This is a genomic window from Bradyrhizobium sp. OAE829 (assembly GCF_040546575.1).
GTDB lineage: Bacteria > Pseudomonadota > Alphaproteobacteria > Rhizobiales > Xanthobacteraceae > Bradyrhizobium.
This window is the reverse complement of the sequence record NZ_JBEPOE010000001.1, coordinates 3,900,381-4,131,066: the sequence shown is the minus strand read 5'-3', so window position 1 is coordinate 4,131,066 and position 230,686 is coordinate 3,900,381. Positions and strand designations below refer to the sequence as shown.

The window sequence follows — 230,686 nt, the reverse complement described above, 5'->3', positions numbered from 1 at the left end:
GAGTTTCCCCGCAAAATAGGAGTGATATGGCAGCGCTGACAAAGACTTCCAAGCGATCGACGTTGAGCGCCGGCATTCTGGCCTACCGGCAAGGCGCTCGGGGGCTCGAGGTCCTGCTCGTTCACCCCGGCGGTCCGTTCTGGCGCAAGAAAGATGGTGGCGCCTGGTCTATTCCGAAGGGTGAAATCGATGCCGCGGAAGACCCAGAGCAGGCCGCGCGACGTGAATTTGCCGAAGAACTCGGCAGCAGCGCCTCGATTGGTCGGCTGCAGGCCTTAGGGGAGGTTCGCCAGCGAGGAGGGAAACGCGTGATCGCATTCACCGGCGAGGGCCATTTTGACCCCACGGCACTGGCGGGCAACACGTTCGATATCGAATGGCCGCCCCGAAGCGGTCGGCGACAGAACTTTCCCGAAGTCGACCGCGCGGAATGGTTCGATATCGAGTTCGCACGAACAAAGATACTCTCCGGGCAAGTGGAGCTTCTCGATCGTCTTTTGGCGATGACGGGTGAGAGCGCAGGGAAATGACGTTCAAGATTGGAATCATTTCGGACACGCATGGCCTGTTGAGGCCCGCGGCAGAACAACGCCTGGCGGGCGTCGACCACATCGTTCACGCCGGGGACATCGGGCGCCCCGAGATCGTCGACGCGCTTCGCAGGATCGCGCCCGTCACCGCCATCCGTGGAAACGTGGACAGCGGCGAGTGGGCCCACGAATACCCCGATACGAAACTGGTGCGCCTGGCGGGAACGTCGATCTACATTCTGCACGACCTGAAGACGCTGCAGGTCGACCCCGGCGCCGATATCGACGTGATCATTTCCGGACATTCCCACGTAGCGAAGATCGACACGGTCGGCGGCGTTCTCTATCTGAATCCCGGCAGCGCGGGACGGCGACGCTTCAAGCTGCCGATTACGCTTGCGATGCTCGAAGTCACGCCTGAGGGCATGCGACCGGAAATTCACGACCTCGGAGGCGACTGAACACACGACCGGGGAGGGGAATTCACAGCGGAGGAGGTGAAGGCGTTAATTCGTTCCGTTTGCCGGTTACACCCGAAGGGAAGCGCTATTTGCGCGGACGTTCTCGTTCGCGCACGACATCCTTCGCCCGCTTGTCGGACCTGAGCCCGAGGTAGACGGGTTGGCGCAGGTCGCCCTTGCTCGTCCACTCCGCGAATTTCACCTCAGCAACCAACGAGGGCTTTACCCATGTCGTGGCGGCCTCGTCCTTCACTTTGGAAGGGAAGGGTGATTTAGGGACCGTCAGCTTCACGAGCTTGGCATGGAGGTCTTCCAGGACCTTGTGGCTGAAGCCAGTGCCGACATGTCCGATGTAGCGCCATGCGTCGTCTTCCCGTACGGCGAGGACCAGGGCGCCGAAGAACGGCCTGGTGCGCCTGGGCGCTGTGAAGCCGGCGATCACCACTTCCTGTCGCTTTGTTGTCTTGATCTTCAGCCAATCCGAGGTCCTGTTTCCGGACGCATACGCGCTGTCGGCGCGCTTCGCCATGACGCCTTCCAGACCCTTCCGCTCTGCCTCGGCGAAGAATTTTGTTCCGTTCCCTTTGCGGTGATGGCTGAAGGCGATCAGCTTGTCGCGCGGTAGAATCGCCTTTAGCCGCTTCTTGCGCTCGAGGAGAGGCTGCTTGCGCAAGTCGACTTCGTTTTCAAACATGAGATCGAAGGCGCAATACAGGAGCTTCGCCTCATGGCGCAGCGCGTTCTGCAGCAGCTGGAAATGCGAGACGCCGTCCTTTCCGATCGCCACGAGTTCGCCGTCGATCACAGCGTCGCCCTGCACGCCCTCCAGCGCTTTGGCGACCTCCATATAGCTGCGGCTGATGATCTTGCCATTGCGGCTGTAAAGGGCAACCTTGCCCCGCCGGATTTCCGCGATCATCCGGAAGCCATCGTACTTGTCCTCGAAAACCCAGCCGGGATCATCGAACGGCGCGTCGGTGAGCGTGGCGAGCATCGGCTGCAAGCGCTTGGGCAGGGTCGACGTCCGGCTCATTCGAGGCCAATCCTTAAGAGCACGTTGCGAAATGCACGGACGTCCTTCAAGGATGAGGGAACGCTTTGAGGCCGCGTCGTGTTCCACAGGCGTCGGGGCGCGCGAGCTGGACGATTTCGGTAAGGGCGGATCAGACCGATGGCCAGAAAATTGAAGACCTACCAGACCTCGCTGGGCTTTTTCGATCAGGCGATCGCCGCGCCATCCATGAAGGCGGCTCTGGAGGCGTGGGGCGCCGATAGTAACCTCTTCCACCAGGGCGCGGCAAAGGAGAGCCACGATCCGGAGGTCGTCGCAGCGACCATGGCAAAGCCCGGCGTCGTTCTGAGGCGCCCGGTTGGAACCGACAGACCCTTCAGCGAACATGCCGAGCTGCCCACCGATCTTGGCGGACGACGGACAAGCGAAAGCCACCCGAAAGAGCTTAAGGACGAAAAGCGTTCCTCTCGCCCCGTCGACAAGGCGGCGGAGCGAAAAGCCGCTCTCGCCTACGAACGGGAGCAGAGGCGCCGCGAGCTTGAACGAGCGAAGGAAGAGGCCGCCAGGCAAAAAGCGCGTAAACGCGGTCAGCAGATGGTCGACGAGGCGCAGGCCGCGTTGGACAAGGCCGAGCAGGAACATGCGAAGCGGGCTGCCGCCATCCAGGCCGAGGTCGAGACTCTCGAGAAGAAATCGCAAACCGAAGAAGCCCGCTGGGACAAGGAGAAGGAGCGATTGGAAGCTGCGCTCCGGCGCGCGCGGGGGTAGCTAACCGATCTTGGTCGGCAGCACTCACGAGCAGCGCGCCAAGCGGTTAAGTGGACCGGCACGACGTAGAGCTATGGCAGCTTGAAAATAGCGACGTTCACGCGCAAACAGTAAGGCGGCTGGGTTGCTCAAAATTGATTAGGCCGTGTACCTATAAACCCGGCGACGTCATGTGACCGGTGACTTCCGCTTTGTCCTATAGCGACCAAGTTCGTGGGGCGTGAGAGCAGCGAAGCCAAGCTCGATTGGGTTTTACGTCGGAACGGCGATTTCGCAAACTAGCCCTTCCGCGCGCCAATCAAAATGCACCTTGCCGCCAAGTGGGCTGATCGTTCCTTCGATGAGGCGGCTACCAAAGCCCTTGCGTTCGGGCGCATTTATCCTCGGACCGCCCAATTCGGTCCAGCGGAGCATTAGCTGTCCATCCTCGGTGCGCGACCACGCCAATCCAATCCAGCCTTTCGCGTTAGATAGCGCTCCATACTTAGCAGCGTTGGTCGCTAATTCATGCAAAACCACAGCAATCGCCTGCGCAGTGGTGGGTTCTAAAACGATTTGCAGACCCTCCATCACAATCCGCTTGTCGTGGCCTTCTTGGAGATAAGGGGCGAACTCCTGCTTGGCGATCGCCGAGACCTCGGCTCCTATCCACCGCGTTTCAACAAACAGCGAGTGAACATTTGCCATCGCTTGGATGCGCCCGCTGATCACTTCCTTGAGGCCCTCGGAAGTGTCCGACTGAGAAAGATTAATGATTGCCTGTACGTTCGCGAGGATGTTCTTGCTTCGGTGCTCCGCCTCGCGAGCCAGAATGCCAATTTGCTCCTGAGCTCGCTTGTGCTCGGTAATATCTCTAGCAATCTTAGATGCACCAATGATGTTGCCATGGGCATCCTTGACAGGAGAAACGGTCAGCGAAACGACGATTGAGCTACCATCCCTACGTCGCCGAACAGTCTCAAAATGGTCGACGCGCTCACCTCGCCGAATGCGAGTTAAAATCTCGCGTTCTTCGTTTTGTCGGTCCGGCGGGATCACAAGCGTTATAGGCTGGCCGATCGCCTCGGCGGCTGAATAGCCGAAGATGCGCTCAGCCCCCCTGTTCCAGCTTGTAATAATGCCGTCCAAATTTTTGCTAACGATCACGTCGTCGCTATTTTCAACTATTGAGGCCAGCAGATTGGCCAAGCGCTCGGCACGTTCCGAGGCCGGCTCGTTGACCGGAGATTCCCGTTGAAGTCCCGCTTCTCCTTTGATCGCCAATAGGACCCCCAAACCCAGATGCTGCACTGCCATTGGTGTGCCAATCATAGCACCGAAAGCAAGGGCAAGAAGGTGTCCATTGGGACGGTTTCAGCGGAAATTGTCGGTCTCCTTCTACTCGGTAAGCGCCCAAGGGGCTGCCCTGAAGCGTTGCGTCTGGACAGACCGCCGTGATTCAAACTCCCGAACTGTGGCTCGACTCATGCGCTACGAACTCACCGATGGGGAATGGGCTGCCGATAGACCGCAGTATCGGGGGGAGCCGAAGGAACGGCGACGTACCCTGAGCGTTAGGGATTCGTGGGAAAAGTACGAGTACACTGCCCGCCGTTGCTCAGCTTCGGCGGGCTTTTTGTGAGTTGCGTTGTGATTAAGCGTTTAGAGATGCCGGGGTTCATTAAACCCCAGCTTGCCACCCTGAAGCCGAAGGCTCCGAAGGGGGACCAGTGGATTCACGAAATCAATACGACGGCTACCGCGTCCAGCTGCATATCAATAGCGGTAAAAAGAAGGTCTTCACCCGCAATGGGCTGGACTGGACCAAACGCTTTTCAACCATTTCCGGTGCCTTCGACATTACCGGTCAAGCCATCATCGATGGTGAGGTGGTCGTCATCCATGAGGGACGCACCAACTTCTCCGAATTGCAGGCCGAACTCGCCGCAGGACGCCAAGACCGGCTGGTCTACTATGCCTTCGATCTTCTCTGGCGAGACGGAGATCTCCGCAAGCTTCCCCAGCTTGAACGCAAGCAACTGTTGGGGGACCTGATTGGTGAGAACGACGTCGGACTGCCGGTCCTTTACAGCGAGCACCTCACCGGCGACGGGCAGAAGATGTTTGAGCATGCCGTCAAGCTTGGCTGGGAAGGCATCATCTCGAAGCGGGCCGACGCGCCTTACCGATCAGAGCGGACTGAGTCCTGGCTGAAAATCAAAACCGTGATGAAGGGGAAATTTCCGATCATCGGGTTCATCAAGGATCCCACGGGGGTCGCCGCGCTCTACCTTGGCAAGCGGGAACGCAAGGAGCTGGTCTACATGGGTAAGGTCGGGGCGGGGTGGAATCGCACGACCTCAAGCCAAATCCGCAAGGCGCTCGACGCCGTCGAGAGTCCAGAGTCCAAGCTGACCAAAGCCGTAAAGAAGCCGAAGGCGACATGGGTAGACCCGGTCTTTACGGCGGATATCGAGTACCGCGACGTCACTTCGGAAGGCTTGCTGCGACAAAGCTCGTTCAAGGGCCTCAAGAGGAACGCGGCCTTGAAAAGTGTTTTTCACTACATGAGCGAGCCGTTTCCCCACCTTATGGAATACGCGGTGCAAATCGCGTGGGATTATTTGGAGAAGACCGGTCAGATTGATGACGGGGCATTCACCAGCCGTTTTCTTATGCGGACCGTAGAAGACATGATCCTCACAGGTGAACGGCGACGGCCGCTGTTGTAGAACCGCGCGATCGCGGCTTACGAGCGACTGAACCGAAATAGGGAAGTGGCGGCTTAGCGTCCTAGCTGCGCTGCACCGAAATTCGCCTGCATCCGCTCTCGGGCATTCTTTCCTACCCGAAAGGCGCGCGCGGGCTCGAGGTTCTGCTCGTTCACCCCAACGCGCGCAAGCACGTGGAGGCTGGGCCGCTGAAGCGTCGCGCCGGGTGCGCCTTACTTTTTCTGATCGGACACTAAATTTTCTAATGCCTTGGGCGGTTGTAGCCCGGGAGATCGAAGCCAATTGTTGATGCGTGATGCCGTTTCGGCTTGTCGGGCGCGCCGTAAAAGCAATTCCCTGGCAGTGCTTCCGGGAGGTTGTCTTTCAGCTGCTTCTTTAAATTTGATCGCCTCTTCTTTCAGCCTCTCTTCAAAGGTCGAACTGTGTTTGATGCGCCGCCTCTTTGCCATGGCGCTGTCCTCCCAGCTAATGGTTGAAAGGGGCCATAATTTGAAGAAAGCTCGCGTTACTCGTCTGTCCGATATCCGACTAAATCCCGGGCGAATAATGGCTAACGTTCGACGCTTGCCAATCTAGCCTTGGACGAGTTCATGAAATGTCGCGGTGATCTCCGCAGCGGAATAGGGCTTGGGCACAAAGTGCGCGCCCTCCGGCAGGTCGCTCGCTGGGATGCGGGCGCGGCCTGACGTCGCCACGATCTTGATCGGCGGCCAGCGTTCTCTGACGAAATGGGCAAGCTTCAGCCCGTCCATTGAACCCGGCATGTTTACGTCGGTGAAGATGAGGCGAATATCGCTGCGGGCCGACAGAATCGCGATGGCCTCGTCTGCATGGCCGGCCTCGAGGACGTCAAATCCGGCCGCCTCGAGGGACGCTCTGGTGTCCATCCGGATCAGAAATTCGTCCTCGACAATGAGCACAACAGGGCGCTTGCAAGCGCTGGGCGCATCTGACCGACGTCCGTGCTTGGCAGGGGCAAAGTGCCTTAAGTGTCGGATACCCGACACTACCGCTAGACGTCAAACACAGTCTCGGCGAAGTCGTTCCGCAGGCGAGAGCAAATTAGTCGAGAGGGCCCAGCAACTCCTCGTACCGGCGCTCGATGCGAGCGTAACAGTCGCACGAGACGTCCTGCAGTCCCTTGGCGTCGACGATGGAGATGCGACCTCGGCCGATTTGAATGAGACCGGCATTCTGCAGTGTGTGCGCTCGACCAGATTAATGGTTGTGCGCTGCACCCCGAGCATTTGCCCGAAGAATTCCTGGGTCAGGCGGATATCGTTGCTGCCCAGTCGTCTCCTGCACTGCAGGAGCCAGCGCGCAGCCCGGTTTTCGACTTGGTGTAGGGCCTGACAGGCGGTCGATTGCTGCGACTGGGCCAGCAAAGAGAGATCGAACAGGGCTACGATTTTTCGAAAGCTTTCGCTGGCCTGTCCGACACGGTGAACTTCCGCAGCATGGATTCTCACGGCTTCACCGGCGACTTGCACGACCGAGTCTGCGAACGAGGTCGTGATGCCGTGTATGGTCGACGATCCGATCATGCCTTCGCGCCCGACGATGGAGGTCTCGGCGGTCGCGCCCTGCTCGGTGGTCGCGAGAACGGAAACGATGCAGGAGCGCGGGAAATAGGCGAACTCGATGTCAGATGAGGAGCTGTGGAGCAACTCGCCATGTTCAACCGTGATTGTCCGCATGTGCGGTTTCAGCAGGGCCAGCGCTGAAGCATCTAGCTTGCTCGGGAGGTGATTTTCAGCGGCCACGAGGAGCTCCAGCGCGAGTTAGGCGGGAGCTTCAACTCTCTCTGTCACCGATGCCTGACGATCCGGCGATAGACCCATAATGGGCGCAAGTAACGGCAATAGCTAATTAATTCCGGGTTGATAGTCGGGTACCAGACAGTTCGGCGGATATATTTGGGAGAGAATGTGTTCGTAACTCTGATTGAAAGTGCCGGCGCAAAATGCGGCCACACGGAAACCAAGACGCTGCCCGCCGATCCGCTCCGGTCCGACGCCGCGGGCTGGATTAATGGTGAATTGCGGCCGCCTAGGTGAGGGCCGCCTGTAGTCGCCTCGCTACCGAAAAGACCTGAGCGACCTCGTCCCACGTGGCCTCTAGTTGCCGATGAAGCCGAAGCCTCCACCGTGTCGGCTTATCGCCACCAAAACCGGCCTCGAGGACGTCAAAGCCGGCCATCTCGATGGCCGCTCTGGTATCGATCCGGACTAAAAGCTCGTCCTCGACGATAAGCACAGTCCTTGCGAGCGCTGGGCTGCATCTGACCGACGTCCGCGGCTGAGCAGGGCAAAGTGCCTGAAAGTGTCGGGTATCCGACACTGCCAGTAGACGCCAAACCCAGTCTCGGCGGACTCGTTCCGAAAGCTGGAAGAAATTTAGTCGAGCGGCCCCAGCAGCTTCTCGTAGCGCTTCTCGATGCGCTCGTAACAGTCGCATGCCGCGCAAGAGCTCGTAGTTTCTCGCGGGAACGATCGATGATGATGTTGCGCTTCGCGTGTTCGGAGAACAACGGCAGCGTCGTGATAGCGGTCCCGTCCGATCACCTGCGACGCGGCCTCAAGGGTTCGCCTTACCTTTACTGGCACGGCGCGTTAAGGTGCTCAGCAAGCATTATATCCATGAAGGCCGTTCAAAGTCGGCACGATGAACGTGGAGTTGGTGTTGGCGCAGCGCAGAAGACATTCCTGCCAAAGACATTCCAGGAGAGCTGTGTGTTCTTCTGAGGCAGGAAATCGCTCGTGATGGGGCGTCCGGCGAGCGTCGGTAATCGTCTTCTCGCCGCGTTGCCATCGGCAGACCTCGCTTTGCTCGCCCCTCTCCAGAAGGTGTCGCTTGAACAGGACGCCGTGGTGATACGAGCGGGAGATCGACGCGACCATGTTTACTTTCCCCATAGCGGTGCCATCACCTTCATGCTCAGCCTTCCGAACGGAGAAACGATCGCAACTGCGGTAATCGGCCGCGAGGGAGCGATCGGCGCATTATCGGTGCTGGGACCCTCTTTCATGTCGTCCGTGACCGCGGTCGTGCGGGTGGGCGACACCGCATCGCAAATCTCCGTGTCGCGGTTTCATGCAGCCTACATGAAGAGTGGCGCAATCAGACATGTAGTCGAGGCGCACACGCGGTCGATACTCATGCAGTTCCAGCACGTCTCAGCCTGCAACGGACTGCACTCGGTCGAGGCCCGCATGGCCCGGTGGCTGCTTCACCTGCACGATCGAACCGAGGACAAAAACATCCTACCATTCACGCAGGAGACGCTTTCGCAGTTGCTCGGGGTGCGACGAACGACCGTGACGCAGGTGATTGCCAAACTCCGCGCCTTAGGTGCCATCAGATCCGTTCGGCGAGGCTTGGTCGAAATCGACAGGGCGCGGCTCGAAGAAGCAACCTGTGAATGCTACGACATCATACGCGGTGCAACCGATCGGATCGTCCCGCATGAAGTCGTGGGTGCGCACCCGCATTTTGCGTCGGCCGACACACTCCACGGTGTATGATCGTTTTCAACCTTACATAACCGCCCGGCCACGAGAGCTCAAGAAATCCGCAATGTTTCGGGGAAACGGCGACGGCCTTCTCCAGGTCGTCAGGAGCGAGGCGCCAGGCGGCCAGGCTCGTGTTTTTCGACGGGACGTGTTCAGATAAGGATGGTGGTAGTTCCGGCAGCGAGCTTCATCATGGGCGCCACGCCAGACGAGGAAGTAGCTTCTCCTCGGGAAGACCAGGTTCGGGTGGTCATTGCTGAGCCGTTTGGGGTCGGACGCTTTGCGGTGACCCGAGGCCAGTTCGCCGCATTCGTCGCATCAACCGGCCACAAGACGGACGGCGACTGTTATCGGACGTCTGAACCGAAGCGAGAGGCTGAAAGCAATTGGCGTTCTCCGGCTTCGCGCAGGACGACCGCCAAGCGTGCATGTCGGCACCGCCGGCTATGTCTACCAGCAGGTCACCGGCGACAGCGGCGCCGGCGCAAAGCTTGGCGATTTCAAGGGCCACTCGGTCGGCATCGGCCCACAGATCGGCTTCTTCTTTCCCGCGTTCGAAGGATACACGGGCTATCTGAACATCCGCGGCTATTGGGACATCGCCACCGAGAACCGGCCGACGGCCCAATTCGCGATGGTCACGCTGAGTTTTGCGCCGGCCGTGCCGGAGAAACCAACGACGCCGCGCGGACCGAGGCATTCGAAGTAGCTCGAAAGCGATGCCGAGGCGGGGCCATCTGGACCCATGTAGGTGCGACGCCCCGGTGGACATCGACACAGGACAGCGGACTCAGAATTGGCCGGCCGTAAGCGACGAGCCCCGTGCCTTAGCCAGCGGTCGCTAGTGGCATCACCTCCCGCAGGAGCAGTCGGCCCGTGAGGCCACCGATCCGGACTTCAGGATCGCCTCATCGCTACTTTGTGCGAACTGACGGGTGTTGCGCTTTCCGAGGCATAGGAACGCACAGGCCACTGATTGGAGCTTAACGGTGGCCAAGCCGCTTCCGCGAACTCTGCGCTGGACGCGATCTCCAGCAACATCGCCGTTCGTTGGCGACCGCCGGTGCGGTAGGCAATGAAGCGTGCGACGAACTCGGAAGCCGAGCGTGGCAAAAATCCAAATCCAACGGCTCTCACCAGCTCGGAGTGAACCTCTCTATTCGCGTCGTCATCCCAAAGCTCACAATAAGCGAGCATGGTGCTGTCTTCGATGAGAGGGACGGTGGCGATCAATTGCTTGAATATTTCCGAGGCTTCGTCATTCCGGGAATCGCGTATCTTTATCGAGCGCCAAATGGCGGCGGCCTCGAAGACTTCACAGAGGACAATTCGACGCCTTTCGCCAGCGGGCGTTGTCGCCCGTCGGCTTGTTGGTGGCCATGTCCAATCCTCTCACGGTAAGAACTGATTTCCAACCGCAGGCGCCGCCGCTGGTTCCGGACAAGGGCGTGTGGAAGCGTGCAAGGCTCCAAGGGCGTCAGGCGCGGGCGGATCCGACGGTGTCGGCCATTGTGGCGCCCCGCGTCCCCATCGGCTGCGGCGAGCCGGTTGTCGTGTCGCGAGCGGTCTGATGCTCCATTTCGGCGTCGAGTTCGGCCCCAGCAGAATGACGATGGCCGAGATCCAGAGCCACGTCATGAAGCCGATCACGGCGCCGAGGGAGCCGTAGGTCTCGTTGAACTTGCCGAAACTCGCGGCATACCAGGAGAACAGCGCGGAGGCCGCGAGCCAGAGCACCGCGGCCACGGCGCTGCCCCAGGTGATCCAGCGCCATTGCGGCGCCTCACGGCTGGGCCCGTAGCGATAGATGAGCGCCAGCGCCAGCGCTACCGCGACGAACATCGCGGGCCAGCGCGCGATGCGCAGCATCAAGTCGGCGGAGTTCGACAGGCCGATGAAATTGAGGACGACCGGGATGACCACCACTGCGCCCAGCGCCGCGAGCACGAACAGGATCCCGGCGAGCGTGAAGGACAGCGAAACGGCGTTCAGCTTCAGGAATTCGCGCTTCTCCTTCTCGCCGTAGACGATGTTCAGCGTGTCGAACAGGGACTTCATCGCGGCGTTGGCGCTCCAAAGCGAAACCAGAAGCCCGATGACGAAGGTCGTCCCCAGCGTCCCGGTGCCCTTCGACGCGACCCGCGTGAGCTGGTCCCGGGCGACGTCGAGCGCGCCACCGGGCAAGATCCCGGAGAGCTGGTCCAAGTGCCAGCCGATGGCGGTCGGATCGGAAAATAGACCGTAGATCGCGACCAGCGCCGCGATCGCCGGGAAGATCGCCAGCAGGCTGTAGTAGGTCATGCCGGCCGCCAGCGCCAAGACGCGGTGTTCGGAAATGTTGGAATAGACCCGCAGCATATCCTTCCACCCGCGGGCAGGCATTTCGAAAGGCGAACTCGCCAGCCGGCCGCGATCGTCCCGGTCCCGGGTCTCGGCGGCTACCTCGCACGGCGCTATGTCGCCTGACCTGTCGCCCAAACGACTTCTTCCGTCGGAGGCTTTGCGAGGGCGGTCTTCCGCTGGCGCCAAGAATGCCGTCAGGGTTGCCACCATCAGCAGAACGGACCCCGAGATGACGGTCCACTTGTCCAGCCGGGCCGGCGGTCCTTCCCGATCGGCTCCTGCGGAGTCGCCTGCGTTGTTAGCTACCATCGCCATGGCTTCGTCTCTGCGGGAAACAGCCCGTCAGCGCTGGACTGACTTGAGGCCTGCTCACGCCGGGAACGACCGTCTCGGCGGAACGTTCCAACGCGCCCGATGCTGCGGCCTGGTTTGAAGAGGCCAAAGCGAGACGGCTATTCGAGTTCGATTTGCGTCTGAACGGACCGGACGATCCTGTCGAACGCAGCCTTGGCGGACTGATCGTCGGTTGTCCATTCCATTGTCCAGTTCGGTCGCCCGTTCAGCGGCCTGAAGGTAGCGATGTCGTAGGCACCGCCTTCGCGCGACAGCGACGCTGCGAGTGTGGGGTGATCATGGACCAGGGACCAAACCCTCGCTTCGATATCGCGCCGACCAGCCTTGACGGGGTGCAGTTCATATTTCTGCTGAAGGTCACTGGCGATCCGGTCGAGGCGGTTAAAGCAAGCCACGGACACCTTGTTCTCCTTGCCCGCGATCCCGAAACCCCAATTGGCATCCCGGCGTGGCGTGGGCCCGAATATGAAAAGGTCTTCCAGATCGCTGCACTCTTCGTGCTGGCGAGCGGCGGCCAACATCATCTGCCGTAGTTCCTCTTCGCTTCTTCGTTCCTTGCCCACCTGCTATCTCCCTGGATTCAAGAAACTCCATGTCCCGGGTGCGTGCGGGAGTCTGCGCGCTCAACGGAAAAAAATGTGGCCCTTTGCAGCCGGTTGGCAAGCGGACAATGGGTCGCGCCCCGACCAGTCATTGGGGGCGGCAAGACTGCGCCCCGGCACTGTCGTAGCGGAGCTAAGGCTCGCAGCCCGCTGTTCAAAGACAAGCGCTCGCGCGGATAGCCAAAGGCGATGGTCTCGATCCCGCGCTGAAAGCAATCAGCTTGAGGAAGCCGAAGAACTGGAATCCGCCATCAGATTGGAGATGGAGGCATCACCGGCGCATCACCGATGCAGGCCGGTCCGATCTAGATCCGATGGAGAGCAAGGCCGTGGCACCCAGGCCGCAGCAGGCCCAGATAACCGCGTCGGAACCGCCGCCGGCAACGCCTCGTCCTGCAAGCCTCATCGTTTCCGGACCGGATCGCCTTCGCGTAGAGCGGCGCGACGTCGCCGGCGACAGACCAGACCACGGCAGACGGCCAACGCCTCCTAGACAGACGTGGTCGCGTTCGAGTTTTGCGGCGCTGATCAGTGACTAAATTAATCGGTAGCGTTTGCAGTCGGCCCCGGCGCTTGCAGTGCATCAGCGATTGAACTCGTCGGCGTCTCCGCGCGGAGCTATGCCCGTGACACGCTGCACGAACTGCGGTGCGCGTATCTCGCTGCGCTCGCGCGGCGGCGGGCGCTCGGAGGGATCCCGGCCCACCTTGGCCCGTAGCTCGACCAGGTCGGTGAAGATGTCCGCCTGGCGGCGGAGTTCGTCCGCGATCATCGGCGGCTGGCTGGCGACGCTGGAGACCACCGTGACGCGGACGCCGCGGCGCTGCACCGCCTCGACCAGCGAGCGGAAATCGCCATCGCCGGAAAGCAGGATCATCTCGTCGACATGTGGGGCGAGTTCCATGGCATGGACCGTGAGCTCGATGCGCATGTCGCCCTTGACCTTGTGGCGCCCGGAGGCGTCGACGTATTCCTTGGTTGCCTTGGTCACGACGGTGTAGCCGTTGTAGTCGAGCCAGTCGACCAGCGGCCGGATCGAGGAGTACTCCTGATCCTCTATGATGGCCGTGTAGTAGAACGCGCGGAGCAGCGTGCCGCGGCCCTGGAATTCGCTCAGGAGGCGCTTGTAGTCGATGTCGAATCCGAGCGACTTGGCGGTGCCGTAAAGGTTGGGGCCATCGATGAAGAGCGCAATCTTGGCTGGTGAGGACGACATTTTGCGCGCTCGAATTGGTCCGGTGCGGCGTCGCGGCCGTACGGGCTCCGGTTATGGGTACTGAAGCGATCCGAAGTCGCGGTGGGGCGGCTTGTCAGTCGCCGCTCACACTGCTCACCCAATATCCGGGCGGAAGCAGACGCGCTCTCATTCATCGGACATGCCCGAGGCATGCCATCAATGGAGCCAATTGTAGCACGAATGTCTGATGCCCGACATTAATTTTCAACGTAGCGATGCGGATCGTTTGGGTTTCAAAATCGTTTTTCAGTAACAGTTGAACCTGCGCCACGAAGCAAAGACAGACGATAGCAATGCCGGATCAACTTGCCCTTTTTGAAATTCGCCTGAGAAAACGCGGCCGGGCTTTTCGGTGGCAAGTCTGCACGACCGATGGTCGCGCCGTCTTGCAGGGCTCGGAAGGCAGCCGGACCGCCGCCAGGTACCAAGGTCATCGCGCGCTCTTTCTGATGCTGGTGGCTTCGGCCTATCGACCGCCCCGGTCCAGGCATGCCGGCGGGAGCCATTCGCGACGAAGCCGTTCATCAGCCAGTTGATGGGGGGCGCGTATTAGAAAGCTCCAGCTCCAATCCGTAATTTTACGGAATCCAAATCTCGCGGCGACTGTGTTGTAGTGTCAGGGCACCGGGCAGACGACATTTCAATCAGCAATCGATATTCCGGTGGGCCGCAGGCCGATTGGCTGCGGCCATTTATTTTTGGGTTCCGCTTGCGAGCCTGATCTACGGCCATCCGCTTATCGGCCGGATCAACTGTCCCCCGGGGGCTCTCTGAAGCGCTGCCGATAGTCGTCCTGCTACCGTTTTCAGTTGCCCCTAAACGCTGCCCCGGGAGCCGGCTCCCACGCCGTGTCGATTGGCGCCGCCGAACGTGCAGCGCGCGCCGAAAGCTGGCGGTCCGGCGCCGGGTGTCTGCGTAGTATCTTCTGGTAGACCCGGACATAATCGGCCGCCATGCGGGCAGAAGAGAACCGGTCCTCGAATCTGGAACGGATGATCCTGCGGTCGAGCGCCAGCAAATGGGGAATGGCCCGCACGGCCTGGTCGACGTCGGATACGATGCATCCCGTCACCCCATCTTCGACGATCTCCGGCACCGACCCGCAGCGAAATGCGAGCACCGGCGTGCCGCATGCCATCGCTTCGATCATGACCAGGCCGAACGGCTCGGGCCAGTCGATCGGAAACAGCAACCCGGCCGCTTGGCCGAGAAACTCGCTCTTGGCATTCTCGCAGATCTCGCCGACGAACTCGATTCCCGGCCCCTCCAGCATCGGGGCGACCACGTCCCGGAAGTAGGCATCGTCCGCCTTGTCGACCTTTGCCGCGATCTTGAGCGGAAGACCGGCCTGCCGCGCAATCGCGATCGCGCGGTCGGGCCGTTTCTCAGGCGAGATGCGCCCCAAGAAAGCAAGATAACCGCCTCTCGGCTGGAAGTTCGGCGTCAGCAGATCGAGCGGCAGTCCATGATGGACGGTTGCGACGAAGTTCGCGCCCGACAGCGGCGTCCGCTGCGCGTTCGAAATCGAAACCAGCGGCATGTCGGAGAACCGGCGGTAGAACGGCATGTGGTCGGCGAGGTCCTGCCTGCCGTGCAGGGTGGTCAACGCCCTGCCGCGCTCGAAACGGAAAAGCGGGAAATGCAGGTAATCGATGTGGAAATGGAGGACATCAAACTCGCTGGCGCGCTCGGCTACCTTGTCGAGCATAACCATATGGTGGGGCAGGGGATCGCGGACGCCCGGATCGAGGCGCAACGCGCGCGGGATGCAAGGCACCAGTTCGGCGGAGGTGATGGAGTCTCCGCTCGCGAACAGAGTCACCCGATGTCCTTGCCGGACGAGTTCCTCGGTCAGGTATGAAACGACCCGCTCCGTTCCGCCGTAGAGCCGAGGCGGAACGCTCTCGAATAGCGGAGCGATCTGCGCAATTCTCATTTGCGTCTCTCCGTCATCGCCCCGGCCGTTCACCGATCGGCAGGAGCGTTCCATCGAGCCGGGCGCTCAGTGCGCTCCTAATCTTTTGCAGCGCACGAACTTCGATCTGGCGAATCCGTTCGCGCGACACGCCGAAGGTCGGGCCAAGTTCGTCCAATGTCTTCGGCCGTTCCGCCAAGAAGCGCGCTTCGATGATGTGACGCTCCCGGGAAGTCAGGGCAGCCAGTGCGTCTTCGAGTGCGGAACGGACCCGTTCGCGATCGACTCTTTCGGACAACAGGCTTTCGGGGTCTGGCGACGGATCAACCAGGTAATCTTGCATTTGCTCCGAGCCGTCCTGCTGGGTCAGCGGCAAGTTAAGCGAAATGTCGCCGCGGATCCTGCCATTCATCTCGACGACCTCCCGGGGAAGGACCTGCAGCTGTTCGGCGATGTAACCAACCTGGTCCGGCGACAGGTCGGCTTCCTCGCCTGCCGAAATCTGGCTCTTGAGTTTCCGGAGCTTGAAAAACAACTTCTTCTGGGCCGCCGTGGTGCCGATTTTCACTAAGGACCAGGACTTCAGAACGTACTCATGAAGGGTCGCCTTGATCCACCACATCGCATAGGTGGCAAGCCGGACGCCTTTTTCGGGCTTGAACCGCTTGACCGCCAGCATCAGGCCGACATTCGCTTCCGAGATCAGGTCGGCGACGGGAAGGCCGTAGCCGCGATATCGAAGGGCGAGCTTTGCGGCCAACCGAAGGTGACTGGTCACCAGGCGATAGGCCGCTTCGCGATCGCCGTCCTCTCGCCAACGGCGTGCGTACATCGCCTCGTCGGCCGGATCCAGCAGCGGAAACTTGCGAATGGCGGCGAGGTAGCGGGGGAGCCCGCCGTCCGCGTGAAGCGGAGGCAGATTCGACACGATTGAAAGGGTGCTCATTTCCAATTCCTCCTTAGAGCAAAGTGGGGTTCGAGCTACGGGCATGGGCTTGGGCCCTGACGGCGCCCTAAGTGCCTCATGCAGCCGGCGACCACAAAATGTCGTGGCGCCCGAAATGTTCCTTCGAGATTTGAATGACGTAGCGAATTGCGGCGGGACCGGTTATGCGGCGTGTGCTGGCGCTGGCATGGCATTATCCGCCGGAACGTTCGCGCCCTGAGCGCCAGCAGCTCAGGCTGGACCTCGTGCTGGAGCGAAGGCCTGCCAGGCATGCCTTCGGTGATTGCCTGGTCGATCAATATTCGATCCACGTCCAGGCCATCAGGTTTCGCCATCCATGCTCCCATCCGCACCGCCGCCATGGGCGAAGTCCAGCCTTTCTCGCCGCGGCGATCGGTCCGGACGAACCGCACCGGAACGGCCTTGCCGTAGCTGTCCTGAAGGGCACCTAGTCCGAGCCACCCGAAGGTTTCGTCCCAGAAAGCCTGCTTCATTTTTGCGGTGCCCGCTCTGGGGTGGTCTGCACGACGGACGGAAAGCCGCTGACGGTTGGCGCAAAGGATCGCGGCCCCGAGCGTCGAAGAATTGAGCTCAACTGTCACGAGTGGGTCGTCGTCACCGATCCATTCCATCAGCGGCTCGAAAGACGGGAAGCCGCGCCGCTCGACGATAAAGACGTAAACCCCTTGCTGCGGGCTGTTCTCGTGATCATGGCGCCGCCGCGCCGGCCGCGAGCTACCGCATCCCGTGCGAATGCCGGCGGGTTCAGCGATGGTCTTTCGATCATTGTCGTTCGCGGCAGTGCGCCTCTTGGGAGCTAAGGCCAAGCAGCATGGTTCATCCATGCTCTTGCGACCAGTCCGTCAGGTCAGGAAGAGCACCCCTTGCAGATGTCCGGGACAATGTCTTCGGCGCGGAAAACCGGGTTCCTGTCGCCGGCACGGTTGGACCTTGTGCTTCGACCGGACGGTATCTGCTGCGGTGCCTCCGTCTGAACGACGGCGTTCGAGCCGCTATGCTGCTTCAGCTTCGTTCGCTGCGCAGCGGCCGCTTCGCTTGCGCTGAAGAGCGTGGCGAACGCGATAAAAGCTGCGAGTACACCGTGCATCGTTCCTCCGCCACATCCTCCTGAAAGCAACGTGGACCGCCTAACAGCCATCTCCCTGCGGGATCTGGCGCCAGTCCTACAAAGGCCTTGGCGGCGGTGGATTTAGGAAAGCGGCGCCGGCGGTCAAGAGGTGCGAATGCCCGGGACCAGAGGGCCGCGCTTGCTCGAGGCATGGGTTTCGACTGCGTCAAATGTCGGTCACTCGATAAGTCCGGGTGCGAACGGGTACGGCCGCACGCTTGATGGCTTTACCGAAGCCACTCCCGTGTTGAAAATTGTAAGACGCGCGCCGGCCGGGATCTTGAAACCAAGCCGAACGCTTCTAGTTCTTTTAGTGTCACAAGCGTGACGCCGGATGCCGTCAGGGTCCGGCCAAGGCCGCCGGAGAATGCGCCGGCGTTGCTCTTTCCATGTTGCTCAAAGGAGGATGTGGTTATGAGAACCTACGATCTGTCTCCGTTTTGGCGTTCGAGCGTCGGGTTCGATCGCCTGTTTGATCTCGTCAACGACACGATGAACGACAGCGATGATTATCCGCTGTATGACATCGAGCGTATCGACGAGGACCAGTACCAGATTTCACTGGCGCTGGCCGGCTTCGGCTCGGAAGAGATCACCATCACCGCGAAGCAATCGACGCTCACCGTCGAGGGCCACAAGGCGAACAAGGGTGATCACGACTATCTGTATCAGGGAATCTCAATGCGGCCGTTCCGCCGCGTCTTCAACCTGGCGGACTTTGTCCAGGTGAAAGACGCCGCCTTCGAAAGCGGTATGCTGAAGATTGCACTGGTTCGGGAAGTGCCGGAGGCGATGAAGCCGCGTCGCATAATGATCGAAGTCGCCAGCAACGAAAACCAGCAAATCGAGCAGAAGCAGGCGGCCTGACGGAGTTCCGTTCAAAGTGTCGAACTGCCTGTGCGCGGCGCCGCCGCGTGCAGGTGAGTTCTGTCCAGCAAAACTATGGAACAAAGGAGGACAATTATGGCACTACGCGATCTGATACCGTGGAACAACGGCTCTCGTGATCTGAGCCTGAATCGCAATGAGCCCAATCCGTTTCTCGTGCTTCACCGCGAGATGAATCGGCCGTTCGACGATACGTTTCGCTCGTTCGATATCGCCCCGTTCAGCTCTCAGGCAATGGGATGGCCGAGCGTCGAGGTCAACGAGACTGACACGGAGGTTAAGGTCGTCGCCGAACTTCCCGGCCTCCAGGAGAAGGACGTCAATGTCGAACTCGGGGACGGCCTGTTGACCATTAGCGGCGAGAAGAAGAACGAGACCGAGGACAAGGAGCGACGCTTTACCGAGCGCTACTACGGGCGCTTCGAGCGTTCCATCCCGATCGATGACGTCGACCAGGACAAGGTCGTGGCGTCGTTCAAGGATGGCGTTCTCACCGTGACGCTGGCGAAGTTACCGAGCGAACGGCAGAAGGTGAAACGAATTGCCATCAACGGCAAGTAACCGCGGCGCGGGCGGGCGCTTGCGGCCTCGTCCGCACCGGCGGTTTGTCATCCACCAGTTCAGTCGTACCGCGGCTGATCTCAGAATGAGAGTGAAAGGAGCCATGTAAGGAGTTGCAGCCATGAACACAGTCTGGAAAAAAGATATGATCGCTGATGTGGTAGGTCTTGTGATCGGCCTGGGCCTGTTTTTTTCGCCTTGGGCCGTGGGATTCTCCACTGAAAGCCCGATGAACTGGAATGCCTGGCTAAGTGGCATCATGATCGCCGCGCTTGCTGTAGCAGCGCTGGCACTGTTTGCCGAGTGGCCGGAGTGGCTAACTCTCGCGGCCGGCGTTTGGGTCGCGGTGTCGCCATGGGTGCTGCATTTCTCGTCTAACGCAACCGTCACACCGCTCCACGTCATCGCCGGAATTCTGGTGGCGGCTGCTGCGGCTTTGCGACTCTGGTATATGCACCAGAGCTATCCCCGTGTGACAGCCTGATACTTGGCAAGGGAGGCCTGCACGGCCTCCCTTGTCCTTTGCCGCACGAATGCTGCGCTTTTTCTCTCTTCTCCGCAAAGATCGCGCGATACGCCCGTCATGCTCTCTGATTTTACGACCACCGCCTTTGCAACTCTATTCGTAGCGATCGGACCGATCGATACGGCAATCGTGTTCGGTGGTCTGACAGCGGGTGTTCACCGGCCTGAACGGTTTCGGTTGGCGTGGCAGGCCGTGCTGATCGCCGGAATTGTCCTGTTGGGTTTTGCACTCTTCGGCAACCGACTGCTAGGCGCACTACGGGTTTCGCTGGACGCCTTTCGAGTTGCGGGTGGCATCTTGCTCTTGTTGCAGGCCATCCAGATGATCTTCGCCCATCCCTCGGGCCTATCCTCGCTCACCGCACTTGAACGGCGCGAGGCATTGGAGCCAGGCGACATCGCGATTTTCCCCTTGGCGTTTCCGGTCATCGCCGGACCGGCCGGCCTCACGGCGGTCGTTCTACTTATGGGGCAAGCCGCCGGTGATCCGGTCGGCTCAATGATAGTACTGGCAGCTATGCTACTTTGCCTTTTGCTAACGTACTTCGGGATGATCTTCACCGACGTCTTGCACCGGGTGCTGAAGGCTACCGGCTCCAATGTGTTGGCGAGACTTGCCGGCGTTATTCTGGCCACCCTTGCTGTCCAATTCATATTTGACGGTATCAGAGGTGCTCGGCTTGTAGCAGGCGCTTGAGAAGACCCCGCCTATCCCGTTGCGGGCGTGGGGCGCCTCGGATCAGCGACCAAGAGGACAGGTATTGTCGATGCCTTTGATCGCGGAGACTGGCCGCCGGCCGTCTCGTCGCCACAGAGCAGGCGACCCTCGTCGTCCGGATGAATGCGGCCCTGCTCATTTATCATTCTGGTCCAACAAAAATGAGACGGTGCATTCTATTCCATCGGAGCCAAACGTTCGCTCGAATCGCCCGTGCAACATATGTGGTATCGATTTCTCGAGAAACTCTGAACCGAAGCCCCGCCGGGCCGGCTGGGGCGCGATGGGGCTCGTCCGCTCGCGCCAGCGGAGTTGGAACTCATTTTCATTGCCTCTATCATGAGCGTCCCACGATATGTCAATATGACCATTCTCCATGGAGAGGGCGCCGTGTTTAACGGCGTTTGTGGCGAGCTCGTGTATTGCCATCGACAACACCTCGGCCTGTTTTGCCGGAATCGAGATCGCGGGGCCGCGCTGCTTGAGGTTCTCGCCCTCGACAGCGCCGTGCACTGAGAGCTCCTGAGAGAGTACCTCGCGGATATCGATCGTGCTCGTATGGCTCCGGCTTAACAAAGCATGAGTGCGCGCAATCGCAGCCAATCGGTCCTCAAAAGCTTTTGCAAACTCGTCAAGGTTCTGGCTCTTGGCGCGCGTCCTCCGCGCGATGGCTTGGATAGTCGCCAGCATGTTATTGATGCGATGCTGAAGCTCGTGACCGAGCATTTCCTGCCTGAGCGCCCGCTCCGCCAATTCTCGCTGGATCCTCACTCGGTCGATAGCAGATGCCAACAGATTGGCGTAGTTCTGAAGAAAATCGATATCGTCCTGCTCGAATTTCCGGAGCTGCCGCGAGTCCACCTCCAGCACACCGAATGGGCCGTCCTCACCGCGAATAACAACATTGACGGTGCTCCTGACGCTATGCTCGATCAAGAGCTTGGGAATTTCGAACCGAACCTCCCTCTGGGTATCTTCGGTAATCACCGGCTGGTTCGTGTGCAAGGCATAGCCAGCCGGCGAGCCCTCATGCGCGGGTATTTCAGCATGCCCTACCACGCCGGGGTTCCAGTTCACCCCGGCGCGGACGAGCAAATTCTCCCCGCCTGGGACGAGCTCCAGCACTTTCACTAGCTCAACATCGATGGCATCAGAAACAAGCCTAGTTGCCTCTTGTAGAAGACCATCTATGTCGTCGCTCCGCAAAGCTCGCTTGCCGAATTCGGACAATGTGGAGACTTGTCTCCGGAGCTTGTTCGCTTCCGAATGGGGCACTTTCGCAGTCTCCCATCGTAAATCGGATAAATGCTTACCGCCCGCTGCGGGTTCCAATGACGATCTCTTAGCAGTTTAGCCAGAGGGGTGAACCGATCTGCGCCAGATGAGAGGTTAGAGCGTTGCCGCGCCAACAAGCGGCACCTTGCTGGCCGCGTTTACCTTGCCCGACAGAGGCAGCGGAAAGACGCTGGGGCGCGCGCGGACATCAATGGATTTTTGGCCCGCTGCCAAAGTCACTTCTGGTTGGCGCCGGCCTCAGAAAATCTGATCGATCCACAAGCTATCGCGCCGGCGGCGCTGAAAGCATCGACGCTTAGCTTCGTCGCCCGCGGCTGAATTCAGCCGCGAAACGTTTTCCGACAGGCAGCTGCTACAGCCATCCAATCTCGCAGCAGTCCCCTGTCCTCCTTTGAGAACGCGGCCCGCCGCTTAAGATCATCCAGAGTGTCGCCGGGATGGCATCGCTCGTAATCCTGACGGATCAGCGATTCCAATTCTTCGTGGCTAGATGATTGGAGATCGTGGTTGGAGGTGATCGGCCGCACTACGAGCATCCCAAAAGGCGTTCTGCGTATACGGTTAAATTAGGAAGAGCGAGCGACTCTTCAATCCTCAGAGGAAACCGCACGCAAGCTCTTGGGATCAGTGCGGAGCAACTTCCACTTTTGGCTATCGCACAGTTCCGGAGCCTCGCGAGCGTGCTTTTCGTGCGCTCAATGGAGCGCATGTCCCAGAGATGAGCAGAGCTGCCGGTGGACTCCCGCAGAGCTGCGTCCGCGCAAATTGTGCAGTCCTGATGTATTAGTATGCAATCCTCGTGTCGGTAGAACGAGCCCTTTTGGGGTAGCCCCAGTGCGCATCAGTAGACCGATCGCCTACATTGTTCTTTACGTCGCGCTGTACGCTGCGTTTGGCGTGTCGTCGCCCTTTTGGCCAAAATTTTTCGAAACGAGAGCTCTGACTCCCCAGCAAATCGGTCTGATACTAGCAGCTGCAATGTTAGTGCGCCTTGCCGTCGGCCCAGTGGTAGGAATGCTGGCCGATCTTTTGGGGTCATTACGCCTTCTGCTCGCGACCTGTGCTGCCCTGGCAGCCGCTACGGCCGCCGCATTCTTGTTGGCAAATACGTTTTTGCTATTGTTCCTTATAGCTTTAGTTCAAGCTGCAGCACTTGCCCCCACGACGTCGATTGCCGACGCGTTGTCAGTTAACGCAGCAAAGCCTGAGATCGCAGGAAAGCCTTTTGAATATGGCTGGATACGCGGCTCTGGATCGGCGGCATTCGTATTGGGAACGCTGACTATCGGGCAAATAATCGGCCAAGACGATCTCACCCCGATCATCTGGATGAATGTGGCCCTACTGGCGGTCGCAGCTGGGGTAACAGCCCTGCTGCCCCGTGTTAATATTCAGCCCAAACCTTATGAAGGCGGCCTGACCGCTCTCGCTGCCCTGCATGGGCTTCTTAAGATCTCGCAGTTTCGCATCCTGATTTTAGTTTCAGCTCTGGTCTACGGGAGTCACGCGATGCACGACGCATTTGCTGTGATCAGGTGGAGCGCTGCAGGCATCGATACGCCGATCATAAGCGTCCTATGGTCCGAAGCCGTAGCGGCAGAAGTCATCGTGTTTTTCTTAATTGGTCCATCGTTACTCGACCGGCTCGGCGCGCGTGGAGCGGCTGCTCTGGCAGCCGCAGCTGGGATCATACGCTACATGGGTTGACTTTCGCCCTGCTTCATCTTGCGTGCATGCGTATGATGGCGACACTCGTTCCAGCTAGGACAGCCGGAGCGGCTCAAGCCCTTTATGCCTTTGGCTCAGGGTTGGCGACTGCCGTACTAACTTTGTTGTCAGGAATTCTCTTTGCCAGGTTGGGAGCCGCGGCCTTCTTTCCAATGGCCCTTCTCTGCGGCGTCGCTCTCCCGTTCGCGTGGTTTGGCTTCCGGGACCGGTCTGACGAGGCTGTTTGATCCAGCGGGACGCTGGGCGAATGGCAGCCGCAAGTGACTGGGCACGCTGAGCTGCGGTCGAATGTCACTTGTTTGCGAAGTCACCGACCCGCACTAGTCTTGCGCCTTCGGATAGAAACATCAAGATATCGCCCGCAGCGGCATTGCGGCACGCGCACCGCCTAGACAGCCCTTAGCCCCTCCTTGGGCGTTTCCTGCATCAGCGCATCGAGGTCGCTTTGCTCGAGCGTTTCCTTTTCCAGTAGGGTCAGTGCCGCCCGGTCCAATATCGCGCGGCGGGCCATCAAGAGGCTCTGCGCACGCTGAAATACCCGATCAACGATGGCGCGAACCTCATGGTCTACTGCGGCGGCGGTCTCTTCGGCATATTCGCGCTCGCGCGCAGGATATGGCCGGTCAGGCCCGGCGAGGAAATTGCCTGGCTCGCGGTCGTAGGCGATGCTGCCGAGCTTTTCGGACATGCCGTAGCGCGTGACCATACTGCGGGCGATGTCGGTGACGCGGCGAAGGTCGTCGGCCGCGCCCGTCGACAGATGCTCGAAGACGATCAATTCCGCTGCGCGGCCACCCAGCAGCACCGCCATCTTGTTCTCCAACTCTTCCTTGGTCATCAGGAAGCGATCCTCGATCGGTCGCTGGATGGTATAGCCGAGCGCCCCGACCCCCCTTGGAATGATCGATACCTTGTGAACCGGGTCGACGCCCGGCAATGAAAGCGCGATCAAGGCGTGGCCCATTTCGTGATAGGCGACGATCTCCCGTTCCTTGGGATTGAGCAACCGGTTGCGTTTTTCCAGCCCCGCGACCATGCGCTCGATGGCATTATTAAAATCGGTCATCGCGACCGCATCGGCCCCGCGGCGAGTTGCCAGCAGCGCGGCTTCATTGACAAGGTTGGCGAGGTCGGCGCCAGTGAAACCAGGCGTCATCGCCGCTACGGCCTCAGCGTCGAAGCCGGGCGCGAGCTGCACCTTTTTCATGTGCACCATGAGAATCTCGGTGCGGCCCTTCCGGTCCGGACGGTCGACCAGCACCTGGCGGTCGAAGCGGCCTGCGCGCAGCAGTGCGGGATCGAGGATCTCAGGGCGGTTGGTGGCGGCGAGTATGACGAGGCCCGAGCGTGAGTCGAAGCCGTCGAGCTCGACCAGGAGCTGGTTGAGGGTCTGCTCTTTTTCGTCGTGGCCGCCGGAGAACGCCCCTATGCCGCGGGCGCGGCCGAGCGCATCCAGCTCATCGATGAAGATAATAGCGGGGGCCTTCTGGTGCGCCTGCTGAAAGAGATCGCGGACCCGGGCCGCACCGACGCCGATGAACATCTCGACGAATTCCGAGCCGGAGATCGAGAAGAACGGGACCTTCGCCTCCCCGGCAATGGCCTTCGCCAACAACGTCTTGCCGGTGCCGGGCGGTCCGACCAGCAGCACACCCTTGGGCATCCGGCCGCCGAGCCGGCCATACCCCGCCGGACTCTTGAGGAAATCGACGATTTCGCGCAGTTCGTCCTTAGCCTCGTCAACGCCGGCAACGTCGGCGAACGTCACGCCGGTATTGGATTCGACGTAGATCTTCGCCTTGCTCTTGCCGATGGCCATCAGCCCTCCGCCAAAGCCTCCGCCCTCTGCGGCGCGCTTGCCGATGTACCACCACAGGCCGAAGAACAGCAGCACCGGCATAACCCATGACAGCAGGTCGCGCACAAGGGTGCTCTCGACCTGACCAGTGAAGAGGACGCCGGCTTTCTCGAGCTCCTGTGCGATCCCAGGGTCAACGCGCGTGGTAACGAACTGCTTTTGTCCGCTGGGCAAAGGCTCTTTCAACGTGCCCTGCAAAATGCGATCGGAGATCCCGACCGTCGCAACCTTTCCCTGCTTCAGCAATTGCTGATATTCGCTGTAAGGGATGACGGCGACCTGGCTGGCTGCCGAGACGATGTACTGAATCAGAAGGATCGCGGCGACTGCGGCGATCGCATAGCCGACGTTGAAGCGCGTGTTATTCTTCATGCCGCGAACCGCTCTCGATGCGATCGGACTCCGAACGGATCCAGAACTCTCATATTCACATCTCGCTTGACAATCTCAGCGTGCTGCAGCGCCACGGTCGGCCCGATCCATTCGCGGGATCCAGGCCACCGCGTGACAGCAGATGAATTAGGAGCGTGCGATTAGGTTTCAAGACCTGAGCGACGAGAGCGTGCAACTAGCCGGTCCCGCTTTTCCTGCCGGCCCTTCTGGGTCCGCATGGCGCGGCCGGCCGCCGCGATGTGGGCAGGGTAGCCGTCGTGCTTGGGTTGGGCGCCGCTGTCACTTCCCTCTTCAGTAACGGCTCAAGTTTCCCAGGCCGAGGCGCTCCGTTTGAAAAAAAATCCGCGTAATGTCGCGAACGTGTCGTTGTCGAGCGCTCGCGAATTTCAACCTGCCTGAAATCGAAAGCGATTGCGAGTTCGTGCCGCCGATGGCTCGAACGACAACGGCACGCCCCACGTCTTCTTGTCTTTTCCAATACTGTTCACGAGTCGCACTAAGTTACTCACCGCCGTGCTGCTTGCTCGACCAACTGATGCAGCGAATAGGGCAGTTCGCCGCCGCGATCGGCGCAGCGCTGGCTCAGTTTTTGTGCTATTTCTTCGGAAACGTCACGAACCCAACCCTCCGCGAGATTAAAGCGAATGATGCGTACCGGATTGCTGTACTGGCCCTCCAACAAATCCTCGATGACCGCTTCAAGACCGGTGTCTTCGACGTTTGTCTCTCGCCAAGCACATCCCATTGCACCGAAGTCATCGAGGACGAGATAGACGTCCTGGTCCATGACGGGGACAATCGATGGTGACTCACGCATTACCCCACTCCACGCAACCAAAAGCGATTCAAAAGACGGGGGCGAGAATGGTTCCTTCAAGGCAAGGGGCTTTGTCATCAGTGGCCAGGGCAGGAAGACGTGGGGTTAAGAATAGCCGCGAGGGGTCCCTGGGCGAGTGCCAAGTGAATGCCGGTCTGGGATGACGTGGTCCCGGCGAGGCGAAGCTCCTGCCGTGCTCGCTTTGACCCGAGACCGGGATGGCGACGCATCTGCTTGAGATGCGACAAAAAGCTCGCGCGGCGCGGCTTGACGAAAACAACGTGCGCTCTAAGTCGTTTTTCGTCCGGCGGCTTCAAGTCCGGGCCGCTAGTGACATCGCCGATTCGGATTGCCGGATGCAACGCGTTTCACCCGCTGCATACAGAGCATGAGCGCGACTAGCGCGCCTTGCGGTGCGGAAGAAAGGAGAAAGCCGCACGGTGCCCGACAATCAGGCGGACTGGTTTGTCGGACGCCGAAGGACACAAAGAGGGTACCATGAGATCGTTCAAGCGCGGCGCGCGCTTTTTTCTGTCCGTTGTTCTGGCGACTTTGATCGGTCCAGCTGCCTCCCTGGCCGCGGAGACTTCCCCACCCCTTACCGGGCTTTGGATCACGACCCCGCATCCCGAATTCTCGCTGAAACCAGGCGAGGCCGGATCAATCCAGGTCTCTGTCCGAAACGCACATCAGCCCCCGCAGCGGCTGGGGTTAAGCCTTGAGGGTCTTCCGGAAGGCTGGGAAGCGGCATTCAAGGGCGGTGGAAGACAAGTCTCGGCGGTGATGGTAGGCCCCGACGAGACTGAACGCCTTACGCTCGAACTGAAGCCACCCGCCGGCATCTCCGCAGGCACTTTCGCGCTCAAGGTCAACGCCAGGCAGGACGGGCAGACGATTTCATTACCTCTGAGCGTCAGACTTTCGGAAGCGGCCTCCGGAAAGCTCACGCTCGAACCTGAACTGCCTGCCCTGCGCGGTACGCCTCGTTCGACCTTCAGCTTCCGGATCAAGGCTACCAACGGCGGCTCCGATCAGTCGCTTTTTAACCTGTCGGCGCGAACGCCCGAGGGTTTCCAGGCAAAATTCAAGCGAGGCTACGGCTCGGAGGAAATCACCGGGCTACCGATTAACGCAGGGAGCTCCGAAAACATCACCCTCGACATTGTGCCTTCACGCGCCGCGCCTGCCGGTCGTTATCCTATCGCGGTGCGTCTGTCGGGCGGTGACAAATCCGCCGAAACCGCGTTGAGCTTGGAAGTCACCGGCGAGCCGCAACTGCGAATGGTCGGCCCGCAGGAGCGTCTCTCCGGCGACGCCGTTGCGGGAGAGGAATCGAACTTCACCTTCTCGCTTGTCAATGGAGGGTCAGCGCCCGCGACCGACATCGAGATGTCCGCTTCGCCACCGTCAGGCTGGAGCGTCACCTTCGAGCCGAAGCAGATCGGAAGCATCGCGCCGAACCAGACCCGAGAAGTGAACGTAAAAATCAAGCCTTCCGAACGGGCGGTTGCCGGGGACTACATGGTCACGCTGCGCAGCGGCGGCGGCGGGCTGTCCGAATCGGTGCAGTTTCGAACGACAGTGCGAACCTCAACCATTTGGGGCGTTGCCGGGCTCGGCGTCATAGCCGCTGCCGTGCTGGTTCTCGGCGGCGCCGTGATGCGGTACGGACGGCGATGAGCGACGAATTCGTTATCGAGGCGAGAGGCCTTGCCAAGCAATATGGTCCGCATGTCGCCGTGGACGGCATCGACCTGCAGGTCCGCGCCGGTGAGGTTATCGGTCTACTTGGCCCGAACGGCGCCGGCAAGACGACGACAATTCTGATGTTGCTGGGACTGACCGAAGCCACGCGCGGGAGCATCCTGATCCTCGGCAAGGACCCGTTGCGGCGGCCGCTCGAAGTGAAGCGCGATGTCGGATATCTGCCGGATTCCGTCGGCTTCTACGAGACTATGACGGGCCGCGAGAACCTTACCTACATGGCTCGGCTTGCCGCCATCCCGCGCGGGGTAGTGGGTGAGCGCATCAACAGCTCGCTCGCCGCCGTTCACCTGCTCGAGGTTGCCGACCGTCCGGTCGCCACGTACTCGCGCGGCATGCGGCAGAGGCTCGGCATCGCCGAACTGCTGATGCGCCAATGCCGGATCGCCATCCTGGACGAGCCGACGTCCGGGCTGGATCCGCAGTCGACCCAAGAGCTGCTTGACCTGATCCAAAAGCTTAGCCGCGGCGGCATGACGATCCTGCTGTCATCGCATATGCTCGACGTCGTTCAGACCGTGTGTCACCGGATCGCGCTTTTCAACAAAGGCAGGATCGGCTTCTTCGGAACGATCGAAGAACTGGCGGCCAAGATCGGCGGTGGCACATATGTCATCGACGTCGAGGCGGAGGGAATCGATCTGTCCGCGCTCGCTACCACCGTCGATGGTGTCAAGAACGTCATGGCGGTGAACGGGCATTGGCAATGCGAGGCCGTGCGGGACGTTCGGCCGCAGCTCGCGCAGCGGATCGTCGCCGCGGGTGGCGCGCTGCGCAACCTCGACCTGCGTCGGGCTAGGCTCGACGAAGCCTATGGCCGGTATTTCCGGGAGGTTCACCAATGATGGTGCGTGAGGGATCTCCATTCCGCGGAGTCGGCGTCATTGCGCTCAAGGAGGCGGCCGATCATTTGACCAGCGCTCGCATGCACCTGATCATGGGTCTGGTGCTGCTGACGGCGATCGGTGCGGTCTATGGCGCGATCGGCCGCATCAAGGATACCACGGCCGAGGACGCCTATCTGTTCCTGAAGCTCTTCACGGTGGCGCGCGAGCCGCTACCGTCATTTGCCGCGTTTCTCGGCTTCCTGCTACCGCTGGTAGCCATCGCGCTTGGTTTCGATGCGATCAATGGCGAATACAACCGCCGCACCATGAGCCGGCTGCTGGCACAGCCGATCTATCGCGATGCCGTGCTATTCGGAAAGTTTCTCGGAGCACTTCTTGTCATTGCCATCGCGCTACTCACGCTGTGGCTGCTGATGACCGGGCTCGGTATTCTGTTTCTCGGATTGCCACCAACGGCGGCTGACGTCGTTCGTAGTCTGGCCTATCTGGCAGCGACGCTTGCCTGCGCCGGCGTTTGGCTTGCGCTCGCCATCGCATTTTCGGCCGTCATTCGGTCACCGGCGACGTCGGCGCTTGCCGCATTATCGGTGTGGCTCATTCTCACGGTCTTTTGGGGAATGATCGCGCCGCTGCTGGCCGGCCTTATCGCACCAATCGATCCGCTCGATCCTTCTACGGTGCTTGCGCAGTTCGAAGCTCAGCAATCGATTGCGCGGCGCGGGTTTTCGACCAGCAGACGGCTGCCGTCCCCCGGCCCGCATCGGAAGCGAGTGCAGCTTTCGGCAGGACCACTCCATGATCGCACTCCGGCGGATTGCGCATCCGCGCGTGTTGCTGCCGGCCTGCGGCATGATTTTCCTGCTGCCGCTCGTGCTTTCGCTGCCCACTCTTAACGCGATTGCCGCGGCTCCGAGCGAGAGATCGACGCTGTGGGAGGCATGCCGCAACAAAGACGGTGAGGCAGCGCTCGGCGCCTGCATGGCGATCATCAACACGCGCGGCATACCGATCGGCGAGCGCGCCGCCGCTTACTACACGCGTTGCTACCACTACATCCTAGTGCACGACTATCGGAATGCGCTCGCGAGCTGCGATAGGTCGCTTGAAGACAATCCATCCCTCGTCGACGCTTGGCTGAACCGGAGCACGATACGCAGCGGGTTTGGCCAGTTCGATCTCGCGATCAAGGACGCGACCCGCGCGCTCGCTCTGGCCAACACCAATTCGGATCGCGCCGGCGCGCTGCGCAACCGCGCTGCGGCCTTTGTCCGGCGTGGCAAAATTGCCGAGAGTCAGGCCGATCTCGACCAGGCGGCGAGGCTGCAATCGGGTGATGTCTACAACTTTATCAACCGGGCAGACTTCCTGCTGCAGGTCGGCCGCCCCGATGAGGCCCTTCATCAAATTGCGCGGGCACGCGCCACCCGGGTCACCACGACCTTTTCACAGCAGAAGATGCACGCTGACATTGGCCTGCTGAACGGTAAAGCCCTGGTCGAGCTGAAGCGCTATGCGGAAGCTCTACCTGTGTTGGCTGCGCTGCTCAAGATCGACGCGAACAACTCCGAAGCGCATGCCCTCAAGAGTGTGGCACTGGCCCGAACCAACAATGTCGGTGCGGCGCGGGATGCGCTGGCCACCGCGCGACGGCTGCCGCTGTCCAGTCCGGACGCCGCCGGTGTGTTCCGCGAGGCGGAGCAACTGGTGCGCGAACTAGACAGCGCGATGGCGCCGCGTCTTGAGAATTCCGCGGAGCCGGCGCGAGAGCGGAGCAACCGGGTCGCGCTCATCATCGGCAATACCACCTATCAGAACGTTGCACCGCTCACGAATGCCGGCCGTGACGCGGAAGCGCTCGCGGCAGAATTCGATGCGCTTGGCTTCCGCAAGGTGACGCTCCTGCGCGACCTCTCGCGCGCACAGATGTTCGCGGCGCTGAGAGCATTCGCAGCGGACGCCGAAACAGCCGACTGGGCTGTGATCTATTTTGCCGGCCATGGGCTCGAGATGGGAGGCGTCAATTGGCTCGCCCCTGTAGATGCGCAATTCAAGACCGATCGCGATGTTCGCCTTGAAGCGGTGTCGATCGATGAGTTAAGCGCCGCGATCGAGGGCGTGCGGGGCTTGCGGCTGATCGTGCTGGACGCCTGTCGCAATAATCCATTCGCACCGCAGATGCGGTTCACCAACAGCACGCGTTCGCTGGGGGCAGGCCTGGCGCGCGTCGAGCCCGAAGGTGGTACCATGATCGCTTATGCTGCGAAAGCCGGCCAGGTGGCGCATGATGGGGACGACGGTAACAGTCCGTTCATGAAGGCGCTGCTCAAGCGATTGAAGCAGCCGGGTTTAGAGATATCGATGCTGTTCCGCTTCGTTCGCGACGACGTGATGGCTGCGACCGGGCGCCAGCAGGAACCGTTCGTGTATGGCTCGCTGCCGAGCGAGCCCTTCTACTTCCGCAGTGCGGCAACGGCCAACCGGTAAGGCCGGGGATTGAAGGGTGCCGGGCGGATGAAACGGAAGAAAGCGTTAGACGCTGCCGGACCGCACACGAAAGCGTAAGCGCCGTTGAGGGGCTGTCGAGGGGGAGCTTTGACCTTGGCTGTGTGAAAACGCTGGGCTTGATATGATCCGCGCAGGCTCGGATGAGGCGCTTCACAAAAAGCCCGCAGAAATGCGGGCTTTTTTCCCCTACGCCGGCTGGCCCACGCTTTCCTGGCATCAGCATTGGCGACCCGCGCCGGAGTTCGGCGCGCCCGATAGCAGGCGATAATTGCGGCACGATGTCCGGCAACGGGCGAGCGTCTGTGCTTCTCCGGGCAACCCGGCTTTCATGGGCCTGCTGTCAGTCGTGCCGCCCGTTCTCGCTCAAAGCCGAATCGATCATTGTCGCAAGATCGGAAATCAAGAACGGTTTGCGCAGCACTGGTTTGTGAGTGAACATTTCAGGCCGTCCTTCGGGACCGTAGCCGCTGACAAATATGAACGGGAGACCGCGCGCAGCAACGATCTGGGCTATTGGACTAACATTGAAGCCCGCGACATTGATATCGAAAACCCCTAAGTCGAATGCGGACGTCCGAGCAAGCGGCTCGGCAATCGCAACACTGCCGGCTTCGGCGGTCACTCGATGCCCGAGCTCTTCGAGCATTTCGACTATCATCATTCGTATTAGGGCCTCGTCTTCGACTAAAAACACCGAGGCGCCCTGCATCAGCTTTGTCCTGGCGAAGCCGCGTTGAGAAGCTGAGAGACCGCGGTCACTAGTTGTGCGGGCGCGAATGGCTTTTCAAGGAGGATACTGTGGGGCACACCGTGAGACGCCCAGTCACCGGCGGCAGCACCCGTCATATATACGATCGGAAACTCAGGTTCGATATGCCGGGCCTGCTTCGCGGCTTCCCAGCCGTTCATGCGCCCCTTCAAATTGATATCGGTGACCAGCGCCCGGTAGTTCATCACTTTCCCCTTGAGCAGGGTCACGGCTTCTTCGGCCGACGGTGCAATTGCCGTTTCAAAGCCAGCTTCTTTCAAAGCGTCCTCAACTATCACTTGATTGTAGGGTCGTCCTCGACGATGAGGACGACAGGAAGCTCTGAATTTGCCACTTTTTCCCGCCCATCGAAAGTTCCATGCACAAACGTCGCCGGGACCGGGTAGTTCCGCATGAAAGTCCAAAAGTGAACATACCGGATAGTCCGTATTCTTACGGTAGCTCCATTCAACCCCCATTCACGATGAAACCTATATGAGCTTGCGCCGGGAGGCATGAGGGACAGGATGGGCACCGATGCCGATACCACCGCATGAGTTCGATCCTTTCGCCATCGTCGTTGACTGGCTCGATGCCTGTCGGCTCGGCGATCTCCACGCCTTGGTCGATATGTACGACGAGCGGGCGACGCTTGAATGCAGCTGCGATAGGGTGACCTTAATCGGACGGGCATCGATCGCTGCTTACTAGGCACCCAAGCTTGCGATGGCGTCTACGGCAGCATTCGCAATGAATGACCTGACGCTTACAGCCGACGGCGTTTGCCTCGACTATCGCAACTACGAAGGCAAACTAGAGCGCTCGCTGTTCCGGTTTACAGCCTCAGGAGAGATACTCCACACCGAGTGCGCCGCGATTAACCAACGTTGCGCGGCCTGAACGTCATTTTGCGCTGGCGTTCCCAGACACGGCATACGGCGCGGCTGCCGGCGCGCGAAGGCGAAAGGCTCAACTGCGTGGCCCGGCATCCCGCAACTTTGATCTGATGGTGTCGAGTTAATGTGTGGCCATTTAGGCCGCGTCGGTTTGACCGGACCAGTGGCACTCCGGTGCGCGATACGTTAGTCAGCCAGCCCATTTTGCTTGTCGGGCGCGCAGGTGAAATTGAATGTGCCGGTTTGAACTAGACTCGCACAGAGCGCTGACAGCAACCGATCGAATCAGTTTGATTTTTGCTTCACGTAACGACCGGGCGCTGGCTCGATGATGTGATAGCTCGCGCTGCCGGCCTGCACCGGGGCAGGAGTCCTCCCGCTCGAATGCCGCTTCATCCAGGAATCCCAGTCGGGCCACAGCTTCCGGCTTTCTCGTCTGCAGCTCCTAACCAACTTTCGATTCGCAGCCAAGGTCATCATCACCCAGTGGCTCCGTTTGTTGCGGGCGGGTGGATTGATGACGCCAGCAACGTGACCACTCGCGGCGAGAACGAATCGGACGCTCTAGCAGGCATCATATGTCGCGCGAATTCTCAAGAGCGATGTGGACTTCCGAGGAAGCGGCGGCCCTCATGTGCTTCGTCTGCTTTGGGGATCAGGCTGGAGCACGCGGTCAAGCGACGCTAATGACAGAACGGACAAGCACGTTGTGATATAACAGCAGCCGAAACGCAAGCCGCCAGTCGCATGTGCTCTGACGCAAAGGATGCCTGTACTCCCCTGGCGCTCCCCGAATGACGCGTCGAAAGTCAAAACCAGCAGAATGAGCCGAACTTCGTGCAGCAACCTCAACCCTGCATAGGTTGAGGTGCGTTGCCGCTGGAGTGAGCGGATCTTTGCCGGAAATTCCCAGATTTCGGCGTCGCTGTCAGTTGGGGAAGGGCAGTGGGAGCTTCTCGTCGCCGGCGACTATGGACCGAACCGGCTCAAGGCGGGGTGGAAGTGCTCAGTAGAAATGTAATCACCTTTTAAAAAACGGCCCGCGCTGGGCGGGCCGTTACTTTCCACTCTTTACCGCAGCCCGCCACCGTAGAGCGCGCGTTCCTTTCGGACCTCATCGGCTCCGTAGGGCTTGCTTGTGGGGTCAAACGACTTCCAGCCTGACTTGCGCCACGCCGCAGTCCGGTCACGCAAGTTGACCGCGGACTCATTCAGCAATGCATCCAGCCGCGTGCGATCTGCGTCTGCTACCCTGGCGGATACCAACGTGCCGCCGCGTCGGACGCCCTCGGCATAAGTGTGAGCGTCTTCTTCGGATACCCCAGCTTGAGTGAGCGCTCCGACGATGCCGCCGCTTGCCGCACCTGCTGCCGCGCCGACCGCCGTTGCCGCCAGCCAGCCGGCCGCGACAACGGGCCCAAGACCGGGAATGGCCAGCAGGCCCAGACCGGCCAGCAAACCGGCCGTGCCGCCTAGCCCCGCGCCGATTGCTGCACCCGTTCCCGCTCCCTCCGCCCGGTCATCGACGCCGTCACGGTCGCGATCCACCTTCTTGTCCGTGCTGAACCAGCTGTCCGAGTTGTTGGCGACAATGCTGATGTCTGAGTGCGGTACGCCGGCTGCTTCCAGTCGTTGAACAGCCGCCTGTGCGTGGGTATGAGTGTCGTAAAGACGAGATATTGTAACGGTCATGCTCAGTTTTCCTTATTTCGCAGTGTTGACGTTGCCCTGAAAATCGACGCTCACCGCAGTGGCCGCGCCGCCTTTGCTGGCCTTGCCACGCCAAACGCCGTTATCGTCCTTCTTCAGTTCGGTCACGTTGGTGAAGCCAGCGTCTTCGATCTTCGACTTGGCTTGCCCCTCGGTAAAACTGTTGGCGCCGGCGACGGGAGCAGCGGCGTTGTTTTGGCCGGCTGAATTGACCGCGTTGTTGCCCGGTCCCGACTGTGCCGGCGGGTTTTGGGCGAAAGCAGTGGTGATTGCCAGCACTGCGATGCTAGCGGCGAGAAGGGTCTGTTTCATGATTCCTCCAGTGAGTTAGAAAGCGATTGAACCGTCCACCACACCTTAGGTTCCATGGTGCGGCAATGCCTCGCTATGACTGACCCCAGTGCAACGGGGCCTTCAATTTAAAATTGTGGGCGACAAGAACCGCAGAACAAACAAAGGCGCACGATGGCAGCTAACTCAGGATTATTAGAATCCACACAGTTCTACGGCATCCAAACCCTGGTGGGGTCTCATGACCAAAGAGAAGCTGCTCGCGGATCTTTTCTGCTCTGGCAAAAATGACAAAGACGGCGCAGTCACCGAACTGAAAGCTGCATTCGAAAAGCACCTCGCGGAGACCGAGAGCCAGATCGAATGGCTAGCCCACAATGCTCGTGGGGGCTTTGCAGGTTGAACCAAGAGATCGCATATAGGGGCAGTCCTAAGGGAGGGCGCATGAATAAGTCGATGCAAGGCTACGTTCGCAGCAACGTACCCCTCGTATTTCTACAAAAGTAGTCCGTCGAATGACCCCTGGAGGGCTTCCTGGAAATTTCAGCGGAGGATGGCGTGCTCCGTATCTCTATGAGTAGCGGAGCAGCCAGGAGTAGCGAAGCCAAAGACCCCAGATTGATTTGGATCAGTTCATTGGTCAAAAATAGCCAGCCAAGACCCTTAGTGATGGAACGATTATTATCGCCATCTCTTGACTCTACGCTACCGGGTGGGACGTCCCCCCGCGTTCTATCCGATGAAAAAAGACGGCTCCAGTCGCTGCCCCGCCACTGGGGCCGTTTTTTGCCTTATCGGAGGCTTACTGAATGTTATCGAGGTTGAAACACTTACCGGCTTTGCCATTTCAATCGTGTCTGTACCCATTTCTTCTCCATCCACGACAGAACTCTAACAAGAGGCTTTTGCAAAAACGGGATATCTTGGGCAATTAACAGCAGCCCGAGAGGCAGCATCCAGAACCCCAAGACAGGCAAGAAGCTGAAGATGCCGCCCAAAATGAGCAATGCTGCAACGGCCAGCCGAGCCGCGAATGAAGAAGGTTTGCGAAGCCACCGAATGAACTGAGAGACCCGTTTCGGCACTCGCTGATTGATCATTTCAAAAAATCTGTTCAATTCAGCCTTCGTAGTTGGCATTTTTGTCATGCTTTCTTACTCAGCTAACTAACAGTTGATCAACGGCGACCACAAGCAACGCGGTGCACCAATAGGGGTTCCCGCGGGGGCCTCCGGCCTGTACCCATGCACGCCATCCAGCCACCATGGGGAGACGATGCCGGTTCGCGAACTCCACAATCCGTGGGCCCGCTGGCATCCAAACGGACCCCAAGGCAGACAGTAAGAGCACGCGCCCTAGAAGTAGTCGCCCTATCGCAAGAACGGTCCGCTCTGTCGTTCAATATCCGGAGCTACTCCAGGGCGCGCAGGAATAATCGAATTCCAACTCCCGAACCTGCCACCAAACCACTTTTCGATGCCGCCCGTCCGATATCTTGCCGACTGACGGCACCCCAGCGAGCGTACCAGGGTTTAATCCTCGATCAGGTGGTCTCACTTTTCGTGGCGGGCCGTCGGAAAGAGACACTAGGCAAGCGGCGATATCCTCGGCGCCGGGGACCGACTGTTGAAGAAGCAAGGCATCCGCCGATTGGAACTCTTACGCCCCCTGTGTGTTCAGCAGGTAAATCACTGGGAGGTTTACCTATGTACAAAGTCTTATCGTTCGTTGGGACAGCCACGCTCGTGTTGGCTATCTCGACCGCTAATGCAACCGCGAAAGACAAGCCGAGCCAAACCTTCATCAAGAAGGCAATTGAGGGCAATTTTGCCGAAGTTAGCATGGGTGACCTCGCACAGAAGAATGGTCAAAGCGAGGGCGTCAAGACGTACGGCAGGATGCTTTCCGCCGACCACGCCGCTGCCAATCGAAAAGCTATGGATGCTGCTAAGGGATTAGAAGTTAGTCCACCAGCCGGACCAAATCCGAAGCAAAAAGCTGACTACGAGAAGATGTCAAAAATGACCGGGGCCGCCTTCGACAAGATGTTTGCAACCCACATGGTTGCCGATCATCAGAAAGATATTGCCGAGTACAAGAAGGCCTCTAAGAACAAAGATGCCGCCGGGGAATATGCTTCTGGGCAGATCGAGACATTGCAAAAACATTTGGACGCCGCGAAATCTCTGAAATCGGCGAAGTGAGTTTTGACGCACGTCGCCAGATCCCGGTTAGCCCTAAAAAGCACTATCGACTGGATGCTGATCCAAGCCACTTCGCTGGCCAAGGATCTCGAGACCCTTCTATGCTCGCAGGCTTCATTTCGTGAAAGGGCCTTTAGGCGCTTGCCTGCGCGAGGAGTAGCCAGGATATAGGCTGACTAAGCGGGCGCTCAAGTGTAAGCGCGTTAAGTCTTCGCGTTTTCCTTGTCGGCTGTAGGTACAGCCCTCAGCGCGGGCGATTTCGCCTTCGGGCTTGGCGCGTCAACAACCAAGCTGTCAAATTCCTTCTCAGGAGTCGCTTTTATGACTGGCTCTTTCGGCAGGCTATCAGCAGGCTCATACCATGGCGGCTTTTCAATCGCACCTCCCTCCAGCGCCCGCGCCATCAATTGTCCGATCTCTTCACCGGTCAAAGGAACGAGCGCACCGTCGTCGTTTCTGTAAAGCTGAGGGCAGAAATACAGCGCGTGTATTCGCGGATCATAACCGTCGACAATAAGGAAGTACTCCGTTTTGCCGAACAGCTTCCGCCTTTTTACGAGCTTCCGCTCTTGAGTAGTTAGTGCGACCCTGAGCTTGTCGCGTTCGTGGCCCACGATGGTGGCTGCTTCTAACAGAACGAGCCAATCTCCCGTCCTGGTATTATCGGGATGAATTGGGACGAGATTACCGCGCGTATTGAAGATGCTCATCCCAAAACCCTCCGGCCCAAGTGCTTCAGCAAACTCCGTCATCGCGCTCTGGTTCCCAATGATGCAAATCATCAAGTTGCGCTCGCTCCACTTGTCGAAGTCTCGTCGGGAACAATCGGCGGTTGTCAAGGTGATCCATGCGAAGCACAGTTGCACGTCGAATTGATATCGAGCGGACGGCACTTAAAGCCGTGATCAGAGGCGCGCTGAAGAATTTTATTGTGGAATCGGTCGGTAGATCCACTCGCGCCAAACGGTCAGCAACGCCGCCATGATCACAGGGCCCAGAAACAAACCGAACAACCCAAAAGCAGCGAGGCCTCCGAAGATTCCGACAAAGGCGAGAAGAAACGGGAGACGCGCCGAGCCGCCGACCAGGGTTGGCCAGACGAAATGATCGCCGGCAAGCATGACGATCGCGCCCCAGCAAAATACGGCTGCGGCCGCGAACCCACTGCCGCCGCTGGAGACCAGGACCAACGCCGCCGTTGTGAAGGCGAGCCACGCGCCGAACGGCAGCATCGCGAATGCCGTCGTCAGAATCGTAAACATCACCGGATTCGGAACGCCCGCGACGAAGTAGCCAACGCCGATCAGCAATCCCTCGCCCACGGCGACGAGAACCGTGCCGTTCACCGTGCCGCGCGTGGCATCGACCATTTTCTCGACCAGCCCCTCCCCGGCATCGCCAATTAGGCGTTCACACGTCTCGAGGAAGCGGCTCGCGACGGCGCGACCGTTACGGAGCAGAAAGAACAAGGTCAGGAGCGAGAATAACAACAGAAACAGCCGATGGAGCAGCTGTCCGCCAAACGTTTTGAAAAATTCCGACGCATTGTCCGCATTGACCGTTTTAAGCAAGGCGGTGGCCGCTTTCGGATCCGAGAGGTTGGAGCGCCACCATGATTGCAGACTATCCGCGGCAACCGGCAGACGAGCGACCCAATCCGGGACGTCAACCCCGCTCTCCTGGGCCTGCTTGAGCCAACTCACGAGCACGTCGCCCTGCTGCGCGATTTGGTAGACGGCAAGCGACATCGGAGTGAACAGGACGAGCGCAACGATTACGGTAAAGATGAACGCAGCCAGGCTGGAGGGACCGGAGGAAAAGCGTGCCGCAAATTTGAGGTACAGCGGCCACAGGGCAACCGCGAGAATCGTGGCCCAGATCAGCGCCGGCAGAAAACCCGCGGCGGTCCACACCGCAAGACCAAACAGGACCAGAGCAAGCACGACCCGAGCGTTCATGCGGGCGCCGGCGCCCAAAGGAAGTGGCTTTCTCTCCGTTCTGGCAGACGCTTCTTCGATCCCCTCGGACGGCCGTCTTTTGGACGGGGCTGAACCCACTCTCCCTGGCATCGCTTGTTGCGCCTCTGTTGTCATGACAGAACTGCCAAGACGGTCGCTCGGTTCCCGCTGGGAAAACGTGGCACACCGCCGAAAGACCGGCGCGCGACTTCAAACTGATCTAGTCTCGTGATCTAAATCGACCGAAGGTGCCTGCCTCGACTACCGAAACCATGAAGCCAACCCCGTAAGGCTGGTTTTCCGGGCAGGAAATGCACACTGAAAGCTGCCGTTCGGTCAGCCTTACGCGGCTTGATTCCCTCACCCGCTTTCCTCGCTTACACCGAACGGGCTGATCCATGTCGGGAACAAGTGGCAATCTGGCACGTTCGTACTTCGTGGGCATAACGAGGGAGAAGAACATACCAGTACTTTTTCTTTGGGCTGTTCCTGCTGTCGTCGTTTTAGGTGGCGCGAGCTACCTCCTGCTTCGAGCCGTTCACTAGTACTGTTTTGATAAAACTTAGACACCACTGGAGGAAATCATGAAGAAGCTTCTGCTTTCGACCGCTGTCGTCGCCTTTACCGTCACCTCGGCGTTCGCGCAGACCACCGAATTTTACGTCGTGAGGGACGCGACGACCAAGAAGTGCACCATTGTCGACAAGAAGCCGACCACGACCACCACGACCATTGTCGATAACGGGACGTTCAAGACCCGGACCGAAGCCGAGACCGGCATGAAGTCCATCAAAGTCTGCTCCGAAAACTGATCGTTAAGAACGCAGACCCTCGAACGGGCCACCAAGTTTCCCACTTGCCGTCTGTCGACTTCTCTGCGCAGCCCTGCCGAGCCCCCACTCGGCAGGGTTTTTCATTGACTCCGCGCAATTCAGCGGAACACCGCGCCTCGGTTCTTGTTGTGGTTAAGAATTTACAAAGAGGCGTATCAATGAAACGTAACCTGTCAGCTATCGCAGTCCTGCTTCTCTTGGCGACAGGCGCTCGCGCAGAGGAAGCGACCACGTCGAGCGACAAAGCGAACACCCCGACGGAAGACTGTTCGAAGCAGGTGTGGCCGCATTTCACCCCGTCATGTCTCCGCAATGCCGGACAGGCAACGAACGTTCGCCTGGTTTCTACGGATCGCCGCTAACGCCGGGAATATTCGGCAATCGGACTTGTTGGCTCCTCACAATACAACTTTGGAGAATGATGTTATGAAGAAAGTAGTACTGGGAGGTCTGTTGATTGCCCTCGTAAGTTCAACCGGCGCGTTTGCACAAAGCGGTGCCGCGACCGGTGCGGCAACGGGCGCTGTCGGCGGCGCTATTGTGGGCGGCCCGGCCGGCGCGGCGGTCGGCGCAACCGTTGGAGCAGTCGCTGGCGGCATTTCGGACGAGACGCGGCCGCGCTTCCGCACCTATGTGTCAGGCCAGAAGCACAGCTCGTATCGCTATGACCGAGACGTCCGGGTTGGCGCTGATCTGCCCTCGAGCGGTGTGACGTACTACGAAGTGCCGCGCGAGTACGGCGTCACCAAGTATCGCTATACTGTTGTCAACGATCGGACGGTTTTGGTCGATCCGGGTACTCATCGGATCATCGAAGTCATCGATTGATATATACGGCCCGCTTCGGCGGGCCGTACGGAAATAATGTCTGTTCCTACCTCGAAACCCGACTTCACACGGCACTTCCGAGAAGTGGCCACAAGCGGACTCTTGCACCGCAGCAAGCGTTATTCGATCACCTCGTCGGCCTGCCCCAGCAGCGCAGGCGGCACCGTGATGCCAAGCTGCTTCGCCGTCTTCAGGTTTAAGACGAGTGTGAACTTGTCGGCCTGCTCGATGGGTAGATCACCGGGCTTCGCTCCCCGCAGGATTTTGGCGACTTGACCGCCGGCGCGGCGCGCCTGCTCATCGCTATCGGTATAGTATGACATTAACAGCCCGCCCCGCGTCCACACCGGCGTGGGGCCGAACGCCGGTTTACCGGTCTTTGCGAGAGAGGCCACAATTTGGGGAATGCGAGCCACCAGTCTTGGATCAACGGACATAAAGAACGCGCTGACATCGTCGCGTTGGCCTGACGCAATGACGCTCTCGACGTCCGCAGTCGTCGGCACCTCATACATGGAAACCGCGAAGCCCAATTGCTCGGCTGTCTTTTGCACCGCAGCCCGCTCAACTGGAAACTGGACAGCCGTGTCCGTAAGACCAATGAACCCAAGCCGCGTCAGGTTTGGCACCAGCTCCTTAAACAATTGAAATTGCTTGCCCATCAGGCTCTCTAACCCACCGATGGCGTTCTGGACGTTGCCAGTTGTCATGCCGCCCGGCCTAGCATAGCTCTCTACCCAGCCGTATTCGACGGGATCGATTGCAATGCCCGTGAAGACCACCGGCGCGTTCGGTACTTGCCGGTGGATTGGCTTAGGGCCACTACCCACGGCGACATAGACGCGGGGCTTCAGGTCAGCCAGATCCTTGATGATGTCCGGCCATCGCGAGTAGTCGCCGTCGGCGAAGCGCAGCGTCATGATATAGTCCTTGCCTTCGATGAAGCCAGCTCGCTTGAGACCCTCGCGGATATTGGCGCTCCTTGCGTTTGCAAGCTGCTCAGCAAACGCGACTATGACCGCGACAAGCGGCAGGTTCGCAGTCTGCTGCGCGCGTGCCGCCAGCGGCCACGCTGCCGCTCCGCCGATCAGTCCGATGAACTCGCGTCGCTGCATGGCCGCCCCAGTTGAGGAGAGAACATCGTAACGGCGCAAGCCATCGCTTGGATAGGGTTTAGAGGCGGTTTTGTTACTGCAACATGAGCGGGGCCGAATGACCATTGTGGGTCAGACTCCGACGTCGCAGTGAGGGTGCGGAATGTCTTGAACGGACAACATCGGTCTGAAAAGTGCCAGCCGGTGACGGCTGCATGTCGATTCGACCATGAGCTAGCCGAGTCGTTCGGGGGGTTATTACAGAGACGGCAAGGCGCAAAATTGGGACGACGGTAGCCGAGCCCGCGCGGCGTCGCCGGCCGCGACCGGTCCGCCGGACCGTACCACACCCAGCACCCCACATTTGAATGGAGGGCCCGTTTCATCCGACGAGAGCACCTGCCGTTTCAAGCCCGCCTGGAAGCGGTCGATGAGGACACACGGCGTCCGGAGGCCGGTCAGCTCGATCATCGCCATGGGACCGAGCTCAATTAGCGTCCCGAGCGGCATCCGCTCGAGGTCCAGGCCGGTTGTGGTGATATTCTCACCCAGGTCACCCGCTGCGACCGCGAACCCCGCTTCCGAGAGGGATCTAAAGAGCTCGGAAGGGATCAGGTGGACCTGTCTGAGATTGGGTACGCGGGGCCGGCGGCGGGCCAGATAACGGTGTCGGACAAATCGACCTGCGTGTGCGTCGCCTTCGACGCCATGGCCTTCCAACAGCACGATCCGATCCCGAGTGGGCTTGCTGAAGCGGTGACCGCGATCGGCGGCGACCGCGACCACACTGCCCTCCAATGAGCGCGCGTCCGGCTGCGACATCAGGCCGCCCGGGCGAGCGAACGCCGCTTCTGACGGAGGTATCGCGTGATTTCCTGAAGAGACATCGCGTTGAGGACGCGGTCAGCGGGGACACCGCCCTTCCGGGCCATCGCGACGCCCCACCGCATGTGGTCGAGCTCGGGGATTGAGTGCGCGTCCGGATTGATACTGAGCATGCAGCCAAACTCAAGCGCAGCCTGGTGCCAGCGCCAATCCAGATCGAGCCGCCATGGATGAGCGTTGATCTCGACAACGACGTCATGCTTGGCGCAGGCACTCAGCACTTTCTCGATGTCGATTTCGTAGCCTGGCCGCCGCTGGAGCTGGCGCCCGGTCATGTGTCCGATGATGGTAGTATGAGGATGCGAGATGGCCCGAAGCAGGCGCAAAGTCTGCTCTTTGCGGTCCAATTTGAACCGGCCATGGACACTCGCCACCACGAAATCGAAGCCTTCCAGCACGTCGTCCCCATAGTCGAGCGATCCGTCCGCCAAAATGTCGGGCTCGATGCCTTTGAGGATCCGAAAATCCTTGCCAAAACGTTTGTTCAAGCGGTCCGCTTCGCGGTGCTGCTGCGCGATCTCCTCGACCGAGAGACCGCCGGCATAGTGCGCGGACTTTGAATGGTCGGCGACCCCAAAATACTCGAAACCGCGCTGGAGCGTAGCTTTGGCCATTGTCTCCAGGGTTTCGGTGCCATCGGAGGCGTCCGTGTGGCAGTGAAGGATCCCGCGTAGGTCCTGGTTGGTGACGAGCTTCGGCAACTTGCCCTTCAGAGCCAGCTCGACCTCGCCGCGCCCCTCCCGGAGTTCGGGATCAATGAAGGGCAGCCCGAGGGCGCGATAGATCTCGGTTTCGTCGCCGGCGATCAGGGAGCGCCCCTTGTGCAAGCCGTCGGCCTCCAGCCGCATTCCCTTCTCGGCAGCCAACGCCTGGAGGTGGGCGAGGTGAGCGGCAGAGCCGGTGGCGAAGAGGAGGGCGGCACCGAAGTGCTTTCGGTCGGTCAAGCGGATCTGCAATCCATCGGCCCCGGACGCCTTCGACGTTTTAGCTACCTTGGGTTCTTCTGCGACGATCGTGAGTTCACCGACGAGTTCGCAACCTCGGCGGAAGTCGCCCGCGACTGTAACGCGCTTGAGCTCGGGCCGGGCCTTGTGGAGCGAATCCTTGGCGTGTGCGAGAAGAGCAGCGGCACGATGCAGATGGAGGCGGCCTTCTCCGCTTTTTGCGATCGCCAGGTTCTGCAGGATCTTGGTCTGCAGCGCAGCGCCTAGTCCTTTGACCTTCTTGATGCGGTCGTGCTTGGCCGCGGCTTCCAGCTCGGCGAGCGAGGCGATGCCGAGATCCTTATAGAGACGCAGCACTTTTTCGGGGCGGAGACCCGGCACGGCAAGCAGTTCGAGCACGCCCTCGGGGACCTCCTTCCGGAGCTTTTCAAGACTCGGATGGGTACCCGATTTGCTAAGCTTTGTAATGATGTCAGCTATGGCATCGCCGACACCGGGTATCTCCGTAAGCCGGTCTTCGGCGACGAGCACATGCAGAGGTACAGCGAGCGCCGTCAAGCTATCGGCGGCGCGCCCATAGGCTTTGGCCCTATAGGGGTTGCCGCCGCGCAACGCGGTTCGCTGCGCGTACTCTCGCAGGAGACTTGCTACGGCGCGAGCGTCGAGGGAGGGCACTCAACGAGCCTCCCGTCCGGCATTCTGGCGCGTCGGCGGGTCAAAGCGACCTTGAACAGTCGAACCGACTCCCGCCCCACCGTCGACAGATCGCTCAAGCTTCTGCGCGGCCCGAAAGTCCTCGATGTGCTGCGTGTTCGGGCTATAAGCGGCTTCTTTCTTGAGCAGATTATAGATGCGGCCGGCCATCAGCTGCAGCCGCTTCATCCTGCCATGCGGCATCGATCGCGCCTTGCAAAGAGCGCGGACGGCGTAGGCCCGGAAGTAGTCAAATGCGTCTGACATATTGGTAAAACGCCAGCTCCGGCCTTTAGTTCTGTCGGCGGTCGCGGGAATGCGTAGTCCGGCTTGCTCCGGGTTGTCGTCGGGAACTGGCGGGCTGCCCTGAGACGATTCTTGAAGCCCGCGCATAGGCGGCTTTTGTTTGGAACTCCTCACCGCGGCAGCTTGGCGTCCCCGGACATTGCGGAAGGCCGGGTGGGCTGAGGTGTATCAGGGCCTTGCTGCGCTACTGTGCTGCTTCGAACGATCTCTGCTGCGGGTCGGAGTCGTCGCGTCTCCTCCGCCGTTGCTCGGCTCTCGATTGATCTGCAAAATGGAAGCGATATGGCTGCGCTGAAAACCGCCTCCCGGAGATCGACAACGAGCGCGGGCGTTCTGGCCTACCGGCAAGCACCCGCGGGCTTGAGGTTCTGCTCGTTCACCCCGGCGGCCCGTTCTGGCGCAAGAAAGATGGTGGTGCCTGGTCCATTCCGACGGGCGAAATGGATGGCTGTGATGCTCCAGAGCAGGTCGCGCGTCGCGAGTTTGTGGAGGAACTCGGCCCGAGCGCTTCGATTGGTTCACTCCGGCCGCTGGGGGAGATCCGACAGCGCGGAGGCAAGCGCGTTATCGCATTCGCCGGCGAGGGCCATTTTGACCCGGCGGCACTCATCAGCAATACCTTCGATATCGAATGGCCGCCCCGAACTGGTCGACGGCAGAGCTTCCCGAAGTCGACCGCGCGGAATGGTTCGATATCGATTTAGCGAGGACCAAGATGCTGTCGGCTCAGGTGGAGCTTCTCGATCGTCTTTTGGCGATCGCGGCTGAGAGCACCATCAAATGACGTTCACGATTGGAGTCATTTCGGACACGCATGGGCTGTTGAGGCCCGAGGCGGAACGAGCGCTGACGGGTGTCAATCACATCATTCATGCCGGCGACATCGGGCGCCCTGAGATCGTCGATGCGCTTCGTCGGATCGCGCCCGTCACGGCCATCCGCGGAAACGTGGACAGCGGCGAGTGGGCCCACCAATACCCCGACACGAATCTCGTGCGCCTGGCGGGAAAGTCGATCTACGTTCTGCACGACCTGAAGACGCTGCGGGCCGATCCCGCCGCCGGAATCGACGTCATCATCTCTGGGCATTCCCATGTGCCTTCAAGCTGCCGATCACGCTTGCGACGCTTGAGGTCACGCCTGAGGGCATGCGACCGGAAATCCACGAACTTGGAGGCGACTGAGTGCACTTACAGCCGATGAGGCGAATGCGGTAATCGTTCAGTTTGCCGGTTGCGCCGGAAGCGAACGCTATTTGCGCGGACTATCTAGCTCGCGCACGACATCCTTCGCCCGCTTGTCGGACCGGAGCCCGAGGTAGACGGGCTGGCGCAGTTCGCCCTTACTGGTCCACTCCGCGAATTTGACCTCGGCAACCAGCGAGGGCTTGACCCAAGTCGTGTTGGCCTCGTCCTTCACTTTGGTAGGAAAGGGTGACTTCGAGGCCGTCAGCTTCACAAGCTTGGCATGGAGGTCTTCCAGGACTTTGTGGCTGAAGCCGGTGCCGACATGTCCGATGTAGCGCCATGCGTCGCCTTCCCGCACGGCGAGGACCAGGGCGCCGAAGAACGGCCTGGTGCGCCTCGGCGCCGTGAACCCGGCGATGACTACTTCCTGTCGCTTTGCCGTCTTGATCTTCAGCCAATCCGGCGTCCGGCTCCCGGACGCATACACGCTGTCGGCGCGTTTCGCCATAAGGCCTTCCAAACCCTTTCGCTCGGCCTCGGCGAAGAACTTCTTACCGTCCCCCTTGCGGTGAGAGCTGAAGGCAATGAGTTTGTCCCGCGGCAGAATCGCCTTCAGCCGCTTCTTGCGCTCGAGGAGAGGCTGTTTGCGTAAGTCCGCGGCGTTCTCGAACATGAGGTCAAAGGCGCAATACAGCAGCTTCGCTTCATGGCGCAACGCGTTTTGAAGCAGCTGAAAATGTGAGACACCGTCCTTTCCGATTGCCACGAGCTCGCCGTCAATCACGGCGTCGCCCTTCACGCCCTCCAGCGCTTTGGCAACCTCGATATAGCTGTGGCTGATGATCTTGCCGTTACGGCTGTAGAGTGCAACCTTACCCCGCCGGATTTCCGCGATCATCCGGAAGCCATCGTATTTGTCCTCAAAAACCCAACCTGGATCGTCGAACGGCGCGTCCGTGAGCGTGGCGAGCATCGGCTGCAGCCGCTTGGGCAGGGTCGACGTCCGGCTCATTTGCGGGCCAGTCCTTCAGAACTCGTTGCGTAGGGCATGTACGTCCTTCACGGGGAACGCTCCAGGGCGGCGCCATGTTCCGCAGTTCGGACCACAGGGCCGCGAGCGCAGGGTATCGGTGCGGCGATATCGATGGCCAGAACACTCGAGACCACCAGACCGCTGGGCTTCTTCGACCAGGCCATCACCGCTCCGTCAGGCGGCGCTGGAAGTAGTCCTGGACCTAAGGCCTTGCGCCTTCTTGCGAAGTTCCCCTGGCTCAGAACCAGTTTTCAGACATTCGCCACAAAGCTCGGCGACACCTCGGCGGCGCAACTCGAGGCTACTGTGACCCGCTACTCACTGGATGAACTACGTCAGCGCTATGTTATTGAGGGCAGGCCGCTGGAGGCGAGCCTCGAAGAAATCCTGCGCGCCGACACCCGCGCGGGAGCGCGCGCTATCCTTGCTTCGATTGAAAAGCGCCGCTTTGAGAACCGGTCTGAAGGGCAGCGGCTTCGCAAGATGCTGCGCTTTGAGACGCTCCTATGGGACGAGGGGAAGGATGCCGTTGCGGGCGTCGACGAGGCCGGAATGAGCCCGCTCGCGGGGCCCGTCGCCGCAGCCGCGGTCATCCTGAAGCCCGGCACGCGCATCACCGGTATCGACGACTCGAAAAAGCTGGATGCGAGTTCGCGTGAGGCTCTTGCGAAGGAAATCAAAGAAAAGGCGGCTTCATGGTCTGTCGCGTTTGTCGAAGTCGAGGAGATCGACACCATCAACATTTACTGGGCAGGCATTCTCGCAATGCGGCGGGCTGTTGAAGGCCTGGGAGTAGTCCCGCAGCATCTCCTGATCGACGCGAAACGTTTGAAAGAGATAGCGATCCCGCAGCAGGCGATTATCCGGGGCGACGCGAAATCCGCCAGTATTGCGGCTGCCTCCATTCTTGCGAAGGTCTCGCGCGATGCGCTGATGCGAACGCTCGACACGCGTCATCCCGGTTACGGCTTCGCCGATCACAAGGGTTATCCTGTTCGCGCTCACTACAATGCCTTAGCTCAGCTTGGAGCGTGCCCTGCTCATAGACGTTCGTTTGGCCCTGTTCGCGAGGTCCTTGGCTTGCCGCCGCTACCGCCCTGGCCGTTGGCGTCGGAACGCGCCAGTGTCACGTCAGGGCCTGAGGCATAAGGCTTACAGCCGCCGGTGGGCCAGATAATGGTGCCGGACAAATGGGGCTTGCGGGTGGGTCGAATTCGGCGAAATGGCCTTCCAACAGCACGATCCGATCCGAGGGCTTGCTGAAGCGGCATGCCGCCCGAGCGAACGGAGCGCCGCGGAAACCCTCACCTCACCACGTCCCACTGGAACGTGTCAGCTTAGTCCAGCGAGTGTCAACTATTTCCCTGGGGTTCTTGCACGGAAACGCCGCGCCGGGTCGGTTGTATGGTCAACCTTTCTGTTTTTCTTTTGCACTTTTTCCATCGGAGCTCTTAGAGCGTTCTTCGAAGCGATCAGCGCCCTTAGCTAGGTCGTGCCCCATCCTGCTCTCGTTTTTCGCTTCTTCCTTAGCAGTCGCCTCGCGCAAGTCCTCAGCGGCCCGCTCCCCCGCTTTTGATGATCTTCGTTCGTCATCCATTTGATGCTCCTTCCCTGTCATCGCTCTCCAGGATTACTTCTTTGTCTATCCCAGCTAAGCCGTAATAATTTCCAATCAGTTCACTTGGCCATTGTTCCAGTTCGGTTGAGGCTCGTGCGCTTCCTGGCGTAAAGGTGACCTCAGTCCAGAGGCGCGCGGTACGTTTGTCGGTCGGCCAACCACTTCCGGTCTTCCCCCGTCAACGGACATCGCTGGATCGCCTCGGCTCCGCTTCGTGACAAAGCGGCATTAGTTGCGACTAGCCAAAATCTATTGGTATGCGTCGCTACGGCCTCGGTTTATCCAAGAGCATTCATATGATCACCCCCGGTAACATAAGCAAGGTAGCGTTCTTGAGCTGCGATGCGCACTTTTGCACAGCTGCCAGGCGCGGGTCCAATTCCTCTACAAACAGAGGCGGGGCGCAGCTTTGATGTCCTTCCTGTGGCGGGCTGTATTTGCGGCGAATGCCGGATCGATTGGGCCGATGCACACCTTGCGAATGAGTGGAACATCGGCTTCTTCACAATGTTGTAATCCCGCTGCACCCCTTTAGCCTATGGAGCCACTATGACCCCAACTGAGCCCCCCGAGAATGCGACCGGTTCGGACGGCAAAGAGAGCGGAGCCGAAGCGCTTACGCCTGGCGGCACGCTTGAAAAACAACCCGAAGCGAAGCAGGACACGCCTGCGGGTCTCAGCGAACCGAGTTTGAGCACGCCTGCACCGCCAGTAAAAGCAAAGACCAAGGGCGTTGCCGATATTGTATTCATGGTGGATAGCAGCGGAAGCATGGCGCCTTGCATCGATGCGTTGCGGACGAACATCGAGGCGTTCATTGATTCCCTGAGCAAGGGCGAAGCCAACAACGCCCCGCCGATTCGAGACTGGCGAGGAAAGGTGGTGGGTTATCGCGACGTCGAAGCGGCCCAATCGGAAGGAATACCGTGGATCGTAGACGCCCCTTTCGTGCGGGATACGAATGAGCTGAAGGCGCAGTTGGCGGCGCTTAAGGCGGAGGGCGGCGGCGACGAACCGGAGTCTCTTCTGGATGCTTTGTTCAAGGCAGCTTCGATGGAAGCCAGTCCAAAAGGATCCCAAACGGAAGATCCGAACAAGTGGCGGTATAGAAGCGATGCAGCGCGCGTGATCATCGTTTTCACGGATGCGTCGTTCAAGGAGACAATGAGCATTCAGGAGGCGAAGGGCGGCTCCTTGCAAGATGTTGCAAACGTCATCATGGCCAACCGGATCATTCTCAGCTTGTTCGCCCCGAATTTCGAAGGCTACGACCGGCTCAGTCAGATCGACAAATCGGAGTGGGAAGTCGTCGAGTACGAAGGATTAAGTCCTCAGGAGGCCTTGAAGAAATTCACTTCTGATCCCGTGAGTTTTCGAACCACCCTCAAGCAGCTGGCGGCCAGCGTGTCCCGTTCGGCGGAGACGGTTGCTCTCTAGAGGAGAGAGCCGATGTTCCGATGGCAAAAAAGCTGAAGGTTGGCGACGTTATCCGGGGCTACCACATTACCAAGGTCTTTGGGCCCGGGATGATGGCGATCTCGTACGCGGCCACTTCCCCGACCGGCGGGCTGGTTTTCTTCAAACAGTACAAATCGCCGGCGCCGTCGGTAGTGTGGTACGATTCGTTTGTCGCATATCAGCGCGAGTTGTCGTCAAGGGTGAAAACTGGCTCTGCATCTCGCTTTGCGGTGGCACAGTTGGATGCGTTTGAGGAAATCTGGGGCGGCCCCTGTTATTTTCAGGCTTTTGAGTTTGTGGAAAAGGGAGACGATTTACAGAAGATTCTCGATGCTGAAGCAGAGAAGCATCGAAAATCAAGAATATCTCCAATCCGAAATCCGTCAGTTTGGGCTAGGCATGTGACGTGGGCTAAAGTGTTGATGGCGGGCATCGAGGCCCTCCACCAATCAAAAATTGCTCATGCCGATCTGAAGCCCGCGAATGTTTATTTGATCCAGGATCCCACGATCAAGGCCGGTTATCAGCTTAAACTGATCGACATGGATTTCTCGCTGTTGACCGACCACCGAGCGCCTTGGCACGGCCATCAGGGATACATCGGGAGCGATAACTACCGCTCTCCAGAGCACCTTACGCGACGTCAGGTGCCTGATACGCGATCCGATATATTCACCTGTGGGCTGATTCTATCCGAGTTGTTGACCGGTCGACATCCCTACTGGAGCGAAGACCAGGGCGAGTACGCAAAGAAAGTGCTCGGTCACGAATCTCAACCTCTGCCACTTGCCGGAATCATGCCATCGCCAGCCCAAAACGCTGCCGTAAGCCTGGCACTGCACCGATGTCTCTCCCCCAACGCCGTTGAGCGGCCGACGGCAGCTGAATTGCGCGAGGTGCTTAGCGGAAGAGCATCAGAGGGAAGGACGAGCGACAAATCTCCGCAGTCATCACCCACGAAGCGCCACGGCGACACAAGAGAGCCCATCACATCCAAGTTTCTGGAGCTCCAGCATTCCGGCGGTCGATCCTTGCGAATTGGCGTCCGGACCGAACTAACCCGCTCCCTTCTGGAGCAACTGGGTCCGGAAGCGCATTTTTGGGACGTGAAGCAGTGCGTGATCGATCGCAACTCTCAAGGCCAATGGGTTCTGACCCCGGCTGAAGTGACAGTCAATGAAACGCTGCTTAACGCCGCGGCGGTCACGCGGCCCGTCCTACTTAGCGCCGGCGATTCGATAGCTGTAGGCCGGCAGGCCAAAGGCGTCATCAAAATGCCGCTCACGGTCCGGGGCGTCTGAGATGCTCCCGGTTGACTCACTCAATTTAGAAGGCGAACTAGCTGGTTCGTGCGACACTTCAATAAAATCCGACCAGGCCAGTGCTCCGACCTCCGTGTTGGCGTCGACCAGCGCGCCACTAACAGAAGCGGATGTTGAGCGGGCGCCTCGTCCCTTTCCCGCCGTCGTCGAAATCGAAGATCTGGATTGGGAATCCCTTCGGGGATTTATCGGCGGTGGCGATATCAGGGCGCGGATTGGGAGTACCGTCGCGCGCATGGAAGGCTTCCTCGACGGGCCGCCAAGGCCAATGTTGTTCGATGCATACCGCGGTTTTGCTCATGATAGGGTAATCCACCTAACCAGCGCCGGCGACACTGCCCTTTGGATCATCGGTGATCTTCATGGCGACCTGCTGGCACTCGAAGCAGCATTGGCTCTCATCCGTAACCATCCAAAACATGGGTCGGCAAATGCCCGGATCATTTTTCTGGGCGATCTATTCGACGATGAAGGTTTCGGTCTAGAGGTTCTTCTTCGGGTCTTTGAGCTTGTTATGACCAACCCCGCGACCGTTTGCATCATTGCCGGAAATCACGACGAGGCTCTGGGGCACGACGGTACCCGCTTTACCTCGACTGTATCCCCGTCAGATTTTTCCGAGTTCTTGAACAGCGCCCAGGCCGACGAATCGACCATTCGCGCCGGCAAGTTGGCTATTCGACTTTTCCAAAATGCGCCGCGAGCCCTCTTCTTTCCGGATGGGCTTCTAGTGGCGCACGGAGGGTTCCCGTTGGCGGACCTTCATCCCCGGCTGCAAGAAACGGGTGATTGGAATGCCCCATCTTGCCTTTCGGACTTTGTCTGGGCAAGAGCGCATCCAACCGCGAAAAAAAAGCTGCCAAACCGCTTCACCCGGGGCAGTCAGTTCGGACACGAAGATTTTGCGGCGTTCTGTTCAGTAGCTGCCTCCCTGGGGCGACCCGTCACGCACATGGTGCGCGGGCACGACCATGTCGAAGAGCGCTACCAGGTTTACCCGGCCTACAAAGCCTACCCCATTCTGACGACGGTTGCCTTATCCAGGCGGCTTTCCAGAGAGTTTCTGGGCACCGCTGAACGTTTTCCGACAGTAGCCCTCTACACTGTAGATTCGTTGCCGCAGGTGTTTCGGCTGCATATCCCGGCTGACCTTGTTCGCGAGTTTTATCCCGAAGCGTCTGAGCCTCCAACTGGCGATGATGCATCATGAGTGCCGTAGTCTTGCGATGCGACAATTGCGGCACCTCGCAGTCCGGGCTGGGACTGTGCGAGGCCTGTCACGAGGGGCAGGTTCGGTACTTTTGCAAGAACCACGACCCCGGGCGCTGGCTGAACGGGTCGAGATGCACTCAATGCGGGGCAGCATACGGTGTAGAAGCAAGCCCACCGCCAACCCGACCGAAAGCGGGAACTGTCCGAACCGGCGGCACCCGGAAAAGGCCAGTGTCGGACGTTCCGGCTCCGGCCGCGCCCCCTCCCAAGAAGCGAGGGCCATGGGGCTCGAGACCCGCTTCTTCGGAGGAAATTGCTCTAAGCGAGGAATTGTTAGCACGGGCACGGGCGGTAGAAAGATTACGCCGGCTGCTGGGTGGGTTCGGTTACAGCCGCCCGGTGCGGGATTCCAGCGACTATACGTATGGTCCCTCTGCGCCGAGGTTAGCCGGGGGCTGTTTCAGAGTGATCTTGCTGTTCGTGTTTTTCTTCCTGTTGCTTTCATTGCTTGGCTCAAATTTGGGAACGATGATGCTCGGCTTTTAGAATGTTCATTGGCTGCACTTGCCTTATGGCAACGATTGCCGAAGAACCTCTTATGACCGGCCTTGGAACATCGTCTTTACCACATAACGCGGAAGCTGCGATTTCGACCCACAGTCTCAGTGAACATGAAGCAGACATTCGACCCCGTCCGTAGCCAGCGCCTCCATTTTAGAGCTCAACCTGCGCAGGGTCAGGCTCTGAGGTGAGAAAGGTGACAGGCTGACCAACGGGCAAGAGACCCGGCGCACCGGCTTGTCGCCCTATGGGGCGGTCATCCCCTGCCTAACTTCGCCTGCTCGGGAAATCGAACAAGCCCAGACACTTCCACTGGATCGGATCGATTTTACGGAGACCTATCCAGGTAGGCTATCGAGTCATTATCCAGAAGTCCGGCGGCACCATGTCACCCGTTATAAAATGGCCGGCTGATTTGGTCTGCGCCTTCGACCATTAGAGCAGAAACGATCTTCGCGAGCTGCCTGGGCCAGGCACCACCAGTCTCTTGGCCCGTGCAGAGCACGGACGCCGGTCGACGATCGAACGCGCAATTGTTCGCGGTGTATCCCTTGGGGAAAGTGATCGTGGTGCCGCACAGCCGGACCGAGCCTTGGCGGTGCCGCGACTGCTCGCGAAGCGCCCGGCAATGGCGAAAAATGCGCCCGTCGAAGCGATATTTCGGGTCCGGCCCGTTCCGGCTTACATCGCTGGTCGGAAACCCTTAGTCCGATCGTGAGAGCCGCGACACGAAAAAGCCGGGCGATGGGTTCGTCCATCGCCCGACTCAGACGATCAAGCAGCCTTCCGCGTCTTACCGATAGTGCCGGTCTTGGCGGCTTGACTGAACAACTCGTCCAGTTCCCCGGCACGGACAGCGGCGATCAGGGTATCGATCACGGTCGGGAGCTTGTCTTTGGACGGGACGGCGATGCCGGCCTTGCCCTTCTCGAACTCAATGGGCTTGGCTCCGAACTTGATGGACATCACCACTTGCCCAGCAGGATCGGCCTTCCACCAAGGCCGGACGGCCTGCTGCTTGGTAGTGGCCTGTCGCTCCCCATTGACCTTTGTCCATCGCTGGACGGTCCGGACGTGGTTGGGGTCGTTCAGGAGCAGCTTTTGCTCTTCCAGTTTGGCGACGAACTTGGCTCGGCGCTGCTGAACAGGATCGTTGGTCGTCCTAGGGAGAGCGGTGAACGAGAGAGACTTGAGGACTGGCATCGAGGTTCTCCATTGTTGGACAAAACCTCGCGGATCCTAATCACGTGCATGACACTGTACATGCTGGCCTCCGAGGATAGCTGTGCCCAGGAAAGGATTACGCCAGTTAATTACCAGATCATTGAATTGATAGGCCTTTTTGAACCGGCTGGTAACATGTTGCACACCGCTGTTACACATAAATCGTCACCCGATTGCGGCAGATATCTTTCGCAACTTAGGCCTGCTTGTGTGTTATGAGCGACGGTACTTTCAAGGGCTGGGGTGAAGTAATGCTCGATATCAAAAAGCTTGGGGGCGGCAAGCCTCCGGGTGGCGGAAATATCATCGATCCAAGAAAACTTTTTGGGACCTTGGCCAGAGACCCGCGCTTCCGACGTCCTTCTGATGAGCAAGGTGAGGTTCTCGACAAGTGGTTTGCGGTGCGCACGCAGATTGACAATACGCTCAAAATGAATACGGGTGCCGGCAAAACTCTGGTCGGACTGTTGGCGCTGCAAAGCTCGTTGAACGAGGGAATTGGTCCCGCCGTTTACGTAACGCCCGACGTGTATCTTGCGAAACAGGTAATTAAAGAAGCCAAAGAGCTGGGCATTTCTGTCACGGACGATCCGCGGAGCCCCGTCTATTTATCAGGCAAAGCCGTCCTCGTAATCAACGTGTACAAGTTCATAAACGGACGTTCGGTCTTTGGGGTCGGCTCAGAAGGATCTAAAATTCCTATTGGTTCACTTGTCATCGACGATGCTCATGCCTGCCTCGCCGTAGTTGCAGACCAGTTCACGCTACATCTGTCTGCCAAACACGCTGCTTACCCTGCACTCCTCAAACTGCTGCAAGATGATTTGAGGGCCAATCAGAATCTGGGCTGCTCGATGTTCAGTCGGGAGACCCCCAATCTGTCATGCTGGTCCCGTACTGGGCGTGGCACGACAAGCAGGCGCAAATTGTGAAGATCCTGCATTCACACCGTGACGATGACGACTTGATGTTCGTTTGGCCGTTGCTAAAAGATGTGCTTGCGCTTTGCCAATGCGCAATCGGAGGACGGGGTCTTGAAGTTTCACCGCGTTGCTTACCGATTGACGAGATTCCAAGTTTTGTCGGAGCTAAGCGGCGCATCTACATGACCGCGACCCTTGCAGACGATGGTGTCCTCATCTCTCATTTTCAAGCTGATCCTAAGAGCGTCACCGCCCCAATCAAGCCGAATGGTGTCGGGGAAATCGGTGATCGGATGATTCTTGCCCCGCAGGAGATCAATCCTGCAATTACCATGGATGAGATAAAGCAACTGGTCGCCGACGTATCTAAAACATACAACGTCGTAGTAATCGTCCCCTCCGGTAAACGTTCGCAATATTGGAAAGATGTCGCGGCTCAAACTTTGGACGCCTCGAATATTGAGGCTGGCATCGCGAAATTGAGAGCCGGCAATCACATTGGACTCACCGTACTCATCAACAAATACGACGGTATCGACCTTCCGGGAGATGCTTGCCGCCTCCTTGTGATCGACGGACTTCCAGAAGTCTTCGGGTTGATCGATCGAATCGAAATGGCCGCTCTCGAAGGCACCGAGATGCAGTTGGTTCGCCAGATACAACGCTTAGAGCAAGGTATGGGACGCGGCGTTCGATCCGGTGAGGATCATTGCGCCGTACTATTGGTCGGCTCTAGGTTAACTCAGCGCATTCACCTTCAAGCGGCGCGATCTAAGTTTACGCCCGCTACCTTGGTGCAGCTAGACTTGTCGCGCGAAGTTGCCGAACAGATCGCGGGGCAGCCGATTGCTGCCCTTCGGCCGGTCCTGGACTACTGCATTATGAAAAACCCGGACTGGTGGCGAACCGGTCGAGAGCGCCTTGCTAATGCTGTTGAAGGGCCAACGAGTTTTGTTGACCCAACCGTGGCATCGGTACGATCAGCATTTGATTTGGCAAGGGGCCAGATGTTTGACAAGGCATGCGCCGCGCTGCAGCAGCCCATCAACGACACCAGTGAGCGCCGTTTGAAGGGATATTTGAAGCAGCAGTTAGCCGAGTACGAGCATCATCGCGATCCGACAGCCTCGCAAGAAATCCAGCTATCCGCTTTTCAAGATAATCGTCGCACCTTAAAGCCAATTAAAGGTATCACATACACCAAGCTATCGCCGCCAGCTGCCGAACAAGCAACAGTTGCTGCGGCATTTATGAAGAACCGCTTTCTCGATGGTAACGATCTCGTTCTTTTTGCCAACGCGTTAGCAGACGATCTTGATTGGTATGAAGAGGACTCAAAGCGATTTGAATCAGCAATTCGAGATTTAGGTTTTCTGCTTGGATTTGGCTCGCAATGCCCAGAGCTGGACATTGGTAAAGGCCCGGACAATCTTTGGGCGATTGGAAAACTTCGCTTCTTCGTCATCGAAAGCAAGAACGGAGCAACCTCTGGGATAATCGCAAAGTCGGACTGTAACCAACTTCTCGGCTCCATGGAGTGGTTCGCGCAGGCTTACGATGAAAGCTGTGAGGCAACGCCCATTATGGTGCATCCAGAGAGCAAGTTTGATCGGTATTCATCACCTAACGCCGACTTCCGAATTATTGATAAAGAAGGACTCCCAAAACTTCGCACCGCCATTAGGGATTACGCAGTTGCGATCGCGTCCTCAGCGGGGTTGTCTGATGTTTCCAAGATACGCGAAAGGCTCGACAAATTCGGCTTATCCGGTCAGAAATTCCTTGAAAGCTTCTCTCGGACCGCCACGAAAGACAAGTAACAACGTGATAATTCAAGTTTGGTGAAGGATCGAGATGGCTTCCCTCCCCCACTGGCGAACTCTAATCAGTCCGCGCGGCGACGCAATCTTGATAGTGTATTGCGAGGGACTTGCGCCTTGCAAGAACTTGCAGCGCTACAGCTCCCCAACATTCCAGCCCCCGTTCGCGAGCTGGCTTCAGTTTGCCAACCAGTCTTGCCTTCTCAAGCTGCTCGAATATTGAGCTGGGGAGTCCGTTCGCGGGCAGCGGAGGTAGTTCAAGTGAGAGGCTTGGCCAACTGATGATAGAATTACCCTTCTATCACCAGTCCGTCCAAGCCCCTGCCTGCCAATGACAATTTTCTGGTCGGCATGTACGACCTTTCCCGACTGATTACAGTTCAGCGCCTTGATGCCGATAAATAATCGGTTTGGAGGGCACGATGGGTTTGGGAAAACAAGCGAAGACACTCAGCAAGGGTCAGACCGAGGCCGTCCTTGGCTACTTAGCCAAGACCAGATGGCCAAAAAGAAACCGCGTGATCTTCCTGCTTTCAGCAAAGGCCGGACTGAGGGCCAAGGAAATCGCCGGTCTTACCTGGATGATGGTCAACGACTCCCAGGGAGAAATCGGCCGGACGCTCTGCTTGCTCGATTCAGCCAGCAAGGGAAAATCCGGTCGGTGGATTCCATTGAGCGATGAAGTCAGGGACGCGCTCATCGATTATCGGAACGAGGTCAATCTGAGGGTCGGCACTCACGTCATCAGGACTGAGCGGGCACTCTTGACGTCGCCCCAGGCCATCGTGAACATGTTTCAACGATGGTATCAGCACCTTGGCTTCGTGGGTTGTTCGAGCCATAGCGGCAGGCGTACGTTCATAACCAATGCTGCGCGCAAAATATCGACAGTGGGTGGTTCGTTGAGGGATGTGCAACTATTGGCCGGTCATTCCAATTTGCGAACGACGCAGCGGTATATCGAGCCCAACCCCGAAGCGCAGGTCAGGATAGTGGAACTTGTCTAGCGCGTGATGGGACGATGTCCGCGTTTGACCCGGGTCAAGCTGATTCCGCCGTCACCACGATAATTGCCGCGCATAGCAATGCCCCTTGGCGGCGGTAACTGTGCGGATGAGCGCAATCGAAGTACATCGAGTCGCCCTGGCCGAGCGTGTAGTCCTCCCCTTCCAGGTTCAGCACAAGCTCGCCATCTAAAACGTAGATGATCTCCGCGCCGGGATGTTCGTGCGGCTCCGACTGCTCGTCTTCCTCCCCAAACTCAACGTAATAGCCGTTGAGCTTTCGATCGCTGACAGGATAGTCGAGCGACTCGAAGCAGTAAGCGGGCGAGGTCTGCCCTGCTTTCTCCGGAAGACGAATGCGATCCGCCTTGCGCACAAGAGCATGAACGGGCCGGTCGCTGTCCTCTCTGAAAAAGTGATCGAGCCCGACGCCAAACACCAAAGCGATTCGCAACAAGGTCGGTAGCGTCGGAAACAGATGCCCTCGTTCAATTTTCGACAGCATCGCCGGCGAGAGACCGGTGTGCTCGCTTAGCTGGACCAGCCCCAGCTTTTTGCGCAGTCGCAGCCGGCGGATCTTTGGACCGATGGCATAGCCCTCAAGGGCCGTGGTCAGGGTTTCCGACAGCATCTTTCCTGCCTCATTTCATCCCAGTTCAAAGATCGGTAACATTTTCTATCCTTAGGAAAACTACTTTTCATATCACGTCAATGTGCTCTTGAAGAAAAGCAGTTTTCCTACCATTCAACAAGGTGCGAGGCAAAACACGTGTTGTCCCCTTCCTCGAAAACCGAACGCCGGCAAGCCGGCCCCATCCCGTCACAGGAGCTAAAGATGAGCAGAGTAGGTATTGTGTCGAAGGCCGCGGTCGTTCTGGCCGTTGCAGCTTTGGCGATCGGCAGTAATTTCGCGCGCGCCAGCAATCAGGACATTGTTGACACGGCGGTCGGTGCCGGCCAGTTCAAGACGCTGGCGGCAGCGCTCAAGGCGGCCGATCTGGTTGCTACCCTGAAAGGTCCCGGACCGTTCACGGTGTTCGCACCGACGGACGAGGCATTCGCCAAATTGCCGGCCGGCACGGTGGAGAACTTGTTGAAGCCCGAGAATAAAGCGAAGCTGACGGCTATCCTCACTTACCACGTGGTGCCGGGCGCGGTGAGGGCCGAGCAGGTGACTAAGCTGGACCAGGCCAAAACCGTCAACGGCGCAATGGTGAAAGTCACGACCAAAGGCGGCAAGGTGACGATCAACGACGCCACCGTCGTAAAGGCTGATACCGCGGCCTCGAACGGGATCATCCACGTCATCGACAAGGTCATCCTGCCACCCCAGAGCTGATCGGCCATCTATCCCCGGTCCGCTTTGCTCCAAAGCGGACCGGCACCTTATCGACAAGGTACCCCACAGAGATGCGATCGCTGCTGCTCATCCGAGAACTGACGTTCTTTCGCCGAACAACAGCGAGGAAACCCGATCGAATGAAAATGCGCGCGGCCGAACTCGGAAGTTTATTTCTGTTTGTTGCGCTCGTTCTGGGTGGCGGCCTTATCATCGGTTTCGCTACCGCCCCCGGTGCATGGTATGCGGCGCTAAGCAAGCCGACTTTCAGTCCGCCTAACTGGATCTTTGCCCCGGTTTGGAGCACGCTTTATATCATGATCGCGATCGCTGGGTGGCGTGTTTGGAGAAAAGGCCGCAACAGCCCACCAATGAAGCTGTGGTGGGGGCAGCTGGCCCTGAATTTCATTTGGTCACCCATCTTTTTTTCAGGCCATCGCGTCGATATCGCCCTTGGCGTAATTATGCTGCTGTTGATAACGATCATTGGCTTCATCATGATAACGCGACGACAAGATAAGATAGCATCTCTCCTGTTCGCGCCTTACGCCGCGTGGGTGGCGTTCGCTTCGGTTCTTAACGGCGCGATCTGGCTGTTGAACTGAACAGGAGGCACGATGCGCCACCGCGTCATTATCCGTCAGCGACAAAATGCAGATGGCTCGCTATGTATTGTATGCGCCGGCCGGCCGCGATTTCAACCCGATTTGACGCCCAAGGCAGATACTCGAACTTGGGGTGTTCTAGGCGATTACCTCACCGATTGTCGTGAGAATTTCCCGGCAAGTTGGTTCGCGCGCGCGAAGCCCTCGCCTGTCGGCCGCGACTGATGCCACAGATAGGGCGCTGGAAGGCCACGAGGCGACACGTCTCAAAAATCAGGAAGCATTGCGAACGGGCGATCGGACTTGGCGTTAATACAATGGGCATACGACAACTGTACAATTTAGTTACATCGTCAGTGACGCCCTGCTTGTCGGGAGTTGTTGCTCGACCTCCGTTTTGAGTCAGTCACTTCGGTTTAACGTTCAGCCGGATCCGCCGGTGCACCCCGATGAACGGACATCCCGAGAACGGCCCGGTTGCGTTACGTGCCAACCGCAGACAATTCACACCCGGAGTGTGATTTCGCAAACAAGCCCGCCTTTGCGCCAGTCAAAGCGAACTTTCCCCTTCTGCTGGACGATCATTTGTTCGATGATGCGGCTACCGAGGCCCTTTCGTGCAGGTTCCTGCGTGACTGGACCACCCGTCTCCATCCAGCGAAGACTCAACGGACCGTCAGCCGCGTGTGACCATTCCAAGCGGACTTGGCCGTTGGGCGTGGATAACGCACCGTACTTTGCGGCGTTGGTCGCTAACTCATGCAACGTTACTGCAATTGCCTGAGCGGCGTCTGGCTCCAACATGATTGGTGGGCCATCTATGAACGTTCGCTTCCCATTCCTCTCGGAATAGGGAGCTAATTCTTGTTTCGCAATCGCCGATATCTCGGCCCCAATCCAACGCGTTGCAGCGAAGAGCGAGCAAACATTCGCCAAAGCCTGAATGCGCCCTGCAATTATCTGTTTGAGCCCTTCCGGCGAACTTGATTGCGAAAGATTGACCGTTGCCAACGCGTTCGCAAGCAAGTTCTTGCTGCGGTGCTCGGCCTCCCGCGCCAAGGTCACGATCAGCTCCTGACTTCTCTTCTGCTCGGTAATATCTCTCGCAATCTTTGAGGCGCCTACGATATTGTCATGGGCATCCTTGACAGGAGAAACGGTCAACGAAACGACGATTAAGTTGCCGTGCTTGTGTTGTCGTATAGTCTCAAAATGGTCGATGCGCTCACCCCGTCTGACGCGCGTTAGAATCTCCCGTTCTTCGCTTTGCCGATCCTGAGGTATCACAAGAGTAATGGGCTGACCAATTGCCTCACTGGCAGAGTAGCCGAAGACTCGCTCCGCACCGCTATTCCAGCTTCTAATAATGCCATCGAGATTTTTGCTGACGATCGCGTCGTCGCTAGAGTCGATTATGGAAGCTAGCCAACGTAATCGCTGCTCGCTTTCGCGAAGCGCCGCTTCGATTTCCTTAGGTTTGGCCGCCATTCCCATCGCGTTTTTCTGCCTCACAGCCAACCCCATGCAGCCCGCCTCTCGGCATCACTATAGCACTTGTAGTCGAAAACCGGAGGTCTCCTTTGGTCGATCATGATTAGAGCTTTGCATCAATCCCTCTCCAAGGGCTGGGGCTTACTCGAATCTTTTGTCATGCTGCGTCGAGGTGCTGCCGGCAAGGAACGGATAAGCCTTCCAACATCAGCGCGCACAAAGCGGTTGCGGTCGCGATGCTTAGCTGCGAAGGGCCTGATCTGTAAGCGCGTGACTTTCCCGGTGGTTTCAGCGCGATCCGACCGCCTGATAGTCAAGCAAGCCAGATTCCCACCGTTCTTCCGACCCTTGGCATCGCAGGATTAAAGAACCTGCAAAATACAATATCTGCTCAATGGAACGGCAAAATCGTTCGGCGATACCTTGCCCGAGATCGATCTGGAACTTGGAACCAGGCTGTGCGTTCTGGATCGGCTGGGGAAAATGATCGTGACGAACCAATCACATAGTGGTTTCAGACCTAACCGGCCGGAGCGGGCCAAACTCCGGGCGTTGAGATGCGAAGCGACGCCCCGGACACCCGCCTGGATAAGCACATGATGGGCTTTCCATCGGGCAGTCTTGCCCCACGTCCGCAGCGGATACGAACCTACCTGACCCTGTTCGCCCTTGCACTGGTTCTTCCCGTGCTCGCGCTTTCGTTCTTCGGGCTGAATCAGATGGCCGCCATCGAGCAGTCTCAAATTGAGCGCCGCGTCATGCAGATCGCCCAGAACGTCCGCTTCGTGGTGGACAGGGAGCTTGATCGCGCGCTGGTCACGCTGGAAACTCTCGCAACGTCATCCGAGCTGCGGACGGGCGACCTGGGCGCATTTCATCGTCAAGCCGTTTTGGCCTTAAAACCGGCAAAAGCTGCGATTGTTCTCATTGACCCGTCCTATCGACAGCTTGTCGATACGCTTAAGGATTATGGGGCCGAGCTTCCACCGACGGCTGACCCCGTAACTGCGCAGCGTGTCATCGACACCGGCAAGGCTCAGATTTCCGATCTATTCAAAGGATCCATCAACGGTCTGCCCGTGTTCAACGTTGAAGTGCCGGTGTTCGATGACCAGAAACGTGTCCGTTACGTGCTGATCATGTCCTTCCAGGCTGCCTACATCGCCGATGTGCTGACCGAGGTGAAGCTAGACCCGATGTGGCTTACCGGCGTCACTGACAGCCACGGCATCATTCTGGCCCGATCGCAGAAACAAGACGAGTATGTAGGCAGACCGCTGCCGTCAGAGCTGTTCGAGCAGACGAAACATGCTGACAACGTCTATCCCGCGACCAACATCGCCGGCGAGCGCATCTTGCGCGCCACCGTCAGGTCCGAAAGAGCGCCCTGGTTCGTGTCCGCGACCGTGCCACTCTCTCACGCGCAGGAGCCTTATAACAGAAGCCTCTCGTTCGCCGCCCTGTTAGTGGCGATGGCGCTCATCCTCGGCGGAGCACTGGCATATATCTTCGTTAGGCTAATGGCGCTGCCTCTGGATGCAGCCACCCGGGCAGCAGCATTAGTTGGCAGAGGAGAAGACGTGCACGCCGCGCAAACGTCGCTGGTCGAGGCAAACGTACTCACCGAGACGCTGGCGAAGGCATCGAAGGAATTAAACGAGCGCGCGCGGCACACGGACTTTCTTATGCGCGAGCTTGCGCACCGCGCAAAAAATCAACTCGCTGTGGTCAAGGGAATGGCCCTTCAAACGGCCCGCCAAAGCGCGACAGTAGACGAGTTCATCGGTCATTTCGATCGGCGAATCCAAGGATTGGCACAGTCCCAGGACCTCCTTCTGCGACAAAACTGGCGGGGCGCATGGATACAAGAATTGGTTCGGGCTCACCTCGAACCATTCGGCGCGGAGAACCGCGCCCGCATTGAAGGGCCGGACGTCTTCCTCGATACCACGGCCGTGCAGAATGTCGGCTTTGCTCTCCACGAACTGGCGACTAACGCTTCAAAGTACGGCGCCTTGTCGAAGGACGAAGGCCGGGTGGTGGTGATCTGGAGGCAGGCGCAAGACGGCGCGACCTACCTCGAATGGAGTGAGCACGATGGACCCGTAGCGCGTCAAGCGCGGGATGGATTCGGCCATCGGGTCATGACGGAGCTTGTGCCGCGCGCCTTGAACAGCTCTTCAAAACTCGATTTCACACCACAGGGCGTCCGTTGGGAGCTCACGATACCGGCAGCCCATATCGTCCGGACGATCAGATCACATCACGACCTGGTCGATGCAACTGCGGAGTAAATGGATTGAACAAACTGCAACTAAAAGTGCTTATTGTCGAGGACGAGTTCTTCATTGCTCTGGACGCCGAGGAACAGGTCAAGTCGTTAGGTCACACGGTGGTCGGCACGGCGGTGTCCGCTGAACAGGCAATCCAGCTCGCAGGCCAGGAGAGGCCTGACGTCGTGCTCATGGACATCCGCCTCGCCGGGCCCACTGACGGCATAACCGCCGCGCTGGAAATCCGCTCTCGGTACGGAGTGGAGGCGATTTTCGTCACGGCGAACACCGATCCATCTACGCTCGCCCGGGCTCAGTCCATCGATCCGGTCGGGGTACTGCAGAAGCCACTAACGAAGGACAGGTTGGCGACACAGCTCGCTCGGTTTGCAAAAAAGCAATAGACTGAGGAGCACATGCGAAGCTGGGGGTTAACTCGCAGGTTTTCTCAATCGTTGCAGACAGAGTTTTGTGACTGCCGACTTCGGGCGCGGATAGAGCCGGGCTCAAACGGAGAGCGGAGAACGTGATATCGTTGAAGCAACCATGGACAACGAAAGATTCATTCGTCGCACGGCCATATGCGATCCGCCGATCTTGTCTGCCAATTTGACCAGCTTGGCCTTGCGGGTTTGCTACAGGGCCAGCAAGAACCATTGCTTCGCTGCTCACTAAAGCCGAAGTCCACGACCTCAACCGTGCGCAAAATTACCCGCGACCTTACGAAGACGTGTCCGCGCCTTGTCGACCGGTTTCCGCTGGGGGCCGCGCACTACCGCTTCGCGATCCGCGGACATCGCCGCGTCAAGTCCAAAACGTATCAACAGCAGGCTCAAAAGCGGGAGGTCAAACATTATGTGTAAGGGGGAGCCTTATTGTGAAAGACGCGCCGCCGTGATCTCGATTTTTGGCTGATATCTTTCCATGGTGCGCCTCGACAATGGTGTGCGCGATGGAGAGCCCCATGCCCATGCCAGCCGGTTTGCTGGTAAAAAACGGCTCGAATATCTCTTTTAGTTTGTTTCCGGGAATGCCCGGCCCACGATCTGACACGGATAGCTCGGCGAACTCTCCGACGCGCGAGGTCCGGATGCTGATAGCACGGTTTTCGGCAGGCATATCCTTCATCGCGTCGATCCCGTTCACCACAAGGTTCAGAATGACTTGTTGAAGCTGAATGGCGTCACCAAGGATGGGGAGCGAATTGGGTGTGATCAAACTCGTCAGTTCGGTCTTTCGCGCGACAGCCAACGTCGAAAGAAATCCAACGGTTTCCCGCGCGACATCGTTCAGGTCGAGACTTTTCAGTTCGAAAGGTGTCTTTGTCAGCAGGCTTTTCATCCTCCGAATGACTTCGCTGGCGCGTCGGTCGTCCCGTACAATATCGTCAACAATCTCGTTCAGTTCCACGATATCAGGGCTCGGAGATTTCAAAATGGCCTGAGCGGTTTCGGCGTTGGTCAAAATAGACCCCAGGGGCTGGTTAATTTCGTGAGCAAGCGAAGCCGTCAGTACGCCTGCGGTCGAGAAACGATTGACATGTGCCAGCTCCGCCATGCGCTGTCGGGCCTGCACTTCGGCAAGTTGACGACGGCGACGTTGATGCAGCAGGGCCGTGATAAACCCGGCCTGCAAGAGCATAACGGCAGTAATCAGCGATATTTGCCAGGAATAACGCCGCCACACGGTCGGCTCCCGAAACAAGATTTCACTCCCCGGTGGCAGACGACTTTCACTGATCTTCCACCGTTGAAGCTCGCGCCAATCGTATTTCGCCGGTGCAAAATCGCTTGGTGGCGTCTTGATATCACCCGGCTTCTCCCCGCCGAGGATGCGCATCGCCACCTCCATGGCTCTACGGCTTCCACCAAGTGCCGAATGCATGGGGCCACCGACGATCTCCTGACCGAAGAACGCGTCATCATGGGTAAAAATAGGCGCGTTAGCGGAGGCATAAAGCCTGGTCAGCGCCCGATCCCCTTCGTGTGCCACGCCAGCAGCATCAACTATCATTTGATACCAGAAGATTGCAGAATGCGGAGGCAGCGAAGCGGTTTTCTTCAACACTTCATCGTATGACAAGTCGTCGTACCATCTGATTTCGATACGCCCATCCAGTGGCTGCAACTCCCGTCGCATTTCTTTCTGCCAATATTTTTCATTCGGCGAGTTGCCATTGATAACAGCGACGACTTTTGTGTCCGGGGAAATATTCAGGAAGCTATCAAATAAAACCCGAAAGTCATGTCTGACCGCGACAACGGTGTCGTTTTCGGTCAAGCTCTGATACTGCACACGACGCTGTTCCAGAACCGTAAATAAAATGGGAGTAGTTGGGAACAGATCGCGTCGATGACGCTGAAAAAAACCTGCCGACGGTGCGCCGACGCTGATGATCAAATCCGGCGGTGTGCCCGCGTACAATTCTTTGATATATTCGAGGAATAGCTCCTCGGCTCTCGGGTCTCCTGACCGAGCTGCGACCAGCGAATGTTCTTGTACGTCGATTGGCCAGCGCGACTGTCGATCAAGTTCGGCTCGAATATCCTTCGCATAAGCATTCCATGGACGAAACTCCCGCCCCACCGAATGCAGGATCAGCACTCGTTTAGGCTCTGGAGCAGCCGCCTGACTTTGATACAGCGTTGCCAGCAATAAAGCGACGACCAGCGCAGCGGTGACGGTCCGCGCATACAAAGATCGCCATGGCAAGGTAACCAGCCAGAAGTGCATTGCCGTCCTGCTGCCCCAACCGTAACATCCTAACGGCTCGGCAAGGTCATTAACAGTAGTGCTGCTTCGGAGTATGTCCGCTTAGGATCATTCGCGTCGGTTTGGCCGGACCACGGCGACTTGCGGTCTACCCCGGTGAACGGGCATTCTCAGGATAGGCAAGCATATCTCAAAGGTGCCGAACACGGAAATAGCCCACCCTATTCAATCACCTCGTCGGCGCGGACGAGCAGCGAAGGTGACATGCTTATGCCGAGCGCCTTCGCCGTCTTGAGGTTCAAAACGAACTCGAATTTGGTAGGCCGCTCTACTGGGACATCAGCCACGCGGTCTCCGCGCAGTATCCGATCTGCAATTTGAATGGCCCGTGGGAAATACTCCTCCTGCTTTGGCCCGTAGCTCATCAAAATCCCATCCTTCGTCGGGGAACGAAGGAATGTCATGGTCGGAAGGCCGTGCAATTGCGCGGCTGTTGCATATCTGGCCGAGGCCGTGACAAAACCCGGAAATGTTAGCAGGATGATCCCGGTCCGCTTGGGTCCAGCAAGGATTGAAAAGCTCTTTGCGAAGTCATCCGTAGTCGAAGTTTCCAGAACAATAGTTTCGATGCCCAACGCACGGGCCGCCTCAAGGGCGACGTCTAGCTGGGTACGACCCATTGAAGGCTGCCAAGCAAACGCTATGCGTTCAATGCCCGGTATTGCCTCCCGCATCAATTCAATCCATTTGGTAGCTAACGAGGGCAGGTCCAAGAAGAGGCCGGTTACATTGCCGCCAGGCCGGGCAAAGTTTGCTACCAAGCCCGTTTGAACAGGGTCGGTCTCCATATCGATGGCAACTATCGGTATGGTCTTGGTAGTTGCAGCGGCCACGCGGACCGCATCCGCCCCCACAACCACCAGTACGCCCACATCCTTTTCTATGAGGTCGCGAATTACCGCCGAAAGGTGTGCCAGATTTCCCTCGCCGGAACGCGCCAGAAACGTTTCGCCCTCAACATAGCCTAAACGCAGCCATTCCTTGCGCAGTATCGCGAAGGTCACATGGCTTGGGCTGATCGTAACCGGGTGCACATATCCGATTTTGCCCTTTCGGGTTTGCGCCTGAAGCGGCTCGACCGCGAGCGGACACGCGGCAGCGGCTCCAACAAATAGTGATATGAACTCGCGACGTCTCATGCCCACCAAGCGAACCGGTTCCCAACGAAAATATCACACCCAAAGCGCGATGTCTGTGTTTCAGCGCGAGGAAAAGCGAATGCGACCATGTCGCCTATGGTCAGCACGGGGGTTTGACTGGACCACGTCGACTTCTGGTCTAACCCGGTGAACGGATATATCCCATTCTGCTTGGCCCGCACACTTGAGGCGGCCCAGTAAATGAAATCAACCTCGCGCCTTAGGCTTCAGGGTGCAGAGGCCAAAGACGGTCCATCACAAAGTAGGTGAACGAGGTAGACCACGCGATCAGAAATAGACCATTGATTCCTTCGATACCTGAAATCAGACGGAGTGCGCCAGCCGGATAAACGTCCCCAATCCCCATTGTGGAATACGATGTCGCAGAGAAGTAGAGAAAATCCGCGAAGTGCTCTTCGACCTGCCCCTGCAATGATCCGAAGCCAGCTTTGTAAATGACAAAGAAAGCCCCAGCATACAGCCATACCTCAATCGTATGTGCCACAAAGCAGCCGAGCACCACGACTAGCACCTTGAGACGAACCGCTATTGGCAGACTGGGGACATAGGCCGACATCAGCCGCAGCACCTCGTAGTGGACAAGAATGTTGACCGTTACCAAGAATGCAGAAATTGCCATGGCTGCGAACATGAGTGTTTTCGCTCCTAGCGGTCGCGCCTCTTTCGTCGTGGAAGGCGCCAGAATTCTCGCCGCGCGGGTTTGCGGCCAATGCCGGATAGCAATGGTAACAGCACTCTTGCAGGTGAGTAAGCGTCGTTATCCCACGTCTGTTGTGGGTCCAAGCCGAAAGTGTCACCCTCAAAATGCGACTTCCGCTCTACCCCCTGAAGGACATTGTCGTCGACTGCACAGATCTGAACTGAAGACTGGGCCAATAGCACCCCGGGGCAGGGGCAGCCGATTTAGGGTTCCCCCGCAAGGAGAACGCCGGCGACCGTGAATTTTCGTTTGACTACAAGAATCGAGGTACCCTTTGCCGAACGAGGTCAGGGGAGCACTCTCCTAATGCCGCGACGATGTGACCCTGAGGCCTTGACGACAATAAAAAACGGAGTGGGCGCTGTCGACGATCCGGGCAGGAAATGCCATCTCAGTTTCGGATGCACCCGACGGCGTAAGCCGGCGGGACTCCAGCATTACGCGTATCCTACCCTCGCTTATCCAGAGAGACGCCTAGGCTGGATGCTTTTACGGCAGTCGCCGCGACCGTGCGCTTTAATGCTCTCGCAATCTTATCGACTCCGGCTTTCTTTTTCGCCATGTCTTTCAGCTTGTGAACTTCAGTTGCGGTCCATTCACGGCGAACCACAGCTTTTCTTGTTTGCCATTCTCACTCCAAGATTTAAGGAGTGGCGTTCTTTTATATCTGGATTGCAAACGCGCGAAAGGTGACTCTGTCGAGCACATTTGCTTCTGATCTATCAGAGGAAGGGAGGAGTGCTCCCGTGTGGTGCGAGGACTGATATTTTGCACCAGAGGCGGTCTCAAACCATAAATATTCCGACATCTCAGTATCGGCGCACTGATGAACGCGCCCCACACCTTTCCGAACAGGTGAGTACGTGTGGAAATCCCGGTGGACTGAGACACTGGTCGGCGCGTCCGGGCTACCCTGCCTAACGTGTCCTTGGACTAAACGACCCAAGCAGGCACGGTCGGTCTCGTTGGCCAAGGGCCGCCATTCGCCCCTCTGTCGATGACACGTTGATTAAGTGTGACGGCCGTCACATCGCGCCGCCGAGCTAACTGCGATGTTGCAATCACGGTTAGGGGATGGCCCCGCCGCCAACAAGGACCAAGATCATGAACAAGAATTATAATGGCGAGTTGTCGGCAGACGATCTCAACGGCGTTTCCGGTGGCAATCCGGCGGCAATTTTTTTTGCAGGATGGCTCGCCGGCAAGACACTCGACTCGATGGGCGACGGAAAATCGTGGCAGGATTTAGCCAAAGGCTATGCTCAGAAGAAGGCTGCCGGGGCGAAGTAACTTCCCCGCCGCATAGGCGGGGCCTGTGGTCTCGCGGTCACGCACTTGAGTTGGTGCGGGCCGCGCTGCGGACGGCCGCCCGCTCTCGGTTGACCCCAATCCGAGGTCGACCTTCACCGGGGTTGCCTGTTTCCATCGTCACTAGTTGAAGAACGCACTGGTCGATATTGCGTAGAAGCATCTTGGACCGCGATGATGTTTCCAATGTTCAGCACTGTTTAAGAACAACCGCGATTACCACAACCAATTACCACGACGATCCCGACAAGGATCACAATAACGCCGAAGATACCATATCGGAACATCACAGCGCGCATATCAATCGGACGTGGATCCCCGCCAGCCGCGTAAGCTACTCCGAGTGATAGCAACCAGATGCCGGCGGACGGTAGAATGGGCCACCAAACTCGTTTATGAGGCGGCGATAGCCCAAGAACGTTGTCTACGATGAAAAACACGATCACGAACGGCAGGACGACGAGAATAAGTGGGATGACGGCCGTCCTCATGTCCAGCATGGCCGACCATCCTGTGCGCCCGTAAGAGGACGTAATGGAACCCCTACAAACTCGTCGCACGAATTGGGCAACCCGCATTGAGGACCCGTTTTCCCTTCTTGGACAGGTTCTACAATTCCCGTCGAGCCTCGTTGTACTTCTGCGGTTTGACTGGAGCAATGTTAGTACAGTTGCCGTTTAAGTCATTCATATTCGGTGGATCACCAGCGAACCGCCGCCAGCCTCCCCCGACAGGGGAACTCTCGTCAGCACTTTCGTATTTCCACCGTTAACGCTGTGCAGATCATCAGAGGCGTTCTGGAAAGCCGAAGAGACCCGATGGTAAAGCAAAAGGCATCGCTGGTCGTGATGAAGCTCGAGTGGTAAGAAAATCGCAAAACAAGTGAGGTGCAGCGTGCTTCGGCGTTTCGGCCCGGGTTACTTGATGGCGGCATTTTGGTTCGTCTCGGGATGCGCGCTAATCCTACTCGTTTTGAATGGGCGGCCTCCTTGGCAGCCAATCTTCGAACACGAAAGAATTTTCATCGGGGCCGGGATGTTTATCTGGGCGCTGGTGTTTTACCGACTCCTGATTGAGGTTTGCAGTCGTGGACCGTGGCCGAGATCTTCGGTTGCGGCTTGGCGGCCCCTCGAGACCGCCGAGACACCATTTCGCTCGCTCGAGCCCATGAGCGGGGCGCCAGTCGTCTTCCGGATTTCGCCCTGGCCGTGGGTCAAGCAGTTCGGCTATTTTTTCGGGTTGCCGGCGCTGGGGGTCAATCTCCTAATCAGTCTGTATGCCCCGTCGCCATGGCTGCAGCTGCCTCCCATCGAACTATATGGGATAGCTCTAAGCACGATCCCTCTTTCAGCGCTCTTTGGGGGATATTTCCTGATGCATTACCGGTTGCTGCATTTCGGGATCGGCTCGCGGGCCTGCAGCTTCCGGATCGCTGCTCCTGGATCTGATATGAAAACGATTGTCTGTCATTACGAGGGATCGTTTCCGCTAAATTTGATCGCAGGGATTTGGGTACGGGAGAAATTATCACCGTTCTTGCGGTGGAAGGAATTGCACTACGGAACAACGTTTAAGGACGGCGACGAGATGCACCTTGGCGTGACGACCCGCTATGCGAGTTGGACGGGTGTTTCTGACCTCAAATGGGAGCTGGTGCTCGACGAGCTCAGCAAGCGAACCGGCGTCGCAATCGAGCGACACACGAACGGGGGCGCAGTCGCGCGAGTTGCCACTAGTTAAGAACCAGATCTCCGTCGTGACGGGCAGCCGTCGCTTTCGGGGCTAAGGGCGATGGCCCGGTCCGATGCGCGGAGGCGAGCGACGATCAACTATCCACGTTTCACGAAAAGGAAAATTCATTCGCCAGCGTTTGCCGCTGCGACGAGGCGATCGAGTGAAGGGAATTTGTTGCGTGCATGAGTTTGGTTGTGGCAACTTCTCGGACAATCGGCATGTCCGTTCAATGGTCGGGGGGTGTCTCCAAACCGAGGCGATGACCCGAAACGGACGTCGGCAGCTCGCATTCACTAGCGAGGGGGCGTCAAGCCCCTATCCAAGTTCGGGGGAGATCCGCTACGATGTTTCCCCATTAAGGCACGCAAATTCATCGGGCTTCTCGGTGGCGCTGCGACGTGCTTGCACAGTCTGAAACGTATCGGGTGGTAGCTGTTGTGGACATCATTTACTGGCTCCTCATCATTGTGTTGTTGGTCGTCCTTGCTCTCGCCGGCGTACTAAGGCCAACCGGCCTGGCAGGCCGCACCCGCGCGCAAAACGAGGAGGATCGCAACCGCTCCATTGTCGGCAGATGGCTTAAAAAGCAAGATCGCAAGTAATAGCGACTTTGGGTGAGAGGCGCAGTAAGCAGTCATGGCGTTCCGCCAGACGAACGCAAAGACCGCGAGAAGGTCAATGCTGCGGTTCGTGACGGGCTGAAACGCGGCCCTCTCCTTCCGGACCAGCACGGGGCCGATGGCAACCGAATAAGCAAATGCCAGGCTCAACGAAAATTTTCTTTAGAGGCGATATGCGGTCGTCGTGTTCTGCGCCCACAACAAATGCGCCCATTCAATCGAGATCCGCGACATCGGAAGGTCACGCAAACGCTGGTCACGTCTTGGTCGGGAACGGCAACAAAGCGCCATGGATGATAAGCCGCCCGACCTGGAATCGCTGTTCGCCTGCGTGCCGCACGCAGTTGGAGGGCTCCGCGGGAGCTAAGAGGCTTTGCGCCTTAATGGGCCAAGGCCGCATGGTATGCTTGGGATAGTTCGTCGCGAAAGACCGCGTCAGGAATGCATCGATAGCACTAGGAGGATCGGTGCAATCACGTGGCTGCGCGCTCGCGCCCGCGGCGACCTGGGATTTTCCTGCGCTCACGTTTGGGAAGCTGCGATAGTAGCTTGTAGTCATTCCGCCGAGTCACAAAGCTTAGCAGAGCATCTTCGTCCAGCTTCGGCTCCGGAACTTCGTTGACTGGGGGCACGATGGCGATGTCCTTGTCCGCCCGCCGCGCTCTGTGTTCAAAGAATATTTCTCCCGCAACGCCGCTGGCTACCAATGCGATGGCGATCAGCGAAGCCATGCTTTCTATGCCCTTGAACCAAATCATACTGGCCACAACCTCAACAAAAAGACCTGTAAGCAGCACATAACCGGCGGCGCGCGCACGGCTCAAATTGAGGTCGTATTTGGAAAAGTTTCTCCCTAGGTGGCTTTCTACGTTTGCTTGAATGGTCATTGACGATCCCCTGTTTGCCTTGAAGGCAGTCCCACTGCCCTGTACGTGATGTAATCCTGACCAAAGCAACACGCTGTGATGATGGTCACACAGCATGCGCGAGTGGATTCAACCAGAAGCTGACCCAAATCGGGGGCAGAAGGCTAATCAGGAAACGTCCAGTCGGCGACTCGCTAACACGGAGGGCGCTCGGAAAGCGCCGTTATCGATGCCGGCCAAAGTGATCTGATCTCAAAAGAGGTTGCGCCGCATCAGTTGGCTGAGTGATATATATCACAGATTGAAACTCCCGGCCGGCATACTCGTGTTCAAAGGGCGCACAAAGTCTCACGACGTCGAGTTTGGAGAGATGCATGAATTGCCTGAATCGATTCAATCAAGCCGGGTTTTCGCTGTGGTGGACGCTGTGGTGGTTGCAGGCGATATTTTGCGCTTGGGCCGTGACCAAGCTGTTGGGATTTCTCCTGCATAGCAATGGACTCAGCGAGCTCAGCAGCATGCTGTCCGACATTTTCATATATGTCGTAATCCTTGCGGCGGTTGTGCAAGGCACGTTGTGGCTTTTCCGCCCGGTGAAGTCACGTTGATCTCGCGAGTGAGGCTGTGAGGCATTGGTAGAAGCGTTCACGGCAACTGCGGCCAAGGTCAGCTTCGGGTCTTGGTCGTGTAAAAACACCCTTCCCAAGGAAGTCGGTGAGAAGCCAGGACCCGTTCGGTCTCAGGCCACGATCGCAGCCATCAGCGGCTTGGTCCCGACGATGTTGATGACCCGTGTCAGATTATAGGCCAGAACGGAGAGAGCCATCTCGGCGGCTACTTTTGGAAGCGTTTTGGTGACGAAGTGTGTCGCTCCCATGCGGGCCTTCATCGTGCCGAACGGATGCTCGACCGTCTCGCGACGCTGGCGCATGGCGAGCGGGTTCGCATCAAGGCGCTGCTGCACGGCATCGAGCAGGTGCTCATGCTCCCATCGTGGAATCCGCCGCTCTGGCCCTGTCGTGCACTGGGACTTGAGCGAACAATTTTGACAGGCGTTGGTCCAGTAACGCCTTATCCGCTTGCCATCTTCCTCGCTAGTGAAGTGATATGGCAGTTGCTCTCCGGCCGGACAGCGATAGGCGTCCTCCTCTGGCAAATAGACAAAGTCCTGCTTGCCGAAGCGCCCATCCGATTTGGCGCCCGACGTCTGCGGCTTGGGCAGAGTTACTGTGATGCCGGCCTCGTGGCAGGCGAGGATCTCCACGCTGCTGAAGTAGCCGCGATCGGCAACGGCCTCGAGCGTCTCGGTCTTGAGAACAACCTTGGCCTGCTTGGCCATATTGGCCAGTTGGGCCCGATCTGAGCCGCTGTTCGTGACCTCATGCGTCACAATCAGATGATGCTCGGTATCCACGGCGACCTGCACGTTATAGCCGACGACGCCGGAGCCGCGCCCGCTCGTCGCCATCGAACGGCTGTCGGGATCGGTCAGTGAGATTTGCTGGTCAGGCGAAGCAAGCATCTGCTTCTCGTAAACGGCAAGCTTGCCCATTTCCTCCTTCAGCTTCGTCAGTTTCTCGGTAAGCCTCGTTACCTTCGCGGCCAGTGCCTCCGTCGGCTCCTGCCGGTCGGCCGTGTCAAGTTGGCTCAGATAGCGTGCGACGCTCTCCTCCAGCTGGGTACGCCGCCGCTCCACCTTCGCCCGCGTGAAGTTCTTGTCGCGATTGTTCACGGCCTTGAACTTGCTGCCATCGATGGCAACGCTCGCCGTCGCCAGCAGACCCATCTCGCGGCAGAGTTCGACGAAGCGCGCACATACCTTGCGCAGCGCCAGGCCGTTGTCTTTGCGGAAGTCCGCGATCGTCTTGTGATCAGGTGCGAGCCGACCCAGCAGCCACATGACCTCGACATTGCGCCCGGCCTCTCGTTCGAGCCGCCGGCTCGACTGAACCCGGTTCAGATAGCCGTAAATGTAAAGCTTGAGGAGAACCGAGGGGTGGTACGATGGCCGGCCTGTCGCTGCCGGCTCCACCCCCTCAAAGCTCATCTCAGCCAAATCCAGCGCATCGACAAACACATCGATCACGCGAACAGGGTTGCTATCGTCAATGAAATCATCGAGGCATTCGGGCAATAACGTCGACTGCCCACGGTCCGCCTGCTCAACGAAGCGCCTCATCAGCTTCCCCCGCAGAATCACGAGAGAATCATACCAAAGCAGCCGCGTTTTCACACAACCAGGGTCATTTGCGGAGGTTAGCACTTACGCGAGCGACGTCCTCTTTGCCCCCAGCTTGGTGGGGTAGCCGATTTAGGATCCCCCTCAAGGAGAACGCCCGCGACCTCAACTTTTCGTTCGACTACAGAGAAATCTAGTACCTTTGCCGTTACGAGGTCCGGCAAGTGCTTATCGAATATCGAGACGGGGGCAATCTCGGAGGTAAGTTTAAAATGAGCTGGCTCTGCGAGCCGGACGCAAAATAGGCTGGCGGGGAGCGAACGATACTTTACTCAGGCTGCGACGCCGAATTCCCCATTTCCGCAGCTATGCTGTATGCACGCAAAGTAGTCCTCTAACTCGGACAACGCACGGCGTTCCCACTCATTAGCCTGACCCAGCAGAGACCAGCTTTGGCAGGGCCGAAACGCTGCGGTTTGTCGGTATAAAGATGCTATCGCGCGGTATCGGCGGACGTTTTTTAGAATGGCCTCCCCGTTCATGGCCTGAGCTCCTTCATCATCCCGTTGGTTGGCCAGAACGTGCGTCACAACGATTTTGAATTCGTTACTGGCCGTTGCAGAGATGCAGAATGGTTTGCGGATTCTTGCCGATCTCTTGGGATGATTCAGGGAACGTTATCTCTCTTCCCGTCTCCAACACGAGCGCTTCATCAGGCACGCTTTGTTCCGGCCAGTTGACCTTTAGATGCATCAATTCGCAAGTTGCCACTCGGAACCATCAACCCTGACGTCGGTTTTTCCGTCGGGGCTAGTACACAGGCGGAAAGAGGAGACTCGTATGAACATGAAACGACTGATGCTCGCCGGTTGCTCTGTCATTGTCCTTGGCGCCGGCACCGCATGGGCCGGGCCCTGCGACACGGGCCGTACCGCCAACAAGGACGCGGGTTCGGGTCCCGCGTCGCAAAGCAGCAGCCAGACCACTGGCATGAGCACGGACGCGCAGCATCCGCCAACCCAGACTATGAATCGTGCGAGCGGCGACGTTGCCGCTTCATCGCAAGATGCGCAGCGCCAGATGCAGGGTCAGCCCACTGCCGCGCAACAGGCCGAAGGCGCCAAACCCGGTAGCCCGTTGAATTCCCAGGACGCACAGCGACAGATCCATGCCCAGCCGTCGGTTAGCATGCAGCCGAAGGGCGAAGGACAGACCGTAGATAAAGACTGCTAAACGTCGCGCATTTGAACCAGAAGTAAGCTTTGGGCTTGCATAAAAAAGGGCCAGCCTGACGGCTGACCCTTTTAATCTGCATCTCAATAAGCGTCAGTAACGAGAAGCCGCAGCGTTGCCCCAACCGAACCGGTAGTTCAGGCCGGCCTTGATCGTATGCTCGTCGTTGCGGAATCCGACAGCGGTGACAACGCCAGCAGCGCTGGTGAAGAGAGCGTTCCGGGTACCGAAATCGTAGTACTGGTATTCGATTTTGCCCGACCAATTCTGAGTGAACAGGTATTCGAGACCGCCGCCAACGGTGTAGCCGTCGCGACCGCCGCCGTCGTTTGAAAAGGTGCCGCCGCCAAAACCGTTGGTGAGGCGGGAGTCAGCCCAGGCGTAACCGCCCTTGACGTACACCAGCGCCGGACCCCACGTGTAGCCAAGGCGGCCGGTGACCGAACCTAGTCCGCGGTTGACGAAGGGATTGTTGTTCGTGTCGAGGAAGCTGTAGTTCGCTTCAAGGCCGAGTACCCAGTTCGGTGAGAACTGGTGATCGTAACCAGCCTGCACGCCGCCCATGAACACACCGTCGTTGCCGTTGGTGCCGGTGAAGCCGGGGGCAAGAATGTTGTTGTCGCCACCGAATGCGCCGCCGACGTGACCACCGATGTAAAAGCCAGTCCAGTTGTAAATCGGGGAGGCCATCATTGGGGCTTTAGTGTAGGGACGTGCAGCCATGTCAGCTGCCGATGCTGTACCTGCCAGGGCGGCAAAGGCGACAGTAGCGAGGAGGAACTTTTTCATTTTGTTCTTTCAGGTTTCACAGTCTGTGTTTGACCTAACGCGCAACGCGCAAAATTTGCTGTAGCGCGGATGACACACAGCGAGCCATAATGATTGATCAGTGCCCAGTCCGTTCGGAACCTTAACAGCAAGCAGTCGAATTTGCGGAAGTCGGCATTCACTCGACCCAACGCCGTGAACAGACATTTCTCAGGCATATCTGAAGAGTGAAAATTTGGGTACCTGGCCCCAGCGGGCTGGGGGTAGGCGTTTTAGGGTTCCCCCGCAAGGAGAACGCCCGCGACCATGAATGTTCGTTCGACTAAAGGGATCGAGCTACCCTTCGCCGTACAGCGTCGGGAGCATCTGTCGAATGCGGCGAATCTCGACGATGGTTGCGAGACTCAGATGCTTGCCGGATGCAGGGCCGGGAGTTGGTCCTACCACACCCAACACGTCCGACGGTGTAAGCCGCCGGACACCATTCCGTGTATCGCTATCAGCGCGTATCCAGAGAGATACCGAGGCTAGATGCTTTCACGGCAGTCGCTGCGACCGTGCGCTTTAATGCTCTTGCAATCTTATCGACTCCGGCTTTCTTTTTCGCCATGCCTTTCAGCTTGTGAACTTCAGTTGCGGTCCATTCACGCCGAACCACGGCTTTTTTCTTGTTTGCCATTCTCATTCCAAGATTTAAGGAGTGGCGTTCTATCTATTTTATATCTGGATTGCAAACGCGAAAGTTGTTTCTGCCGACACATTGATCAAGATCTATCAGAGAAGGAAGCAGTGCTCCCGTGTGGTGCGGCTACTAATATTTCGCGCCAGAAGCGGTAGCAAACCATAAATATTCCGACATCTCAGTAACGGCGCACTCATGACAGCGCCCCACGCCCTTCCGAATAGGTGAGTACGTGTGGAAATCCCGGTGGACTGAGACACCGGTCGGCGCGTCTGGGCTACCCTGCCTGACGTGTCCTGGAACTAAACGACCCAAGCAGGCACGGTCGCTAAACAAAGCCTGGCGAGAGACGGGAAAGCTTTAAACCGTAAAAGGGTGACGATTAGTCGGATCGGTCCGTCGCCAACTTCGCGCAGACAAGCAGAGGATAACGGGGGCTCACCGCACTTGCCGGTCCCGACCAGGAAGCTGGTCCTTCTCGATCCGATGATACCGAAAGATGCACGGATCATTTTGCTGAGGAGCAAAGTGATGTCCTCAGCAACCGCACACAGGATTGTTGATGACGGATGATTCTAGATGTTTATCCCTATGGCTAATCCCGCCCGAAGGGCGCTCACCCGAACGAAGTGAGGGTGAACTGTTAGACATCAAATCAGGTGACTTTCCTGTTCCGTTTGAGAGGGGCCCGGTAGAATCAAATCTGCTCAAGCCTGAACGAGCCGACTTCCGGATCCATGTGCACTATTTTCATGACCAGGTCCGGACGAGCATGATTGCTTTTTGTACGAAACAACCCTGAGGACCGCGCCTCTTCATCTGCAACGGCAACTACCAAATGGACAATTCCATCCAATTCTTTCCTCGACCAGTTGAGATCATCGAAGAAGGCTCGTTTTGCTTTTATGAACCAATCTCCCCAGCTCGGGCGCTCGTAGAAACGCGAGCCATCGGCCCCTTCCAACTCATGAAGCCAAAGACTGATTGCTACAATCCTGCGCTCTTCTGATCGTCCTGAGATAAAGTAATTCGGATTCTTAAGAGTAATCCCATAAGTCCCAAACGCTGCAGTACGAGTTTCTTCGTCGGACAATTCATCCCCCTGTGCTCTTTGAGCAAATCTGAGGGCTTTGCACGTGCTTTGCAAGCGTCAAATGGGGTGCCCTCTTCCGTAATCACGCGCTATGCAAAATATATTTTTTATCGCCGAATTCTGCGACCCCGGAAATTATAAATACATTGCAGGTCTTGTATCTCGATGGATTGGCCACTTGAACGCGCCTGCAGCATAGGACGAAATCATGCGCGCTGCATCAAGCCGTATATGGTTCTCTACATCCACTAACCAACCAGTCAACCACTCGAATAATCAACAAGCAGATCATTCAAGGCATGCCGATCAATCAATCGATGACCGGCAGACCGACCAGCACGATCTGGACAAACGACCGCAAGCGACACCTTATCCTGCGACCGATACAGCGCCCGTCTCCCCGGTAACACACCGAGGATATTCCGGACGAAACGGTTTCCAATCAAACCTAGTCGCCGGGTATTCCCAAATAATCACGGATCGCGTTCAGGACGGATGGTCATGCCATCTGATCACCGTCATGTTTTCTCAGGTATTCGGTCCACGAGCCGCCGTCCTGGACAAGGTGAAGGACCAGGTACAGCGCATCTACTCGACCCTCCTTACCCGTGTTCATAGGAAGCCAAGGACGGCTCCGACCGACGAGCTTCCCATCTTGGTCGGCGCGTTGGATCTTCCAGTTTACAAGCGAGATCGGTCATTGGCACCATCGTTTGCCCGCAACAACGGCTTGCACTTCCACGGCATCGTTCTCTTGCCTCCGAGGTCTCGTTTGAAAGAACCGCTTGTCGATCATTTCCGAGATAATCCGGAATTGTATGTTGGTGAAGCGAAGCAAGTCGAACGGGTCGATGTAAAGCCGGTCACACATGACCATGAGTGGGTCGTCGACTATGTCTTGAAGACCGTCCTTAACGGGCGCCTGTCACTCGACGATGCCATCCTCGTGTTGCCGAGGGCACGAGCTGAGCTTCACACCGAGGTTGCCCGCTACTCCGCCGCTAGCACGCCGCTGGCCAGAAGCTCCGCCGTAGATTGTTCTTGACCCGGATGGTTCAGGACAATTTCCTCCCAGTCGCCCCTTCGCCAACTGAGTACGGCGATGGATTTGTCTACGTATCGATAGAATGCTGGATCAGCAAATCGTGGCTCGTCCGTGATGTGCAGCGAAAGGACCTTAACCGTCGTTTCTCCCGATGGCCGGTACGCGCTTAGCATTATTCGATGCGGTCCAAGGCGGCCGCTCGCCGATAGTTCTAGGCCGCCGTTTAGACGTACGGAACGTCCGCCAAGGCCAGATAGCTTGCCTCCTTCGACCAGGATGATGCCGAGTATCTTCGGCACGAGCCGCTGTAGGGCCTCGTCGCGGTTAGCAGAGCCTTTACCCAACGCAACGCTTTCGCGGACGATTGTGGTCATTGGTAGTTCCTTCCTGCAGCTGTTCGCGGGCAGTACTAAAGCTAAGAAGTAACGAGTCGATTGGGTGATCGCCGACGCGTGAACGCTAAGCAGCTTCACGTTCTTCAGGGAAACACGCGTCCACGATACCGCCGTGATGACGGCTTTGACTCGGCGTCTTTCCACGCCACCTCTGGCTCTTTTGCATAACCCGCTGGACCGTGAACGCATATCCCGGTAGGCCACTTTTGGTAAAGGACGCTTCCACGCTCAACACGCGGGAGGCAAACCCCGCTGCTTTGTACGATGTTTCATGGAGGTAGAGGTATCCGCCGACAAGTTCGTTCGGATCGCTCTCCCTGATAATCCAACACTTCGAAATATATACTCCGGGCCGCCCGGCTAACGGATGGAGGTCCTGCCACCCAAAGGTGGTCGGATGGCAAATCAGATGAATGGCCTTCATGATCGTCTCCGAGGTAATTCGTTTCATGCAGTCGGTATTGCTGGTTACGGATAAGGCGAGCTCCGCGAGCCCCCTACGATATCGAGCTAGCAATGCAATAGGGATGCCAAGAAGGTTCGTACCGACCGCAGATATGCACGGCCTTTCGTCCCGCCTTCGAGATTTTACCGAGTAAAACCGGTAAAATCATCTTAGCAGTCCGGTGCTGGAGCGGGACCACGTGAACAAGCCCTTATTTCAGAGCAAGGAACGCCGCGAAGGGCGCTTCACCCCAGATTCGTTCGATTTCGTTAAATCCGGCTTCCTTGAGTGCCTCTCGCAGTTCGGCCTCGCTCATGCAGGTCATCTGTCCGCGCAGCTGTCGCTCTTTCTCGATGATCTGTTCGGCCGTGAAGCCGCGCTCCAGTTTGTGATCATAGTAAGAGAAGGTCACGACGTCTTGGAGACGTGCTGTGCCCGCTAACGTCTTCTCCGCGATCATGAGCGCGCCGCCCTCAATCAGACTATCGTGGATGCGACGCAGCAATGCCCGTTTGTCCGCGGGCGGGATGAATTGAACCGTGAACTGGCTGATGACCAGCGAGGCGTTCTCCAGCTTACAGGTACGCACGTCTCCAACCCCGCACTTGAGGTTGGGCGCTCGATGCCTCCGCCAGAGCATCTCAAAGCTGGGCTCGCAGTCAATGCCGATGTAAGTCACACGTTCGCGTGAGGACCGGTTCAGGCGGCTGATTTTAGCCAGCGTCCGACCTGACGAGCACCCGATGTCGTACACGTTCGTGCGCGGCTGGATGAATCGCCGCGAGTCCCGCAATACTCGTTTGACCAGACTGGCGTACCCAGGGATTGAGTCCCCGATGTGCCGGTCGAAGGTCAAAGCGTGTTCGCGGAACGAGAAATCTTCGATGCTCATTTGGTCGTCTCCGCATAGGGAACTAGGATTTTCTGGAAGATGTTCTCCGCGATCGCCTCGGTAACGAACGGCGGCACCATGCGGCAGATGCGCTCCGCCGCTTGGCCGAGCGTGCCCGAAAGTACGAAGTCGTCAGGTAAGCCGGTCAGGCGCTTCAGTAGGGTAACGTGAACTTGCGGTCGTGCTCGGGGTGGATCGCGCCACCAAGGCCGCTCGGCTGTTGCCCGGTAACCGTCAAGGTCGGTGCAGGTAGGTCGTAAGAACAACGCGTCAGCGTGAAGTTGCGCGTGACCGACAGCCCAACGTGATTGGGCCGCAACAGGCGAGGCGGGTTCTTGGGTAGCTTGGCCGAGGCGGTCGCGATCGAGGTCGTTAGCGCCGAAGTCAGCCACGGGCGGACGTCTTCGGCCGACTGCTCCAGGTCAGCGAATGCGTCTCTGACCGTCACCCCGGTATGGGTGGGGTTGGGAAAGAGCCGCGAGACCGCGACTTCGTCCCTGACTTCGATCGCCTCGGCGACGTCTTTTCGAACGCCGAGGATGAACAAGCGGCGCCGCTTCTGCGGCACCCCGTAGTCGCTCGAAGACAAGACGCGCGCAGCAACGACGTAGTCTGCACCCAGCATCTTGAGGATGGCTTCGAAGATCGGCTTTCCGCGCGAGGCAAGGGCGGGTACGTTCTCGATGACCACCACTTTCGCTCGGGCGATCAGGGCAAACCTGACGAAGTCGAAGGGAAGGAGAGAGATGTCCTTCTGGGCCCGGTCCGAGTAGGCTTTCATGATACCGGGTTCGGTCAGCCCGTTGCCGGCCGTACTAAACTCGGAACAGGGCGGCGAACCGTCGAGGATGTCGAGCTCGCCGACCGCCAGCCCGACCGCGCGCAGCAGGGCGACCACTTCAGCGGGGTCGCGAAGGAGATCCCGGATGTCCCGGGTATCGACAATGGTGTCCGGGAAGTTCTTCGAATAACTCCGGGCCGCTTCCGCCACGAACTCGCTGATCGCCCGGACGTCGCCGCCGGCGAGCCTGTATCCGGTCGACGACCCGCCGCCGCCCGCAAACAGGGAAACTACCGTGAACAGCTTGCGCGAGGATGCCGCGATGACGTCGGCCATCTTCAGTCGTCGGACGTTGCCACCGCGCGCTTGGATGACGCTGGCTTTTCGCAGGCCAGGCAGTTCAGCCAACTCTTTAGAATACTGTTCCGGCTTCCCGCGAACCTCCGCGGCCCAGCGCTTGCAGAGCGCGGCGAACGTCGTATACCGCGCCTCAAACCGGTTGATGATCGGGTCGTCGACCAGGGTTTGGAACAGCTCATGGACGCCGCCCCCCTTCTGCAGCTTGACGCCCTTGGTAACCAGCCCTTTCGGAAGGCGTGCGAAAGCATCGGCGAAGATCGCCCGGATAACCGGTTTTTCCGATGACGACAGGTCGTCATGCGAGAATTGGCGGAAGTACCGGCGGACCGAAGCTGCCCTGGATGGGTCGATCAGGCGTTTGCCGGCGGCTTCAGCGATCCGGTTTGCAAACCAGAAAGTGTCCGGTGAATTTTCCGAATCGGACTTGGCGTACTTCTGGTCGCGAGCATCGTCGAAGTGCGATTTGAGCTCAGCGTCGGAACGTCCCGAGCGCTTCAGCCTCGCCATTTCAAGGATATCTTCACGGGTGTTTCCGTAGTGATCGTCGAAGTTCCAACCCGTTGCGATTTCGCTTTCCGAAATTTCCGGTACCATGTGGACAATCGGATACGTGACTTCGATTTGGGTCTTCTTCGAGCAGCCATGTTCGATCAGCAAACGCAGGAAAGTGGCTCTTAAGCCGGCGGTGGGTACTCGAACGATCCTGAGCGGCCAGCCCATGTGACGTGCGATCGCCTCGGCAGCGGGTCGTTCAGTCGAGGGAATGCCGTCGAGTTCATAGGTGTATGAGACCACGTCTTTGCCAAGTTCTTGGCAGACGTAACCAACCGTGAAGCTGTCCGCGCCGCCGGATAGCAACAGGGCGACACGGCTGGAAGAGCTTTGTGCGAGGATCTCGGCCCGCAGAATTTCGCGCAGGTTCCCACTCATCGGACGCTCGGCCTCTCGTGCCAGTTTTCATCGCCGATGTGTGTCGACCAGCCGTCGGCTCGCGCGTCCGCGAACAGCTGGCACTTGATGCTGCAGTCCGGAAAAAAGAAATCGGCGAGCTCGACAACGCTGCCCGTATCAGACGGAAAGGTCATCATGGGCAGGGGCCTAAAGCTCCCGCGTTTGGCCACCACAACGACGTCACGGTCGGTGATCTCGGGCTGGTTCAAGGCGGCAACGAGGAAGACGCCGTAGAACGTGTTGAAGCCCAGGAGCGGCATGAGTTTGTGCTCGAATGTGCCGAGCATCCGTATCGGGACGATTGCGGTGAGTCCCGCGTTGTCAGCCGGTTGGGGACGGTGGAGGCACTCATCAAGCGTGTCGGGGCGAGCGTAGTCGTTTGCAAAAATACGTCCGTGTTCCGCCGTAAAACGCACTGCGAACAGCTCAGCCGCGCCATCGCTGACCGTCGGTGGCGCGGCCGATTCCCGCGCTATCTCAGGAACCTTCAGTGCCGCGCGCATTTTAATCACGTCTTCGCGGGTCGTGTCATGATGGCCCGCTAAGGCGGCTACAGCCCGTTCAAGACCGACCTGCTCGATCAAAAGGCAGATCTGGTAGATAATCGAGTAATGCGCCGGCAAGTGGCGCAAGACCTCCGGCAGCAAGAGGGTCTCGGCGTTGCGGCCGATCTTCCCCAGCATCGCCAATTTGCCGTTGACCTTCAGTCGCGCGAGAACATCGTTTTCAGAAAACACCCGCTTGACGACCAAGCGCGTCAGAAAGACATCGAGTTTCTCGCGGTCTTCCGCAAAGGCGCTTAGCGCCCTCACAAGGAAGGCGCAGGCCAGCACGACAAATTCGGCGGCTTTAACCCAATGCTCGGCAACCCGATCGGCGGCGGCCGTTGCATCTGACTCGGTAGGGTGAGGGGCCGTGTCGTTCCGCCTCACAGCGTCAACGATAAGCTGGGCTTGCCCCACGGCGTCATTCGCGAGGCTCATCGCTTGCCCCCACTCCTGGTGGCCAAGCCGGGTCTCGGAACGCCTTCCTCAACGAGCTTGCGAATGTCCTCTTCCCTCCACGCGGTCAGACGATTCCCAAGGTAAACGGGAGTCGGAAAACGGCCGGATCTTACTCCCGCCCACCAGGTAGAGCGGGAAACTGGTATCGGACCGTTCGGACCGATGATAGAAACCAGTCGGCGCAGTCCCGATGAGGGTGGCGCGTCTCTTTTGGGGTTGGTCAGCAAAGTGTTCATGTAGTCCTCCAATGCGAAAAGAAGTTTGCGGCTTCATGCTCGAAAGCATGACAGAACCGATACTCGTTCGCTTGGTGCCTTAGGGGACTACACGGCAAACCGTGTTAGGAGCGTGTGATCCGTGTTTCATCGGCTTTTGGAGTTTGTCTGGACTCGTTATTCCCACTATGAAATTGTCGAGCCCTGTACGTTCACAACTGGCGACGGTGAGCGTTGGGAATTCGGACGTCGGATAATCACAATTGCCAAATCCGGCGATGAATATTATCCACTCAAAGATTATCCCTATCTCTACAGGGCTTTTGCCAACGTCAGAAACGATCAACTACTACTTGATTTTGTGAAGTTGTACGGACCTTTGACGGACGAAGGGCTCACGCCGTCTTCACCGAAGCCGCATTTCACCAGCAGTGTTCTGATGCTTGATGGGAGGAAATTGAATGAGGTCGTCTATGTTCCCGGGGATCAGATCGATCGCTGCTTGAAAGAGGCTTCTTGGTGCGCCCACATTTTAAGGTATCACGCCAAGAAGTCGCCTCAGTTGCACGCGTCAATCAAAGAATTGGAAGTCAGGCCTAGTCTCTGCACATTGGAAATTGAGGCAGATCCGGTAAATGGCGTTCGGATGGTCCTTGAACCTAAGTGCCTGCTCGACGCTATAAAATTGCAATTGCTAGAAAGCATCAGTAACGGAGTAAACACTTTCGAGTGCGCAGCCTGCGGTGATTGGTTCAGCAAAAAGTCTGGAGCAAAGTTCTGCAGCGAGAAATGCAAGGATAGTTATCACAACGCGAAAAACAAAAAGCAAAGGGCAGCCAAACTCAACGTGCTACGAAGCTAGAAAATCGTTCCAGGCTTCCATCAATTGTCGGCGCTTTTCGAAAAGATCCCCGCGACGGTACGCGGCCTCAGTCTTATCCTTTATCGAATGCGCTAGCGCCATTTCGCAAACTTCGCGTGGAAAGTTTGTACATTCAGCCGCCCAATCCCGAAAGGCTGATCGGAAGCCATGCGCGGTGAACGCTGCTCCCATTCTGCGCAACATCATCAAGAAAACCATGTTTGACATTGGCGCATCAAAGCTGCGGCTGGGAAAGACGAGCGCGGACCCGTCCGTGCTGCCATGAACGCTGCGCAGCAAAGTCAAGGCCCTTGCTGCCAACGGCACTCGGTGCTCCCGGCCGGCCTTCATCCTGTCTGCGGGAACAGTCCATACAGCTTTCGCCAGATCCACTTCATTCCATTCAGCCTTCAGCACCTCATTCGTTCGGGCCGCCGTCAAGATCAGGAATTCGAATGCTAAGCGGGCAAACAGATTGGTCGGAACATCGGGAAGCTTCCGAACGAACAGGGGAACATCATTGTATGGGATCGCAGCGAAATGGCCGCGCTTTTCCGTTTGTCGGGGCAGGCCCTTGCCGACGCCGTCTACGGGGTTGTCGCCGCTTCTATAACCTGCCGCCTTCGCCCAATCCAAAACTGTTGCAATACGCCTGCGAATGCGCCGTGCAGTCTCTGCTTTCGAAAGCCAAATTGGCGAGAGTGCCCGCAGCACGTCGGCAGTCTCGATCTGGTCAACGCGCTTATCGCCCATCACGGGGAAGACGTAGGTCGTCAGGGTATTGGTCCAGGCCGAGACGTGCTTTTCATTTTTCCAGCTCGCTCGGTGTTGCGCTATCGTGCTGGCTGCCGCTTCCGCAAATGTCGGAACGGCTTTGGCTTTGCGCCTCTCTTCGATAGGGTCGCCGCCCTCTCTGGCGACCCGACGAAATTCGAGGGCCTTTGCGCGAGCTTCTGCTAAGGAAACGACACGCAATCCACCGAGACCGATGTCACGGCGTGTGCCTCGCACCACGATCCGAAGGACCCAACGTTTTGCACCCGAAGGGTCGACGACCAGGTACAACCCGTTGCCATCTGCATATCGGCCAGGGGCAGCGAGGCTGTTTATTCGGACCGAAGTCAGGGCCTTTTGGGGATGCTTCATGTGGAGGGTTATACCACATTCCATACCACAAAAAGATCTGGATTTTGGCGGATTCTTCTGGACTTAAATGGACGCAAAATACGGGCAGGTGATTGGGATCAATGATCTAAATGAAGTTGGCTGGACTAAGCTGGACTGTAACTATAAGTCCTCCCTCTCCGCCACCCTTCGCCTGTCCGGCCCGGAGACATGGGTAACAGGTCGTACCTAAGACAAGGGTGTCTCCCGAAGCTCCATAGGAGCGCAGGGAGGCTGGTACCGTGTGGTACGTTTATTTCCCTGAGCTCAGCAATTGCGATGTCTTCGGGTCGACCGACGATCTTCGGCGTCGCGTCACGTCACACAATGACGGTCATGTCGTCTCCACGAAGGCTTATTTGCCCGCATCTCTCGAACCTACATTGCCGTCGAGACGGAGGCTCTCGCCATGTCTCTTGAGCGATATTTCAAATCGCGCGCGTGCCATTCGGAAACTCCAGGTTAGGCCTCGAAATGGCGACTCCAACCTAGCGGGCAAGGTCTGAGGATGTCCGCTTTACCACCTCGCTACCTATTTTCCGCTCGATCGCTCTCTCCAGAGAGCGGGCTATGATGATAGCCGACCGTTCGTCAAGATGTGCTCCATCGGTCCATCGGATCTCGTCGGATGGATAGTCCAATGATAACCATTTGCCGTGGTCGTGCCCAAAGGCCTCTGCCATCGCTGACCGGCCCGTTGTCATATATCGAGACCGCGCGAATGCGGGGCCCAGAGGAAGTTCGTAAAAGAACACCGAAATGCTTTGCTTCTCGAGCGTTTCCACGATGTGCTTCAATTCGGCTACATGTCGACGGATGATCTGATCGTGATCCGGATTGTTCCACTCAGCCAGGATTGCAGCGAGCGCAAGCGGGTTGTATTCGGGGGCTGGCGGCTTTCGTAGAATTGCCTCTTCCAAAGCCGATTGCCGAAGAAGCGCAGATTTGTCATCTCTGTCAAAGCGCCGCCAATCGTCGAGCTTTTGCTGGTACAACGCGGCTAATGTGCGAAGGGGCCTGAAAGTCATTGGTGCGCGCGCAGGCTCCGCGTTACTCGTGCGGACCTTCTCAACCATTGCCTGGTCGATACCGCGAGAAAGAGTATTGGTCTCGATAGCTATGAGCCGCGGCCGAACAGCAGCAGCCGCCTCAATCATTGCTGCCCCGGTCAACGGAGATCCACCAGGCAGCGCCAGATTTCGAACGTAAAGTTTACGAAAAAATTCTTCGTGCAATCGCACGGTGAACGAACTGCCCGTTAACGCGATCGGAGCAACTGGACTGTTGAGATAGCGATCGGCAATCCTGGACTGTATTTCATCCGTCGTGGTCGCGGGAAAGTCCGGGATGTCATTGAGGAATCGAGGAGCTATCCAACACATTGCCAATACTGCGGCACATGCAGCGCTCGCCTTCACGAACCATCTCATCGAGGCAGTACGGTCCATGTCCAACCTAGAACTGGAAATATATGAACGCTGTGTCGGGGCCAGCTTCGATTAGCATCAGAGCTGCCATCGCGCCATACACAATGGGATCCAGGTTGCCCCGGAGTGCAACGAGCCTCTCCGAGGTGATAAAATGCTGTATGAGAACTGGAAGCGCGTAGATCAGCGCCAGACTTCGGTAAATGCGCGCAGGGCTAGGCACGGACTGATCGATAAACATACCAGAAATGTAATCCATCGCATGCTCGAAATTCGGGAGCTTGAAAAAAACCCATAAGAAGGAGACGCATAGAAAAACAACAAGCATGCGAGCCGCAACGATCACGCGACGCAGGGCGGCAATCGCTGCAAGTTTTTCTATCAAGGGCAGGAACGGACGCTCGATCACCAGAAGGAGGCCGTGCATTAGCCCCCATGCCAGGTAGCTCAATCCGGCGCCGTGCCAAAGACCACCCAGGCCCATCACGATCATTAGATTGAGGTACGTCCGCCCTTTACCATCGCGGTTGCCGCCTAACGGGATGTAGAGATAGGTGCGGAGCCAGGTTGACAGCGAAATGTGCCAGCGCGTCCAAAATTCAGCAAACGACTGCGAGATATAGGGCAAGTTGAAATTGATTGGCAGGCGGTAGCCGAACAGCAGCCCCAGCCCGATCGCGATAGCGGAGTACCCGAAAAAATCGGCATAGATTTGATAGCTATAAAGGAACAAGCAGAGCCAGCGGTCGCTGCTTCGAAGCGCATGGTATAGAGGAAAATCCATGTTGGTCGTGAGCGTGTTGAGGTTGTTCGCGACAAATAGTTTGAAGAAGTAGCCGGTGACAATCCATCTGGCCGCCTCGACGAACGGCACTTCGTTGATAAACTTCGGCTGGATTTGCGGCAGAAAGTTTTCCGCCCGCGTGATAGGCCCGGAGACGAGCTGCGGGAAGAATATAATGTAAAGGAACACGTCCCATTGGGAGGGGGCAGGGCCGGTGCGTTTCGTCATGTCCACTAGCAAGCTGATGTTGTGGAAGACGAAGAACGAAATGCCTATTGGGAGCGGGAGTTTCAGCAAGATGTCAATCGCGCCAACATCCGAGAGTGCCGGTGAGGAGGGATCGACAAACAGTAATTTGTATTTGAAAAAGGCTAATAACGCGAGGTTGAATGCAATGCCGGCCGGCAGCCACAATTTACGTCGAACCATGGCCTTCAAGAGAAAGAAGTAGGTTCCGAAGACCGCTATCGCGAGCAGGGCCAGCAATTCCGGTTGCCCGAATCCGTAGAAGAACAGGCTTGCAATTACCAGGATGTAGACCTGATACGGGCGAACGAGTGGCCAGTAATAAAGGGCAAATACCCCAGACACGAACACCGCAAATTGCCACGACGTGAAAGTCAAAGAGTTAGCCTCCAAGCAGGGGTAGTGATGGGCAAACCCCATCATGTCTACCAAGCGGTCGCGGGGGCGTCCCGACGTAGGAGCTTCGGAAATTGCGCTGGTCGAGGCTGCCTGGCTGAATGCGAAGCCAGTCTTCCAACTTCTTCGAGATGCCTGCGGTTGCGAACGAATGCGTCCAATGAATTCCGCGCAATCGAGCCGGTTCGACGAGCCCATCGCGAGCAAGCTGGTTAAAGTCCAGCTTCAACCCGCCGTGCAAACAAGCTCGCTCGCGTGGTCTTCCACCAAATGCTCTCATCTGCTGGACTACACCCTATGGTAAACTATATGTGTGCCTAGATCGATATCGCGACTACCACGAAAACATTCACGGTATCAAACGTCAAACGAAGGCGCGTGAGGCTGTTTTCGCATGATTCATGCGGAGCGGTGGATCTGATTTGATACCGCGGGGGATATTCTGATACTGCGTTTTTTCGCAGCCAGCTCATAAACTTTTTGCTCGCGCGTTCGCCAGTGACATCGCAGCTCCACCAAGTCTCAAAGCTCCTTTCACTCACGCCGTCCCGGCATCCCGCCGCCAATATCGTTACGCACGCGCGACATACAATTGCATCGACCCGTCGCACGCTGAAGGTCTGCTAGCGCGCGCTTTGTCTCTCGGCGGCTTCCAAAATCACCTCAAGCCGGGTGCGCGGGCAGCCCGGCCGGAGGCGCGTCGGGCAAATCACTTCTGGTTTGCGGAAATCGTGTCAAGTCCAAAAATTCCGAAAATCAAAAAGATTTCTCTTCCCTTCCACCCCAAATCACCTGCACATCTATGCCCATCCCGTCCCACTCAGAGGGGCGTCGGCCGTCGTCATGACGAGGGGCGGGGATGCGGTGGACGCTGATGTTGCGATTGACGGTCGCGGCAAAGGCGTACGGCGAAAGCGTGTGGTCCTGGCGCCCGTAACGGCGTCAAGCTCTGAAGAAGCTAACGCTTCTGAGGGGTGACGGTGGCAATAGAGGCCGTCTCACCGGGGAGAGCGCGTCATAAGTCGTAAAGCCACTGCGCAGGGAATGTCGGATGTTCTCCGCTGCCCTGTATGCTCGTGTGCAGCTTCTTTTGCACAATTCGCACACGAGATCGCGGGTGCAGCGCGCATCCGGCATTCCCTGCGCCCTCTCTTGTTCGAGAGGTGCGAACGTTACGTACAAACCTTGAGCGCATCGCGCTGCGGGATCGTAAATCTGTGTCCGCCTTCCGCAGCGCGGTGAGGAGGAATTGGGTAATCAGTACGTACCTATCCAGATCGTCTCAAGCCGCACAGCGGATGAGCAGTGATGAGTAGTAGAGGCGACGCGCCTTGTTGCCAAAAGATGAGTGTGTCGCGCCGATCAGTTGAACGTGCCGCGGCAGCAGATCGCCGGTTGGAGCCGCGCTACCCTTCTGACAAAGCCAATCAAAGCGCCGTGCCGCCGGGGAGGGGAGAGCTCGCAGTCGGAGAGATGCTGCGCTGCCCGCGCATGACAGCGTCCGCGAAAATGAGACGCTTGGATATTGGCGGCTTGGGCTTTGATCGGCAGCTTTCCTGAAGGCGCCCACCAGGGGCGCGTTAGGAGACGCACATGAGGAAGGTCCGGCGTGGTTGCCGGATTCGCTCTTCCGCGTCAGAGGGAGGACAACAATGCGCAAGTCTTTGCTTGGCGCCGTCGCGGTGGCTGCCCTTATGCTGCCCGGCGCAGCTCTCGCCCAGACCGGCACCATCAAGATCGGCATTCTGGTGGCGCTGGAAGGCGCCTTCGCGACCGGTGGCCAGGATGGTGTCCGAAATGTCGAACTGGCTCTCAAGCAGGTGAACAACACCATTGCCGGCAAAAAGATTGAAACCGTCGTCGCTCCGACGGATACCAAACCCGACACGACGGTCCGCATGGCTCGCAAGCTTATTGAACAGGACAAGGTCGACTTCATCATCGGCCCGCTTTCCGGCTCGGAAGGCATCGCCATGCGCGATTTCGCCAAGACCATCCCCGACAAGGTGGTGATCAACGGCATTTCCGGCGCGCTCGAGACGACATGGGTCGATCCGGCGGCGAACTTCTACCGCTTCAACCTCGACGGCTCGCAATGGGGCTACGGCCTCGGCGGCTACGTCGTGAAGACGAAGGGCTGGAAGAAGGTGGCAACGATCGCCGCCGATTACTCTTTCGGCTACACGAACTTCATGGGTTTTGCGGTGGATTTCTGCAAGTCGGGCGGCGACATCGTCCAGCGGTTCTGGCAGCCGCTCGGCCAATCGGATTTCGGCGGGATCATCGCGCAGCTGCCGGACAATGTGGATGCGATCTACCTGGGCCTTGGCGGCACGGATGCGATCAACTTCCTCAATCAATACCAGCAGGCCGGTGAAAAGACCCGCCTGATCGGCGGCACCATCATGGCCGACCAGACGGTTCTGACGGCGAAAGGTAAAGCGAAAGACGTGCTGAAGGGCACGCCGACCTCCGGCCCCTTCGCTGCCGACAATACCGACCCGGCATGGACCTCGTATGTGAAGCTCTATCAGGACACCTTCCCCGCCGCCCAGCGCCTGCCGTCGCCGTCGCTGTTCGGTCTCGGCTACTACGTCGCCACGCAGGCCGCCATCAAAGGGCTCGAAGCGGCCGGCGGCGATCTGTCGAACGGGCAGGCAAAGTTCAAGGAAGCGCTCAACAAGCTTCAGCTCGACAGCCCGATCGGCAAGATCACGCTGAACGAAAACCGGCAGGCGACCGGAACGGTGTTCGTCAACGAAGTGGTCGATGGACCGGACGGCAACTTGACCAGCAAGATGGTGGCCAAGACCGAAAACGTGAACCAGACGCTCGGCATGACCACGGCCCAGTTCAAGGCCCTGGGACTGCCGGCACGCGACGCGGTTGACTGCGCCAAGCTGCGCGCGGGCGGCTGAGCGCGCCTGCTCCTGATGTCATCTTCGGTGGCCGGCGCTCTCAGCCGGCCATCGCCTCCTTCGGGAATTCCGCCATTGCGGACTCCATGCGGCGGAAACGCCGGGAGTGTCTTTCGATGACTCTCATCGACTATCTCACGCGCACCCATTTCGCCGAAGCCGCGATCGAGGATGCGCTTCCCGAGGAGGTGGGGCCGCTCGCTCGGGCGCTGGTACTCGTTGACAACGAACCGGGAAGCGCGGCCGTTTGCGCGCGCGTGCAGGAGTCACTCGGCCAGACGGTGATCAGCCTGGCGCGGACCGATCGTGCCAGCCCTCATGCAGACGCAACCGCCAGGATTATGAGCGCCATGAGCGACATCCGGACCGGCACGCTCATCGCCGTGGGTGGATCTGCGGCCGTCGGGCAGGCGCGTCTCGTTGCGGAGCATGCGTTGCGGCGCGGCGAACGCCTGACGCTGATCGCGGTTCCTGCCGGCCTTTGCGATTTCGGATTGGCGCGGCGGGTGCGCCTGGGGGAGGGCCAGCCGGTCACCTGCCCGCGCCCCGACCGGGTCATCGCCGATCCGACGGTGCTTGAGGGAGCGTCCTCACGGCGCCTCGCCGCCGCAGCCATGGAGGTGCTGGTCCATGCCATCGAAGCCTATGCCAGCCCCGTCTACCACCCGCCGGCAGACGCGCTTGCGCTGGAGGCCACAAAGCGGCTCACGCGGTGGCTACCGGTGGCGCTTGCTTCGCCCAGTCACCGCGAAGCGCAGCGCGAATTGATGGCCGCGGCATTGACGGCCGGGCTCGCGCTGGAAAAAGCGGTTGGCGGGGTCGATGCGCTTGCGCATCCGATCAAGGCTGAACTTGGCCCCGGCGTCCTGCAAGGCGATCTCCATGTGCCGTTGATGGCGGCCATGGCCGACTTCAACACCGAAGCGGTGGGGGATCGATACGCCGCCATGGCCGAAACCTTCACCAGAACAACGCCAGAGCCGCACTTGAGCACAGCAATCGGAGCGTTCGCCCGCGCCATCGGCCTGCCGACCTCCTTGCGGGAGATGGGGATCAATCCGGCTCAGTTCGACCGTTTTGCGGAAATGGCCGCGAACGACCCCGGAGCCCTTGCCAATCCCCGGCGACTGACCCCAGGCGACTGCCGCCGCATTCTCGAGGCCGCCTGGTGAGCACGAACGAGCAGCACAAGGCGTGGGGCAAACGGCCTGGACCGCTGGCGGCCGGGGCAATTTGCCTGTTGTCACAACGCGATCTCCTTATACATTCTTCCCAAACCGCACACAAAGATGGGCGGGGAGGAAACCGATGAGTATTGCTCACGCGGTCGCACATGGTGCGTTCGGGCGCGCTTGCCTCTATGAGCTGGATCGGCCGATGGTGCCGCATGCCCATCGCGAAGGGCACCTGATCTTCCACGTCAGCGGACCGGTCGCCAGCGTGGTTGTCGATGGCAGGATCCTGCCGCTCACGCCCTTCAGCGCAACGGCAATCAGCCCATGGCAACCGCATTATTTCGCGCCGGTTGACCGCCGGGAATCAACGCTGACGCTCGTGCTCTACATCCGCCCGGGCTGGTTTGTTGAGGCGAGCCACACGGCCTTCGAAATCCTGCGCTTCGGCCGCTCGACCGTCGAAATGAGCGACCACATCACCCGGCTTGTCCTGGAAACCGCACGGCTTCTCGCCGACCATGGCGGCTGCGATGGCTCTTTCGAAGACCGGCTCAGTGCCCTCACCCAGGCGGCCTTCGATCAAACCTGGCAGTGGACGAGCGCGGCTGACAGGCCGGCTGCCCATTGCTCGGGACTGCGGGATTTCCGCCTGAGGCGCGCAATCAGCCTCCTGAGCGAGAGGCTCGGTGAACCCGTCGACCTTGCACAGATTTCGCGGAACGCCGGCCTTTCGCGCCCGCATTTCTTCAAGCTGTTTCGCGAGCAGATGGGTCTGCCCCCGACGATCTTCCTCAACGCCCTGCGCATGGAGCGCGCGATCGATCGATTGGCCGGAGGCACGGAAACGGTTTCTGAAATCGGGCTCGATCTCGGCTTTGCGACCCCGGCGAGCTTCTCGCGGTTCTTCATCGCCAATGGCGTCGTGCCGCCGAGCGCCTACCGGCGCAGCGTCGCGGGTCTCACACACTGAAAAAGAGGTGCCACACTCCAAAGAAGAGACGTTCGGGCTAGAGAAAAGACGTTCGGGAAAGGACAGGCCGGCAACTTCCATCTAGCCTTCATTCCAACGGTGGCGAAGTCCGCCACGGGAAGCTGTTGGGCCGTTCTGAGATGGACAATTTCATCAAGCGCTATCCGCTCTGGAGCCTGATTTTTTTCCTCTTGGCCGCAGCGTTCCTGTGTCTTGTGTTCGCCCCCTGGCCACCCGAGCTGGTGGCGGTTTGGGGCCGCAAGCAAATCTTCCTGAACGCCCTTTTGGGCGGCGTCACGCTTGGCGCGCTCTATTTCCTCGTAGCCGCCGGCTTCACGCTGATCTTCGGCCTGATGCGCGTCGTCAATCTCGCGCATGGCTCGTTGTTCCTGATCGGTGGATATGTTGGCTACGAGGTCGCGACCGCCTCGGGTTCGTGGCTGCTGGCATTTCCGATCGTGTTCATCGTCGTGGGGCTGATCGGGCTCCTGATGCAGTTCTTCATCTTCTCGAAAATGGAAGGCGAAGAGCTGCGCCAGACGCTGGTCAGCATCGGGCTTTCGATCGTGTTTGCCGACCTCATGCTGTGGTGGTGGGGCGGGCAATCGTATTCGATCCTCGCTCCGCAGTTCCTGCAGGGGCCGATGGAATTGCCCCTCGTGAGCAACATCAACGATGCGACCGGCGTGGTCACCTGGCTGCGCTACCCGTCCGTGCGCGTCTGGATCCTGGTCGCGGCAATCGTGATCGGCATCGCGATGTGGCTCGTTCTGAACCGCACCGCGCTCGGCATGCTGATCCGTGCGGGCGTGGACGACCGTGAGATGCTGGCCGCGTCCGGCGTACGCATCCACCTGGTGTTTCTGGCGGTGTTCGGCTTCGGCGCCGGGCTTGCCGGCATTGCGGGGATCATCGGTGCCACGTTCCAGTCGCTGTCGCCGGGCGAGGATACGCGTTTCCTGCTGGCGAGCCTCGTGGTGGTGATCGTCGGAGGCATGGGGTCGATCGTCGGCGCGGCTTTGGGCGCGCTGATCATCGGGGTGGCCGAGCAGATGGGGTTCGTCTACGCGCCGACCTATTCGATCGTTCTCACCTTCCTCATCATGGCGGCAGTGCTGGCGTTTCGGCCGCAGGGCCTTCTGGGAACGAGGCGATAGGCCATGTCGGTTGCCGATCAAGCCCCTCGTTTCGCCAGCCCCGCCGACCAGCGGATGTGGTCCGAGCGCATTCCCGCCCCCTGGTGGATCCTTGGGTTAGTCCTGCTGTTGCTGCCGATCGTGGCCAACAATTTCTGGCTGTTCCAGATCATGGGCTGGACTTTCATTCTGGGCATGATCGGGCTCAGCCTGATGTTCCTCGCCGGCTATGGCGGAATGGTGAGCCTGCTGCAGATGTCGATTGCGGGATTGGCCGGCTACATGGTCGCAATCCTTGGGCCGTCCGGCGCGGCCAATGTCAGTCTCGGTCTCTCCTGGTGGATCGTGCTTCCGGCCGCCTTCCTGATCGCGGCGCTCTTCGCGACGATGTGCGGCGCGCTCGCCGTCCGCACGGATGGCATCTACACGATCATGATCACGCTCGCGATCGCGGCGGCCTTTTTCTATTTCACACGACAGAACTACTCCATCTTCAACGGCTATTCCGGGTTCAACCTCGTGTTGCCGCCGAAGCTGTTCGGTGTGAACTGGCGCGATCCCCTGCCTTTCTACTACCTCACACTCGCCTGCGCCGCGCTTTGCTACGGCGCAGTCGTCTATCTCGCGCGCTCTCCCTTCGGGCTCGCGCTTCAGGGCGTGCGCGACAACCCGCGCCGCATGGCGGCACTGGGTTTCAACGTGACCGCCCATCGCGTGGCGGCCTACGCCCTGGCGAGCGTTTTCGCCTCCACGGGCGGCATTCTTCTGGTCTGGCAGAATGCGCAGATCGCGCCGGGCACGATCGGTATTTCCTCCGCGATCGATGTACTCGTGGTCGCGGTCGTCGGCGGGATGCGCCGTCCGCTCGGACCGTTTATCGGCGCTTTCATCTACGTGTTGCTGCAAGTGTTCTCGACCGACATTCTCGGCTTTTTCGGGTTCTCGGCGGATCGCTTCAAGCTGATCATCGGGATCGGCTTCCTGGCGATCGTGCTGTTCTCGCCGGATGGCGTGCTGGGTCTGTGGGATCGCTGGCGCACGAGGATAGCGGCGCGCAAGGTCGCGACGACGGGAGGCGGGGCATGAACGCGCCCGTTGTGTCTTCCCGGATGAACTTGCCCGGAACCGGCAATGCCAGCTCCGGCAATGCGCTGGAACTGCGCGGCATCACCAAGATGTTCGGCGCGCTGGCCGCAATATCGGACGTGACGCTTTCGGTGAAACCGGGCGAAAGGCGGGCCGTTCTCGGCTCGAATGGCGCGGGCAAGACCACGCTGTTCAACTGCATCACCGGGGATTTTCTGCCCAGCGCGGGCCTGGTCCGGTTTTTTGGCGAGGATGTGACGGTCTTCCCGCCTCATGAGCGCATCCGCCGGGGTTTGCGCCGCACCTACCAGATATCCTCGCTCTTCACCGGACTGAGCGTAATGGACAATGTCTATCTGGCCTGCTGCGGTGTTTCGCGAAACCGCTTCTCGCTGGTCCGGCCCCGTCCCGACGATGCACTCGTGCAAGCAGCGGAAATGCTGGTCGAGGCTGTGCACCTGACCGCCGATAAGGACCGCTTGGTCGGCGAGCTGGCCTATGGCCAGCAGCGCCAGCTCGAAGTTGCGCTGGCGCTATCAGGTGCGCCGCGCTTCGTGCTGTTCGACGAGCCTGCGGCAGGGCTGTCGCCAACCGAGCGCGCCGAACTGGTGACGATCTTGACCTCGCTCCCGGCGCATATCGGCTTCATCATTATCGAACACGACATGGATGTCGCGCTGCGCGTCGCCGAAAGCGTGACGATGATGCACAACGGCCGGATCTTCAAGGAAGGCCGGTCCGACGAGATCGAATCCGATCCGGAAGTTCAGGAGCTTTATCTTGGAGGCGGTCATGCCCGCCACTGACCGCCGTCATCAGCTACGCGGCACGCTGCCGGCGCTCCAGGTCAGCGGGCTGAACCTCTATTACGGCCGCTCGCACGCGCTGCAGGGCGTCGATCTGACCTTGCAGGATGGTGTGCTCAGCCTTGTCGGCCGCAACGGCATGGGCAAGACCTCGCTGTGCAAGGCGATCATGGGCCTGGTTCCGGTGTCGAGCGGCTCGATCAGTGCGTTTGGCGAGGAACTGGTCGGCCGTTCCACCACCGACATCGCCCGGCTCGGCATCGGCTATGTGCCGCAGGGCAGGCGGCTGTGGCGGTCGCTGAGTGTCGACGAGCACCTGCGGCTGGCGCAGCGCGGGCCGCGCGGCGGCTGGACGCGGGAGCGGGTCTACGACACCTTTCCGCGGCTTGCCGAACGCAAAAACAACGCCGGCTCGCAGCTCTCCGGCGGCGAGCAGCAGATGCTGGCGATTTCGCGGGCGTTGCTGCTCAATCCGCGGCTCTTGATCATGGACGAGCCGACCGAAGGCCTTGCGCCTGTCATCGTCGCTCATGTCGAGGACATGCTGGTGCGGCTGAGCGAGGAAGGCGACGTCGCCATCCTCGTCATCGAGCAGAACATCGGCGTGGCAACCGAGATCTCCGAAACGGTCGCGATCATGGTCAACGGCCAGGTCAATCGCGTCATCGAGGCGGCGCGGCTGGCAGCCGATCGCGACCTGCAGCAGCGCCTGCTCGGCGTCGGTCGCCATGGCCATGAGGGGATCGAACCGCCGCCGGCTTCTGCGAGCGAACCCGGCGGCCGCCGGGCCGCAGCGGCGCCGACACGCACCGATGCGCCGATCCGGGTCTATTTGTCGAACCCGGTGCTGCCGACCCGCTGGAGCGCCGATGTTGCGGCAGCGCGGATCGAGGGAGCGGCGCATACCCTGACGCGCATGCCGGTCGCCGCCGCGATCGCCGCATCCGAGCGCAAGGTCGGGCGCAGCGTAGGTGGTCTCAACGAACCGTTCGTCGCGGTGGCCGGTACGCTCGACACCAAGGGCGAGGAGCTGCGCTTCATCGCCGACATCATCAAGGCGGCGGGCCTGCCGGTAAAGCTGGTCGATCTGTCGACCACGGGCCGGATCTCAGGCGCGGATGTGCCGCCGCTGGAGATCGCGCTGCATCACCCGCGCGGTTCCGCCGGGGTGTTCAATGCCGACCGCGGCGCTGCGGTGGCGGCGATGGCGGAGGCTTTCGAGAGCTGGGTGAAGGGCAAGTCCGGCCGCGACGGCGTCAGGCTGCTCGGCCTGATTTCCGCCGGCGGCTCCGGCGCCACGGCGTTGGCGACGCCGGCGATGCGGGCGCTGCCGGTCGGCGTGCCGAAGCTGATGATCTCCACCGTCGCGTCCGGCAACACGCGGGCGTATGTCGGCCCCTCCGATATCATGATGATGTATTCCGTCACCGACGTTCAGGGACTGAATGCGATTTCGCGACAGGTGCTGGCGAACGGCGCGCAGGCGATGGCCGGGATGGCGAGGGCACGGCTGGAGGCGAGCAAGGCGCCGCCGCCGCGCCGCCACGCCGTCGGCGAGCGGCCGCTGGTCGGCCTTACGATGTTCGGCGTCACCACGCCCTGCGTGCAGCAGGTCACGAAACTGATTGGCGACGACTATGAATGCCTGGTGTTCCATGCCACCGGCATCGGCGGCCAGTCGATGGAGAAGCTGGTCGATGGCGGCCTGGTGCCGGCGGTGATCGACGTCTCGACCACCGAAATCGCCGACCTGTTGTTCGGCGGCGTGTTTCCCGCGACCGAGGATCGGTTCGGCGCCATCATCCGCACCCGAATTCCCTATGTCGGTTCGGTCGGCGCGCTCGACATGGTCAATTTCGGTGCGCCCGACAGCGTCCCCGAGCGCTACCGGACGCGGCTGCTTCATCAGCACAATCCGCAGGTCACCCTGATGCGGACACAGCCCGACGAGAATGCCGCGATGGGCCGCTGGATCGGCGAGCGGCTCAATCTGATGGAAGGCCCGGTGCGCTTCCTGCTGCCGGAGGGCGGGGTCTCGGCCCTCGACGAGGCGGGCAAGCCGTTCTTCGACACTGCGGCGCGCGAGGCGTTGTTCGGCGCGCTGGAGGCGAGCGTGCGGCAGACGGCGTCGCGTCAGCTCGTTCGCGTTCCGCATCATATCAACAGCCCGGCATTTGCGGCCGCGCTGGTACAGCATTTTCGCGCGCTGCAAGGCGCACGGCCGCGCGCACGCGCCGCAGGCCGGTAGGGGATCACAGCATGGCAGCGATCGATCGGCAGACCCTTCTCACCAGGTTCCACGCGATGATCGCGCGCGGCGAACCGATCGTTGGCGGCGGCGCCGGCACTGGCCTGTCGGCCAAATGCGAGGAAGCCGGCGGTATCGACCTGATCGTGATCTACAATTCCGGCCGTTTCCGGATGGCCGGGCGCGGTTCGCTGTCCGGCCTGATGCCGTATGGCGACGCCAATGCGATCGTGATGGAGATGGCCGCGGAGGTGCTGCCGGTCGTGAAGAAAACTCCGGTGCTGGCCGGCGTCTGCGCCACCGATCCGTTCCGCAGCATGGAGCGCTTTCTCGACGAGGTGAAAGCCGCCGGGTTCTCCGGCGTGCAGAACTTTCCGACGGTCGGACTGATCGACGGCAGCTTTCGCATCGGGTTGGAGGAAACCGGCATGTCCTACGCGCTCGAAGTCGAGATGATCGCGTTGGCCGGAGCCAAGGGCCTGTTGACGACGCCCTATGTGTTCTCGGCCGACGATGCCGCAGCGATGGCGGGCGCGGGGGCCGATATCATTGTCTGCCATTTCGGGTTGACCGCCGGCGGCGCGATCGGGGCACAAACCGCACTGAAGCTCGAGGATGTTCCGGCCATGCTGGACACCTGGGCGGCGGCGGCGCTCGCGGTGAAGCCCGATGCGATCATCCTCGTGCATGGCGGCCCGGTCGCAGAACCTTCGGACGCCGAATTCGTGATCAAGAACTCGCGGCATTGCCATGGCTTCTACGGCGCCTCCTCGATGGAGCGGCTGCCGGTCGAAGTCGCGATCCGTGAGCAGACCCGGAAATTCAAGGCCATCAGCCGCAGCTGAACGGACCATGCGACAGCACTTTGTGAAGGGAGAACAGATATGTCAGGCCAGCTGATCGGAGCGCTCATTCTCTGGCTGATCGTCGCGATCATCGTGATCGCGATCGTCGTCTATCTGGTGAACTGGCTCTACCGGCGCTCGTCGAAGGAAGCGGCGTTCGTCCGTACCGGTCTTGCCGGCGAGAAAGTGGTGATCGATTCCGGCGCCTTCGTGCTGCCGTTCATCCACGACATCACGCCTGTCAACATGAACGTGCTGCAGATGCGGGTGCATCGCGGCCAGGACGACGCCATCATCACCCGCGACCGGATGCGGGTCGACATCGACGCCGACTTCTACGTCCGCGTCCGCGCCACCGCCGAGGCGGTGTCGCTCGCGGCCTCGACGCTCGGCCGGCGCACCATGCAGCCGGAGACTCTGCACGAGTTGTTGTCAGGCAAATTCGTCTCGGCGATCCGTTCGGTTGCCTCCGAAATGACGATGGAGGACATGCACGAGCAGCGCGGGGTCTATCTCGCCAAGGTCAAGGAGGCCGCCGCCGAGGCGTTGGCCAAGAACGGGCTCGAACTGGAATCGGTGGCGCTGACCAATCTCGATCAGACCGACCTGCAATATTTCAACGCCTCGAACCGCTTCGACGCCGAGGGCCTGACCCATCTGATCGAGCAGATCGAAGGCCGGCGCAAGGCACGCAACGACATCGAGCAGGATTCGATGATCAAGATCCGCTCGCGCAATCTCGAGGCCGAGAAGCAGTCGCTCGAGATCGAGCGCGAGAGCGAACTGGCGCGACTGGAGCAGCAGCGCGACGTCGAGGTGCGCCGCGCCGTGCAGCGCGCCGAAATCGCCCGCGAACGCGCGATGCGCGACACCGAGGCCGAGCAGGCCCAGATCACCGCGCGGGAGGAAATCGAGAAGTCGCGGATCGGCAATGAGCGCGCCATCAGCGAGGCGCGGATTGCCTCCGAGCGCGACGTCCGCCAGCGCGAGATCGAGCGCAGCCAGACCGTCGACCAGGCCGAGATCGCCGCGCGCGAGACGGTGGAGAAGTCGCGGATCGCCAACGACCAGCTGATCAAGGAGGCCCGCATCGCCGCCGACCGCGAGATCCGCGAGCGCGAGATCGAGCAGTTGCGGGCGCTGCAGGCCGCCGAGATCGCCGCCCGCGAATCCACCGAGCGCGCCCGGATCGCGCAGGAGGCATCCGTCAGCACTGACCGGATCGCCAACGAGCAGCGGATTTCCAGCCTCGACATCGCGAAGCGGCGGTCTATCGAGGAGGCTGACATCGCCGCGCGGCTTGCCACCGAAACCGCTGAGATCGCCCGCAACAGCGCGATCATCGCCAGCCGCCTCGCCGCGGAGGAAAAGCGGCTGGCGCGCGAGATCGTCCGTGATCGTACCGTCCAGCAGGAGACCATCGCGGCGAAGGAGCTGGTGGAGTCCGCCCGCATCGTCCAGGAGGAGCGGGTCCGCGCGCTGACCATTACCCGCAACCGGACAATCGACGAGGCCGAAATTGCCGCGCTGCATGCGGTCGAGGCGGCCCGGATCGAAAACGAGAAGGAAATCGCGGCGCATCGCATTCTCGCCGAACAGGAAACCCGGTCGCAGGAGATCGCACGGACCAAGACGCTGGAAGGCGCCGAGATCGCCGCGCGTGAGGCGACTGAGACGGCTCGCATCGCACAGGAGCAGGCGGTTGCCGCCTCGCGCATCGCCTCCGATCTCGAAATCCGCAGCCTCGATATCGATCGCAACAAGGCAATCGAGACCGCCGAAATCAAGAAGCGCGATGCGGTCGAGGTCAGTCGCATCGAGGCCGAGCTTGCGATCGACAGGGGGCGGATCGCGGCGTCGAAGAGCCGCGAAGTGCTGCAGATCGATCAGAAGAAGACTGTCGAGATCGCCGAAGAGGAGCGCGTCATCGCGATCTCCGCGCGGAAGATCGAGCGGGTCGATTCCGACCGTGCCGTGCGTGCAGCCGAGATCAATGCGCGCCAGGAGGTCGAGAAGGTCGACATCACGCGCGAGCGTGAGCTGGAAGTGGCGCGGCTGGAGCGCCGCAAGGCGCTCGAACAGCTCGACATCGCGCGCAACCAGGCACTGCAGGAATCCGAAATCGCGGCGCGCGAGGACATCGAACGCGCGCGCATCGCCTCCGAGCGCGGCCTCGACGAGGCCCGTATCGGCCGCGACCTCGACCTGCGCAAGCTCGAGGTCGGTCGCGAGCGTGAGGTCGAGAGCGCTGTCATGGACAAGGCGATCGCGATCTTCGAGAAGTCGCTGCTGGAATCCGCAGCCCAGGTGAAGGCGGAGATGGCGAAAGCCAAGGCGGTTGAGGCTGAGGAGATCGTCAAGACGGTGCGCGAAAGCGAGGACGCCAAGCGGCGTACCACGGTCGAGATCATGCTGGCGAGAAAGAACGCCGATGAGAAGCGAATTGGAGCCGAGGCCGATGCGATCCGCGCTGCGGTCGACGCCGAAGCGCAGAAGCTGCTCTACGAAGCCGAGAACGCGCTCACGGACGAGGCGCGCTACGGCCTGTTCCGGCGCCGGCTGCTGGACCGGATCGAGGGCATCGTCCGCGAAAGCGTCAAGCCGATGGAGAAGATCGAGGGCATCCGCATCCTGCATGTCGACGGGCTCGGCGGCATGGCCGGCAATGGCGGCGGCAGTTCGCGCACGCCGACCGACGAGGTGATCGAATCGGCGCTGCGCTACCGGGTGCAGGCGCCGTTGATCGATCAGGTGCTGAAGGAAATCGGGATCGAGGGCGGCAACCTCGCCAAGATGGGCGGGCTGATGCGCGAGGCCAGCGACCTGCAGCGCGTCGGCAAGGAAGCCCTGCCGCCCAAGCCGAAGGACGGGCCAGCCGTCGCGGAGGCGGGGCCTGGCGAGCGCAAGCCATCGGGCCGCGGCGACAAAGGCAAGGGCAAGGAGTAATCGGATGGCCCGCGTCTATGTATCCAGCGTCATCAATGCGCCGGCGGCCAAGGTCTGGGCGCGCGTGCGCGACTTCAACGGCCTGCCGAACTGGCATCCTGGCATCGCGGAGAGCCGGATCGAGAACGGCGAGCCGGCCGACAAGGTCGGCTGCGTCAGGGCGTTCGCGCTGCGCAACGGTGACCGGCTGCGCGAAAAGCTGCTCGGCCTGTCGGACTTCGACATGGTCTGCACCTATTCGATCCTGGATTCGCCGATGCCGCTGACCAACTACGTCGCCACGCTGCGGCTGACTCCGGTCACCGATCAGGACCGCACCTTCATCGAATGGAGCGCCGATTTCGACTGCGCACCGGAGCTGGAAGCAGACCTGGTCGGCGGCGTCGGTGGCAATGTGTTCCAGACCGGTTTTGACGCGCTCAACCGCGCCTTCGGAGCCTGAGCCATGCCGCGGGTGGTTCGCAGCACCATCATCGACGCCCCGGTCGAGCGGCTGTGGGCGGTGCTGCGCGACTTCAACGGCCATGAGTCCTGGCATCCGATCGTCGCCAAGAGCACTATCGAGCGCGGCTATCCGTCCGACAAGATCGGCTGCATCCGCCGCTTCACGATGCAGGACGGCGCCGAACTGCGCGAGCAACTGCTGGCCTTGTCGGACCTGGAAATGACCTTCAGCTACTGCCTGCTGGAGACGCCGATTCCGCTGTTCAACTACGTCGCCCATGTCCGGCTGCTGCCGGTCACCGACGGCAATCGCAGCTTCTGGCATTGGGAGGGCCGGTTCACCACGCCGGCCGGGCGCGAGACAGAGCTCGCCGACCTCGTGGGCAACGAAGTCTATTCAAATGGCATCGCGGCGGTCCGCCAGCTGCCCGAACTCGCAAGTTAGGAAACGCCATGCCCGTCAATGTCCGCATCGTGCAGGGATTGCAGGAAGCCGCTGCTATCCTGGCCAGCGACCGCGGCGCGCAGCTGCTCGGCGGCGGCACGCTGCTGGTGCGCGATATCAACGAAGGCGTAATGACGGAAGGCACGTTGCTGCGCGCGGTGGATCCGGCGCTGCTGGCGATGAACACCGGCGGTGCACGCGTCGAACTCGGCGCCGGCGTCACCATGGCGATGGTGCTGGCCAGCCGCGACCTGTCCTACCTGCACGCGGCGGCGCGCGGCATTGGCGGTCCCGCGGTGCGGACCACGGCGACCATCGGCGGCAATCTGTTCGCCGCGACGCCCTATGGCGATTTCACCACCGCGCTGCTGGCGCTCGACGCCGTCGTGACGCTGCACGCCGGCTTCGGCGGCGCGCGGGTAATGCCGCTGGAGGAGATGCTGGCGAACCGGGCGCGGGGCGGGGTGGGACTGGTCGCTTCGGTCGGCTTCAGCCGCCCGGCCGGCGCCGATGCGTTTCGCTTCGTCAAAGTCGCCCGGGTGCGGCCCAAGGGCGTCTCGGTGCTGTCGATCGCGGCGCATCTGCCGCAAAACGGCGGACGGATCAGCGGCGCGCGGATCGCCTACGGCGCGATGGGGCCGACGCCGCTGCGCGCCAAGGCGGTCGAGCGCGTGCTGGAAGGCCGCAGCCTGGACGCCGCCACCATTGCTGCAGCGAAGACCGCGGCGCTCGAGGGCACGCAGCCCGCGACCGATGCGATCGCCTCGGAATGGTATCGCCGCGAAGTATTGCCAGTGCATCTCGGCCGGCTGCTTGCCGGCGAGACATCCTGAAGGAACGCAGAATGGCCCGGATGCCTGTACAGTTTCGTCTCAACGGCTCTGATCGTGCCGTGTTCGTCGAGCCCGCGGAAACGCTGCTTGGCACTATCAGGCGCGGGCTCGGCGATTTCGCCCCGAAGTTCGGTTGCGGCCAGGGCACCTGCGGCGTCTGCACCGTGCTGGTCGACGGCGAGCCGCGACTGGGCTGTCTCACGCTCAGCGTGACCTGCGAGGGGCGATCGATCGAAACCGCAAGCGGGCTCGCCGATGGGCCGACGCTGCATCCGCTGCAGGCCGCCTTCATGGAGCATTTCGCGGCGCAGTGCGGTTTCTGCACGCCCGGCATGCTGATGGCGGCGAAGGCGCTGCTCGATCGCAATCCGAACCCGACACGTGTCGAGGTGGTCGAGGCGATTGCCGGCAATGTCTGCCGCTGCACCGGCTACGAGCCGATCATCAACGCCATCCTGGCCGCCGCGCAGCAGCGCGGCGTCCGCCGCGCCTGAGGAGATCCCGATGCTGGAGTTTCGCAAGGATCTGTTCGCCGACGAGCGCGACGACAATCTCAACGTGATCGGCAAGGGCGAGCAGCGCCAGGACATGCTGGGGCATGTCACCGGCCGCACCCGCTTCTTCGACGATCACGGCTTTGACGGCCTGCTGCATCTGAAGGTCGTGCGCTCGCCACATCATCACGCCCGGATCCGGAGCATCGACGTGACGGCCGCGGAGCGCGCCCCTGGTGTCAAGCGCGTGTTCCGGGGACAAGACGTTCCGCTCAACAAGAACACGCTGCTCAGTCTGATCGATTTCGGCAAGGACGATGAGCCGACGCTGGCGGTCGACAAGGTGCGCTACAAGGGCGAGCCGATCGTCGCCATCATTGCCGACAGCGAGGCGGAAGCCCTGGCCGCGGTCAAGCTGGTTCGGGTCAGTTACGATCCGCTGCCCACGGTGTTCGACGTGCAGGAGGCGCTGAAGCCGGGCGCGGTCGTCGTCAACGAGACCTATCCGGGAAACTATTTCGAGTATCACGACAAATACGACCATCAGAAGCTGCGCTTCGGCGATGTCGAGGCGGCGTTCCGCACCGCCGATCACGTGCTCGAGGAGCGATACCAGATGTCGCCGATCGAGCACGCCTCGACCGAGACCAACGGCACCATCGCCGCGCCCGAAACCAACAACCGCTACGTCGTGCATTCCTGCGCGCAGGGCCTGTTCTTCTCGCTCGGCACCACCGCGAAAATCCTTGCGCTGGAATCCAACCGGCTGCATTTCATCGGCGGTACCGTCGGTGGCGGATTTGGCGGCAAGGTCGACTCGCTGACCGAACCGCTCGCGGTGCTCGGCGCGATTCTCACCGGGCGGCCGGTCCGTTACGTGCTGGGGCGCGAGGAGGAGATGCAGTTCGCCTCGCCGCGCGGCGCCGAGCGGCACGTCATCAAGGACGGCGTGATGCGCGACGGCCGTATCGTCGCGCGGCAGATCACTTCCTATTTCGATGCCGGCGCCTATACGCGGCTGACCAGCTATGGCGTGGTCAAATGCGTAGCGCACATGCCGGGGCCCTACACGATCCCGAATGTGCGCGGCGACGCCTATTGCGTCTTCACCAACCGCGTGCCGGCGACCGCGATGCGCGGTTTCGGTGTCACCGGGGTGGACTTCTCGATCGAGGTACAGATGGACAAGCTGGCGCATCTGGTCGGCATCGACCCGATGGAGTTCCGCATCCTCAACGCCTATCGCGACGGCGACATGAAGGCGCATCGCCGCGTCGCGCACAACACCGCGCTGATCGAATGCGTGCAGGTCGTGGCCGAGAAGGTGAACTGGCCTTTGAGCGAGACCGCGCGGCGCGCTTCGTCGCTGAGCGGCGGCGGCGGCCCGCGCGCGGCTATACCGCCCACGGTGACCGATGAGAGCGGCCGGATCGGCCGGCCGGAGACGCGGCAGGCGCCGCCACAACTGACGCCGGGCGCGGCACCGCTACCGGCGCATCAGCCTCGGCCCGCCGTGCCGGTCTATCAGCCGCCGCCGGCGCATCAGCCGGCAGCAGCACTGCCGAATTATCCGGCGCAGCCAGCTGATGGTGCGCCCTTGCCGGCTCCGGCGCCGCCGGTTCCGAATGCGCCGGCGCCACCACAACACGGCGCGGCGCGGTTCTCGTCGGTGTTCACACGGAGGCGCTGAGATGGCACGGCATCAGGGGCGTGGAATGGCGTCCATCAACTACCCGATCGGCATGAATCTCGGCGGCGATCCCAGCCAGGCGCTGGTGCATGCCAATCCGGACGGCAAGTTCACGGTGGCGCTGTCGGCGATCGATCTCGGGCAGGGCATGAAGCAGGTCAGCCGGCAGATCGCGGCGGAGACGCTGGGCGTGCCGATCGAGGACGTCTATGTCGACACCGCCGACAGCGACACCGGTCCGCACGACATGGGCTCGTTCGCCTCGCGCGGCACGCATCGCGTCGGCAACGCGGTGATCGTCGCCGCAAAGGAGGCGCGGGGCGTGCTGCTGGAGGCAGCCGCCGAGGAGCTCGAGGTCAACGCCGACGATCTGGTCACCGACGGCAAGGGCAACATCCACGTCCGCGGCGCGGCGTCGAAATCGATCACTGTCAAAGCCGCGTCGCAGGCGGCGCAGTTCAAGCAGGGCAAGACGATCTCCGGCCGCGGCATCTTTCTGATCCCGCTCTCGACGGTCAATCCGGAAACCGGGGAGATGTCGCCGGTCACCGCCTATGCCCATGCCTGCCTCGTCGTCGATCTGGAGGTCTGCGACGAAACCGGTGACGTCAAGGTCAACAAGCTGACCAGCGCCTATGAACTCGGCCGCGCGCTCAATCCGAAAATGGTCGAGCAGCAACTGGTCGGCGGCGCCTGGATGGGCATGAGCCACGCGCTCTACGAGACGCCGGAGCCGTATTATCCCAACCCCGAACATGGTGGCCGCGACTACAACGAATATCTGATGCCCGGCCCCGGCGATATCGCGCCGCACGACATCACGGTGCTGGAGCGACCGGCGCCGGACGGCCCGTTCGGCGGCAAGGGCCCCGGCGAGATGTGCGCCAATCCGGTGCTGCCGGCGGTCGCCAACGCGATCTTCAACGCCATCGGCGTGCGGATCGATACGCTGCCGATCACGCCGGAAAAGATTCTGCGTGCGCTGAAGGCGCAGGGCGGCGCGCGGCCGCAAGTCCGGCGCGCATAGGGGGCATCGGGATGGCGGTGCGCGGTAGTGTTGGTGGGATCGATCGGCCGGAGAAGCTCGCCGAAGCGCTGCGCGCGGCCTATTACCTCGCCGATGACGGCTTTGCCACGGCCGGCTACCTCGCGCTTGCGCTCGGCAAGCCGTTGCTGCTGGAAGGCGCGCCGGGTGTCGGCAAGACCGAGGCCGCCAAGGCGATCGCCGGAATCATGGGGCGGCAGCTGATCCGGCTGCAATGCTATGAGGGCATTGATTCCGCCGCCGCGCTGTACGAGTGGAACTACCCGCGCCAGATGCTGGCGATCCGCCAGGCCGGCGACGAGCCGATCGACATCTATCGTGACGATTTCCTGATCGAGCGGCCGATGCTGGCGGCGCTGCGCCGGCCGGAATCGACCGTGCTGCTGATCGACGAAATCGACCGCTCCGATCCCGAGTTCGAGGCGTTCCTGCTCGAATTCCTGTCGGACTTCTCGATCTCGATCCCGGAGCGCGGCACGCTGCGCGCGCATGAACGCCCGGTGGTGATCCTGACCTCGAACCGCACCCGCGATCTGCACGAAGCGCTGCGGCGGCGCTGCGTCTATCACTACATCGCCTATCCGGACCCCGAGCGCGAGGCGCGGATCATCATGATGCGTTCGTCCTCCGTCGCCGAGGCCACCGCGCGCGCGATCGTGACGGCGGTCGGGCGGTTGCGGCAGGAGCCGCTCACCAAGCCGCCCGGTGTCGCCGAAGCGATCGACTGGGCGGAGGCGTCGACGCTGCTGGCGAAAACCGGCGCGCCGTGGCCGGACGCGTTCCGGCGCGCGATCGGCGTGGCGCTGAAGGACGAAGAGGATCTTGCCTTCATCGCGCCCCGACTTGACGCCATCATCGCGGAGATCGCGGCATGACGTTATCAGCTCTGCCGCGCGCGGCCCGGCCGCTGCTGGACTTCATCGCGCTGCTGCGCCGCAACGGCTTTCCGGTCGCGCCGGAACAGGGCCTGGCCTTTCTGCGCGCGATCGAACTGCTGGGCCCGCGCGATATCGAGGACATCCGCCGTGCCGGCGTCGCCACACTGGCGCCGCCGTTCGAGCGGCAACCCGATTTCGACATGCTGTTCGACATGCACTTTCTCGGCCTTGCCGGCGTGCTGTCCGATCAGGTCGCCGAAAGCGACGAGCAGCTGGAAGTTCAGGACGAGGGCGCCGGATATGACGCGCCGCTGTCGGACGAGACAAACGAAACCGGGCAGATGGCGACCTCCAGCGAGGCGCTGTCGCGGCGCGCGCTGCGGCCGGACGATGAGAGCCAGCAGCTGGCGCGTTTCAGCCGGCATCTGCCGGCCCAGCTGCCGCGCCGCCGCGGCTATCGGATGCGCTCCGCCAAGCGCGGTGGCGGCTTCGACCTGCAGCGCTCGCTGCGGGACGCCATCCGTACCGATGGCGAGCTCGTCCGGCTGCGCCGCCGCGAACGCCAATTGCGGCCTCGCGCTATCCTGCTGCTGATCGACGTGTCGGGCTCGATGAAAGCGCGCTCCGACGCGCATCTGCGCTTCGCCCATGCGCTGGTCAATGCGGCGCCACGCGTCGAGGTGTTCACGTTCGGCACGCGGCTGACGCGGCTGACCCGCGCGCTGCGGCTGAAGAACCGCGAGCAGGCGCTTGCCGTCGCAGCCGACCTCGTCGCCGACTGGGACGGCGGCACCCGGATCGGCGATGCGCTGGCCGCCTTCCTCGCGGTGCCGCGCTTCGCCGGCTATGCCCGCGGCGCGCTGGTGCTGGTGCTGTCCGACGGGCTCGAGCGCGGCGATCCGGCGCAGATGATCCGCGCGGTCGGCCATCTCGCCGCGCGCGCCTGGCGGATCGACTGGCTGACGCCGCTTGCCGCCGCGGCCGATTATCGCCCGGAGACCACAGCATTGCGCGCGGTGCTGCCGCTGCTCGACAGCGTCGCCAATGGCGCGACGACGGAGCGGCTGTGCCGGCATGTTCTCGATCTCTCACGACGGAGGGCCATCAGATGACTAAGCCTGCGCCCGGCTGCGTCGATGCGCATCATCACATCTGGCGGCAGCAGGATCTGCCCTGGTTGCTCGGTCCGATGCAGCCGCGGATCTTCGGGCCCTATGAGCCGATCCGCCGCGACTACACTATCGCGGAATATCTGGCGGATGTTTCCGCCGCGGGCGTCACGCGATCGGTTTACGTGCAGGCGAACTGGGCACCGGCGCGCTTTCTCGATGAGGTCCGCTATGTCAGCGACGCCGCTCGGGAAACCGGCTGGCCGCACGCCATCGTCGCCTATGCGGATTTCACCGCGGAGGATGTGCGGTCGCAACTGGAGCAACTGGCGGCGTTCCCGCTGGTGCGCGGCGTCAGGATGCAGCTGCACTGGCACGACAATCCGCAATACCGCTTCGCTTCGGTTCCGGATCTGGCACGCGATCCGACGCTCCGTCGCAACATCGCGCGGTTGAGCGAATACGGCTGGGCCTTCGATCTGCAGGTTTTCGCGCCGCAAATGGCCGGTGCGGCCGAGCTTGCCGATGCCTGTCCCGGCGTCAATTTCGTCCTGCAGCATGCCGGCATGCTGGAGGATTTGTCGCCGACCGGCCTTGAAGCCTGGCGTTCCGGCATGACGCTGCTGGCGCAGCGGTCCAACGTCGTATCAAAACTGTCCGGCCTCGGCACCTTCCTGCATCGCAACGACCCGGCGCATATCGGTTTCGTGGTCGGCGAAACCGTGCGGCTGTTCGGTGCCGGACGCTGCATGTTCGGCTCGAACTTTCCGATCGAAAAGCTCTGGACTCGCTACGAAGCGTTGTTCGATGCCTATCGCGCTGCGACGCAGTCGCTGTCCGCCGCGGACCAGCAAGCGATCTTTCACGATACCGCCGCCGGCATCTACCGGCTGGCCTGATTTCAGAAAACAACAGGATTCAACGAGGGGAAAAAATCACATGGCGCTCGAAATCAAGATCCTGGACTACGGCGACATCGAACTTGAATCCAGCTTCCTCGTGCTGGGACGTGATTGCGGGCGCACCAGGCGGGTATACACATACGGCTTCCTGATCCTCGGTGGGCCGTGGCCGATGGTGGTCGATACCGGCTATCGGCACAACCAGATCATGGAAAGCCTCGGCATGCGCGGTCTGCAGCACCATGAGAACATGATCGAGAACCAGCTCGCCAGGCATGGCATGCGGATGGGCGATGTGCGCTACGTCATGCACACCCATCTCCACATCGACCACGCCGGCAAGGACGAGTTGTTCCCGATGAACACGACGGTGCTGCTGAACCGGCGCGAACTGGAATATTCGGTGTCGGGCCTGATGCATCCGCAATATCCCGCGCCTGACATCAAGCACCTGATCGACCGGCTGCACACCCGCCACGCGCTGCGGCTGGAAGATCTCGAACTGTCCGGCCCGATCGAGGTCTGCCCCGGTGTCACCGTCGATGCGGCGGGCGCTCACACCGAGGGCTCGATGAACATCCATGTCGAGACCGCCGAGGGCCGCGCCACCATATGCGGCGACGTGATCTATGATTTCAACGACCAGATCGTGAATCCCTTCCACGAACTGCATCACAACGAGCCGCGCACCACTGGCAACCACGGCAACACCAAGCGCGAGGAGAAGGCGGCGATCAAGCGGCTGCTTTCCGGTTCGCGCTTCCTGCTGCCGGTGCATGACAAGCCGGCGAAGATCGAGCACGGCCAGGTCGTGGCGCGGCTCGACATGGCGGTGCCGGGACCGACCGTGCAATCGCTGCCGTCACGCAATTGGTTTGCAGCGTGAGCGGCGGCTTCGGAGACCGGCGATGACCACGCATATCGCGCTGCGGCCATCCTTTGCCGAACTGATCGACCTGTGGGCGCCGGTGCGGCAGGCCGGCACCGGATTCCAGTTCACGGAAGGTCCGGTCTGGCACCCGAAGGCGCATGATTTGCTGTTTTCCGATATGCCGGGCGACGTGCGCCGCCGGCTCGACGGGCAGGGCGTTCGCGAGGCGATGCGTCCGTCCAACAAGTGCAACGGCATGACCTATGATGCCGGGCTGAACCTGATCGTCTGCGAGCATGCCACCTCCACGCTGGTGCGCGAACGCCCCGACGGCCGGCGCGAGATTTTGGCGTCGCATTTCGACGGGCTGGAGCTGAATTCGCCGAACGACGTCTGCGTGAAGTCCGACGGCGCGATCTATTTCTCGGACCCGTGGTACGGCCGGATGCCGGTCTACGGCGTCGAACGGCCGCGCCAGCTCGGCTTCCAGGGCGTCTATCGCGTGCCGCCACGCGGCGGCGAGCCGCAATTGCTGGTCGACCGCTATCTGTTCGATCAGCCGAACGGGCTGTGCTTTTCGCCGGATGAGCAGCGGCTCTACGTCAACGATACCGTCAAGCATCTGATCCGCGTGTTCGACGTCGATGCCGGTGGAGGTCTTGGTAACGGGCGGGTGTTCGCCTCCAACATCGTCTCGGCTACCGAGCCCGGCGTGCCTGATGGCATGAAATGCGACGCGCTCGGCAATGTCTGGGTGTCGGCGCCGGGCGGAATCTGGGTCTACGCGCCGGACGGCAGATTGATCGGCAAGCTGCGCATTCCCGAACTGGTCAGCAATCTGACCTGGGGCGGGCCGGATTGGCGCACGCTCTACATCACCGCGACGCATTCGGTCTATGCGGTGCCGGTGAAGGTCGGACCGCGCAATGAGCCCTATATGCGCGCCGGCCAGAACGCGCCGGCCGCAGCCCGGCCGGCACCGGCTCCGGTGGCCACCGTCAATCGGCCCGCAGCCCAGCTCGCAGAGCCGGGCTACGCGGTCGATCCGACGCGCTGCGCGCTGATCATTCAGGACATGCAGAACGACGTCGTGATGGACGGCGGCGCCTTTGCGTCATCAGGCTCGCCGGCGCATTGCCGCGAACAGAACGCCATCGCCAACGCGAAGCGGCTCGCGGAGGCCGCGCGTGCGCGCGGCGTCATGGTGATTCACGTCTGGTTCGTGGTGGAGCCGGGCGCTCCCGGCGTGACCGCGAATGCACCGCTGTTCGAAGGGTTGATCGACGCAAAAGCACTGGTGCGCGGCACCTGGGGCGTTGCGCCGGTGCCGGGGCTGGAGCCGCACGCAGGTGACCAGGTGGTCGAGAAGATGCGGATGAGCGCCTGGGAGGGCACGAGGCTGGAGGCCATGCTGAAGGCGGCCGGACGCGATTTCGTCATCGTCACCGGCGCCTGGACCAATATGTCGATCGAGCACACCGCCCGCACCGGCGCGGACAAAGGGTTCTACATGATCGTGCCGGAGGATTGCTGCTCGACGATGAACGCCGAATGGCACATTGCCGCAGTGAACTACGCGATCCAGAACGTGGCGATGGTGACCCGCGCCGACGATCTGATCGCCGCGATGTCCTGATCGAGGGTGGCAAGCTGCCGGGCCTCGCCGTCGCGAGGTCGCGCATGCTCCGCGTCTTACCGTTCAGACCATCCTGCGTCGCTAATCGGTGTGCGCTTGGGAATTCTTGCGTCAATTATAGAGCGAGCCGTCGCCGAGAACCGATTGCCTGAAGCGGGTGGTGAGGATGCCGCCGTCGGCCGGCGGCAGCACGAAGTAAAGCGCTTCTGGATTGATCTTGACCTGCGCGAAGACGGGCCCGTTGCCGTGGTGTGCGAGATCGCGGATCTCGGTAACTTCAGCCATGGTCCTGACGATCCGCGATGTCCTGAAGCCGGCGGCCGTTGCGATCCCGGCGAGATCGACGCCGGCTGCCGTGTGGGTCTTCTGCATTCCAGTCTCGCCGAAGCGCTCGTTATCCAGCACGGCAATGGTGAGATTCGGCGGGTTCTGGACGGCGATCGTGGCAAGCGCGCCGAGGCTCATCAGCAGTTCGCCGTCGCCGGTGATGACGAGCACCCGGCGCTTGGGCTGCGCGATGGCGAGACCAAAGCCCATCATGGCGGCCGCGCCCATCGCGCCCCAGAGCGGGAAGTTGTTCGGGCTGTCGCCCGCGGCCGAGATATCCCAGTTGGGGGCGCCGAGCCCGGCAACGACCAGGAGATCGCTGCGATCGCGCAGCAATTCATTGACGACGTCGCGGCGATGCAGCAGTTCGTTGGGAACGTTCATTTGCGGGCAAGCTCCTTGAAATTCTTGGCACCGAGCACGCGCTGTCCGATCAGGACGGCGGCGGGCCGCCAGGTGTTGAAGGCAAGGTTGGCCGCGCCGGAAACGGTCGAAGCGACCAGATGCGGCTCATCGGCGCGCGTTACGATCACACCCATAGCCTCGAGCACGGCTTTGGTGCCCTGGCCCATCGGGACCTGCCACGGGTTGAACTCCCCCCATTCGCCGCGCATCGTCACCAGCATCAAGAGCGGCATGCGGCAGATCATCGGCAGCGACAGCATGTTGATGCAGTTGCCGACGCCGCTCGATTGCAGCAGCAGGACGCCCCGTTCTCCGCCGAGCCAGGCACCCGCCAGCATGGCGATCCCTTCCTCTTCGGTGGTCAGGGTGATGACGCGGGCTTGGGGATCCGCCTCGAATGCGCGGATGAGGCGGCTGTGGCCCGCATCCGGCACCATTCCGACCTGGCGCACGTCAGCGTCCTTGAGGACGCGGTACACTTCGTCGGGCCAGGTCGGCAGTGCGACCGGCTCTTTCTTCTGCAGATCCGCCACGGAGCAGCTCCCCCTTTTCTCGATCGCGACACGCGTTGCCGGGATAGTACGACGCCGTTTCGATGAGAAGGTATGCAAAATTGAAAAACAGCCGGTCGCGCCAGCCCGGCTCGCTGCACCGCCATATCCGGCGCGTCGCTATTCTCGCGCCAACTCCGGCAGCACGTGGTAGCGAGCGATCTCATGTGGAAACTCGCCGCGGTTGGCGAGCAGGACAATGCCGGCTTTGTGTGCCGGCACGAGGCCGACATAGGCTGTTGCGTTATTAAGTCCGCCCGGCTTGTCGACGACGACCACGTCGTTCAAGTGGATGTTTTCCCAGGCCATCGCCTGTCCAAACTTCTCGGTCACGCGAAATGCCTCGCGCTGCGTCATCTGCAACGCTTGCCGCAACTGCGGATCGATTGCCTCGCCATCGATGAAGGCAGCCAGAAAGGTGGCCACGTCGCGCGCCGAGGTGAACATCTGGCCAGTCCCGGGGAAATCGTAATAAGTCTGCTGATCTCCAGGTGGACCAATCGCCATGCCCGTCTCGGCGTAGCCCTGCACGACGCGTTTCATCAGCTCCGGAGCCATGATGGCGCGACGGTCTGGCCCGCGCGCGGGAAGGAACGTCTGGTTCATGCCGAGCGGTTTCAGGATACGCGCCTCGATAAGTTCACCTATCGGTCGACCGTAGCGACGTTCGAGCGCGAGCTGCAGCAGCACATACCCCGCATGTGTGTAGATGCGCTGCTTGCCCGGCTGCTCGCCTGATTGCGGCGTCCATGCGTTGAGCGCCTCGAAGAACTGCGGCAGCGTAAACGAATCGTTCGGCCATGGCGGATGATCGGTCGGCAGCAGGAGTCCGGACGTATGCGTTGCCAGTTCACCGATCGTCACGCTTTTGATGTAGTCGCCGCCCAGCTCGGGGACATACCTGCTCACGGGGTCATCGAGACGGAGTTCGCCGCGAAGCGTACCCAGCGCGACAAGGATTGCCTCAAACGGTTTGCGCACTGACGCTACGTTGAACAACGTGTCTGATGTGATCGGCTGCCCTGTCGCTTCGTCGGCGACGCCGTAGTTGAAAAAATCGGTGTGACCCGCAGCGTAGACGGCCACGGCGAGACCGCCCGGCTTCCCCACGGTCTCCGGCGCCAAATAGGCCGTGACGACGTGCTGAATTTTGGCGTCCATGCCGATATCCGCAACCGACCCGCCCGCCAGCACGAGCAGCAGGACGGTAAAAATGATCAGGCCCGTCGATCGACGATGTCGCCAACAGCGCGCGGAGCTTGTCACCATTATGAGCATCGTCTCGTTGACGCCGATGGACCTTTTTACCCGCGCGATTCCGGCGCTTATCGGGAAGCGGCCGTCAACTTGCTGTGAGTTGTCGAATTCCTTAGGCTCAGGAGATCGCAATGATCTCGAGCTCGTGACCGGATACGCCGGCGACATCGCCGACAGCTTTGCCCATCAGGGACCTTGCCACCGGAGACACGAAGGAAATCGAGCCGGCCTTGGGGTCCGCTTCGTCCTCTCCCACGATATGATATTTCTGCACGCGCCCATCCTCGCGCCTGAAGGTCACCGTGCTCCCGAAAGCAACGGTATCAGTGGACGCAGGAGGGGTGATTAGCTGGGCCGTCCGAACTCTCGCCGCAAAATAGCGCGCATCGCGCAACGGGGTTGCGGCTTGCCGCCGCCGCTCGTTGACGTCTTCGACCTGCTGCGCCGTCTCGTACGCCTCGCGAGCCTGTTGCAGTTGAAACTCGAGCGCCTTCAATCCCGCTTCCGTAACCAGGTTCGGATGGGGAGAGATCGGGCGGTCGGGGAGCAGCGTCTCCGATGCGGTTTCGGCACTGTCTTCCTTGGTGAAGGCAACGCTCAACTCGGCCTCCTTTCGAGTGGGATATGCCAGGAGATGGAATTGTAACACAACGCTCGGCGGTTTTTGCGTATCACATATCGCGGAGCGGATGGAACCTGGTTGCCTCTTTTGGGGTACCGCCTCTTCTGGAGGCCGCTCGATGCTGGCGCGAAGCGGATGCCAGCCATGGAAACATCGCAGGAGCCCTCAGCGCCACCCGAGCGCGGGCGCCACGTGCGTCAGAATCGATTCAATGACATGGGCATTGTAGGCCACGCCGAGCTGGTTAGGGACGGTCAACAGTAACGTGTCGGCCTCATTGATCGCCTCGTCCTTCCTGAGCTGCTCAATCAGGACATCAGGCTCTGCCGCATAGCTGCGGCCGAAGATCGCCTGCGTCTCCGGAGAGATAAAGCCGATCTGGTCATCCGCGTCTCCACCGCGGCCGAAGTAGGCGCGATCACGATCATCCATGATGGCGATGATGCTGCGGCTGACGGACACCCGTGGCTCGCGCGCATGGCCTGCCTCCTTCCACGCCGAGCGATAGGCCCTGATCTGGGCGGCCTGCTGGATGTGGAAAGCCTCGCCGGTTTCGTCGTTCTTGAGCGTCGAACTCTGCAGGTTCATGCCCAGCTTCGCTGCCCATATTGCCGTGGCGTTCGAGCTGGCTCCCCACCAGATGCGATCCCGCAATCCTTGGGAATGCGGTTCAAGACGCAGCAATCCTGGCGGATTTGGAAACATCGGACGTGGATTGGGCTGCGCGAAGCCATGGCCGCGCAGCGCGTCAAGAAAGACCTCGGCATGGCGCCGGCCCATGTCGGCATCGGTCTCGCCCTCGGCCGGTTGATAGCCGAAATACCGCCATCCATCGATGACCTGCTCGGGCGATCCTCGGCTAATTCCAAGTTGCAGGCGCCCGCCCGAGATGAGATCGGCCGCGCCGGCGTCTTCCACCATGTAGAGCGGGTTCTCATAGCGCATGTCGATGACCGCCGTGCCGATCTCGATGCTGTTGGTTCTCGCGCCGACCGCGGCCAGCAACGGGAAAGGCGAGGCGAGTTGGCGGGCGAAGTGATGAACGCGAAAATAGGCGCCGTCGGCGCCCAATTCCTCAGCCGCGACGGCCAGATCGATCGATTGCAGCAGCGTGTCCGCCGCCGAGCGGGTCTGCGATTGCGAAGAGGGCGTCCAGTGCCCGAACGAAAGGAATCCGATGCTTTTCATGCGGGTCATCTAGGCTCTCCCTGCCGATTTGCCACCGCTCACTGTGAGTGGGACTGCCCTTGCACGGAGCGTCCAAGAACAGCGGCTCGGTGAACAACGATGGAAGTGCCAGATCGCAGGCTGGACCGAAAGTGTCCCTGGATGCTACGGATTACAGCACAAGGCCAGTAGGCCCTTGAAATTTTTCTTTTTGCGGCGCGCAGGATCGGTGATCAGGACTGCCAGCATGCCCGTCGGCGAACTCTTCATCCTCGGCTTCTTCGGCAAAACCATCCCGGCATGGCTGCGGGAATTTGCGGCCAATTACGGCCTGGGCGGCGTGATCCTGTTCGACTATTCCTGCCAGACGCAAAAGTACGACAACAACATCGAATCGCCGGAGCAGGTGCAGCGTCTCTGTGAAGAGATTTCGCAGCTACCGTCGCAGCCGATGGTGTTCATCGACCAGGAGGGCGGGCTGGTGCGGCGGCTCAAGGAGAGCCGGGGGTTCAAGCCGCTCCCGAGCCCGAAGGAATTCAACCATCTCGCTTTGAGCGAGAAGCGGGAAGTACTTGCCGCCAGTTTCGCCGAAATGCGCCGCCTCGGCATTCACTACGACTTCGCGCCCGTCATCGACGTCGATTACAACCCCGACAATCCGAACATCGGCAAGATCAAGCGTTCCTGGTCCGCCGATATCGGCGAGGTGGAGGCCAATGCGCTGCTGGTGAGCGAGGTCGCGCGCGAGACGGGCATCGGGCTTTGCCTGAAGCATTTCCCCGGCATCGGCGGCGCGGTGGTGGACTCGCATCAGGAGTTCATGGACATTTCCGACAGTTTGCGCACCGAACAGGAAGAGCTGTTCTATTCGCTGGCGCCAAAAATGTTCGGCGATGCCGTGCTGGTCAGCCACGCCATCGTCAGGCAATGGGACCGCGACAATCCGATGACCCTGTCTGCCGCGGGCCTTGCCCGGTTGCGCCGGCGGCTTCCCGATACGCTCCTGATCACCGACGACATGCAGATGCAGGGGCTGCAGAAGGCGTTGGGCACGCGGCAAGCCAGCCTTCAATCGCTGAAGGCCGGTATCGACATGCTCTGCATCGGGAACAATTTGTTCGATCAGGAGCTGGAAATGGCCGCCATCGCGCAATCCGTCGAGCAATCCGTGGGCGATGGGACGTTAACGGGTTCCGCCGTTAAGGAATCGATCGCCCGGGTAGGGCGGCGAAAGGCGCTTTTGGCGGCCTGACGGCCCCTGGAGGCTGCTATGCGTACCGGCGCGCCGGTTCCCTGCCAATGGCGGGTTGCCTTGCGAGGCCGTTGAGACTACAAGCCTTTTTTCCAACGGGAAGACAGGCGATGGCCCACAATTACGCAATCAATGACGACGTGCACCACCAGCTGCAGGGGCCGCAGGGCCGCGCCACCGTCAAGGAACGCAGCATCTACACCATCGTCACCTGCCTGCCGATCGAGGCCGACGGCCGCCCGCGCTACCGCATCAAGAGCAAGACCGAGAACGTCGAGCGCGTCGTGACCGAGGAGCAGATCAGCCGGCTTGGCTGATCCGCCGCCATTCTTCATTTGGACGGCTGTTTGTTTGGACGGTTGGCGCGCGCCCGCATCGCGTTGTCGTGCGCGGCGATGTCGCCATCGCCGTCCGCCTTTTCCTGATTTCGTTATTATTGAAGTCGCGCGTCGGTCATCGCGCGGCCACCGGGACCTGCACCTCGCAAATCGGTGAAGCCGTGGTCGCCTGCGATCACAGTGTTTCTACGGCTCTTTGTGAAGCAATTCACACGCTGTTGCCGGCACCGGCGTTAACGACGGCGCATGACAACGCGGCGGATAGCATACTGGTGGTTCAGGCTCGTTGCCTCGGGACGCTTCCTCGAAAAGTTCCTGAGGCTCCCGCGCAACTGATCCGCGTCGAGGTTACGTCCGATCCGTCGCTTAACGGAAACAGCGACGAGTTACTTCATCGAAGCCGCGCCTGCGAATTGCCGCTGAGGTCCATCACACGCGGTTTGTTGCTTTGCCGCGTGGCTACCTGGTTTAAACAGTCCGGCGGACGGGACCATAACGAATCAAATTGGGTGCATTAGAGAAACAAATACTCTTTATGAGGGATCAGGCGCGGGGCCAACGCATTTCTACGGGCCGTAAAACTACGGAGTCTTGATCTAACGGCATAATACTCCCTCAATTGAAGGCCAAAAATCATCGCGTTGGTTCAGTTTCTGGCCCACTTTGCCGGTTCCCCGTATTCTTACTGGTTAAAAAATTAACCACTGGCGGCAATGGAATCGATAAATTAGTTATATGTCGCAGCAAGACCATCGAGCCGGTGATTCGCACTTTCCGCAGTGGATGGAAACCGTCACGCCTCTCGAGAGCAATCTTGAAATCGTCCAATTATCCGTCGCGCGCGCTCGCGCAACGGAAGAAGCGGAAGCTTCGATCGCTCGCCAGTTGAACGGACCGCTGACGGCGCTGCTGCTCTACATGAACGAGATCAAGCAGCACAGCCACCAGTTCTCCGAGGCGCCCGGCAATCGCGTTTACCTGCAACAGGTCGTGGACAACGCGGTTCAACAGCTCGAACGCGTCTGTGTCGTGGTGAAGCAGATGTCGGACAAGCATCCCTCCTTTGCTTCCGAATCCGATCGCAAGCAGGGGCGGGAGAGCCAGGCCAGCCGCACCAAGGATGGCGGTCGCACACCGGGGCTGATGTTCGCCTCGGAGTCCGGCCAGAAGCCGCTGACCAAGCGCGAGCGCGAGGTGCTGAGCCTGATCAGTGAAGGTTGCTCCAACAAGCAGGGCGCCTTGCGGATGAACATCAGCCCGAGGACGTTCGAGAGCCATCGCGCCGAAGCGATGCGCAAGCTCGGCGCCCGCAACACCGCGGATCTCGTCCGCAAGGCGTTGTTGCAGCCAGCCTGATTATTTCATTTGCTTCAGAATGAAGGCGAAGCGCACTGCGCCTGCAGTGAAAGCGCCGCCATGCTGCAGGTTCACAAAGGCCGATTGTAATCGCGACAGGGCCGACGAGGCCGGACCAGAGCGTGGTCCGGAACAGCGGGAGCCGGTTTTCCGAGGAGATCGCGCCAGGTTGCCGCTCAGCAGAGGTCTTCCGCGAAAGAGCGCATGCGGGGCGCGGGCCGGGTCGCGATAACAGGTTTTGGCTCTTCCGGGATGATGGTGATCACCCAGGCCGCCGGAACACTCGACTTGTTTTCCACGATCGATCGAACGTGGCCGGTGACGGCCGAGCCGGCCGAGCGGAAGGTTGCGGTTCTGCCGTTGAACTGGGCGATACGAAAGCGCCGCACTTCTTTCTGATCGCTCGTTTCGAACGTGAACATGAGGGGGCTCCTTGGTCCACGCGACTATCGCGATTCAACGTTATCCGTCTGTGAAAATCGTAAACCGTAGTAGTACGGCAAGCCGCGTGTGCGGCGCGCGGGGCCGTCCCGTCCGGACACCGCAAGACCGGTCGGATGCAGCCTCGGCGTTCGCCGATCCGCTTCGCGTCTGATGGCCGTGAGGATAGAGGACGAGGCGGCGATCGATGGCGGCCTTCAGCCTGACGCAGCGCGCCCGGGCGCGATGCTATTCAGCCGCGCTGGGGAATACGGCTTCCATCTTGGTCTTCAGCGTCGCCGCGTTGAACGGCTTGACGATGTAGTTGCTGACGCCCGCCTTCTTCGCGGCGATGACGTTCTCCGTCTTCGATTCCGCGGTTATCATGATGAAGGGCGTGTTTGAGAATTCCGGGCTCGCGCGGACTTCTTTCAGCAGGTCGTAGCCCGTCATCGGCTCCATGTTCCAGTCGGAGATCACGAGACCGTATCGCTTGCCCTGCATCTTGGCGAGCGCCGCCGAGCCGTCGCTGGCATCGTCGACGTTCTCGAATCCGAGCTGCTTGAGGAGGTTGCGGATGATGCGGATCATGGTGCTGTAGTCATCGACCACCAGGATCGGCATCGACAAATCAAAAGCCATGTATTTACTCCGCGCAGCTAGCAAACCGCCGAACACGGGTGAACTCGCGTGGCATTCGAAATCGTCTCGATGCTCTTTCCCGAACCTGCACCCGTCAGCACCGTGACAAGTATCAGGGGTCATTGAACAGCGCGTTAATTCCCGGCCGAATAAATCCCGGGCAAATGCCAAGCCGGCCGTAATTATACGGTGAGTTCCCGCTGGCCGGATCGCAGGGCGCAATCTTCACGCGCATCGCCGGGCCGGCGCCTATCAATGGGTTCGGGCACCCGCCCCCCCATGGACGGCGGCCAAGGGTCACGCTGCCGCGCAATGGATGCGCGGATGCAGCAGGCGGTCGTACTGGGTCTTGACCGTCGCGTAGCACTCGCAGGAGGTCCTGATCAGGCCGTCCAGATTGGTGATCTCGATATGTCCGCGGCTGTAATGGATGAAATTCGCCTGCTGCAGCGTGTTGGCCACCAGCGATACGCTGTTGCGGCGCGCGCCGATCATCTGCGCCATCGCTTCCTGGGTCAGCACGAGCTTGTCGCTGCCGGACAGGTCGCGGGTATGCAACAGGCAGCGCGCCAGCCGGGACTCTACCGTGTGCGAGGCGTTGCAGCCCGCAGTCTGCTGGATTTGCGCGTAGACCGCTAATCCGTGCCGGGCCAGCAACGTGCGGAGCGTCGCGCTTTGGTCGGCCGCCGCCCGAAGCTGATCGAGGTCGATCGTCGAGGCCACGCCGGGGACCAGCACCAGCGCGCTGTTCAGCGCGGTTGGATCGCCGAGGGCGGAGAATGCGCCGAAGATGCTGTCGCGGCCGACCATCGCGATCTGAACGTGCTCGCCTCGCGCGAGCTTGACCACCAGCGAGATCACGCCTCGGTGCGGCAGGTAGGCGCGCTTCAGCGTCTCGTCGACTTCCACCAGCACCAGATCCTGGGTGAGGTCGGCGGAGCGCAAATGCGGGCGGATCAGTTCAAAATCGTCCGCAGTCAGCGAGGACAAAAATCCATTCGGGGAACGAGGGGCTGAATCCAAAGCAGTCTCCTGCCTTACGGTCAAAGCCGGTCTCAGGGTGCCAGGCACCAAAAATATGCAATATGCGCCGTCAAATGCGCCGTCAAAAATGCCCGTTCATCTTGCCATGAATCGCCGGCGGGAAATATCGGCAAATAGCCGCACTTTGCTGCTGCCTTGGATCGGTTGGCGCCACTTCGTCTGGTGGCCGTCCGAAGGCGCTCGGCCCTGAGAATGGAGGCCGTGGCGTCGCCCGGCATCGAGGACCACGGACGCCGACAAGGCTGTCGCGGCCCACCGTTGCGACCTCCAGCGTCTGACCCTCGGAAAGGCTGACCACCCGCTGCAACGACCCACTGCGGGGCAGCTCGACCCTGCGGCCGAGGCGTGCCGGCCTTGCTCGGGACCGCCCCTCGGACCGGTTCGACGGTCTCAAGTTACAGCCAGGGACTGGAACTCTGCGGTGGGCAGAGCCGGTAACGGTCGATTGGGAGGGCTGCGCCCGCACTCTCAATCCTGGCCCAACGCGGGACTTGAACGGTCTCGCGTCAGCGATGCCGCGGCGTGGCGGAATAGCCCCGAGCTTGCTCAAGGGTTGTGGAACCCACCCTATACACTGTGGAGGGCAGACAGACCCGGCGATTTACGACGGAATTACGAATAGTGCTCTGATTCGCAAGGCAAAACTGCTCGGGAATGCCTTGATGCGCTGTTGAGGGTGCTTGGCGAGGCGCGTGCTGTCGGGCGGGGCTTGTCTTTATGTGTCTCTTGCAGCGCGTCCGATACGGCGGAGGAGGCCGTCATGCGTCGTATTCTGGTTGTCGATGACGACCTTCATACCCGCCTTGCGATACGCGCCTGGCTCAAGCAGTGCGGTTTCAGGGTCGCGATCGCGGACGGCGGTCCTAACGGCCTCGCGGCACTCGATGACGCAACTTTCGACCTGATGATCGTCGATGTTTTCATGCCGAACATGCGCGGTTTTGAGCGCGATCAGGATATTTCACCAGCGCGCCCCGACAGTACCGTTGATCGCAATTTCCGGTTACGCGTTCTCCGGCCCGGAAACGGACAATGTTGCTTGCCTAAAAATGGCTCTCAGCCTCGGTGCGACCAGGTGCCTCCACAAACCGTTCCGGCCAGCGACATTGCTCAGCGTGATCGACGAATGTCTGTCGGAAGCCGAGCCGCACCGAAGATACGCCGTCACCCTTGCCGCCGTCACAGCCGCGCCCTCGGAACAGCGGGGTGCAACGGCATCGTCGAATACTTCGAAAGAGAGGATCGCTGCGGGCTGAGCTGCCAGCAAGACGTAACAACTTCGCGTCGAACCAGAAAAGGGCGGCGGTTGCGCTCGTATTGCGACTGGGGAGCGATTGAAGACAGATAATCTGCTTCGGGGGGCTGGAATGACACGGGTACTCGTTGTCGACGACGATCCGATGGTGTGCATGGCCATTGAGATCTATCTGGAGCGTCACGGCTTCGAAGTGACGATTGCCGCCGGCGGCGAAGCCGGGCTTCGCGCTCTCGAAGATTCCAGCTTCGACCTGATGATCGTCGATATCTTCATGCCGCATATGCGTGGTTTCGAATCGATCCGGATCTTCCACGAGCGCGCGCCGGCGGTTCCGCTGGTCGCGATGTCGGGATACGCGTTTGCCAATCTCGACGCGCCGGCACCGGACTTTCTGCGAATGGCGCTCGAACTCGGCGCGGCGCGCTGTTTGCGCAAGCCGTTTACGCCGGCGGCGCTGGTAACGGTGATTAATGAATGCCTTGCCGAAGCGCGGTCGCGCTATGCGGGCGTCGCCGAGTCGAGATAGCGATCCAGGCTATCGCCGCCTTCGGACGCGGTCCGACATTATCTTTGCCGTAGTGTCGGTTCGATTGGTGCCGCCCTGGCGCTTGCCGGCGGCTTGATCACCGTGAATGCAGAACTCTGCGATCACTCTTGCTCGCGGAAGCGAGCCGCACGCGATCGTCGCGACACTGCCGCCGTCCGCGTCGGTAAGAATCTGTTTACCATAAATGATGAAGCCGCGACTTTTTCCGCCGTCGCGTAGTCGTACGGACATGCAAGTTAACCACTGGGTAGCGCTGCGAGACCAGTGTGGCACGGACGCCGAATGAAAGTTGCGGCGTTGCGTCAACAGCGTTCATCCAGAAGGATATGAGTCATGTCAGGTATTGTTCTCTCGTCGTCGGTTCGCCAGAACCTTCTCTCGCTGCAGTCGACCGCCGATCTGCTCGCGACCACGCAGTCCCGCCTTTCGACCGGTAAGAAGGTCAACTCGGCGCTCGACAATCCGACCAACTATTTCACCGCCGCCTCGCTCGATAGCCGCGCCGGCGACATCAACAATCTCCTCGACAGCATCGGCAACGGCGTGCAGGTCCTGCAGTCCGCCAACACCGGCATCACCTCGCTGCAGAAGCTCGTCGACTCCGCCAAGTCCGTCGCCAATCAGGCGCTGCAGACCACGGTTGGTTTCTCGACCAAGTCGGCGTTCACCTCCGTCGATATCGCGGGCGCAACGGCCGACAATCTCGTCGCCGCTCAGGATCCGGTCAGCGCCGCGTTCGTCGGTACTTCGGCTCCGCAGCGCGCTGCGTATACCAGCACGACGCTGACCGCGGGCACCCAGCTCACGACGGCCGCCCCGGTGGGCAACGCGACCGGTTCTTCGCTTCTGTCGAACCTCGCCCTCACCACTGCGGTCGCTGCTGCCGACACGCTGATTGTCAATGGCAAGACGATCACCTTCCAAGCCGGCGCGAATGGCCTCGTCGGGACCGGCAACGCCTATACGATGGGCGTCGATACCACGCTCGACTCTTTGGTTGCGGCGATCGACACCCTGTCGGGCAATACGTCCAGTGCCTCGACGGCAACGGGCGGCGTCATCACCCTGCACACCGGTACGGCTTCCAACCTCGCCGTGAGCGGCACAGCGCTCGCCAAGCTCGGCATCAGCAATGCGAACCAGAGCGTTGGCGCTCGTGGCGGTGGCGCCGTGACGGCTGGTACCTTGGCCGGCACCACCAAGCTGAACGTCGGCGACGGCTCGGCAGCTTCGTTGTCGAACGGCTTTGCGGTCGGTGACACCCTCACCGTCAACGGCAAGACGCTGACCTTCGTGGCGGCGAACACGGTCGGCAGCGATCCGAACACGATCAAGGTCGACAGCGACGTCACCGGCCTGCTGGCGAAGATCGACGGCCTGACCGGTTCGTCGACGCCCTCGACCATCACCGGCGGCGTGATCACGCTGAACACCGGCACGCTGAGCGACCTGGCGATCACCGGCAGCAATGCCGCAGCTCTCAGCGCGCTCGGCCTGGCCGGCGGCGTGACGCAGGCCCGTACGCAAAACCCGGGCGTTCTGGACGGCGCGACCCTGCAGATCGGTGCGACGGGCGGCGGCACTGCCACCGACATCGTGTTCGGTGCGGGTGCTGGCCGCATCAGCTCGCTCAATCAGCTGAACGATGCTCTCGCGGCCAACAATTTGCAGGCCACGTTCGTGTCCGGCAAACTGTCGATCACCACGACCAACGAAGCGGCGTCGGCCACGATCGGTGCGATCTCGGGTACCGCGGTTGGCGCTGGCCAGGCGTTCGCTGCCGGCACCACGGCGCCGGCTCCGGTCGTCGACGCGGCGGCCAAGCTGACCCGCGACAATTTGGTCACCCAGTACAACAACATCATCAATCAGATCACCACCACCGCGCAGGACGCGTCCTTCAACGGCGTCAACCTGCTCGGCGGTGACACTCTGAAGCTGACCTTCAACGAAACCGGCAAGTCGACGCTGAGCATCCAGGGCGTCAACTTTAACCCGGCCGGCCTCGGCCTTGATGCCCTGAGCTCGGGCGCCTTCAAGGACAACGCTGCGATCAACGAGATCGTGACCTCGCTGAACGGCGCGTCGTCCACGCTGCGCTCGCAGGCTTCGGCCTTCGGTTCGAACCTGTCGATCGTGCAGATCCGTCAGGACTTCAACAAGAACCTGATCAACGTGCTGCAGACCGGCTCGTCGAACCTGACGCTGGCCGACACCAACGAGGAAGCGGCGAACAGCCAGGCGCTGTCGACCCGCCAGTCGATCGCGGTGTCCGCGCTGGCGCTGGCCAACCAGAGCCAGCAGAGCGTGCTCCAGCTGCTCCGCTAAGTTCGGCTGCGAAGACAACGATCAAGGCGGCGGGGAAAACCCCGCCGCCACCATCGAATCCAAATTCCTGAATCCCGGATGGCGGCGTATTCGCCGCGCATCTTCTCGAAAGAAGTTTCGCAAACGTCGCGGGCAATACCCGCACGTCTTCGAACTGGAGCAGATTGTGCCGTTACGCGTCGAGTTGAAACCGTTTGAGCGGATCGTGATCGGCGAAACCGTTCTCATCAATTCCGGCACTCGCACGTCGTTCCTGATCGACGGCGAGGCGCCGATACTTCGCGAGCGCGACACCGTCACCGCCGAGACCGCCAATACACCCGCCAAGCGGCTCTATCTCTGCGTCCAGACCATGTATCTGAAGAGCGATATTCCGAAATACCTGCCTGCGTATCAGGGCTTCCTGCGCGATCTGCGCAACAGCAGTCCCGGCGATCGCCTGGCGATCGATGCCATCAACGCGCACATTTCCAGCGGCGCGCTCTACAAGGCGCTCAAGGAAATCCGGAAACTGACCAAGCGTGAGGACGCACGGCTGGCCGCTTGATCCGCGTCGGTTTTGCCGCGCGACGCAAGATGCGTCCGTTTGCTCATCGAACAATCATCAGACAGATTTTTTGCGAAAGTATCGGCTCGGATTTTGACGCGTCGGCTAACGGCGTTTTGCCGACACCATCGCGCTATCTGCGCCGCATTTTACGACAATTTATTGGGGTTATCCGTAGTTGCACGGACAGTGAAATTAACGTGGTCGTGAAATCCAAAAGGGTATGCCTAACAGACGACCGTTACATCGATAGTTGAGGGGCAGGCTCTGATGGATGATCTTTTGCGGGAATTCCTGACAGAGACCAACGAGAGCCTGGATACGGTCGACAATCAGCTGGTGCGGTTCGAGCAGGATCCGAGCGACGCGAAGATTCTGGATAACATCTTTCGCCTGGTGCACACGATCAAGGGCACCTGCGGCTTCCTCGGCCTGCCGAGGCTGGAAGCGCTGGCCCATGCCGGCGAGACCCTGATGGGCAAATTCCGCGACGGCATGCCGGTCACCGCCGGCGCCGTCACGCTGATCCTGTCCTCGATCGATCGCATCAAGGAGATCCTCGCAGGTCTCGAAGCCACCGAGAACGAGCCGGAAGGCAGCGACGAGGACCTGATCGAGAAGCTGCATCTGTTGGCGGAAGGCGGGGCGCACGATGCGCACGCTGAGGCCGAAGCCGTCTCCGTGGAAGCGCCGGCGCCGGTCGTAGTCGCGCCCCCCATACAGCCCGCGAAGACACAAGAGGTTGCCATGGGCACGCTGGTCGAGCAGGTGCTGGAACGGCCGCTGCGTCCGGGCGAAGTCTCGCTCGACGATCTCGAACGCGCCTTCCGCGAGACCGAGATCGAAGTCGTACCCGCGCCCGCAGCTGCTCCCAAGGCAGTAGCTCCCGCACCGGCGCCGGAAGTCGCCAAGGAATCCAAGGTTGAAGCCAAAGCGGAGCCCAAGGCAAAGCCGGCCCGAAAGGCGGCAGCCGCCGCCGATGTCGGCGACGTCCAGGAAGCCGACAAGATCGCCAACCAGTCGATCCGCGTCAACGTGGACACGCTGGAACATTTGATGACCATGGTCTCCGAGCTGGTGCTGACCCGCAACCAGCTCTTGGAGATCTCCCGCCGCAACGAGGACACCGAGTTCAAGGTGCCGCTGCAGCGCCTCTCCAACGTCACCGCCGAACTGCAGGAAGGCGTCATGAAGACGCGGATGCAGCCGATAGGCAATGCCTGGCAGAAGCTGCCAAGGATCGTCCGCGACCTAAGCGGCGAACTCGGCAAGCAGATCGAACTCGAGATGCACGGCGCCGACACCGAGCTCGACCGCCAGGTGCTGGACCTGATCAAGGACCCGCTCACCCACATGGTGCGCAACTCCGCCGATCATGGCCTCGAGACCCCGGCCGAGCGGGCCGCCTCCGGCAAGCCCGAGCAGGGCACCATTCGCCTGTCCGCCTATCACGAGGGCGGCCACATCATCATCTGCATCGCCGACAATGGCCGCGGGTTGAACACCGAGCGGATCAAGGCCAAGGCACTGCAGAACGGGCTCGTCTCCGAGGCTGAACTGGAGAAGATGACCGAAGCCCAGATCCACAAGTTCATCTTCGCGCCGGGCTTCTCCACCGCCGCCACCGTCACCTCGGTCTCCGGCCGCGGCGTCGGCATGGACGTGGTGCGCACCAATATCGACCAGATCGGCGGCACCATCGACATCAAGTCGGTGGCCGGCGAGGGCTCTTCCGTCACCATCAAGATCCCGCTGACGCTGGCCATCGTCTCGGCCCTGATCGTGGAAGCCGGCGGCGACCGCTTTGCGATACCCCAATTGTCTGTGGTCGAGCTGGTCCGCGCCCGCGCCAACTCCGAACACCGCATCGAGCGCATCAAGGACACCGCGGTCTTAAGGCTGCGCAACAAGCTGCTGCCGCTGATGCACCTGAAGAAGCTGCTCAAGATCGACGACGGCTCCTCCTCCGACCCCGAGAACGGTTTTATCGTGGTCACGCAAGTCGGCAGCCAGACCTTCGGCATCGTGGTCGACGGCGTGTTCCACACCGAAGAAATCGTGGTCAAGCCGATGTCGACAAAACTGCGTCACATCGACATGTTCTCCGGCAACACCATCCTGGGCGATGGCGCCGTGATCATGATCATCGACCCCAACGGCTTTGCCAAGGCGCTCGGCGCCGCCGGCTCCTCCGCCCAGGGGATGGCGGACGAGAACGCGGCGGCCCACGCCAACACCGGCGAACAGCTGACCTCGCTCTTGGTGTTCCGCGCCGGCTCGACCCAGCCCAAGGCGGTGCCGCTCGGCCTCGTCACCCGGCTGGAGGAGATCGCCACCGACAAGATCGAACTCAGTAACGGCCGCTACATGGTGCAGTACCGCGAGCAGCTGATGCCGCTGGTGCAGATGAACGGGGTCAACGTCCAGACCTCGGGCGCCCAGCCGATCCTGGTGTTCGCCGACGACGGCCGCTCGATGGGGCTGGTGGTCGACGAGATCATCGACATCGTCGAGGAGCGGCTGCACATCGAAGTCGCCGGCTCCAGTGAGGGCATTCTGGGTTCGGCCGTGATCAAGGGCCAGGCCACCGAAGTGATCGACGTCGGCCATTTCTTGCCCATGGCGTTTGCCGACTGGTTCTCGCGCAAGGAGATGCGCCCCTCGGTATCGGCGCAATCGGTGCTCTTGGTCGACGACTCAGCCTTCTTCCGCAACATGCTGGCGCCGGTGCTCAAAGCCGCCGGCTACCGGGTGCGGGTTGCCCCCAATGCGCAGGAAGGCCTCACCGCGCTGCGCTCGGGCCAGACTTTTGATGTGGTGCTGACCGACATCGAGATGCCCGACATGAACGGGTTCGAGTTTGCCGAGACGATCCGGGCCGACCAGCACTTAAGCGCAATGCCGATCATCGCGCTGTCCTCGATGGTCTCTCCGGCGGCGATCGAGCGCGGGCGGCAGGCCGGCTTCCACGATTACGTCGCCAAGTTCGACCGTCCGGGCCTGATCGCGGCGCTGAAGGAACAGACCGCTGGCGAAACCCGGCGCGCGGCATAAAGGCAAGACATCATGACAACCAAGACCGACACCATCGAAGGCACCGTGGTCGAATACGTCACCGCATTGATCGGCGGGCAGCTGTTCGGCCTGCCGATTTCCCGCGTCCAGGACGTGTTCATGCCGGAGCGGCTGACCCGCGTTCCGCTGTCCTCGGCCGAGATCGCCGGCGTGCTCAACCTGCGCGGCCGCATCGTCACGGTCGTCGATATGCGCGCCCGGCTCGGGCTGCCCAAAAACGACGACGGCAAGCCGCCGATGGCGGTTGGCGTCGACCTGCGCGGCGAATCCTACGGCCTCTTGATCGACCAGATCGGCGAGGTGCTCCGGCTGCCCGACGACAGCCGCGAGGAAAACCCCGTCAATCTCGATCCCCGCATGGCCAAGCTCGCTGGCGGCGTCCACCGCCTCGACGGCCAGCTCATGGTCGTCCTCGATGTCGATCGCGTCCTCGAAATCGTGCCCACCACACTCGCAGCATAGAACGATCGGCATAAGGAGGTCGAAAAATGAAAACATGTCTTGTTGTCGATGATTCCAGCGTCGTTCGCAAAATCGGGCGTCGCATCCTGGAAGAGATGGGCTTTGAGATTACCGAGGCTGAGGACGGCGAGAAGGCGCTCGAGGTCTGCAAGCGCGCCATGCCGGATGCCGTCCTGCTCGACTGGAACATGCCCGTGATGGACGGCTATGAATTCCTCGGCCATCTGCGCCGATTGCCCGGCGGCGATGTGCCCAAGGTGGTGTTCTGCACCACCGAAAACGGCATGGATCATATCTCGCGTGCGCTGAATGCCGGCGCCAACGAATACATCATGAAGCCGTTCGACAAGGACATCGTCGCCGACAAGTTCAAGGAAGTCGGCTTGATCGAAGTCACCGAACCGACACCCGTCTAAATCCTTTTCCGCTTGCCGTTGAGAGGCCACCCGTGACCCCGCCAGACTATGAGTATCTGCGTAAGCTCCTGAAGGATCATTCCGGTCTCGACCTGTCCGCAGACAAACAGTACCTGATCGAAAGCCGCCTGCTGCCGCTGTCGCGCAAATGCGGCCTCGCCGGCATCAGCGAACTCGTGCAGAAAATGAAGGGCGGCGCGCCAGCGATTGTCGCCCAGGTGGTCGAAGCCATGACCACCAACGAGACCTTCTTTTTCCGCGACAAGGTGCCGTTCGATCATTTCCGCGATTCGATCATGCCCGAGGTGCTGAAGGCACGAGCGGCCCGCAAGAGCATCCGGATCTGGTGCGCCGCCGGTTCGACCGGGCAGGAGCCGTATTCGCTGGCCATGTCCTTGAAGGAAATGAGTGCGGCACTTGCCGGATGGCGGGTTGAAATCATCGCGACCGATCTCTCCCAGGAAGTGCTCGAGAAATCCAAGGCCGGCATCTACAGCCAGTTCGAGGTCCAGCGCGGCCTGCCGATCCAGATGCTGGTCAAATATTTCAAGCAGAACGGCGAGCTCTGGCAGATCAATGCCGACATCCGCGCCATGGTGCAGCACCGGCAACTCAATCTGCTGCACGATTTTTCGCAGCTCGGAATGTTCGACGTCATCTTCTGCCGCAACGTTCTGATCTATTTCGATCAGGACACCAAGATCAACATCTTCGGCCGTCTTGCCAAGTCGATGGAAGCGGACGGCTTCCTGGTGCTGGGCGCGGCGGAGACGGTGGTAGGCTTGACCGATGTCTTCAAGCCATTTCCGGACAAGCGCGGGCTCTATCGGCCGAACGCCGCGCGTGCGGCAACGGCAGCGATGCCGAAAATCGCGGCAATGGCGGGGCGTTGAGGAATGTCGGAAGAGAGCAAGGCAGCCGAGCGCGTCACGTTCAGCCGGGGTTACGACGTCTGCATCATGGCGATTGACGGAACCTGGCGCCGGGATTGCCAACTCAACTCGATCTCCGATACCGACGCCACGTTGACCGTGGAAGGCTCCATTCAAGGCCTCAACCTCAAGGAGTTCTTTCTGCTGCTGTCGTCGACCGGGCTCGCCTATCGCCGCTGCGAATTGGTGCGCGTCAACGGCACGGACATGGATATTCATTTCCTGAGGGGCAAGCACGCCAAGAAGCGACCGGGCGCGACGTCGAAGTCCGATGAGATGATGTCCTGAGCGGTTAGCTTCCGCACCGAACCGCCGGTCAGGCGGTGAAATCGCCCATTGTGGAAAAGCCGGAGCAACGTCCCGGCACGGGATGGCGGCAAACGCCCGCCCCACAGGCTGGCCGGTTCGATGTCTTCAATTTTCAGATGGCCGTATTGGGCGGGCTGCTGCGTTTACGCGCTGAGAACCGAAAGCACCGGCGGACTCCAGACATAATCGCTGGCGCCGTGCTCCGGTGTATTGGACGGTGTCAAGGGATCGAGCAGCGAGTGGAGGGCGATGGCAAGATTGGCGTCACAGGCCCTCAACGCCACGGTCGCCCTGACATAGGGCGGCGTCACGTCATCCAGCACAACGACATTGGTGGAGATGTCCTGGCTACCGGACGCGGTTTCGCGGGCGATCTCCTGTTCGATCAGCCTCAGGCTCGCCTGGACATGCTCGATCAGGGATATGACATCCGATACCACCGAGCGGTACGCGTTACCTCGGTCGTCAAGTTCGATCGCGATGCCGCCGCCTTGGGGGTTCTGCATAACTGCACTCCTCGGGCTACTTTTTAGGTGCGCGTTGCTACTTGTGCGTTAAGCGAACGTCCCGTACAAATACGGGGGCGTTTTGATGCGGTATGGAGTTGAGTACCGATATCGAGTGCGCGTCACGTTTCACCATGCATGGAAGATGAAACATGGCTGAGAAAGCCCACTCCCGCGGGGAGATCTTTGTAGTCGATGACGACCCCGCCGTTCGCGACACGCTTTCCATGGTGCTGTCGGCGGGCGGTTATCAGGTCATCTGTTTCGCCGACGGCGCGGCATTGCTGGCCGTTGCAAGAACCCGGACGCCGTCCTGCATCCTGCTCGACGTGCATATCCCCGGTAAATCGGGCCTCGACATCCTGAAGGAACTGCACGGCGAGGACTATCCCGCGCCGATCTTCATGATCTCCGGGCAAGGCGACATCTCGATGGCCGTCAGCGCCATCAAGAGCGGCGCGCTGGACTTCATCGAAAAGCCGTTCCGTGGCAGCGAGATCGTCGCACGGCTCGACGAGGCGATCGAGGCGTACGCGCGCCGGCAGGCGGAAAACAACTCCGCGTCCCGGATCGCGACGCTGCATTTTCCCGGACGCGAACCGCTCACCCGCCGCGAACGCGAGGTGCTCGAGCAGTTCACCGCCGGTGCGTCCAACAAGGAAGCGGGCAGGCACCTCGGGATCAGCCCGCGGACCATCGAGGATCACCGCGCCAACATCATGAAGAAGCTCGGAGCACGCAACGCCGCCGACCTGGTGCGAATCGTGATGACCACTTCGCGTCAGGCGTGAGTGGACAGCGCAGCTTTCGCGAGAATGCGCGGCAGCTGTAGGCCGCTAGAGCGTTTTCCAGCGAAGTGGACACCGGTTCGCGTCAAGAAAACGCGTCAAATCTAGAATCTAGAGCTCCGTTCCGATTTAATCGGAACGGAAAAGGCTCTAGTCGCCGAGGGCCTTGCGGATCATGATGGCCATATCCGATTTGCGGTAAGGCTTGGCCAGCAGCAGCACGCCCTCGTCGAGCCGGCCGTGGTGGATGATCGCGTTTTCAGTATAGCCTGACGTGAACAGCACTTTCAGCCCGGGTTTGATCTTCAGCATCTCGTTGGCGAGCTGGCGGCCGTTGAGGCCGGGCATGATCACGTCGGTGAACAGCAGGTCGAATGGACGGCCGGCGTTGACGATCGCGAGCGCCTCCGTCGCGTTTCCCGCATCCAGCGTGACGTAGCCGAGCGAATGCAGTTGCGTCAGCACGTAATTGCGCACCAGCGCGTCGTCTTCGACCACCAGGATCGACTCATTGCCGCCCTCGACCGTGGGCCCGTGGCTCGGCACGGTCGCAAGCGACGTGCCTGAGGCCGGCGGCAGGTACATCTTGATCGTCGTGCCGTGGCCTTCCTCGCTGTAGATCATGACGTGGCCGGTGGATTGCTTGACGAAGCCGTAGACCATGCTGAGCCCGAGGCCGGTTCCCTTGCCGGGCCCCTTCGAAGTGAAGAACGGATTGAACACCTTGTCGAGGATCGCTGCCGGAATGCCGGTTCCGGTATCGCTGACCGCGATCATCGCGTAGCGGCCCGGCCGGACGTCATTGTGCGTCCTGGCGTAATGCTCATCGAGTACGACCATGCCGGTTTCGATGATCAGCTTGCCTCCGTCAGGCATCGCATCGCGGGCGTTGAGGGCGAGATTGAGGATGGCGGTGGCCAGTTGATTGGGATCGACGATCGCCGGGCAGGATTCGTCTTCAAACACCGATTCGATCTCGACATGCTCGCCGAGCGTACGCTGCAGCAGTTTCGCGGTGTCGATGATCAGCGTATTGACGTCGGTTTCCTGAGGCTCGAGCGGCTGCTTGCGGGCGAATGCCAATAGATGCTGGGTGAGGTCGGCGCCGCGCGACGCGGCTTCGTCAATCATCCTCGTGATGGCCGCGAGTTGCGGCTCGTCCTTGACGGCGTCGGCCAGGATTTCGATCGTCCCGGTGATGACGGTCAGGATGTTGTTGAAATCATGCGCGATGCCGCCGGTGAGCTGGCCGACGGCTTCCATCTTCTCGGACTGCCGGATGCGGTCCTCGGTGGCGATCTTCTCGGTGAGGTCGCGTATGAAACCGTTGAACACGAAGCCGTTGCGGCGCTTTAGCGCGGTGACGCTCAGTTCGACCTTAATCTCCTTGCCGTCGCGGCGCACCGCGTCGATCTCGAGACGGCGGCCGAGGATCACCCCTTCACCGGTGCGCAGGAACCGTTCCAGGCCGGCCGCGTGCGCGTCGCGATGGACGTATGGAATGATCAGTTCGCTGAGTTTTGCTCCGACCGCTTCATCACGTGTCCAGCCGAAGATATTCTCGGCTTGCGAATTCCAGTCCGCGATCGTGCCCTGATCATCCATCTGGACAAAGGCATCGAGCGCCGTGTTGATGATCCCGCGAGCCAGCTGGGCGCTTTCACGCAGGGTTTCCTGCGCCCGGCGGGTCTCGGTCATGTCGCGGCCGACAAAGAAGAACCGTCTCACCGGTTGGGACCAGACCCCGAGCCAGGACAGCCACACTTCGCGTCCGCTCTTGTGGAAGCAACGCGTGTCCGCAATCGTCGGGCGTTGCCCGCGCCGCAGGGCGCGCAATTCCTGGCGCGAGTTCTCGAGATGATCGGGATGGATGAAGTCTTCTCCACTGCGGCCGATCATCTCGCCGGGCGAATAGCCCAGGATGACGGCGCAGCTCGGGCTGATCTGGACCACGGATCCCTGTGAATCCGTCACCATGATCAGGTCCTGCGAAGTCTCGAAGACGCGGCGAAGCTCCTCGGCCTGTTGGCGCAGCGCCAGCCGGGTCTTGTTGCTGTCGGTAATGTCGCGGGCAACCTTCGATATGCCGATGGTCGCGCCCGACGACGCCTTGATCGGCGAAATGCTGAGCGAAACCTCGACCGGCGTGCCGTCCTTGCGAAGACGCGTGGTTTCGTTGTGCTCGATGCTTTCGCCCCAGCCGATCCGGCGCAGGATGTCCTGCACTTCGGGCAGCCGGCCGGCGGGCATCAGGATCGCGATGTTCTTGCCCGCCGCTTCCGTTGCGCTGTATCCGTACAGACGTTCCGCAGCCGAGTTCCAGCCGGTGATCGTGCCGTCGAGCGAGGTCGTGATGATCGCGTCGTTGGACGATTCGACCGCCGCGCTGAACAGGCGCTCGCGCTCGGCGTGGTGGTCGCGCGCCGCGATGGTGCGGCGATGCTCCTGAACCTCCTGCTGCAGTGCTGCGGTCTTCTCGTTGACCTCCTCGATCACTTTCGCGAACGCGCGCGCCAGCACGCCGGTCTCGCCGCGAGCGTCAACCGGAATGGCGACTTTCCCGTTCCGGGAGGCGCCCTGTACGGCGGCGGTCAGGCGAACGATCGGCCGGGTCAGCGACCTCGCGATCAGCAGGGCCAGCACGGCCGCGCACAGCACGGCGATCGTTCCGACCAGAAGGGAGGTGTTTCTGATGCTGGCGGCCGGCGCCATGATCACGGCGTTGGGGGTGGATTCGATCACGCCGACCCATTCGGTACCAGCCAGCAGAGCAGGGGCAAGAGCTATCCCGCCCGAGCGGGCCGCGTGATCCGGTGCAATATCGGCGATGCCCCGGGATGTCCCCGCCTGCGACGCCAGATGGGGAAAGTCGGCTTTCCAGTCGTTGGGCGTGCCGAGCAGCGTGCCGAACTCGCGTGAACGATCGGGATGAATGAGATAGTCGCCCTGCCGGTTGACGACGTAGATCGTCTCGCCCGGCAACACCGACGACCGCACGCGGTCGAATGCCCGCCGCATATCGACATTGATCATGAAAATGCCGAACAGCTTGCCGTCATCGGCGAAGACCGGCGTAGCGATCCGAATCGTCGGCCTGTGCCTCTCCTCGATCAGTCCGTCGCGGCGTCCAAGATCGAGCGGCGAAACGTAGATTTGTCCGGGACCGAGCGCGAGCGTTTCCGTGAAATAGTTTCGGTTGCCTCGCTTCTGCAGTCCTTCTTCGGGAACGATCCGAACCGTGTCGTTTGCTCCCATGCGGTCGACGCGGACGATCTCACGGCCGTCGTCATCAAAGCTGAAGATCCGCAACATCGCATAGGTGGGTTTGGCTTCGAGCTCCGCCGCAAAGCGGGTTGCTATCCGGTCGCGCCATGTCTTTTCGGAGACGCCATCCACCGGATCGATGCCGCCCGCCCGTCGGGCGCGGACCAATCCATGCAAGGCCGCGGCCGAACGAAAGCCCGCGACATCTCCGGTCGCGCTGGCTGCGTGATATTCGAGGTCGGTCGCCACTTGCCGCGAATGCGTCTCGATGCGGTCGCGGGCGCGCAGCAGCAGTGCCTGTTCCAGGTTGCGATAGCTCAGCCAGCCGACCGCGGAAACCGCGAGCGCGACCAACGCAATCATGGCGATGGCAAGCCTGGTTGTGAGCGTCATCTTTTGATTCGTTCGCCCTCCAGTTCATCCCGGGCAAGCGGCTGGGCGAACCCGGCAATGCTATTTCGCATTACGGGCAGGAAGCAACTCCGCCGGGGGCGTGGGACGAACTTGACGACAGGCGTTTGGCGGCCTCAAGGCAGCTCGTGACCGTCGCCAGCAGGGCCGCCGGTTTGAACGGTTTCTGCAGACTGGAGACGGCGCCAAGCTTGGTCGCCATGGTCAGGAAGTCGGGGGCGGCGCCTTCTTCCGAAGATATCGGCCGTCCCGAGATCACGACGATCGGGATCAGTGGCCGCAGCTGGTGAGCCAGCCGCATGGTCTCGAACCCGTCCATTCCCGGCATGAAGATGTCGAGAAACAGCAGATCGAAATCTTCCTTTTCGAACAGCGAAAGCCCCTTACGGCCGTCACCGGCGGTGACCACGCTATGGCCTGCGCGCTCGAGCAACAGGCGGACGGTGGCCTGAACCGCGGTATCGTCGTCTACAATCAGTATTCTTGCCAAAAGAAGGTTCTCCGGGCGCCCGCTGGAATCAGATCAACGGCAGGTTGCGATTTTCGCTGAAACCTTGTTCTCCTGCAACGGTTTCCCGGCTGCAGATGTTCCTGCCAAAAACCGTATATCGCCTGTCGTCGGGTAGACAGCGCAATTTGCCGCCGCAACGGAGCCGTTTCGTCCTGATGGCGCGGGTTAATCTGCGGCGTTCAGTCGCTCAGATATTCCGGATACCGTGCCCGGATCTGGGCGAGTTCGCTGAGCGTTCCCGACAGATGGGTGCGCAGATGCTTCTGCGCCCCGTCCGGATCGCCGGCGTCGATCGCTTTGGCGATCAGCCTGTGGTGCCGCACGATGTCCTGCGCCTTGCCGGGGGAGGGCAGATGCAGCCGGCGCAGCCGGTCGATATGCCCGCTGCGGCTGCGCACCAGCGTCCAGATGTCCTGCTTGTCGGCCGCCGTATAGAGCAGGGCGTGGAATTCATTGTCGGCGGCCATGAACTTTTCGAACTCGCCGGCCTTGGCGAATTGCTGTTGGCGCACGATTGTTCCATTCAGCTCGGCGACGAACGCTTCGTCGTGGCTGATCGCCAGCCCGCGCACGATCTCCAGCTCGACCGCCTGCCGCAAGAAATGCGCCTGCTGGGCCAATCGCACATCGACCCGGCTGACCACGGTCGCATATTGCGGGAACACGTCGACCAGGCCTTCCTCTTCCAGCCGCATCAGGGCGTCGCGGATCGGCGTCGAACTGATTCCGAACTGCCCGGCCAAAGCGGCGCGCGACAGCGGCGATCCCGGCGGCAGTTCCAGCGAAATGATCATGCCGCGCAGACGCTCGAAAACCTGGGGCGCAGCCTGCCGGTCGCGATCGAGCCGCTCGGGGGAACGCGGTGCGGCGCGGCGGGCGGCGATTGGCGTTGGCCCCATCGGAACAGCGGTCCTTTCAAAAGGCGCTTGCCTCAAATACACTAATACATTAGTGCATCTCCCTTAGGGCGTCAATGCGTAGAGACCGCCGGAGGAAACAACGATGAAGAGCATGATGTGGCGCGCCGCCGCAGGCGCAATCGCGGCACTCGGAATGGCGCTGTCAGGCGCGCCCGCCCTGGCGCAACAAAAAAGCGAGATCGCGCTGTCGCGGCAGCCCGGCATTTTCTACATGCCGTCGCACATCATGGAAAAGCAGAAGCTGATCGAAAAGCACGCCGCGGCGCTCGGCGTGCCCGGCGTGTCAACCAAATGGATCAATCTGAGCGGCGGCGGCGCGCAGACCGACGCGCTGCTTGCCGGCGGCGTCGACATCCTCAACACCGGCACCGGCAATCTGCTGTTGCTGTGGGATCGTACCCGCGGCGGCGTCAAGGGTATCGTCGCGACCTCCGCGCAGCCGATGACGCTGATCAGCCGCGACGCCCATATCAAGTCACTGAAAGATATCGGCCCCAACGACAAGATCGCGGTGCCGACCGTCAAGGTCTCGACACAGGCCATCGTGCTGCAGATCGCCGCCGCCGAACTGTTCGGCGCCGATCAATGGTCGAAGCTCGATCCCAACACCGTGCAGCTCGGTCATCCCGACGCCTATGTGGCGATGACCAACGCCCAGCACGAGGTGCGCAACCATTTTGCGATCCCGCCGTTTACGTTCCTCGAACTGAAGAACGTGGCCGGCGCGCATGTCGTGCTGTCGTCGCCCGACGTGATGGGCGGGCCGCTGAGCCAGGCGCAGTTCTTCACGACCACCAAATTCGCCGACGCCAATCCGAAGATCGTCCAGGCGGTGCGCGACGCCACCAAGGAAGCGCAGGACCTGATCCGCAGCGACACCAAGGCAGCCGTCGAAATCTACAAGGAAGTCACGGGCGACAAGACCAGCGTCGAGGATCTGCTGGCCTGGCTCAAGGAGCCCGGCATGATGGAGTGGAACCTGCAGCCGCAGGGCACCATGAAATTCGCCAACCATCTGTTCAAGGTCGGCACGTTGAAGACCCAGCCCAAGGCATGGACGGATTACTACCTGCCGATGTCGCATGACCTGAAGGGCAACTGACGCGATGACGGCGCTTCTCGACGTCAGCGACGTAACGCTGCGCTACAAGACCTCGAGCGCGGTGGTGACCGCGACCGAGCGGGTCAGTTTCACGGTCGATCGTTCCGATCGCTTCGTGCTGCTCGGTCCCTCCGGGTGCGGCAAGTCGACATTGCTGAAAGCGGTCGGTGGCTACATGACGCCGAGCGAAGGCAAGATGCGGATCTCGGGCCGCGAGATCACGGAGCCCGGCGCCGACCGCATGATGATCTTCCAGGAGTTCGACCAGTTGCTGCCCTGGAAGACCGTGCTTGAAAACGTCATGTTCCCGCTTCTGATGACGCGGCGGCTACCGCGCAAGGAGGCCGAGGTTCGTGCCCGCGCCTACATCGAAAAGGTCAGCCTCACCCGCGTCGTCGATTCCTACCCGCATACGCTGTCGGGCGGCATGAAGCAGCGCGTTGCGATCGCGCGCGGCATGGCGATGGAGCCGGATATCCTCTTGATGGACGAGCCTTTCGCCGCGCTCGATGCGCTGACGCGGCGCACCTGCCAGGACGAATTGCTGCAGCTCTGGGCCGAAACCAAGTTCACCGTGCTGTTCGTCACCCATTCGATCGCGGAAGCGATCAAGATCGGCAACCGCATCCTGCTGCTGTCGCCGCATCCCGGACGGGTCAAGGCCGAAATCGTCGACGTCGATCAGGTCTCAAGTGAGGACGGCAGCGCTGCCCGGCTGGAAAAGCAGATCCATGATCTGCTTTTTTCGAATGCCGACAACGAAGTCGCAGCGGCGCACTGAGAGGTACATGCGATGGGTGAAGCGAGAATCCTCCTGCGCGATACCGCCGCAGTCGCCGCGTCAGTGGAGGTGGAGCGTAAGCTCTCCGTCCTCGAATTGCTGTGGAACGACGGCTTTGTCCGCAAGGGCGTGATCATCCTGTTCCTCGCGATGGTGTGGGAAGCCTACGGCACCTACCTCGACAATCCGCTGCTGTTCCCGACCTTTCACGACACCATCATGACGATGTGGGAAAAAGTACGCGACGGCACGATCCCGATGCGCGCCTGGGCGTCGCTCAAAGTCCTGTTCATGGGCTATGCCGCCGGCATCGTGCTTGCCGCCATCTTCACCATTCTCGCGATTTCCACCCGCATCGGCACGGATTTCCTCGAAACCGTGACCGCGATGTTCAACCCGTTGCCGGCGATCGCGCTGCTGCCGCTGGCGCTGATCTGGTTCGGGCTCGGCAATGGCAGCCTCGTCTTCGTGCTGATCCATTCGGTGCTGTGGCCTGTGGCGCTCAACACCCATTCCGGCTTCAAGAGCGTGTCGAACACGCTGCGCATGGTCGGCCGCAATTACGGCCTGCGCGGACTGCCCTACGTGGCGCGGATCCTGATTCCGGCGGCGTTCGGCTCGATCCTGACCGGCCTGAAGATCGGCTGGGCGTTCGCCTGGCGCACGCTGATTGCCGCTGAACTGGTGTTCGGCGTCTCATCCGGCCAGGGCGGGCTCGGCTGGTTCATCTTCGAAAACCGCAACCTGCTTGACATACCTGCTGTCTTCGCCGGCCTGTTGACGGTGATCATTATTGGCTTGATCGTGGAAAACCTGATCTTCCGCACCATCGAGCGCAACACCGTCCAGAAATGGGGTACGCAATCATGAGCAGCAAGAACAAGACCCCCGACCAGCTTCGCAGCGCGCGCTGGTTCGCGCCCGACGATCTGCGCGCCTTCGGCCATCGCTCCCGCGCGATGCAGATGGGCTACGCGCCGGAGGAGTGGAAGGGCCGCCCCGTCATTGCGATCCTCAACACCTGGTCGGACGCGCAGCCCTGCCACATGCACTTCAAATCCCGTGTCGACGACGTCAAGCGCGGCATCCTGATGGCCGGCGGTTTTCCAATGGAGCTGCCGGCGCTGTCGCTGTCGGAATCGTTCCTGAAGCCGACCACGATGCTCTATCGCAACATGCTGGCGATGGACGCGGAGGAATTGTTGCGCGGCCATCCCGTCGATGGCGTCGTGCTGATGGGCGGTTGCGACAAGACGACACCAGGCCTTTTGCTTGGCGCCACCAGCATGGGCCTGCCGACGATCTATCTTCCGGCCGGACCGATGCTGCGCGGCAACTGGAAGGGCAAGACGCTGGGCTCCGGTTCGGACGCCTGGAAATTCTGGGACGAGCGGCGTGCCGGAAAAATCTCCGACAAGGATTGGGTCGATGTCGAGGCCGGCATTGCCCGTAGCTACGGCACCTGCATGACCATGGGCACCGCCTCGACGATGACCGCGATCGCCGAGTCGATCGGCATGACCTTGCCGGGTGCATCCTCGATCCCGGCCGCCGACGCCGGCCATATCCGCATGGCCTCGGAATGCGGCCGCCGCATCGTCGAGATGGTGTGGGAGGATTTGACGCCGAACAAGATCCAGACCCGCAAGGCCTTCGAGAACGCGATCACGGTCGCGATGGCGATGGGGTGCTCGACCAATGCAATCATCCATCTGATCGCGCAGGCCCGCCGCGCCGGTCAGGACATCGGGCTCGATGATTTCGAGATCGCCAGCCGCAAGGTGCCTGTCATCGCCAATGTGCGTCCGAGCGGCGACAAGTACCTGATGGAGGATTTCTTCTATGCTGGCGGTCTGCCGGGCCTGATGAGCCGCATCAAGGAGCATCTGCACCTCGACGTCATGACCGTGACCGGCCAGACTCTCGGCGAGAACATCGCCCGCGCCGAAGTCTACAACGACGACGTCATCCGCACGGTGCAGGATCCGATCTATGCCGAGGGCGCGCTCGCGGTACTCAAGGGCAATCTCGCGCCCGATGGCTGCGTGATCAAACCGTCCGCCTGCGAGCCGCGCTTCCTCAAGCACGCCGGGCCGGCGCTGGTGTTCGACGATTACCCCTCGATGAAGAAGGCGATCGACGATCCCGATCTCGATGTGACCGCGGATCACGTCCTGATCCTGCGCAATGCGGGGCCGCAAGGTGGTCCCGGCATGCCGGAATGGGGCATGCTGCCGATCCCCACAAAACTGGTGAAGCAGGGCGTGCGTGACATGGTGCGGCTGTCGGATGCGCGCATGAGCGGCACGAGCTACGGCGCCTGCATCCTGCATGTCTCGCCGGAATCCTATATCGGCGGCCCGCTGGCACTGGTGAAGAACGGCGACCGCATCACGCTCGACGTCAACGCCCGCACCATCAACCTCGATGTGCCGGAGGCGGAGCTTGCAAAGCGCCGCGCGGAATGGAAGGCGCCGGAGCGCCGGTTCGAGCGCGGCTACGGCTGGATGTTCACCAAGCACATCAAGCAGGCCAACGAAGGCTGCGATTTCGATTTTCTGGAGACTGGCTTTGGCAAGCCGGTGGGAGAGCCGTCGATTTACTGACACTGTCGTTCCGGGTTCGCTTCGCGCCCCGGAATGACTGGAGCGAAGACTCGATACCAACCAAAAAAACATCCCAGGGAGGACCACCATGAGCATCACACGACGCAACATCCTCGCCGCAGCCGGCGCCACCGCGGCCACCACGCTTCTCTCGCGTGCCGCAGGTGCGCAATCATTTCCGTTCGCGATGAACCAGCGCTATCCCGACCCGTCGGTGCAGATCCTCGATCCGAGCTTTGCAAAATACCGGATCTATTCGTCCACGATCGAACAGGTCGCTACCGGGATGCGTTGGGCCGAAGGCCCGGCCTATTTCCCCGAGGGCGGCTATCTCCTGTACTCCGACATCCCGAACAACCGGATCATGAAGTTCGACGAGAAGACCAACCAGACCAGCGTGTTCCGGAGCCCCGCCAACTATGCCAACGGCAACACGCGCGATCGCCAGGGCCGCCTCGTCACCTGCGAGCATTCGGTGACCCGCCGCGTCACCCGCACCGAGAAGGACGGCAAGATCACGGTGCTGGCCGACAAGTTCGAAGGCAAGCGGCTGAATGCGCCAAATGACGTCGTGGTGAAGTCCGACGAGAGCATCTGGTTCACCGATCCCTTGTTCGGCATCAATGGCGAGTGGGAGGGCAACAAGGAAAAATCCGAACAGGCCACCACCAACGTCTACCGCATCGACAAGGACGGCAAGATTTCGGCCGTCATTACCGACATCGTCAATCCGAACGGCCTGGCGTTCTCGCCAGACGAAAAGAAGCTTTATGTCGTCGAGTGGAAGGGCTCCCCCAACCGCAGCATCTGGGCCTATGATGTCAACGCCGACGGCACGCTCGGCAGCCGGACCAAGCTGATCGACGCCGCCGACCAGGGCGCGCTCGACGGCTTCAGGGTCGATCGCGACGGCAATCTGTGGTGCGGCTGGGGCAGCAACGGTGCATTGCAGGCCGAACCGACCGAGATCGGCGGACGAAGAGTCTTCCAGCTCAAGGGCAAGTCCGAAGACCTCGATGGCGTGATGGTGTTCAACTCCGCCGGCAAGCCGCTCGCCTTCATCCGGCTGCCGGAGCGTTGCGCCAACCTCTGTTTCGGCGGCCCGAAGAACAACCGCCTCTATATGACGAGCTGCCACTCCGTGTACGCGCTTTACGTGGAAGCGCATGGCGCGGTGTGATTGATTACCCGTCATTCCGGGATGGTCCGAAGGACCAGACCCGGAATCTCGAGATTCCGGGTTCGCTTCGCGCCCCGGAATGACGGAATAACTGGGATGATGAAATCATGACAAAACTGAGCGACGCCACCCGCAACAAACTCAAAACCGTCTCCACCGCCACCGTCGCCACCGCGCTGTTCAAGCGCGGCTTCCGCATCCAGATGATCCAGGATGTGCATCCGCTCGGGCCAAATCAGCCGGTGCTGGTCGGGGAAGCCTTCACCCTGCGCTACATGCCGGCGCGCGAGGACCTCAACAAGATCGAGGTGTTCCGCGACCGTGCCCATCCGCAGCGCAAGGCGATTGAAGACTGCCCGCTAGGTGCGGTGCTCGTGATGGACAGCCGCAAGGATGCGCGGGCGGCTTCGGCCGGCGCGATCCTGGTGACGCGGCTGATGAAGCGCGGCGCGGCCGGCGTCATCACCGACGGCGGCTTTCGCGATTCGGCTGAAATCGCCGCGCTCGGCTTTCCCGCCTACCACCAGCGGCCGAGCGCGCCGACCAATCTGACGCTGCACCAGGCGATCGAGATCAACGTGCCGATCGGCTGCGGCGACGCGCCGGTGTTCCCCGGCGACGTCATTCTCGGCGACAGCGACGGCGTGATCGTGATTCCCGCGCATCTCGCCGACGAAATCGCCGACGAGGCGGTCGAGATGACAGCGTTCGAGGATTTTGTTACCGAGGAGGTGCGCAAGGGCCGTTCGATCCTCGGCCTTTATCCGGCAACCGACGAGCAGACGCCCAAGGATTTTGCGGCTTGGCGCAAGGCCAACGGACGGTAATATGCCGCCGGCTGGCACCGAACGCTTTTTCTCCAACAGTGAGTCCACATCATGCTGATGTTCAACAATCTGATCGACGGCGAATGGCTGTCCGATGGCGCCCGCGCGCCCAACGTCAACCCGTCCGATACCAAGGACATTGTCGGCCAGGCCGTGCGCGGCACGCGCGCGCAAGCCGAGGCCGCGATATCAGCTGCAAAGGCCGCATTCCCGGCCTGGTCGCGATCGACGCCGCAAGTGCGCTACGACATCCTGAAGAAGGCGTCGGACGAGATTCTCGCGCGCAAGGACGAACTGGGCCGGCTGCTGTCGCGCGAAGAAGGCAAGACGCTGCCGGAAGGCATCGGCGAAGTCGCGCGCGCCGGGCAGATCTTTGCGTTCTTCGCCGGCGAATGCCTGCGGATGGCCGGCGAGAAACTCGCCTCGGTGCGCCCCGGCATCGACATCGAGATCACGCGCGAAGCGCTCGGTGTCGTCGGCCTGATCACGCCGTGGAATTTCCCGATCGCGATTCCAGCCTGGAAGATCGCGCCGGCGCTGGCCTATGGCAACACCGTGGTGATCAAGCCCGCCGACCTCGTCCCGGGCTCATCGTGGGCGCTGGTCGATATCCTGCACCGTGCCGGTTTGCCCAAGGGCGTGCTCAACCTCGTGCTTGGACGCGGCTCGGAAGTTGGCGCTGTCCTGCTCGAACATCCTGATGTCGCGGCCATCAGCTTCACCGGCTCGGTCTCCACCGGCCAGAAGGTTGCCGCGGCCTGCATCGCCTCGCGGCCGATGAAGAAGTTCCAGCTTGAAATGGGCGGCAAGAATCCACTGGTCGTTCTCGACGACGCGGACCTGAAAGTCGCCGTGGAATGCGCCGCCAACAGCGCGTTCTTTTCCACCGGCCAGCGCTGTACCGCCGCTTCGCGCCTGATCGTCACATCAGGGATCCACGACAAATTCGTCGAGGCCCTGACCGAGCGGATGCGCGGCCTGAAGATCGACGACGCCGTCAAGGCCGGCACCGATATCGGCCCCGTCGTCGACCAGAGCCAGCTTGATCAGGATCTCAAATATATCTCGATCGGCAAGGATGAGGGTGCAAAACTCGCCTTCGGTGGCGAGCGGCTCAACCGCGATGCGCCCGGCTTCTATCTGCAGCCGGCCTTGTTCACCGACGTGAGCAACAAGATGCGGATCGCGCGCGAGGAAATTTTTGGGCCGGTGGCCGCGGTCATCCGGGTCAAGGATTATGCTGAAGCGCTGGCGACCGCGAATGACACCGATTTCGGCCTGTCATCCGGCATCTGCACCACAAGCCTGAAATATGCCAGCGACTACAAGCGCAACTCCGAAGCCGGCATGGTGATGGTCAATCTGCCGATCGCCGGCGTCGACTACCACGTGCCGTTCGGCGGCCGAAAAGGCTCCAGCTTCGGCGCCCGCGAACAAGGGCGTTATGCGGCGGAGTTCTATACGACGGTGAAGACGGCTTATACGTTGCCTTGATTTCCGTCATGCCCGGGCGTAGCCGTCCGAAGGACGGCGTCGCTTCCGCTCGCCTATGCCCGGGTATCCACGTCTTAACGGCGTTTGGCGAAGAAAGACGTAGATGGCCGGGTCAAGCCCGGCCATGACGAGTCCATTGTTGCGTCTAACGCGATCATCACTCCGCCGGATGGCGCGCGATATTTCCCACCGATGCCTCGCCATGCTGCGTCAGCGGCCGGTTACCGGCCAAGGCGCGCAGCAGCACGTAGAACATCGGCGTAAAGAAGATGCCGAACGCCGTGACGCCGATCATGCCTGAAAACACCGCAACCCCCATGGCATGACGCATCTCGGAACCTGCACCGGTGGAGATCACCAGCGGCACCACGCCCATGATGAAGGCAAGCGAGGTCATCAGGATCGGCCGCAGCCGCAGGCGGCTGGCTTCGATCGCGGCTTGCACCGGCGTACGTCCGGCGAACTCCAGCTCGCGCGCGAACTCCACGATCAGGATGGCGTTCTTGGCCGACAGTCCCACCAGCACGATCAACCCGATCTGGGTGAACACGTTGTTGTCGCCCCTGGTGAGCCAGACGCCGAGCATCGCCGCCAGCAATCCCATCGGCACGATCATGATGATCGACAGCGGCAGGGTCAGGCTCTCGTATTGGGCGGCGAGCACCAGGAATACCAGCAATAGCGCCACCGGAAACACGATCAGCGACGAATTGCCGGCAATGATTTCCTGATAGGTCAGGTCGGTCCACTCGAACGCGATGCCCTTCGGAAAGGTCTCTGCCGCGATCTTCTCCACCGCTGCCTGAGCCTGCCCGGTCGAATATCCGGGCGCCGCACCGCCATTGAGGTCGGCGGTGAGGAAGCCGTTGTAACGCATGGCGCGCTCCGGCCCGGCGCTCTCCTTGATTTTCAGCAGCGCCGACAGCGGCACCATCTCGCCGGTGTCGGAGCGCACCTTCAACAGCCCGACGTCGTCGGCGCGGGCGCGGAATTTTGCGTCCGCCTGCACCCGCACCGAATAGGTGCGGCCGAACTTGTTGAAGTCGTTGACGTAGAGCGAGCCGAGATAGATCTGCATGGTGTCGAACACGCTGGTGACGGGCACGCTGAGTTGCCGCGCCCGGGTGCGGTCGATATCGGCATAAAGCTGCGGCACGTTGACCTGATAGCTGGAGAACAGCCCGGCCAGCTGCGGCGCGGCGCCGGCCTTGGCGATGAACGCCTTGGTGGCATCGTTGAGCGCCTCATAGCCGAGCCCGGCCCGATCTTCGATCTGCAGCTTGAAGCCGCCGATGGTGCCGAGCCCCGCCACCGGCGGCGGCGGGAACATGGCAATGAAGGCTTCCTGGATCGCGGAAAACTTGCCGTTGAGCTGGCCGGCGATCGCGCCCGCGCTGAGATTGGCGGCCTTGCGCTCTTCAAAAGGCTTCAAAGTAACGAACACGATTCCCGAATTAGAGCTGTTGGTAAAACCGTTGATCGACAGACCGGGAAACGCCACGGCGCTTTCGACGCCCGGCAGTTTCAGGGCGATATCGCCCATGCGGCGGATCACCTCTTCGGTGCGGTCGAGCGTCGCGCCGTCAGGCAGTTGCGCGAAACCGACCAGGTATTGCTTGTCCTGGCCGGGGACAAAGCCGCCGGGCACCGCCTTGAACAGGCCAAAAGTGACGCCGATCAGCGCGACATAGGCGACCATCACGATCGCGCGCCGCGAGATCACACGCTTGACGCCGCCGCCATAGGCCTCGGAACTGCGGTGGAAAAAGCGGTTGAAGCGCTGAAAGAACCAGCCAAGCACGCGGTCCATGCCGCGAGTCAGCATGTCCTTTGGCGCGTCGTGGGATTTCAGCAGCACCGCCGCCAGCGCCGGCGACAGCGTCAGCGAATTAAACGCCGAAATCACCGTCGAGATCGCCACCGTCAGCGCGAACTGCTTGTAGAACTGGCCGGTCAATCCGGTAATGAACGCCAACGGCACGAACACCGCGATCAGCACCAATGCGATCGCGATGATCGGTCCGGTCACTTCCTGCATCGCCTGATACGCCGCTTCCTTTGGCGTCAGCCCCTGCTCGATGTTGCGCTCGACGTTCTCGACCACGACGATGGCGTCATCGACGACAATACCGATCGCCAGCACCAGTCCGAACAGGGTCAGCGCGTTGATCGAGAAACCAAACACATGCATGACGGCAAAGGTGCCGATGATGGAAACCGGCACCGCGATCAGCGGAATGATCGACGCACGCCAGGTCTGCAGGAACAGGATGACCACCAGCACCACGAGGGCAACGGCTTCCAACAGCGTGTGCACCACCGCCTCGATCGAGGCGCGAACGAACTGCGTGGGGTCATAGACGATGCTGTAATCCATGCCGTCGGGCATGTTCGCCTTCAGCTCGACCATCATCTTGCGGACGGTGTCGGAGATCTGGATCGCATTGGAACCCGGCGACTGGAAGATCGGCACCGCGACCGCGGACTTGTTGTCCAGCAGCGACCGCAGCGAATAGTCCGCGGCACCGAGCTCGATCCGGGCGATGTCGCGCAGCCGCGTGACTTCGCCATTGGCGCCGTTCTTGACGATGATTTCGCCGAACTCCTCCTCGGTCTGCAGTCGTCCCTGCGCGTTGATGGAAAGCTGCAAATCGAGCCCGACTTCGCTTGGCGACGCGCCGACCACGCCGGCGGCGGCCTGCACGTTCTGGGCGCGGATCTCGCGCACCACGTCGGAAGCCGACAGGCCGCGCTCGGCGACCTTCTGCGGATCGAGCCAGACCCGCATCGAATAGTCTCCGGACCCGAACAGCTGTACCTGGCCGACACCTTCGATGCGCGCCAGCCGATCCTTGACGTTGAGCACGGCATAGTTGCGCAAATAGGTCATGTCGTAGCGGCCGTTCGGCGACAGCAAATGCACCACCATGGTGAGGTCGGGCGCGCTCTTGATCGTGGTGATGCCGAGGGTGCGGACTTCGGCGGGCAGCCGCGGCTCGGCCTGCGCCACGCGGTTCTGCACCAGTTGCTGTGCCTTGTCGGGATCGGTGCCGAGCCGGAACGTGACGTTGAGCGTCATCAATCCGTCGGTCGTGGCCTGGCTGCTCATATAGAGCATGCCTTCGACCCCGTTGATCTGCTCCTCGATCGGCGTCGATACCGTTTCGGCGATGACCTTGGGGTTGGCGCCCGGATATTGCGCGCGCACCACCACCGTCGGCGGCGCGACTTCCGGATATTCCGAGATCGGCAACGCCGGCAGCGACAGCAGGCCCGCCACAAAGATCAGGGTCGACAGCACGCCCGCAAAAATCGGTCGATCGATGAAGAATCTGGAAAAGTTCATGACACTGTCTCGCTGATGTCGGCGCTGCGAAGCGCAAGGGTCCCGGCGCGGCCGACCGTGATCCGACCCCACTGGTTCACTTCTGTTGTTTTTGGATATTGCCCGGTGCCCTCGTAAGAGCACCGGGATCAGATGGCTAGCGCTGCGCCAGCTCGGTCGCAGGAGAAGCAAAGCCCATCGCGACCACCTCGGGCGCGACCAGCGCACCGGGACGCACGCGCTGCAGTCCCTTGACCACGATGCGCTCGCCGGCGTGCAGGCCGCCGGTCACCACGCGCATGCCGTCGATCGATACGCCGAGGGCAACTTCGCGATATTCCGCCTTGCTGTCCTTGTCGACGACCATCACGAATTTCTTGTTCTGGTCGGTGCCGACGGCGCGCTCGCTGATCAGCAACACCGGCTCGGCTTTGGGCTGTCCCATCAGCAGCCGCGCGAACTGGCCGGGCATCAGGCGTCCATCGGCGTTGTCGAATACCGCGCGCACGCGCACCGTGCCGCTGCGCGCATCGACCTGGTTGTCGATCAGCTGCATCCGGCCCTTGTAGGGCGTGCCGTCGGAGGTGCCGGTCCCCATCTGCACCGGGATGCGCCCGATCTCTGATGGCGTCGATTCATCCGCCAGCGTCCGCAACGCCCGCGTCACCACCTGCTCATCGGCATTGAAGCTGGCGTAAATTGGATTGACCGACACCAGCGTGGTCAGCACCGGCGTGCCGGGTCCGGCGGCGATCAGATTGCCGACGGTGATCTCGAGCTTGCCGACCCGACCTGTGACCGGGGCCCGTACTTCGGTGTAGCCGAGATTGAGCTTTGCCGTTTGCAGCGTCGCCTCGGCCGCCTTCAGATTGGCTTCGGCTTCGCGGTAGGCGTTGACGCGACCGTCAAAATCCCGCTGCGAGATCGTGCGCGAATCCGTCAATTGCTGGCCGCGCTCGAAATCGCTCTTGGTGAGGATCAGGCGCGCCCTGGCCGCGGCGACCTGGCCTTCGGCGCGCGCCACATCGGCCGCGTAGAGCGACGGATCGATCAGGATCAACAGGTCTCCCTGTTTGACCAGCGCACCCTCCGTAAAGTGAATTTCCTGGATAGCGCCTGCGACGCGGGAGCGGATTTCGACCCGCTCGACGGCTTCAAGCCGGCCGGAAAATTCGTCCCAGGGCACGGTCTGCCGGGGTGCGACGACGGAGACCGAGACCGGCAGGGCCGTCGGCGCGGCTGCGGCCGCCACGGCCTGCGCGCTGCCACCTCGGCCGCTCAGGAAGGTCGCGCCGGCGGCGATCGCCAGGGCGGCCAGAACCAGCCCGGTTCCAACCAAACGTTTGTTTTTGATAATATTTTTCATGATGACCCCAGACATTCGGCGCTGTTCCCCGATTTGAAACAGACGGGAGCTGGTATGACACCCGATCCACGTCTACGTTGCAGCGCACACATTCATAACGCTCGGTATAGATGGGCCATCGACATCCCCTGTCAAGTCACTTATCTAACGATCGGTAGGAAATTGGAGGAGGACCCCCTCATGGCCATGGGACGGCCCCGCGAATTCGATGTCGACAAGGCGCTCGACCTGGCGCTCCAGGTGTTCTGGAGCAAAGGCTATGAAGGCGCGTCGATCGCGGACCTCACCGAAACCATGGGGATCACCAAGCCAAGCCTCTATGCCGCGTTCGGCAACAAGGAAGAGCTGTTTCGCAAGGCGCTCGACAAATATGTCGATGGGCCCGGCGGTTACTTCCAGGTCGCGCTGGCCAAGCCGAACATCCGCGCCGTGGTGGAGCACCTGTTGTATGAAAGCGCCGACGCTGTCACGGGTCTCGACCATCCGCCAGGATGTCTGGCGGTCCAGGGCGCGCTGACCTGCGGCGATGCCGCCGAATCCATCAAGCAGGAACTGGTGTCGCGCCGCGCCAAAGGCGAACAGGATTTGCGCCATCGCTTCGAACGGGCGATCGCCGAAGGCGAGCTACCCGAGGGATCCGACGCCGCCGATCTCGCGGCCTATCTCTCCGCGATCCTGCAGGGCATGGCGGTGCAGGCGGCTGGCGGAACCACGCGGGAGCAAGTGCGCAAGATCGCCGAGATGGCGCTGCGCACATGGCCGCCGCCGCCTGGTCTGGCGACGGTCTGACGCTGCAAGCGCGCGGAGAAGGTTACACCTCCGCGCTCTCGGCCAATCCCACCGCCCACAGCGCAAACGCAGACACGATCGCGATTTCGTCGAGGCGGTTGAAGCGCCCCGACGCGCCGCCATGGCCGGCGCCCATGTTGGTTCGCAGCAGCACCGGGCCGCCGCCCTTCATGGTCGCACGCAATCGCGCGATCCATTTCGCCGGCTCCCAATAGGTGACGCGCGGATCGGTCAGTCCGCCCATCGCGAGGATCAGCGGATAGTCCTTGGCTTCGATGTTGTCGTAGGGCGAATAGGACAGGATGGTTTGAAAATCCTTTTCGCTCTCGATCGGGTTGCCCCATTCCGGCCATTCCGGCGGCGTCAGCGGCAGCGTGTCGTCGAGCATCGTATTCAGCACGTCGACGAACGGCACCTCCGCGACGATGCCGGCGAACAATTCGCCGGCGCGGTTGGCGACCGCACCCATCAGCATGCCGCCGGCGCTGCCGCCATGGCCGACGATGCGCTTTGCGCTGGTGTATTTGGCCTCAATCAATGCACGGCCCGCCGCGGCAAAGTCGTCGAACGTATTGGTCTTCTTTTCGCGCTTGCCGTCGAGGTACCAGCCCCAGCCCTTGTCGGCGCCGCCTCTGATATGAGCGATGGCATAGACAAAACCGCGATCGACCAGCGACAGCCGGTTGGCCGCGAACGAGGCCGGCATCGCCATGCCGTAGGAGCCGTAGCCGTACAGCAGCAGTGGCGCGTTGCCGTCGCGCACGAGATCCTTGCGATGCAGGATCGAGACCGGCACCTTGGCACCGTCATGCGCCGTCGCCATGATGCGGGTGGTGACGTAGTCGGCCGGGTTGTGGCCGGACGGAATCTCCTGCCGCTTGCGCAGCACTCGCTCTCGCGTCGCCATGTCGTAATCATAGACTTCCGACGGTGTCGTCATCGACGAATAGGAAAACCGCAAATTGGTAGTTTCGAATTCATAGCCGCCCATCGTGTCGAGCGAATAGGCCGCTTCATCGAAGGCGATGGCGTGTTCTTCGCCCGATGTAAGGTCGCGGATGATGATCGCGGGCAGCGCGTTGGCGCGCTCCAGCCGCACCATGTGCCCGGCGTAAAGCTCGACATCGAGCACATAGATGCCCTCGCGATGCGGGATCAAATCGCGCCAGTTCGCGCGCTCCGGCGCCGCCAGCGGCGCGCTCATCACCTTGAAGTCGATCGCATCATTGGCGTTGGTGAGGATGAACAGTTCGTCGCCGCGGTCGGCGATCGAATACTGCACGCCTTCCTCGCGCGCCGCGACCAGCCGCGGCGGTGTCTCGGGATGCGCCAGATCGATCAAGCGCTGCTCGGACGTTTCGTGGTCGCCGCCGGCGATCACGCAAAAGCGTCCGCTGGAGCTCTCATGCAGATGGGTGAACCAGCCGGAGTCCAGTTCCTCATAGATCAGCGTGTCGTCCGCCTGCTTGGTGCCTAAGCGATGCCGCCAGACCTGCATCGGCCGGTGGTTGTCGTCAAGCTTGACGTAGAAGAAGCTTTGTCCGTCCGTGCTCCAGACCACGCCGCCATCGGTTTCCTCGACGAGGTCGTCAGAGTCCCTGCCGCTGGCCCAGTCGCGCACCCGGATCGAAAAGTATTCCGAGCCCTTGGTGTCGGCGCTCCAGGCCTGCAGTTTGTGGTCGGGCGAATGCCGCGCACCGCCGAACTTGAAATAGCCGTGGGATGCCGCCAGCGCATCGCCGTCGAGCACGATTTGCACGTCGCCGCCATCGCGCGGGGTGCGGCCGAACATCTCGTGCTGGCCGCCCTCGCGGAATTTGCGCAGGTAAGCGAACGGGCCATCCGGCGATGGCACGCTGGAATCGTCTTCCTTGATGCGCCCGCGCATCTCCGCGACCAGTTTCTTCTGCAGCGGCGAGGTGTGGCCGAGCAGGCTCTCGGTGTAGTCGTTTTCGCTTTCCAGATATTGCCTGATGTCGCTGTCCAGGATCGAGGGATCGCGCAGCACCTCCTGCCATTTGGCGTCCTTTAGCCACGCATAATCGTCCGTCACCGTGATGCCGTGGGTGGTGAAGGAATGCGGGCGGCGCGGCGCCACCGGCGCCTGCAGTGAACGGCCTTTGGTCGTCGATTGGGTCAAGCGATCCTCGTTTCAGTCGGTATTGCCAATTGCTCAATTGTCATGCGCGGGCTTGACCCGCGCATCCATCAAAAAGAAAGCCTTCTTCAAGCTGATGGATTGCCGGGTCAAGCCCGGCAATGACGGCAAGAGGCTGTTGGGCATTATATCGGGTCGAAAGCGCGAATTGCCAGACGGGATTGCTTTGGGCGGACGTTGTCGGCTAGCTATTGCGCAGCCGCGCGGCGGCGTTGCCGCCCGGGATGCGGTTGACGGCGAGCACCACCGCAAAGGTGATGATCAGCATCGCGATGCCGAGCACCGCGATCGCGGCGAGGTCGCCGCTTTCGTTGAGGTCGTAGATCAGCACCGACAGCACCTTGGTCTGCGACGTAAACAACACGATCGCGGCCGACAATTCGCGCATCACGCCGATGAAGATGAAGCACCAGGTTGCGATCACGCCGGTGCGCAGCAGCGGCGCGGTGATCTGGCGCAGCGACTGCAGCCGCGTCGCGCCGAGGATGCGGCTGGCGTCTTCGAGTTCGGGGTGGATGGTCGCGAACGCCGCCTGCAATTGCTGATAGGCCGACGGCAGGTTGATGGTGAGGAACGCCAGCAGCAGGATCCACAGCGTGCCGTACAGCACGAAGGGCGGCCGCGTGTAGCTCAGGAACAGGCCGACGCCGAGCACGATGCCGGGCACCGCGATCGGCGCGGTGGCGAGAAAGCCGAGAAAGCGATGCCCCGAGATTACGCGCCGCGTCGTGACATAGGCGATGACCAGCGCCAGTAACGTCCCGATGGTCGCGGTCGAGGCGCCGAGGATCACGGTGTTCTTGAGCGCGAGCTGGGTCGACGACAATTCGGTGAACACGAACACGATGTTGTGCAGCGTCGCGGTCGCGGGTGTCACCAGCGTGGTCGCGTTCGGCGAGAAGGCGGCGTTGAGCAGCGCCAGATAGGGCAGAAACACGGGGTTGAGCAGCACGATCAGGCAGAACGCCAGCGCCAACCAGCGCCAGCCCTTCATTTCGACCTGGCGCGGCGCGCCATATTTGCCACCCACCACAGAGTAGCCGCGGCCGCCGAGCAGGAATTTCTGGCCCTGCAACAGCAGGATCGTCAGCAGCAACAGCGGCACCGCGGCCGCCGCGGCGAGTTCGGGCTTGGGCGGATACTGGAACAGGCTCCAGATCTTGGTGGTCATGGTGTGGAAACCGGCCGGCAGCGCCAGGATCGCCGGCGATCCGAACAGCGTCATCGCCTGCAGGAAAGCGATCAACGCGCCGGCGACCAATGCGGGCAGCGCGAGGGGGATCGTGACGCGCCGCGCCGTGGTCCACGCCTTGCCGCCGAGAATGGCGGAAGCGTCCTCGAGCTCGCCCGGCATGTTGTCGAGCGCATTGGCGACCAGCACGAACACAAACGGAAACGTGTAGCAGGAGATCACGAAGATGATGCCGGTCAGCGAATAGATGTTGAACAGATGCACGTCCGATCCGGCGCCGGTCAGGAACCGATAGAGCTGGTTCAACAGCCCGCTGTTGGGCGCGGCCAGCAATTCCCAGGCTACCGCGCCGAGAAACGGCGGCGTCACGAACGAGGCGGTGACCAGCGCGCGGATGGTCTGCCGTCCCGGCATGTCGGTGCGCGAAACCAGCCAGCCGATCGGGGCGGCGATGATGCAGCAGATCGTCGCCGAAATGGTCGCGATGATCGCGGTGGTCGCTAAGGGATCGAGGAAATCCGGATCGGTGAACAGCTTGATGAAATTCTGCAGCGTCGGGTTGCGCGCCTTGTCGGTGAAGGCATACACCGCCAGCCACGACATCGGCATCACGATCAGCACGATCATGACGGCCGCGAACAGCCACAGGATAGGTTTGGTCCAGTCGAGTTTGGCTTTGGTGGGGGCGGTGTCGGCGGCGAGGGTCATTCTGTCAGCAGATCCGATGTTTCCCTCATCCTGAGGAGCGGCGTCTTCGCCGCGTCTCGAAGGATGATCTGGCACATTGTGGCCTCATGGTTCGAGACGCCGCTTTGCGGCTCCTCACCATGAGGGTCGTCATCACACCCGAAACAACCTCGCATACTTCGTCTTGATCTCTTCCGTCATCGCCTCGACGCCAACAGCGTCTTCCTTCATCAGCTTGATGTCGGAAAGCTTGCGGCGCCCCGGTTTCGACTGCACCTGCGGATGAGCCGAATATTGCGCGGTGTAGTCGACGAAGAATTGCTGGGTCTCGCGCGTGTGCAGCCAGGCCTGGAACAGTTTTGCCGCGTTCGGATGGGGTGCGGTCTTGAAGATTGCGGTCGGCCCCGAGATCGTCGGCGTGCCCTCGGTCGGATATAGCGGCTCGACCGGCTGGCCGGCCTCCTTCAGAAGCACGACGCCGTATTCATTGCCGTCGGCCATGACAGCACGTTCGCCGAGCGCGAGCTTCTTCGGTGGATCGGTCGAGGATTGCACCTGCATCACGCGCTGCTTCGATAGTTTTTCGAGATAGCCCCAGCCCAGCTCACGCACCAGCTGGAAGGTCGCGGTCATAATGGTGCCGCTATAGGACGGATGGGCCTTGACCATCTTGCCCGCCCATTTCGGATCGAGCAGGTCCGCATAGCTCCTCGGCGCATCCTCGGGCTTTACGAGGTTGGTGTTGTAGGCGATCGACGACAAGTAGATGCGCGAGGTCGCGGACATTCCGTCGGGATCGCGATAGGTTTCCGAAAAATGCCTGGCAACGTCTTCCGGCAGGAACGGCATCAGCCAGCCGTTTTTCTTCCAGGTGATGATGTGCGAGGCGTCCGATGTGTTGATGATGTCGGCGGCGCGGATGTTGCTGGCGAATTCCTGGTCGACTCGTGAGAATAGCCGCTCCGAGCCGGAGCGCTCGATCTGCACACTGATTCCCGGATAAGCCGCCTCGAACGCCTTGCCGAGCTTTTCGCCGACCGGCAGGTCCATCGAGGAATACAGGACGACCTTGCCTTCCTTTTTGGCCGCTTCGATCAGGCCCGCGTTGATCGCGACCGGTTCCGGCGCCTGGGCGCGAACGGGCGACGCGAACACGGTGCCGAACGCGAGCGCGGTCGAGCCCTTTAGGATGCTGCGGCGGTTGATATTCCTGTGCATCATTTCGGCTCCCTCTCCGTCATTGCGAGGAGCATAGCGACGACTTGTCCGCCGAAGCACGAAGAGCGAAGGCGGAAGCAATCCATCCATCCGTTATGCCGTGCCATGGATTGCTTCGCTGCGCTCGCAATGACGGTCTCCATCAAACACGGAAAATCTTCTGGTAGCGCGCCTTGATCTCGTCGCTCTGGGCCTCGGCGCCCGCGGCGTCTTCCTTCATCAGCTTGATGTCCGCGAGCGGCTTGCGTCCGGTATGTTCCTTCACCTGGGCATGCAGCGACCGCAGGCCGCCGGCGTCGATGATGATCCGCTGCGCGTCCGGCGTGAAGCAATAGTTCTGGAACAGCTTTGCCGCATTGGGATTCGGCGCCGCCTTGAAGATGCCGTTGGGTCCGACGATGAACGGCGTGCCCTCGGTGGGGTACACCACCTCGACCGGCTGGCCGGCTTCCTTGAGCAGGAAGATATTGTACTCGGTGCCGTCGGCCATCACGCTGCGCTCGCCGAGCGACAGCTTCTTCGGCGGATCGGTCGCCGATTGCACCTGCATGATGTTCTGTTTCGCGAGCTGTTCGTAATACTCCCAGCCGATGTCGCGAACCATCTCGAAGGTCGCAGTCAGGATCGTGCCGCTATAGCCGGGATGCGCCTTGACGATCTTGCCCTTCCATTTGGGATCGAGCAGGTCCTTGAAACTCGCCGGCGCGTCTTCGGCCTTCACCAGTTTGGTGTTGTAGGCGATCGGGCTCAGCGTGGCGCGGAAGCCGGCAAACGTGCCGTCGGGATCGCGGTGCTCGGGCTTGTAATGCCTGGCGACGTCCTCCGGCACGTAAGGCAGCAGGATGCCCTGCCGCTTCCATGCCAGGAGATGCGCGGCGTCGGACGAGTTCGCGATATCGACGGCGTGCACGTTGCTGGCGTATTCCTGGCCGATGCGCTGGAACACCCGTTCGGCGCCGGTGCGTTCGACGCGTACCTCGATGCCGGCGAACTTTGCCTTGAACGCGGCCGCGATCTTTTCGGATACCGACAGATCGATCGAGGTGTACCAGACTACCTTGCCTTCTTTTTTCGCCGCTTCGATCAGTTGCGGCGTGATGGCTTCCGGTGGCGGCGCCTGTGCGCGCGCGGGGGAGGCGAACACGGTTCCGAATGCCAGCGCCGTCGAGGCTTTCAGCGAGCCCTGCAGCACCTCGCGCCTTGAGAGTTTTCGCTTCATTGCATCCTCCGCCTCTTGTTCTCTGTCGGCTGATGGCTCGTTATCGGCTGAGCGCCCGGCAGCGGTCGGGCGGCAGCGTGAGCCAGACTTCGGTTCCCTTGGCGACATTGTTCGCGGTCGGCGTGGTGACGCGCAGCGAGGTGCCGTCGGCCACCTCCACCATGTAGTCGCGCGCCACGCCGAGATAGACCTGCCGCGTGACCGTGGCCTTGATCGCATTTTGCGGCGCCGCGGGCGTCTGCGTCGAAAGCTGGATATCGTGCTGACGGATCGCAACCGGTGCGCTCTGGCCTGATGTGAGCGGCGCACCGACCACCTGCAGCGTCGCGCCCGCGAACGAGACATGATTGCCGTCGCGCGCGGTGCCTTTGATCACGTTGCTGGCCCCGATGAAGCGCGCGACGAATTCGGATTCGGGACGCGCATAGATGTCCTCGGGCGTGCCGAGCTGGTCGATCTTGCCGCCGTTCATCACCGCGATCATGTCGGCCGTGGTCATCGCCTCCGATTGGTCATGGGTGACGTAGATCGTGGTGTAGCGATACTCGTCATGCAGCCGGCGGATCTCGAACCGCATCTCTTCGCGTAAGTTGGCGTCGAGATTCGACAAGGGTTCGTCGAGCAGCAGCGTTTCCGGCTCCACGATCAGCGCGCGCGCCAGCGCCACGCGCTGCTGCTGGCCGCCGGAGAGTTCGCCGGGGTAACGCTGCGCCAGCGCCTCGAGTTTCGTCGTCGCCAGGATCGCGGCGAGTTTCTTCGCGATGATATCGCGATCCAGTTTGCGCAGGCGCAAGCCGTAGACGATGTTCTCGGTCACCGTCATATGCGGCCAGAGCGCGTAGCTTTGGAAGATCATCGACATCTTGCGCTGTTCGGGCGGCAGCGTCCGCGCCGTCGACGACACCAGCCGGTCGCCGACATGGATCTCGCCGTCGGAGGGTTCTAAAAAGCCCGCGATCAGCCGCAGCGTCGTGGTCTTGCCGCAACCCGATGGTCCGAGCAGACAAACCAGCTGACCGTGATCGATCCGCAGCGAGACGTTATCGACCACCGCGAGCGACCCAAATCGCTTGGTCAGGCCGCGCAATTCGACGGACGCCAATCGGAATCCTCCAACGTTTCTTGCGCCGGAGTCTGCGCCCGGCTTTCACTGGCATACAGTATAAGCACTAAATGCGAGGCGCGGGAAAGCCTTCGCTTCAGAAGTTAGTTGGATTGAATCCAAGCGCATCGCCTCGAATCTCTCTCACATTGTGAGAGAGATGGCGTCGAGCGCGATTTAAAATGCTGCATATGGTTTCCGTCATGGCCGGGCATAGCCGTCTGAAGGACGGCGTCGCTTCCGCTAGCCCATGTCCCGGCCATCCACGTCTTTCTCGCGTGAGGTTGGCCAAGACGTGGATGCCCGGCACAAGGCCGGGCATGACGGTGTGTTGGATATGACGCGTCCTACGCGCTCACACTTTCGCCGAGCCATTCGATCGCGGCTTCGGTTCCGCCCTTGCCGTGGGGGATGTTGAGGGCGTTGAGGCCGACTTCGATGACGCCGAGCGTGCCCAGGATCATCGGCGCGTTGACGTGGCCCATATGCGCGATCCGAAATGCCTGGCCGGAGAGGTCGCCAATGCCGGTCCCAAGCACCACGCCGCATTTTTCCTTGCAATAGCGCTGCAGCGCGGCGGGGTCATGGCCGTTCATCGTCACCGTCGTCACGGTGTTGGAGCGCTCGTTTGCTTCCGCGATGTTGAAGCCGATGACCTGGCCCTCGGCCCAGACCGCGACCGCGCGGCGAACCGCTTCGGCGAGCAGCCGGTGGCGCAGGAAGGCATTTTCCAGGCCTTCGGCGTGCAGCATATCGATCGCCTTGCGCAGCGCGAACAGGAGATGCACCGGCGCGGTGCCGGCATATTTGCGGTAATGCTCGCTGCCATCGCGCTCGGTCCAGTCCCAATATGGCGTGCGCAGGTTTGCCTTCTTGTGCACCTCGCGAGCGCGGTCGTTGGCGGCGACGAAGCCGAGGCCCGGAGGCGTCATCAGGCCCTTCTGCGAACCGGACATCGCGACATCGATGCCCCAGGCGTCCATCTCGAACGGTACGCAGCCGAGCGAGGCAACCGTGTCGACCATGAAGAGCGCGGGATGACCCGACGCCTTGATCGCCTTGCCGATCGCTTCGACGTCGTTATAAGCGCCCGAAGCGGTATCGATCTGCACGGCGACGATGGCCTTGATCTTGTGCTCCTTGTCCAGCTTGAGGCGCGCCTCGACTTCGGCCGGGCGGATCGCGCGGCGCCAGTCGCCTTTCAGCACCTCGACCTCAGCGCCCATCGCGGCCGCGGCATTGCCCCAGCCGATCGCGAAGCGGCCGCTTTCCAGCACCAGCACCTTGTCGCCCCGCGACAGCACGTTGGAGAGCGTTGCTTCCCACGCGCCATGGCCATTGGCGATGTAGATGTAGGAGTGGCCCTTGGTCGCGAACAGCTTGGAGAGATCGCCGAGCAGGCCGTGCGTCAGGTCGAGCATCTCTTTGGAATAGATATCGAGCGCCGGACGGTGCATCGCCTGAAGCACTTCGTCGGGCATGGTGGTGGGTCCGGGGATGGCCAGAAATTCCCGGCCCGCGCGAACGGTCATTTTTCTTATTCCTTATCGGTGGAACGCGGAATCAAGGCGCCCGAGGTTTGGTAGGACTGGAGCACGACAATAATCGATTGAAACCGTCATTGCGAGCGTAGCGAAGCAATCCAGGGCCGCAAAAAGACTTGATCGCTTCCTGACGTTGCTCGTTCGCGCAATTGCTCCGAGTTTGTCGCGTGCAATGGCGGCAAATGGCAGCTTATTTTCCCATTGCCCCCGCGATCGCATGCCAGATCTGATCCTTCAGCTCGGTCGCCGGCGGGCTCGGGATCGTCACGGCGGGGCCGTCGCGCTTGCGGCACGCCTCGACCAGGCGCAACACCCAGATCTCGCCGTCGGTGTAATAGAGGTCGCCGCCGCCATTATAGCCCGCAATCGTCGGCCCGATGCCGGTCACCTGGTATTTCGCGGTCACCATGCCGGCATTTGCGAGGTCGGTGCTGAGCCGCGCGCGCTCGGCGTCGAGATCGGCGCTGATGTGATGCGTCACCGCGCCGGTGTATCGGCTGACGCCGACGCCGCGGTCTTGCGTCGCCGCGCCGAGCCACACCGGGCGTTTTTCCTCGCCCTGGTCCAGCACCTTCCAGTAGCGCACGTGGTTGCGGCGGTCGGCGCTGGCGCCGATCGGCTTTTCGTACGCCAGATCCTCGCGGCGTTCCTGATAATAGAGATTGCTGACCGGCGCATCCTTGTAGGGGCGGTCGAGCAGCACGGAGCCTATGATCTCGATCGATGATTTGAGCGTAATCGGATCGGCTGGATACCAGCCGGCCTGATGCATCGCGCAGGCCACGTCACTGATGTCGCCGATCAGGCCGACATTCATGGGATCGCCGGGAATGCCTTGTCCCGTGCGCGTCACCATCGGCAGATCCGCAAGGCCCTTCTGGTGCTCATAATGCGTCCACAGCCCGGGCAGGATCAGATAGGCGAGCAGGCCATAGCCGCAAAGGATGAACAGGGTGAGCGTAACCGCGCGGCGCAGCCCGCCGCGATGTTTTGGCAGTGGTCCATCAACTTGTTTGCGCGCCACAGCGTTGCTCGTTGAGTTGCGGCACTTCTCCCTCGCCCCGCACTTCGCGGGGAGAGGGAGGCTCCTAGCGTTTGGTCTCGCGGCAGCCCGCGGCTTCTGCCTCTTCGACCGAGCAGAACCAGCGCGTGCCCTTGCTGATCTTCATCTCGATCTTCGCATACCAGCGGCTGGTGGGCTGGTGGAAGATGCACTCGCCGGAGCGGTTGACGTTGCCCTTGATGGTGCAGTCGGGCGACGGCGCGACCGATCCGGAGGCTGATGCCAATAGGATGGTGATGGCGTTCTCGGGCGGCTTGACGGCGCCGAGAATGGCGGTCTTCTTGTTGCGCGCGCGCCAGTCCCACGGCGCGATGAAGGCGCCCTGCCACATGCCGGCCTTGGCCTCGCGCGCCGCCTTTTCATCCGCCTCATAGTCGCGGGAAATACGCGTGAACGCCAGTGCCCAGCCGTTGGCGACCAGCCATTTCTGGACGTCCTCGCCGCCGACCTCGCACCGCGCCACGGTGCGGCCGCGGCGATCGACGCTACGGGTACGGCAGGTCCAGCTCTTGTTGCCGAAATGCTTGATCATTTCGTCACGCGCGGCGACACCGCAGGTCCAGCGTTCGCCCTTGTTGTTGAGACAGAGCTGGTCCACCGCCGGCGCGTCGATGCCGCCGAGCCGAATGCGGGTATTGCCGATCTGAAGCTTATCGCCTTCGCGGATTTTCGGGACGCCGCTGATGTCGGCGGCGTGCGCCATCGTGGGCAGCAACAACGTCAAGACGGCACAAAGCCAAATCTTCCAGATATTGGACTTCCAAATCCTAGACTTCCAAATCTTGGACTTCATGGGCAATCCCGGCGCGGAAATGTGCACAATCATTGCGCGGATTGTGCGGACATTGAGGCCGGCTTGCCAGTGCTCTGCGACCGCATGGCTTTCAACTTCCCGTCAGAAATCGGCGCTTTCGACTCTTCTCAGCTTACGAGTTTGCGCGGTGCCGCATATCCCTCTTTCGTGGGATATGCGCTGTTATGCGCCTTTCCCCCGCATCATCACCCCCCGTGCCAGCGCAAGCCCCATCAGCACGAAGGCCGAGGTCACCTCGGGGCCGCCGACCAGGATGCGCGTCGGGGTCTTCATCTTGTTCCACTCATAGGCCTTGAAGGGACCGTGGCGACCACCTTCGCCGGCAGCGGCGACGATACAATGCAGCGCAGGCGTAAAACTCGACGCGTCGGCGCCGAGATGCGCCAGCGCCATCAGGGCCAGCGCCGCGTCGAAGGCGTTCATCTCGTGGGTGATCAACTCGCCCTCGACATAGGCCAGCACGCGGCCGCGGATGAACTCGAAGGTGTTTTCGGGATCGATCGCCATCCGCGCCGCCGGCGGCAGCGCGATGAAGGCCGCATAGCAGCGGCCGAAATAGGCGCAATATAGCTCCGGCAGATAATAGATATGCGAGCGCGGATTGGAAAACGCGCCGCTTTCCACCAGCCGTTTCTGGAAGCCGATGATGCGGTGAACCGTCTCCAGCCGTGACGGCGTCTCGATGATCTTCCAGCGGCTGAGGTTGCGGAAGCTGACCTCGAGGATGTCGAGGTTGAGCGTGGGATCGAGGTCGTTGCCGTAGGGACGGTCGCCGGCGAGGTTGTCGATCCAGGTCACGACGCCGCCCTCGTACTCGACATTGTCGTTCAGCGGCACCGTCACGCGCGGCTCGTTGGCGCCGCTGCGGACCTGATAGCCGGCGTAGAAATCGAGTAGCGGCTGGTCGAGGATCGGATCGGTCGAGCCGGCCTGCGTCGCGGCCGAGAACGAGCACGCCGTGGTGTCGCAGTCCGGCACGTAGATGCCGAAGCCGAGATCCTGCTTGATCTGGGAAAAGAACTTTGAAAAGCGCGGATGCGGCAGCGGCGCCAGTGCGGTGATGACGCGCACGGTGGAGCCGTCATGCGAGGGCACTTCCTCGGCGCTGGTGGCGAGGCAAAAATCGACCATCTCCGAGATGGCGCGGCGCGACGCAGCGGTTTGGTCCACGGAGGCGAGGCCGGTTTCGACATAGCTGAGCAGCGCCTCGGTGAAGAAGGCGTCGTAATAGGCCGAGCGGTGCCGGATCTGCATCGGCTCCCACATCGGCTCGGCGATGCCGGTCCATGGCGGGTTGATCAGGGCGCGGGCCGGCGAATGCGCGATGAAGATCCGCGCCAGGCTGAACAGCAGGGTCGAGTTCTTGTAGCCGCGCGAGTTGAGCCCGCTCAGCGCCATCAGCATTTCGCGCCCGCCCATGTCGGCATCGCCGAGCAGGTTGAACGCGGCATAGGTCGGGATGAAGCCGTTGCGGGCAAACGAGCGCAGCAGATGCGTCCCGCAGGTTCGGATCACGCACTCGATCTCGACGAGGTCGGGCGCTTTTGCCGGCGCCACCGCCGACGCCGGCTTGGGGTGACGGATCTCGATGCTCTCCATCAGTTCGGCGATGGGTTGACCGACCGCTTCCCAGTCCGGCGCGTCGTCGTCGCGGGCGCGGGTCAGCGCCTGGCGCAGCGACTGCAGGCGGCCTTCGTCGCGCAGTTGCGGCAAGCCGGTACGGCGCAGCAGCGGACGTAGCGCGGGGTTGCCGAGCGCGGTCCGATAGAATTTTCCGAGATGGGGGTCGCCGCCAGCATAGTTCAGCAGCAGGGGATCGCAGACGTCATACAGCGACGGCCCGTCCTTGCGGGCGGTCAGCGCGCGGTAGGCGGCGCCGGCGAAATATTGAAAGCCCATGCAGTCTCTTTTCGCCGGAACCGTGAACCGAGGGCCGTCGAATCTACCGCCGGCCTGCAAGCCATTGAAAATGATACAAATCAGCGGGAATTACAAATGTGACTGATGTCACAGAGAATGTCCCGATTTGGTACCATCATCTCCCAGGGGAACGTCATGCGCCAAAGGAGGTTGCCCGCAATGGCCGTGCGGGTTAAGGGTTTCTTTGTTGCGGTGCCGCAAATTGCCACAATCCGACGGCACACCAATTCGCAACCCCTCAAACCTAAACGGCACTGGCGCGACTAACTGGCGCGCCCTGGTCAACGATTGGGAATTGAAACAATGGACGGTAGCAAGCCAAGCATCTCTCGCCGCTCGGTCACCGTGGCCGCCGCTTTGGTCGGCCTGGTGTCACTGGCGATCGGCGCCCATGCTGCGCTCAACAAGCGTTCGCTCGATGCCGCCAAGGCAATCGCGACCGAACAGAATTCCGACGTCGCTACCAAGACTTCCCGCGTCGCACTGGTCATCGGCAACGGCCACTATCCCGACGCCGCGGCGCCGCTGGCGCAGCCGATCAACGACGCCCGCGGCCTGACCTCGGCGTTGCGCGGCAAGGGCTTTGACGTCGACGTGGTGGAAGACGCCACCAAGGACGACATGGCCCGCGCCATCGGCCGGCTCAAGTCCAAGATCAAGCCCGACAGCGTGGTGATGCTGTTCTTCGGCGGCTACGGCGTCCAGGTCGGCCGCCAGAGCTACATGATCCCGGTCGATGCCGCGATCTGGAAGGAAGCCGATGTTCGCCGCGACGGCGTCAGCATCGAGGCCGTGCTCGACGCGATGAAGGAGCAGGGCGCCAAGGTCAAACTCGTCGTGGTCGACGCCTCCCGCCGCAATCCCTATGAGCGCCGTTTCCGTTCCTACTCGCACGGCCTGGCGCCGATCTCGGCGCCCGAAAACGCGCTGATCCTGACCTCGGCGACGCCGGGCAAGGTGGCCGACGATTCCAAGGGCCAGTACAGCGTGCTGATGTCCGAGCTGCTGAACAACCTCGCCGCACAGGCCGGCCTCGAAACCGCCTTCAACAAAACCCGCGTGACGATCTCCCGCGCCAGCGAAGGCGAGCAGGTTCCCTCGGTGTCGTCGTCGCTGCTCGAAGACGTCAGCCTCGGCGGGTAAACACCCCTTGTCATGCGCGGGCATAGTAGTCTGCTTTGCGCAGACTACGTAAACTTGTCTGCGCTCCCGCGCATCCATCAAGGAAAATTTCTCTGAAGATCGATGGATTGCCGGGTCAAGCCCGGCAATGACAGCGTGCGGTTACTTCGCGTCCGAGGCCACCATCACCGGGCGCACCGGATCGCCTTCGCGCAGCAGGGCGCCGGCGCGGGCGACCACGATATCGCCTTCGACGATGCCCTCGCGGATCTCGACCTGGCCCTGTGACATCAATCCGGTTTCCACCCGCCGCGTCTCGACGCGCTGGCGCTTCACCACCTGCACCACCGTGCCGGCATTGCCATAGAGGATCGCGGTCAGCGGCACCGAGATGCCGCAGCTCTGGCCGGTCTTGATCTGCGCCCGCCCGGAGGAGTTGACCAGAAGCCGGCGGTTGGTGGTGACGGCGATGAACACCTGGGCGAGCTGGCTGTTGGGCTCGACCGTGGTCGACAGCCGCCGCACCCTGCCATCGACTTCGCCGGCGCCGATCACCTTGATCCGTGCATTCTGGTTGATCTGAAGCTTGGCGATGTCGCGGGTCGGCACCAGACCGACGAGGTCGAATTCGCTGCGGGCGATGATCGAAAACAGCGCCTCGCCCTTGCCTGAGGCCATGGCGCCGACCGCGGCGGTCGAGGCCGAAACCAACCCGGCGACAGGCGCCTGCACCAGCACCGTGCCGCCTTCCGGCAACGTCAGCCGGGCCAGCGTCTGGCCGGCGGTGACGGTATCGCCGGCATCGATCAGCACTTCGGCGACCTTCAGCCCCATGCGCTCGGGCCGCACTTGGGTTTCCTCGCGCGCGATGATGGTGCCGGACACCTCGACATTGTTGCCGAAGCAGGACTTGGCGGCCTTGAACACGGTCACCGCCGCGCCCTTTGGCGCCGTTTCCTCGTCGGCGGCGAACGCCGGCGGCGCGGCCAGGCTGAGCGCCCCCGCAAGCATCAGGGCAGCCAGCTTGAGGTCGCGCGCGGTGATCATCGGCGTTTCATTTCCAGTTTCGGGCCCATAAATACCAGAAATGGATACCAGATGCCCGACCGGCGCGCCAAGCGGCAAGAAGACCCAAACCGCCGCTCAACCGCGTGCCAGACTGACCAGCTTCGCCGTCGGCTGACCGGCCGCCAGTGACACGCCGGCGAGTTCATCGGCGCGGGCGATGTGGGCCGCGATCACGGGGTTGATGATGGCGGCATGGGTCATGGCAAGCATATGTCCGGCATCCGGCAGATGGCGCAGTTCGGCGCCGTCGATCACCGCGGCCAGCCGGCGGACGATGCGCTGGGTCAGGTTCGGCGATTGCCCGCCGGACAACAGCAGCGTCGGCACCCGCAACGAGGCCGCCGCCATCGTCACGTTCTCTTCGGCGAAGGCGGCGGCGAAATCGTACGGCAGCCGTTCGGCATGTTCGATCATGCGGATGCGCGCGGCCGGCGACATGTCCTCGCGCGGGCCGGAGCCGCACCAGAACTCGGAAAACTTGTCGATCGCCTCCAGCACTGACCCGTTCCAGATATCCTGGCGCACCTCGGCGGCGAGTTCGGCGAACTGGTCGTGCAGCCGCCGGTCCGGCGCGCTTTCAAGCAGCAGCGTCGGCAGCACCGGCTCGATCAGCGCGAGGCTCTGGACGCGATGTTCATACGCAGGATCGGTCGCGATCTTGAACGCGATGGCGCCGCCATAGGAATGGCCGACCAGATGGATCGGCCCATCGGCCTGATCGAGCGTCGCGCGCAGGCATTCGACTTCCTGCGCCAGCGTCAGCGGCAGGTCGAAGGTAACCGCATTATTGCCATAGCCGATCAGATCCGGCGCGACGAGCTTTGTGCCGGGCCCAAATTCGGCGCCGAGTTTTGCCCATTGGCGTCCCGAACCGAGCGAGCAATGCAACGCGACGACGCAAGCGGTGGCGCTTTTGCGTGAAGATACTGGAGTCAAAATATTCATCGAAGCATCCTTGTGTGGAGTTCGTTTCGGAAATGACTTTCTCTCCGTCATAGCCGGGCATAGCCGTCTGAAGGACGGCGTCGCTTACGCTCGCCTGTGCCCGGCCATCCATCTGCTTCGAAGGACTCTTGCGAAGGGTGATGGATGCCCGGGTCAAGCCCGGGCATGACGAGGGTGAGCGAGATGCAAGAACGTGAATCGTCATCGCTTCGTGATCACCACTTCGAGATATTCGCTCGGCACCACCATGCTGCCGTTGGTGGCGCGGTTCATGCGGACGATCAGCGCGTGCAAATCGTTGTGCAGCTCTTCCTGCTTGGCCGGCTCGAGCGCGGCGAACGCTTTCAGCACCGGGCCGTAGAACGTCTTGAACACGTCGAGGAAATGCTCGGCCGAGCGGTAGCGGAAATTGAACAGCCGCGGTTCGGCCTTGATCGAGGCCGCGCCGGCGTCGAACATTTCGGTGAGCCGCGTGCGAGTGCCCCACATCGCCGGCGATTTCGCGCCCGCGGGCGGCGGCAGATGCTTGCCGAGCGTCTTGAACACCTGGCCGATAAAGCCGTCCGGCGTCCAGTTGGCGAGACCGATCTGGCCCTTCGGCCTGCACACGCGCAGCAATTCAGCCGCCGCCTTGTCCTGGTTTGGCGTGAACATCACGCCGAAGGTCGACAGCACCACTTCAAAAGAGTTGTTGTCGAACGGCAGGTTCTCCGCATCGGCTTCGCGAAACTCTATTCCCATGCCTTCGGCATTGGCGCGCGCCCGGCCGCGCTCCAGAAGCGCCGGCACGTAATCGGTCGAGGTGACGTCGCACCAGCGGCGCGCGGCGGCGAGCGAGGCCATGCCGTTGCCGGCGGCGACATCGAGCACCTTGGCGCCGGCCTTGAGGTCCATCGCCTCGCACAGCTGCTCGCCGACGATCTGCAGCGTGGAACCGACGATGGCGTAATTGCCTGACGACCACGCCGCCTGCTGCCTGGTCTTCAGCGCGGCAAGATCGGGGGCGGGGGTGGCGGTTGAAGCCGGCATTGTGGCGGTAGCCGTGGTGGCCATGCAGTTTCCTCCTCTGTGGCATGCGGTCACGGGGGTGACATCGCTGAACCGAACATGCCGCTCGGCGGACCTAAAGACTCTGAGACGGGGCTGATTTTGCCTTGAGGCCACCCTGATTTTTCTGTGAGGCGGGAATCTGTGAGGTAAAACACGTCATGGCTGACTTGAGCGCGCTAATTGAGCGCCCCCGCCAGCAAAACCCGGCAAAACCGGGCGACAAGCGGGTCCGATCAACCGGTCACGGGGATCCTCGCGTGCAGTTTCACTTTTCAAACCATGTGCTCGACAGCGCCGTCCGCGAATTGACCCGCGATGGCCAAATTGTCGCAGTCGAGCCGCAGGTGTTCGATCTCCTGATGTACCTGGTCGAGCACCGCGACCACGTCGTTACCAAGGACGATCTGATCGAGAGCATCTGGCACGGCCGCATCGTCTCCGAATCCACGTTGACCAGCCGCATCAACGCCGCGCGCACCGCCATCGGCGACAGCGGCAAGGACCAGGCGCTGATCCGCACCATCGCGCGCAAGGGTTTTCGTTTTGTCGGGGATGTCAGCAGCGGTGCACTTGCACCGCGACCCGCGCTCAGCGGCGCCCTTTGCGCCGCAAAGCGCGAACCCTGTCGCCGTCGCCGCGCCTCAACCAGCGCCGTCGCAGCCGACCCGCTTAGCCGAACCCGCCCACATCTCCCAGCCTACGCTCGACCGCCCCGCCATCGCGGTGCTGCCGTTCACAAACATCTCCGGCGAGCCCGAGCAGGAATATTTTTCCGAAGGCATTTCGGAGGACATCATCACCGCGCTGTCAAAGCTGCGCTGGTTCTATGTCATCGCCCGCAACTCCTCTTTCGTTTACCGCGGCCGTCAGGTGCATCTGAAGCAGATCGGCGAGGAGCTCGGCGTCGACTATGTCGTCGAGGGCTCGGTGCGCAAGGATGGCGACCATGTGCGCATCACCGCGCAGCTCAACGATGTCGTCACCGGCAGTCATTTGTGGGCCGAGCGCTACGACCGCAATCTCGCCGACGTGTTCGCGGTGCAGGACGAGATCACGCAGGCCGTGGTCGCCGCGATCGAGCCGCAGCTCTATGCCGCCGAGAATTTCCGAAGCCAGCGCAAGACGCCCGACAATATGGACGCCTGGGATCTCGTGATGCGCGCGCTGTCGCATTACTGGCGGGTGACGCGGTCGGACAATCTGGTGGCGCAGGCGCTGCTGGAAAAAGCCATCGCGGTCGATCCCGGCTACGGCCAGGCGCTCAGCCTGCTCGCGGCCTGCCATATGTTTGCGGCCCATATGGGTTGGGAGGACATGCCGACGGCGGTGCGGGCGGCGGAACGCGCCGCCTTGGCGGCGATCCGCGCCGACAGTGAGGATGCGTGGGCGCATTATGCGCTGGCGAGCGTCTATCTGTTCAACCGCCGCTTTGACGATTGCATTGCCGAGTTCGAGCTGGCGCTGCGGCTCAATCCGAATTTTTCGCCGGCGCGCGGCATCTATGGCGTGGCGCTGTCCTATCGCGGGCGCTGGGAGGACGGTGACGCCGCCGCCCGGCAGGCGCTGCGCTTTTCCCCGCGCGATCCCTTTGCCGGCATCTATTGCGGCGTCGCCGCCTATTGCCAGTATGTCGGCCGCAACTACGAGGAGGCGATCCGCCTCTCCCGCGAATCCCTGCGCCAGCGCCCCGATTTCGTCGGCGCCCACCGCGTGCTGACGGCCTCGCTGGGCATGTCCGGCTTCACCCAGGCGGCGGCTGCCGCGCTGGAAGGCCTGCGGAACGTGCAGCCCAACATCTCGCTGGCGTGGCTATCCACCGAGATGCCGTATGAGCACGAGGTGGAGAGGGAGCATTATCTGGAGGGGTTTAGAAGGGCGGGGCTGGGGTAGGGGTGGCTAACGGCGGGGGTCACGCCGCTTTCGTCAAAGGCCGCGCGCGCTCAATACGTTTGCGTTCACGCGGTGAGTGCATCGCTTCCTATAGATCGCTTCGCCGCTGCACATTGGACGCGCAAGCATAGACCGCCAGCCCGTAAAAGCTGGCGGTCCATGCATCCTCACTCCGCACTCACCGCACCGAACGATCTCACCTCACAGAATAAAGTCCGCCGTCGTGAACTGGTGGCTGTTGGTCGAGATGATCTCCATGTCGGTCGCGCCGCCGTTGATGTTGAAGAACACGTGCTGGCCGTCGTCGTGGGTCTCGAACCAGAACTTGCCGGCCTGGGTGGTCGCGCCGCTGGACGAGAACGTGAAGGTGCTGTTGCCGTTGGCGGAATTGCCGTCGGCGTCCATGAAGGACACGTCGATCTTGTCGCCCACCTGGAAGTCGGTGATACGGTCCGCGGCGCCGACCGCGCTCTCGTTCTCGGCGCCCAGGCCGACGAAGTAGACGAAATTGTCGTTGCCCGTGCCGCCCGACATCACGTCGGCCTTGCCGCCGCCGTAGAGCGTGTCTTCGCCACTGCCGCCGAACATCGTGTCGATGCCGTGCAGGTTGGACGCGACAGCGTCATTGTCGCCGACCAGATAGTCGTTGTCGCTGCCGCCGCTGATGCGGTCCGCGCCGGCGCCGCCGAAGATGTGGTCCTCGCCCGACTGGCCGTTCAGGTTGTCGTCGCCTGCGCCGCCGTCGATCGTGTCGTCGCCGGAGCCGCCGAACACCTTGTCGGCGGAGTTGCCGTCCAGGATGATGGTGTCGTTGCCGCCCTGGCCGTTGACGTTCTTGGCGGCGGTGCCCGTCAGCTGGAAGTGAAAGTTGTTGCCGCTGCCGAGATTCAGAAAACCGTCGCGCGCGTCGTCCTGGGTCAGTTCGGATTGTTGTTCGGCGTAATCCAGCTTGTTGAAAGGCTTCCAAGGATAGATCGGCATGGTCGTGTTCCCTCTGTGTCGGCCGCCCGGAATGGGCTTGCCTGTGACGGAGAACATCGCAGGGAAGGCCGGCCGGCGCTGTTCCCTGGGGAACAGGCGGCGCATGGGGCGGTTCGCGGTGCGCAATGATGTTCAAGCTCGCGCGACACGCATGGTCGGCTCCCTCCCCCCTTGCGGGGGAGGGTTGGGGAGAGGGGTGGCCACAAGCGAGACTGCCCGTGAGAACCCCTCTCCCTGACCCTCTCCCGCAAGGGGAGAGGAACGGAAAGCGCGCGGCAAATTGGCGCGACGGGCAAATCACTTCCGATTTACGGAAATCGTGTCAAGTAGAAAATTTCTGTAAATCAAAAACATTTCTGTTGTCGGGCGACCCAAATCAGTGCGCATCTATCGCCATCCCGTCCCACTCAGAGGGCGTCGGCCGTCGTCACGGACGTTGGACGGGTTGCGGTGGACGCTGGTTTACGCCGAGACGATGGCGTGGATAAGCGTACGGCAAAACCGTGTGGTCCTGGCGCCCGTTGCTGGCGTCAAGCCGTCGGCTAAGCGTGAGCTGAACCGGCGGTGACGGAGTCAATTAGGAACTCGTCTCCGGGGAGATCACGGCATAAGCCGTAAAGCCATTGCGCAGGGAAGGCCGGATGCTCTCCGCTGAACCTGTATGCTCGTGTGCAGCCTTTTCTGTGCTAACCGCACACGGGACCGCGGGTGCAGCGCGCACCCGGTCTTCCCTGCGCCCTCTACATTCGGGGGCAAGGTTTTCTGGCAAAGCTCGGGCGCAATGCGTCGCGAGAATGCGGCCCCATATTCAGTTGTCATCGCCCGGCTTGACCGGGCGACCCAGTATTCCAGAGACGTCAATGATAGACCCGAGAAGCCGCGGCGTACTGGATCCCCGCCTTCGCGGGGATGACAGCCCGTTTCATAACGTCTGCCGTGCCGCGGATCGCCTAGTGGCAGGTGGTGGCCATCACGGGGTGGCCCGGATTGGTGGTCCGATCGACGTACTTATGGCAATGCAGCTTGAGATTGGATTTGATCGTCGGCAGCTGCGGCTGAACGCGGGGCGGCGTCGGCATCGGGCGGTTGATCACGGTTTTCGAGCCGGCGAAGTTGGAATTGCCGATCATCCCGGCCTGCGCGACCGAGGCGGTGGCAAGGCTGGCTGCGGCGGCGGCAAGGGTGATGACGGATACATAGGTGGCGCGGGAAAGCATCGGGAAGCTCCTGGTGTTTGGGGACTGTCCAGGCCGCGACCTCGAATGCGAACTGACCGCCGTTTGTCGCATCCAGCGGGAAACGGGTTCTATGCGATGCGGATAAGGGATGGTGTTTTTTGTGCGTGTCAGTTTGGGAATCGGGCCGGTGTCGCACAGGCAGTCTGCTCCCTCCCCCCTTGCGGGGGAGGGTGGGGGAGAGGGGTGGCGGCATCGGGACTGCCCGTGTGGCTCACCCCTCTCCCTAACCCTCCCCCGCAAGGGGGGAGGGAACGCAGCATTTGCTGCGCGGCGCTATCGGACTCAACCGCCCAATTACGACTTCTTCTGCCTTCGCGCCGCAGACGCCGCGTCCACCACGTTATCCACCTCTTCCCGCCAGCTCGTAATCTCCGCCGCAAGAATCGGATGGTTAAAACCCTTCAAATTGAGATCATCAATCGGCCGGCCCTCGACCCATTGCTCGACCATGCCGTAGACGCGCCTGGACACCACGATCTGGTTGGCCTTGGCCTCGTCGCACAGGCGCGAGGCGAGGTTGGTGACGCTGCCGATCGCGGCGTATTCCAGCCGCTGCTCGAAGCCGATCTGGCCGAGCGTGGCGTAGCCGAGCGCAATGCCGATGCCGAAGCCGAGATTGTGGCCGCGGTTGCGCCACTTCTCGGTCAGCGCGCCTACCGTGTCGCGCATTTCCACGCTCATCTTCACCGCGCGCTTGACATGGTCCTCGAACTGGATCGGCGCGTTGAACAGGATCATCACGCCGTCGCCGGCATAGCGGTCGAGCGTGCCTTCGTACTTGAAAATCAGCGCGCCCAATGCTGCATGATACTCGCGCAGCACGTTCATCGCCTCTTCCGGCTCGGTGGTCTCGGTGAACGAAGTAAAGCCGCGCATGTCGCAGAACACGACGGTGACTTCGCGGCGGTGGCTGTCGAGCAGGCCTTCGTGGCCGTCGCCGGAGGCGATCAGCTGCGCCACCTGCGGCGCCAGGAAACGCTCGAGGCGGCGGATGCGTTCGATCTCGCCGAGCTGGGTTTCGACCCGCTCCTCCAGCGACTTGTTCCAGTCCTTGAGCTGGTCGGTCTGCTCCAGCAGCTTGTCGGCCTGCTCGCGCACCGTGGAGTTCGCCATCTCCAGTTCGCGGCTCTTGTGGTCGACTTCCGAGAATAGCCGCGCGTTGCGCATTGCGAGCACGCTCTGGTGCGCAAAGGTTTTCATCAGGCCGATCAGATTGTCGGAAAATTCGCCGGCGTTTTGCCGCAGCACCACCAGCGATCCCAGGATGCCCTGCTGGTCGACCAGCGGCACCACCAGCACCGAATGAAAACCGGCCTCGACCACGACGTCGCGCAGCGGATGATCCGCCGTCGCATCGATATCGGGGATCGCAATCGGCTCGCCCCGCGCGGCGGCTTCGCCGAGCGGCGAATTGTCGGCCTCGATCGCCAGGTGCTTGCCTTCGGCCGCCTTGTCGATGCCGATCGATTCAGTGAGGTTGAATTTGCGGTTCGCCGCGTCATAGGTGTAAATCAGCACCGCATCGGCATGGGTGATTTCGAGCGCGCGGGCGGCTACCGTCGGCAGCACCGCGTTGAGGTCGAGCGACGACGACACCGCGCGGCCGACCTCTTCCAGCACTTTGAGCTCGTTGATCGACTGCGCGAGATCCCGCGTCCGCTCCTTCACCTTGGCCTCGAGGCCGGAATAGGTTTCCGCCAACTGGCTCGCCATGCCGTTGAACTGGTCGGCGAGTTCTTCCAGCTCGTCCGATGTCTTCACCTCGATGCGGTGGCTGAAATCGCCGCCGCCGAGGCGGTGCGCGCCGGCGCGCAGCGCGTTGATCGGCACCAGCATCCGCCGCGCCATCACGGTGCCGGCGATGATCGCGGTCACGAGGCCCATCGCGATCAGAAGCGCGATGCGCAACAGTTGCTCACGGATCGGCGTCAGCGCCTGCGCCGTCGGCTGCTCGAAGAACACGAACCAGCCGATCCGCGGCACCGCGCTCACCGTCGTCAGTACGTCGTTGCCGGCAATGTCCGTGCCCTCCGACAGCAGCGAGCCCTTGATGGCGGCGACCTGCGGCAGGCTTGAGACGTCCTTGCCGATTTCGGGGCCCTTCGACGAACTCGCCAGCACCTGGCCCTTGCTGTCGACGATATAGGCAAAGCCTGTCCTGCCGACCTCGGTATCGCCGAAGAAATCCTGCAGGAAGGTAAGATTGATTTCGGCGACGGTGACCTGGGAATCCGAATGCGGCAACGAGATCGAGGTGAACGGCCGCCCGTCCCGGAAATAGGGCGTCGCAAAGCTGGTGCCGCGGGAAGCGGACTCGGTGAAGCGCAGGTCGCGGGAGAAATCGGCGTTGCTGCCGTAGTGGACCGTCTGGCGCGTGAGGCGGAGCTGCTCGCGGCCCTGGGCCGAGAGCAGCGTCAGCTGGCTCACATAGGGTACCTGGGTGAGCAACTGCGCATAGTCGGCGCGGCGGTCCTCGATCTTGTAGGAAGAGGTCCGCGTCACCCAGTTGATCTGCCGTTCGAGGTCCGACATCGATTGCTGGATGCGCTTGGCGGTGGCTTCGGCCTTCTCCGACATGCCGTCGGTCAGCGAAGACTTGATGCCGCGATAGCTGATCCAGATTTCCATCGCGCCGTTGACGGCGAGCACGAACACGACAAGGCCGACCAGCGCGACGACGTATTTCGCGAACAGGCCCTCACGCAGAAACCGGACTTTCTCCTTGACGGCGCTCACATCCACAACCCTCGAGCGCCACGCATCTTGCGCGCGCATCGGTTTTGCCGTTGGCGGCATTCCCCGGCCGGGAGCCGCCGCGGTTGGGCCTGTTTAGCACGATTTGGGGGGCCGAGCAGGTGGCCTATCCCACACATGGTTAGCCCCGACTTTGGGCGGATAACCGGGATTCTCGTCATGCCCGGGCATGGGCGAGCGGAAGCGACGCCGTCCCTCGGCCGCCTATGCCCGGTCATGGCGGACAAAACTCAGCGATTAAACAGCTGCCGCAAGACGTCGTTCATCGGCTGGCTGTCAGCCTGCGGAGCACCGTCATTTTGCGCCATCGGGGCGGCGGGCGCCGCGGGCTCGGCATCAGCGGGCTGCTGGCCCGGAATCGGAATGCTGCGCGGGCTGTTCGGCCGCGGCGCGGCTTGGCCGGCACTCCCTTGAGCGGGTCTGCCCTGACCGCCTTGACCGCTATTCAGACCCTGCTGCAGCAGATTGCCGATGGCCTCGCCCAGCTGGCCGCCGAGCGGATCGTTAGGCCTGCCGCCGCCTTGGCCACCCTGTCCCCCCGGCTGGCCGCCGCCGAGCAGTCCACCCAGAATCCCCTCAAGCCCGCTGCCTTGCTGGCCACCCGGTCCGCCCGGTTGTCCACCCGGGACACCCTGTTGTCCGCCGAGCAGGCCGCCGAGGGCGGAGCCGAGGCCGCCGCCATTGGGGCCGAACAGGCCCTTGCCCATTTCCTTGAGCTTGGCATAGGCGGCGTCGGGATTATCCAGAATGCCCTGCATGTCCGGATAGATTTTCGGCGCGCCCCACGGCCCCTCGATCATCACGGGAATACCGAACCCGACCGGCTCGTTGGCGCGGCCCTGGCCTTCGGTGGTCATCACGAGCTTTGGTTCGACGCGGAACCCGATCTGCTTGGTGTCGAGCGCAATGGTGCCGACGCCCGTCATCCGCACCAGCGGGCCGATCAGATTGAGATCGGTAGTGACGGCCTGCCCCTTGTCGATCTTGAACGACGCCGAAAGCTGCGACAGATCCGTCTTCAACTCCTGCCCCTCCTGCCAGCCGGACAGGGTGCCGGAGGTAAGTGAGCGGATCATCTGGGCGACGTTGAGGCCCTTGATGGCGCCGTCCTGGAACACAACGAACGCGGTGCCTTGCAAGCCCGCCATGATCGCGCGCTGGCTGTTGCCGGTGGAACGCACGCTGATCTTGGTTTGCATCTTGCCGTCGAGCTTGTCGAAATCGGCCAGACTCTTCAGCAGCGGCAGCGCGCGCACGCCGGTGAGGTCGGCGCGCAGCGCAAACGAAGGATTGGCGGTCGAGGCATCGATGGTGAGATCGCCATTGGTGTTGCCGTCATAGGCGCCGAGATTACTAACTTGCGTCTTCAGCACGCCGCTGTTGAGCGTGACGTCGATCGCCGCCGGCGCGAAACGCGCGTCGCCGATATTGAGCGCCGCCGCGGAGATCCGCGCCTGGGCGTCGACATAGTTGAGGCCATTGAGATTGATCGTCGCATTGCTCCAGGGCTGCGCTGCCGAACCGCTGTCACCACGGCCCATCGCGACATCGAGCCGTTGGAAATCGAGATCGAGCTTCACCAGCGGCTTGCTTGCGGTATCGACCGAGGCCCAGCCATTGAACGCGCCGTCGCCGAGCGTGCCGGTCAGGCCGTTGATCATCACCACCGGGCCGTTGAGCCGGACTTCCGCCTTGCCCGACAGCTGCCCGTGCAGGATGCCGGGCGCGTCGATCTTGAATTCGGTCGGGATGTTCTGCCGTTCGAGCGGCGGTGCCGGAGCCACCGCCTTGATGTCGAATTTCAGCGCGTGCTCGCCGGCGCGCGCATTGCCGGTCGCCCGGATCTTGCGGTCGGCATCGATCGTCATGTCGGCGTTGATGGTCTCGATCCTGTTCTCGACGCGGTCGCGCAGATTGGAAAACACGATCGTGCCGCCGGTGACGCTGACATGCTCGACCGTAAAGGCCTCGCCCTTGATCGCGGCGGCCGGCTTCGACGGCGGATTGATATCCTTGATGCGTTCGCGCTGCAGCGGCAGGTTCAACACCGGACGAACGATGACAAGTTCGGTCACCTGCGGTTTGCCGGACCACAGGCTCGCCAGTGTCACGTCTGCCTGGATGCTGACCGCGGTGAGGCGGTGGTTGATGTCGCGATCTTTCGGATCCTGAAGCGCAACGTCGTTCAGCGTGATGTTGAGCGACGGCCAGAGCCCGACCCTGGTTCCGCCGTTGATGGTGAGCTTGTAGCCGGTCTCGCGCTCGACCCGTTCCTGGATCTGCGACGTCATGAAGCCGGACGGGATGCCGATCACGAGCAGCAGCCCGATGATGACGATCACGGCGCCAATGGCGGCCCCGGCGAATTTCAATGCTCTCATTTCGACTTTCCAGGCCGGGCAAACGGCTTCGGTTTCGGCCGCGCCCGATGGGGCACAGCCGGACAAGCGAGCTTATCCCGGAAGGGGACATCGCTCAAAGAAGCCAAAATTATTCCAAGCCTGCTGCAATGCTATGTGACTTATGACACACTTCGGTCGGGGTGAATCTTGCTAGGGCCTTTGGGGACGGTTTTGGGATCGAACTGGAAGGCAAACCAATGAGCAAACAGGCCGAATTTGCGGTCATTTTGAAGATGAACCCGATGTTCGCGGACCTTGGCGCCGACGAGCTGCAGCGAATCTCTGGACTCTGCCACACCCAGCAATTGGGGCTCGGCGAGATGCTGTTCCAGAAGGGGGACCCCGGCGACGCCCTTTACGGGGTCCGCCGCGGCCAGATCCGGATCGAGACCGGTGCCTCCGACGGCAGCCGCCTGACCCTGAACTTCATGGGTTCGGGCGATCTCTTCGGCGAAGTCGCCGTGCTCGACGGCCAAAGCCGCACCGCGGACGCCACCGCTGGCGAGGCGACGGAACTGTTCGTGCTCCGGCGTGAGGATTTCCTAGCGTTCCTCGAACGTGAGCCGAAAGTCGCCATCAAGATCATCACGCTGCTGTGCCAGCGCATCCGCTGGCAGAGCGAGCGGATGGAAGAATCCATGCTACAGCCGCTGCCGGTGCGGCTGGCGCGAAGGCTGGTGGCGCTGGCTGCCGATTTCGGATCGGAAGTGCATATTTCGCAGGAGCAGCTCGGCGTGTTCGTCGGCGCTGCGCGCGAAAGCGTCAACCGTCAACTGCAGGCCTGGCGCAAGGACGGCATCCTGGATCTGCAGCGCGGACGCATCCTGCTGCAGAACCTGAACAAGCTGACGACGGTGGCGCGCAACGAGTAGCCAAGCCTCACTTCGCTGCGGGCGACATCGCCGGCGGGACCGGCGGCGGCCCCTTGGCCGGGGGCGGTGCGGTGTGATGGCCGCCCGGCGGAACATCGTCGCTCTCGGCTTCCGAGGCCAACAGCAGCTTGCCGTAGCGCCAGATCAGCGCGCCGAGATCGTCCATCATCATGAACATCGCCGGCACGAACACCAGCGACAGCACTGTCGAGAACAGCAGGCCGCCGATCACGGCAAGCGCCATCGGCGAACGGAATTCGCCGCCGGCGCCGAATGCCAGCGCTGACGGCATCATGCCGGCCGCCATCGCGATGGTGGTCATGATGATGGGGCGGGCGCGCTTGATGCCGGCGTCGATGATCGCAAAATCCCGCTTGTTGCCTTCGCGGATCGACTCGACTGCGAACTCCACCAGCATGATGGCGTTCTTGGTGACGATGCCCATCAGCATCAGGATGCCGATCCACACCGGCGTGGTCAGCTGCTTGCCGGTCAGCAGCAAGGCTGCGATCGCGCCGCCGATCGAAAGCGGCAGCGAGAACAGGATGGTGATCGGCTGCAGGAAGGTGCCGAACAACAGCACCAGCACGGCGTAGACCATCATCAGGCCGGCGGTGATGGCGGTGGCAAAGCCGTCCGACAGTTCGGCCAGGCTTTCGGCGTCACCCGACGGGCTTACCTTGACGCCCTTGGGCAGGCTCTTCATCACGGGCAGGTCGTAGATCATCTTGGTCGCGTCGCCCAGCGCCGCGGTGCCGACGAGGTCGGCTGCGACGGTGGCCTGCCGTTCCCGGTCGTAACGGTTGATGCTGGTCGGGCCCTGGTCGAGCTGGATGTCGGCGACGACAGACAGCGGCACGCCGCCGCGCTCGCCGCGCTGGCCGAGCGGCACCCGCAATTGCTGCAGCATCTGCAGGTCGCCGCGCGCGCTGTCCTCGAGCTGGACGCGGATCGGCACCTGGCGGTCGCCGGCGTCGAACTTGGCGAGCGCCGGGCCGACGTCGCCGATGGTGGCGACACGGATGGTTTGCGACAGGCTTTCAGTGGAGACGCCAAGCCGTGCGGCCAGTTCGGCCCTCGGGCGAATCCGAAGCTCCGGCCGGTCGAGCGAGGTTTCCGAGATCACGTTGGCGATGATCGGAATTCGCTTCATCTGGGTCGCGAGTTCGTTGGCGACGTTGCCGACGATGTTGCTGTCGATGCCGGTCACGACGAGCGAAATCGCACGCAGGCCGTTTTCATCGAGGAACCAGAACCGGATGTCAGGGACGTTTTCCAGTTCCTTGCTGATATCGAGCTCGAGCAGGCGCTGGGTGTGCTTGCTGTCGCGATCTTTCTTCGGCGTGTAGTTGATGATCAGCGCGGCGCGCCGCACTTCCTGCGTTCCCGGCGGCACCCGGCCGCCATCGACGAAGATGCTCTTGATCTCCGGGCGCTTGCGCAGGCGCTGGACGATTTCCTCCGTCACCTTCTCGGTGTAGGCGAGTTGCGAGCCTGGCGGCAGTTCCATCGCCAGCAGCGAGCGTGCGGTGTCCTGCGCCGGCAGGAAGCCCTGCGGCAGCAGCGTGATGCTCCAGATCGAGGCGGCGAATATCGCAAGTCCGGCCAGCACGGTGATGAAGTAGTGTTTCACCGACCATGTCACGAGCCTGGTGTAAGCCTTCAGCAAGCGCCCGGGCGGCGGGTCCTCATGCGGGTGATCCTTGAGGAAGTAGGCCGCCAGCACCGGCGTGACGAAGCGCGCCGCCAGTAGCGAGAAGAACACCTGCACCGACACGGTGATGCCGAATTGCTTGAAGAACTGCCCGGCGATCCCGGACATGAAGCTCGCCGGCGCAAAGATCGCGATGATGGTCAGCGAGATCGCGATCACGGCGAGGCCGATTTCGTCGGCGGCTTCCAGCGCCGCGCGGTAGGGCGTCTTGCCCATGCGCATGTGGCGGACGATGTTTTCGATTTCGACGATGGCGTCGTCGACCAGAATACCGGTCGACAGCGTGATGGCGAGGAAGCTGACGAGGTTGAGCGAGAAGCCGAGCAGATCCATCACCCAGAACGCCGGGAAGATCGACAGCGGCAGCGAGATCGCGGCGATGATCGTGGCGCGGATGTCGCGCAGGAACAGCAGCACGACGACGACGGCGAGAATAGCGCCCTCGAACAGGGTCGAGATCGCCGCCTCGTAATTGCCCTTGGTGAAATCGACCGAGGTGTCGATCATCTTCAGGTCGACGTCGGGATAGGCCGCCTTCAGCGCATCGATGCGTTTTTGCACGGCGGCGGCGACCACCACGTCGCTGGCGCCCTTCGAGCGCTTGATGCCGAGGGCGACCACCGGCTCGCCGTTGAAGCGGGCAAAGGTCCGGCGATCGGCGATGGTGTCGGTGACGGTGCCGAGGTCGTCGAGCCGCACCTCGCCGCCGCCGAACAGCGGGATCATGGTGCCGGCGAGTTCGTTCAGCGTCTTGGCGCCGGCCAGGGTGCGGATCGCCTGGTCGTTGTTGCCTATACCGGCGCGGCCGCCGGCGAGGTCGACATTGGTGCCGCGCAGGATCTGGCTGACATTGACGGCGGTCAGCCCCGAGGCCTGCAACCGGTCGGGATCGAGCGAGACCAGAATCTCGCGCTCGACACCGCCGATGCGCTCGACCTGGGCGACGCCGCGGACACCCTGCAGCGCGCGTTTGACGACGTCGTCGACGAAATAGGAGAGCTGCTCCGGCGTCTTGCCCGGAGAGATCGCGGCATAGGTGACGATCGGCAGGCCGATCACGTCGACGCGCTGGATCAGCGGCTCGGTGACGTTTTGCGGCAGGCTGGCGCGAACGCGGGTGACGGCGTCCTTGATGTCGTTCAGCGCGCGGTCGGTGTTGGTTTCGAGCGCGAACTGGATCGTGGTCAGCGACAGGCCGTCGGTGATCGACGACGAAATGTGCCGCACGCCCTCGACGCCGGATACGCCGTCCTCGATCGTCTTGGTGACCTGAGATTCAAGCTCCGAGGGCGCCGCGCCGAACTGCGAGACCGCCACCGAGATCACGGGGATGTCGGCGCTCGGCAGCCGCGTGACTGCGAGCTTGGTGAAGCTGACCCATCCCAGCACCAGAAGGATGATCGAAAAGACGATGGACGGAAGCGGGTTCCGGATCGACCATGCCGAGATGTTCAAAGCCATTATCTTGTCCGCGTGCGCTCGAGTTCGTCGGCAAACATGGTCTTGATCTGGTCACCGTCATGCAGCGAGGTGCCAGCATCGGCCACGACGGTTTCACCGACGGCGAGGCCTTCAAGAATTTCGGTAGAGGTGTCCGACGTCAGGCCGACCCGGACTTTTCGCGTCTCGATCCTGTTGTTCTCCTTGACCACCTGCAGGGTCAGGCGGTCGATGGCGGTACGCGGAACCGCGACACCACAGCTGCGCTTGGCGTCGATATTGGCGCGGGCGAACATGCCGACCTTGAGCGAGGGATTGTTGTTCAGCGAAATCCTGACCTTGCCGAGCTGGGTGGCGCGGTCGATCTGCGGCGAGATTTGCCGGATCTTGCCGACCAGATCAGGCGCGTCGTCGCGGCTGATCCGCACCGTGGCGCCCGGATTGAGCTTGAGCAGATGGACGCTCGGCACTTCGGCCTCCAGCTCGATCTCGTTGTTGACCGAAATCCGGAACATCGGTCCGGCCTGCGGCGAGGCCGGCGCGCCGACGGCGGTCCTGACTTCGGTAACGAGGCCTGGGCCAGGCGTGCGCAGCGATATCGGTCCGCTCCGGCCACCGCCCGGCGCTCCCGGCTGCTGCGGCGGCGCGGTCAGGCGTGCCAATTCCTGATTGTCCGTCACCATGTCGCCTTCGCGGACGAAGACATCGGTGACCCTGGAGCCTTCCTGATCGACGCCGACCTGCGCTTCGCGGCGCGGCACGATAAATCCGGTGACCCGCACCATGTCGGAGAAGCAGGCATTGGTGGATTTGGTCACGATCACCAGCGCCTGGCTGGGCGTATCCTTGGGCTCGGGACGGGAGCGGTGCTCGAACCAGTAGTAGAAGCCACCCACAACAACAACGAACGCTACTCCGAGCGCAGGTTTGAGGTATTCGGAGAGTTTCATCGCCGGATCAGTCCAGACTGGAAGTCAAATGAAGCGGGGTGCATCCGGTTCACCAAAAAATCACAATGAACCCAAAACAAAATGCGTCCCGCAAGGGTGCTGCGGGACGCATTGTAGCCGGAAAATCTAGGTCAACGCCACGCCCTACTTGAACAGGCTATTTGGACGCAGTGGCCTTGTTCTCCATGTTCACAACCTGCACGCGGCGATTGGCTTCGGCCATCGGCTGGTTCGCGTCCTTCAGCTTGCTCTTGCCGTAACCGACGGTCACCAGATCGGTGCCGTTGATGCCGTATTTGTCGACCAGATAGCGCTTGATCGCGTCGGCGCGCCGCTCGGAAAGGTCCTGGTTGTAGCCTTCGCCGCCGGCTGCGTCGGTATGACCGGCGACCACGAAGGTCGAGCCTTTCAGGTCGGAACTGGACAATGCGCGGCCGAGCGCCTGAACCGATGCCAGCGATCTCGGGCTGATATCGGCCGAGTTGTAGTCGAAGTTGATTTCCAGATCGATCTTCGGCTTGTCCTTGACGATCGCGGCGATCTCTTCACGCTCGGTGAACGTCAGCGACCGCGTCGAGCGGCCGCGGATCTTCTGGACGAATTGCCCTTCGGCGGCGGCTGCGGCCTGGTCAACCTGCTGCGGACCAACCGACAGGCCGCGGGTCAGCGGCTTCTTTTCCGGCGCCAGCGCGCGGAGAATCTGATCCTCGGTCACGTTCTTGTCCTTGGCCTTCTCCTCGGCAACAGCACCCGTCATGCCAAAGCAGAGGGCGGCGCCGAGCGTCGCGATCGAAAGGATTCCGGTCAGGGTCTTTGTTCCAGAGCTCTGTGACATTACCAGTCCCTCCTGCGCGTGGTTCCAAAACGTGATTCAAATGAGCTGCCGGACCAATCCGGTCGCGGCCTATTACGGTTAGTCTAGCCGCCCGCCTGCCGGTTCGAGGGGGCCGCCGCTTAGCGTCAAATAATCGTCACTGTACCCCGTAGTCGGCGAATTCCTTAACGATATTCGGATCCATCGCCTTGGCGTTGCTGATATCCAGATCGCCTTCCGGGATCGAGCCGTTGCGCTTCTTGGCAATGCCCCTTCCGTACAGCGAAGAGGTCAATCTCGGGTTGATCTTCAGCGCGGCGTCGAAGTCAGCAATTGCATTCTTGGTCTGCCCGCTCTTGAGGTTGACGAGGCCGCGGCTGTCCAGCGCATCGACGAAATTCGGCCGCAGCCGCAGCGCCTCGTTGCAATCCTTCAGCGCGGCCTGCAGGTCGCCGATGACCGTGCGGGCCCAGCAGCGGTTGTTGTAGGCTTCCACATCCTTCGGGTTGAGCCGCAGCGAATTGTTGAAGTCCTTGATCGCGAGTTCGTAGGCGCCCTTGCTGGCATAGACCTGGCCCCGACGATACAGCGCGGCTCCATCGTCGGGGTTGTCATTGAGCCTGGCGGTGAGGCTCTTGATGGTCGGATCATCGGCGAGCGCCGCGATCGCCGTGTTGCCCTCGGGCGGCTTGGCTGGCGGTGCGGGTGGCGGAACCGTGACTTCGATCTGTTTTGGCGGCGGCGGTACTACGGTCGGCGGCGGTGCGGTCGGCGGCGGTGCAGGCGTCGCAATGGCCACCTGGGCGGGCGGAGGTGACGGAGCGGGCGTCGGTGTTGGCGTGGGTGGAGCCGGAGGAGCGATGGCGACCGGAGGCGGAGAGGGGGTGACAACCGGAGGCGGGGCCGGCGGCGGGCTCGAAGGCTTCGGTCCTGCGCCACCACCCGGGATGAAGGAGAAATCCTCGGCCAGCGACGACGAAATCCACGGCACCTGTTCCTGGCGCGAGGCGCGGGTGACGCCGACCCGGGTGCGATTCAAAGTTTCCTCGGCCATCAAATCGGGGGTGCGGATTTCCTTGAGCAGTTCCCGCACGAACAGGCTCCGATCGCTGCCATTATCCGAAATGACCGACGAAAGGGCGGCCGAGTACATCACCAGAGAGCCGTTCGGCGCAATGACCGGCGCAAGTCCGGCGGAAAAACTGCGGAACCGGCGCTCGAACGGATTGCGCCTGGAGGCGTCGACCAGGGCGATCTTGACGCCGGCGCCGCGGCTGTTGATCTCGCCCAGCACCATTTCGAGGCTGAAGCCGTCGCGGCGCACGTCGGCCTCGGCCCAGATCTGCGCGTCGACCGGGATCATGTAGCTCTGGCGGTTCGCCTGGATGCCGAAACCCGAGAAGAAGATCAGGGCGACCGAGCCGGGCTTGATCTTCCCGTACAGGCGCTCGAAGGCCCGGCGCATGCCGTCGCCGGTGAGGTTTTCGCCGATATCGACGTTGAAGCCATCGCGCTTGAGTTCTTCGGCGACGTCGCGCGCGTCGTTGATCGGCTCTTTCAGCGGCGCTTCGGCGTCCGGATATTTCGAATTGCCAATCACCAGCGCAAAACGCTCGCCGGCCCCGAACGACGGGGCGATCGACGCCACGGAAAAAATCAATGTGAGCAGCAATGCAAGGCGGATTTTCATTCTCACCGCAGTCCAGCCAAAAAAGCGCCGATCCCAGCTTGCGCCGCGGCGACCATACTCCACGCAAACCGCATTATCAAACGAGCCCCGCAGGCCGTCAACCACTTGCGAAGGCGACGTTAATTGCGACAATTCACCGCGATGAACCCTTGGGGATTCCTTGGGGATTGAAGGGGAATAAATCCCGTTCGTCGTGAAATTGCGGTGCGTGATCATCCGGTGGTTGCGTAAGCCCTCCCGGAGCCAGCCATGCCCCTGGTGCCGGTCAGCCACCGGCGGTGTAACCGGTTTCACATTGGGTGTGCCGCCCTGTTATGGGTGGTCATTCGCACGGCCGGTTTGACCTTTGCGGATGACGATGGCTTGTTGTGGACGTCGGCCAAAACTCAAACCTCAAGAAAAGTGACACCGATGGGAAATGCCTACGAAATCTACGCACTGCGCTATGCGACGATGTCGCCGCGCACCCCTCATCTGAACTTCCTGATACCGGATCCGCACGACACCACCGCGCAGGACCTCGACTACTTCGTCTGGCTGATCCGCGGCCACGGCCGCGAGATCCTGGTCGATACCGGTTTTAACGCCGAGGAAGCCAAGGCGCGGTCGCGCAAGCTCAACCTCAATCCGGTCGATGCGCTGGAAGCGTTCGGCGTCAAGGCGTCAAGCATCAAGGACGTCGTCGTCACCCATCTGCACTACGATCACGCCGGCAATCTCGACCGCTTCCCCGGCGCCCGGTTCCATCTGCAGGATCGCGAGATGAGCTACGCGACCGGGCGCTGCATGTGCAACGGCCTGATCCGGCATCCATTCTCCGTCGAACACGTCACGCTGATGGTGCGCCATGTCTATGGCGAGCGCGTCACGTTCCATAATGGCGATGGCGAGATCGCGCCCGGCGTCACCGTGCATCGCGTCGGCGGCCATTCCGATGGTTTGCAGGTGGTGCGGGTCGAGACCGCGCGCGGGCCGGTGGTGCTGGCCTCGGACGCCGCGCATTACTACGCCAACCTGCAGAAGCGCAGCCCGTTTCCGATCGTCTACAATGTTGGCGACATGGTGCAGGGCTGGGAGATCGTTGAAAAGCTGGCCGGCCACCCCGATCGTTTCATTCCCGGCCATGATCCGATCGTGAGCGAAATCTATCCGCGCGCCAGCGACAAGGTCGATGCGTTTGCCTTGCACCTTGCGCCGTCGCGATCATTCGTGAAGTAGGATCAAGCCATGATCGACCGTTTTCCCGGCCTCACGCCAACCCGCAGCCGCGCCGTCGTTCACGATGATCTGGTGCTCACCGTCGCGGTCGCGCCCGATCCTGTAACGCCCTCGATGTACGAGCAGAGCGTCAAGGCGCTCGCCCGCATCGACGAGAGCCTTGCCCTGTGCGGCTCGAACAAGAGCAAGATCCTGTCGGCGATCGTCTACATCTCCGACATGAAGCGCAAAAGCGAGATGAACCGCGCCTGGGATGAATGGGTCGACACCAGTAACCCGCCGATGCGCGCCTGCCTCGGCGTCGAGCTCGAGCCGCCGCATATCGTGGAAATCGTGGTGACGGCGGTGAAGTGACGCCATCGGCGTCATTCCGGGGCGCGCAAAGCGAGAACCCGGAATCTCGAGAACTAATACGCTTCCTTCGCGTCGGCCTCCGCGCTGGTCTGCACGAGGTCGAGGCTTGCCTCGATCTTGCCGAGCAGCGCGGCCAGCGCCTTTCGCTCCGGCGCGGAGAGGCACGACAAAATCTCCTGTTCCCGGCGCAGCAGGCGCGGGATCAGCTCCTCGTACAGCGCCTTGCCTTTCCCGGTCATGCGCAGCCGGAATTCGCGGCGGTCCTCTTCGTTTTCGACGCGCTCGATCATCTGCCGTTTCATCAGCGTGGTGACCGCGCGGCTGATGGTCGATTTATGGGTGCGGGTGCAATGGGCGATGTATTGCGCGCTGCAGGGCTCAACGCGGAAACCCAGCGTCGCCAGTACGCGCCATTCCGGAATGTCGAGCCCGTACCGCGCCTGATATTCGGCCGAGAGCGCCGAGGAGACTTCCGCCGCCAGCCGGTTCAGCCGGAACGGCACGAACTTGAAGAGGTCGAGACGTCCGCCGTTTTTTGCGACCTTTGATGGCGTTCCGTCCTTATCGCCGTCTTTGCGCGCGTCGCTGTCGGGCGCGGATCGGGATCGGGCGCTGTTCTCGCTGGACGACGCGTTGGCCAAAATCGCTCCAATTTCAGTTGACGCCGGGGGCGCCAGCGGGTTTAAGATAGTTGCAGATGCGACTAATTTAGCAAGTCCGCGCACCCTTGGCCAGAGTAAACCTTCCAATGGTCCAGACCAAAACCCAATTCGGCTACCGCAGGCACCCCGACCAGAATCGGGCGGGTGCTGATGTGGCCGAACATCCCGTCGTGGTGGTCGGCGCCGGGCCGGTCGGGTTGTCGCTGGCGATCGATCTGGCGCAGCGTGGCCAGTCCGTGGTGCTGCTCGACGATGCCGACCGGATCGGCGAGGGTTCGCGCGCGATCTGCTTTTCCAAGCGCTCGCTGGAATTCTGGGATCGGCTCGGCGTCGGTCAGCGCATGGTCGACAAGGGCGTGGTCTGGAGCGTCGGCAAGATCTTTCACGGCGCCTCGCAGCTCTACCAGTTCAACCTGTTGCCGGAGGAAGGCCACAAGCGGCCCGCCTTTATCAACCTGCAGCAGTTCTATGCCGAGGCCTATCTGGTCGATCGGGTCCAGGAGCTTTCTGGCATCGACCTGCGCTGGCGCAACAAGGTGACCGGCCTCGAACAGCGCAACGACCATGTGCTGCTGACGATCGAAACGCCTGACGGACCGTACCGGCTGCATGCCGGCTTCGTCGTCGCTTGCGACGGCGCCCGCTCGTCGTTGCGGCAGATGGTGGGTGCAGAATTCGCCGGGCAAGTGTTCGAAGATCAATTCCTGATCGCCGACGTCAAGATGACAGCGGCGTTCCCGACCGAGCGCTGGTTCTGGTTCGATCCGCCGTTCCACGCCGGACGCTCCGCGCTGTTGCACAAGCAGCCGGACGACATCTGGCGCATTGACCTGCAGCTGCATCCTGATGCGGATCCTGTCGTCGAGAAGCGCCCGGAGAATGTACGGCCGCGGATCGCGCGCATGCTCGGCCACGACAAATTCGATTTCGAATGGATCTCGCTGTACAAGTTCCAGTGCCGCCGGATGGAGAAGTTCTTGCACGGCCGCGTGATCTTTGCCGGCGATGCCGCGCACCAGGTCTCGCCGTTCGGCGCCCGCGGCGCCAATTCAGGCCTCGAAGACGCCGAGAACATCGCCTGGAAACTCGATCGCGTCTTGCGCGGGTCGTCGCCGGAAGCGCTGCTCCAGAGTTACCACACCGAACGCAGCGCCGCGGCAGACGAGAACATCCGCGAGTCCACGCGCTCGACCGATTTCATGGCGCCGGTGTCGCAGCAGGAGGCGCGGCTGCGCAAGGCGGTGCTGTCGCTGGCCAGGGAAACCGAATTCGGCAAGCGCATGGTCAATGGCGGACGGCTGTCGGTGCCTTCCACCTATGACACGCCGCTGTCGACCGCCGATCACGATGCGTGGCGCGGCGGCCCGCGACCCGGCGCGTCGATGCCGGATGCGCCGATTGCGGCAGCGAGCGGCCAGCCGATGTTTCTGACCGAGGCCTTCGTCGGCAGGGGCGCGCAATTCACATTGCTGGAATTTGGCAACGGTGCCGCGATCGATGCGCCCGAAGGCGTGGAAACAATTCGTATCGGCGGCGGCGACGGACTTGCCGACACCAGGGGCCTTGCGGGTACGCGCTACGACGCCGAGCCCGGCACCACCTATCTGCTGCGGCCCGACGGCTATGTCGCCGCGCGCTTCCGGCATCCGACCCGGCCGGCGCTGGATGCGGCGTTGGCGCGCGCGGCGGGTCTCAATCGAGGACTGTCATGACGCTGTCCACCAGTTCGAATTTCGCAAAGCCCGACGACGCCTTCCGCGCCATCGTCGAGGCGCATCGCGGACTGAGCGAGGCGCAGAGCGCCGACCTCGACGCCGCGCTGGTTCTGGTGCTCGCCAACCATATCGGCGACATCGCGGTGCTGAACGAAGCTATCGCGCTCGCCAAGCGGCGGATGCTCGACGCCAGCCAGCAGCAACAGCAGCAACAGCAGCAACAATAGAATTATGAACATGTGTCATTGCGAGCGCAGCGAAGCAATCCATCGAGCACCAAAGCAAGTGTGGATTGCTTCGTCGCTTCGCTCCCCGCAATGACGGGGGATAGAGTTATCGAAAGGGACTAAATTAATGGCCAAGGGTTTCGCATCCACCACTGACATGGCGGAAAAGAAGATCACTTTCTCCGAGATCGGTACTGATCTCTACGCCTTCACCGCCGAAGGCGATCCGAATTCCGCGATCATCGTCGGCGACGATGGTTGCCTGGTGTTCGATGCGCAGTCGACGCCGGCGATGGCGAATAAGGTGATCGAGCGGGTGCGCACCGTCACCGACAAGCCGATCAAATATGTCGTGCTGTCGCATTACCACGCGGTGCGTGTGCTCGGCGCTTCCGCCTACAAGGCGCAGGGCATCGTCGCCTCGGCGGAAACCCATCGCCTGATCGAGGAGCGTGGCCAGCAGGATTGGGATTCCGAATATGGCCGTTTCCCGCGCCTGTTCCAGGATGCCCAGAGCATTCCCGGCCTGACGTGGCCGACGCTGACCTTCGAGGGCGAGATGTCGATCTATCTCGGCAAGCGCGAAGTGCGCCTGATGCAGCTCGGCGCGGGGCACACCTCCGGCGACATCGTGGCCTGGGTACCCGATGCCGAAGTGATGTTCTCCGGCGACCTCATCGAATATCACTCGGCCTGCTATTGCGGCGATGCGCATTTGCGCGAATGGCCGACGACTCTTAACGAAATCCGCGCCTTCAATCCCAAGGCGATCGCGCCCGGCCGCGGCGATGCGCTCAAGGGGCTTGCGACCGGACGCGATGCGATTGCGATGACGCGCGATTTCGTCACCTCGCTCTACGGTGCGGCCGAGACCTCGGTCGCCCGCGGCCGCAACCTCAAGGAATCGATGGCGGCGACGCGCGAGGTGATGGACCCGAAATTTTCCAGCTTTGCGATCTATGAGCACTGCCTGCCGTTCAACGTCTCGCGCGCGTTCGACGAGGCCTCGGGAATCGACGATCCCGTGATCTGGACCGACAAGCGCGATCAGGAAATGTGGGCCGCCCTGCAAGGCGCATGATCCCGAAAAGTGGGTACCGGTTTTCGGACAAGATCATGCGCAAGATGAAGGAGGATGACCATGAATATCAACACCTCGCCTGACGCGATTTCCCGAGGCACCGTTGGCGTGACGCCGGGCTACATGTCCGGCTTCGGCAACAGTTTTGAGACCGAGGCGCTGCCGGGCGCGCTGCCAATGGGGCGCAACTCGCCGCAGCGCTGTGCCTATGGCCTCTATGCCGAGCAGCTTTCCGGCTCCCCGTTCACCGCGCCGCGCGGCACCAACGAGCGGTCATGGCTGTATCGCATCCGCCCCTCGGTGAGGCACTCGGGACGTTTTGAGAAGGCCGATGCCGGGCTGTGGCGCACCGCACCGTGCCATGAATATGAATTGCCGATCGCGCAACTGCGCTGGGATCCGGCGCCGATCCCGAAGGACGACACCACCTTCCTGCAGGGCGTGCAGACCATGACGACGGCAGGGGACGCCAACACCCAGGCCGGAATGGCGGCGCACGTCTATCTCATCACCAAATCGATGGTCGACCAGCATTTCTACAATGCCGATGGTGAGATGATGTTCGTGCTGCAGCAGGGCAAGCTGCGCCTTGTCACCGAGTTTGGCCGCATCGACGCCGAGCCCGGCGAGATCGTCGTGATCCCGCGCGGCGTCAAGTTTCGCGTCGAACTCACCAACGGCCCGGCGCGCGGCTATCTCTGCGAGAACTATGGCGGCGCCTTCACGCTGCCCGAACGTGGTCCGATCGGCGCCAATTGCCTGGCCAATTCGCGCGACTTCCTTACTCCCGTGGCGGCCTATGAGGACAAGGACACGCCGACCGAATTGTTCGTGAAATGGGGCGGTTCGCTGTTCAAGACGACCTTGCCGCATTCGCCGATCGATGTGGTGGCGTGGCACGGCAATTACGCACCCTACAAATACGATTTGCGCACCTTCTCGCCGGTCGGCGCCATCGGCTTCGACCATCCCGATCCGTCGATCTTCACGGTGCTGACCTCGCCGTCGGAAACCGCAGGCACCGCCAACATCGACTTTGTGATTTTCCCGGAGCGCTGGGCGGTCGCGGAAAACACCTTCCGTCCGCCCTGGTATCACATGAACATCATGTCGGAGTTCATGGGGCTGATCTACGGCGTCTACGACGCCAAGCCGGAAGGCTTTGTCCCCGGCGGCATCAGCCTGCACAACATGATGCTGCCGCACGGCCCGGACCGCCAGGCCTTCGATCACGCCAGCAACGGCGAATTGAAACCAGTGAAGCTCACCGGCACCATGGCCTTCATGTTCGAGACCCGCTACCCGCAGCGCGTCACCGCGCATGCAGCGAAGTCGGCGACCTTGCAGGACGACTACGCGGATTGCTGGCAGGGACTTGAGAAGCGATTCGATCCGAACAAGCCGTGATTTTGTTCCCTCTCCCCTTGTGGGATCGAGACGAGCGAAGCTCGCTCTTGGGGTGGCTTCGCGAAGCGAAGACGGGTGAGGGGTTCTCTCCTCACGGTAAGATTTCGAGAGGCGGATAGAGACCCCTCATCCGGCGCGCTGTGCGCGCCACCTAAGAGCGAGCTTCGCTCGTCTCGGCTCCCACAAGGGGAGAAGGAAGAAAGGACGAAGCACAAAGTGACCACCCACCCCAACGATCCCAAACTGAAATCCTTCATCCCGGTCGATCCCGCGTCGGATTTCCCGATCCAGAATCTCCCCTATGGCGTGTTCTCCGCCAAGGACGGGCTCGCCCCGCGCGTTGGCGTCGCGATCGGCGACTACGTGCTCGATCTCTGGCAGCTCGCGCAGGATTGCCGGATCGACGTCGTCGAACCCGGCGTGTTCGCGAGCGCATCGCTCAACGCCTTCATGGCGCTCGGGCCCGAGGTGTGGTCGCGGACGCGGGCGCGGATCAGCGAGCTGTTGCGCCATGATCATCCCGAACTGCGCGATAATGAAAAACTGCGCCAGCGCACGCTGGTGCCGATGGCGGATGTCACGCTGCATCTGCCGATCGCGGTGTCCGGTTACACCGATTTCTATTCCTCCAAGGAGCACGCCACCAACGTCGGCGTCATGTTCCGCGGCAAGGACAATGCGTTGCAGCCGAACTGGCTGCATATGCCGATCGGCTACAATGGCCGCGCATCCACCGTCGTCGTCAGCGGCACCAGGGTGCGCCGGCCGCGCGGGCAGCTGAAACCGCCGACCGCCGACGTGCCGAGTTTTGGGCCCTGCAAGCGGCTGGATTTTGAGTTGGAAATGGGCGTCGTGGTCGGGCAGGCGTCAGCGATCGGCGAAATGCTGATGGAAAAACAGGCCGAGGAAATGATCTTCGGATTCGTAATCCTCAACGACTGGAGCGCGCGCGATATCCAGCAATGGGAATATGTGCCGCTCGGCCCGTTCCAGGCCAAGGCGTTTGCGACCTCGATCAGCCCGTGGGTCGTGACGCGCGAGGCGCTGGAGCCGTTCCGCGTCCAGGGTCCCGCGCAGGATCCGCAGCCGCTGGAATATCTGCGGCAGGCGCAGCCGAACAATTACGACATGCAGCTCGACGTCGCCCTGCGCGCCGGCTCCATGAACGCGGCGGCAAATATCTCGCGGACCAATTTCAAATACATGTACTGGTCGTCGGTGCAGCAATTGGTGCACCACGCCTCGTCCGGCTGCGCCATGAATGTCGGCGATCTCTTAGGGTCCGGCACCATCTCCGGCCCGGAAAAGGATCAGCGCGGCAGTCTTCTGGAGATCAGCTGGAACGGCACCGAGCCGGTTGAATTGCCCGGCGGCGTCAAGCGCACGTTCCTGGAAGACGGCGATTCGCTCGTGATGCGCGGCTGGTGCCAGGGCGACGGCTACCGCGTCGGTTTCGGCGAAGTCGAAGGCACGATCACGCCGGCGGGGTAATGCTCTCTCCACGTCATTGCGAGCGAAGCGAAGCAATCCATCGAGCCGTGAAGAAAAGCATGGATTGCCTCGTCGCTTCGCTCCTCGCAATGACGGAGGAGAGTTCAGCGCTCCTGCGGCGGGATATCCCTAAGCCGCGCCGAATGCGCCGCGCAATCTTCGACGCTGTATTTCAGATGCACGCGCTTGTCTGACGGCGCCTGCTTTACAACGCAGACGCCCGGCCGCCATTCCTGCGCGGGCCGGATCGGCCGCGGCACAAATCCGCCGCCGCAGTTCGGGCACACATTGTGCAGCTTGTTGTCGGCACAGTCAGCGCAGAACGTGCACTCATAGGAACAGATCCGCGCTTCCGTTGCGTTCGGCGGCAGATCCGCGTCGCAATATTCGCAGTTCGGCCGGAGTTGCAGCGCCATGATCGTCTCTTCGCGTTGATTCGAACGGGATCATCGCAAACTGGCTGTCGAAAGCGAATGGCGAATACCCCTCGATTTCGGCCATCTCCCGCAAAATTCTATCGCGCCAATTCCTTTAACGGCAGCTTTGCGCTTTCCTTCAGCCGGTCCAGCACGATCGACGAGCGCACATGCGCCACGCTCTGGTGCGGCATCAGCACGTTGTTGACGATGTCAGACAGGCTCTTGAGGTCGCGCAGTACGGCCTTCAAGAGATAATCGGCATCCCCCGTCAGCGAATAGGCTTCCTGAATCGCGTCGACGCGGCCCACCAGCGCGCGAAACTTCTTGGCGTTGTCGGGCGAATGCGTCGCCAGCGTGATGTGGATGAAGGCGATCAGGTTGAAGCCGAGCGCCTCGCTGGCGAGGTCGGCGTGATAGCCCGCGATGACTTTCTCTTCTTCGAGCCGCATCCGCCGCCGCGAGCATTGCGACGCGGACAGGCCGACGAGGTCGGCCAGCTGCTGGTTGGTCAGCCGACCGTCGTCCTGCAGCGCGGCCAGCATTTTGAGGTCGAAAGCGTCTACCGGGATCATGCGCGAAATGTCCATTTGATGCACGAAATGTGCATGACTATAGCCAATCCTGCCGCCATTTGCATGCACATTGCGCCTGATCTGGCGGAAACTCCATGGATCAAATCGAGAAGGAGATTCCGCGATGGGTCCATTTCCGCACGACGCGCCGGCCGCTACCATCAACGCCGACAATCCGATGGGCACCGACGGTTTCGAGTTCGTCGAATACGCGCACCCGAAACCGGAAGAGCTGCACGCGCTGTTCAAGCTGATGGGCTATGTGCCGGTCGCCCGCCACAAGACAAAGAACATCACGGTCTATCGCCAGGGCGACATCAACTACCTCGTCAACGAGGAGCCCGGCACCCACGGTTTTAATTTCGTCGCCGCGCACGGCCCCTGCGCGCCGTCGATGGCGTTTCGCGTGGTCGATGCCAAGCAGGCTTACGCGCGCGCGATTTCGCTCGGCGCGGAGCCCGCGGACATCCCGTCAGCGCAGAAGACGCTCGACGTTCCCGCCATCAAGGGCATCGGCGGCAGCTTGCTTTACTTCGTCGATCGCTACGGCGCCAAGGGCTCGGCCTATGACAGCGAGTTCGAATGGCTCGGCGCCAAAGACCCGCGTCCCGCCGGCGCCGGTCTGTTCTATATCGACCACCTCACCCACAACGTTCATCGCGGCCGTATGGATGTCTGGACCGGCTTCTACGCTAAGCTGTTCAACTTCCGCCAGATCCGTTTCTTCGACATCGAGGGCCGCGCCTCCGGCCTGTTCTCGCGCGCGCTGACCAGTCCGGATGGCAAGATCCGGATTCCGATCAACGAGGACGCCGGCGATTCCGGCCAGATCGAGGAATATCTCAACACCTACCGCGGCGAGGGCATCCAGCACATCGCCTGCGGCGCGCGGGACATTTACGGCACGGTGGAGACGCTGCGCGCCGACGGTTTGCCGTTCATGCCGTCACCGCCGCTGACCTATTTCGAGAAGATCGATGCACGGTTGCCCCGGCATGGCGAGGACGTCGCGCGCCTGCAGCGCGACGGCATTTTGATCGACGGCGAAGGCGTCGTCGAAGGCGGCCACACCAAGGTGCTGCTGCAGATCTTCTCCGCGAACGCGATCGGGCCGATCTTCTTCGAGTTCATCCAGCGCAAGGGCGACGACGGTTTTGGCGAGGGCAATTTCAAGGCGCTGTTCGAATCGATCGAGGAGGATCAGATTCGCAGGGGCGTGTTGAAGGTGGATGCGGCGTAGCTCACGTCGTCCCGGCGAAGGCCGGGACTCATACGCCGCGGCCAATGTTGTTGGAAAAGAAAGACAACGACAAGCGCGCAAAACAATTTCCGCCGGTGGCTATGGGTCCCGGCTCAAGGCCGGGACGACAGCGGGGGTTACCTCCCCGCCTTCCACGCGCTGGTCAGCTCCCCAATCTCCGCCTTCTCCGCATCCCGGATCGCCGATGGTGTCCGCGAAAAACGCGGTGCCGGCGCAGGCTGGGTCACGCCGTGGCGCTCGACAAAGATCTTCCGTGCGGCGTTGTGCGGATGCTTCGGCGCTTCCGCCATGGTCAGGATCGGTGCGAAGCAGATGTCGGTGCCTTCCATGATCTTGCACCAGTCTTCGCGGCTCTTGCTCTTGAACACTTTTGTCAGTTTTTCCTTCAGCGCCGGCCAGGCGTTGCGGTCCATCTGGGCGTCGAAATCGGCGTCGGTCAGGCCGGCGTGTTCGCGCAGCAGCGCGTAGAATTGCGGCTCGATCGATCCGATCGAAACGAAATTGCCGCAGGAGCATTCGTAGACGCCGTAGAAATGCGCACCGCCGTCGAGGAAATTCTGATCGCGTCCTTCGGTCCAGCGGCCGATCGCCGTCATGTCGAAGAACATCGACATCAGCGATGCCGCACCGTCGCACATCGCGGCATCGACCACCTGGCCCTTGCCGGACTTCGACGCTTCCAAGAGCGCGGCGAGGACGCCGACCACGAGATAGAGCGCGCCGCCGCCGAAATCGCCGACTAGATTGAGTGGCGGCACCGGCTTCTCTTTGGTGCCGATCGCGGCGAGCGCGCCTGACACCGAGATGTAATTGATGTCATGGCCGGCGGCCTGCGCCAGCGGGCCTTCCTGGCCCCAGCCGGTCATGCGGCCGAATACCAGCCGCGGATTGCGCGCCATTACGACGTCAGGCCCGAGCCCCAGCCGCTCCATCACGCCGGGACGAAAACCCTCGATCAGCGCGTCGGCGTTGGCGAGCAAATCGAGCACGCTCGCGACCGCGGCCTTGTCCTTCAGATCGAGTTCGACGACTTTGCGGCCGCGGCCCGCCACCGATTTCAAATTCTTCCTGGCGCCGACGCGGTCGAGCGTCACGACCTCCGCGCCCATGTCGGCCAGCATCATGCAGGCAAACGGACCCGGGCCAATGCCCGCGAACTCGACGATGCGAAAGCCTGCGAGCGGGCCGGAGGCGCGAACTGCGGATTGGGCGGCGGGTTTGTCGAGCACGTCTTGTTCTCCCAAAGAGGTATTTTTAATTAGCTGATTAGCTAAATTGTCTCGCCTCCGGCTGCGCGTGGCAAGCATTCTTTGCTCAAGAATCCGACCAAATGCAGAGCGGCGCGCATACCCATAGCGTTTTGAGCGAAGTGGGTCGGTTCGCGTGAAGAAAACGCGTCAAAACAAAGCGCAGAGCCCGGTTCTGATTTAATCAGAACCGGGCTCGCACGCGCCGCTTGCATGGGAACTTGTGTCTAGACGTTATTAGCCCGCCGCGGTCACCGCGCGCTGCGCCATTACCTTGACCAGGTTGGCACGATAGGCCGCGGAGCCGTGGATATCGGCGAGCATGCCGCTGTCGGAGACCTTGACGCTGTCGAGTGCGCCCGCGGACCAGTTCGCCTTCAACGCCGCCTCGATCGCCGGTACCCGCATGACGCCGTTCTGCGATGCCCCGGTTGCCGCGACCCTGACATCGCCGGCCTTGGTCTTGGTCACGAACACGCCGGTCAGCGCGAAGCGTGAGGCGGGATGGCGCATCTTCTCGTAACCGGCCTTGGCCGGCACCGGGAACGACACTGCCGTGATGATCTCGCCGTCTTCCAGCGCCGTCGTGAACAGGCCCTTGAAGAAATCATCCGCCACAATCGAGCGCTTGTTGGTTTTCACCGTGGCGCCGAGCGAGACCAAGGCCGCGGGAAAATCCGCCGCCGGGTCGTTGTTGGCGATCGAACCGCCGATCGTGCCGCGGTAGCGGACTGCGGGATCGCCGAGCACTGAGGTGAGATAGGCGATCGCCGGGATCGACTTCTTCACGTCGGCGCTTTGCATGATGTCGAAATAAGTCGTGGCCGCCTTGATGGTGAGCGTATCGCCTGACGCTTCGATCCCGATCAGTTCCTTGATCTTGCCGAGATCGATCACGTCGGACGGCGCAGCCAGCCGCTGTTTCATCACGGGAATCAGCGTATGGCCGCCGGCGAGATATTTCGAATCCGAGCCTTTGCCGAAAAGCGCCACGGCTTCGTCGACCGAAGAGGGGCGATGATAGATTGTCTCGTACATGTTTGTGCTCCCTCAACCGTGAATGGCGTGCCAGACGCGATCGGGCGTCGCCGGCATTTCGAGTTTGTTGTTGCCGATCGCATCCGTGATCGCGTTGATCACGGCGGCCGATGCGCCGATCGCCCCGGCCTCGCCGCAGCCCTTGACGCCGAGCGGGTTGCCCGGACACAGCGTCGTGGTGTGGTTCAGTTTGAACGACGGCAGATCGTCGGCGCGTGGCATGGCGTAATCCATGAACGACGCCGTCAGCAGCTGACCCGAACTGTCATACGCTGCGCCTTCGAGCAACGCCTGGCCGATGCCCTGGGCGAGCCCGCCATGGACCTGGCCTTCGACGATCATCGGGTTGATCAGCCGGCCGAAATCGTCCGCCGCCACGAAGTTGACGAAGGAGGTCTTGCCGGTGGCGGCATCGACCTCGAGTTCGCAGATATAGGCGCCGGCCGGGAAGGTGAAGTTGGTCGGGTCGTAGAACGCGGTCTCCTTCAGGCCGGGCTCCATGCCGTCGGGCAGATTGTGCGCGGTATAGGCGGCGAGCGCGACCATCGGCAGCGCGATCGACTTGTCGGTGCCGGTGACCTTGAACTCGCCGTTCTCGATGACGATGTCGTTCTCGGAGGCTTCGAGCGCATGGGCTGCGATCTTCTTCGCCTTGGCCTCCACCTTCTCCATCGCCTTGATGATGGCGGTGCCGCCGACGGCGAGTGAGCGCGAGCCGTAGGTGCCCATGCCGAACTGCACCTTGTCGGTGTCGCCGTGGACGATCTGCACCTGGCTGATGGGAACGCCGAGGCGCTCGGCGATCAGCTGGCAGAACGTGGTTTCATGGCCCTGGCCGTGGCTGTGTGATCCGGTCAGGACTTCGATCGTGCCGACCGGATTGACGCGGATCTCCGCGGACTCCCACAGGCCGACGCCGGCGCCGAGACTGCCGACCGCCTTCGACGGCGCGATGCCGCAGGCCTCGATGTAGCAGGAGAGGCCGATGCCGCGCAGCTTGCCTTCGGACTTGGCCTTCGCCTTGCGCGCCGGGAAGCCGGCGTAGTCGATCGCCTTCATCGCCGCGTCGAGCGAGGCGCCGAAATCGCCGATATCGTAGGCCATGATGACAGGCGTCTGATGCGGGAACTGGGTGATGAAGTTCTTGCGGCGCAGTTCCGCCGGATCGACCTTCAACTGCCGCGCCGCCGTCTCCAGCAGCCGTTCAACCACGAAACTCGCTTCGGGCCGGCCCGCGCCGCGATAGGCGTCGACCGGGGTGGTGTTGGTGTAGACGCTGATCACCTCGGCGAAGATGTTGGGGATGTTGTACTGGCCCGACAGCAGCGTCGCGTAGAGATAGGTCGGCACCGACGACGAGAACAGCGACATATAGGCGCCGAGATTGGCATAGGTCTTGACGCGCAAGCCGGTGATCTTGTTGTTGGCATCGAGCGCCAGCTCGGCATTGGTCAGGTGATCCCGGCCATGGGCGTCAGTCAGGAAGGCCTCGGTGCGATCGCCGGTCCACTTCACCGGACGCCCCACCTTCTTGGAGGCCCACAGCGCCACCATCTCCTCAGGGTAGATGAAGATCTTGGAGCCGAAGCCGCCACCGACGTCGGGCGCCACCACCCGCAGCTTGTGCTCCGGGGCGATGTTATAGAACGCCGACAGCACGAGACTGGGCGACATGCGGATTCTGCGAGGTCGTGTAGAGCGTGAAGTGCTCTTCCGCCTCATTATATTCGCCGATCGCTGCCCGCGGTTCCATCGCGTTCGGCACCAGCCGGTTGTTGGTGATGTCGAGCGAAACCACGTTGGCCGCCGCTTTGAACGCGGCTTCGGTGGCGGCCTCGTCGCCGATCGTCCAGTCGTAGATCACGTTGCCGGGCGCTTCAGGGTGAAGCTGCGGCGCGCCCTGCTTGATGGCGGCGCGAATATCAGCGGCGGCCGGCAGTTCTTCGTAGTTGACGACGACGGCTTCGGCGGCGTCCTTGGCCTGGTTCTTGGTCTCGGCGATCACGACCGCGACCGCCTGGCCGACGAAGCGCACGATCTCCGGCGCCATCGCCGGCCATGCGCCCATCTTCATGCCGGTGCCATCCTTCGAGGTGATGGCCCAGCCGCAAATCAGATTGCCGACCTTGTCGTCGACGATCTGCTGGCCGGTCAGGATGCCAACCACGCCCGGCATGTCCTTCGCCGCTGACGTATCGATGCTCTTTACCTTGGCGTGGGCGTGCGGACTGCGGATGAAGTGCGCGTGGGTCAGGCCCACAATCTTGATGTCGTCGACGTAACGACCCTTGCCGGTAATGAAACGGCGGTCTTCCTTGCGCACAACGCTTGCGCCAATGCCTTCAACGCCCATGTCCTGTCCTCCCGACCGGAATTATTGTTCCCGCCATTTCCATCGAAACGCGGTCTTGGATTCAGTCTTGGTGGCCTGCGGCAGCTATTCGGCCGCCTGCGAGACCTTCATGCGTCCGGCCGCGTCGAGCACCGCCTTGACGATGTTGTGGTAGCCGGTGCAGCGGCAGATGTTGCCTTCCAGCTCCTGCCGGACGGTTTCCTCGTCGAGCTTGCCGCCATGGCGATTCACAATATCGATCGACGACATGATCATGCCCGGGGTGCAATAGCCGCACTGCAGGCCGTGATTGTCGCGGAACGCCAATTGCATCGGGTGCAATTCGTCGCCCTTCGAGATGCCCTCGATGGTGGTGACGTTGGACCCGGCGGCCTGGCCCGCCAGCACGGTGCAGGATTTGACCGCCCGGCCGTCGATATGGACGACGCAGGCGCCGCATTGGCTGGTGTCGCAACCGACATGGGTGCCGGTCAGGTTCAGGTTTTCGCGCAAGAGATGGACGAGGAGGGTCCGGTCCTCGACGTCGGCTGAGACAGCCTTGCCGTTCACCGTCAATTTGATGGTAGACACGCGTGATACCTCCCGATGTTTTATAATTATTCCAATTAGAAACACGGGCGAGGGAACTTGCAACTAGGATTTTGGTCGCCCCTGTCATTGTGATGACATCCTCGCGGCGACGCGGTGTCGGTCAGCCGATTCTTCGGCCGTCTTCCAGCGCGAGTCGAGCTGCAGCCAAAGCGCACGCGTGGCGGAAGGTAGATCGACGGGGTGAGGCCTCGTCCACCCCGCATGGCATCATACTTTCGGAGACCGTCCGGGCCCCAAAGGGGGACCAAGGCAAAAAAAGTATGCCTCCAGCCCTGCAACCCAAGGGGAATGCGGCCGGAATTTACGCACCCTTATCCATTGTGCCTTAGTTTTGCGCACTGGATCGGGGGCAGCGCCTCCCGATCCGGGTTTTCAGAATGAAAACGGGGGGCTTGAGGTGGGATTTAAGAAACGTACGGGCTTGTTCTCGATCAAACTCCCAACCCTTCGATTCCGCGCCAAGATCATGCTTGGCTTTGCCGTGACGCTGGCCATCTCGGCGGTCAGCATGGGCATTGCCTATATGGGATTTGAACACGTTTCCGGAGGCGTGGACGCCTACCGGCGCAGCGTGCAGGAAGCCGATCTGGCGCGCGACATCGACCGCGAGCTGATTTCCTATAGTTCGCTCGCCCGCTATTTCGTGGTCACGGCCAAGGAAGAGGATGGCAAGGCGGCGCTCGCGGCTGAAGCCAGCCTGAAGGCAGCCATTATCGCCTCGATGAAGGGCACCACCGATCCGGGCCGGCTCGAACAGCTCGCCAAGCTGGAGCGGGAGTTCCGCGGCTTTGCCAAGATCTTTGCCGACGTCGTCAAGGTCAAGGACGAGAGCGCGCGGATCACCCAGAACCAGCTCACACGCAGCGGCATGTCGCTGCACTACAAGCTCGACGATCTCCCGAGCAACGCCGAGGAGTCCGAGCAGCAGGTCATCAGTCTCGGCGCGAAGAAGGTCTACGAGCAGTTTCAGGCCGTCACCACCGCACTGGTCAACACGTTCGTCATCAATGCCGACAAGGCGGTGGCCGCCAGCGCGTTGGCGCGTCTGAAATTCGTCGAGAATTCGCTCAAATCGATTTCCTCGAAGACTGAAAAGGTCGTGGCTGACCTCAAGGAGGTCGCCGGACTTTTAGATGCCTACCGGGAGGCGCTCGCCAAGCTGATTCACAATGCCAAGGAAATCGACGACCTGACGCTCGATATGACGGATTCCGTCACCGCGATCAGCAAGGGCGCCGCGGTCATGAAGTCCAGCCTGCTGGCCGATCAGAAGCGGCTCGAGGCCGAGTCGAACGCGAGCATCGGCGAAACCGAACGGCTGATCCTGATCCTGGCGGCCGGCGGCTTCCTGCTCGGCTGTATCTGGGCGTTCTTGCTCGGCAAGGGCATTTCCAAGCCGATGACCGCAATGTGCAAGGCGATGCGCGAACTCGCCGCCGGCAATTTCGACGTCGTGCTGCCCGGCCTCGGGCGCAAGGACGAACTCGGCGAAATGGCCGGCGCGGTCGAGGAGTTCAAGGTTCAGGCGGTCGCCAAGGCCGAACGCGACGCCGCCACGCAGGAGGCGCAGAACAAGGCGAGCAGCGCCGCGCGCCGCGCCGAACTCATTCGCTTTGCCGACGAATTCGAGGCCGCGGTGGGCGCCATCGTCTCCAACGTTTCGGCCTCGGCGGTGCAGCTGGAAGCATCGGCGGGAACGCTGACGCGAACGGCGGAAACCACCCAGAGCCTGTCGAGCCAGGTCGCCGGCGCTTCGGAACAAGCCTCCGGCAACATGCAATCGGTGGCATCCGCGACCGAGGAGCTTTCGGCCTCCGTCGACGAGATCGGCCGCCGCGTCAAGGAATCCAGCCAGATTGCGGAAGCCGCGGTGCGCCAGGCCGAACAGACCGATAACCGCATCGGAAAACTGTCGCGCGCGGCACAAGAGATCGGCGACGTGGTCAAGCTGATCACGGCGATTGCCGAGCAGACCAATTTGCTGGCGCTGAACGCGACCATCGAGGCGGCTCGCGCCGGCGATGCCGGCCGCGGCTTTGCCGTCGTCGCCTCCGAGGTCAAATCGCTCGCCAGCCAGACCGCGAAGGCGACCGACGAGATATCCAATCACATCTCGGGCATGCAGGGCGCGACCCAGGAATCGGTCGCGGCGATCAAGGAAATCGGCGGCACCATCGGCAAGATCTCCGACATCGCCACGACGATTGCTGACGCAGTCGAGCAGCAGAGTTCTGCGACGCAGGAAATCGCACGCAGCGTCCAGAACGTCGCGCAAGGCACCGAGGAAGCCGCCGCCAGCATCATGCAGGTCAACCGCGGCGCGACCGAGACCGGTACGGCCTCGGAAGAGGTGCTGCATTCCGCGCGCACGCTGTCGAGCGAAAGCACCCGGCTGCGCGAAGAGCTCGACCGCTTCATGGCGAACATCCGCGCGGCGTGAGCGCACGAGTGAAGCAGGGCGCATCGGCTTGATTTAGCCAATACTCTCGCCGCGCGGCCAGTCGGCTCCCTCCCCCCTTGCGGCCTTGCGGGGGAGGGCTGGGGAGAGGGGTGGCCACAAGCGAGACTGCCCGTGAGAACCCCTCTCCCTGACCCTCTCCCGCAAGGGGGCAAGGGGAGAGGGAACGGAGAGAGCGCGGCAAATTGGCGCGACGGGCAAATCAGTTCTGATTTACGGAAATCGTGTCAAGTAGAAAATTCCGTAAATCAAAAATAGTTCTGTTGTCAGCCGACCCAAATCAGTGCGCATCTTTGGCCATCCCGTCCTACTCAGAAGGGCGTCGGCCGTCGTCACGGACGTTGGACGGGTTGCGGTGGACGCTGGTTTGCGCTGAGACGATGGCGCGGACTAAGCGTACGGCAAAACCGTGTGGTCCTGGCACCCGTTGCAGGTGTCAAGCGGTCGGGTAGGCGAGAGCCGAACGGCAGCGACGGAGTCAACCGAGAACTCGTCTCCGGGGAGAGCACGGCATAAGCCGTAAAGCCATTGCGCAGGGAAGGCCGGGTGTTCTCCGCTGCCCTGTATGCTCGTGTGCAGCCTTTTTAGTGCAAACCGCACACGGGACCGCGGGTGCAGCGCGCACCCGGTCTTCCCTGCGCCCTCTGTTTGAAGAGGGCAAGGAAATTTCTGGCAAAGCTCGGACGCAATGCGCCGCGAGAACGCTAACTCATATTCGGTGTCATCGCACGGCTTGACCGGGCGACCCAGTATTCAGAGACATCAATGATAGAACCGATAAGCCGCGGCGTACTGGGTCCCCCGCTTTCGCGGAGGACGACAGCGTTTGTGGAGTTACGTCTTATCCGTCGCAATGACGTGGGGAACCGCGCCGCTAAATCCGCACGGTTCCCCTGCCGCAATGCGGGAACCATGCCCCCACGCGGACGTTGTCTCCCATGGCGGGCATCATGTCTGCCTTAATTCGGGCCAAAGAACCTTGGGGCTGGGGCGTTCCGGGTGTTTTTTCATTGGTTCAATTCCCATGGGTGTGCAGCTGACAGGGAAACGTTCGGCAGCGAATGATTCCGCCGCCGCAGCCGTGCGGCAGGATAATGATCGCGTCATCGAAACTTCCATTCCGGCGCGGCTCGATGATCTGCGCTGGAGCGGGTTTCATACCCGCGTCGTGCTGGCGCTCGGGATCACCTGGATTCTGGATGGGCTGGAAGTCACGCTCGCCGGCGCCTTGTCCGGTGCGTTGAAGGAAAGCCCGACGCTTCGGTTCTCGAATTTCGATGTCGGGCTGGCCAATAGCGCCTATCTCGCCGGCGCCGTGCTCGGTGCGCTCGGCTTTGGCTGGCTGACCGACCGGATCGGCCGCAAGAAACTGTTCTTCATCACGCTCGCGGTCTATCTCACGGCGACCGCGGCAACCGCGTTCTCTTGGAGCGTGGGAAGTTATGCGCTCTTTAGATTCCTGACCGGTGCCGGGATCGGCGGCGAATACACCGCGATCAATTCGACGATCCAGGAGCTGGTGCCGGCGCGCTATCGCGGCTGGACCGATCTCGTCATCAACGGCAGCTTCTGGATCGGGGCTGCGCTCGGCGCGGTCTGCGCGATCGTGCTGCTCGATCCGGCGTGGTTCGGCCCCGATATGGGCTGGCGGCTCGCCTATATGACCGGCGCGGTCCTCGGGCTTGTCGTGTTCGTGATGCGGATGTGGATTCCGGAAAGCCCGCGCTGGCTGATGATTCACGGCCGTCCCGATGAGGCGCACGCGATCGTGGATGCAATCGAGAAGTCGGCGGGGCAGGTACGGGATGAGACGAAGGGAGTCCTGCCGAAGATCAGATTGCGGATGCGCAGCCATACGCCGCTGCGCGAAGTCGCGCATACCCTGTTGACGGTCTATCGCCAGCGTTCGATGGTTGGCCTCGTGCTGATGGTCGCGCAGGCGTTCTTCTACAACGCGATCTTCTTCACCTTCGCGCTGATCCTGACCGATTTCTTCGGCATTCCGGCCAACCATGTCGGCTGGTATATCCTGCCCTTTGCGGCGGGTAATTTTCTCGGTCCGCTGCTGCTGGGTCGATTGTTCGACACGCTCGGCCGCCGCAAGATGATCACGCTGACCTATGGCGTGTCGGGCGTACTGCTGGCGCTGTCGGGCTATCTGTTCTCGATCGGAGCCCTGACCGCGCAGACGCAGACGATCGCCTGGATGGTGATCTTCTTCTTTGCCTCGCCCGCGGCGAGTGCGGCGTATCTCACCGTCAGCGAGACGTTCCCGCTGGAGGTGCGCGCGCTGGCGATCGCGCTGTTTTATGCGATCGGCACCGGAATTGGCGGCGTAATTGGGCCTGCTTTGTTTGGTGCATTGATCGATACCGGATCGCGCACGAGTGTTTTCGCCGGCTACCTGTTGGGGTCGGCATTGATGATCGTTGCGGCAGCCGTGGCGTGGCGCTACGCCGTCGCCGCCGAGCGCAAGTCGCTCGAAACTGTCGCACGACCGCTAGCCTTTGTGGAGTAGGATGAGATGAACGAGGATCTGTTGGAAATGCCATTGGAAGATGAGATCGTTGGCGAGGAGGAGGGTGCGCCGGAAACCGTTCCGGTGCCGCGCTCGCTGGTGCCGCATTTGAGCGAAACTGCTGTCCTGCTCGATATCGACGGCACGCTGCTCGAGTTGATGCCGACGCCGCGCGAGGTCTGGGTGCCGCCGGGGCTGTCGAAGACGCTCAACCGGCTGTTGGCTCGCACCAACGGCGCGCTGGCGCTCGTCAGCGGCCGCTCGCTCAACGATATCGACTTGATCTTCGCGCCGGAGCAATACCCGGCCGTCGGCGGCCATGGCGCGGAAATGCGCATCGATCCCGACAACGAATCGGTCGACTCCCACGCGCCGCCGATGGACAGGGAATTGAAGCGCCGTCTTGCGGCGATTGCCAAGCTCAGCCCGGGAATTCTTCTCGAGGACAAGGGCTATTCGCTGGCGCTGCATTATCGTCTGGCGCCGCATGCGGAGAAGGCAATCTACGCGGCGGTGTCGCTGATCAGGGCCGATTTGCCGAACGCGCCGATCGAGATACTGCCGGGCAAATGCGTCTGCGAGATCAAGCATTCCGGTTTCACCAAGGCGACCGGCGTACGCGAGCTGATGACGCGCGAACCGTTCAAGGGCCGCCGTCCGCTCTTCATCGGCGATGACGTCACCGACGAAACCGTATTCGGCATTATGCCTGATTACGATGGTCTCGCATTCTCTGTCGGTCGCCGCGCGCAAGGCGTGCAGGGACATTTCGATTCGCCGAGCGATGTTAGAGAGTTTCTAGCGCATCTGCTCGACGACGAAAGAGACGCAGCGCTGCCATGATCAGCGCACGTTTGCAAATGGCGCCGGTTTTAGAACACAGTTCCCTGACGCATCACCATCATCTCGCGGAAAATTTTCTTTTTCGTGAGTTCAGGTGAGTTCCGTCGCGGCTAGCCCGAATTTGGTTTCAATTCGTTGAAAGGTTGGCCAGGAACCATATTGATGAATGGTTGTTAATTCGCGGGTGCAGCAACAGGAGGGGACCTGTGAACCTCGTCGTCGTCTCGAACCGCGTTGCGCGCGGAAAGCCCAATGAACCCATGACCGGTGGCCTCGCGGCGGCTTTATTGCCGGTTGTCGAGAAGTCCGGGGCGATTTGGGTAGGTTCCAGCGGCCGGGTCCGTGACGGGAACCAGAAGGAACCTTTCGCCGAAATTGAAGCGTTGGGGGCGGGCGCGCTTGCCATGCTCGATCTGCCGGCGGCGCATTACGGTGGATATTACGAGGGCTTTGCGAATTCGGCGCTGTGGCCGGCGCTGCATTCCCGCGCCGACCTGATTCGCGCTTCCCAGGACGACTACCTCAGCTATCGCGAAGTGAACGCCTTCATGGCGCGTGCATTGCTGCGCTTCAAAAAGCCGGACTCCGCGTTCTGGGTTCAGGACTATCATTTTCTCGCGCTCGGTGCCGAGCTGCGCGATCTCGGCGTGACGCAGCCGATCGGATTCTTCCTGCATACGCCGTGGCCGACGCGCTCGGTGATATCAGGCGTGCCGCATCATCGCGATCTGATCGAGGCGATGCTGGCCTATGATCTGATCGGATTCCAGACCGAAGAGGACTGCGAGAATTTCCTGTCCTACGCGCAGTCCGATCTCGGGCTCGCCGTGCATGACGGCGTCGTCGTCTCGCGCCACGGCCGGACGCGCGCCGCGGTATTCCCGATCGGCATCGATCCGCAGAAATTCGCACAGCAGGCCGCCAAGGCGATGACGCATCCGGACGTGTCGCGGCTGCGGCGCAGCCTGAATGGCGAGAAGCTCGCGATCGGCGTCGACCGGCTGGATTATTCCAAGGGGCTGATCAACCGCATCAAGGCGTTCGACCGGATGTGGACGCTGCATCCGCAGCTTTTGCGCACCGTGTCGCTGCTGCAGATCGCAACCCCGTCGCGCGGCGCAATCGAAGCCTATGGCAATCTGCAGAGCGACGTCGCGAGACTCGTCAGCGACGTCAACGGCGTCCACGGCGAAGTCGACTGGACGCCGATCCGCTATCTCAACAAGGGCTTTGGCCAGGCTGTGCTCGCGGGGCTTTACCGCACCGCGCAGGTCGGCGTGGTGACGCCGCTGCAGGACGGCATGAACCTGGTCGCCAAGGAATACGTCGCCGCCCAGAATCCCGCCGACCCCGGCGTGCTGGTGCTGTCGAAATTCGCCGGCGCGGCCAACGAACTCGACACCGCATTGCTGGTGAATCCGCACGATATCGACGGCATGGCCCGCACCATCGCGACCGCGCTCTCGATGCCGCTGACCGAACGGCGGATGCGCTGGGAGGCGATGATGGAAAAGCTGCGCGGCGGCACGATCCAGCAATGGTTTGCCGATTTCATCGACGCGCTGCAGGAAAGCCAGCTCGATAGTGGCCCTTTGGAACCTGTCACGGCTGATACGCCGACCCGGTTGCCGCTACGCTCCGTCAATAACGGCGCGCGGTATCATTAGAGACTTCCACGAACAGCTCAGTAGCAATAGGAGACGCCATCCAGCACCGGGCAGCGTGCCCGGCGCGGATCGCTCGGATTCTCCATCGGCACCACGCCGTTGCCCTTGCCGACGAACACGCCTTTTCCGACGATGACGGACGATTTGTTGCCGACGATGACGCTCGGATGCGGCGAGGCCAGGCTCGATCGCGTGCCGTCGGCCCAGATGATCGTTTCCCCCGAAAGGATGCCGCGCCTTCCATCGTCGCAACTCACATCGACGCCCTGACGGGTGCAGGATTGCGCCAGTGCGGGAGCCGCGGCGCCCGCGATCAGCGCCGCTGTCAGGGTGGCGAATGAAAGCGCTCGCGTGATCATCATGCCGTTCTCCGCCCATGGTTGCCCTATGGTCGTCGGCGATAACCTGATTCCGGTTCAAGGCCCAGCGCCAAGCGGTTGCCCTCAGTGGACATAAGCGACAAATTATCCAATAAATTCAAACAATTGGGGAAATTTCAGCGCGCGCGCCCGCGGTCCCTTGCAAAATGTGTCCTGGCCCTTCAAGAGAGGGCCTCCGGAGAGATGGCCGAGTGGCTTAAGGCGCACGCTTGGAAAGCGTGTGTGCGGGAAACCGTACCGTGGGTTCGAATCCCACTCTCTCCGCCAAAGCCATATCCGCTACCATTCGCAGTCATTCAAAAATGCTTAGAAAGGCCGGTTCCTGGGGCCTTATTCAACTTTACACGTTTGTGGTCCTTCGCCATAATCCGCATTGTAACTGTGGACGTGATTGTGGACTTTCGGTATGGCGAGGTCTATCGGCAGACTTACCGCCCTCAAGGTTGAAAAGGCTAAGCGGCCCGGCATGTATGCCGATGGTGGTGGCCTCTATCTGCGCGTCACCGAGGATGGCACCAAAAACTGGGTCTACCGCTTCATGCTCAGTGGCAGGCCGCGCTGGATGGGCATGGGGCCGCTTCACACCATCGGCCTTGCCGAAGCACGAAACCGGGCGGCGGAGTGCCGAAGGCAACGGCATGACGGCATTGACCCGATAGAGGCGCGCCGCGCCGGTCGGCAGCAAGCCCGCCTCCGTTCAGCCAAAGCCATTACATTCAAGGAGTGCGCCTCAAAGTACATCGCCACCAACCGGGCTGGCTGGCGTAACGCGAAGCATGCAGCACAATGGGAAGCGACGCTGGCGACATATGCCGAGCCCGTCATCGGCGCGCTGTCGGTTCAGTCAATCGATATGACGTTGGTGCTGAAGGTGATCGAGCCAATCTGGACGACGAAACCGGAGACGGCGGGCCGCTTGCGGGGGCGCATAGAAAGCATCCTCGATTGGGCCCGGGTGCGGGGATACTGCGAGGGCGAAAATCCGGCTCGGTGGCGGGGCCATCTCGACAAGGTACTGCCTGCGCGGTCCAAGGTGCGGAAGGTCGAGCACCATGCCGCGCTGCCTTACGCCGCCCTGCCGGGCTTCCTGATGAGTTTGCGAGAGCAGGAAGGCATTGCCGCCAGCGCGCTCGAATTTGCGATCCTGACGGCCGCTAGGACGGGTGAGACGCTGGGAGTGCTGTGGTCTGAAATTGACTTGTTGGACAAGGTTTGGACCGTTCCGGCTGGACGGATGAAGGCCGGACGAGACCACCGTGTTCCGTTGTCGACCCGGTCGGTGGCCATTCTCGGCACCATGAAGTCACTCCGCCACGTCGATGCGGGTGACGCCTATGTGTTTCCCGGCGGCAAGCGCGGCAAGCCGCTTTCAAACATGGCTTTTCTTATGCTGCTGCGCCGCATGGGTCGGGATGACCTGACAGCCCACGGTTTCCGATCGTCGTTCCGGGACTGGGCGGCAGAGCGTACGAACTTCCCTGCCGAGGTGCCCGAGATGGCATTGGCCCACACGGTGAGCGACAAGACCGTAGCGGCGTATAATCGTTCCGACCTGTTCGAAAAGCGTCGGCGGCTGATGACTCAGTGGGCGTCATTCTGCACGGCACCGGAACAAACGAGCCAAGGCAACGTCGCCCCGATACGAAGGTCGCGCTGACCAACCGCCCTCGGCCGTGTCGATACGCCCTTTGCGAAAAATTCGATACTGTGGTATCTCTTGATCAGTGAATGGGCGATGCTCGCCCTTTCTATGTCCTTGTGCACGCGCACGAGTCGATCAACGCCAGCCTCTGCCACGCAGGCATGCTTAGGCGTCCTACCGCAAGCGAGCCGCAAGCGGTTTCCTCTGTCTCAATATCTGGCAGCGCCTGCCGGAATGGGTCTCCTCACGGAGCTTGTTCGCGCATGGTCAAAACGGTCGGCGATTTACCTGTAAATCCACTGTTGTCGGAAGCGCCGCGTCCGGAACTTAAACCGCTGACCGTCACGGTCGCCACGGCGTGCACGTTGACTGGTTTGGGTAATACGACAGTGTGGGGGCTGGTCCGCGATAGAAGACTGGAAACGGTTCGCATCGGGCGGCGGACGCTGATTACCTTTCGGTCTTTGGAGGCTCTAGTTGCTCCCCTCTCGGAGCCAGACCGACAGCCACACCGGCGTGGGCGGCCTCGCAAAGTAATTGGTGGGGTCAGGTCATGAGTGCCGCCGACATCGCTCATACTCTTGGTGAGGCTCGGCGCGAGGGCAATGGCTGGCGCTGCCGCTGTCCGTTGCACGGCGGAAGATCGCTTGTCATCCGCGACGGTGAGCAGGGTCGCTTACTCGTGACGTGCTGGTCTGGCTGTGAGCGCCGCGACGTGCTCGGTGAAATACGTCGGATCGGACTACTCGACTACGGCCCGTCCGAGCGTCAAGGGCAGCCGAGAATGTTACCCCGGAAGGATACTTCCGCACACAAAGCCGCCTGCACGGCACGAGCCATCGGCATCTGGGACGCGTCACAACCGATCAAAAGTACGCCCGCCGAACAGTATCTGTTAGGTCGAGGCATTGTGCTGAATGACTTGCCGGTCGAGGTGAGCACTAGCCTTCGTTTTCATCCGCATTGCCCGCACCCTAGCGACGTCAGGCTCCCGGCAATGGTGGCGCTGGTCGAGCGCGTGGGTGTTGGACCGTTGGCTATTCTTCGGACCTACATTTGCGCCGATGGGTCCGGCAAGGTGAACATCGAGCCAGGCAAGGCAAGCCTTGGACCCGTCGGTGGTGGTGCTGTGCTGCTCGGAAAGCCGAGCGCCGGTGAAAGGCTGGCTGTGGCCGAGGGGATCGAGACGACTCTAAGCGTCATGCAGGCGTGCGGGCTGTCCGGTAGAGCAGCGTTGTCGGCCAATGGATTGAAAAATCTTGTTTTGCCGCCAGCGGAAACAAATGTGCTGATCTGCAGCGACAATGATGCCAGCGGCGTCGGCCAACAGGCCGCCCGCGCAGCTGCCGAGCGCTTCGTGCAAGAGGGCCGCCGCGTCAGTATTTCGATCCCGCCGACGGTCGGCACCGACTTTAATGATGTCTTGCGCCAAGTTCCCTCCGCTCAAGCTATTGAGGAGGCCCGCCATGTCGCGTGATGGTGCTCAGGCGGTTAAGGCAATCGTTGCGAAAGCTGATCGCCTTGGGGCAGAGCCGCCCCGCCCGCTGATCCGCGAACTTCCTCCTGCTGACCCCTTTCCGGTTGATGCTCTAGGTGATGTTCTTGAAGCTGCAGCCAGAGCAATAAACGACCGTGTGCAGGCTCCGATGGCAATCTGCGGGCAATCGACGGTCGCAGCGGCCACGCTCGCGGGGCAAGGCCATGCCGATGTCGAATTGCCGACTGGGCAGGTAAAGCCAATATCGAATTTTTTTGTCAGCGTGGCTGCAACCGGTGAGCGGAAAACCGCCACCGACAGCGAAGCGCTATGGCCATTCCGGAAGCGTGAAACAGCGCTACGTGAAGACTATGACCAAGCCCTGCCTGAATATGAGAACGCCAGGATCGCTTGGGAAAAGGCGCGGGAACGTGGTGTGAAGGGTGCGAAGGGTGATCGGGCGGCGATCAAGGCCGCGCTGGACTGCCAAGGTCAGCCGCCTACGGCTCCGCTATCGCCGATGTTGACTTGCCCCGAGCCGACATATGAAGGGCTCTGTAAGCATCTCGTTGGCGGTCAGCCGAGTATCGGCATTTTTTCCGCCGAGGGCGGACAGTTCATCGGTGGTCACGGGATGACGCCGGAGGCGATGCTGCGAACCGCTACAGGTCTTTCGTCCCTGTGGGACGGGGAAACGATAAAACGTGTTCGGGCGGCGGACGGCGCAACCATTCTTCCCGGTCGGCGGGTCGCTTTGCATTTAATGGCTCAGCCCGACGTGGCGGCGATGATGTTGTCAGACCAACTCCTCCTGAATCAAGGCTTGCTGTCTCGTTGCTTAGTCACGGCACCGGAGTCAAACGCCGGAACCAGATTGTGGCACGAACCTTCTAATGATTCCGATGCGGCGATGAAGCGGTATGGCGGGCGCATCCTCGACATGCTGGAGAAGCCGCTGCCCCTCGTTTCAGGCAAGACCAACGAGCTTTCGCCCCGCGTACTGCGGCTAGCACCTGATGCTCGAAAAATGTGGATCGGCTTCGCGGACAATATCGAAGGCCAAATCAGACCCGAAGGTGCGCTCGCCACGGTGAGGGGCCTTGCCAATAAGTTTCCAGAACACGCGGCTCGTCTCGCTGCGGTACTGGCGTTGGTTTCTGATATCGAAGTGACTGAAATCTCACCGGAGCACATGGCCGCCGGGGTGACGCTTGCGCAACATTATGTTGCCGAAGCACTGCGCATGTTCGAAAGCAGTCGAGTTAGCCCTAACCTAGCTCTCGCGCAAAAGCTCTTAGGGTGGCTCCATCAATCATGGAACGAGAGGGTGATATCGCTGCCCGATATTTACCAGGGCGGTCCAAATCCGATCCGAGACAAAGCAACCGCCGCGAAGTCCGTGGCGATACTTGTAGATCATGGCTGGCTTCATCAGATCGAAGGCGGTGCCGAGATCGCAGGCTCACGTCGCCGCGAGGCTTGGCGAATCATAGGGCGTTAGGCGATGGCCGGTTTTGCGAAATTTGACCCCCGAGCCTTTCTCGAAAGCGAGAAGACCGTAACCGATCATGCCGGGGCACAACAGATCGCACAGCATACGACGCCTTCCGCGTCAGAAACTTTAGCAACTTTAGCAACTTTAGCAGCCCCGACCTCGGCGAGAGATAATCCGGATGCGCTGCAATCTTCGGCGATTGATAATCACCTCCGCCAAGACAGCCCCAAATCTGGCTTGTCAGCAGCTAAAGTCGCTAAAGCTGCTAAGGTTAAGTCATCCGTCGCGGCGGAGGCCACGTGGGGCGAGGACGAGGAAGAGCGGGCGGCCATCGCGGAGCATGACGGCGGCGCTCCACGGGTCTGGGCTGAGGCGCTGGCGCGGCTTGATCCCGCCCGTGCACCCGGTGACGTCTCGCCGAAGCGGTGGCTGCGCTTCATAGATGACTGCGGACGCTTCCTTGATGAAGGTTGGGCAAAACGTGCGGATGCGCTTGGCTGGGGGCCGCTCGACCTGTTCGGCTGCGACCGTGTCAAACCGATTGCAAGATTAGATCGGGCTGGACTGTTGTGGTTGACCGACGGTCGAAAACTGCTAGCCCTTACCGCCGACACTGCCGCCATCGCCACGGCCAGCGGCGGCAGCCTTACCTTCCGACGGTGCTTGAACGAACCCGGTCGTTCACTGGCTTGGGAACTCCAAGCATGAACCATGGGCCCGTTACCATCAATTCGTCTGCCGACCGCATGCGCCGCCACCGCCAACGGCGGCGCGACGGGCTTCGTTGCCTGACGATTGAGTTACGCGAAACGGAAATCGAGGTGCTGATTGGCAAACAGTTGTTGCGGGAATGCGACCGTGACGATCCAGTTGCAATAATCAAAGCGCTCTATGAATTTTTGGATCATGGTCTCAGAACGTGACCCGTAACCCAACCGAAAATGGTGCATCCTTGGTCGGAACGGTCGAAAAGCACGAATGTATCGACGTGAACGAACTGCATAGGGCGCGCATGTTCACCGAGAGGACGCGAACCTTTCCTTCGGCATGCTTTAGATGTGGCTGAATAAACTTACCGTCGACCGCTGGGCTGTCAGTCTTGAGTTCAGGAATCAGCAACGGCAGCTAATTCCCCTCATCTGGAGCCAGTGTAATTTCGGCGGGTTGCGTCCGTGGTTTCGATGCCCGCTCTGTGCATGTCGCGCGGGGAGCCTTTACAAGGCCGGGCTGCTTTGTGCCTGTCGAAAATGTTGCGATCTACGTTATGCGTCACAGCGTCGAGGTGAAAAAAGCCGCCGTTATCTTCAAGCCCTCAAGCTCCGGCTTCGGCTTGGTGGAGTAGCATCTCTCGCCGAACCCTTCCCTGAACGGCCGCGGCGGATGCACCACAAGACGTATAAGAGATTGAAATCCTACGCTGAATGGTTTGAGCGAGACCTTCACGACAGTCGCTTCAAATTACGCAAGACGGATTATTCGGTTCTCGTTCTCAAATAATTTAGGGAGATTATCGACAGGCTGTCTGGCGCGGGTCATATCCCATTAGTGCGCGCCGCCAACATGAATGTCGGCTTCCCGGGCTGCGCTTCAGGAGGATACGGTCCGCTGCCGAGCGATAGGCCCTCAGAGTATCTCAGGACACCGTGAACGCGCTTGGGGCCGCTCCCGCTGTTTGGGGAGCGAGGCGATCCAGGGGCCGTTCAGGGGCTCTACAAGATCCAGCAAATGGGACTTCACCTAGGATTTAACTCGAAAAGGCTGGAGGATAGCCGCAGCCGCCGGTTGCCTGCCGCCCCCACCACCCCTTAATGTGACAGGCATGAGGGCTTTGACATGAGCAACTGCACGTCAGCCGACTCTCACAGGGTCACGGCAGGACACGAGGTCGACTTGCGGCACTTTTCTAACGCTGGCGCCAGGCGTGCATCAGCTGATCAGAGAGCGGCTTGAGGAGGTAAGACATCACCGTGCGTTGGCCCGTCTGAATAAAGGCTTCGACCGGCATGCCGGCGATCAGCTTCAAGTCGCCCAGGCGAACGAGCTCCGCCTCGGGAACGGCGATGCGGGCCACATAGAAGCTCGCCCCGCTCTTTTGATCAACTGAGACGTCAGCGGACACGTTATTCACTTCGCCGTGGAGTTGCGGAGTTGTGCGCTGGTTGAAGGCCGTGAAGCGCAGCAGCACCGGCTGACCGACAGACACGCGGTCGATCTCATGGGGGGCGATACGCACCTCGACCACGAGCGCGTCGTGAGTGGGGACGATGAGCATGATCTGCTCGCCGGCGCTGATGACGCCGCCGACGGTGTGCAGGGCGAGCTGATGCACTGTGCCGTCCTGCGGCGCGCGGATATCGATGCGTCTGAGCTGGTCCTCGGCGGCCACCCGTTTCTCGACCAGTTCTGAGGTTTTCGCGCGAATCTCCGCGAGTTCCCGTCCCACCTCGCTGCGCAGGTCCTGATCGACTTGCATGATCTGCAGCATGGTTTCGGTGATACGTCCCTTGGCTTCGGCGGTGGCGGCGACTAAAGCGCCCCGTTCGCCATGCACGCGCACCCCGTCGCGCTCAAGCGTCGTAAGGCGCGTGATCTGGACCAAGTTCTTGCGCCACAGGTCGCGCACGCCCTGAAGCTCCTGGTCGATGAAGGCGGTCTCGCGGTCTTTCGCCTGGATCTGCTCTTCGAGTCCGCGGATCTGCTCCCGAAGCTGGCCGACGCGCTCGTTGAGCTGCGCCTTCTTGCCGGCGCGCGCGGCGCGGCGCAACTCGAACAGCTTGTGCTCGCCGACGATCAACCGATTGACGTCCGGATCGGCGACGCGCGCGGCAAGGTCCGCCGGAAAGTCGAGACGATCCTGATCGTCGCGCTCCGCCTCGAGCCGCGCCCGGCGCGCCGCCAGCTCGTCGAGGCTTTTCACAACGATCAGGAGGTTGGCCCGCGTCACCGTCTCGTCGAGGCGCACGATCACGGTGCCGGCCTTCACCTTGGCGCCCTCGCGGACGTTCAGTTCGCCGACCACACCGCCGGTCGGATGCTGCACCTTCTTGGTGTAGCTATCGACCACCAGCGTGCCGGAGCCAATGACGGCGCCGGCCAGTTCCGTGGTCGCGGCCCAGCCGCCGACGCCGCCGGTGAGAACGATGACCGCCGCGAGGCCAGCGCGCAAATGCTTGCGGATCGAGAGCGGGACCACGTTCACCGGCTCGCGCATCATGGGTTCGCCCCCTCGGCCACGACCTTGAGCGGCACCGGTGCTGGCCGCGGCTGCATCATCTTGGCCAGCAGCGCGTCCTTGGGACCGAACGCCTGCACGCGTCCTTCGGCCATCACGGTCAGCTGGTCAACGCCGGCAAGCACGCTGGTGCGATGCGCGACGACGATGATAATGCCGCCTCGCGCGCGCACGCCCATAATGGCTTGCGTCAGGGCCTGATCGCCGTCGGCGTCGAGATTGGAATTGGGCTCGTCGAGCACGACCAGGAAGGGATCGCGGTAAAGGGCGCGGGCGAGCGCGATGCGCTGCCGCTGTCCGGCCGAGAGCGCCGTGCCGCCCTCGCCGATCTGTGTGTCGTAGCCGTTAGGCAGTCGCAGCACCATCTCGCTCACACCGGCGGCGCTCGCAGCGGCGATCATCGCCTCCGCATCGGGCTCCGGCTCGAAGCGGGCGATATTCTGCGCCACCGTGCCGGCGAATAGTTCGACGTCCTGCGGTAAATAGCCGATATGGCGGCCGAGCGCCTCCGAGCTCCATTGTTCGAGCGCGGCGCCGTCCAGCCGCACCTTGCCGCGTGCCGGCGCCCACACGCCGACGATGGCGCGCACCAGCGACGACTTGCCCGACGCGCTCGGGCCGACGATGCCGAGCCCCTGTCCCGGCTTCAGCGCGAAGGAGGCCTCCTGTACCACGACGTTCTGCTCGCCCGGCGGCGCCACGGTGACGGCCTCGACGGCGAGAGACTGGCACGGTGGCGGCAGCGGCGTCTTCTTCTCCTCGGCCGGAAGTTGCGCCCAGTGCTGCTGCAGACGGTTCCAGCTCTGCCGGGCGGCGACCATGCTTTTCCAGTGGGCGATGGCAAGTTCGACCGGAGCGAGCGCGCGGGACGTGAGGATCGCGCCCGCGATGATGATCCCGGCACTTGCCTCCTGCTGAATAACGAGATAGCCGCCGACGCCGAGCACTGCCGATTGCAGCACCATGCGCAGCACCTTGGAAACAGAGCCGAAACCGCCGGCGATATCGGCGGCGCGCCGCTGGGTGGTCATGTAGCTTTCATTGGCCTCCGCCCAGCGCGCAGCAAGGCGTCCGCGCATGCCCATGGCCTGCAATACCTCGGCGTTGCGGCGGCTGGCCTCGGCAAGGGCATTGCGCTGCGCTATCTGGTTGGTGGCTTCCTTCGTGCGCGCACGCGTCAGCCGGTCGGTGAGCAGGGTCAGGGAAACGAGCACCAGCGAGCCGATCGACGCCGTGAGCCCGAGCAGCGGATGAAACAGGAAGCAGATCGCGAGATAGAACGGGATCCAGGGCAGGTCGAACAGCGCGGTCGGGCCGAGCCCGGAGAGATAGCTGCGCACCTGATCGAGATCGCGCACCGGCTGCAGTCCGTCGCCGCTTGCCCGCGCCTTCAGCGGCCAGCGCGCGACGATGTCGTAAGCGCGGGCAGAGAACGCGCGGTCGAGCCACTCGCCGATGCGGACAAGAATGCGCCCACGCAGAACGTCGAGAAACGCCTGGAACAAATAGAGGCCGCTGACCAACGCGGCCAGGCCGATAAGCGTCGGCACGCTGTGGCTCGGCACCACACGATCATAGACTTCCAGCATGAAGAACGAGCCGGTCAGGTACAGCACGTTCAGCATGGCGGTGATCAGGCCAAGCCCGACCAGCACGCCCCGGCAGGCCTCGAGCGGTGAGGGCAGCCCGTGCGTGTACGGTGGGCGGCTCTCGCGCGCGGCCGTCGCGGGCGCGGGCGCTCGCCGCCACTTCCAGACCAGTACCATGAGCATCAGGGCAGCCGCGACGAACGGGCCCATACCCACGGAGAAACCTACTGGGTCGGCGGCCAGTTCCTCAGGAAATGCGAGGGCCTGGCGGCACCAAGTGGCTGCGGCCTGGGGGAGATGGCCGCACCAGACGGCAAAGCTATCAGGCACCGGATCTACTCCGCGGAAGGACGGCGAAATCAAGCTCATCGACTTTCATGCAACCGTCGTCCACCCGATGTGCGATGAGAGTTGCCGGCTGTGCGCAAGGGCGTACAGCCGGCGAGCTGGAAGTTCAGATCGTGATGACGCCATCGTGGTTACCGTCGATCCTGATGGAGAAATTGCTGGAGGCTGTATCGCCATCGGAGTCGGCGATCCGGACGGTAAAATCGAGCTTTTCGTCGGGTGCTGGCTGTGCCTTAACCAGACTGAAGCCGCCGATATCGAAGGTGTTATTGTCGTTGCCGGAAACGCCATCCGCGTTGCTGATGTTTTCGATCAGGACGCGGTCGTGGGTTCCGCTCGTCGTCCACTGCACCTTGTCGCCGGTGCTCAGGCCGGTGATTATCAAGTTGCCGTCGGCGTCGATCGTGGCGACCGGAGTAAATTGCGTACTGCCTGTCTTGACGACGAAGTCGGTGAGCGCGAACGACGCGATGTTGACGTGCGTGTCGTTGGTGAGCCCGTCGACAAAATTCACCCCCGGTTCCGCGGCGGTGTTGAAGGCCGAGATCTTGACGGTGACGGGTCCGACGCCCGGATTGCTCTGATTGACGGTGAAGGACGCCACGTTCGCATTGAAGACGTTCTGAAAGGCGATGTTGGCTTCGACGTCGGCCTCGTTCTGGTCCAGATTTGGCACCAGGAAGTTAGTGTTCGCCCCCGTGACGTAGGTGATGAACGCCCCCTCGTCGGGGTTGATCTGGTTGCCGTTGACGCCGAACGAGGTGGTGCTGCCGGCCTGGCTGATATTGAGCACGTCCTTGGTCGTGATGTTTCCGCCCTGGGATTGATTGAGCGGATCCTGTCCGATCACCACGATCTGGGTAGAGGTCGGATCGCCGAAGGTCATGAACAGGTTGCTGCCGGAGGGCGCTCCGGCGAAGCCGAAGTTCAGCTCCGCGGACGGAGCATTCTGGAGGACATCGAAGGTGTAGTTGCCACCGGACAAGGTGAGCTTGAAGAAATCGATGTCCCCGGCGTTGTGTGTACCGCTGCCATCAACATCCTTGAAGTAGGTAGCGACAGTATTGCTGTTCGTCAGGTCCCTGAGCAGCGTTACCTGCGCGACTGTGCCGTCCAATATCGTCAGGGTCGCTGGGGAGCTCGTGATGCTAAAGGCTGCCGGGTCATCCGCTCCGACCACCCCACTGAGCGTCTTGGTCGCGGTGCTGCCAGCCGAGAAGTCCATCTGACTATCGGCGACGGGCCCGATGGCCGGCGCATCATCCTGGAACTGCACGGCATCGCCGATGCCGGTCGAACTCGTCGCCGTGTCGCCGTCGCCATCGGTGACGGTCACCACCGCTAGCAATGCGCTGTCGGTGATCGATATCGATTCATCGGGATTGGTCGCGTCCGGGTGCTTCAGCGAGGCGTATTGCGCCACACTGACGACCCCGCTCGTGCTGTTGATCGCGACGGCGAACGCCGCCGCCCCAGCGGCTGAGCCGATGCGGCCGATCACCAGGTCGCCTTCCTTGAAAAGGAAGATGCTGGTGCCGCCGGTCGTGTCGAGGCCGGAATCCACCCCGGCGGCGGACACCGCCAGCGAGAACGCCGTCGTTCCGCCCTCCTGGTCCGCGCCGAACGCGCTTCCGGTCGAGCTAACGACAGGGGTCGCATCCTGGGCATAACCGGTGGGGCTGAGGTCGCTGCTGAGATTGGTGACGCCGGTGAACAGCGCTACCACCGCCGCGGCGGTCGTGTCGTCGGCATCCGCCTGGTTACCTGCGGTCTCGTCATGCGCCACCGTCGCCGCACCCTGCGCAATCCCTGCCGTCGGTCCGTCATCCTGGAACTGCACGGCATCGCCGATGCCGGTCGAGCTCGTCGCTGTGTCGCCGTCGCCGTCGGTGACCGTCACCACCGCCAGCAATGCGCTGTCGGTGATCGACACCGAGTCATCAGGATTGGCAGTGCCCGGGTGCTTCAGCGAGGCATATTGCGCCACGCTGACGACCCCGCTCGTGCCGTTGATCGCTACGGCGAACGCCGCCGCCCCAGCGGCTGAGCCGATGCGGCCGATCACCAGGTCGCCTTCCTTGAACAGGAAGATGCTGGTGCCGCCGGTCGTGTCTAGGCCGGAATCAACCCCGGCGGCGGACACCGCCAGCGAGAACGCCGTCGTTCCGCCCTCCTGGTCCGCGCCGAATGCGCTTCCGGTCGAGCTAACGACAGGGGTCGCATCCTGGGCATACCCGGTGGGGCTGAGGTCGCTGCTGACATTGGTGACGCCGGTGAACAGCGCCACCACGCCTGCGGCGGTCGTGTCGTCGGCATCCGCCTGGTTACCTGCGGTCTCGTCATGCGCGACCGTCGCCGCACCCTGCGCAATCCCTGCCGTCGGTCCGTCGTCCTCGAAGTGAACGGCCGTGCCCACCACGGCGCTCGCCGCGTTGGGTGTGGAAATGCCGAAGCCGCCAATATCGAAGGTGTTGTTGTCGTTGCCGGAGACGCCATCCGCGTTGCTAATGTTTTCGATCAGGACGCGGTTGTGGGTTCCGCTCGTCGTCCACTGCACCTTGTCGCCGGTGCTCAGGCCGGTGATTATCAAGTTGCCGTCGGCGTCGATCGAGGCTTGCGGAGTAAATTGCGTACTGCCTGTCTTGACGACGAAGTCGGTGAGCGCGAACGACGTGATGTTGATGTGCGTGTCGTTGGTGAGCCCGTCGACGAAATTCACACCCGGTTCCGCGGCGGTGTTGAATGCCGATATCTTGACGGTGACGGGCCCGACGCCCGGATTGGTCTGGTTGACGGTGAAGGACGCCACGTTCGCATTGACGACGTTCTGGAAGGCGATGTTGGCTTCGACGTCGGCCTCGTTCTGGTCCAGATTTGGCACCAGGAAGTTTGTATTCGCGCCGGTGACGTAGGTGATGAACGCCCCCTCGGTGGGGTTGATCTGGTTGCCGTTGACACCGAACGAGGTGGTGCTGCCGGCCTGGCTGATATTGAGCACGTCCTTGGTCGTGATGTTTCCGCCCTGGGATTGATTGAGCGGGTCACGTCCGATCACTACGATCTGGGTAGAGGTCGGATCGCCGAAGGTCATGAACAGGTTGCTGCCGGAGGGTGCTCCGGCAAAGCCGAAGTTGATCTGCTCGCTGACCGCGACCTTGAGATTGCTGCCCAGGTCAATGGAGTCATCGGGGTTGGTGGCGTTAGGATGCTGCAATGCCTCGTATTGAATGCTCCAGAACTTGCCGCCGCTGACCGGGCTCCCGGTCTCCTCGAGATAGACCGCGAAGGCGATGGCGCCAGCCGCAGTCTTGCCGAGCACGATGTTGTCATTCGCGGTGTCCGTGAACAGAAGGATCGCTTCGCCGTCGTTGGTGAAGAGACCGCTCGAGTCACCGTCGAGCGCTCCGCCGTTCGCATCTGTGAAGGAGATGTTGCCGACCGCGCCCGTGACGCCGCCGATGGAGAAGACGTTGCCGGTGCTGGCCGCTTGGTTAATCGCGGTGGCCGGGCTGGCGCCCAGTGCCGTCAGCCGAGTTGAAAACGCGCTCGGCAGGGCGGTGTTGGTATCGTCATTCTGCAAGCCAGTGGTTTCGTCGAGAGTAACGGTCGTGCCGGTAAGAGTGACGGAAAGTGCCATGAGAACTCTCCTGCAAAATTACGTGGTGAGATTTTGGCTTCTGAAATTCCATATGCCTGCTGCCGCGATCCGTCCGCAGCCGCGAGGGTGCGTCAGTATCTGGCAGCCTATGGAAAGGAAATGGGACGTAACGGGAGCTCGTCTCTACTCCGCGTTCGCCCCTACCACCCTGCTTGGGTGGTCAGTCGAGGAGAGAAGCACCGGTGAACGAATGATGAAACGCTTCTGCATGCTATGCTCCCTCAATGTGCTGCAACGGCCGCAATTGCGAGTGGAGAAGCAACGGGAAGACACTGACGCTGAAATCGCGCAAACCACGACATCTAAGCGGCGTTTCCGCACGCGTGTGGTAATCCAACAAAATCGGTCAAGCTAATCTATTGCGTAATTAACGGAAGTTGGACTGACGAGAGTTCCCAGTAAATGGGTGCAGAAGGGGTATAACCTTCGGGTTATGCCGCATCCACGCCCCATCTTGTGGGACAAACCAACGTGTGGATCAGTTATAAGCTTGCGTGTGCGCGTATCGTTCATCAGCGACCGAGGTTAAGGTTGGGCGCCTAGCCATTGGGAAGGCGATCTGCTGTCGGGGGCAACAACAGCTACATCGCGACCTTAGTCGAGCGTGATATATTGGCCGGCCAAGGTGGCACGTATAGCCACCCTCTCGCGAGTCGATTATTCAAGTGCGTTGCTGCTCAAATCCCTTTGTTTCCATGTACCGCATGTTCGGGCCAGTAGAGGAGATCTCAAGGCGTTGACTGACGTCAAGATCCCGGCCTTTCCCAGCGCGTGTCTTCGTCGTACGATGCGTCCTCTAAAAGCTCCGGCGCGAATTCCTCGCAAAGCAATGTGGCGAGCTGAGCCAATGTGTGGGCTTGTCCGGCAAACCATGCGGTTCGTGGAGACGAAGCCAGCTCGGCAAGCTGTTCGTTCCATCGCACGCGCCTCCGTCGTCCGTCATCAATGTGCGGTGATCAATTCGCGAATCTTGTCGATTTTGCATTGTTGCACCGGTTGAACGTAGGGGAGCCGACCAATCGCTGGGTAAACGTAAAAGTAGAGATCTTTGATCTTCAGGGAGATCAGAAGATCATCGTGGTGGACGATCCAATTGCCTAATCCAGGCGCCGACGATGTCCGATCCTCGATCACTAACGCCAAAGATAGATTATCGCCGAGGCATTAGCTATGCCGGCGGTCTGGCCGCAATTGGACTGATCTATTTTGCCCTGGCGAAAGGCGGCCTTGCTCTCGCCTCTATTCATCCCAATGCAACGCCAATTTGGCCGCCAACGGGTGTCGCGCTGGCGGCGGTGCTGTTGTGGGGATATCGGACCTGGCCCGCAATTTTCGCGGCGGCAGTGATCGCCAATGCGACGACCGCCGGTTCGGTTGCCACCGCGATTGCGATTGCGACAGGTAACTCCCTTGAGGCAGTTGTTGGCGCTTATCTGATCAATCGATGGTCGAGCGGATATAGTACGTTTTCGAGGCCAGATTCTGTCGCGAAGTTTGCTCTGATTTGCATCGTGATCGCGACACCGATCAGCGCCACCATTGGACTGACCAGCCTGGCGACCGCCGGGTACATCGAACAAGCGAATTTCGCGAACGCCTGGGTCACATGGTGGCTGGGAGACGTGACCGGCGCGCTGGTCATTGCCCCCGTTATCGTGCTTTGGGCGTCAGGCCACTCCCATGCCTTCAACCGCAATGATTTCTTGGAGACGGTCGGCGTCCTCGTAACAGCGGCGGCTGTTGGACTCATTGCGTTCAGCCCCCTGATCGAGCAAACGCCGAGCCGAGATCCGCTGGGTTTTCTGGCGATCCTGCCAATGTTGTGGGCGGCGTTGCGCCGCGGTCCACGTGACACCGCAACAGTTGCGCTGGTGCTTGCGGGCATCACGATTTGGGGGACGTTCACGGGCGGCGGCCCCTTCACGACCGCGGATCTCAACGTTTCATTCCTGCTGGTATTGATGTTCTTGATCAGTATTACCGTTCCAAGCTTGTTATTAAGCGCAGACGTCGAGGTGCGCAAGAAAGCGGAGGAGCGTCTGCGCCGCGCGCAGATCGAGCTCGAACAGAAGGTTGCAGAGCGTACGCGACAGCTGGAGCTCGCCAATGCCGCAAAATCGCGCTTTTTTGCCATGGCAAGCCATGATTTGCGGCAACCGCTACATGCACTGGGCCTGTTCGTTGCACAGCTGCGCATGCCGCTCAAATCGGGGGAAAGGACAAAGACGATCGAGCAGATCGATGCAACGCGAAAAGAAATGGATGAAATGTTCAATTCGCTCCTGGATATTTCCAGGCTCGATGCTGGGATCCTTACATCAAAGATTACCGAATTCCCGATCGGGCGCCTGTTGCAGAAAATCGAGATGGCGTTTGATCAGGCAACGCGAGAAAAAGGCTTGCGTCTACGCGTTAGGCGAAGTGACGCCTGGGTGCGGAGCGACGCCATGCTGCTCGAACGCATACTGCTCAATCTGGTATCCAATGCTGTGCGATATACATTGCGGGGCGGGATCATCGTCGGATCTCGTCGGCGCGATGCAATGTTGCGTATTGAGGTATGGGATACCGGCCCCGGCATTCCTGAGGATCAGAAGCAGAATATATTTGGCGAGTTTGTTCAACTTCCCGCCCCAGAACGAAACCGGTATGGCGGCTTGGGGCTCGGCTTGGCTATTGTCGACAGGCTTTGCGTACTTCTCAACCATCAAGTCGACTTGGCTTCGACTGTGGGCCGAGGTTCGCGATTCGCAATCCTGGTTCCGATGGCCGATGAATGCGTCACGTCCGAAGCGCCCGTCGATTCACCTCATCCTGCGGCCTTTGCGGTCGAAGGCAAGACAATTCTTGTTATTGCCGATGCTCCAATTGTGCTGGAGGTAACGGGCGGATTGCTCGGCAAATGGGGATACTCCGTCCTTACCGCCGGATCCGACGAGGCTGCACTTACCCGACTTGCAGAGCGCCAACAACGCCCCGATCTTATAATCTCGGATTACCACCTTGCGAGCGGAAAGACCGGGATCCGAGTTATTGAACAAATCAATGCGGCGTTTGGCTCATCGATTCCAGCCATCCTCGTCAGCGGCGATACGGCACCTGAACCGTTACGTGACGCCAAGGATCGAGGATACGTTTTGCTGCACAAGCCTGTCGACCCAATGCGGCTTCGCGCTGTGATGCACGAGTTTTTTAGGGATCATGACGATAGGAGAGACACCGGGGCAGCGTCATGACTCGGATTTTGGCGACAATTCCCAGCCCATTTTTCCTACCTTTATTACTGCCTCGGTACGGCTCGTTACGCTGAGCGCCTTGAGAACGACCGTGATGTGGTTCTTCACTGTCGGCACTGCCATATTGAGGGTCTTGGCAATGGTTTTGTTGTTTTTTCCCTTCATCAGGAGCGCAAGCACTTCAATCTGCCGATCGGTCAACCCGAGACCCTTAGGAGAGTCGCGCGTCGCTGGCTTGCTTGTAAGCCGCGGAGCCGTTGTTTCCTCAAGGATCTCCGAGGGAATGTAAATGCCGCCGGAGAACACCAACTCGATAGCGTTGAGCATGACCTCACGTTCGGTAGTTTTCGTGATGAAACCCAGAGCGCCAAGTTTGAAAGCGCGCCTGACAGTGTCTTGATCATCCGAGGACGAGAGCATGATGATAGCAATGGTCGCATAGCGGTCACGGAGTTCGCGGAGGACAGAGAACCCATCTCGATCAGGTAAATTGATATCAAGCAAAATTAGGTTGATGTCGGGATTCTCCTCGACGATGTGCATTGCTTGATCGCCGTTCGAAGCTTCAAATATGGCGGCTTCTCGCTTCAGTTGCTTTAGGACAGCCTGCAAGGCGTCGCGAATTAATGCATGATCATCGACAATAAGAACTTTCATGAAAAGCTCTCCGTTTCCCATTGCACGGAGATACATTGAAAAAATCATACACCCGCCTTCGGGTCTCTGGCGAGGAAGAAGACTGGCTCCGAAACCGTCCTCCGTCCCAGGCCGTCAGGCACTCAAGGTAGAAGCCGAATGCCGCTGTATGCTGAAATTGAAATTACCGGTAGGACGCCGGGTGCGAACCACGAGGGTCGCCGGGCTCAGAGCCTCCTTCGGCTATGGGCCATCCATGGTGAAATGTCCATAATGTGTCTGACGATGTCCAAATCGATGCCGAGGATCAGTACGGTACTTTGATCCTAGGACCTAGGAACCTCTCTGTGTGGGCCTCTGGCTGATTGACGCGCTGTGCCGCTGAATGATGATCGTCAACAGACGGCGCCCGGAGGTTCTACCAAGCGCCGCCATATGATCGTTATCGCAACTTTCGTAACTGGGTTCGGCGTGAAGCAGCTCCAGCCTGCGGCGTCAGTACGATCCGGCCGTGCGGCGGCTTTTATCCAGACCGGAACCTCTTGAAGCGTGCTCGCACGCAGGACGGGCAATCAGATGCATGATCGAACTGCCACCCTGAAGCCATCAGTAGGCGCGCTGCCGGAACTGGAAGACTACGGCCGCGATCTGCGTATTGATGCCTGCCGCGGCATCGCGCTCTGGTGGATCTTTCTTGACCATGTCCCCAACAACATCGGGAGCTGGTTGACGCTGCGCAACTACGGCTTCAGCGATGCCGCGGAAGTGTTCATGTTCATCTCGGGACTGACCTGCGCACTCGCCTACGGCAAGGCACGGGGGTGCGGGGGCTGGACCGGCTTGATCGGCCGGACGCTGTGGCGAAGCTGGGATATCTATGTCGCATTTCTGCTGCTCACGCTCGCCTGCGCCGTCATGGTTCACCTCGCAGGCAGTAGCCGCCTTGCCGACGCGAGCAATACGCGCGTCCTGTTGGAACAGCCCGGAGTGACGCTCGCACACGCGGCGATCCTGCAATACCGCCCCGTCAACACCGACGTCTTGCCGCTCTTCGTGCTTTATCACCTTTTTTTCGCACCACTGCTGTGGATGCTGCTGCGGGTGCCGAACGCAACGCTCGGCGCGTCGCTGTTGCTTTACGCACTGGTGCACATCTTCGGCTGGTCCATCCCGGCATGGCCGAGCAACCACTGGTACTTCAATCCGCTGGCCTGGCAGCTGCCGTTTGTGCTTGGCGCGTGGTGGATCATCGAGGGCAAGAGATTCCGGCCGTGGGTGACCTCACGCACCGCGCTTGTGGCTGCCGTTCTCTATCTGGTGATCGGCCTCCTCGTTGTTTTGAGCTGGGGCACCAAACCGCTGGAAGCGCTGGTCCCGCCCGCGATATTGAAGCTAGTGTACTCGACGGACAAATCGAATCTCGATCCATTGCGAGTGCTGCATTTTTTGGCGCTTGCGGTTTTGGTGGTATCGTGCGTGCCCCGCAATTGGCGAGGACTGACGACGGCGGTGATGCGCGGCGCCATCCTCTGTGGCCAGAACTCGCTGCCAATCTACTGCCTCGGCGTTCTGCTGACGCTTGCCAGTCTACTGGCCCTGCTCGACATCTCGGAGGGGCTGACGATGCAGATCGCGCTCAGTGTTGGTGGCGTCCTGGTGATGATCGTGGCCGCGAAGCTGCTGAACTTGATCAAGATCAAACCGAGCCAGCAGCCGCACGCGAAGCCCACCGACCTGCCCGTCGTGCAGCCAACCAAGTTTGAGCTGGTCATCAATCTCAAGACAGCCAAGGCGCTCGGCGTTGACGCTCTGCCTACTGCTCGCCCGTGCCGACGGCGCAATCGAACAAAGATGCTGTTTGCTCCGGTGCGCGAGTCCGGCTGCGGCGCTGATCCAGTGCCAGCAATCGCGCATGCCTTCGGATCACCAGCGAAAAATGTGGGTCAGGAGTGAATTAGAGACTCTGGAGCCTGCCCCTTATCCGGCCATCGTACAGGAGCCAAGGCCATGACTTCCCACCCAAGGACCCACAAGAGAGCGGTGCTGATCGCGGCGTACGTGATGTTTTCCTGCGTAGCGGCATTACTGTCGGTCAACCTGACATCACCCGCCACCGCCGCGCTCGGCGCTGACTGGCAGTGCAGCCGGTTTGCGCTCGTATTTACGACCTGCATCCCGGTGCGGGCACACGAGACCGTTTCCACTGACGTGCGCAAGCGGACCCAGTAGACGACAAGCCTGGTACATGCTGCGAATCAGCTGAATCAGCGGACACACTCTCCCAGGCTACCTTCCTAATTTGAGTCAGGCTGCCGATAGGTTTGGCCAACTCCAACAGCTGCTCGGTCTGGGGCTCGGTTGGAAACTTCAGCGGATGGAGCGGAAGTCATCGGTAGCCGGCCAAACCGATGCAAATGAGACCCGATACGACATTTTCGGATTTGGTGAGGCCAACCGGA

196 protein-coding genes, 1 tRNA gene and 8 pseudogenes are annotated in these 230,686 nt (G+C 61.2%); 107 read left to right on the top strand and 98 right to left on the bottom strand.

Annotated features, from left to right (window positions below; translation table 11 throughout):
• Positions 1 to 26: 26 nt before the first annotated feature.
• A complete protein-coding gene (locus tag ABIE49_RS20015) occupies positions 27 to 530 on the top strand; it encodes an NUDIX hydrolase (RefSeq protein ID WP_192739100.1) in 504 nt (167 codons plus the stop codon).
• Entirely contained in the window at positions 527 to 991 is a 465-nt protein-coding gene (locus tag ABIE49_RS20010) for a metallophosphoesterase family protein (RefSeq protein WP_145831221.1), read from the top strand. The genes ABIE49_RS20015 and ABIE49_RS20010 overlap by 4 nt, the downstream gene beginning before the upstream one ends.
• Before the next feature lie 85 nt (positions 992 to 1,076).
• On the opposite strand, the gene ligD (ABIE49_RS20005) is transcribed toward ABIE49_RS20010, so the two are convergent.
• Positions 1,077 to 2,024 carry a non-homologous end-joining DNA ligase gene (gene ligD, locus ABIE49_RS20005; protein ID WP_192739154.1) on the bottom strand — a complete coding sequence of 316 codons (948 nt, stop codon included), beginning with the start codon at positions 2,022 to 2,024 and terminating at the stop codon, positions 1,077 to 1,079.
• Positions 2,025 to 2,162: 138 nt separating this feature from the next.
• On the opposite strand from ligD (ABIE49_RS20005), the gene ABIE49_RS20000 reads away from it, so the two are divergent.
• Positions 2,163 to 2,771 carry a cell envelope biogenesis protein TolA gene (locus tag ABIE49_RS20000; protein WP_192739101.1) on the top strand — a complete coding sequence of 203 codons (609 nt, stop codon included), beginning with the start codon at positions 2,163 to 2,165 and terminating at the stop codon, positions 2,769 to 2,771.
• A 252-nt stretch (positions 2,772 to 3,023) separates the two neighbouring features.
• Here ABIE49_RS20000 and ABIE49_RS19995 read toward each other — a convergent pair whose 3' ends face one another.
• On the bottom strand, positions 3,024 to 4,067 hold the full coding sequence (locus tag ABIE49_RS19995) for a PAS domain S-box protein (RefSeq protein ID WP_210337479.1): 1,044 nt from the start codon (positions 4,065 to 4,067) through the stop codon (positions 3,024 to 3,026).
• 413 nt (positions 4,068 to 4,480) lie between these two features.
• On the opposite strand from ABIE49_RS19995, the gene ligD (ABIE49_RS19990) reads away from it, so the two are divergent.
• A complete protein-coding gene (gene ligD / locus ABIE49_RS19990; RefSeq protein WP_354066900.1) occupies positions 4,481 to 5,482 on the top strand; it encodes a non-homologous end-joining DNA ligase in 1,002 nt (333 codons plus the stop codon).
• A gap of 212 nt (positions 5,483 to 5,694) precedes the next feature.
• On the opposite strand, the gene ABIE49_RS19985 is transcribed toward ligD (ABIE49_RS19990), so the two are convergent.
• The 3 genes from ABIE49_RS19985 to ABIE49_RS19975 form a co-directional block, all read right to left on the bottom strand.
• On the bottom strand, positions 5,695 to 5,931 hold the full coding sequence (locus ABIE49_RS19985) for a hypothetical protein (RefSeq protein ID WP_192739102.1): 237 nt from the start codon (positions 5,929 to 5,931) through the stop codon (positions 5,695 to 5,697).
• Positions 5,932 to 6,054: 123 nt separating this feature from the next.
• A complete protein-coding gene (locus ABIE49_RS19980) occupies positions 6,055 to 6,402 on the bottom strand; it encodes a response regulator (protein ID WP_354066899.1) in 348 nt (115 codons plus the stop codon).
• 99 nt (positions 6,403 to 6,501) lie between these two features.
• Positions 6,502 to 7,245: a Crp/Fnr family transcriptional regulator gene (locus tag ABIE49_RS19975; protein WP_192739103.1), complete on the bottom strand. Its 744-nt coding sequence runs from the start codon at positions 7,243 to 7,245 to the stop codon at positions 6,502 to 6,504.
• A 999-nt stretch (positions 7,246 to 8,244) separates the two neighbouring features.
• On the opposite strand from ABIE49_RS19975, the gene ABIE49_RS19970 reads away from it, so the two are divergent.
• From ABIE49_RS19970 to ABIE49_RS19960, 3 genes and pseudogenes are all read left to right on the top strand, one after another.
• Complete coding sequence (locus tag ABIE49_RS19970; RefSeq protein ID WP_192739104.1) at positions 8,245 to 9,006, top strand: Crp/Fnr family transcriptional regulator; 762 nt, start codon at positions 8,245 to 8,247, stop codon at positions 9,004 to 9,006.
• A gap of 150 nt (positions 9,007 to 9,156) precedes the next feature.
• Positions 9,157 to 9,405, top strand: a pseudogene (locus ABIE49_RS19965) (SUMF1/EgtB/PvdO family nonheme iron enzyme); the annotation flags it as partial.
• Positions 9,406 to 9,418: 13 nt separating this feature from the next.
• Positions 9,419 to 9,703: a transporter gene (locus ABIE49_RS19960; protein ID WP_354066898.1), complete on the top strand. Its 285-nt coding sequence runs from the start codon at positions 9,419 to 9,421 to the stop codon at positions 9,701 to 9,703.
• Between the two features lie 188 nt (positions 9,704 to 9,891).
• On the opposite strand, the gene ABIE49_RS40075 is transcribed toward ABIE49_RS19960, so the two are convergent.
• The 8 genes and pseudogenes from ABIE49_RS40075 to ABIE49_RS19920 form a co-directional block, all read right to left on the bottom strand.
• Positions 9,892 to 10,227 (bottom strand): hypothetical protein, encoded by a 336-nt coding sequence (locus ABIE49_RS40075; protein WP_192739105.1) that lies wholly within the window; start codon positions 10,225 to 10,227, stop codon positions 9,892 to 9,894.
• A 244-nt stretch (positions 10,228 to 10,471) separates the two neighbouring features.
• Positions 10,472 to 11,547 (bottom strand): annotated as a pseudogene (locus tag ABIE49_RS19950) (YihY/virulence factor BrkB family protein).
• A 242-nt stretch (positions 11,548 to 11,789) separates the two neighbouring features.
• A complete protein-coding gene (locus ABIE49_RS19945; RefSeq protein WP_192739106.1) occupies positions 11,790 to 12,254 on the bottom strand; it encodes a hypothetical protein in 465 nt (154 codons plus the stop codon).
• 622 nt (positions 12,255 to 12,876) lie between these two features.
• Positions 12,877 to 13,509, bottom strand: a complete 633-nt coding sequence (locus ABIE49_RS19940) for a LabA-like NYN domain-containing protein (RefSeq protein WP_192739107.1) — start codon at positions 13,507 to 13,509, stop codon at positions 12,877 to 12,879.
• A gap of 254 nt (positions 13,510 to 13,763) precedes the next feature.
• Complete coding sequence (locus ABIE49_RS19935) at positions 13,764 to 13,964, bottom strand: hypothetical protein (RefSeq protein WP_145831225.1); 201 nt, start codon at positions 13,962 to 13,964, stop codon at positions 13,764 to 13,766.
• 371 nt (positions 13,965 to 14,335) lie between these two features.
• Positions 14,336 to 15,466 (bottom strand): glycosyltransferase family 4 protein, encoded by a 1,131-nt coding sequence (locus ABIE49_RS19930; RefSeq protein WP_192739108.1) that lies wholly within the window; start codon positions 15,464 to 15,466, stop codon positions 14,336 to 14,338.
• A 13-nt stretch (positions 15,467 to 15,479) separates the two neighbouring features.
• Entirely contained in the window at positions 15,480 to 16,391 is a 912-nt protein-coding gene (gene rpoH / locus ABIE49_RS19925; RefSeq protein ID WP_192739158.1) for an RNA polymerase sigma factor RpoH, read from the bottom strand.
• A gap of 35 nt (positions 16,392 to 16,426) precedes the next feature.
• A complete protein-coding gene (locus ABIE49_RS19920) occupies positions 16,427 to 17,218 on the bottom strand; it encodes a hypothetical protein (protein WP_192739109.1) in 792 nt (263 codons plus the stop codon).
• Between the two features lie 716 nt (positions 17,219 to 17,934).
• On the opposite strand from ABIE49_RS19920, the gene ABIE49_RS19915 reads away from it, so the two are divergent.
• The 4 genes from ABIE49_RS19915 (at position 17,935) to ABIE49_RS19900 (ending at position 20,191) form a co-directional block, all read left to right on the top strand.
• Positions 17,935 to 18,387, top strand: coding sequence for an Hsp20 family protein (locus ABIE49_RS19915; protein WP_192739110.1), 453 nt, complete (start codon positions 17,935 to 17,937; stop codon positions 18,385 to 18,387).
• A 96-nt stretch (positions 18,388 to 18,483) separates the two neighbouring features.
• On the top strand, positions 18,484 to 18,969 hold the full coding sequence (locus ABIE49_RS19910) for an Hsp20/alpha crystallin family protein (RefSeq protein ID WP_192739111.1): 486 nt from the start codon (positions 18,484 to 18,486) through the stop codon (positions 18,967 to 18,969).
• Positions 18,970 to 19,090: 121 nt separating this feature from the next.
• Positions 19,091 to 19,453, top strand: coding sequence for an SPW repeat protein (locus ABIE49_RS19905; RefSeq protein ID WP_192739112.1), 363 nt, complete (start codon positions 19,091 to 19,093; stop codon positions 19,451 to 19,453).
• Positions 19,454 to 19,552: 99 nt separating this feature from the next.
• Positions 19,553 to 20,191 (top strand): MarC family protein, encoded by a 639-nt coding sequence (locus ABIE49_RS19900; RefSeq protein WP_192739113.1) that lies wholly within the window; start codon positions 19,553 to 19,555, stop codon positions 20,189 to 20,191.
• A 156-nt stretch (positions 20,192 to 20,347) separates the two neighbouring features.
• Here ABIE49_RS19900 and ABIE49_RS19895 read toward each other — a convergent pair whose 3' ends face one another.
• Positions 20,348 to 21,442 (bottom strand): sensor histidine kinase, encoded by a 1,095-nt coding sequence (locus ABIE49_RS19895; protein WP_192739114.1) that lies wholly within the window; start codon positions 21,440 to 21,442, stop codon positions 20,348 to 20,350.
• Between the two features lie 693 nt (positions 21,443 to 22,135).
• Between ABIE49_RS19895 and ABIE49_RS19890 the strand changes: the two are divergent.
• Positions 22,136 to 23,463: pseudogene (locus ABIE49_RS19890) on the top strand (MFS transporter).
• Positions 23,464 to 23,624: 161 nt separating this feature from the next.
• Here ABIE49_RS19890 and ftsH read toward each other — a convergent pair.
• Positions 23,625 to 25,466 (bottom strand): ATP-dependent zinc metalloprotease FtsH, encoded by a 1,842-nt coding sequence (gene ftsH, locus ABIE49_RS19885; RefSeq protein ID WP_192739115.1) that lies wholly within the window; start codon positions 25,464 to 25,466, stop codon positions 23,625 to 23,627.
• 526 nt (positions 25,467 to 25,992) lie between these two features.
• A complete protein-coding gene (locus tag ABIE49_RS19880) occupies positions 25,993 to 26,304 on the bottom strand; it encodes a hypothetical protein (protein WP_145831233.1) in 312 nt (103 codons plus the stop codon).
• Between the two features lie 465 nt (positions 26,305 to 26,769).
• Between ABIE49_RS19880 and ABIE49_RS19875 the strand changes: the two genes are divergently transcribed.
• Genes ABIE49_RS19875 through ABIE49_RS19860 form a run of 4 tightly spaced genes read left to right on the top strand, consistent with a single transcriptional unit; the run spans position 26,770 to position 31,400 of the window.
• Positions 26,770 to 27,984 carry an NEW3 domain-containing protein gene (locus ABIE49_RS19875; RefSeq protein WP_354066896.1) on the top strand — a complete coding sequence of 405 codons (1,215 nt, stop codon included), beginning with the start codon at positions 26,770 to 26,772 and terminating at the stop codon, positions 27,982 to 27,984.
• Entirely contained in the window at positions 27,981 to 28,913 is a 933-nt protein-coding gene (locus tag ABIE49_RS19870; protein ID WP_192739117.1) for an ABC transporter ATP-binding protein, read from the top strand. The genes ABIE49_RS19875 and ABIE49_RS19870 overlap by 4 nt, the downstream gene beginning before the upstream one ends.
• Entirely contained in the window at positions 28,913 to 29,809 is an 897-nt protein-coding gene (locus ABIE49_RS19865) for an ABC transporter permease (RefSeq protein WP_354067555.1), read from the top strand. Before ABIE49_RS19870 ends, ABIE49_RS19865 begins: the two co-directional genes overlap by 1 nt.
• Positions 29,712 to 31,400, top strand: coding sequence for a caspase family protein (locus ABIE49_RS19860; protein WP_192739118.1), 1,689 nt, complete (start codon positions 29,712 to 29,714; stop codon positions 31,398 to 31,400). Before ABIE49_RS19865 ends, ABIE49_RS19860 begins: the two co-directional genes overlap by 98 nt.
• A gap of 361 nt (positions 31,401 to 31,761) precedes the next feature.
• On the opposite strand, the gene ABIE49_RS19855 is transcribed toward ABIE49_RS19860, so the two are convergent.
• Together ABIE49_RS19855 and ABIE49_RS19850 are read right to left on the bottom strand one after the other, a co-directional pair.
• On the bottom strand, positions 31,762 to 32,130 hold the full coding sequence (locus ABIE49_RS19855) for a response regulator (protein ID WP_354066894.1): 369 nt from the start codon (positions 32,128 to 32,130) through the stop codon (positions 31,762 to 31,764).
• A complete protein-coding gene (locus ABIE49_RS19850) occupies positions 32,130 to 32,450 on the bottom strand; it encodes a response regulator (protein WP_249127886.1) in 321 nt (106 codons plus the stop codon). The genes ABIE49_RS19855 and ABIE49_RS19850 overlap by 1 nt, the downstream gene beginning before the upstream one ends.
• A gap of 256 nt (positions 32,451 to 32,706) precedes the next feature.
• Here ABIE49_RS19850 and ABIE49_RS19845 point away from each other — a divergent pair, with 256 nt between their 5' ends.
• Positions 32,707 to 32,880, top strand: coding sequence for a hypothetical protein (locus tag ABIE49_RS19845; protein ID WP_192739119.1), 174 nt, complete (start codon positions 32,707 to 32,709; stop codon positions 32,878 to 32,880).
• Between the two features lie 1,256 nt (positions 32,881 to 34,136).
• Here ABIE49_RS19845 and ABIE49_RS19840 read toward each other — a convergent pair.
• Both ABIE49_RS19840 and ABIE49_RS19835 read right to left on the bottom strand, forming a co-directional pair.
• Positions 34,137 to 34,757 carry a general stress protein gene (locus tag ABIE49_RS19840; RefSeq protein ID WP_192739120.1) on the bottom strand — a complete coding sequence of 207 codons (621 nt, stop codon included), beginning with the start codon at positions 34,755 to 34,757 and terminating at the stop codon, positions 34,137 to 34,139.
• Between the two features lie 12 nt (positions 34,758 to 34,769).
• The gene (locus tag ABIE49_RS19835) at positions 34,770 to 35,087 is read right to left on the bottom strand and encodes a hypothetical protein (RefSeq protein WP_192739121.1); all 318 of its coding nucleotides are present in this window, start codon (positions 35,085 to 35,087) and stop codon (positions 34,770 to 34,772) included.
• Positions 35,088 to 35,307: 220 nt separating this feature from the next.
• Between ABIE49_RS19835 and ABIE49_RS19830 the strand changes: the two genes are divergently transcribed.
• A complete protein-coding gene (locus ABIE49_RS19830) occupies positions 35,308 to 35,469 on the top strand; it encodes a hypothetical protein (RefSeq protein WP_192739122.1) in 162 nt (53 codons plus the stop codon).
• 427 nt (positions 35,470 to 35,896) lie between these two features.
• Here ABIE49_RS19830 and ABIE49_RS19825 read toward each other — a convergent pair whose 3' ends face one another.
• Positions 35,897 to 36,214, bottom strand: a complete 318-nt coding sequence (locus ABIE49_RS19825) for a hypothetical protein (RefSeq protein ID WP_192739123.1) — start codon at positions 36,212 to 36,214, stop codon at positions 35,897 to 35,899.
• Between the two features lie 558 nt (positions 36,215 to 36,772).
• On the opposite strand from ABIE49_RS19825, the gene ABIE49_RS19820 reads away from it, so the two are divergent.
• Positions 36,773 to 37,270 (top strand): DUF4142 domain-containing protein, encoded by a 498-nt coding sequence (locus tag ABIE49_RS19820; RefSeq protein WP_192739124.1) that lies wholly within the window; start codon positions 36,773 to 36,775, stop codon positions 37,268 to 37,270.
• A gap of 203 nt (positions 37,271 to 37,473) precedes the next feature.
• Here ABIE49_RS19820 and ABIE49_RS19815 read toward each other — a convergent pair whose 3' ends face one another.
• On the bottom strand, positions 37,474 to 38,022 hold the full coding sequence (locus tag ABIE49_RS19815) for a hypothetical protein (RefSeq protein WP_192739125.1): 549 nt from the start codon (positions 38,020 to 38,022) through the stop codon (positions 37,474 to 37,476).
• Between the two features lie 174 nt (positions 38,023 to 38,196).
• Positions 38,197 to 39,363 (bottom strand): AI-2E family transporter, encoded by a 1,167-nt coding sequence (locus tag ABIE49_RS19810; RefSeq protein WP_354066893.1) that lies wholly within the window; start codon positions 39,361 to 39,363, stop codon positions 38,197 to 38,199.
• Between the two features lie 449 nt (positions 39,364 to 39,812).
• Here ABIE49_RS19810 and ABIE49_RS19805 point away from each other — a divergent pair, with 449 nt between their 5' ends.
• Entirely contained in the window at positions 39,813 to 40,040 is a 228-nt protein-coding gene (locus ABIE49_RS19805; RefSeq protein ID WP_192739126.1) for a hypothetical protein, read from the top strand.
• Between the two features lie 447 nt (positions 40,041 to 40,487).
• On the top strand, positions 40,488 to 40,889 hold the full coding sequence (locus ABIE49_RS19800; protein WP_192739127.1) for a DUF1236 domain-containing protein: 402 nt from the start codon (positions 40,488 to 40,490) through the stop codon (positions 40,887 to 40,889).
• A 119-nt stretch (positions 40,890 to 41,008) separates the two neighbouring features.
• On the opposite strand, the gene ABIE49_RS19795 is transcribed toward ABIE49_RS19800, so the two are convergent.
• The 4 genes from ABIE49_RS19795 to ABIE49_RS19780 form a co-directional block, all read right to left on the bottom strand.
• On the bottom strand, positions 41,009 to 42,004 hold the full coding sequence (locus ABIE49_RS19795) for an ABC transporter substrate-binding protein (protein WP_192739128.1): 996 nt from the start codon (positions 42,002 to 42,004) through the stop codon (positions 41,009 to 41,011).
• Positions 42,005 to 42,241: 237 nt separating this feature from the next.
• A complete protein-coding gene (locus ABIE49_RS19790; RefSeq protein WP_192739129.1) occupies positions 42,242 to 42,805 on the bottom strand; it encodes an MOSC domain-containing protein in 564 nt (187 codons plus the stop codon).
• Entirely contained in the window at positions 42,805 to 44,487 is a 1,683-nt protein-coding gene (locus tag ABIE49_RS19785; RefSeq protein WP_192739130.1) for a helix-hairpin-helix domain-containing protein, read from the bottom strand. The genes ABIE49_RS19790 and ABIE49_RS19785 overlap by 1 nt, the downstream gene beginning before the upstream one ends.
• The gene (locus ABIE49_RS19780; RefSeq protein ID WP_354066892.1) at positions 44,488 to 44,898 is read right to left on the bottom strand and encodes a hypothetical protein; all 411 of its coding nucleotides are present in this window, start codon (positions 44,896 to 44,898) and stop codon (positions 44,488 to 44,490) included. It lies immediately after the preceding gene.
• A gap of 195 nt (positions 44,899 to 45,093) precedes the next feature.
• Here ABIE49_RS19780 and ABIE49_RS19775 point away from each other — a divergent pair.
• Positions 45,094 to 45,595 (top strand): annotated as a pseudogene (locus ABIE49_RS19775) (NUDIX hydrolase).
• Positions 45,592 to 45,995: pseudogene (locus ABIE49_RS19770) on the top strand (metallophosphoesterase family protein). Before ABIE49_RS19775 ends, ABIE49_RS19770 begins: the two co-directional pseudogenes overlap by 4 nt.
• Positions 45,996 to 46,062: 67 nt before the next feature.
• On the opposite strand, the gene ligD (ABIE49_RS19765) reads toward ABIE49_RS19770, so the two are convergent.
• Entirely contained in the window at positions 46,063 to 47,010 is a 948-nt protein-coding gene (ligD, locus tag ABIE49_RS19765) for a non-homologous end-joining DNA ligase (RefSeq protein WP_192739131.1), read from the bottom strand.
• A gap of 327 nt (positions 47,011 to 47,337) precedes the next feature.
• On the opposite strand from ligD (ABIE49_RS19765), the gene rnhB reads away from it, so the two are divergent.
• Complete coding sequence (gene rnhB, locus ABIE49_RS19760; protein WP_192739162.1) at positions 47,338 to 48,180, top strand: ribonuclease HII; 843 nt, start codon at positions 47,338 to 47,340, stop codon at positions 48,178 to 48,180.
• A gap of 259 nt (positions 48,181 to 48,439) precedes the next feature.
• Here rnhB and ABIE49_RS19755 read toward each other — a convergent pair whose 3' ends face one another.
• Entirely contained in the window at positions 48,440 to 48,628 is a 189-nt protein-coding gene (locus tag ABIE49_RS19755) for a hypothetical protein (protein WP_192739132.1), read from the bottom strand.
• Positions 48,629 to 49,198: 570 nt separating this feature from the next.
• Between ABIE49_RS19755 and ABIE49_RS19750 the strand changes: the two genes are divergently transcribed.
• From ABIE49_RS19750 to ABIE49_RS19740, 3 genes are read left to right on the top strand one after another with little or no spacing between them, the layout of a single operon-like run.
• Positions 49,199 to 50,086, top strand: a complete 888-nt coding sequence (locus ABIE49_RS19750) for a VWA domain-containing protein (RefSeq protein WP_192739133.1) — start codon at positions 49,199 to 49,201, stop codon at positions 50,084 to 50,086.
• 20 nt (positions 50,087 to 50,106) lie between these two features.
• The gene (locus ABIE49_RS19745) at positions 50,107 to 51,408 is read left to right on the top strand and encodes a protein kinase domain-containing protein (RefSeq protein ID WP_192739134.1); all 1,302 of its coding nucleotides are present in this window, start codon (positions 50,107 to 50,109) and stop codon (positions 51,406 to 51,408) included.
• Between the two features lies 1 nt (position 51,409).
• Positions 51,410 to 52,639 carry a metallophosphoesterase gene (locus ABIE49_RS19740; RefSeq protein ID WP_192739135.1) on the top strand — a complete coding sequence of 410 codons (1,230 nt, stop codon included), beginning with the start codon at positions 51,410 to 51,412 and terminating at the stop codon, positions 52,637 to 52,639.
• 1,337 nt (positions 52,640 to 53,976) lie between these two features.
• On the opposite strand, the gene ABIE49_RS19735 is transcribed toward ABIE49_RS19740, so the two are convergent.
• Positions 53,977 to 54,405 (bottom strand): DUF6641 family protein, encoded by a 429-nt coding sequence (locus ABIE49_RS19735; RefSeq protein ID WP_192739136.1) that lies wholly within the window; start codon positions 54,403 to 54,405, stop codon positions 53,977 to 53,979.
• Between the two features lie 272 nt (positions 54,406 to 54,677).
• Between ABIE49_RS19735 and ABIE49_RS19730 the strand changes: the two genes are divergently transcribed.
• The 3 genes from ABIE49_RS19730 to ABIE49_RS19720 all read left to right on the top strand — a co-directional run bounded on the left by ABIE49_RS19730 (position 54,678) and on the right by ABIE49_RS19720 (position 58,176).
• The gene (locus ABIE49_RS19730) at positions 54,678 to 55,358 is read left to right on the top strand and encodes a DEAD/DEAH box helicase (protein WP_210337480.1); all 681 of its coding nucleotides are present in this window, start codon (positions 54,678 to 54,680) and stop codon (positions 55,356 to 55,358) included.
• Positions 55,310 to 57,169 carry a helicase C-terminal domain-containing protein gene (locus ABIE49_RS19725; RefSeq protein ID WP_210337481.1) on the top strand — a complete coding sequence of 620 codons (1,860 nt, stop codon included), beginning with the start codon at positions 55,310 to 55,312 and terminating at the stop codon, positions 57,167 to 57,169. The genes ABIE49_RS19730 and ABIE49_RS19725 overlap by 49 nt, the downstream gene beginning before the upstream one ends.
• A gap of 422 nt (positions 57,170 to 57,591) precedes the next feature.
• Positions 57,592 to 58,176, top strand: coding sequence for a tyrosine-type recombinase/integrase (locus ABIE49_RS19720; protein WP_192739137.1), 585 nt, complete (start codon positions 57,592 to 57,594; stop codon positions 58,174 to 58,176).
• A 34-nt stretch (positions 58,177 to 58,210) separates the two neighbouring features.
• Here ABIE49_RS19720 and ABIE49_RS19715 read toward each other — a convergent pair whose 3' ends face one another.
• A complete protein-coding gene (locus ABIE49_RS19715; RefSeq protein ID WP_192739138.1) occupies positions 58,211 to 58,804 on the bottom strand; it encodes a helix-turn-helix domain-containing protein in 594 nt (197 codons plus the stop codon).
• A gap of 204 nt (positions 58,805 to 59,008) precedes the next feature.
• Between ABIE49_RS19715 and ABIE49_RS19710 the strand changes: the two genes are divergently transcribed.
• Together ABIE49_RS19710 and ABIE49_RS19705 are read left to right on the top strand one after the other, a co-directional pair.
• Positions 59,009 to 59,512 carry a fasciclin domain-containing protein gene (locus tag ABIE49_RS19710; protein ID WP_192739139.1) on the top strand — a complete coding sequence of 168 codons (504 nt, stop codon included), beginning with the start codon at positions 59,009 to 59,011 and terminating at the stop codon, positions 59,510 to 59,512.
• A 140-nt stretch (positions 59,513 to 59,652) separates the two neighbouring features.
• Positions 59,653 to 60,117: a TspO/MBR family protein gene (locus ABIE49_RS19705; RefSeq protein ID WP_192739140.1), complete on the top strand. Its 465-nt coding sequence runs from the start codon at positions 59,653 to 59,655 to the stop codon at positions 60,115 to 60,117.
• 504 nt (positions 60,118 to 60,621) lie between these two features.
• Here ABIE49_RS19705 and ABIE49_RS19700 read toward each other — a convergent pair.
• Positions 60,622 to 61,641: a PAS domain S-box protein gene (locus tag ABIE49_RS19700; protein ID WP_192739141.1), complete on the bottom strand. Its 1,020-nt coding sequence runs from the start codon at positions 61,639 to 61,641 to the stop codon at positions 60,622 to 60,624.
• A 563-nt stretch (positions 61,642 to 62,204) separates the two neighbouring features.
• Here ABIE49_RS19700 and ABIE49_RS19695 point away from each other — a divergent pair.
• Together ABIE49_RS19695 and ABIE49_RS19690 are read left to right on the top strand one after the other, a co-directional pair.
• Positions 62,205 to 63,902: a sensor histidine kinase gene (locus ABIE49_RS19695; RefSeq protein ID WP_192739142.1), complete on the top strand. Its 1,698-nt coding sequence runs from the start codon at positions 62,205 to 62,207 to the stop codon at positions 63,900 to 63,902.
• 5 nt (positions 63,903 to 63,907) lie between these two features.
• A complete protein-coding gene (locus tag ABIE49_RS19690; protein ID WP_192739143.1) occupies positions 63,908 to 64,285 on the top strand; it encodes a response regulator in 378 nt (125 codons plus the stop codon).
• 442 nt (positions 64,286 to 64,727) lie between these two features.
• Here the strand turns inward: ABIE49_RS19690 and ABIE49_RS19685 are convergent, their stop codons facing one another.
• The 3 genes from ABIE49_RS19685 to ABIE49_RS19675 form a co-directional block, all read right to left on the bottom strand.
• A complete protein-coding gene (locus ABIE49_RS19685; protein ID WP_192739144.1) occupies positions 64,728 to 66,614 on the bottom strand; it encodes a sensor histidine kinase in 1,887 nt (628 codons plus the stop codon).
• 200 nt (positions 66,615 to 66,814) lie between these two features.
• Complete coding sequence (locus ABIE49_RS19680) at positions 66,815 to 67,792, bottom strand: ABC transporter substrate-binding protein (protein WP_210337482.1); 978 nt, start codon at positions 67,790 to 67,792, stop codon at positions 66,815 to 66,817.
• 220 nt (positions 67,793 to 68,012) lie between these two features.
• On the bottom strand, positions 68,013 to 68,444 hold the full coding sequence (locus tag ABIE49_RS19675) for an ion channel (protein ID WP_192739146.1): 432 nt from the start codon (positions 68,442 to 68,444) through the stop codon (positions 68,013 to 68,015).
• 1,173 nt (positions 68,445 to 69,617) lie between these two features.
• On the opposite strand from ABIE49_RS19675, the gene ABIE49_RS19670 reads away from it, so the two are divergent.
• Positions 69,618 to 69,803 (top strand): hypothetical protein, encoded by a 186-nt coding sequence (locus tag ABIE49_RS19670; RefSeq protein ID WP_192739147.1) that lies wholly within the window; start codon positions 69,618 to 69,620, stop codon positions 69,801 to 69,803.
• 218 nt (positions 69,804 to 70,021) lie between these two features.
• Here ABIE49_RS19670 and ABIE49_RS19665 read toward each other — a convergent pair whose 3' ends face one another.
• Positions 70,022 to 70,321, bottom strand: coding sequence for a hypothetical protein (locus ABIE49_RS19665; RefSeq protein WP_192739148.1), 300 nt, complete (start codon positions 70,319 to 70,321; stop codon positions 70,022 to 70,024).
• A gap of 424 nt (positions 70,322 to 70,745) precedes the next feature.
• Between ABIE49_RS19665 and ABIE49_RS19660 the strand changes: the two genes are divergently transcribed.
• On the top strand, positions 70,746 to 71,561 hold the full coding sequence (locus ABIE49_RS19660) for a hypothetical protein (protein WP_192739149.1): 816 nt from the start codon (positions 70,746 to 70,748) through the stop codon (positions 71,559 to 71,561).
• A gap of 1,087 nt (positions 71,562 to 72,648) precedes the next feature.
• Here ABIE49_RS19660 and ABIE49_RS19655 read toward each other — a convergent pair.
• Positions 72,649 to 73,062 carry a hypothetical protein gene (locus ABIE49_RS19655; protein WP_192739150.1) on the bottom strand — a complete coding sequence of 138 codons (414 nt, stop codon included), beginning with the start codon at positions 73,060 to 73,062 and terminating at the stop codon, positions 72,649 to 72,651.
• Between the two features lie 353 nt (positions 73,063 to 73,415).
• Here ABIE49_RS19655 and ABIE49_RS19650 point away from each other — a divergent pair, with 353 nt between their 5' ends.
• Entirely contained in the window at positions 73,416 to 73,649 is a 234-nt protein-coding gene (locus tag ABIE49_RS19650; RefSeq protein WP_192739151.1) for a hypothetical protein, read from the top strand.
• 131 nt (positions 73,650 to 73,780) lie between these two features.
• On the opposite strand, the gene ABIE49_RS19645 is transcribed toward ABIE49_RS19650, so the two are convergent.
• Positions 73,781 to 75,220, bottom strand: a complete 1,440-nt coding sequence (locus tag ABIE49_RS19645; protein ID WP_192740893.1) for an IS1182 family transposase — start codon at positions 75,218 to 75,220, stop codon at positions 73,781 to 73,783.
• 332 nt (positions 75,221 to 75,552) lie between these two features.
• Positions 75,553 to 75,762, bottom strand: a complete 210-nt coding sequence (locus ABIE49_RS19640; RefSeq protein WP_354066890.1) for a hypothetical protein — start codon at positions 75,760 to 75,762, stop codon at positions 75,553 to 75,555.
• A gap of 298 nt (positions 75,763 to 76,060) precedes the next feature.
• Here ABIE49_RS19640 and ABIE49_RS19635 point away from each other — a divergent pair, with 298 nt between their 5' ends.
• Complete coding sequence (locus ABIE49_RS19635) at positions 76,061 to 76,453, top strand: hypothetical protein (RefSeq protein ID WP_192740527.1); 393 nt, start codon at positions 76,061 to 76,063, stop codon at positions 76,451 to 76,453.
• Positions 76,454 to 76,546: 93 nt separating this feature from the next.
• On the opposite strand, the gene ABIE49_RS19630 is transcribed toward ABIE49_RS19635, so the two are convergent.
• The 3 genes from ABIE49_RS19630 to ABIE49_RS19620 all read right to left on the bottom strand — a co-directional run bounded on the left by ABIE49_RS19630 (position 76,547) and on the right by ABIE49_RS19620 (position 78,996).
• Positions 76,547 to 77,242, bottom strand: coding sequence for an outer membrane protein (locus tag ABIE49_RS19630; RefSeq protein ID WP_192740528.1), 696 nt, complete (start codon positions 77,240 to 77,242; stop codon positions 76,547 to 76,549).
• Between the two features lie 478 nt (positions 77,243 to 77,720).
• Positions 77,721 to 77,900, bottom strand: a complete 180-nt coding sequence (locus tag ABIE49_RS19625) for a hypothetical protein (protein WP_192740529.1) — start codon at positions 77,898 to 77,900, stop codon at positions 77,721 to 77,723.
• Between the two features lie 700 nt (positions 77,901 to 78,600).
• The gene (locus ABIE49_RS19620) at positions 78,601 to 78,996 is read right to left on the bottom strand and encodes a hypothetical protein (protein ID WP_192740530.1); all 396 of its coding nucleotides are present in this window, start codon (positions 78,994 to 78,996) and stop codon (positions 78,601 to 78,603) included.
• Positions 78,997 to 79,204: 208 nt separating this feature from the next.
• Here ABIE49_RS19620 and ABIE49_RS19615 point away from each other — a divergent pair, with 208 nt between their 5' ends.
• Positions 79,205 to 80,041: a hypothetical protein gene (locus ABIE49_RS19615; RefSeq protein ID WP_192740531.1), complete on the top strand. Its 837-nt coding sequence runs from the start codon at positions 79,205 to 79,207 to the stop codon at positions 80,039 to 80,041.
• Here the strand turns inward: ABIE49_RS19615 and ABIE49_RS19610 are convergent.
• The 6 genes from ABIE49_RS19610 to ABIE49_RS19585 form a co-directional block, all read right to left on the bottom strand.
• Positions 79,987 to 80,415 carry a hypothetical protein gene (locus ABIE49_RS19610; protein ID WP_192740532.1) on the bottom strand — a complete coding sequence of 143 codons (429 nt, stop codon included), beginning with the start codon at positions 80,413 to 80,415 and terminating at the stop codon, positions 79,987 to 79,989. The genes ABIE49_RS19615 and ABIE49_RS19610 overlap by 55 nt on opposite strands.
• Positions 80,416 to 80,500: 85 nt before the next feature.
• The gene (locus ABIE49_RS19605) at positions 80,501 to 80,860 is read right to left on the bottom strand and encodes a hypothetical protein (protein ID WP_192740533.1); all 360 of its coding nucleotides are present in this window, start codon (positions 80,858 to 80,860) and stop codon (positions 80,501 to 80,503) included.
• Positions 80,861 to 81,092: 232 nt separating this feature from the next.
• Entirely contained in the window at positions 81,093 to 81,773 is a 681-nt protein-coding gene (locus ABIE49_RS19600) for a methyltransferase domain-containing protein (protein WP_192740534.1), read from the bottom strand.
• 154 nt (positions 81,774 to 81,927) lie between these two features.
• Positions 81,928 to 83,844, bottom strand: coding sequence for a DNA cytosine methyltransferase (locus tag ABIE49_RS19595; RefSeq protein ID WP_192740535.1), 1,917 nt, complete (start codon positions 83,842 to 83,844; stop codon positions 81,928 to 81,930).
• Entirely contained in the window at positions 83,841 to 84,848 is a 1,008-nt protein-coding gene (locus tag ABIE49_RS19590) for a hypothetical protein (RefSeq protein ID WP_192740536.1), read from the bottom strand. The genes ABIE49_RS19595 and ABIE49_RS19590 overlap by 4 nt, the downstream gene beginning before the upstream one ends.
• Positions 84,845 to 85,105 carry a helix-turn-helix transcriptional regulator gene (locus ABIE49_RS19585; protein WP_192740537.1) on the bottom strand — a complete coding sequence of 87 codons (261 nt, stop codon included), beginning with the start codon at positions 85,103 to 85,105 and terminating at the stop codon, positions 84,845 to 84,847. Before ABIE49_RS19585 ends, ABIE49_RS19590 begins: the two co-directional genes overlap by 4 nt.
• A gap of 121 nt (positions 85,106 to 85,226) precedes the next feature.
• Between ABIE49_RS19585 and ABIE49_RS19580 the strand changes: the two genes are divergently transcribed.
• The gene (locus ABIE49_RS19580) at positions 85,227 to 85,946 is read left to right on the top strand and encodes a hypothetical protein (protein ID WP_192740538.1); all 720 of its coding nucleotides are present in this window, start codon (positions 85,227 to 85,229) and stop codon (positions 85,944 to 85,946) included.
• On the opposite strand, the gene ABIE49_RS19575 is transcribed toward ABIE49_RS19580, so the two are convergent.
• From ABIE49_RS19575 to ABIE49_RS19565, 3 genes are all read right to left on the bottom strand, one after another.
• Positions 85,935 to 87,092: a tyrosine-type recombinase/integrase gene (locus ABIE49_RS19575; RefSeq protein WP_192740539.1), complete on the bottom strand. Its 1,158-nt coding sequence runs from the start codon at positions 87,090 to 87,092 to the stop codon at positions 85,935 to 85,937. The two genes, ABIE49_RS19580 and ABIE49_RS19575, sit on opposite strands and share 12 nt — an antisense overlap.
• A 506-nt stretch (positions 87,093 to 87,598) precedes the next feature.
• Positions 87,599 to 88,528 carry a hypothetical protein gene (locus tag ABIE49_RS19570; protein ID WP_192740540.1) on the bottom strand — a complete coding sequence of 310 codons (930 nt, stop codon included), beginning with the start codon at positions 88,526 to 88,528 and terminating at the stop codon, positions 87,599 to 87,601.
• Between the two features lie 37 nt (positions 88,529 to 88,565).
• Positions 88,566 to 90,161: an MBOAT family O-acyltransferase gene (locus ABIE49_RS19565; protein ID WP_354067552.1), complete on the bottom strand. Its 1,596-nt coding sequence runs from the start codon at positions 90,159 to 90,161 to the stop codon at positions 88,566 to 88,568.
• Positions 90,162 to 91,615: 1,454 nt separating this feature from the next.
• Between ABIE49_RS19565 and ABIE49_RS19560 the strand changes: the two genes are divergently transcribed.
• The 20 genes from ABIE49_RS19560 to ABIE49_RS19465 all read left to right on the top strand — a co-directional run bounded on the left by ABIE49_RS19560 (position 91,616) and on the right by ABIE49_RS19465 (position 114,440).
• A complete protein-coding gene (locus ABIE49_RS19560; protein WP_192740542.1) occupies positions 91,616 to 92,881 on the top strand; it encodes an ABC transporter substrate-binding protein in 1,266 nt (421 codons plus the stop codon).
• 116 nt (positions 92,882 to 92,997) lie between these two features.
• The gene (locus ABIE49_RS19555; RefSeq protein WP_192740543.1) at positions 92,998 to 94,053 is read left to right on the top strand and encodes a dehydroquinate synthase/iron-containing alcohol dehydrogenase family protein; all 1,056 of its coding nucleotides are present in this window, start codon (positions 92,998 to 93,000) and stop codon (positions 94,051 to 94,053) included.
• Between the two features lie 136 nt (positions 94,054 to 94,189).
• Positions 94,190 to 95,026, top strand: coding sequence for an AraC family transcriptional regulator (locus ABIE49_RS19550; protein WP_192740544.1), 837 nt, complete (start codon positions 94,190 to 94,192; stop codon positions 95,024 to 95,026).
• A gap of 140 nt (positions 95,027 to 95,166) precedes the next feature.
• Positions 95,167 to 96,183 carry a branched-chain amino acid ABC transporter permease gene (locus tag ABIE49_RS19545; RefSeq protein ID WP_192740545.1) on the top strand — a complete coding sequence of 339 codons (1,017 nt, stop codon included), beginning with the start codon at positions 95,167 to 95,169 and terminating at the stop codon, positions 96,181 to 96,183.
• 3 nt (positions 96,184 to 96,186) lie between these two features.
• Complete coding sequence (locus tag ABIE49_RS19540; protein ID WP_192740546.1) at positions 96,187 to 97,248, top strand: branched-chain amino acid ABC transporter permease; 1,062 nt, start codon at positions 96,187 to 96,189, stop codon at positions 97,246 to 97,248.
• A gap of 23 nt (positions 97,249 to 97,271) precedes the next feature.
• Positions 97,272 to 98,054: an ABC transporter ATP-binding protein gene (locus ABIE49_RS19535; RefSeq protein WP_192740571.1), complete on the top strand. Its 783-nt coding sequence runs from the start codon at positions 97,272 to 97,274 to the stop codon at positions 98,052 to 98,054.
• Entirely contained in the window at positions 98,041 to 100,302 is a 2,262-nt protein-coding gene (locus tag ABIE49_RS19530) for an ABC transporter permease (protein ID WP_192740547.1), read from the top strand. Before ABIE49_RS19535 ends, ABIE49_RS19530 begins: the two co-directional genes overlap by 14 nt.
• A gap of 11 nt (positions 100,303 to 100,313) precedes the next feature.
• Positions 100,314 to 101,147, top strand: coding sequence for a phosphoenolpyruvate hydrolase family protein (locus ABIE49_RS19525; RefSeq protein ID WP_192740548.1), 834 nt, complete (start codon positions 100,314 to 100,316; stop codon positions 101,145 to 101,147).
• Between the two features lie 39 nt (positions 101,148 to 101,186).
• A complete protein-coding gene (locus ABIE49_RS19520) occupies positions 101,187 to 104,093 on the top strand; it encodes a flotillin family protein (protein ID WP_192740549.1) in 2,907 nt (968 codons plus the stop codon).
• A 4-nt stretch (positions 104,094 to 104,097) separates the two neighbouring features.
• Positions 104,098 to 104,535 (top strand): SRPBCC family protein, encoded by a 438-nt coding sequence (locus tag ABIE49_RS19515; RefSeq protein WP_192740550.1) that lies wholly within the window; start codon positions 104,098 to 104,100, stop codon positions 104,533 to 104,535.
• 3 nt (positions 104,536 to 104,538) lie between these two features.
• Positions 104,539 to 104,982, top strand: a complete 444-nt coding sequence (locus ABIE49_RS19510) for an SRPBCC family protein (RefSeq protein ID WP_192740551.1) — start codon at positions 104,539 to 104,541, stop codon at positions 104,980 to 104,982.
• 8 nt (positions 104,983 to 104,990) lie between these two features.
• The gene (locus ABIE49_RS19505; RefSeq protein ID WP_192740552.1) at positions 104,991 to 105,815 is read left to right on the top strand and encodes an FAD binding domain-containing protein; all 825 of its coding nucleotides are present in this window, start codon (positions 104,991 to 104,993) and stop codon (positions 105,813 to 105,815) included.
• Positions 105,816 to 105,826: 11 nt separating this feature from the next.
• Positions 105,827 to 106,309, top strand: a complete 483-nt coding sequence (locus ABIE49_RS19500) for a (2Fe-2S)-binding protein (protein WP_192740553.1) — start codon at positions 105,827 to 105,829, stop codon at positions 106,307 to 106,309.
• Positions 106,310 to 106,319: 10 nt separating this feature from the next.
• Positions 106,320 to 107,999, top strand: coding sequence for a xanthine dehydrogenase family protein molybdopterin-binding subunit (locus ABIE49_RS19495; RefSeq protein ID WP_192740554.1), 1,680 nt, complete (start codon positions 106,320 to 106,322; stop codon positions 107,997 to 107,999).
• Between the two features lies 1 nt (position 108,000).
• A complete protein-coding gene (locus ABIE49_RS19490; RefSeq protein ID WP_249119764.1) occupies positions 108,001 to 109,026 on the top strand; it encodes a xanthine dehydrogenase family protein molybdopterin-binding subunit in 1,026 nt (341 codons plus the stop codon).
• Between the two features lie 11 nt (positions 109,027 to 109,037).
• The gene (locus ABIE49_RS19485) at positions 109,038 to 109,919 is read left to right on the top strand and encodes an AAA family ATPase (protein ID WP_192740556.1); all 882 of its coding nucleotides are present in this window, start codon (positions 109,038 to 109,040) and stop codon (positions 109,917 to 109,919) included.
• On the top strand, positions 109,916 to 111,034 hold the full coding sequence (locus ABIE49_RS19480) for a vWA domain-containing protein (protein WP_192740557.1): 1,119 nt from the start codon (positions 109,916 to 109,918) through the stop codon (positions 111,032 to 111,034). Before ABIE49_RS19485 ends, ABIE49_RS19480 begins: the two co-directional genes overlap by 4 nt.
• A complete protein-coding gene (locus ABIE49_RS19475) occupies positions 111,031 to 111,930 on the top strand; it encodes an amidohydrolase family protein (protein ID WP_192740558.1) in 900 nt (299 codons plus the stop codon). Before ABIE49_RS19480 ends, ABIE49_RS19475 begins: the two co-directional genes overlap by 4 nt.
• Before the next feature lie 40 nt (positions 111,931 to 111,970).
• Positions 111,971 to 112,819, top strand: a complete 849-nt coding sequence (locus ABIE49_RS19470; protein ID WP_192740559.1) for an MBL fold metallo-hydrolase — start codon at positions 111,971 to 111,973, stop codon at positions 112,817 to 112,819.
• A 22-nt stretch (positions 112,820 to 112,841) separates the two neighbouring features.
• Complete coding sequence (locus ABIE49_RS19465) at positions 112,842 to 114,440, top strand: isochorismatase family protein (protein WP_192740560.1); 1,599 nt, start codon at positions 112,842 to 112,844, stop codon at positions 114,438 to 114,440.
• A gap of 111 nt (positions 114,441 to 114,551) precedes the next feature.
• Here ABIE49_RS19465 and ABIE49_RS19460 read toward each other — a convergent pair whose 3' ends face one another.
• The 5 genes from ABIE49_RS19460 to ABIE49_RS19440 all read right to left on the bottom strand — a co-directional run bounded on the left by ABIE49_RS19460 (position 114,552) and on the right by ABIE49_RS19440 (position 118,790).
• Entirely contained in the window at positions 114,552 to 115,151 is a 600-nt protein-coding gene (locus ABIE49_RS19460; protein WP_192740561.1) for a thiamine pyrophosphate-dependent enzyme, read from the bottom strand.
• Entirely contained in the window at positions 115,148 to 115,705 is a 558-nt protein-coding gene (locus ABIE49_RS19455; RefSeq protein ID WP_354066889.1) for a thiamine pyrophosphate-binding protein, read from the bottom strand. The genes ABIE49_RS19460 and ABIE49_RS19455 overlap by 4 nt, the downstream gene beginning before the upstream one ends.
• A gap of 138 nt (positions 115,706 to 115,843) precedes the next feature.
• A complete protein-coding gene (locus ABIE49_RS19450) occupies positions 115,844 to 117,112 on the bottom strand; it encodes a serine hydrolase (protein WP_354066888.1) in 1,269 nt (422 codons plus the stop codon).
• Positions 117,099 to 117,581, bottom strand: a complete 483-nt coding sequence (gene greA / locus ABIE49_RS19445; protein WP_192740562.1) for a transcription elongation factor GreA — start codon at positions 117,579 to 117,581, stop codon at positions 117,099 to 117,101. The genes ABIE49_RS19450 and greA overlap by 14 nt, the downstream gene beginning before the upstream one ends.
• A 186-nt stretch (positions 117,582 to 117,767) precedes the next feature.
• Positions 117,768 to 118,790 carry an LLM class flavin-dependent oxidoreductase gene (locus ABIE49_RS19440; RefSeq protein WP_192740574.1) on the bottom strand — a complete coding sequence of 341 codons (1,023 nt, stop codon included), beginning with the start codon at positions 118,788 to 118,790 and terminating at the stop codon, positions 117,768 to 117,770.
• Between the two features lie 226 nt (positions 118,791 to 119,016).
• On the opposite strand from ABIE49_RS19440, the gene ABIE49_RS19435 reads away from it, so the two are divergent.
• The 4 genes from ABIE49_RS19435 to ABIE49_RS19420 all read left to right on the top strand — a co-directional run bounded on the left by ABIE49_RS19435 (position 119,017) and on the right by ABIE49_RS19420 (position 121,715).
• Positions 119,017 to 120,021: a glycoside hydrolase family 3 N-terminal domain-containing protein gene (locus tag ABIE49_RS19435; RefSeq protein WP_192740563.1), complete on the top strand. Its 1,005-nt coding sequence runs from the start codon at positions 119,017 to 119,019 to the stop codon at positions 120,019 to 120,021.
• A 110-nt stretch (positions 120,022 to 120,131) separates the two neighbouring features.
• Entirely contained in the window at positions 120,132 to 120,338 is a 207-nt protein-coding gene (locus ABIE49_RS19430) for a hypothetical protein (protein WP_192740564.1), read from the top strand.
• A gap of 68 nt (positions 120,339 to 120,406) precedes the next feature.
• Positions 120,407 to 120,877, top strand: coding sequence for a hypothetical protein (locus ABIE49_RS19425; protein ID WP_192740565.1), 471 nt, complete (start codon positions 120,407 to 120,409; stop codon positions 120,875 to 120,877).
• Between the two features lie 217 nt (positions 120,878 to 121,094).
• The gene (locus ABIE49_RS19420; protein WP_192740566.1) at positions 121,095 to 121,715 is read left to right on the top strand and encodes a helix-turn-helix domain-containing protein; all 621 of its coding nucleotides are present in this window, start codon (positions 121,095 to 121,097) and stop codon (positions 121,713 to 121,715) included.
• A 176-nt stretch (positions 121,716 to 121,891) separates the two neighbouring features.
• Here the strand turns inward: ABIE49_RS19420 and ABIE49_RS19415 are convergent, their stop codons facing one another.
• The 3 genes from ABIE49_RS19415 to ABIE49_RS19405 all read right to left on the bottom strand — a co-directional run bounded on the left by ABIE49_RS19415 (position 121,892) and on the right by ABIE49_RS19405 (position 123,800).
• Positions 121,892 to 122,137: a hypothetical protein gene (locus ABIE49_RS19415; protein ID WP_192740567.1), complete on the bottom strand. Its 246-nt coding sequence runs from the start codon at positions 122,135 to 122,137 to the stop codon at positions 121,892 to 121,894.
• 247 nt (positions 122,138 to 122,384) lie between these two features.
• Positions 122,385 to 122,777, bottom strand: coding sequence for a response regulator (locus ABIE49_RS19410; RefSeq protein ID WP_192740568.1), 393 nt, complete (start codon positions 122,775 to 122,777; stop codon positions 122,385 to 122,387).
• Positions 122,778 to 123,074: 297 nt separating this feature from the next.
• Positions 123,075 to 123,800: a Crp/Fnr family transcriptional regulator gene (locus ABIE49_RS19405; RefSeq protein ID WP_192740569.1), complete on the bottom strand. Its 726-nt coding sequence runs from the start codon at positions 123,798 to 123,800 to the stop codon at positions 123,075 to 123,077.
• A 781-nt stretch (positions 123,801 to 124,581) separates the two neighbouring features.
• Here ABIE49_RS19405 and ABIE49_RS19400 point away from each other — a divergent pair.
• From ABIE49_RS19400 to ABIE49_RS19360, 9 genes and pseudogenes are all read left to right on the top strand, one after another.
• Positions 124,582 to 124,957: pseudogene (locus ABIE49_RS19400) on the top strand (response regulator); the annotation flags it as partial.
• A gap of 231 nt (positions 124,958 to 125,188) precedes the next feature.
• Positions 125,189 to 125,605 (top strand): response regulator, encoded by a 417-nt coding sequence (locus tag ABIE49_RS19395; RefSeq protein ID WP_192740570.1) that lies wholly within the window; start codon positions 125,189 to 125,191, stop codon positions 125,603 to 125,605.
• A gap of 354 nt (positions 125,606 to 125,959) precedes the next feature.
• The gene (locus ABIE49_RS19390) at positions 125,960 to 127,954 is read left to right on the top strand and encodes a flagellin N-terminal helical domain-containing protein (RefSeq protein WP_354066887.1); all 1,995 of its coding nucleotides are present in this window, start codon (positions 125,960 to 125,962) and stop codon (positions 127,952 to 127,954) included.
• Positions 127,955 to 128,120: 166 nt separating this feature from the next.
• A complete protein-coding gene (flbT, locus tag ABIE49_RS19385; protein ID WP_192740890.1) occupies positions 128,121 to 128,501 on the top strand; it encodes a flagellar biosynthesis repressor FlbT in 381 nt (126 codons plus the stop codon).
• 270 nt (positions 128,502 to 128,771) lie between these two features.
• A complete protein-coding gene (locus ABIE49_RS19380) occupies positions 128,772 to 131,555 on the top strand; it encodes a hybrid sensor histidine kinase/response regulator (protein WP_354066886.1) in 2,784 nt (927 codons plus the stop codon).
• 12 nt (positions 131,556 to 131,567) lie between these two features.
• Positions 131,568 to 132,038 carry a chemotaxis protein CheW gene (locus ABIE49_RS19375; RefSeq protein ID WP_192735704.1) on the top strand — a complete coding sequence of 157 codons (471 nt, stop codon included), beginning with the start codon at positions 131,568 to 131,570 and terminating at the stop codon, positions 132,036 to 132,038.
• Positions 132,039 to 132,064: 26 nt separating this feature from the next.
• The gene (locus ABIE49_RS19370) at positions 132,065 to 132,454 is read left to right on the top strand and encodes a response regulator (RefSeq protein ID WP_192735703.1); all 390 of its coding nucleotides are present in this window, start codon (positions 132,065 to 132,067) and stop codon (positions 132,452 to 132,454) included.
• A 32-nt stretch (positions 132,455 to 132,486) separates the two neighbouring features.
• Complete coding sequence (locus ABIE49_RS19365; RefSeq protein ID WP_192735702.1) at positions 132,487 to 133,347, top strand: CheR family methyltransferase; 861 nt, start codon at positions 132,487 to 132,489, stop codon at positions 133,345 to 133,347.
• Positions 133,348 to 133,350: 3 nt separating this feature from the next.
• Entirely contained in the window at positions 133,351 to 133,674 is a 324-nt protein-coding gene (locus tag ABIE49_RS19360; RefSeq protein ID WP_192735701.1) for a PilZ domain-containing protein, read from the top strand.
• Between the two features lie 164 nt (positions 133,675 to 133,838).
• Here the strand turns inward: ABIE49_RS19360 and ABIE49_RS19355 are convergent, their stop codons facing one another.
• Complete coding sequence (locus ABIE49_RS19355; RefSeq protein ID WP_192735700.1) at positions 133,839 to 134,201, bottom strand: hypothetical protein; 363 nt, start codon at positions 134,199 to 134,201, stop codon at positions 133,839 to 133,841.
• Between the two features lie 152 nt (positions 134,202 to 134,353).
• Between ABIE49_RS19355 and ABIE49_RS19350 the strand changes: the two genes are divergently transcribed.
• On the top strand, positions 134,354 to 134,992 hold the full coding sequence (locus ABIE49_RS19350; protein WP_192735699.1) for a response regulator transcription factor: 639 nt from the start codon (positions 134,354 to 134,356) through the stop codon (positions 134,990 to 134,992).
• A 147-nt stretch (positions 134,993 to 135,139) separates the two neighbouring features.
• On the opposite strand, the gene ABIE49_RS19345 is transcribed toward ABIE49_RS19350, so the two are convergent.
• From ABIE49_RS19345 to ABIE49_RS19335, 3 genes are all read right to left on the bottom strand, one after another.
• Entirely contained in the window at positions 135,140 to 138,646 is a 3,507-nt protein-coding gene (locus ABIE49_RS19345; RefSeq protein ID WP_192735698.1) for a PAS domain S-box protein, read from the bottom strand.
• Between the two features lie 70 nt (positions 138,647 to 138,716).
• Positions 138,717 to 139,154, bottom strand: coding sequence for a response regulator (locus ABIE49_RS19340; protein ID WP_192735697.1), 438 nt, complete (start codon positions 139,152 to 139,154; stop codon positions 138,717 to 138,719).
• A 200-nt stretch (positions 139,155 to 139,354) separates the two neighbouring features.
• Positions 139,355 to 140,074: a GntR family transcriptional regulator gene (locus tag ABIE49_RS19335; protein WP_192735696.1), complete on the bottom strand. Its 720-nt coding sequence runs from the start codon at positions 140,072 to 140,074 to the stop codon at positions 139,355 to 139,357.
• Positions 140,075 to 140,189: 115 nt separating this feature from the next.
• Here ABIE49_RS19335 and ABIE49_RS19330 point away from each other — a divergent pair, with 115 nt between their 5' ends.
• From ABIE49_RS19330 to ABIE49_RS19300, 7 genes are all read left to right on the top strand, one after another.
• Positions 140,190 to 141,197: an ABC transporter substrate-binding protein gene (locus ABIE49_RS19330; RefSeq protein WP_502916000.1), complete on the top strand. Its 1,008-nt coding sequence runs from the start codon at positions 140,190 to 140,192 to the stop codon at positions 141,195 to 141,197.
• A gap of 4 nt (positions 141,198 to 141,201) precedes the next feature.
• Positions 141,202 to 141,978 carry an ABC transporter ATP-binding protein gene (locus ABIE49_RS19325; RefSeq protein ID WP_192735694.1) on the top strand — a complete coding sequence of 259 codons (777 nt, stop codon included), beginning with the start codon at positions 141,202 to 141,204 and terminating at the stop codon, positions 141,976 to 141,978.
• A 12-nt stretch (positions 141,979 to 141,990) separates the two neighbouring features.
• Entirely contained in the window at positions 141,991 to 142,848 is an 858-nt protein-coding gene (locus ABIE49_RS19320) for an ABC transporter permease (RefSeq protein ID WP_192735693.1), read from the top strand.
• Complete coding sequence (gene araD, locus ABIE49_RS19315; protein WP_192735692.1) at positions 142,845 to 144,584, top strand: L-arabinonate dehydratase; 1,740 nt, start codon at positions 142,845 to 142,847, stop codon at positions 144,582 to 144,584. The genes ABIE49_RS19320 and araD overlap by 4 nt, the downstream gene beginning before the upstream one ends.
• Positions 144,585 to 144,672: 88 nt before the next feature.
• Entirely contained in the window at positions 144,673 to 145,764 is a 1,092-nt protein-coding gene (locus ABIE49_RS19310) for an SMP-30/gluconolactonase/LRE family protein (RefSeq protein WP_192735691.1), read from the top strand.
• A gap of 107 nt (positions 145,765 to 145,871) precedes the next feature.
• Positions 145,872 to 146,591 (top strand): ribonuclease activity regulator RraA, encoded by a 720-nt coding sequence (locus ABIE49_RS19305; protein ID WP_192735690.1) that lies wholly within the window; start codon positions 145,872 to 145,874, stop codon positions 146,589 to 146,591.
• A gap of 51 nt (positions 146,592 to 146,642) precedes the next feature.
• Positions 146,643 to 148,085, top strand: a complete 1,443-nt coding sequence (locus tag ABIE49_RS19300; RefSeq protein WP_192735689.1) for an aldehyde dehydrogenase family protein — start codon at positions 146,643 to 146,645, stop codon at positions 148,083 to 148,085.
• A 157-nt stretch (positions 148,086 to 148,242) separates the two neighbouring features.
• Here the strand turns inward: ABIE49_RS19300 and ABIE49_RS19295 are convergent, their stop codons facing one another.
• Together ABIE49_RS19295 and ABIE49_RS19290 are read right to left on the bottom strand one after the other, a co-directional pair.
• Positions 148,243 to 151,431: an efflux RND transporter permease subunit gene (locus tag ABIE49_RS19295; RefSeq protein WP_192735688.1), complete on the bottom strand. Its 3,189-nt coding sequence runs from the start codon at positions 151,429 to 151,431 to the stop codon at positions 148,243 to 148,245.
• 136 nt (positions 151,432 to 151,567) lie between these two features.
• Positions 151,568 to 152,776, bottom strand: a complete 1,209-nt coding sequence (locus ABIE49_RS19290) for an efflux RND transporter periplasmic adaptor subunit (RefSeq protein ID WP_192735687.1) — start codon at positions 152,774 to 152,776, stop codon at positions 151,568 to 151,570.
• Positions 152,777 to 152,956: 180 nt separating this feature from the next.
• Here ABIE49_RS19290 and ABIE49_RS19285 point away from each other — a divergent pair, with 180 nt between their 5' ends.
• Positions 152,957 to 153,565, top strand: coding sequence for a TetR/AcrR family transcriptional regulator (locus ABIE49_RS19285; protein WP_192735686.1), 609 nt, complete (start codon positions 152,957 to 152,959; stop codon positions 153,563 to 153,565).
• 22 nt (positions 153,566 to 153,587) lie between these two features.
• Here ABIE49_RS19285 and ABIE49_RS19280 read toward each other — a convergent pair whose 3' ends face one another.
• From ABIE49_RS19280 to ABIE49_RS19240, 9 genes are all read right to left on the bottom strand, one after another.
• Positions 153,588 to 155,705, bottom strand: coding sequence for a S9 family peptidase (locus tag ABIE49_RS19280; protein WP_354066885.1), 2,118 nt, complete (start codon positions 155,703 to 155,705; stop codon positions 153,588 to 153,590).
• A 202-nt stretch (positions 155,706 to 155,907) separates the two neighbouring features.
• On the bottom strand, positions 155,908 to 157,623 hold the full coding sequence (locus tag ABIE49_RS19275; protein WP_192735685.1) for an ABC transporter permease: 1,716 nt from the start codon (positions 157,621 to 157,623) through the stop codon (positions 155,908 to 155,910).
• A gap of 132 nt (positions 157,624 to 157,755) precedes the next feature.
• Positions 157,756 to 158,823 (bottom strand): ABC transporter substrate-binding protein, encoded by a 1,068-nt coding sequence (locus ABIE49_RS19270; protein WP_354066884.1) that lies wholly within the window; start codon positions 158,821 to 158,823, stop codon positions 157,756 to 157,758.
• 139 nt (positions 158,824 to 158,962) lie between these two features.
• Positions 158,963 to 160,039 carry an ABC transporter substrate-binding protein gene (locus tag ABIE49_RS19265; RefSeq protein ID WP_192735684.1) on the bottom strand — a complete coding sequence of 359 codons (1,077 nt, stop codon included), beginning with the start codon at positions 160,037 to 160,039 and terminating at the stop codon, positions 158,963 to 158,965.
• Positions 160,040 to 160,079: 40 nt separating this feature from the next.
• A complete protein-coding gene (locus ABIE49_RS19260) occupies positions 160,080 to 161,141 on the bottom strand; it encodes an ABC transporter ATP-binding protein (protein WP_192735683.1) in 1,062 nt (353 codons plus the stop codon).
• A gap of 347 nt (positions 161,142 to 161,488) precedes the next feature.
• Positions 161,489 to 162,673, bottom strand: coding sequence for a pyridoxal-phosphate-dependent aminotransferase family protein (locus ABIE49_RS19255; protein WP_192735682.1), 1,185 nt, complete (start codon positions 162,671 to 162,673; stop codon positions 161,489 to 161,491).
• A gap of 202 nt (positions 162,674 to 162,875) precedes the next feature.
• Positions 162,876 to 163,709 carry an LssY C-terminal domain-containing protein gene (locus tag ABIE49_RS19250; RefSeq protein ID WP_354066883.1) on the bottom strand — a complete coding sequence of 278 codons (834 nt, stop codon included), beginning with the start codon at positions 163,707 to 163,709 and terminating at the stop codon, positions 162,876 to 162,878.
• Positions 163,710 to 163,773: 64 nt separating this feature from the next.
• Complete coding sequence (locus ABIE49_RS19245) at positions 163,774 to 164,451, bottom strand: thermonuclease family protein (protein ID WP_502915999.1); 678 nt, start codon at positions 164,449 to 164,451, stop codon at positions 163,774 to 163,776.
• 273 nt (positions 164,452 to 164,724) lie between these two features.
• On the bottom strand, positions 164,725 to 166,461 hold the full coding sequence (locus ABIE49_RS19240) for a hypothetical protein (protein WP_192735680.1): 1,737 nt from the start codon (positions 166,459 to 166,461) through the stop codon (positions 164,725 to 164,727).
• Between the two features lie 324 nt (positions 166,462 to 166,785).
• Between ABIE49_RS19240 and ABIE49_RS19235 the strand changes: the two genes are divergently transcribed.
• On the top strand, positions 166,786 to 167,625 hold the full coding sequence (locus ABIE49_RS19235; protein ID WP_192735679.1) for a caspase family protein: 840 nt from the start codon (positions 166,786 to 166,788) through the stop codon (positions 167,623 to 167,625).
• Positions 167,626 to 167,766: 141 nt separating this feature from the next.
• On the opposite strand, the gene ABIE49_RS19230 is transcribed toward ABIE49_RS19235, so the two are convergent.
• From ABIE49_RS19230 to ABIE49_RS40070, 4 genes are all read right to left on the bottom strand, one after another.
• Positions 167,767 to 168,651, bottom strand: a complete 885-nt coding sequence (locus ABIE49_RS19230; RefSeq protein WP_192735678.1) for an efflux RND transporter periplasmic adaptor subunit — start codon at positions 168,649 to 168,651, stop codon at positions 167,767 to 167,769.
• Between the two features lie 96 nt (positions 168,652 to 168,747).
• Complete coding sequence (locus tag ABIE49_RS19225) at positions 168,748 to 169,617, bottom strand: alpha/beta fold hydrolase (RefSeq protein WP_192735677.1); 870 nt, start codon at positions 169,615 to 169,617, stop codon at positions 168,748 to 168,750.
• Positions 169,618 to 169,818: 201 nt separating this feature from the next.
• Positions 169,819 to 170,670: a class I SAM-dependent methyltransferase gene (locus ABIE49_RS19220; RefSeq protein WP_354066882.1), complete on the bottom strand. Its 852-nt coding sequence runs from the start codon at positions 170,668 to 170,670 to the stop codon at positions 169,819 to 169,821.
• A 269-nt stretch (positions 170,671 to 170,939) separates the two neighbouring features.
• The gene (locus ABIE49_RS40070) at positions 170,940 to 171,092 is read right to left on the bottom strand and encodes a hypothetical protein (RefSeq protein WP_502916019.1); all 153 of its coding nucleotides are present in this window, start codon (positions 171,090 to 171,092) and stop codon (positions 170,940 to 170,942) included.
• Between ABIE49_RS40070 and ABIE49_RS19215 the strand changes: the two are divergent.
• Positions 171,027 to 172,557: pseudogene (locus ABIE49_RS19215) on the top strand (winged helix-turn-helix domain-containing tetratricopeptide repeat protein). The gene ABIE49_RS40070 and the pseudogene ABIE49_RS19215 overlap by 66 nt on opposite strands.
• 201 nt (positions 172,558 to 172,758) lie before the next feature.
• On the opposite strand, the gene ABIE49_RS19210 reads toward ABIE49_RS19215, so the two are convergent.
• The 4 genes from ABIE49_RS19210 to ABIE49_RS19195 form a co-directional block, all read right to left on the bottom strand.
• The gene (locus tag ABIE49_RS19210; RefSeq protein WP_192735675.1) at positions 172,759 to 173,538 is read right to left on the bottom strand and encodes a calcium-binding protein; all 780 of its coding nucleotides are present in this window, start codon (positions 173,536 to 173,538) and stop codon (positions 172,759 to 172,761) included.
• 950 nt (positions 173,539 to 174,488) lie between these two features.
• Positions 174,489 to 174,755: a hypothetical protein gene (locus ABIE49_RS19205; RefSeq protein ID WP_192735674.1), complete on the bottom strand. Its 267-nt coding sequence runs from the start codon at positions 174,753 to 174,755 to the stop codon at positions 174,489 to 174,491.
• 315 nt (positions 174,756 to 175,070) lie between these two features.
• Positions 175,071 to 177,512 carry a cache domain-containing protein gene (locus tag ABIE49_RS19200; protein ID WP_192735673.1) on the bottom strand — a complete coding sequence of 814 codons (2,442 nt, stop codon included), beginning with the start codon at positions 177,510 to 177,512 and terminating at the stop codon, positions 175,071 to 175,073.
• A 248-nt stretch (positions 177,513 to 177,760) separates the two neighbouring features.
• Positions 177,761 to 179,911, bottom strand: a complete 2,151-nt coding sequence (locus tag ABIE49_RS19195; protein WP_192735672.1) for an AsmA family protein — start codon at positions 179,909 to 179,911, stop codon at positions 177,761 to 177,763.
• Between the two features lie 218 nt (positions 179,912 to 180,129).
• Between ABIE49_RS19195 and ABIE49_RS19190 the strand changes: the two genes are divergently transcribed.
• Positions 180,130 to 180,804, top strand: coding sequence for a Crp/Fnr family transcriptional regulator (locus ABIE49_RS19190; RefSeq protein ID WP_192735671.1), 675 nt, complete (start codon positions 180,130 to 180,132; stop codon positions 180,802 to 180,804).
• A 7-nt stretch (positions 180,805 to 180,811) separates the two neighbouring features.
• On the opposite strand, the gene ABIE49_RS19185 is transcribed toward ABIE49_RS19190, so the two are convergent.
• The 4 genes from ABIE49_RS19185 to ABIE49_RS19170 all read right to left on the bottom strand — a co-directional run bounded on the left by ABIE49_RS19185 (position 180,812) and on the right by ABIE49_RS19170 (position 187,412).
• Positions 180,812 to 183,979, bottom strand: a complete 3,168-nt coding sequence (locus tag ABIE49_RS19185; RefSeq protein WP_192735670.1) for an efflux RND transporter permease subunit — start codon at positions 183,977 to 183,979, stop codon at positions 180,812 to 180,814.
• Positions 183,979 to 184,908, bottom strand: coding sequence for an efflux RND transporter periplasmic adaptor subunit (locus tag ABIE49_RS19180; protein ID WP_192735669.1), 930 nt, complete (start codon positions 184,906 to 184,908; stop codon positions 183,979 to 183,981). The genes ABIE49_RS19185 and ABIE49_RS19180 overlap by 1 nt, the downstream gene beginning before the upstream one ends.
• Positions 184,909 to 185,065: 157 nt before the next feature.
• Positions 185,066 to 185,743: an OmpA family protein gene (locus ABIE49_RS19175; protein ID WP_192735668.1), complete on the bottom strand. Its 678-nt coding sequence runs from the start codon at positions 185,741 to 185,743 to the stop codon at positions 185,066 to 185,068.
• Between the two features lie 136 nt (positions 185,744 to 185,879).
• Positions 185,880 to 187,412: a caspase family protein gene (locus ABIE49_RS19170; RefSeq protein ID WP_192735667.1), complete on the bottom strand. Its 1,533-nt coding sequence runs from the start codon at positions 187,410 to 187,412 to the stop codon at positions 185,880 to 185,882.
• A 411-nt stretch (positions 187,413 to 187,823) separates the two neighbouring features.
• Between ABIE49_RS19170 and ABIE49_RS19165 the strand changes: the two genes are divergently transcribed.
• Together ABIE49_RS19165 and ABIE49_RS19160 are read left to right on the top strand one after the other, a co-directional pair.
• Entirely contained in the window at positions 187,824 to 188,630 is an 807-nt protein-coding gene (locus ABIE49_RS19165) for an N-acyl homoserine lactonase family protein (RefSeq protein ID WP_192735666.1), read from the top strand.
• 9 nt (positions 188,631 to 188,639) lie between these two features.
• Positions 188,640 to 188,984: a RidA family protein gene (locus ABIE49_RS19160; RefSeq protein ID WP_192735665.1), complete on the top strand. Its 345-nt coding sequence runs from the start codon at positions 188,640 to 188,642 to the stop codon at positions 188,982 to 188,984.
• A gap of 53 nt (positions 188,985 to 189,037) precedes the next feature.
• On the opposite strand, the gene ABIE49_RS19155 is transcribed toward ABIE49_RS19160, so the two are convergent.
• The gene (locus ABIE49_RS19155; protein ID WP_354067543.1) at positions 189,038 to 189,487 is read right to left on the bottom strand and encodes a MarR family winged helix-turn-helix transcriptional regulator; all 450 of its coding nucleotides are present in this window, start codon (positions 189,485 to 189,487) and stop codon (positions 189,038 to 189,040) included.
• Between the two features lie 245 nt (positions 189,488 to 189,732).
• Between ABIE49_RS19155 and ABIE49_RS19150 the strand changes: the two genes are divergently transcribed.
• The 5 genes from ABIE49_RS19150 (at position 189,733) to fahA (ending at position 195,567) form a co-directional block, all read left to right on the top strand.
• Positions 189,733 to 191,358 carry an FAD-dependent oxidoreductase gene (locus ABIE49_RS19150; protein ID WP_192735663.1) on the top strand — a complete coding sequence of 542 codons (1,626 nt, stop codon included), beginning with the start codon at positions 189,733 to 189,735 and terminating at the stop codon, positions 191,356 to 191,358.
• A complete protein-coding gene (locus tag ABIE49_RS19145) occupies positions 191,355 to 191,588 on the top strand; it encodes a DUF2783 domain-containing protein (RefSeq protein WP_192735662.1) in 234 nt (77 codons plus the stop codon). Before ABIE49_RS19150 ends, ABIE49_RS19145 begins: the two co-directional genes overlap by 4 nt.
• Positions 191,589 to 191,715: 127 nt before the next feature.
• On the top strand, positions 191,716 to 192,669 hold the full coding sequence (locus ABIE49_RS19140) for an MBL fold metallo-hydrolase (protein WP_192735661.1): 954 nt from the start codon (positions 191,716 to 191,718) through the stop codon (positions 192,667 to 192,669).
• A 60-nt stretch (positions 192,670 to 192,729) separates the two neighbouring features.
• Positions 192,730 to 194,076, top strand: a complete 1,347-nt coding sequence (gene hmgA / locus ABIE49_RS19135) for a homogentisate 1,2-dioxygenase (protein ID WP_192735660.1) — start codon at positions 192,730 to 192,732, stop codon at positions 194,074 to 194,076.
• Between the two features lie 216 nt (positions 194,077 to 194,292).
• Positions 194,293 to 195,567 (top strand): fumarylacetoacetase, encoded by a 1,275-nt coding sequence (fahA, locus tag ABIE49_RS19130; protein WP_192735659.1) that lies wholly within the window; start codon positions 194,293 to 194,295, stop codon positions 195,565 to 195,567.
• Positions 195,568 to 195,671: 104 nt separating this feature from the next.
• Here fahA and ABIE49_RS19125 read toward each other — a convergent pair whose 3' ends face one another.
• Together ABIE49_RS19125 and ABIE49_RS19120 are read right to left on the bottom strand one after the other, a co-directional pair.
• Positions 195,672 to 195,983: a DUF1272 domain-containing protein gene (locus ABIE49_RS19125; protein WP_192735658.1), complete on the bottom strand. Its 312-nt coding sequence runs from the start codon at positions 195,981 to 195,983 to the stop codon at positions 195,672 to 195,674.
• A 98-nt stretch (positions 195,984 to 196,081) separates the two neighbouring features.
• Positions 196,082 to 196,558: an Lrp/AsnC family transcriptional regulator gene (locus ABIE49_RS19120; protein ID WP_192735657.1), complete on the bottom strand. Its 477-nt coding sequence runs from the start codon at positions 196,556 to 196,558 to the stop codon at positions 196,082 to 196,084.
• Between the two features lie 124 nt (positions 196,559 to 196,682).
• Here ABIE49_RS19120 and hppD point away from each other — a divergent pair, with 124 nt between their 5' ends.
• Positions 196,683 to 197,798, top strand: a complete 1,116-nt coding sequence (gene hppD, locus ABIE49_RS19115) for a 4-hydroxyphenylpyruvate dioxygenase (RefSeq protein WP_192735656.1) — start codon at positions 196,683 to 196,685, stop codon at positions 197,796 to 197,798.
• A gap of 137 nt (positions 197,799 to 197,935) precedes the next feature.
• Here the strand turns inward: hppD and ABIE49_RS19110 are convergent, their stop codons facing one another.
• The 4 genes and pseudogenes from ABIE49_RS19110 to ABIE49_RS19095 form a co-directional block, all read right to left on the bottom strand.
• Entirely contained in the window at positions 197,936 to 199,048 is a 1,113-nt protein-coding gene (locus tag ABIE49_RS19110) for a CaiB/BaiF CoA transferase family protein (protein WP_192735655.1), read from the bottom strand.
• 255 nt (positions 199,049 to 199,303) lie between these two features.
• Positions 199,304 to 200,104, bottom strand: a complete 801-nt coding sequence (locus ABIE49_RS19105; RefSeq protein WP_192735654.1) for an FAD binding domain-containing protein — start codon at positions 200,102 to 200,104, stop codon at positions 199,304 to 199,306.
• A 12-nt stretch (positions 200,105 to 200,116) separates the two neighbouring features.
• Positions 200,117 to 202,457 (bottom strand): annotated as a pseudogene (locus ABIE49_RS19100) (xanthine dehydrogenase family protein molybdopterin-binding subunit).
• 84 nt (positions 202,458 to 202,541) lie between these two features.
• The gene (locus ABIE49_RS19095) at positions 202,542 to 203,027 is read right to left on the bottom strand and encodes a (2Fe-2S)-binding protein (protein WP_192735652.1); all 486 of its coding nucleotides are present in this window, start codon (positions 203,025 to 203,027) and stop codon (positions 202,542 to 202,544) included.
• Positions 203,028 to 203,514: 487 nt separating this feature from the next.
• Here ABIE49_RS19095 and ABIE49_RS19090 point away from each other — a divergent pair, with 487 nt between their 5' ends.
• The 4 genes from ABIE49_RS19090 (at position 203,515) to ABIE49_RS19075 (ending at position 210,534) form a co-directional block, all read left to right on the top strand.
• Entirely contained in the window at positions 203,515 to 205,488 is a 1,974-nt protein-coding gene (locus tag ABIE49_RS19090) for a methyl-accepting chemotaxis protein (protein ID WP_192735741.1), read from the top strand.
• A 1,042-nt stretch (positions 205,489 to 206,530) separates the two neighbouring features.
• Positions 206,531 to 208,024 (top strand): MFS transporter, encoded by a 1,494-nt coding sequence (locus ABIE49_RS19085; protein WP_192735651.1) that lies wholly within the window; start codon positions 206,531 to 206,533, stop codon positions 208,022 to 208,024.
• A gap of 6 nt (positions 208,025 to 208,030) precedes the next feature.
• Positions 208,031 to 208,867 (top strand): trehalose-phosphatase, encoded by an 837-nt coding sequence (gene otsB, locus ABIE49_RS19080; RefSeq protein WP_192735650.1) that lies wholly within the window; start codon positions 208,031 to 208,033, stop codon positions 208,865 to 208,867.
• Between the two features lie 206 nt (positions 208,868 to 209,073).
• A complete protein-coding gene (locus ABIE49_RS19075; protein ID WP_192735649.1) occupies positions 209,074 to 210,534 on the top strand; it encodes a trehalose-6-phosphate synthase in 1,461 nt (486 codons plus the stop codon).
• Positions 210,535 to 210,551: 17 nt separating this feature from the next.
• Here the strand turns inward: ABIE49_RS19075 and ABIE49_RS19070 are convergent, their stop codons facing one another.
• Entirely contained in the window at positions 210,552 to 210,896 is a 345-nt protein-coding gene (locus ABIE49_RS19070; RefSeq protein ID WP_502915915.1) for a hypothetical protein, read from the bottom strand.
• 195 nt (positions 210,897 to 211,091) lie between these two features.
• Here ABIE49_RS19070 and ABIE49_RS19065 point away from each other — a divergent pair.
• The 7 genes from ABIE49_RS19065 to ABIE49_RS19035 all read left to right on the top strand — a co-directional run bounded on the left by ABIE49_RS19065 (position 211,092) and on the right by ABIE49_RS19035 (position 216,451).
• A tRNA-Ser gene (locus ABIE49_RS19065) sits at positions 211,092 to 211,181 on the top strand.
• A 139-nt stretch (positions 211,182 to 211,320) separates the two neighbouring features.
• The gene (locus ABIE49_RS19060) at positions 211,321 to 212,571 is read left to right on the top strand and encodes a tyrosine-type recombinase/integrase (RefSeq protein ID WP_192735648.1); all 1,251 of its coding nucleotides are present in this window, start codon (positions 211,321 to 211,323) and stop codon (positions 212,569 to 212,571) included.
• 71 nt (positions 212,572 to 212,642) lie between these two features.
• A complete protein-coding gene (locus tag ABIE49_RS19055; protein ID WP_354066881.1) occupies positions 212,643 to 213,113 on the top strand; it encodes a helix-turn-helix domain-containing protein in 471 nt (156 codons plus the stop codon).
• Positions 213,110 to 214,033 (top strand): DUF7146 domain-containing protein, encoded by a 924-nt coding sequence (locus ABIE49_RS19050; protein WP_192735647.1) that lies wholly within the window; start codon positions 213,110 to 213,112, stop codon positions 214,031 to 214,033. Before ABIE49_RS19055 ends, ABIE49_RS19050 begins: the two co-directional genes overlap by 4 nt.
• Positions 214,023 to 215,534, top strand: a complete 1,512-nt coding sequence (locus ABIE49_RS19045; protein WP_192735646.1) for a YfjI family protein — start codon at positions 214,023 to 214,025, stop codon at positions 215,532 to 215,534. Before ABIE49_RS19050 ends, ABIE49_RS19045 begins: the two co-directional genes overlap by 11 nt.
• 3 nt (positions 215,535 to 215,537) lie before the next feature.
• On the top strand, positions 215,538 to 216,236 hold the full coding sequence (locus tag ABIE49_RS19040; protein WP_192735645.1) for a hypothetical protein: 699 nt from the start codon (positions 215,538 to 215,540) through the stop codon (positions 216,234 to 216,236).
• The gene (locus ABIE49_RS19035; protein ID WP_192735644.1) at positions 216,233 to 216,451 is read left to right on the top strand and encodes a hypothetical protein; all 219 of its coding nucleotides are present in this window, start codon (positions 216,233 to 216,235) and stop codon (positions 216,449 to 216,451) included. Before ABIE49_RS19040 ends, ABIE49_RS19035 begins: the two co-directional genes overlap by 4 nt.
• A gap of 980 nt (positions 216,452 to 217,431) precedes the next feature.
• Here ABIE49_RS19035 and ABIE49_RS19030 read toward each other — a convergent pair.
• The 3 genes from ABIE49_RS19030 to ABIE49_RS19020 all read right to left on the bottom strand — a co-directional run bounded on the left by ABIE49_RS19030 (position 217,432) and on the right by ABIE49_RS19020 (position 224,334).
• On the bottom strand, positions 217,432 to 218,742 hold the full coding sequence (locus tag ABIE49_RS19030) for an HlyD family type I secretion periplasmic adaptor subunit (RefSeq protein ID WP_192735643.1): 1,311 nt from the start codon (positions 218,740 to 218,742) through the stop codon (positions 217,432 to 217,434).
• On the bottom strand, positions 218,739 to 220,526 hold the full coding sequence (locus tag ABIE49_RS19025) for a type I secretion system permease/ATPase (RefSeq protein ID WP_192735739.1): 1,788 nt from the start codon (positions 220,524 to 220,526) through the stop codon (positions 218,739 to 218,741). The genes ABIE49_RS19030 and ABIE49_RS19025 overlap by 4 nt, the downstream gene beginning before the upstream one ends.
• Before the next feature lie 277 nt (positions 220,527 to 220,803).
• Positions 220,804 to 224,334, bottom strand: a complete 3,531-nt coding sequence (locus ABIE49_RS19020; RefSeq protein ID WP_192735642.1) for a DUF5801 repeats-in-toxin domain-containing protein — start codon at positions 224,332 to 224,334, stop codon at positions 220,804 to 220,806.
• Between the two features lie 1,136 nt (positions 224,335 to 225,470).
• Here ABIE49_RS19020 and ABIE49_RS19015 point away from each other — a divergent pair.
• The gene (locus ABIE49_RS19015; protein WP_192735641.1) at positions 225,471 to 227,591 is read left to right on the top strand and encodes an MASE1 domain-containing protein; all 2,121 of its coding nucleotides are present in this window, start codon (positions 225,471 to 225,473) and stop codon (positions 227,589 to 227,591) included.
• Here the strand turns inward: ABIE49_RS19015 and ABIE49_RS19010 are convergent.
• Positions 227,586 to 228,248, bottom strand: coding sequence for a response regulator (locus ABIE49_RS19010; RefSeq protein ID WP_192735640.1), 663 nt, complete (start codon positions 228,246 to 228,248; stop codon positions 227,586 to 227,588). The genes ABIE49_RS19015 and ABIE49_RS19010 overlap by 6 nt on opposite strands.
• 555 nt (positions 228,249 to 228,803) lie before the next feature.
• Between ABIE49_RS19010 and ABIE49_RS19005 the strand changes: the two genes are divergently transcribed.
• Together ABIE49_RS19005 and ABIE49_RS19000 are read left to right on the top strand one after the other, a co-directional pair.
• The gene (locus ABIE49_RS19005) at positions 228,804 to 230,180 is read left to right on the top strand and encodes an OpgC domain-containing protein (protein ID WP_192735639.1); all 1,377 of its coding nucleotides are present in this window, start codon (positions 228,804 to 228,806) and stop codon (positions 230,178 to 230,180) included.
• 54 nt (positions 230,181 to 230,234) lie between these two features.
• The gene (locus ABIE49_RS19000; protein ID WP_192735638.1) at positions 230,235 to 230,456 is read left to right on the top strand and encodes a hypothetical protein; all 222 of its coding nucleotides are present in this window, start codon (positions 230,235 to 230,237) and stop codon (positions 230,454 to 230,456) included.
• The last annotated feature ends 230 nt before the right edge of the window (positions 230,457 to 230,686 follow it).

Excerpts from the sequence above, each read along its gene's own strand:
- ABIE49_RS20015 (WP_192739100.1), top strand. The coding sequence starts at position 27 with ATGGCAGCGCTGACAAAGACTTCCAAGCGATCGACGTTGAGCGCCGGC.
- ABIE49_RS20010 (WP_145831221.1), top strand. The coding sequence starts at position 527 with ATGACGTTCAAGATTGGAATCATTTCGGACACGCATGGCCTGTTGAGG.
- ligD (WP_192739154.1), bottom strand. The coding sequence starts at position 2,024 with ATGAGCCGGACGTCGACCCTGCCCAAGCGCTTGCAGCCGATGCTCGCC.
- ABIE49_RS20000 (WP_192739101.1), top strand. The coding sequence starts at position 2,163 with ATGGCCAGAAAATTGAAGACCTACCAGACCTCGCTGGGCTTTTTCGAT.
- ABIE49_RS19995 (WP_210337479.1), bottom strand. The coding sequence starts at position 4,067 with ATGGCAGTGCAGCATCTGGGTTTGGGGGTCCTATTGGCGATCAAAGGA.
- ABIE49_RS19985 (WP_192739102.1), bottom strand. The coding sequence starts at position 5,931 with ATGGCAAAGAGGCGGCGCATCAAACACAGTTCGACCTTTGAAGAGAGG.
- ABIE49_RS19970 (WP_192739104.1), top strand. The coding sequence starts at position 8,245 with ATGGGGCGTCCGGCGAGCGTCGGTAATCGTCTTCTCGCCGCGTTGCCA.
- ABIE49_RS19940 (WP_192739107.1), bottom strand. The coding sequence starts at position 13,509 with ATGTCGTCCTCACCAGCCAAGATTGCGCTCTTCATCGATGGCCCCAAC.
- ABIE49_RS19935 (WP_145831225.1), bottom strand. The coding sequence starts at position 13,964 with ATGACCTTGGTACCTGGCGGCGGTCCGGCTGCCTTCCGAGCCCTGCAA.
- ABIE49_RS19930 (WP_192739108.1), bottom strand. The coding sequence starts at position 15,466 with ATGAGAATTGCGCAGATCGCTCCGCTATTCGAGAGCGTTCCGCCTCGG.
- rpoH (WP_192739158.1), bottom strand. The coding sequence starts at position 16,391 with ATGAGCACCCTTTCAATCGTGTCGAATCTGCCTCCGCTTCACGCGGAC.
- ABIE49_RS19915 (WP_192739110.1), top strand. The coding sequence starts at position 17,935 with ATGAGAACCTACGATCTGTCTCCGTTTTGGCGTTCGAGCGTCGGGTTC.
- ABIE49_RS19910 (WP_192739111.1), top strand. The coding sequence starts at position 18,484 with ATGGCACTACGCGATCTGATACCGTGGAACAACGGCTCTCGTGATCTG.
- ABIE49_RS19905 (WP_192739112.1), top strand. The coding sequence starts at position 19,091 with ATGAACACAGTCTGGAAAAAAGATATGATCGCTGATGTGGTAGGTCTT.
- ABIE49_RS19900 (WP_192739113.1), top strand. The coding sequence starts at position 19,553 with ATGCTCTCTGATTTTACGACCACCGCCTTTGCAACTCTATTCGTAGCG.
- ftsH (WP_192739115.1), bottom strand. The coding sequence starts at position 25,466 with ATGAAGAATAACACGCGCTTCAACGTCGGCTATGCGATCGCCGCAGTC.
- ABIE49_RS19880 (WP_145831233.1), bottom strand. The coding sequence starts at position 26,304 with ATGCGTGAGTCACCATCGATTGTCCCCGTCATGGACCAGGACGTCTAT.
- ABIE49_RS19870 (WP_192739117.1), top strand. The coding sequence starts at position 27,981 with ATGAGCGACGAATTCGTTATCGAGGCGAGAGGCCTTGCCAAGCAATAT.
- ABIE49_RS19865 (WP_354067555.1), top strand. The coding sequence starts at position 28,913 with ATGGTGCGTGAGGGATCTCCATTCCGCGGAGTCGGCGTCATTGCGCTC.
- ABIE49_RS19860 (WP_192739118.1), top strand. The coding sequence starts at position 29,712 with ATGATCGCACTCCGGCGGATTGCGCATCCGCGCGTGTTGCTGCCGGCC.
- ABIE49_RS19855 (WP_354066894.1), bottom strand. The coding sequence starts at position 32,130 with ATGCAGGGCGCCTCGGTGTTTTTAGTCGAAGACGAGGCCCTAATACGA.
- ABIE49_RS19845 (WP_192739119.1), top strand. The coding sequence starts at position 32,707 with ATGCCGATACCACCGCATGAGTTCGATCCTTTCGCCATCGTCGTTGAC.
- ABIE49_RS19840 (WP_192739120.1), bottom strand. The coding sequence starts at position 34,757 with ATGACCGTTACAATATCTCGTCTTTACGACACTCATACCCACGCACAG.
- ABIE49_RS19835 (WP_192739121.1), bottom strand. The coding sequence starts at position 35,087 with ATGAAACAGACCCTTCTCGCCGCTAGCATCGCAGTGCTGGCAATCACC.
- ABIE49_RS19830 (WP_192739122.1), top strand. The coding sequence starts at position 35,308 with ATGACCAAAGAGAAGCTGCTCGCGGATCTTTTCTGCTCTGGCAAAAAT.
- ABIE49_RS19825 (WP_192739123.1), bottom strand. The coding sequence starts at position 36,214 with ATGACAAAAATGCCAACTACGAAGGCTGAATTGAACAGATTTTTTGAA.
- ABIE49_RS19820 (WP_192739124.1), top strand. The coding sequence starts at position 36,773 with ATGTACAAAGTCTTATCGTTCGTTGGGACAGCCACGCTCGTGTTGGCT.
- ABIE49_RS19815 (WP_192739125.1), bottom strand. The coding sequence starts at position 38,022 with ATGACGGAGTTTGCTGAAGCACTTGGGCCGGAGGGTTTTGGGATGAGC.
- ABIE49_RS19810 (WP_354066893.1), bottom strand. The coding sequence starts at position 39,363 with ATGACAACAGAGGCGCAACAAGCGATGCCAGGGAGAGTGGGTTCAGCC.
- ABIE49_RS19805 (WP_192739126.1), top strand. The coding sequence starts at position 39,813 with ATGAAGAAGCTTCTGCTTTCGACCGCTGTCGTCGCCTTTACCGTCACC.
- ABIE49_RS19800 (WP_192739127.1), top strand. The coding sequence starts at position 40,488 with ATGAAGAAAGTAGTACTGGGAGGTCTGTTGATTGCCCTCGTAAGTTCA.
- ABIE49_RS19795 (WP_192739128.1), bottom strand. The coding sequence starts at position 42,004 with ATGCAGCGACGCGAGTTCATCGGACTGATCGGCGGAGCGGCAGCGTGG.
- ABIE49_RS19790 (WP_192739129.1), bottom strand. The coding sequence starts at position 42,805 with ATGTCGCAGCCGGACGCGCGCTCATTGGAGGGCAGTGTGGTCGCGGTC.
- ABIE49_RS19780 (WP_354066892.1), bottom strand. The coding sequence starts at position 44,898 with ATGCGCGGGCTTCAAGAATCGTCTCAGGGCAGCCCGCCAGTTCCCGAC.
- ligD (WP_192739131.1), bottom strand. The coding sequence starts at position 47,010 with ATGAGCCGGACGTCGACCCTGCCCAAGCGGCTGCAGCCGATGCTCGCC.
- ABIE49_RS19755 (WP_192739132.1), bottom strand. The coding sequence starts at position 48,628 with ATGGATGACGAACGAAGATCATCAAAAGCGGGGGAGCGGGCCGCTGAG.
- ABIE49_RS19750 (WP_192739133.1), top strand. The coding sequence starts at position 49,199 with ATGACCCCAACTGAGCCCCCCGAGAATGCGACCGGTTCGGACGGCAAA.
- ABIE49_RS19745 (WP_192739134.1), top strand. The coding sequence starts at position 50,107 with ATGGCAAAAAAGCTGAAGGTTGGCGACGTTATCCGGGGCTACCACATT.
- ABIE49_RS19740 (WP_192739135.1), top strand. The coding sequence starts at position 51,410 with ATGCTCCCGGTTGACTCACTCAATTTAGAAGGCGAACTAGCTGGTTCG.
- ABIE49_RS19735 (WP_192739136.1), bottom strand. The coding sequence starts at position 54,405 with ATGCCAGTCCTCAAGTCTCTCTCGTTCACCGCTCTCCCTAGGACGACC.
- ABIE49_RS19730 (WP_210337480.1), top strand. The coding sequence starts at position 54,678 with ATGCTCGATATCAAAAAGCTTGGGGGCGGCAAGCCTCCGGGTGGCGGA.
- ABIE49_RS19725 (WP_210337481.1), top strand. The coding sequence starts at position 55,310 with ATGCTGGTCCCGTACTGGGCGTGGCACGACAAGCAGGCGCAAATTGTG.
- ABIE49_RS19720 (WP_192739137.1), top strand. The coding sequence starts at position 57,592 with ATGGGTTTGGGAAAACAAGCGAAGACACTCAGCAAGGGTCAGACCGAG.
- ABIE49_RS19715 (WP_192739138.1), bottom strand. The coding sequence starts at position 58,804 with ATGCTGTCGGAAACCCTGACCACGGCCCTTGAGGGCTATGCCATCGGT.
- ABIE49_RS19710 (WP_192739139.1), top strand. The coding sequence starts at position 59,009 with ATGAGCAGAGTAGGTATTGTGTCGAAGGCCGCGGTCGTTCTGGCCGTT.
- ABIE49_RS19705 (WP_192739140.1), top strand. The coding sequence starts at position 59,653 with ATGAAAATGCGCGCGGCCGAACTCGGAAGTTTATTTCTGTTTGTTGCG.
- ABIE49_RS19700 (WP_192739141.1), bottom strand. The coding sequence starts at position 61,641 with ATGGGGTTGGCTGTGAGGCAGAAAAACGCGATGGGAATGGCGGCCAAA.
- ABIE49_RS19695 (WP_192739142.1), top strand. The coding sequence starts at position 62,205 with ATGATGGGCTTTCCATCGGGCAGTCTTGCCCCACGTCCGCAGCGGATA.
- ABIE49_RS19685 (WP_192739144.1), bottom strand. The coding sequence starts at position 66,614 with ATGCACTTCTGGCTGGTTACCTTGCCATGGCGATCTTTGTATGCGCGG.
- ABIE49_RS19680 (WP_210337482.1), bottom strand. The coding sequence starts at position 67,792 with ATGAGACGTCGCGAGTTCATATCACTATTTGTTGGAGCCGCTGCCGCG.
- ABIE49_RS19675 (WP_192739146.1), bottom strand. The coding sequence starts at position 68,444 with ATGTTCGCAGCCATGGCAATTTCTGCATTCTTGGTAACGGTCAACATT.
- ABIE49_RS19670 (WP_192739147.1), top strand. The coding sequence starts at position 69,618 with ATGAACAAGAATTATAATGGCGAGTTGTCGGCAGACGATCTCAACGGC.
- ABIE49_RS19665 (WP_192739148.1), bottom strand. The coding sequence starts at position 70,321 with ATGCTGGACATGAGGACGGCCGTCATCCCACTTATTCTCGTCGTCCTG.
- ABIE49_RS19660 (WP_192739149.1), top strand. The coding sequence starts at position 70,746 with ATGGCGGCATTTTGGTTCGTCTCGGGATGCGCGCTAATCCTACTCGTT.
- ABIE49_RS19655 (WP_192739150.1), bottom strand. The coding sequence starts at position 73,062 with ATGACCATTCAAGCAAACGTAGAAAGCCACCTAGGGAGAAACTTTTCC.
- ABIE49_RS19650 (WP_192739151.1), top strand. The coding sequence starts at position 73,416 with ATGAATTGCCTGAATCGATTCAATCAAGCCGGGTTTTCGCTGTGGTGG.
- ABIE49_RS19645 (WP_192740893.1), bottom strand. The coding sequence starts at position 75,220 with ATGAGGCGCTTCGTTGAGCAGGCGGACCGTGGGCAGTCGACGTTATTG.
- ABIE49_RS19640 (WP_354066890.1), bottom strand. The coding sequence starts at position 75,762 with ATGAACGGGGAGGCCATTCTAAAAAACGTCCGCCGATACCGCGCGATA.
- ABIE49_RS19635 (WP_192740527.1), top strand. The coding sequence starts at position 76,061 with ATGAACATGAAACGACTGATGCTCGCCGGTTGCTCTGTCATTGTCCTT.
- ABIE49_RS19630 (WP_192740528.1), bottom strand. The coding sequence starts at position 77,242 with ATGAAAAAGTTCCTCCTCGCTACTGTCGCCTTTGCCGCCCTGGCAGGT.
- ABIE49_RS19625 (WP_192740529.1), bottom strand. The coding sequence starts at position 77,900 with ATGGCAAACAAGAAAAAAGCCGTGGTTCGGCGTGAATGGACCGCAACT.
- ABIE49_RS19615 (WP_192740531.1), top strand. The coding sequence starts at position 79,205 with ATGCGCGCTGCATCAAGCCGTATATGGTTCTCTACATCCACTAACCAA.
- ABIE49_RS19610 (WP_192740532.1), bottom strand. The coding sequence starts at position 80,415 with ATGACCACAATCGTCCGCGAAAGCGTTGCGTTGGGTAAAGGCTCTGCT.
- ABIE49_RS19605 (WP_192740533.1), bottom strand. The coding sequence starts at position 80,860 with ATGAAGGCCATTCATCTGATTTGCCATCCGACCACCTTTGGGTGGCAG.
- ABIE49_RS19600 (WP_192740534.1), bottom strand. The coding sequence starts at position 81,773 with ATGAGCATCGAAGATTTCTCGTTCCGCGAACACGCTTTGACCTTCGAC.
- ABIE49_RS19595 (WP_192740535.1), bottom strand. The coding sequence starts at position 83,844 with ATGAGTGGGAACCTGCGCGAAATTCTGCGGGCCGAGATCCTCGCACAA.
- ABIE49_RS19590 (WP_192740536.1), bottom strand. The coding sequence starts at position 84,848 with ATGAGCCTCGCGAATGACGCCGTGGGGCAAGCCCAGCTTATCGTTGAC.
- ABIE49_RS19585 (WP_192740537.1), bottom strand. The coding sequence starts at position 85,105 with ATGAACACTTTGCTGACCAACCCCAAAAGAGACGCGCCACCCTCATCG.
- ABIE49_RS19575 (WP_192740539.1), bottom strand. The coding sequence starts at position 87,092 with ATGAAGCATCCCCAAAAGGCCCTGACTTCGGTCCGAATAAACAGCCTC.
- ABIE49_RS19565 (WP_354067552.1), bottom strand. The coding sequence starts at position 90,161 with ATGGGCTCGTCGAACCGGCTCGATTGCGCGGAATTCATTGGACGCATT.
- ABIE49_RS19560 (WP_192740542.1), top strand. The coding sequence starts at position 91,616 with ATGCGCAAGTCTTTGCTTGGCGCCGTCGCGGTGGCTGCCCTTATGCTG.
- ABIE49_RS19555 (WP_192740543.1), top strand. The coding sequence starts at position 92,998 with ATGACTCTCATCGACTATCTCACGCGCACCCATTTCGCCGAAGCCGCG.
- ABIE49_RS19550 (WP_192740544.1), top strand. The coding sequence starts at position 94,190 with ATGAGTATTGCTCACGCGGTCGCACATGGTGCGTTCGGGCGCGCTTGC.
- ABIE49_RS19545 (WP_192740545.1), top strand. The coding sequence starts at position 95,167 with ATGGACAATTTCATCAAGCGCTATCCGCTCTGGAGCCTGATTTTTTTC.
- ABIE49_RS19540 (WP_192740546.1), top strand. The coding sequence starts at position 96,187 with ATGTCGGTTGCCGATCAAGCCCCTCGTTTCGCCAGCCCCGCCGACCAG.
- ABIE49_RS19535 (WP_192740571.1), top strand. The coding sequence starts at position 97,272 with ATGAACTTGCCCGGAACCGGCAATGCCAGCTCCGGCAATGCGCTGGAA.
- ABIE49_RS19530 (WP_192740547.1), top strand. The coding sequence starts at position 98,041 with ATGCCCGCCACTGACCGCCGTCATCAGCTACGCGGCACGCTGCCGGCG.
- ABIE49_RS19525 (WP_192740548.1), top strand. The coding sequence starts at position 100,314 with ATGGCAGCGATCGATCGGCAGACCCTTCTCACCAGGTTCCACGCGATG.
- ABIE49_RS19520 (WP_192740549.1), top strand. The coding sequence starts at position 101,187 with ATGTCAGGCCAGCTGATCGGAGCGCTCATTCTCTGGCTGATCGTCGCG.
- ABIE49_RS19515 (WP_192740550.1), top strand. The coding sequence starts at position 104,098 with ATGGCCCGCGTCTATGTATCCAGCGTCATCAATGCGCCGGCGGCCAAG.
- ABIE49_RS19510 (WP_192740551.1), top strand. The coding sequence starts at position 104,539 with ATGCCGCGGGTGGTTCGCAGCACCATCATCGACGCCCCGGTCGAGCGG.
- ABIE49_RS19505 (WP_192740552.1), top strand. The coding sequence starts at position 104,991 with ATGCCCGTCAATGTCCGCATCGTGCAGGGATTGCAGGAAGCCGCTGCT.
- ABIE49_RS19500 (WP_192740553.1), top strand. The coding sequence starts at position 105,827 with ATGGCCCGGATGCCTGTACAGTTTCGTCTCAACGGCTCTGATCGTGCC.
- ABIE49_RS19495 (WP_192740554.1), top strand. The coding sequence starts at position 106,320 with ATGCTGGAGTTTCGCAAGGATCTGTTCGCCGACGAGCGCGACGACAAT.
- ABIE49_RS19490 (WP_249119764.1), top strand. The coding sequence starts at position 108,001 with ATGGCACGGCATCAGGGGCGTGGAATGGCGTCCATCAACTACCCGATC.
- ABIE49_RS19485 (WP_192740556.1), top strand. The coding sequence starts at position 109,038 with ATGGCGGTGCGCGGTAGTGTTGGTGGGATCGATCGGCCGGAGAAGCTC.
- ABIE49_RS19480 (WP_192740557.1), top strand. The coding sequence starts at position 109,916 with ATGACGTTATCAGCTCTGCCGCGCGCGGCCCGGCCGCTGCTGGACTTC.
- ABIE49_RS19475 (WP_192740558.1), top strand. The coding sequence starts at position 111,031 with ATGACTAAGCCTGCGCCCGGCTGCGTCGATGCGCATCATCACATCTGG.
- ABIE49_RS19470 (WP_192740559.1), top strand. The coding sequence starts at position 111,971 with ATGGCGCTCGAAATCAAGATCCTGGACTACGGCGACATCGAACTTGAA.
- ABIE49_RS19465 (WP_192740560.1), top strand. The coding sequence starts at position 112,842 with ATGACCACGCATATCGCGCTGCGGCCATCCTTTGCCGAACTGATCGAC.
- ABIE49_RS19460 (WP_192740561.1), bottom strand. The coding sequence starts at position 115,151 with ATGAACGTTCCCAACGAACTGCTGCATCGCCGCGACGTCGTCAATGAA.
- ABIE49_RS19440 (WP_192740574.1), bottom strand. The coding sequence starts at position 118,790 with ATGAAAAGCATCGGATTCCTTTCGTTCGGGCACTGGACGCCCTCTTCG.
- ABIE49_RS19435 (WP_192740563.1), top strand. The coding sequence starts at position 119,017 with ATGCCCGTCGGCGAACTCTTCATCCTCGGCTTCTTCGGCAAAACCATC.
- ABIE49_RS19430 (WP_192740564.1), top strand. The coding sequence starts at position 120,132 with ATGGCCCACAATTACGCAATCAATGACGACGTGCACCACCAGCTGCAG.
- ABIE49_RS19420 (WP_192740566.1), top strand. The coding sequence starts at position 121,095 with ATGTCGCAGCAAGACCATCGAGCCGGTGATTCGCACTTTCCGCAGTGG.
- ABIE49_RS19415 (WP_192740567.1), bottom strand. The coding sequence starts at position 122,137 with ATGTTCACGTTCGAAACGAGCGATCAGAAAGAAGTGCGGCGCTTTCGT.
- ABIE49_RS19410 (WP_192740568.1), bottom strand. The coding sequence starts at position 122,777 with ATGGCTTTTGATTTGTCGATGCCGATCCTGGTGGTCGATGACTACAGC.
- ABIE49_RS19395 (WP_192740570.1), top strand. The coding sequence starts at position 125,189 with ATGACACGGGTACTCGTTGTCGACGACGATCCGATGGTGTGCATGGCC.
- ABIE49_RS19390 (WP_354066887.1), top strand. The coding sequence starts at position 125,960 with ATGTCAGGTATTGTTCTCTCGTCGTCGGTTCGCCAGAACCTTCTCTCG.
- ABIE49_RS19380 (WP_354066886.1), top strand. The coding sequence starts at position 128,772 with ATGGATGATCTTTTGCGGGAATTCCTGACAGAGACCAACGAGAGCCTG.
- ABIE49_RS19375 (WP_192735704.1), top strand. The coding sequence starts at position 131,568 with ATGACAACCAAGACCGACACCATCGAAGGCACCGTGGTCGAATACGTC.
- ABIE49_RS19370 (WP_192735703.1), top strand. The coding sequence starts at position 132,065 with ATGAAAACATGTCTTGTTGTCGATGATTCCAGCGTCGTTCGCAAAATC.
- ABIE49_RS19360 (WP_192735701.1), top strand. The coding sequence starts at position 133,351 with ATGTCGGAAGAGAGCAAGGCAGCCGAGCGCGTCACGTTCAGCCGGGGT.
- ABIE49_RS19355 (WP_192735700.1), bottom strand. The coding sequence starts at position 134,201 with ATGCAGAACCCCCAAGGCGGCGGCATCGCGATCGAACTTGACGACCGA.
- ABIE49_RS19350 (WP_192735699.1), top strand. The coding sequence starts at position 134,354 with ATGGCTGAGAAAGCCCACTCCCGCGGGGAGATCTTTGTAGTCGATGAC.
- ABIE49_RS19345 (WP_192735698.1), bottom strand. The coding sequence starts at position 138,646 with ATGACGCTCACAACCAGGCTTGCCATCGCCATGATTGCGTTGGTCGCG.
- ABIE49_RS19335 (WP_192735696.1), bottom strand. The coding sequence starts at position 140,074 with ATGGGGCCAACGCCAATCGCCGCCCGCCGCGCCGCACCGCGTTCCCCC.
- ABIE49_RS19330 (WP_502916000.1), top strand. The coding sequence starts at position 140,190 with ATGTGGCGCGCCGCCGCAGGCGCAATCGCGGCACTCGGAATGGCGCTG.
- ABIE49_RS19325 (WP_192735694.1), top strand. The coding sequence starts at position 141,202 with ATGACGGCGCTTCTCGACGTCAGCGACGTAACGCTGCGCTACAAGACC.
- ABIE49_RS19320 (WP_192735693.1), top strand. The coding sequence starts at position 141,991 with ATGGGTGAAGCGAGAATCCTCCTGCGCGATACCGCCGCAGTCGCCGCG.
- araD (WP_192735692.1), top strand. The coding sequence starts at position 142,845 with ATGAGCAGCAAGAACAAGACCCCCGACCAGCTTCGCAGCGCGCGCTGG.
- ABIE49_RS19310 (WP_192735691.1), top strand. The coding sequence starts at position 144,673 with ATGAGCATCACACGACGCAACATCCTCGCCGCAGCCGGCGCCACCGCG.
- ABIE49_RS19305 (WP_192735690.1), top strand. The coding sequence starts at position 145,872 with ATGACAAAACTGAGCGACGCCACCCGCAACAAACTCAAAACCGTCTCC.
- ABIE49_RS19300 (WP_192735689.1), top strand. The coding sequence starts at position 146,643 with ATGCTGATGTTCAACAATCTGATCGACGGCGAATGGCTGTCCGATGGC.
- ABIE49_RS19295 (WP_192735688.1), bottom strand. The coding sequence starts at position 151,431 with ATGAACTTTTCCAGATTCTTCATCGATCGACCGATTTTTGCGGGCGTG.
- ABIE49_RS19290 (WP_192735687.1), bottom strand. The coding sequence starts at position 152,776 with ATGAAAAATATTATCAAAAACAAACGTTTGGTTGGAACCGGGCTGGTT.
- ABIE49_RS19285 (WP_192735686.1), top strand. The coding sequence starts at position 152,957 with ATGGCCATGGGACGGCCCCGCGAATTCGATGTCGACAAGGCGCTCGAC.
- ABIE49_RS19275 (WP_192735685.1), bottom strand. The coding sequence starts at position 157,623 with ATGACCCTCGCCGCCGACACCGCCCCCACCAAAGCCAAACTCGACTGG.
- ABIE49_RS19270 (WP_354066884.1), bottom strand. The coding sequence starts at position 158,823 with ATGATGCACAGGAATATCAACCGCCGCAGCATCCTAAAGGGCTCGACC.
- ABIE49_RS19265 (WP_192735684.1), bottom strand. The coding sequence starts at position 160,039 with ATGAAGCGAAAACTCTCAAGGCGCGAGGTGCTGCAGGGCTCGCTGAAA.
- ABIE49_RS19255 (WP_192735682.1), bottom strand. The coding sequence starts at position 162,673 with ATGACCGTTCGCGCGGGCCGGGAATTTCTGGCCATCCCCGGACCCACC.
- ABIE49_RS19245 (WP_502915999.1), bottom strand. The coding sequence starts at position 164,451 with ATGGCGCACGCCGCCGACATCAGCGGCGTCCCGAAAATCCGCGAAGGC.
- ABIE49_RS19240 (WP_192735680.1), bottom strand. The coding sequence starts at position 166,461 with ATGGGCTTTCAATATTTCGCCGGCGCCGCCTACCGCGCGCTGACCGCC.
- ABIE49_RS19235 (WP_192735679.1), top strand. The coding sequence starts at position 166,786 with ATGGACGGTAGCAAGCCAAGCATCTCTCGCCGCTCGGTCACCGTGGCC.
- ABIE49_RS19230 (WP_192735678.1), bottom strand. The coding sequence starts at position 168,651 with ATGATCACCGCGCGCGACCTCAAGCTGGCTGCCCTGATGCTTGCGGGG.
- ABIE49_RS19225 (WP_192735677.1), bottom strand. The coding sequence starts at position 169,617 with ATGAATATTTTGACTCCAGTATCTTCACGCAAAAGCGCCACCGCTTGC.
- ABIE49_RS19220 (WP_354066882.1), bottom strand. The coding sequence starts at position 170,670 with ATGGCCACCACGGCTACCGCCACAATGCCGGCTTCAACCGCCACCCCC.
- ABIE49_RS19210 (WP_192735675.1), bottom strand. The coding sequence starts at position 173,538 with ATGCCGATCTATCCTTGGAAGCCTTTCAACAAGCTGGATTACGCCGAA.
- ABIE49_RS19205 (WP_192735674.1), bottom strand. The coding sequence starts at position 174,755 with ATGCTTTCCCGCGCCACCTATGTATCCGTCATCACCCTTGCCGCCGCC.
- ABIE49_RS19195 (WP_192735672.1), bottom strand. The coding sequence starts at position 179,911 with ATGAGAGCATTGAAATTCGCCGGGGCCGCCATTGGCGCCGTGATCGTC.
- ABIE49_RS19190 (WP_192735671.1), top strand. The coding sequence starts at position 180,130 with ATGAGCAAACAGGCCGAATTTGCGGTCATTTTGAAGATGAACCCGATG.
- ABIE49_RS19185 (WP_192735670.1), bottom strand. The coding sequence starts at position 183,979 with ATGGCTTTGAACATCTCGGCATGGTCGATCCGGAACCCGCTTCCGTCC.
- ABIE49_RS19180 (WP_192735669.1), bottom strand. The coding sequence starts at position 184,908 with ATGAAACTCTCCGAATACCTCAAACCTGCGCTCGGAGTAGCGTTCGTT.
- ABIE49_RS19175 (WP_192735668.1), bottom strand. The coding sequence starts at position 185,743 with ATGTCACAGAGCTCTGGAACAAAGACCCTGACCGGAATCCTTTCGATC.
- ABIE49_RS19170 (WP_192735667.1), bottom strand. The coding sequence starts at position 187,412 with ATGAAAATCCGCCTTGCATTGCTGCTCACATTGATTTTTTCCGTGGCG.
- ABIE49_RS19165 (WP_192735666.1), top strand. The coding sequence starts at position 187,824 with ATGGGAAATGCCTACGAAATCTACGCACTGCGCTATGCGACGATGTCG.
- ABIE49_RS19160 (WP_192735665.1), top strand. The coding sequence starts at position 188,640 with ATGATCGACCGTTTTCCCGGCCTCACGCCAACCCGCAGCCGCGCCGTC.
- ABIE49_RS19150 (WP_192735663.1), top strand. The coding sequence starts at position 189,733 with ATGGTCCAGACCAAAACCCAATTCGGCTACCGCAGGCACCCCGACCAG.
- ABIE49_RS19145 (WP_192735662.1), top strand. The coding sequence starts at position 191,355 with ATGACGCTGTCCACCAGTTCGAATTTCGCAAAGCCCGACGACGCCTTC.
- ABIE49_RS19140 (WP_192735661.1), top strand. The coding sequence starts at position 191,716 with ATGGCCAAGGGTTTCGCATCCACCACTGACATGGCGGAAAAGAAGATC.
- hmgA (WP_192735660.1), top strand. The coding sequence starts at position 192,730 with ATGAATATCAACACCTCGCCTGACGCGATTTCCCGAGGCACCGTTGGC.
- ABIE49_RS19125 (WP_192735658.1), bottom strand. The coding sequence starts at position 195,983 with ATGGCGCTGCAACTCCGGCCGAACTGCGAATATTGCGACGCGGATCTG.
- ABIE49_RS19120 (WP_192735657.1), bottom strand. The coding sequence starts at position 196,558 with ATGATCCCGGTAGACGCTTTCGACCTCAAAATGCTGGCCGCGCTGCAG.
- hppD (WP_192735656.1), top strand. The coding sequence starts at position 196,683 with ATGGGTCCATTTCCGCACGACGCGCCGGCCGCTACCATCAACGCCGAC.
- ABIE49_RS19105 (WP_192735654.1), bottom strand. The coding sequence starts at position 200,104 with ATGTACGAGACAATCTATCATCGCCCCTCTTCGGTCGACGAAGCCGTG.
- ABIE49_RS19090 (WP_192735741.1), top strand. The coding sequence starts at position 203,515 with ATGCTTGGCTTTGCCGTGACGCTGGCCATCTCGGCGGTCAGCATGGGC.
- ABIE49_RS19085 (WP_192735651.1), top strand. The coding sequence starts at position 206,531 with ATGGGTGTGCAGCTGACAGGGAAACGTTCGGCAGCGAATGATTCCGCC.
- otsB (WP_192735650.1), top strand. The coding sequence starts at position 208,031 with ATGAACGAGGATCTGTTGGAAATGCCATTGGAAGATGAGATCGTTGGC.
- ABIE49_RS19070 (WP_502915915.1), bottom strand. The coding sequence starts at position 210,896 with ATGATGATCACGCGAGCGCTTTCATTCGCCACCCTGACAGCGGCGCTG.
- ABIE49_RS19060 (WP_192735648.1), top strand. The coding sequence starts at position 211,321 with ATGGCGAGGTCTATCGGCAGACTTACCGCCCTCAAGGTTGAAAAGGCT.
- ABIE49_RS19055 (WP_354066881.1), top strand. The coding sequence starts at position 212,643 with ATGGGCGATGCTCGCCCTTTCTATGTCCTTGTGCACGCGCACGAGTCG.
- ABIE49_RS19050 (WP_192735647.1), top strand. The coding sequence starts at position 213,110 with ATGAGTGCCGCCGACATCGCTCATACTCTTGGTGAGGCTCGGCGCGAG.
- ABIE49_RS19045 (WP_192735646.1), top strand. The coding sequence starts at position 214,023 with ATGTCGCGTGATGGTGCTCAGGCGGTTAAGGCAATCGTTGCGAAAGCT.
- ABIE49_RS19040 (WP_192735645.1), top strand. The coding sequence starts at position 215,538 with ATGGCCGGTTTTGCGAAATTTGACCCCCGAGCCTTTCTCGAAAGCGAG.
- ABIE49_RS19035 (WP_192735644.1), top strand. The coding sequence starts at position 216,233 with ATGAACCATGGGCCCGTTACCATCAATTCGTCTGCCGACCGCATGCGC.
- ABIE49_RS19030 (WP_192735643.1), bottom strand. The coding sequence starts at position 218,742 with ATGATGCGCGAGCCGGTGAACGTGGTCCCGCTCTCGATCCGCAAGCAT.
- ABIE49_RS19025 (WP_192735739.1), bottom strand. The coding sequence starts at position 220,526 with ATGGTACTGGTCTGGAAGTGGCGGCGAGCGCCCGCGCCCGCGACGGCC.
- ABIE49_RS19020 (WP_192735642.1), bottom strand. The coding sequence starts at position 224,334 with ATGGCACTTTCCGTCACTCTTACCGGCACGACCGTTACTCTCGACGAA.
- ABIE49_RS19015 (WP_192735641.1), top strand. The coding sequence starts at position 225,471 with ATGTCCGATCCTCGATCACTAACGCCAAAGATAGATTATCGCCGAGGC.
- ABIE49_RS19010 (WP_192735640.1), bottom strand. The coding sequence starts at position 228,248 with ATGAAAGTTCTTATTGTCGATGATCATGCATTAATTCGCGACGCCTTG.
- ABIE49_RS19005 (WP_192735639.1), top strand. The coding sequence starts at position 228,804 with ATGCATGATCGAACTGCCACCCTGAAGCCATCAGTAGGCGCGCTGCCG.
- ABIE49_RS19000 (WP_192735638.1), top strand. The coding sequence starts at position 230,235 with ATGACTTCCCACCCAAGGACCCACAAGAGAGCGGTGCTGATCGCGGCG.